This window comes from Modestobacter sp. L9-4 (genome assembly GCF_019112525.1).
Lineage (GTDB): Bacteria > Actinomycetota > Actinomycetes > Mycobacteriales > Geodermatophilaceae > Modestobacter.
In genome coordinates this window covers 170,892-397,843 of record NZ_CP077800.1, presented here as the reverse complement: position 1 = coordinate 397,843, position 226,952 = coordinate 170,892, and the positions used below count along the sequence as shown (strand labels likewise).

Annotated in this window: 219 protein-coding genes, 1 tRNA gene and 5 pseudogenes (2 of these 225 cut by a window edge); 119 read left to right on the top strand and 106 right to left on the bottom strand. The window is 75.0% G+C overall.

Going from position 1 to position 226,952, the window contains the following annotated elements; genetic code table 11:
- Positions 1–1,095 carry the 3' portion of a chromate efflux transporter gene (gene chrA / locus KUM42_RS01900; protein WP_237494633.1) on the top strand. 264 nt of this gene lie to the left of the window's left edge, so only the last 1,095 of its 1,359 coding nucleotides appear in the window; its start codon lies beyond the left edge, outside the window; the stop codon is at positions 1,093–1,095.
- 120 nt (positions 1,096–1,215) lie between these two features.
- Here chrA and KUM42_RS01895 read toward each other — a convergent pair whose 3' ends face one another.
- From KUM42_RS01895 to KUM42_RS01885, 3 genes are all read right to left on the bottom strand, one after another.
- Entirely contained in the window at positions 1,216–2,850 is a 1,635-nt protein-coding gene (locus KUM42_RS01895; RefSeq protein ID WP_237494632.1) for a Na+/H+ antiporter, read from the bottom strand.
- A gap of 93 nt (positions 2,851–2,943) precedes the next feature.
- Positions 2,944–3,903, bottom strand: a complete 960-nt coding sequence (locus tag KUM42_RS01890; RefSeq protein WP_237494631.1) for a PfkB family carbohydrate kinase — start codon at positions 3,901–3,903, stop codon at positions 2,944–2,946.
- Between the two features lie 162 nt (positions 3,904–4,065).
- Positions 4,066–5,130: a Gfo/Idh/MocA family protein gene (locus KUM42_RS01885; RefSeq protein WP_237494630.1), complete on the bottom strand. Its 1,065-nt coding sequence runs from the start codon at positions 5,128–5,130 to the stop codon at positions 4,066–4,068.
- Between the two features lie 43 nt (positions 5,131–5,173).
- On the opposite strand from KUM42_RS01885, the gene KUM42_RS01880 reads away from it, so the two are divergent.
- From KUM42_RS01880 to KUM42_RS01850, 7 genes and pseudogenes are all read left to right on the top strand, one after another.
- Positions 5,174–5,761 carry a DUF1349 domain-containing protein gene (locus tag KUM42_RS01880; RefSeq protein WP_237494629.1) on the top strand — a complete coding sequence of 196 codons (588 nt, stop codon included), beginning with the start codon at positions 5,174–5,176 and terminating at the stop codon, positions 5,759–5,761.
- Positions 5,762–5,918: 157 nt separating this feature from the next.
- Positions 5,919–7,121, top strand: coding sequence for a pyridoxal phosphate-dependent aminotransferase (locus KUM42_RS01875; RefSeq protein WP_237494628.1), 1,203 nt, complete (start codon positions 5,919–5,921; stop codon positions 7,119–7,121).
- Complete coding sequence (locus tag KUM42_RS01870) at positions 7,118–7,873, top strand: nitrilase-related carbon-nitrogen hydrolase (RefSeq protein WP_237494627.1); 756 nt, start codon at positions 7,118–7,120, stop codon at positions 7,871–7,873. The genes KUM42_RS01875 and KUM42_RS01870 overlap by 4 nt, the downstream gene beginning before the upstream one ends.
- A 96-nt stretch (positions 7,874–7,969) precedes the next feature.
- A pseudogene (locus tag KUM42_RS01865) lies at positions 7,970–8,173 on the top strand (cold-shock protein); the annotation flags it as partial.
- 111 nt (positions 8,174–8,284) lie between these two features.
- Positions 8,285–8,470: pseudogene (locus tag KUM42_RS01860) on the top strand (cold-shock protein); the annotation flags it as partial.
- A gap of 105 nt (positions 8,471–8,575) precedes the next feature.
- Positions 8,576–8,755, top strand: a pseudogene (locus KUM42_RS01855) (cold-shock protein); the annotation flags it as partial.
- 144 nt (positions 8,756–8,899) lie between these two features.
- Entirely contained in the window at positions 8,900–9,091 is a 192-nt protein-coding gene (locus KUM42_RS01850) for a cold-shock protein (RefSeq protein WP_237496624.1), read from the top strand.
- A 55-nt stretch (positions 9,092–9,146) separates the two neighbouring features.
- On the opposite strand, the gene KUM42_RS01845 is transcribed toward KUM42_RS01850, so the two are convergent.
- From KUM42_RS01845 to KUM42_RS01830, 4 genes are read right to left on the bottom strand one after another with little or no spacing between them, the layout of a single operon-like run.
- Positions 9,147–11,003 (bottom strand): sigma-70 family RNA polymerase sigma factor, encoded by a 1,857-nt coding sequence (locus KUM42_RS01845; protein ID WP_237494626.1) that lies wholly within the window; start codon positions 11,001–11,003, stop codon positions 9,147–9,149.
- Between the two features lie 50 nt (positions 11,004–11,053).
- A complete protein-coding gene (locus KUM42_RS01840; protein WP_237494625.1) occupies positions 11,054–12,016 on the bottom strand; it encodes an NAD(P)-dependent oxidoreductase in 963 nt (320 codons plus the stop codon).
- 10 nt (positions 12,017–12,026) lie between these two features.
- Positions 12,027–14,600, bottom strand: a complete 2,574-nt coding sequence (locus KUM42_RS01835; RefSeq protein WP_237494624.1) for an alpha/beta fold hydrolase — start codon at positions 14,598–14,600, stop codon at positions 12,027–12,029.
- Positions 14,597–15,622 carry a 3-oxoacyl-ACP synthase III gene (locus tag KUM42_RS01830; protein ID WP_237494623.1) on the bottom strand — a complete coding sequence of 342 codons (1,026 nt, stop codon included), beginning with the start codon at positions 15,620–15,622 and terminating at the stop codon, positions 14,597–14,599. The genes KUM42_RS01835 and KUM42_RS01830 overlap by 4 nt, the downstream gene beginning before the upstream one ends.
- A gap of 195 nt (positions 15,623–15,817) precedes the next feature.
- Between KUM42_RS01830 and KUM42_RS01825 the strand changes: the two genes are divergently transcribed.
- Positions 15,818–16,918 (top strand): NAD(+)/NADH kinase, encoded by a 1,101-nt coding sequence (locus KUM42_RS01825; protein ID WP_237494622.1) that lies wholly within the window; start codon positions 15,818–15,820, stop codon positions 16,916–16,918.
- 16 nt (positions 16,919–16,934) lie between these two features.
- Here the strand turns inward: KUM42_RS01825 and KUM42_RS01820 are convergent, their stop codons facing one another.
- The 3 genes from KUM42_RS01820 to KUM42_RS01810 are packed head-to-tail and all read right to left on the bottom strand — an operon-like array spanning position 16,935 to position 20,355.
- Entirely contained in the window at positions 16,935–18,395 is a 1,461-nt protein-coding gene (locus KUM42_RS01820) for a cytochrome P450 (RefSeq protein ID WP_237494621.1), read from the bottom strand.
- A gap of 50 nt (positions 18,396–18,445) precedes the next feature.
- Positions 18,446–19,198 (bottom strand): SDR family oxidoreductase, encoded by a 753-nt coding sequence (locus KUM42_RS01815; RefSeq protein WP_237494620.1) that lies wholly within the window; start codon positions 19,196–19,198, stop codon positions 18,446–18,448.
- Positions 19,195–20,355, bottom strand: coding sequence for a helix-turn-helix domain-containing protein (locus tag KUM42_RS01810; RefSeq protein WP_237494619.1), 1,161 nt, complete (start codon positions 20,353–20,355; stop codon positions 19,195–19,197). Before KUM42_RS01810 ends, KUM42_RS01815 begins: the two co-directional genes overlap by 4 nt.
- A gap of 150 nt (positions 20,356–20,505) precedes the next feature.
- On the opposite strand from KUM42_RS01810, the gene KUM42_RS01805 reads away from it, so the two are divergent.
- Both KUM42_RS01805 and KUM42_RS01800 read left to right on the top strand, forming a co-directional pair.
- A complete protein-coding gene (locus KUM42_RS01805) occupies positions 20,506–21,606 on the top strand; it encodes a ferredoxin reductase (RefSeq protein ID WP_237494618.1) in 1,101 nt (366 codons plus the stop codon).
- A gap of 76 nt (positions 21,607–21,682) precedes the next feature.
- Positions 21,683–22,876 (top strand): acyl-CoA desaturase, encoded by a 1,194-nt coding sequence (locus tag KUM42_RS01800; protein WP_237494617.1) that lies wholly within the window; start codon positions 21,683–21,685, stop codon positions 22,874–22,876.
- A 75-nt stretch (positions 22,877–22,951) separates the two neighbouring features.
- Here KUM42_RS01800 and KUM42_RS01795 read toward each other — a convergent pair whose 3' ends face one another.
- The 7 genes from KUM42_RS01795 to KUM42_RS01765 all read right to left on the bottom strand — a co-directional run bounded on the left by KUM42_RS01795 (position 22,952) and on the right by KUM42_RS01765 (position 28,521).
- The gene (locus KUM42_RS01795; RefSeq protein WP_237494616.1) at positions 22,952–23,917 is read right to left on the bottom strand and encodes an AraC family transcriptional regulator; all 966 of its coding nucleotides are present in this window, start codon (positions 23,915–23,917) and stop codon (positions 22,952–22,954) included.
- Positions 23,918–24,001: 84 nt separating this feature from the next.
- Entirely contained in the window at positions 24,002–24,514 is a 513-nt protein-coding gene (locus tag KUM42_RS01790; RefSeq protein WP_237494615.1) for a hypothetical protein, read from the bottom strand.
- On the bottom strand, positions 24,511–24,939 hold the full coding sequence (locus KUM42_RS01785; RefSeq protein ID WP_237494614.1) for a VOC family protein: 429 nt from the start codon (positions 24,937–24,939) through the stop codon (positions 24,511–24,513). Before KUM42_RS01785 ends, KUM42_RS01790 begins: the two co-directional genes overlap by 4 nt.
- 85 nt (positions 24,940–25,024) lie before the next feature.
- The gene (locus KUM42_RS01780) at positions 25,025–25,738 is read right to left on the bottom strand and encodes an alpha/beta hydrolase (protein WP_237494613.1); all 714 of its coding nucleotides are present in this window, start codon (positions 25,736–25,738) and stop codon (positions 25,025–25,027) included.
- 24 nt (positions 25,739–25,762) lie between these two features.
- Positions 25,763–26,725, bottom strand: a complete 963-nt coding sequence (locus KUM42_RS01775) for an alpha/beta hydrolase (RefSeq protein ID WP_237494612.1) — start codon at positions 26,723–26,725, stop codon at positions 25,763–25,765.
- A 220-nt stretch (positions 26,726–26,945) separates the two neighbouring features.
- Positions 26,946–27,524: a dihydrofolate reductase family protein gene (locus KUM42_RS01770; protein ID WP_237494611.1), complete on the bottom strand. Its 579-nt coding sequence runs from the start codon at positions 27,522–27,524 to the stop codon at positions 26,946–26,948.
- Between the two features lie 79 nt (positions 27,525–27,603).
- The gene (locus tag KUM42_RS01765) at positions 27,604–28,521 is read right to left on the bottom strand and encodes a hypothetical protein (RefSeq protein ID WP_237494610.1); all 918 of its coding nucleotides are present in this window, start codon (positions 28,519–28,521) and stop codon (positions 27,604–27,606) included.
- A 130-nt stretch (positions 28,522–28,651) separates the two neighbouring features.
- Between KUM42_RS01765 and KUM42_RS01760 the strand changes: the two genes are divergently transcribed.
- Positions 28,652–28,951: a putative quinol monooxygenase gene (locus KUM42_RS01760; protein WP_237494609.1), complete on the top strand. Its 300-nt coding sequence runs from the start codon at positions 28,652–28,654 to the stop codon at positions 28,949–28,951.
- A gap of 15 nt (positions 28,952–28,966) precedes the next feature.
- Here KUM42_RS01760 and KUM42_RS01755 read toward each other — a convergent pair whose 3' ends face one another.
- Positions 28,967–30,334 (bottom strand): FAD-binding oxidoreductase, encoded by a 1,368-nt coding sequence (locus KUM42_RS01755; RefSeq protein ID WP_237494608.1) that lies wholly within the window; start codon positions 30,332–30,334, stop codon positions 28,967–28,969.
- Positions 30,331–31,077, bottom strand: coding sequence for an SDR family oxidoreductase (locus KUM42_RS01750; protein WP_237494607.1), 747 nt, complete (start codon positions 31,075–31,077; stop codon positions 30,331–30,333). The genes KUM42_RS01755 and KUM42_RS01750 overlap by 4 nt, the downstream gene beginning before the upstream one ends.
- An 81-nt stretch (positions 31,078–31,158) precedes the next feature.
- Between KUM42_RS01750 and KUM42_RS01745 the strand changes: the two genes are divergently transcribed.
- The gene (locus KUM42_RS01745; RefSeq protein ID WP_237494606.1) at positions 31,159–31,842 is read left to right on the top strand and encodes a TetR/AcrR family transcriptional regulator; all 684 of its coding nucleotides are present in this window, start codon (positions 31,159–31,161) and stop codon (positions 31,840–31,842) included.
- A gap of 83 nt (positions 31,843–31,925) precedes the next feature.
- On the opposite strand, the gene KUM42_RS01740 is transcribed toward KUM42_RS01745, so the two are convergent.
- The gene (locus KUM42_RS01740) at positions 31,926–32,675 is read right to left on the bottom strand and encodes an SDR family oxidoreductase (protein ID WP_237494605.1); all 750 of its coding nucleotides are present in this window, start codon (positions 32,673–32,675) and stop codon (positions 31,926–31,928) included.
- A 119-nt stretch (positions 32,676–32,794) separates the two neighbouring features.
- Here KUM42_RS01740 and sigJ point away from each other — a divergent pair, with 119 nt between their 5' ends.
- Complete coding sequence (gene sigJ / locus KUM42_RS01735; RefSeq protein ID WP_237494604.1) at positions 32,795–33,688, top strand: RNA polymerase sigma factor SigJ; 894 nt, start codon at positions 32,795–32,797, stop codon at positions 33,686–33,688.
- Positions 33,689–33,772: 84 nt separating this feature from the next.
- Here sigJ and KUM42_RS01730 read toward each other — a convergent pair whose 3' ends face one another.
- Positions 33,773–33,976, bottom strand: a complete 204-nt coding sequence (locus KUM42_RS01730) for a zinc-ribbon domain-containing protein (protein WP_237494603.1) — start codon at positions 33,974–33,976, stop codon at positions 33,773–33,775.
- Positions 33,977–34,037: 61 nt separating this feature from the next.
- Positions 34,038–34,901 carry a helix-turn-helix transcriptional regulator gene (locus KUM42_RS01725; protein WP_237494602.1) on the bottom strand — a complete coding sequence of 288 codons (864 nt, stop codon included), beginning with the start codon at positions 34,899–34,901 and terminating at the stop codon, positions 34,038–34,040.
- Positions 34,902–35,002: 101 nt separating this feature from the next.
- Between KUM42_RS01725 and KUM42_RS01720 the strand changes: the two genes are divergently transcribed.
- Positions 35,003–35,767 (top strand): SDR family oxidoreductase, encoded by a 765-nt coding sequence (locus KUM42_RS01720; RefSeq protein ID WP_237494601.1) that lies wholly within the window; start codon positions 35,003–35,005, stop codon positions 35,765–35,767.
- A 70-nt stretch (positions 35,768–35,837) separates the two neighbouring features.
- On the opposite strand, the gene KUM42_RS01715 is transcribed toward KUM42_RS01720, so the two are convergent.
- Positions 35,838–36,881, bottom strand: a complete 1,044-nt coding sequence (locus KUM42_RS01715; RefSeq protein WP_237494600.1) for a response regulator transcription factor — start codon at positions 36,879–36,881, stop codon at positions 35,838–35,840.
- A 200-nt stretch (positions 36,882–37,081) separates the two neighbouring features.
- Here KUM42_RS01715 and KUM42_RS01710 point away from each other — a divergent pair, with 200 nt between their 5' ends.
- The 6 genes and pseudogenes from KUM42_RS01710 to KUM42_RS01685 all read left to right on the top strand — a co-directional run bounded on the left by KUM42_RS01710 (position 37,082) and on the right by KUM42_RS01685 (position 42,345).
- Complete coding sequence (locus KUM42_RS01710) at positions 37,082–38,029, top strand: LysR family transcriptional regulator (RefSeq protein WP_237494599.1); 948 nt, start codon at positions 37,082–37,084, stop codon at positions 38,027–38,029.
- Positions 38,030–38,209: 180 nt separating this feature from the next.
- Positions 38,210–39,364 carry a glutathione-independent formaldehyde dehydrogenase gene (locus tag KUM42_RS01705; protein ID WP_237494598.1) on the top strand — a complete coding sequence of 385 codons (1,155 nt, stop codon included), beginning with the start codon at positions 38,210–38,212 and terminating at the stop codon, positions 39,362–39,364.
- Position 39,365: 1 nt separating this feature from the next.
- Entirely contained in the window at positions 39,366–39,941 is a 576-nt protein-coding gene (locus KUM42_RS01700) for a type 1 glutamine amidotransferase domain-containing protein (protein WP_237494597.1), read from the top strand.
- On the top strand, positions 39,938–40,426 hold the full coding sequence (locus KUM42_RS01695) for a hypothetical protein (protein ID WP_237494596.1): 489 nt from the start codon (positions 39,938–39,940) through the stop codon (positions 40,424–40,426). The genes KUM42_RS01700 and KUM42_RS01695 overlap by 4 nt, the downstream gene beginning before the upstream one ends.
- Entirely contained in the window at positions 40,423–41,598 is a 1,176-nt protein-coding gene (locus tag KUM42_RS01690; RefSeq protein ID WP_237494595.1) for a zinc-dependent alcohol dehydrogenase, read from the top strand. Before KUM42_RS01695 ends, KUM42_RS01690 begins: the two co-directional genes overlap by 4 nt.
- A pseudogene (locus tag KUM42_RS01685) lies at positions 41,591–42,345 on the top strand (DUF1345 domain-containing protein). The gene KUM42_RS01690 and the pseudogene KUM42_RS01685 overlap by 8 nt, the downstream one beginning before the upstream one ends.
- Here KUM42_RS01685 and KUM42_RS01675 read toward each other — a convergent pair.
- A complete protein-coding gene (locus KUM42_RS01675) occupies positions 42,314–43,402 on the bottom strand; it encodes a GAF domain-containing protein (RefSeq protein WP_237494593.1) in 1,089 nt (362 codons plus the stop codon). The pseudogene KUM42_RS01685 and the gene KUM42_RS01675 sit on opposite strands and share 32 nt — an antisense overlap.
- A gap of 49 nt (positions 43,403–43,451) precedes the next feature.
- On the bottom strand, positions 43,452–44,822 hold the full coding sequence (locus tag KUM42_RS01670) for a DUF2254 domain-containing protein (RefSeq protein ID WP_237494592.1): 1,371 nt from the start codon (positions 44,820–44,822) through the stop codon (positions 43,452–43,454).
- A gap of 263 nt (positions 44,823–45,085) precedes the next feature.
- Between KUM42_RS01670 and KUM42_RS01665 the strand changes: the two genes are divergently transcribed.
- From KUM42_RS01665 to KUM42_RS01655, 3 genes are all read left to right on the top strand, one after another.
- Entirely contained in the window at positions 45,086–46,225 is a 1,140-nt protein-coding gene (locus KUM42_RS01665) for a zinc-dependent alcohol dehydrogenase (RefSeq protein ID WP_237494591.1), read from the top strand.
- A gap of 16 nt (positions 46,226–46,241) precedes the next feature.
- Entirely contained in the window at positions 46,242–46,844 is a 603-nt protein-coding gene (locus KUM42_RS01660) for a hypothetical protein (protein WP_237494590.1), read from the top strand.
- 97 nt (positions 46,845–46,941) lie between these two features.
- Complete coding sequence (locus KUM42_RS01655; protein WP_237494589.1) at positions 46,942–47,790, top strand: aldo/keto reductase; 849 nt, start codon at positions 46,942–46,944, stop codon at positions 47,788–47,790.
- Positions 47,791–47,943: 153 nt separating this feature from the next.
- Here the strand turns inward: KUM42_RS01655 and KUM42_RS20375 are convergent.
- A pseudogene (locus KUM42_RS20375) lies at positions 47,944–48,360 on the bottom strand (MFS transporter); the annotation flags it as partial.
- 138 nt (positions 48,361–48,498) lie between these two features.
- Between KUM42_RS20375 and KUM42_RS01650 the strand changes: the two are divergent.
- The 4 genes from KUM42_RS01650 (at position 48,499) to KUM42_RS01635 (ending at position 52,898) form a co-directional block, all read left to right on the top strand.
- Complete coding sequence (locus tag KUM42_RS01650) at positions 48,499–50,322, top strand: bifunctional diguanylate cyclase/phosphodiesterase (protein ID WP_237494588.1); 1,824 nt, start codon at positions 48,499–48,501, stop codon at positions 50,320–50,322.
- Positions 50,323–50,683: 361 nt separating this feature from the next.
- Entirely contained in the window at positions 50,684–51,481 is a 798-nt protein-coding gene (locus KUM42_RS01645; RefSeq protein ID WP_237494587.1) for an amino acid ABC transporter substrate-binding protein, read from the top strand.
- The gene (locus tag KUM42_RS01640; protein ID WP_237494586.1) at positions 51,478–52,146 is read left to right on the top strand and encodes an amino acid ABC transporter permease; all 669 of its coding nucleotides are present in this window, start codon (positions 51,478–51,480) and stop codon (positions 52,144–52,146) included. Before KUM42_RS01645 ends, KUM42_RS01640 begins: the two co-directional genes overlap by 4 nt.
- Entirely contained in the window at positions 52,143–52,898 is a 756-nt protein-coding gene (locus KUM42_RS01635) for an amino acid ABC transporter ATP-binding protein (RefSeq protein ID WP_237494585.1), read from the top strand. Before KUM42_RS01640 ends, KUM42_RS01635 begins: the two co-directional genes overlap by 4 nt.
- On the opposite strand, the gene KUM42_RS01630 is transcribed toward KUM42_RS01635, so the two are convergent.
- Positions 52,895–53,746, bottom strand: a complete 852-nt coding sequence (locus KUM42_RS01630; RefSeq protein ID WP_237494584.1) for a helix-turn-helix domain-containing protein — start codon at positions 53,744–53,746, stop codon at positions 52,895–52,897. The two genes, KUM42_RS01635 and KUM42_RS01630, sit on opposite strands and share 4 nt — an antisense overlap.
- 138 nt (positions 53,747–53,884) lie before the next feature.
- On the opposite strand from KUM42_RS01630, the gene KUM42_RS01625 reads away from it, so the two are divergent.
- From KUM42_RS01625 to KUM42_RS01610, 4 genes are all read left to right on the top strand, one after another.
- The gene (locus tag KUM42_RS01625; protein ID WP_237494583.1) at positions 53,885–54,568 is read left to right on the top strand and encodes an SDR family NAD(P)-dependent oxidoreductase; all 684 of its coding nucleotides are present in this window, start codon (positions 53,885–53,887) and stop codon (positions 54,566–54,568) included.
- Positions 54,565–55,752, top strand: a complete 1,188-nt coding sequence (locus tag KUM42_RS01620) for an MFS transporter (RefSeq protein ID WP_237494582.1) — start codon at positions 54,565–54,567, stop codon at positions 55,750–55,752. Before KUM42_RS01625 ends, KUM42_RS01620 begins: the two co-directional genes overlap by 4 nt.
- 141 nt (positions 55,753–55,893) lie before the next feature.
- Complete coding sequence (locus tag KUM42_RS01615) at positions 55,894–56,538, top strand: dihydrofolate reductase family protein (protein ID WP_237494581.1); 645 nt, start codon at positions 55,894–55,896, stop codon at positions 56,536–56,538.
- Between the two features lie 43 nt (positions 56,539–56,581).
- The gene (locus tag KUM42_RS01610) at positions 56,582–57,856 is read left to right on the top strand and encodes an EAL domain-containing protein (RefSeq protein WP_237494580.1); all 1,275 of its coding nucleotides are present in this window, start codon (positions 56,582–56,584) and stop codon (positions 57,854–57,856) included.
- A 4-nt stretch (positions 57,857–57,860) separates the two neighbouring features.
- Here the strand turns inward: KUM42_RS01610 and KUM42_RS01605 are convergent, their stop codons facing one another.
- Positions 57,861–58,754 carry a helix-turn-helix transcriptional regulator gene (locus KUM42_RS01605; RefSeq protein ID WP_237494579.1) on the bottom strand — a complete coding sequence of 298 codons (894 nt, stop codon included), beginning with the start codon at positions 58,752–58,754 and terminating at the stop codon, positions 57,861–57,863.
- A gap of 93 nt (positions 58,755–58,847) precedes the next feature.
- On the opposite strand from KUM42_RS01605, the gene KUM42_RS01600 reads away from it, so the two are divergent.
- The 6 genes from KUM42_RS01600 (at position 58,848) to KUM42_RS01575 (ending at position 64,609) form a co-directional block, all read left to right on the top strand.
- A complete protein-coding gene (locus tag KUM42_RS01600; RefSeq protein ID WP_237494578.1) occupies positions 58,848–59,300 on the top strand; it encodes a cupin domain-containing protein in 453 nt (150 codons plus the stop codon).
- A gap of 14 nt (positions 59,301–59,314) precedes the next feature.
- Positions 59,315–60,355, top strand: coding sequence for an NAD(P)-dependent alcohol dehydrogenase (locus KUM42_RS01595; protein WP_237494577.1), 1,041 nt, complete (start codon positions 59,315–59,317; stop codon positions 60,353–60,355).
- Between the two features lie 56 nt (positions 60,356–60,411).
- Entirely contained in the window at positions 60,412–61,572 is a 1,161-nt protein-coding gene (locus KUM42_RS01590; RefSeq protein ID WP_237494576.1) for an MFS transporter, read from the top strand.
- Between the two features lie 126 nt (positions 61,573–61,698).
- Positions 61,699–62,733, top strand: coding sequence for a VanZ family protein (locus KUM42_RS01585; RefSeq protein ID WP_237494575.1), 1,035 nt, complete (start codon positions 61,699–61,701; stop codon positions 62,731–62,733).
- A 119-nt stretch (positions 62,734–62,852) separates the two neighbouring features.
- Positions 62,853–63,530 (top strand): response regulator transcription factor, encoded by a 678-nt coding sequence (locus tag KUM42_RS01580; RefSeq protein WP_237494574.1) that lies wholly within the window; start codon positions 62,853–62,855, stop codon positions 63,528–63,530.
- Positions 63,527–64,609: a HAMP domain-containing sensor histidine kinase gene (locus KUM42_RS01575; protein WP_237494573.1), complete on the top strand. Its 1,083-nt coding sequence runs from the start codon at positions 63,527–63,529 to the stop codon at positions 64,607–64,609. The genes KUM42_RS01580 and KUM42_RS01575 overlap by 4 nt, the downstream gene beginning before the upstream one ends.
- 136 nt (positions 64,610–64,745) lie before the next feature.
- Here the strand turns inward: KUM42_RS01575 and KUM42_RS20370 are convergent, their stop codons facing one another.
- Together KUM42_RS20370 and aztA are read right to left on the bottom strand one after the other, a co-directional pair.
- Complete coding sequence (locus KUM42_RS20370) at positions 64,746–64,952, bottom strand: helix-turn-helix domain-containing protein (protein WP_370629351.1); 207 nt, start codon at positions 64,950–64,952, stop codon at positions 64,746–64,748.
- Positions 64,953–65,419: 467 nt separating this feature from the next.
- A complete protein-coding gene (gene aztA, locus KUM42_RS01565) occupies positions 65,420–66,082 on the bottom strand; it encodes a zinc ABC transporter ATP-binding protein AztA (protein ID WP_237494571.1) in 663 nt (220 codons plus the stop codon).
- A 50-nt stretch (positions 66,083–66,132) separates the two neighbouring features.
- On the opposite strand from aztA, the gene aztB reads away from it, so the two are divergent.
- From aztB to KUM42_RS01540, 5 genes are all read left to right on the top strand, one after another.
- On the top strand, positions 66,133–66,948 hold the full coding sequence (aztB, locus tag KUM42_RS01560; RefSeq protein ID WP_237494570.1) for a zinc ABC transporter permease AztB: 816 nt from the start codon (positions 66,133–66,135) through the stop codon (positions 66,946–66,948).
- Between the two features lie 34 nt (positions 66,949–66,982).
- Positions 66,983–68,218: a hypothetical protein gene (locus KUM42_RS01555; RefSeq protein WP_237494569.1), complete on the top strand. Its 1,236-nt coding sequence runs from the start codon at positions 66,983–66,985 to the stop codon at positions 68,216–68,218.
- A complete protein-coding gene (locus KUM42_RS01550; protein WP_237494568.1) occupies positions 68,215–69,042 on the top strand; it encodes a metal ABC transporter substrate-binding protein in 828 nt (275 codons plus the stop codon). Before KUM42_RS01555 ends, KUM42_RS01550 begins: the two co-directional genes overlap by 4 nt.
- 849 nt (positions 69,043–69,891) lie before the next feature.
- Positions 69,892–70,464 carry a hypothetical protein gene (locus KUM42_RS20220; protein WP_237494567.1) on the top strand — a complete coding sequence of 191 codons (573 nt, stop codon included), beginning with the start codon at positions 69,892–69,894 and terminating at the stop codon, positions 70,462–70,464.
- Positions 70,465–70,827: 363 nt separating this feature from the next.
- Entirely contained in the window at positions 70,828–71,256 is a 429-nt protein-coding gene (locus KUM42_RS01540) for a DUF6221 family protein (protein ID WP_237494566.1), read from the top strand.
- A gap of 208 nt (positions 71,257–71,464) precedes the next feature.
- Here KUM42_RS01540 and KUM42_RS01535 read toward each other — a convergent pair whose 3' ends face one another.
- Complete coding sequence (locus tag KUM42_RS01535) at positions 71,465–71,818, bottom strand: MerR family transcriptional regulator (protein ID WP_237494565.1); 354 nt, start codon at positions 71,816–71,818, stop codon at positions 71,465–71,467.
- Positions 71,819–71,894: 76 nt separating this feature from the next.
- Between KUM42_RS01535 and KUM42_RS01530 the strand changes: the two genes are divergently transcribed.
- On the top strand, positions 71,895–72,587 hold the full coding sequence (locus tag KUM42_RS01530; protein WP_237494564.1) for an SDR family oxidoreductase: 693 nt from the start codon (positions 71,895–71,897) through the stop codon (positions 72,585–72,587).
- Positions 72,588–72,766: 179 nt separating this feature from the next.
- Here KUM42_RS01530 and KUM42_RS01525 read toward each other — a convergent pair whose 3' ends face one another.
- Together KUM42_RS01525 and KUM42_RS01520 are read right to left on the bottom strand one after the other, a co-directional pair.
- Complete coding sequence (locus KUM42_RS01525; RefSeq protein WP_237494563.1) at positions 72,767–73,297, bottom strand: DUF1707 domain-containing protein; 531 nt, start codon at positions 73,295–73,297, stop codon at positions 72,767–72,769.
- A gap of 33 nt (positions 73,298–73,330) precedes the next feature.
- Positions 73,331–73,783, bottom strand: coding sequence for a nuclear transport factor 2 family protein (locus KUM42_RS01520; protein ID WP_237494562.1), 453 nt, complete (start codon positions 73,781–73,783; stop codon positions 73,331–73,333).
- Between the two features lie 104 nt (positions 73,784–73,887).
- Here KUM42_RS01520 and KUM42_RS01515 point away from each other — a divergent pair, with 104 nt between their 5' ends.
- Complete coding sequence (locus KUM42_RS01515; RefSeq protein WP_237494561.1) at positions 73,888–74,487, top strand: TetR/AcrR family transcriptional regulator; 600 nt, start codon at positions 73,888–73,890, stop codon at positions 74,485–74,487.
- A 127-nt stretch (positions 74,488–74,614) separates the two neighbouring features.
- Here KUM42_RS01515 and KUM42_RS01510 read toward each other — a convergent pair whose 3' ends face one another.
- On the bottom strand, positions 74,615–75,139 hold the full coding sequence (locus KUM42_RS01510; protein ID WP_237494560.1) for a hypothetical protein: 525 nt from the start codon (positions 75,137–75,139) through the stop codon (positions 74,615–74,617).
- Positions 75,140–75,772: 633 nt separating this feature from the next.
- Here KUM42_RS01510 and KUM42_RS01505 point away from each other — a divergent pair.
- Positions 75,773–77,005: a 3-deoxy-7-phosphoheptulonate synthase gene (locus KUM42_RS01505; RefSeq protein WP_237494559.1), complete on the top strand. Its 1,233-nt coding sequence runs from the start codon at positions 75,773–75,775 to the stop codon at positions 77,003–77,005.
- Between the two features lie 2 nt (positions 77,006–77,007).
- On the opposite strand, the gene KUM42_RS01500 is transcribed toward KUM42_RS01505, so the two are convergent.
- From KUM42_RS01500 to KUM42_RS01490, 3 genes are read right to left on the bottom strand one after another with little or no spacing between them, the layout of a single operon-like run.
- A complete protein-coding gene (locus KUM42_RS01500) occupies positions 77,008–77,868 on the bottom strand; it encodes an SDR family oxidoreductase (protein WP_237494558.1) in 861 nt (286 codons plus the stop codon).
- On the bottom strand, positions 77,865–78,788 hold the full coding sequence (locus KUM42_RS01495) for an alpha/beta fold hydrolase (RefSeq protein ID WP_237494557.1): 924 nt from the start codon (positions 78,786–78,788) through the stop codon (positions 77,865–77,867). Before KUM42_RS01495 ends, KUM42_RS01500 begins: the two co-directional genes overlap by 4 nt.
- 17 nt (positions 78,789–78,805) lie before the next feature.
- Positions 78,806–80,290 carry an NAD(P)/FAD-dependent oxidoreductase gene (locus KUM42_RS01490; protein ID WP_237494556.1) on the bottom strand — a complete coding sequence of 495 codons (1,485 nt, stop codon included), beginning with the start codon at positions 80,288–80,290 and terminating at the stop codon, positions 78,806–78,808.
- Between the two features lie 135 nt (positions 80,291–80,425).
- Here KUM42_RS01490 and KUM42_RS01485 point away from each other — a divergent pair, with 135 nt between their 5' ends.
- The gene (locus KUM42_RS01485) at positions 80,426–81,652 is read left to right on the top strand and encodes a CdaR family transcriptional regulator (protein ID WP_237494555.1); all 1,227 of its coding nucleotides are present in this window, start codon (positions 80,426–80,428) and stop codon (positions 81,650–81,652) included.
- Between the two features lie 39 nt (positions 81,653–81,691).
- On the opposite strand, the gene KUM42_RS01480 is transcribed toward KUM42_RS01485, so the two are convergent.
- Positions 81,692–82,387 (bottom strand): NUDIX domain-containing protein, encoded by a 696-nt coding sequence (locus tag KUM42_RS01480; protein ID WP_237494554.1) that lies wholly within the window; start codon positions 82,385–82,387, stop codon positions 81,692–81,694.
- Entirely contained in the window at positions 82,384–82,773 is a 390-nt protein-coding gene (locus tag KUM42_RS01475; RefSeq protein ID WP_237494553.1) for a DUF4406 domain-containing protein, read from the bottom strand. The genes KUM42_RS01480 and KUM42_RS01475 overlap by 4 nt, the downstream gene beginning before the upstream one ends.
- A 60-nt stretch (positions 82,774–82,833) precedes the next feature.
- On the opposite strand from KUM42_RS01475, the gene KUM42_RS01470 reads away from it, so the two are divergent.
- The gene (locus KUM42_RS01470) at positions 82,834–83,598 is read left to right on the top strand and encodes a DeoR/GlpR family DNA-binding transcription regulator (RefSeq protein ID WP_237494552.1); all 765 of its coding nucleotides are present in this window, start codon (positions 82,834–82,836) and stop codon (positions 83,596–83,598) included.
- Between the two features lie 4 nt (positions 83,599–83,602).
- On the opposite strand, the gene KUM42_RS01465 is transcribed toward KUM42_RS01470, so the two are convergent.
- The 5 genes from KUM42_RS01465 to KUM42_RS01445 form a co-directional block, all read right to left on the bottom strand.
- On the bottom strand, positions 83,603–84,211 hold the full coding sequence (locus KUM42_RS01465) for a DUF4865 family protein (RefSeq protein ID WP_237494551.1): 609 nt from the start codon (positions 84,209–84,211) through the stop codon (positions 83,603–83,605).
- A 151-nt stretch (positions 84,212–84,362) separates the two neighbouring features.
- Entirely contained in the window at positions 84,363–85,010 is a 648-nt protein-coding gene (locus KUM42_RS01460) for a hypothetical protein (RefSeq protein WP_237494550.1), read from the bottom strand.
- A 74-nt stretch (positions 85,011–85,084) separates the two neighbouring features.
- Complete coding sequence (locus KUM42_RS01455; protein ID WP_237494549.1) at positions 85,085–87,367, bottom strand: glycoside hydrolase family 3 C-terminal domain-containing protein; 2,283 nt, start codon at positions 87,365–87,367, stop codon at positions 85,085–85,087.
- A 117-nt stretch (positions 87,368–87,484) separates the two neighbouring features.
- Positions 87,485–88,123: a TetR/AcrR family transcriptional regulator gene (locus tag KUM42_RS01450; protein WP_237494548.1), complete on the bottom strand. Its 639-nt coding sequence runs from the start codon at positions 88,121–88,123 to the stop codon at positions 87,485–87,487.
- A gap of 50 nt (positions 88,124–88,173) precedes the next feature.
- A complete protein-coding gene (locus tag KUM42_RS01445) occupies positions 88,174–89,313 on the bottom strand; it encodes a glycosyltransferase (protein ID WP_237494547.1) in 1,140 nt (379 codons plus the stop codon).
- A gap of 127 nt (positions 89,314–89,440) precedes the next feature.
- Here KUM42_RS01445 and KUM42_RS01440 point away from each other — a divergent pair, with 127 nt between their 5' ends.
- Positions 89,441–90,046: a hypothetical protein gene (locus tag KUM42_RS01440; RefSeq protein ID WP_237494546.1), complete on the top strand. Its 606-nt coding sequence runs from the start codon at positions 89,441–89,443 to the stop codon at positions 90,044–90,046.
- 70 nt (positions 90,047–90,116) lie between these two features.
- On the opposite strand, the gene KUM42_RS01435 is transcribed toward KUM42_RS01440, so the two are convergent.
- Positions 90,117–91,358 (bottom strand): esterase-like activity of phytase family protein, encoded by a 1,242-nt coding sequence (locus KUM42_RS01435; protein ID WP_237494545.1) that lies wholly within the window; start codon positions 91,356–91,358, stop codon positions 90,117–90,119.
- Between the two features lie 173 nt (positions 91,359–91,531).
- Here KUM42_RS01435 and KUM42_RS01430 point away from each other — a divergent pair, with 173 nt between their 5' ends.
- The 4 genes from KUM42_RS01430 to KUM42_RS01415 all read left to right on the top strand — a co-directional run bounded on the left by KUM42_RS01430 (position 91,532) and on the right by KUM42_RS01415 (position 93,967).
- Positions 91,532–92,680 (top strand): zinc-dependent alcohol dehydrogenase, encoded by a 1,149-nt coding sequence (locus KUM42_RS01430; RefSeq protein ID WP_237494544.1) that lies wholly within the window; start codon positions 91,532–91,534, stop codon positions 92,678–92,680.
- A 13-nt stretch (positions 92,681–92,693) separates the two neighbouring features.
- Positions 92,694–93,281 carry a hypothetical protein gene (locus tag KUM42_RS01425; protein WP_237494543.1) on the top strand — a complete coding sequence of 196 codons (588 nt, stop codon included), beginning with the start codon at positions 92,694–92,696 and terminating at the stop codon, positions 93,279–93,281.
- A gap of 244 nt (positions 93,282–93,525) precedes the next feature.
- Positions 93,526–93,678: a hypothetical protein gene (locus KUM42_RS01420; RefSeq protein WP_237494542.1), complete on the top strand. Its 153-nt coding sequence runs from the start codon at positions 93,526–93,528 to the stop codon at positions 93,676–93,678.
- Between the two features lie 19 nt (positions 93,679–93,697).
- The gene (locus KUM42_RS01415) at positions 93,698–93,967 is read left to right on the top strand and encodes a hypothetical protein (RefSeq protein WP_237494541.1); all 270 of its coding nucleotides are present in this window, start codon (positions 93,698–93,700) and stop codon (positions 93,965–93,967) included.
- Positions 93,968–93,980: 13 nt separating this feature from the next.
- On the opposite strand, the gene KUM42_RS01410 is transcribed toward KUM42_RS01415, so the two are convergent.
- The 7 genes from KUM42_RS01410 to KUM42_RS01380 form a co-directional block, all read right to left on the bottom strand.
- Positions 93,981–95,792 (bottom strand): TrkA family potassium uptake protein, encoded by a 1,812-nt coding sequence (locus KUM42_RS01410; protein ID WP_237494540.1) that lies wholly within the window; start codon positions 95,790–95,792, stop codon positions 93,981–93,983.
- Positions 95,793–95,799: 7 nt separating this feature from the next.
- Positions 95,800–96,186 (bottom strand): DUF6394 family protein, encoded by a 387-nt coding sequence (locus KUM42_RS01405; RefSeq protein WP_237494539.1) that lies wholly within the window; start codon positions 96,184–96,186, stop codon positions 95,800–95,802.
- Positions 96,183–97,502 (bottom strand): glucose-6-phosphate dehydrogenase, encoded by a 1,320-nt coding sequence (locus KUM42_RS01400; RefSeq protein WP_237494538.1) that lies wholly within the window; start codon positions 97,500–97,502, stop codon positions 96,183–96,185. The genes KUM42_RS01405 and KUM42_RS01400 overlap by 4 nt, the downstream gene beginning before the upstream one ends.
- A complete protein-coding gene (locus KUM42_RS01395) occupies positions 97,499–98,353 on the bottom strand; it encodes an NAD(P)-dependent oxidoreductase (RefSeq protein ID WP_237494537.1) in 855 nt (284 codons plus the stop codon). Before KUM42_RS01395 ends, KUM42_RS01400 begins: the two co-directional genes overlap by 4 nt.
- A 104-nt stretch (positions 98,354–98,457) precedes the next feature.
- Complete coding sequence (locus KUM42_RS01390; protein WP_237494536.1) at positions 98,458–99,483, bottom strand: NAD(P)-dependent alcohol dehydrogenase; 1,026 nt, start codon at positions 99,481–99,483, stop codon at positions 98,458–98,460.
- A complete protein-coding gene (locus KUM42_RS01385) occupies positions 99,480–100,238 on the bottom strand; it encodes an iron-sulfur cluster assembly protein (RefSeq protein WP_237494535.1) in 759 nt (252 codons plus the stop codon). The genes KUM42_RS01390 and KUM42_RS01385 overlap by 4 nt, the downstream gene beginning before the upstream one ends.
- Positions 100,238–101,329 (bottom strand): amidohydrolase family protein, encoded by a 1,092-nt coding sequence (locus tag KUM42_RS01380; RefSeq protein WP_237494534.1) that lies wholly within the window; start codon positions 101,327–101,329, stop codon positions 100,238–100,240. The genes KUM42_RS01385 and KUM42_RS01380 overlap by 1 nt, the downstream gene beginning before the upstream one ends.
- Before the next feature lie 157 nt (positions 101,330–101,486).
- Here KUM42_RS01380 and KUM42_RS01375 point away from each other — a divergent pair, with 157 nt between their 5' ends.
- Together KUM42_RS01375 and KUM42_RS01370 are read left to right on the top strand one after the other, a co-directional pair.
- Positions 101,487–102,953 carry a helix-turn-helix domain-containing protein gene (locus KUM42_RS01375; RefSeq protein WP_237494533.1) on the top strand — a complete coding sequence of 489 codons (1,467 nt, stop codon included), beginning with the start codon at positions 101,487–101,489 and terminating at the stop codon, positions 102,951–102,953.
- 204 nt (positions 102,954–103,157) lie between these two features.
- Complete coding sequence (locus KUM42_RS01370; protein ID WP_237494532.1) at positions 103,158–104,747, top strand: endo-1,4-beta-xylanase; 1,590 nt, start codon at positions 103,158–103,160, stop codon at positions 104,745–104,747.
- Positions 104,748–104,760: 13 nt separating this feature from the next.
- Here KUM42_RS01370 and KUM42_RS01365 read toward each other — a convergent pair whose 3' ends face one another.
- Positions 104,761–106,092: an amidohydrolase gene (locus KUM42_RS01365; RefSeq protein ID WP_237494531.1), complete on the bottom strand. Its 1,332-nt coding sequence runs from the start codon at positions 106,090–106,092 to the stop codon at positions 104,761–104,763.
- 48 nt (positions 106,093–106,140) lie between these two features.
- Here KUM42_RS01365 and mug point away from each other — a divergent pair, with 48 nt between their 5' ends.
- Positions 106,141–106,653: a G/U mismatch-specific DNA glycosylase gene (mug, locus tag KUM42_RS01360; RefSeq protein WP_237494530.1), complete on the top strand. Its 513-nt coding sequence runs from the start codon at positions 106,141–106,143 to the stop codon at positions 106,651–106,653.
- Between the two features lie 67 nt (positions 106,654–106,720).
- Positions 106,721–107,794, top strand: coding sequence for a YbhN family protein (locus tag KUM42_RS01355; protein WP_237494529.1), 1,074 nt, complete (start codon positions 106,721–106,723; stop codon positions 107,792–107,794).
- Between the two features lie 10 nt (positions 107,795–107,804).
- Here the strand turns inward: KUM42_RS01355 and KUM42_RS01350 are convergent, their stop codons facing one another.
- Together KUM42_RS01350 and KUM42_RS01345 are read right to left on the bottom strand one after the other, a co-directional pair.
- Positions 107,805–108,539, bottom strand: coding sequence for a class I SAM-dependent methyltransferase (locus KUM42_RS01350; RefSeq protein WP_237494528.1), 735 nt, complete (start codon positions 108,537–108,539; stop codon positions 107,805–107,807).
- 73 nt (positions 108,540–108,612) lie between these two features.
- Entirely contained in the window at positions 108,613–109,485 is an 873-nt protein-coding gene (locus KUM42_RS01345; protein ID WP_237494527.1) for a PHB depolymerase family esterase, read from the bottom strand.
- 52 nt (positions 109,486–109,537) lie between these two features.
- On the opposite strand from KUM42_RS01345, the gene KUM42_RS01340 reads away from it, so the two are divergent.
- Complete coding sequence (locus KUM42_RS01340; protein ID WP_237494526.1) at positions 109,538–109,978, top strand: MarR family winged helix-turn-helix transcriptional regulator; 441 nt, start codon at positions 109,538–109,540, stop codon at positions 109,976–109,978.
- A 33-nt stretch (positions 109,979–110,011) separates the two neighbouring features.
- Here KUM42_RS01340 and KUM42_RS01335 read toward each other — a convergent pair whose 3' ends face one another.
- Positions 110,012–110,584 carry a TetR/AcrR family transcriptional regulator gene (locus tag KUM42_RS01335; protein ID WP_237494525.1) on the bottom strand — a complete coding sequence of 191 codons (573 nt, stop codon included), beginning with the start codon at positions 110,582–110,584 and terminating at the stop codon, positions 110,012–110,014.
- Positions 110,585–110,714: 130 nt separating this feature from the next.
- On the opposite strand from KUM42_RS01335, the gene KUM42_RS01330 reads away from it, so the two are divergent.
- The 4 genes from KUM42_RS01330 to KUM42_RS01315 all read left to right on the top strand — a co-directional run bounded on the left by KUM42_RS01330 (position 110,715) and on the right by KUM42_RS01315 (position 113,694).
- Positions 110,715–111,302 carry a hypothetical protein gene (locus tag KUM42_RS01330; RefSeq protein WP_237494524.1) on the top strand — a complete coding sequence of 196 codons (588 nt, stop codon included), beginning with the start codon at positions 110,715–110,717 and terminating at the stop codon, positions 111,300–111,302.
- On the top strand, positions 111,299–112,780 hold the full coding sequence (locus KUM42_RS01325) for an NAD(P)/FAD-dependent oxidoreductase (RefSeq protein ID WP_237494523.1): 1,482 nt from the start codon (positions 111,299–111,301) through the stop codon (positions 112,778–112,780). Before KUM42_RS01330 ends, KUM42_RS01325 begins: the two co-directional genes overlap by 4 nt.
- An 8-nt stretch (positions 112,781–112,788) precedes the next feature.
- A complete protein-coding gene (locus tag KUM42_RS01320) occupies positions 112,789–113,094 on the top strand; it encodes a hypothetical protein (protein WP_237494522.1) in 306 nt (101 codons plus the stop codon).
- Between the two features lie 177 nt (positions 113,095–113,271).
- Entirely contained in the window at positions 113,272–113,694 is a 423-nt protein-coding gene (locus tag KUM42_RS01315) for a hypothetical protein (protein ID WP_237494521.1), read from the top strand.
- Positions 113,695–113,820: 126 nt separating this feature from the next.
- On the opposite strand, the gene msrA is transcribed toward KUM42_RS01315, so the two are convergent.
- From msrA to ftsH, 3 genes are all read right to left on the bottom strand, one after another.
- Entirely contained in the window at positions 113,821–114,336 is a 516-nt protein-coding gene (msrA, locus tag KUM42_RS01310; protein WP_237494520.1) for a peptide-methionine (S)-S-oxide reductase MsrA, read from the bottom strand.
- Between the two features lie 63 nt (positions 114,337–114,399).
- Complete coding sequence (locus KUM42_RS20085) at positions 114,400–114,789, bottom strand: GntR family transcriptional regulator (RefSeq protein WP_255557527.1); 390 nt, start codon at positions 114,787–114,789, stop codon at positions 114,400–114,402.
- A complete protein-coding gene (gene ftsH / locus KUM42_RS01300; RefSeq protein ID WP_237494519.1) occupies positions 114,786–116,699 on the bottom strand; it encodes an ATP-dependent zinc metalloprotease FtsH in 1,914 nt (637 codons plus the stop codon). The genes KUM42_RS20085 and ftsH overlap by 4 nt, the downstream gene beginning before the upstream one ends.
- A gap of 202 nt (positions 116,700–116,901) precedes the next feature.
- Between ftsH and KUM42_RS01295 the strand changes: the two genes are divergently transcribed.
- The 6 genes from KUM42_RS01295 (at position 116,902) to KUM42_RS01270 (ending at position 124,466) form a co-directional block, all read left to right on the top strand.
- Complete coding sequence (locus KUM42_RS01295) at positions 116,902–118,092, top strand: ROK family protein (protein ID WP_237494518.1); 1,191 nt, start codon at positions 116,902–116,904, stop codon at positions 118,090–118,092.
- A gap of 182 nt (positions 118,093–118,274) precedes the next feature.
- Positions 118,275–119,837, top strand: a complete 1,563-nt coding sequence (locus KUM42_RS01290) for a sugar ABC transporter ATP-binding protein (RefSeq protein ID WP_237494517.1) — start codon at positions 118,275–118,277, stop codon at positions 119,835–119,837.
- The gene (locus KUM42_RS01285) at positions 119,834–121,015 is read left to right on the top strand and encodes an ABC transporter permease (protein WP_237494516.1); all 1,182 of its coding nucleotides are present in this window, start codon (positions 119,834–119,836) and stop codon (positions 121,013–121,015) included. The genes KUM42_RS01290 and KUM42_RS01285 overlap by 4 nt, the downstream gene beginning before the upstream one ends.
- 130 nt (positions 121,016–121,145) lie before the next feature.
- Positions 121,146–122,207 carry a substrate-binding domain-containing protein gene (locus KUM42_RS01280; protein WP_237494515.1) on the top strand — a complete coding sequence of 354 codons (1,062 nt, stop codon included), beginning with the start codon at positions 121,146–121,148 and terminating at the stop codon, positions 122,205–122,207.
- A gap of 64 nt (positions 122,208–122,271) precedes the next feature.
- Positions 122,272–123,459 carry a Gfo/Idh/MocA family protein gene (locus KUM42_RS01275; protein ID WP_237494514.1) on the top strand — a complete coding sequence of 396 codons (1,188 nt, stop codon included), beginning with the start codon at positions 122,272–122,274 and terminating at the stop codon, positions 123,457–123,459.
- Positions 123,459–124,466 carry a sugar phosphate isomerase/epimerase gene (locus tag KUM42_RS01270; RefSeq protein WP_237494513.1) on the top strand — a complete coding sequence of 336 codons (1,008 nt, stop codon included), beginning with the start codon at positions 123,459–123,461 and terminating at the stop codon, positions 124,464–124,466. Before KUM42_RS01275 ends, KUM42_RS01270 begins: the two co-directional genes overlap by 1 nt.
- On the opposite strand, the gene KUM42_RS01265 is transcribed toward KUM42_RS01270, so the two are convergent.
- The 6 genes from KUM42_RS01265 to KUM42_RS01240 form a co-directional block, all read right to left on the bottom strand.
- Complete coding sequence (locus tag KUM42_RS01265; RefSeq protein ID WP_237494512.1) at positions 124,463–125,665, bottom strand: glycoside hydrolase family 3 N-terminal domain-containing protein; 1,203 nt, start codon at positions 125,663–125,665, stop codon at positions 124,463–124,465. The two genes, KUM42_RS01270 and KUM42_RS01265, sit on opposite strands and share 4 nt — an antisense overlap.
- 24 nt (positions 125,666–125,689) lie before the next feature.
- Complete coding sequence (locus tag KUM42_RS01260) at positions 125,690–126,796, bottom strand: SDR family oxidoreductase (protein ID WP_237494511.1); 1,107 nt, start codon at positions 126,794–126,796, stop codon at positions 125,690–125,692.
- A 37-nt stretch (positions 126,797–126,833) separates the two neighbouring features.
- Positions 126,834–127,505 (bottom strand): nicotinamide riboside transporter PnuC, encoded by a 672-nt coding sequence (gene pnuC, locus KUM42_RS01255; protein ID WP_237494510.1) that lies wholly within the window; start codon positions 127,503–127,505, stop codon positions 126,834–126,836.
- A 112-nt stretch (positions 127,506–127,617) separates the two neighbouring features.
- The gene (locus KUM42_RS01250; RefSeq protein ID WP_237494509.1) at positions 127,618–127,767 is read right to left on the bottom strand and encodes a hypothetical protein; all 150 of its coding nucleotides are present in this window, start codon (positions 127,765–127,767) and stop codon (positions 127,618–127,620) included.
- Positions 127,768–127,816: 49 nt separating this feature from the next.
- Positions 127,817–128,407 carry a pyridoxamine 5'-phosphate oxidase family protein gene (locus KUM42_RS01245; protein ID WP_237494508.1) on the bottom strand — a complete coding sequence of 197 codons (591 nt, stop codon included), beginning with the start codon at positions 128,405–128,407 and terminating at the stop codon, positions 127,817–127,819.
- Positions 128,404–129,747, bottom strand: a complete 1,344-nt coding sequence (locus KUM42_RS01240; RefSeq protein ID WP_237494507.1) for an FAD-binding oxidoreductase — start codon at positions 129,745–129,747, stop codon at positions 128,404–128,406. Before KUM42_RS01240 ends, KUM42_RS01245 begins: the two co-directional genes overlap by 4 nt.
- A gap of 89 nt (positions 129,748–129,836) precedes the next feature.
- On the opposite strand from KUM42_RS01240, the gene KUM42_RS01235 reads away from it, so the two are divergent.
- The 6 genes from KUM42_RS01235 (at position 129,837) to KUM42_RS01210 (ending at position 135,776) form a co-directional block, all read left to right on the top strand.
- Positions 129,837–130,802 (top strand): PDR/VanB family oxidoreductase, encoded by a 966-nt coding sequence (locus KUM42_RS01235; RefSeq protein ID WP_237494506.1) that lies wholly within the window; start codon positions 129,837–129,839, stop codon positions 130,800–130,802.
- Positions 130,799–132,022, top strand: a complete 1,224-nt coding sequence (locus tag KUM42_RS01230) for an amidohydrolase family protein (protein WP_237494505.1) — start codon at positions 130,799–130,801, stop codon at positions 132,020–132,022. Before KUM42_RS01235 ends, KUM42_RS01230 begins: the two co-directional genes overlap by 4 nt.
- A 110-nt stretch (positions 132,023–132,132) precedes the next feature.
- Positions 132,133–132,906, top strand: coding sequence for an ABC transporter ATP-binding protein (locus KUM42_RS01225; protein WP_237494504.1), 774 nt, complete (start codon positions 132,133–132,135; stop codon positions 132,904–132,906).
- 35 nt (positions 132,907–132,941) lie between these two features.
- Positions 132,942–133,820, top strand: coding sequence for an ABC transporter permease (locus KUM42_RS01220; protein WP_237494503.1), 879 nt, complete (start codon positions 132,942–132,944; stop codon positions 133,818–133,820).
- A gap of 150 nt (positions 133,821–133,970) precedes the next feature.
- On the top strand, positions 133,971–135,146 hold the full coding sequence (locus tag KUM42_RS01215; protein WP_237494502.1) for an ABC transporter substrate-binding protein: 1,176 nt from the start codon (positions 133,971–133,973) through the stop codon (positions 135,144–135,146).
- A gap of 102 nt (positions 135,147–135,248) precedes the next feature.
- Complete coding sequence (locus KUM42_RS01210) at positions 135,249–135,776, top strand: AAA family ATPase (protein WP_237494501.1); 528 nt, start codon at positions 135,249–135,251, stop codon at positions 135,774–135,776.
- Between the two features lie 159 nt (positions 135,777–135,935).
- Here the strand turns inward: KUM42_RS01210 and KUM42_RS01205 are convergent, their stop codons facing one another.
- From KUM42_RS01205 to KUM42_RS01195, 3 genes are read right to left on the bottom strand one after another with little or no spacing between them, the layout of a single operon-like run.
- On the bottom strand, positions 135,936–137,300 hold the full coding sequence (locus KUM42_RS01205; protein WP_237494500.1) for an amidohydrolase family protein: 1,365 nt from the start codon (positions 137,298–137,300) through the stop codon (positions 135,936–135,938).
- Positions 137,301–137,340: 40 nt separating this feature from the next.
- Entirely contained in the window at positions 137,341–137,748 is a 408-nt protein-coding gene (locus KUM42_RS01200) for a VOC family protein (protein ID WP_237494499.1), read from the bottom strand.
- Positions 137,745–139,043 (bottom strand): amidohydrolase family protein, encoded by a 1,299-nt coding sequence (locus KUM42_RS01195; RefSeq protein WP_237494498.1) that lies wholly within the window; start codon positions 139,041–139,043, stop codon positions 137,745–137,747. The genes KUM42_RS01200 and KUM42_RS01195 overlap by 4 nt, the downstream gene beginning before the upstream one ends.
- A 94-nt stretch (positions 139,044–139,137) precedes the next feature.
- Between KUM42_RS01195 and KUM42_RS01190 the strand changes: the two genes are divergently transcribed.
- Complete coding sequence (locus tag KUM42_RS01190; RefSeq protein WP_237494497.1) at positions 139,138–139,914, top strand: creatininase family protein; 777 nt, start codon at positions 139,138–139,140, stop codon at positions 139,912–139,914.
- A gap of 3 nt (positions 139,915–139,917) precedes the next feature.
- Here the strand turns inward: KUM42_RS01190 and KUM42_RS01185 are convergent, their stop codons facing one another.
- A complete protein-coding gene (locus tag KUM42_RS01185; protein ID WP_237494496.1) occupies positions 139,918–141,297 on the bottom strand; it encodes an FAD-binding oxidoreductase in 1,380 nt (459 codons plus the stop codon).
- Positions 141,298–141,374: 77 nt separating this feature from the next.
- Positions 141,375–142,640 (bottom strand): D-arabinono-1,4-lactone oxidase, encoded by a 1,266-nt coding sequence (locus tag KUM42_RS01180; RefSeq protein ID WP_237494495.1) that lies wholly within the window; start codon positions 142,638–142,640, stop codon positions 141,375–141,377.
- A 110-nt stretch (positions 142,641–142,750) separates the two neighbouring features.
- On the opposite strand from KUM42_RS01180, the gene KUM42_RS01175 reads away from it, so the two are divergent.
- From KUM42_RS01175 to KUM42_RS01160, 4 genes are all read left to right on the top strand, one after another.
- Positions 142,751–143,779: an Atu2307/SP_0267 family LLM class monooxygenase gene (locus KUM42_RS01175; RefSeq protein WP_237494494.1), complete on the top strand. Its 1,029-nt coding sequence runs from the start codon at positions 142,751–142,753 to the stop codon at positions 143,777–143,779.
- 90 nt (positions 143,780–143,869) lie between these two features.
- Complete coding sequence (locus KUM42_RS01170) at positions 143,870–145,648, top strand: FAD-dependent monooxygenase (protein ID WP_237494493.1); 1,779 nt, start codon at positions 143,870–143,872, stop codon at positions 145,646–145,648.
- 185 nt (positions 145,649–145,833) lie between these two features.
- A complete protein-coding gene (locus KUM42_RS01165; protein ID WP_237494492.1) occupies positions 145,834–146,178 on the top strand; it encodes a hypothetical protein in 345 nt (114 codons plus the stop codon).
- A gap of 221 nt (positions 146,179–146,399) precedes the next feature.
- Positions 146,400–147,929 (top strand): HNH endonuclease signature motif containing protein, encoded by a 1,530-nt coding sequence (locus tag KUM42_RS01160; RefSeq protein ID WP_237494491.1) that lies wholly within the window; start codon positions 146,400–146,402, stop codon positions 147,927–147,929.
- 227 nt (positions 147,930–148,156) lie between these two features.
- On the opposite strand, the gene KUM42_RS01155 is transcribed toward KUM42_RS01160, so the two are convergent.
- The 3 genes from KUM42_RS01155 to KUM42_RS01145 form a co-directional block, all read right to left on the bottom strand.
- The gene (locus KUM42_RS01155) at positions 148,157–149,689 is read right to left on the bottom strand and encodes an ATP-dependent DNA ligase (protein WP_237494490.1); all 1,533 of its coding nucleotides are present in this window, start codon (positions 149,687–149,689) and stop codon (positions 148,157–148,159) included.
- Between the two features lie 93 nt (positions 149,690–149,782).
- The gene (locus tag KUM42_RS01150; protein WP_237494489.1) at positions 149,783–150,001 is read right to left on the bottom strand and encodes a hypothetical protein; all 219 of its coding nucleotides are present in this window, start codon (positions 149,999–150,001) and stop codon (positions 149,783–149,785) included.
- A gap of 111 nt (positions 150,002–150,112) precedes the next feature.
- Positions 150,113–150,280 (bottom strand): hypothetical protein, encoded by a 168-nt coding sequence (locus KUM42_RS01145; RefSeq protein ID WP_237494488.1) that lies wholly within the window; start codon positions 150,278–150,280, stop codon positions 150,113–150,115.
- A 135-nt stretch (positions 150,281–150,415) separates the two neighbouring features.
- On the opposite strand from KUM42_RS01145, the gene KUM42_RS01140 reads away from it, so the two are divergent.
- From KUM42_RS01140 to KUM42_RS01130, 3 genes are all read left to right on the top strand, one after another.
- Complete coding sequence (locus tag KUM42_RS01140) at positions 150,416–151,294, top strand: LLM class flavin-dependent oxidoreductase (protein ID WP_237494487.1); 879 nt, start codon at positions 150,416–150,418, stop codon at positions 151,292–151,294.
- Between the two features lie 136 nt (positions 151,295–151,430).
- Positions 151,431–153,530: a SpoIIE family protein phosphatase gene (locus KUM42_RS01135; RefSeq protein ID WP_237494486.1), complete on the top strand. Its 2,100-nt coding sequence runs from the start codon at positions 151,431–151,433 to the stop codon at positions 153,528–153,530.
- A 210-nt stretch (positions 153,531–153,740) separates the two neighbouring features.
- Positions 153,741–154,865 carry an RNA polymerase sigma factor gene (locus KUM42_RS01130; protein WP_237494485.1) on the top strand — a complete coding sequence of 375 codons (1,125 nt, stop codon included), beginning with the start codon at positions 153,741–153,743 and terminating at the stop codon, positions 154,863–154,865.
- Between the two features lie 3 nt (positions 154,866–154,868).
- Here the strand turns inward: KUM42_RS01130 and pabB are convergent, their stop codons facing one another.
- Positions 154,869–156,701 (bottom strand): aminodeoxychorismate synthase component I, encoded by a 1,833-nt coding sequence (gene pabB / locus KUM42_RS01125; protein WP_237494484.1) that lies wholly within the window; start codon positions 156,699–156,701, stop codon positions 154,869–154,871.
- 54 nt (positions 156,702–156,755) lie between these two features.
- On the opposite strand from pabB, the gene KUM42_RS01120 reads away from it, so the two are divergent.
- From KUM42_RS01120 to KUM42_RS01105, 4 genes are all read left to right on the top strand, one after another.
- Positions 156,756–157,388: a class I SAM-dependent methyltransferase gene (locus KUM42_RS01120; protein ID WP_237494483.1), complete on the top strand. Its 633-nt coding sequence runs from the start codon at positions 156,756–156,758 to the stop codon at positions 157,386–157,388.
- A complete protein-coding gene (locus tag KUM42_RS01115; RefSeq protein WP_237494482.1) occupies positions 157,385–157,945 on the top strand; it encodes a hypothetical protein in 561 nt (186 codons plus the stop codon). The genes KUM42_RS01120 and KUM42_RS01115 overlap by 4 nt, the downstream gene beginning before the upstream one ends.
- Before the next feature lie 48 nt (positions 157,946–157,993).
- A complete protein-coding gene (locus tag KUM42_RS01110) occupies positions 157,994–158,329 on the top strand; it encodes a DUF4267 domain-containing protein (RefSeq protein WP_237494481.1) in 336 nt (111 codons plus the stop codon).
- A gap of 76 nt (positions 158,330–158,405) precedes the next feature.
- Positions 158,406–158,558, top strand: a complete 153-nt coding sequence (locus KUM42_RS01105; protein WP_237494480.1) for a hypothetical protein — start codon at positions 158,406–158,408, stop codon at positions 158,556–158,558.
- Between the two features lie 25 nt (positions 158,559–158,583).
- Here KUM42_RS01105 and KUM42_RS01100 read toward each other — a convergent pair whose 3' ends face one another.
- On the bottom strand, positions 158,584–159,159 hold the full coding sequence (locus KUM42_RS01100; RefSeq protein ID WP_237494479.1) for a DUF664 domain-containing protein: 576 nt from the start codon (positions 159,157–159,159) through the stop codon (positions 158,584–158,586).
- Between the two features lie 76 nt (positions 159,160–159,235).
- Between KUM42_RS01100 and KUM42_RS01095 the strand changes: the two genes are divergently transcribed.
- The 5 genes from KUM42_RS01095 to KUM42_RS01075 all read left to right on the top strand — a co-directional run bounded on the left by KUM42_RS01095 (position 159,236) and on the right by KUM42_RS01075 (position 166,122).
- Positions 159,236–159,745, top strand: a complete 510-nt coding sequence (locus KUM42_RS01095; protein ID WP_237494478.1) for a 2Fe-2S iron-sulfur cluster-binding protein — start codon at positions 159,236–159,238, stop codon at positions 159,743–159,745.
- The gene (locus KUM42_RS01090) at positions 159,742–160,761 is read left to right on the top strand and encodes a xanthine dehydrogenase family protein subunit M (protein ID WP_237494477.1); all 1,020 of its coding nucleotides are present in this window, start codon (positions 159,742–159,744) and stop codon (positions 160,759–160,761) included. The genes KUM42_RS01095 and KUM42_RS01090 overlap by 4 nt, the downstream gene beginning before the upstream one ends.
- Positions 160,758–162,842 carry a xanthine dehydrogenase family protein molybdopterin-binding subunit gene (locus tag KUM42_RS01085; protein WP_237494476.1) on the top strand — a complete coding sequence of 695 codons (2,085 nt, stop codon included), beginning with the start codon at positions 160,758–160,760 and terminating at the stop codon, positions 162,840–162,842. The genes KUM42_RS01090 and KUM42_RS01085 overlap by 4 nt, the downstream gene beginning before the upstream one ends.
- Before the next feature lie 128 nt (positions 162,843–162,970).
- A complete protein-coding gene (locus KUM42_RS01080; RefSeq protein ID WP_237494475.1) occupies positions 162,971–164,539 on the top strand; it encodes an alpha/beta hydrolase fold domain-containing protein in 1,569 nt (522 codons plus the stop codon).
- Between the two features lie 86 nt (positions 164,540–164,625).
- Positions 164,626–166,122 carry an MFS transporter gene (locus KUM42_RS01075; protein ID WP_237494474.1) on the top strand — a complete coding sequence of 499 codons (1,497 nt, stop codon included), beginning with the start codon at positions 164,626–164,628 and terminating at the stop codon, positions 166,120–166,122.
- A gap of 78 nt (positions 166,123–166,200) precedes the next feature.
- Here the strand turns inward: KUM42_RS01075 and KUM42_RS01070 are convergent, their stop codons facing one another.
- On the bottom strand, positions 166,201–167,439 hold the full coding sequence (locus tag KUM42_RS01070) for an Ltp family lipoprotein (RefSeq protein ID WP_237494473.1): 1,239 nt from the start codon (positions 167,437–167,439) through the stop codon (positions 166,201–166,203).
- Positions 167,440–167,828: 389 nt separating this feature from the next.
- Between KUM42_RS01070 and KUM42_RS01065 the strand changes: the two genes are divergently transcribed.
- Positions 167,829–168,128: a hypothetical protein gene (locus KUM42_RS01065; RefSeq protein WP_237494472.1), complete on the top strand. Its 300-nt coding sequence runs from the start codon at positions 167,829–167,831 to the stop codon at positions 168,126–168,128.
- A 32-nt stretch (positions 168,129–168,160) separates the two neighbouring features.
- Here the strand turns inward: KUM42_RS01065 and KUM42_RS01060 are convergent, their stop codons facing one another.
- Together KUM42_RS01060 and KUM42_RS01055 are read right to left on the bottom strand one after the other, a co-directional pair.
- Entirely contained in the window at positions 168,161–168,727 is a 567-nt protein-coding gene (locus tag KUM42_RS01060; RefSeq protein ID WP_237494471.1) for a hypothetical protein, read from the bottom strand.
- Between the two features lie 41 nt (positions 168,728–168,768).
- Positions 168,769–170,232, bottom strand: a complete 1,464-nt coding sequence (locus KUM42_RS01055; protein ID WP_237494470.1) for a YdiU family protein — start codon at positions 170,230–170,232, stop codon at positions 168,769–168,771.
- 202 nt (positions 170,233–170,434) lie between these two features.
- Here KUM42_RS01055 and KUM42_RS01050 point away from each other — a divergent pair, with 202 nt between their 5' ends.
- Positions 170,435–171,757, top strand: coding sequence for an aldose epimerase family protein (locus tag KUM42_RS01050; RefSeq protein WP_237494469.1), 1,323 nt, complete (start codon positions 170,435–170,437; stop codon positions 171,755–171,757).
- Between the two features lie 43 nt (positions 171,758–171,800).
- Here KUM42_RS01050 and KUM42_RS01045 read toward each other — a convergent pair whose 3' ends face one another.
- The 4 genes from KUM42_RS01045 to KUM42_RS01030 are packed head-to-tail and all read right to left on the bottom strand — an operon-like array spanning position 171,801 to position 175,171.
- Complete coding sequence (locus KUM42_RS01045; RefSeq protein WP_237494468.1) at positions 171,801–172,652, bottom strand: ABC transporter permease; 852 nt, start codon at positions 172,650–172,652, stop codon at positions 171,801–171,803.
- Positions 172,649–173,608, bottom strand: coding sequence for an ABC transporter ATP-binding protein (locus tag KUM42_RS01040; RefSeq protein WP_237494467.1), 960 nt, complete (start codon positions 173,606–173,608; stop codon positions 172,649–172,651). The genes KUM42_RS01045 and KUM42_RS01040 overlap by 4 nt, the downstream gene beginning before the upstream one ends.
- Complete coding sequence (locus tag KUM42_RS01035) at positions 173,605–174,678, bottom strand: hypothetical protein (RefSeq protein WP_237494466.1); 1,074 nt, start codon at positions 174,676–174,678, stop codon at positions 173,605–173,607. The genes KUM42_RS01040 and KUM42_RS01035 overlap by 4 nt, the downstream gene beginning before the upstream one ends.
- Positions 174,662–175,171, bottom strand: a complete 510-nt coding sequence (locus KUM42_RS01030) for a sigma-70 family RNA polymerase sigma factor (RefSeq protein WP_237494465.1) — start codon at positions 175,169–175,171, stop codon at positions 174,662–174,664. The genes KUM42_RS01035 and KUM42_RS01030 overlap by 17 nt, the downstream gene beginning before the upstream one ends.
- A gap of 240 nt (positions 175,172–175,411) precedes the next feature.
- Here KUM42_RS01030 and KUM42_RS01025 point away from each other — a divergent pair, with 240 nt between their 5' ends.
- The gene (locus KUM42_RS01025; protein WP_237494464.1) at positions 175,412–175,579 is read left to right on the top strand and encodes a hypothetical protein; all 168 of its coding nucleotides are present in this window, start codon (positions 175,412–175,414) and stop codon (positions 175,577–175,579) included.
- Positions 175,580–175,725: 146 nt separating this feature from the next.
- On the opposite strand, the gene KUM42_RS01020 is transcribed toward KUM42_RS01025, so the two are convergent.
- Together KUM42_RS01020 and KUM42_RS01015 are read right to left on the bottom strand one after the other, a co-directional pair.
- Positions 175,726–177,903 carry an MMPL family transporter gene (locus tag KUM42_RS01020; protein ID WP_237494463.1) on the bottom strand — a complete coding sequence of 726 codons (2,178 nt, stop codon included), beginning with the start codon at positions 177,901–177,903 and terminating at the stop codon, positions 175,726–175,728.
- A 3-nt stretch (positions 177,904–177,906) separates the two neighbouring features.
- On the bottom strand, positions 177,907–178,554 hold the full coding sequence (locus tag KUM42_RS01015; protein WP_237494462.1) for a TetR/AcrR family transcriptional regulator: 648 nt from the start codon (positions 178,552–178,554) through the stop codon (positions 177,907–177,909).
- 173 nt (positions 178,555–178,727) lie between these two features.
- Between KUM42_RS01015 and KUM42_RS01010 the strand changes: the two genes are divergently transcribed.
- From KUM42_RS01010 to KUM42_RS00985, 6 genes are all read left to right on the top strand, one after another.
- Positions 178,728–179,558: an oxidoreductase gene (locus KUM42_RS01010; RefSeq protein ID WP_237494461.1), complete on the top strand. Its 831-nt coding sequence runs from the start codon at positions 178,728–178,730 to the stop codon at positions 179,556–179,558.
- A 90-nt stretch (positions 179,559–179,648) separates the two neighbouring features.
- A complete protein-coding gene (locus KUM42_RS01005; protein WP_237494460.1) occupies positions 179,649–180,863 on the top strand; it encodes an MFS transporter in 1,215 nt (404 codons plus the stop codon).
- A gap of 3 nt (positions 180,864–180,866) precedes the next feature.
- Positions 180,867–181,538 carry a FadR/GntR family transcriptional regulator gene (locus KUM42_RS01000; RefSeq protein WP_237494459.1) on the top strand — a complete coding sequence of 224 codons (672 nt, stop codon included), beginning with the start codon at positions 180,867–180,869 and terminating at the stop codon, positions 181,536–181,538.
- A gap of 297 nt (positions 181,539–181,835) precedes the next feature.
- Positions 181,836–183,968, top strand: coding sequence for a DEAD/DEAH box helicase (locus KUM42_RS00995; protein WP_237494458.1), 2,133 nt, complete (start codon positions 181,836–181,838; stop codon positions 183,966–183,968).
- A gap of 244 nt (positions 183,969–184,212) precedes the next feature.
- Positions 184,213–185,139, top strand: coding sequence for a hypothetical protein (locus tag KUM42_RS00990; RefSeq protein ID WP_237494457.1), 927 nt, complete (start codon positions 184,213–184,215; stop codon positions 185,137–185,139).
- A gap of 22 nt (positions 185,140–185,161) precedes the next feature.
- Positions 185,162–185,983, top strand: a complete 822-nt coding sequence (locus KUM42_RS00985; RefSeq protein ID WP_237494456.1) for a TSUP family transporter — start codon at positions 185,162–185,164, stop codon at positions 185,981–185,983.
- 49 nt (positions 185,984–186,032) lie between these two features.
- On the opposite strand, the gene KUM42_RS00980 is transcribed toward KUM42_RS00985, so the two are convergent.
- The 3 genes from KUM42_RS00980 to KUM42_RS00970 form a co-directional block, all read right to left on the bottom strand.
- Entirely contained in the window at positions 186,033–187,193 is a 1,161-nt protein-coding gene (locus KUM42_RS00980) for an acyl-CoA dehydrogenase family protein (RefSeq protein WP_237494455.1), read from the bottom strand.
- Positions 187,194–187,290: 97 nt separating this feature from the next.
- Positions 187,291–188,253 carry an RNA polymerase sigma factor gene (locus KUM42_RS00975; RefSeq protein WP_237494454.1) on the bottom strand — a complete coding sequence of 321 codons (963 nt, stop codon included), beginning with the start codon at positions 188,251–188,253 and terminating at the stop codon, positions 187,291–187,293.
- Positions 188,254–188,470: 217 nt separating this feature from the next.
- Positions 188,471–189,109 (bottom strand): cyclopropane-fatty-acyl-phospholipid synthase family protein, encoded by a 639-nt coding sequence (locus tag KUM42_RS00970; RefSeq protein WP_237494453.1) that lies wholly within the window; start codon positions 189,107–189,109, stop codon positions 188,471–188,473.
- A gap of 127 nt (positions 189,110–189,236) precedes the next feature.
- On the opposite strand from KUM42_RS00970, the gene KUM42_RS00965 reads away from it, so the two are divergent.
- Positions 189,237–190,487 (top strand): trans-acting enoyl reductase family protein, encoded by a 1,251-nt coding sequence (locus KUM42_RS00965; protein ID WP_237494452.1) that lies wholly within the window; start codon positions 189,237–189,239, stop codon positions 190,485–190,487.
- 27 nt (positions 190,488–190,514) lie between these two features.
- On the opposite strand, the gene KUM42_RS00960 is transcribed toward KUM42_RS00965, so the two are convergent.
- A complete protein-coding gene (locus KUM42_RS00960) occupies positions 190,515–191,903 on the bottom strand; it encodes a hypothetical protein (RefSeq protein ID WP_237494451.1) in 1,389 nt (462 codons plus the stop codon).
- Positions 191,904–192,069: 166 nt separating this feature from the next.
- Between KUM42_RS00960 and KUM42_RS00955 the strand changes: the two genes are divergently transcribed.
- A complete protein-coding gene (locus KUM42_RS00955) occupies positions 192,070–193,080 on the top strand; it encodes a site-specific integrase (protein ID WP_237494450.1) in 1,011 nt (336 codons plus the stop codon).
- 146 nt (positions 193,081–193,226) lie between these two features.
- Here KUM42_RS00955 and KUM42_RS00950 read toward each other — a convergent pair whose 3' ends face one another.
- The 4 genes from KUM42_RS00950 to KUM42_RS00935 all read right to left on the bottom strand — a co-directional run bounded on the left by KUM42_RS00950 (position 193,227) and on the right by KUM42_RS00935 (position 197,881).
- Positions 193,227–193,373 (bottom strand): hypothetical protein, encoded by a 147-nt coding sequence (locus KUM42_RS00950; protein ID WP_237494449.1) that lies wholly within the window; start codon positions 193,371–193,373, stop codon positions 193,227–193,229.
- Positions 193,374–193,377: 4 nt separating this feature from the next.
- On the bottom strand, positions 193,378–194,022 hold the full coding sequence (locus tag KUM42_RS00945; RefSeq protein ID WP_237494448.1) for a DUF4333 domain-containing protein: 645 nt from the start codon (positions 194,020–194,022) through the stop codon (positions 193,378–193,380).
- Complete coding sequence (locus KUM42_RS00940; RefSeq protein ID WP_237494447.1) at positions 193,973–196,969, bottom strand: BTAD domain-containing putative transcriptional regulator; 2,997 nt, start codon at positions 196,967–196,969, stop codon at positions 193,973–193,975. Before KUM42_RS00940 ends, KUM42_RS00945 begins: the two co-directional genes overlap by 50 nt.
- A 177-nt stretch (positions 196,970–197,146) precedes the next feature.
- The gene (locus KUM42_RS00935) at positions 197,147–197,881 is read right to left on the bottom strand and encodes a phosphatidylcholine/phosphatidylserine synthase (RefSeq protein WP_237494446.1); all 735 of its coding nucleotides are present in this window, start codon (positions 197,879–197,881) and stop codon (positions 197,147–197,149) included.
- A gap of 218 nt (positions 197,882–198,099) precedes the next feature.
- Between KUM42_RS00935 and KUM42_RS00930 the strand changes: the two genes are divergently transcribed.
- The gene (locus KUM42_RS00930) at positions 198,100–199,623 is read left to right on the top strand and encodes an APC family permease (protein WP_237494445.1); all 1,524 of its coding nucleotides are present in this window, start codon (positions 198,100–198,102) and stop codon (positions 199,621–199,623) included.
- Positions 199,624–199,680: 57 nt separating this feature from the next.
- Here the strand turns inward: KUM42_RS00930 and KUM42_RS00925 are convergent, their stop codons facing one another.
- From KUM42_RS00925 to KUM42_RS00905, 5 genes are all read right to left on the bottom strand, one after another.
- A complete protein-coding gene (locus KUM42_RS00925; RefSeq protein WP_237494444.1) occupies positions 199,681–200,253 on the bottom strand; it encodes a hypothetical protein in 573 nt (190 codons plus the stop codon).
- A 118-nt stretch (positions 200,254–200,371) separates the two neighbouring features.
- Positions 200,372–201,721, bottom strand: coding sequence for a sugar porter family MFS transporter (locus KUM42_RS00920; protein WP_255557569.1), 1,350 nt, complete (start codon positions 201,719–201,721; stop codon positions 200,372–200,374).
- Between the two features lie 167 nt (positions 201,722–201,888).
- A complete protein-coding gene (locus KUM42_RS00915; RefSeq protein WP_237494442.1) occupies positions 201,889–202,287 on the bottom strand; it encodes a hypothetical protein in 399 nt (132 codons plus the stop codon).
- A 3-nt stretch (positions 202,288–202,290) separates the two neighbouring features.
- A complete protein-coding gene (locus tag KUM42_RS00910; RefSeq protein WP_237494441.1) occupies positions 202,291–203,664 on the bottom strand; it encodes a circularly permuted type 2 ATP-grasp protein in 1,374 nt (457 codons plus the stop codon).
- A complete protein-coding gene (locus KUM42_RS00905) occupies positions 203,661–204,551 on the bottom strand; it encodes a RimK family alpha-L-glutamate ligase (protein ID WP_237494440.1) in 891 nt (296 codons plus the stop codon). Before KUM42_RS00905 ends, KUM42_RS00910 begins: the two co-directional genes overlap by 4 nt.
- 91 nt (positions 204,552–204,642) lie before the next feature.
- Between KUM42_RS00905 and KUM42_RS00900 the strand changes: the two genes are divergently transcribed.
- The gene (locus KUM42_RS00900; protein WP_237494439.1) at positions 204,643–206,667 is read left to right on the top strand and encodes a serine aminopeptidase domain-containing protein; all 2,025 of its coding nucleotides are present in this window, start codon (positions 204,643–204,645) and stop codon (positions 206,665–206,667) included.
- A gap of 241 nt (positions 206,668–206,908) precedes the next feature.
- Here the strand turns inward: KUM42_RS00900 and KUM42_RS00895 are convergent, their stop codons facing one another.
- The gene (locus KUM42_RS00895) at positions 206,909–207,598 is read right to left on the bottom strand and encodes a GtrA family protein (RefSeq protein ID WP_237494438.1); all 690 of its coding nucleotides are present in this window, start codon (positions 207,596–207,598) and stop codon (positions 206,909–206,911) included.
- Between the two features lie 152 nt (positions 207,599–207,750).
- A complete protein-coding gene (locus tag KUM42_RS00890; RefSeq protein ID WP_237494437.1) occupies positions 207,751–209,718 on the bottom strand; it encodes a BTAD domain-containing putative transcriptional regulator in 1,968 nt (655 codons plus the stop codon).
- 44 nt (positions 209,719–209,762) lie between these two features.
- Between KUM42_RS00890 and KUM42_RS00885 the strand changes: the two genes are divergently transcribed.
- From KUM42_RS00885 to KUM42_RS00865, 5 genes are all read left to right on the top strand, one after another.
- Positions 209,763–210,638, top strand: a complete 876-nt coding sequence (locus KUM42_RS00885; RefSeq protein WP_237494436.1) for an alpha/beta fold hydrolase — start codon at positions 209,763–209,765, stop codon at positions 210,636–210,638.
- An 18-nt stretch (positions 210,639–210,656) separates the two neighbouring features.
- Positions 210,657–212,315, top strand: a complete 1,659-nt coding sequence (locus tag KUM42_RS00880; RefSeq protein WP_370629327.1) for an FAD-dependent oxidoreductase — start codon at positions 210,657–210,659, stop codon at positions 212,313–212,315.
- 58 nt (positions 212,316–212,373) lie between these two features.
- Positions 212,374–213,279, top strand: a complete 906-nt coding sequence (locus KUM42_RS00875) for an NAD(P)-dependent oxidoreductase (RefSeq protein WP_237494435.1) — start codon at positions 212,374–212,376, stop codon at positions 213,277–213,279.
- A gap of 66 nt (positions 213,280–213,345) precedes the next feature.
- Positions 213,346–214,149 (top strand): SDR family NAD(P)-dependent oxidoreductase, encoded by an 804-nt coding sequence (locus KUM42_RS00870; RefSeq protein WP_237494434.1) that lies wholly within the window; start codon positions 213,346–213,348, stop codon positions 214,147–214,149.
- Positions 214,150–214,407: 258 nt separating this feature from the next.
- Positions 214,408–214,593, top strand: a complete 186-nt coding sequence (locus KUM42_RS00865) for a hypothetical protein (RefSeq protein WP_237494433.1) — start codon at positions 214,408–214,410, stop codon at positions 214,591–214,593.
- A 262-nt stretch (positions 214,594–214,855) separates the two neighbouring features.
- Here KUM42_RS00865 and KUM42_RS00860 read toward each other — a convergent pair.
- Positions 214,856–214,940, bottom strand: a tRNA-Leu gene (locus KUM42_RS00860).
- Between the two features lie 87 nt (positions 214,941–215,027).
- Between KUM42_RS00860 and KUM42_RS00855 the strand changes: the two genes are divergently transcribed.
- Entirely contained in the window at positions 215,028–216,356 is a 1,329-nt protein-coding gene (locus KUM42_RS00855; protein ID WP_237494432.1) for a M20/M25/M40 family metallo-hydrolase, read from the top strand.
- Positions 216,357–216,360: 4 nt separating this feature from the next.
- On the opposite strand, the gene KUM42_RS00850 is transcribed toward KUM42_RS00855, so the two are convergent.
- Together KUM42_RS00850 and KUM42_RS00845 are read right to left on the bottom strand one after the other, a co-directional pair.
- Positions 216,361–217,431: a PP2C family protein-serine/threonine phosphatase gene (locus KUM42_RS00850; RefSeq protein ID WP_237494431.1), complete on the bottom strand. Its 1,071-nt coding sequence runs from the start codon at positions 217,429–217,431 to the stop codon at positions 216,361–216,363.
- A 124-nt stretch (positions 217,432–217,555) separates the two neighbouring features.
- Positions 217,556–217,759 (bottom strand): DUF5703 family protein, encoded by a 204-nt coding sequence (locus tag KUM42_RS00845; RefSeq protein WP_237494430.1) that lies wholly within the window; start codon positions 217,757–217,759, stop codon positions 217,556–217,558.
- A gap of 152 nt (positions 217,760–217,911) precedes the next feature.
- On the opposite strand from KUM42_RS00845, the gene KUM42_RS00840 reads away from it, so the two are divergent.
- The gene (locus KUM42_RS00840) at positions 217,912–218,166 is read left to right on the top strand and encodes a hypothetical protein (protein ID WP_237494429.1); all 255 of its coding nucleotides are present in this window, start codon (positions 217,912–217,914) and stop codon (positions 218,164–218,166) included.
- 70 nt (positions 218,167–218,236) lie between these two features.
- Here the strand turns inward: KUM42_RS00840 and rpsD are convergent, their stop codons facing one another.
- Entirely contained in the window at positions 218,237–218,842 is a 606-nt protein-coding gene (rpsD, locus tag KUM42_RS00835; protein ID WP_237494428.1) for a 30S ribosomal protein S4, read from the bottom strand.
- A gap of 67 nt (positions 218,843–218,909) precedes the next feature.
- On the opposite strand from rpsD, the gene KUM42_RS00830 reads away from it, so the two are divergent.
- Positions 218,910–219,689 carry a DUF2470 domain-containing protein gene (locus KUM42_RS00830; protein WP_237494427.1) on the top strand — a complete coding sequence of 260 codons (780 nt, stop codon included), beginning with the start codon at positions 218,910–218,912 and terminating at the stop codon, positions 219,687–219,689.
- A 48-nt stretch (positions 219,690–219,737) separates the two neighbouring features.
- Here the strand turns inward: KUM42_RS00830 and KUM42_RS00825 are convergent, their stop codons facing one another.
- The 3 genes from KUM42_RS00825 to KUM42_RS00815 are packed head-to-tail and all read right to left on the bottom strand — an operon-like array spanning position 219,738 to position 222,994.
- Entirely contained in the window at positions 219,738–220,010 is a 273-nt protein-coding gene (locus KUM42_RS00825; RefSeq protein WP_237494426.1) for a GlsB/YeaQ/YmgE family stress response membrane protein, read from the bottom strand.
- 57 nt (positions 220,011–220,067) lie between these two features.
- Positions 220,068–222,014 (bottom strand): AAA family ATPase, encoded by a 1,947-nt coding sequence (locus KUM42_RS00820; RefSeq protein ID WP_237494425.1) that lies wholly within the window; start codon positions 222,012–222,014, stop codon positions 220,068–220,070.
- The gene (locus KUM42_RS00815; RefSeq protein ID WP_237494424.1) at positions 222,011–222,994 is read right to left on the bottom strand and encodes an aldo/keto reductase; all 984 of its coding nucleotides are present in this window, start codon (positions 222,992–222,994) and stop codon (positions 222,011–222,013) included. The genes KUM42_RS00820 and KUM42_RS00815 overlap by 4 nt, the downstream gene beginning before the upstream one ends.
- A gap of 162 nt (positions 222,995–223,156) precedes the next feature.
- Here KUM42_RS00815 and KUM42_RS00810 point away from each other — a divergent pair, with 162 nt between their 5' ends.
- The 7 genes from KUM42_RS00810 to mshC form a co-directional block, all read left to right on the top strand.
- Complete coding sequence (locus tag KUM42_RS00810) at positions 223,157–223,975, top strand: undecaprenyl-diphosphate phosphatase (RefSeq protein ID WP_237494423.1); 819 nt, start codon at positions 223,157–223,159, stop codon at positions 223,973–223,975.
- Between the two features lie 28 nt (positions 223,976–224,003).
- Positions 224,004–224,714 (top strand): histidine phosphatase family protein, encoded by a 711-nt coding sequence (locus tag KUM42_RS00805; protein ID WP_237494422.1) that lies wholly within the window; start codon positions 224,004–224,006, stop codon positions 224,712–224,714.
- A 9-nt stretch (positions 224,715–224,723) separates the two neighbouring features.
- Entirely contained in the window at positions 224,724–225,275 is a 552-nt protein-coding gene (locus KUM42_RS00800) for a DUF3090 family protein (RefSeq protein ID WP_237494421.1), read from the top strand.
- Between the two features lie 34 nt (positions 225,276–225,309).
- Entirely contained in the window at positions 225,310–226,182 is an 873-nt protein-coding gene (locus KUM42_RS00795) for an SCO1664 family protein (protein WP_237494420.1), read from the top strand.
- A gap of 103 nt (positions 226,183–226,285) precedes the next feature.
- Positions 226,286–226,444 carry a hypothetical protein gene (locus KUM42_RS00790; RefSeq protein ID WP_237494419.1) on the top strand — a complete coding sequence of 53 codons (159 nt, stop codon included), beginning with the start codon at positions 226,286–226,288 and terminating at the stop codon, positions 226,442–226,444.
- Positions 226,445–226,448: 4 nt separating this feature from the next.
- The gene (locus tag KUM42_RS00785) at positions 226,449–226,835 is read left to right on the top strand and encodes a VOC family protein (RefSeq protein ID WP_237494418.1); all 387 of its coding nucleotides are present in this window, start codon (positions 226,449–226,451) and stop codon (positions 226,833–226,835) included.
- A 71-nt stretch (positions 226,836–226,906) separates the two neighbouring features.
- Positions 226,907–226,952 carry the start of a cysteine--1-D-myo-inosityl 2-amino-2-deoxy-alpha-D-glucopyranoside ligase gene (gene mshC, locus KUM42_RS00780; protein WP_237494417.1) on the top strand. Its footprint extends 1,220 nt past the window's final position, so the window shows 46 of its 1,266 coding nt (coding positions 1–46); the start codon lies at positions 226,907–226,909; its stop codon lies off the right edge, out of view.

The window sequence follows — 226,952 nt, the reverse complement described above, 5'->3', positions numbered from 1 at the left end:
GTCGCCGGGGGGCTGTTCGTGCTGCCCGGCGTCGTCGCGCTGCTGGTGCTGTCCGCGGTCTACGTGGCGTGGGGTGACACCACCGCGGTCACCGCCGTGTTCGCCGGGCTGGCCCCGGCCGTGGTCGCGATCGTGGTGCAGGCGGTGACCCGCGTCGGGAAGCGGGCGCTCACCAGCCGGGTGCTGCTGGGCATCGCGGTCGCCGCCTTCGCCGCGCTCGCGCTGTTCGGCGTCCCGTTCCCGGTGGTCGTCGCGGGCGCCGGCGTCCTCGGCTGGGTGCTGCACCGGCGGCGTCCCACCTCGCTGGCCGAGGCGCCCGACGACGGGCCGGCACCGCTGATCCCCGACGACGCCCTGCACACCGAGCGCCCCTCGGCCCGCCGCACGTTGCGGGTGCTGGTCGTCGGGCTGCTCGCCTGGGGCGTGCCGATCGCGGCGGTCGCGCTGCTGACCGGCACGGACAGCGTCTTCACCCAGCAGGGGCTGTTCTTCTCCGGCGCCGCGGTGGTGACCTTCGGCGGCGCCTACGCGGTGCTGGCCTACGTCGCCCAGCAGGCGGTCGGCGTGTACGGCTGGCTGGCGCCGGGGGAGATGGTGCGTGGGCTGGCGCTGGCCGAGACCACCCCTGGGCCGCTGATCATGGTCGTGCAGTTCGTGGCCTTCCTCGGCGCCCACCGCGACCCGGGCGGCCTCGACCCGTGGGTCGCGGCGGTGCTCGCCTCGCTGCTGGTCACCTGGGTGACGTTCGTGCCCAGCTTCCTGTTCGTACTGCTCGGGGCGCCGTACATGGAGCGGCTGCGCGGCAACCGGTCGCTGTCGGCGGCGCTGACCGGGATCACCGCCGCCGTGGTCGGGGTGATCGCCAACCTGGGGCTGTACTTCGCGGTGCACACGCTCGTCACCGACGTCGTGACCGTCGACCGGTGGGGCCTGGCGCTGCAGCTGCCCGACCTGGGCACGCCGCGCTGGGTGGCGCTGGCGATCGCGTGCGTCGCGGCGGTGCTGCTGTTCCGGCTGCGCTGGTCGGTGCTGCGCACGCTCGGCGTGTGCGCCGTCCTCGGCCTGGCCGCCGGGCTGGCCGGCCTGCCCGTCTGAGGACGGCTCCCGGCGCCGTCAGCCGACGGGGCGACGTGCTCGGACCGTGCCGCCATCGCCGTGCCCCCCGCGGGAGCGTCCTGGTCGGGACGGCCTGCCGGGACGGGCACCCGTGCCGACTCAGCGCTTGGGCAGCAGGCCCTCCTCGTGGTCCAGCTCGCGCTCGAGGATCCGCAGTCCCTCGTCGGGGAGCCGGGCGCCGTCCCGCCAGCGGAGCAGCTCCTCGCGTTCGGCGGCGATGACCGCGCGGCGCAGTCGCAGCGCGGCCTCATACCCCGGGGACAGCGGGATCTCCCCGCCCTCGGCGGAGTTGATGACGTCCAGCCGCTTGCGGTAGCGGTCCAGCCGGGTGGTCAGCTGGGTCTGCAGCGTGACGATCGCCCGCTCGTCGACCGCGTCGTGCTCCTCGGACTGGAGCGTCTCCAGCCGGGCCAGGCCCGCCTCGACCGCGGCGATCCGGGCCTCGTTGCGCAGCCGGGCCTCGTCGGCCTGGTCGGCGCGGCAGCCCAGTGCGCGCACCAGCGGCGCGAAGGTGATGCCCTGCCCGACCAGCGTGACCAGCACGGCGAGGAACGCGCAGAACAGCAGCAGGTCCCGGTCGGGGAACGGCGCCCCGGTCTCGGTGACCAGCGGCAGGGTGAAGATGGCGGCCAGGCTGATGACGCCGCGGGTGCCCGCCCAGCTCAGGACGACGATCTCCCGCCCGGACAGCCGTCCGCTGAACCGGCTGCCGTCGTCGGTGTCCCCGCCGAGGTGGCTGTGCATCGAGGCGGGCAGCGACTCGGTGAGCAGCAGCCACAGCGGCCGGATGAGCAGGACGCTGCCGATGGTGATGGCGGCCGCGGTCACCACGGTCGAGGTGTCGTACTGGTCCAGGCCGCGGATGACCTCGGGCAGCTGCTGGCCGATGAGCAGGAACACGATGCCCTCGAGCAGGAAGTCGACCAGCCGCCACACGGCGTCGGTCTGCAGCCGGCTGGCCCCTGACGTCCAGTAGGGGGCGTTGTGCCCGATGACCAGCCCGGCGACGACGACGGCCAGCACGCCGGAGACGTGCACCGCCTCGCCCAGCAGGTAGGCCACGAACGGGGTGGCCAGCGAGATGGCGTTGTTGGTCAGCGGGTCCTTGCGCAGGCGGCGCAGCGGCCGCACGCCGTAGGCGACCACCAGCCCGGCGGCCACCCCACCGACCGCGGCGATCGTGAACTCACCGACTGCGGCTGGGGTGGAGAACCCCTCGCCCTGGGCGGCGGTGACCGCCACGGTGAGGATGGTCAGCGCGGTCGCGTCGTTGAGCAGCCCCTCGCCCTGGATGAGGGTGATCAGTCGCGGCGGCAGGCCGACCTTGCGGCCCACCGACAGCGCGGCGACCGGGTCCGGCGGGGCGACCGCGGCGCCCAGCGCGATGCCCGCGGCCAGCGTCGCGCCGGTGACGAACAGCGCGAACCCGGCGCCGATGACCAGCGCGGTCACCAGCACGAGCAGCACCGACAGGCTGACCACGGTGCGCATGTTCTTGCGGATCGCCGTCAGCGAGGAGTCCAGCGCCGCGCTGTAGAGCAGCGGCGGCAGCACCAGCGTCAGCACCAGGTGCGGGTCCAGGGCGACGTTCGGCCCGGGCAGCAGGGCGTAGACGATGCCGACGAGCGTCAGCAGGGCAGCGGCCGGCAACCCGGTCCGGTCGGCGACCGCCCGGACCGCGACGATGACCGCCACCGCGCCCAGCACCAGCAACAACATGGTCTCGGCGCTCACCGCACCAGTGTCCCGGACGGCGGGTCGCGGACCGGGACGCGGCTCGGCCCCGTCGTCGGGTCCCGGCGCGCGCGGGGCGTGGGACGGGGTCCGTCACCGGGCGCGGGCGGTCTCCAGCTCGGCGAGCGTGGGCGGGTTGGCCCCGGCCTTGGTGCAGGCCAGCGCCGCGACCAGCGCGGCGTCGTCCAGCAGCGCGGCGAGCTCGGGCTCGGGCAGCTCGCGGAGCGCGGCGGAGGTGAGCACCCCGGTGCGGGCCAGCCCGGCGAACAGGCCCGCGGCCAGGCTGTCGCCGGCGCCGACGGTGTCGACCACGGTCACCGAGGGCGGCTGCCGGTGCAGCAGCGTGCCGTCGGGGCGCGCCGCGCGGAGGGTGCCACCGCCGTCGGTGACCACGACGAGCGAGGGCCCCTCGGCGGCCCAGCGCAGCGCGGTGGCGTCCAGGTCGGCGCCGGGGTCGAGCCACTCCAGGTCCTCGGCGCTGACCTTGACGACGTCCGCGGTGCGGCGCAGCCGGTCGACCTGCGCCCGGACGGCGTCGGCGTCGGCGATGAGGCCGGGGCGGACGTTGGGGTCGAAGCTCACCAGCGCCGTCCCGTCGGCGCGGACCCGGGCGACCAGGTCGGCGATGGCGGCCGAGCCGGGCGGGGTCCAGCTGGAGATCGAGCCGATGTGCACGATCCGGGTGTCGGCCGGCCAGGCACGCTCCAGCTCCTCGGCGGTCCACTGCCAGTCGGCGGCGCCGACGGTGTGGAAGGAGTAGTCGGCCGAGCCGTCCTCGGCCAGCTCCACCACCGCCAGGCTCACCGGCTCGGCGGCCGGCAGCATCGCGTCGGTGCGCACGCCGTTGCGGGCGGCGTGCCCGCGGAGCAGCGCACCGAACGGGCCCGGACCCACCCGCGCCATCAGGGAGCTGACTACACCCAGCCGGGCAGCGGCGACGGCGACGTTGAGCGCGTTGCCCCCAGGGAAGGCCGTGTACTGCGGCGCCTGCCCGGGCTCGGGTGCCCCGGAGGGGATCAGGTCGATCACGAGCTCGCCGCAGACGGTGATCACCGGCACACCGTAGCGCCGCCCCGGAGGCCCGCTCGCCACCCCCGCACTCGCCCCGACAGTGCGCTCACCGGGCCACCCCGGGACGCCTGACCCCCCGCTCGCTCGGGGGACGGCTGATGGAGTCCCAGCGCTGCGTCCCCCGAGCGCTGGGACTCCATGAGGTCAGTCGTTCGGGTAGACGACGCCGAGCTGGGCGCGGACGCCGTCGAGGAAGCGCATGAGGGCCAGCGAGTCCTCCAGCGGCATGACGGGGCTCTCCGTCAGCCCCTGTTGGACGCAGCGGACGACCTCGCGGATCTCGTGCACGTAGCCGGACCCGATGAGCTCGAACTCCTCGACCCGCACCGGTGCGTCGCCCACGGCCACCTCGAGCCGGGTGGGGCGGTAGACGGAGTCCGCACCCTCGGCGCGCAGCCAGCCGTCGGTGCCGCAGACCAGTGCGGTGTGCGGGGAGCGGGCCAGCAGCGAGGTGGTCAGCTGCGCCTGGGCGCCGGAGCCGTAGGTCAGCGACAGCGCGTTCTGCGCGTCGACGCCCTCGCTGTTGAGCGTGCCGACCGCGGTGACCGAGTCGGGCAGGCCGATCGTGCCCCAGGCCCACAGCAGCGGGTAGACGGCCAGGTCGAGCAGCGCGCCGCCGCCGTCGGCCGGTGCCCAGATGCGCGCGGTCGGGTCGGCGGGGGCGGGGAAGGAGACCTCGGCGTTGACCCAGTGCACCTGGCCGAGCTCGCCGGAGGCGGCGATCTGCAGCGCGCGCTGGTACGCGGGCAGGAACCGGGTCCACACCGCCTCCATCAGGAAGACGCCGCGCTCGCGGGCCAGCTCGACCAGCTCGGTGGCCTCCCGCGCGTTGATGGTGATCGGCTTCTCCACCAGCACCGACTTGCAGGCGGTCAGCGCCGCGCGCACCACGGCGGCGTGCTGGGCGTGCGGGGTGGCCACGTAGACGACCTCGACGGCCGGATCGGCCAGCAGCGCGTCCAGGCCCGAACGGGTGCCGTCGTCGCCGTAGGAGGCGGCGAACCCGAACCGCTCGGCGAAGGCCGCGGCCTTGTCCGCCTGCCGGGAGCTGACGGCGGCCAGCGTCGCGTCGGGCAGCAGCGCGATGTCCGCCGTCACCTTCTCCGCGATGGCGCCGGTGGACACCACGCCCCAGCCGACGGGGCGGCCGGTCGCGGCCAGCGGGTCGGCGTCGAGCAGCTCCGGACGGGCGATGTACGGCGAGGTCATGCGCTCACGCTAGGGCCCGGCCGGCGTCCTCTAACGTGCGGGGATGACCGAGAACGCCGTCCAGCCGTGGAGCGCCGGGACGTGGACGGCGGCCCCCGCCGACGCCCACGAGGACGGCGGGGACCTGCTGGTCACCGCGGTCGAGGGCAGCGACGCGTGGCGGCACACCAGCTACGGGTTCGTGCACGACTCCGCGCACGCCCTGCTCGCCCCGCTGGCCGACCCCGGCGCGGTCGAGGTGACCTTCGACCTCGACTACGACCAGCAGTTCGACCAGGCCGGGCTGGTGCTGCGCGCCGACGCCGAGACCTGGGTCAAGGCCGGCGTCGAGTTCGCCGACGGGGCGCCGTCGGTGGGCGCGGTGGTCACCCTGGGCCGGTCGGACTGGTCGGTCGCGCCGGTGCCGACGTGGGCCGGCCGCCGGGTCACCGTGCGGGCCAGCCGCACCGGCGACGCCGTGACCGTCCGCGCCCGGGTGGACGACGAGCCGTTCCAGCTGGTGCGCGTCGCCCCCTTCCCGGCCGGGACGCCACTGCAGGCCGGGCCCTACTGCTGCGCGCCCACCCGCGCCGGCCTCGTCGTCCGCTTCCGGCGCTGGGCCACCGGCCCCGCCGACGCCGCGCTGCACTGAACTCGTCCACGGCCTGGGGCACGGGCACGCCGACGCCCTGGTGGCGGTCATCCTCGCCGAGGGCCGACCCGGTCTCCCGGCAGTTGTGCTCTGCTCCCTGGTGGGGAGCAGAGCACAACTGCCCGACAACGGTGCCCGCGGACGGCAGGATGAGCGGGTGACCCGCACGCCGCACCTCACCTCCCGGCTGCAGGGCTTCGGGACGACGGTCTTCGCCGAGATGAGCGCGCTGGCCGTCGCGACCGGCTCGATCAACCTGGGCCAGGGGTTCCCCGACACACCCGGTCCGGCCGAGGTGCTCGACGTCGCCCGCGCCGCGATCGGCACACCGCACGACCAGTACCCGCCCGGCCCCGGCCTGCCCGAGCTGCGGACGGCGATCGCCGAGCACCAGCTGCGCTTCCGCGGCCTGAGCTACGACCCGGACGGCGAGGTGCTGGTGACCGCCGGGGCCACCGAGGCGCTGACCGCGGCGCTGCTCGCGCTGCTGGAGCCCGGCGACGAGGTCGTGCTGTTCGAGCCGATGTACGACAGCTACGCCGCCGCGGTGGCGATGGCCGGCGGGGTCCTCCGCCCGGTGCCGCTGCGCCCGCCAGCGGTCGAGCCGGGCAGCGTGAGCACCGACGCGTGGACCTTCACCGAGGCCGAGCTGCGGGCCGCGGTCACCCCGCGCACCCGCTTGCTGCTGCTCAACACCCCGCACAACCCGACCGGCAAGGTGTTCACCGCCGCGGAGCTGGCGCTGCTGGCCGAGGTCGCGACCACCGCCGACCTGCTGGTGCTCACCGACGAGGTCTACGAGCACCTCGTGTTCGACGGCGCCGCGCACACCTCGATCGCCACGCTGCCCGGGATGGCCGAGCGCACGCTGGTGGTCAGCAGCGGCGGCAAGACGTTCAGCACCACCGGCTGGAAGATCGGCTGGGTGTGCGGCCCGGCGCCGCTGGTGGCTGCCGTGCGCACCGCCAAGCAGTTCCTCACCTACGTCAACGGCGGGCCGTTCCAGCCGGCGATCGCCGCCGGGCTCCGCCTGCCCGACGCCTACTTCACCGGGGTGGCCGCCGACCTGCAGCGGCGCCGCGACCTGCTCGTCGCCGGGCTCGCCGCCGCGGGCCTGCCGGTGGTCAGCCCGCAGGCGACGTACTTCGCCACGATCGACGTCCGGCCGCGGCAGCCCGACGGCGACGGGATCGCGTTCTGCCGGTCGCTGCCGGCCCGCGCCGGCGTGGTCGCCGTCCCGTCCGTGGTCTTCTACGACGCGGCGGACGCGCACCTGGGCCGGCACCTGGTGCGGTTCGCCTTCTGCAAGCGCGACGAGGTGCTCGAGGACGCCGCGAGGCGGTTGGGGGAGATGCAGTGAGGATCGCCGCTGTCCAGCACGACATCGTCTGGGAGGACCGGGACGCCAACTTCGCCCGGCTCGCCCCGCAGGTGACCCGGGCGGTGGGGGCCGGTGCGGAGCTGGTGCTGCTCACCGAGACCTTCTCCACCGGCTTCTCCATGACCCCGGGCATCGGTGAGCCCGTGGGCGGGCCGTCGGCGCAGTTCCTCGCCGCGCAGGCCGCCGAGCACGGTGTGTGGGTCGCCGGCACCTGCCCCGAGGTCACCGCCGGGGAGGAGCTGCCGCACAACGTGTTCGTGCTCGCCGGCCCGGACGGCAGCACCCACCGCTACCGCAAGCTGCACCCCTTCGCCGAGGAGCGCACCCGCTTCCAGGCCGGCACCGGCCCGGTGACCGTCGAGATCGGTGGCCTGCGGGTCACCCCGTTCATCTGCTACGACCTGCGCTTCGCGAACGTCTTCTGGGACGCCGGCCCGGGCACCGACGTCTTCCTGGTGCCGGCCAACTGGCCCAGTCCGCGGCGGCACCACTGGACGACGCTGCTGTCGGCGCGGGCCATCGAGAACCAGGCCTACGTCGTCGGCTGCAACCGGGTCGGCGTCGACGGCACCGGCCTGGACCACGGCGGTGACAGCCGGATCGTCAGCCCGACCGGTGAGCTGCTGGCCACCGCGTCGGGGGTGGAGACGATCGTGGTCGCCGACGTCGACGCCGCCGAGGTGGCCGCCACGCGGGACCGTTTCCGGTTCCTCGCCGACCGGCGCGGCTGACGACTTGCCGGGGCGGCTGGCCCCGGGAGGGCACCCTGGGGGACCCTGGTACCCGTAGGTACCTCAGCAGTTGTCGAGATGTGCAGGAGTCGCAGGATGCCCCAGGGCACGGTCAAGTGGTTCAACGCCGAGAAGGGGTTCGGGTTCATCGAGCCCGACGACGGCGGGCAGGACGTGTTCGCGCACTTCTCCGCGATCGCCGACGACGGCGGATTCCGCAGCCTGGACGAGGGCCAGCGGGTCGAGTTCGAGGCCAGCCCGGGTGACCGCGGCCTCCAGGCCGACACCATCCGGCCGCTGGGCGGCGGCGCCGGTCGCGCGCCGGCCCGGGCCGAGCGCGGGCACCGGGACGACTACCGCGAGGTCCGCGCCCCCCGGGGCGGCGGCAGCGGTGGCGGGTCCGAGGGCACGGTGCGCTTCTTCAACGCCGAGAAGGGCTTCGGGTTCATCGAGCCCGACGAGGGCGGGGACGACGTCTTCGTGCACTTCTCCGCGATCGCCGACGACGGCGGCTACCGCAGCCTCGACGAGGGCCAGCGGGTCTCCTACACCGCCAGCCCCGGCCAGAAGGGGCTGCAGGCCGACTCGGTCCAGCCCCTCGGTGGTGGCCGCGCACCGGCCCGCAACGACCGACGCGACGACCGGCGTGACGACCGGGGTGCCCGCGCGCCCCGCGGTGGCGGCGGTGGCTCGCAGGGCACCGTGCGCTTCTTCAACGCCGAGAAGGGCTTCGGCTTCATCGAGCCCGACGAGGGCGGGGACGACGTGTTCGTGCACTTCTCCGCGATCGAGGACCACGGCGGCTACCGCAGCCTGGACGAGGGCCAGCGGGTCGAGTACTCCGCCAGCCCCGGCCAGCGCGGCCTGCAGGCCGACTCGGTGCGCGCGGTGAGCGGCGGTGGTGCCCCGGCCGGCAACGACCGGCGTGACGAGCGCCCCCGCCGGGACGAGCGGCCCCGCCGCGACGACCGGGCACCCCGTGCGCCCCGCTCCGGCGGTGGCGGTGGCACCGGTGGCCAGGGCACGGTGCGGTTCTTCAACGCCGAGAAGGGCTTCGGCTTCATCGAGCCCGACGACGGTGGCGACGACGTGTTTGTGCACTTCTCCGCCATCGCCGACCGGGGCGGCTACCGCAGCCTCGACGAGGGCCAGCGGGTCGAGTACACCGCCAGCCAGGGCGACCGCGGCGTGCAGGCGGACTCGGTCGACCCGCTCTGATCCCCACTGACCGGCCGGCCCTGCGGGGTCGGCCGGTCAGGCTCCACCCGGTGGCTCAGCCGCCGATGCCGGCGCCGTAGTCGCCGAAGGGCGCGGTGGGCACCGGCGCCAGCGCCGTCTCCCGCAGTGCCTGCCCGCCCGCGTCGAGCGTCCGCACGCTCGCCACACCGGCCGGGAGCGGGACGACCGCCCCACCGTCGGTGAGCGGCAGCGGGCCCAGCACCTGCCCGTCGGCGGCCAGCAGCTCGGCCGACACCGCCTCCGGCGGGGCGGTGACCACCAGCCACCGGCCGTCCTCGCTCCCGCTCAGCCCCGGCAGCGCCACGTCGCAGGTGCGCACCACCGTGAGGGTGGCGACGTCGGTGGAGCCCGGCGGCGTCGAGGTGCCGCAGGGCAGCACCGTCCCGGGCCGGCCGGCCACCGTCCCGACCACCAGTGCCCCGCCCGGGCTGTGCGCGACGACGACCGCCACGCTGCTCCCGCCCTGGCTCGAGGGCAGTTCCCCGGACCAGAGCAGCAGCGGCTCCAGGTCGGCCGGCTCGACGGCCAGCGGGGCGGCCAGCTGGCCGAGCGCCGCGCCCACCACGGCCAGGTCGGGGGGTGACGTGGTGGGCCGCAGGGAGGTCAGCGGCAGCTGCGGGACCGCGCCGGCGCGTGGCTGCTCGACCCCGGCCCGGTGCACGACCACGCCGTCGCGCAGCACCCGCACGCTCAGCGGTGAGCCGGCCTGCGTCGTCCGGACCGCCACGACCGCGGCGCCGTCGGCGGCGTCGACCGGCCGGTAGTCGCGGCCGACCGTGCCGCGCGGGCCGACCATCAGCCGGTCGGACACCTCGACGGCGTCGCCCCGGCCGGCGACCACCACGAGGGTCGCGTCCCCGGGCCCGCCGAGCAGCAGCGTGGCCGGCCGGGTGCGGCCCAGGGTGCGGTCGTAGCGGGGCGACAGCTCCGCCGCGGACGCCCCCACCGGGCCGGTGAGCCAGGTGCCGCGGAAGTCCCCGTCGGTCTCACCGACCACCAGGGCGACCCGGCCGGCGGGGGTGTCGCCGGCGAACACGACCTCCCGGTCGGCGGCCGGCGGGGGCTCCTGACCGCCCCAGCCCACCTGCGCGACGGCGCCGAGGAACACCGCGTCTCCGGCCAGCGAGCCGCGGGCCGGGCCCTGCAGCACCGGGATGGCCGGGTAGCCCCCGAGCGGGACGCCTGCGGGAGGCCGGGTCGACGGCGTCGGGCTCGCGGGCGCCGGGACCGGCTCGGCGGCGGGGCGGGTCAGCGAGATCCCCGCGCCGCACAGGCACAGCACGGCCAGCACGGCGGCGGCCGCGGCCTGCCAGCGGGTGCGGCGGCGCCGGTGCGCGACGTCGGCGACCGCCTGCCCGGAGTCCAGCCGCCAGCTGCCGGTCCCGCCGGCGAGCCGGGCCAGCTCGTCGTGCAGCCGCCGGCCGGGGTCCTCGGCGCCCTGCCCCGGACGGGCGTACAGGTCCGGGGTCAGCACGCCGGACAGCGTGCGGGTGCCGTGGTCGGCCTCCTGTGCGGCGGTCTCGACCGGGCAGCCCAGCAGCGCGGCGACCTCGGACGGCGGCAGCCGGTCGAAGGCGGTGAGCACCGTCGCGGCGCGGGTCCGGGCCGGCAGGTCGCGCAGCGCCCGGGCCAGCGGCTCGGGACCGGCGGCGGCCGGGGCGAACGGGTCGGGCAGCGACTCGATCACCTGCTCACCGCGCACGCGGCGGCGGGTGCTGCCGGTGACCAGGGCCGCGCGGGCAGCCGCCAGCGGGTCCCCGGTCCGGCGGCGGCTGCGGGTGAGGGCGCGCTGCACCAGATCCTCGGCACCGGCCCGGTCGCCGGCCAGCAGCAGGGCGGTGCGCAGCAGCTCCGGGCGCCGCGCGGCGACGAAGTCCTCGAACGTGTCCACCGGGGCCTCCTCCCGCCTCTGCCGCGTTCGTCCGCCGGGGCTCATGGGGTTCAGTGCGCTGCTGCGGCCAGCCGGGCGAACCCCTCGTCCAGCGTGACCTCCGGTGTCCAGTGCAGCGCCTCGCGGGTGCGGCGCTGGTCGAACCAGTGGGCGGTGGCCAGCTGCTCGGCGAGGAACCGGGTCAGCGGCGGGGTCTCCCGGCGGCCGGTGAGCGACCAGACGCTCTCGACCGCCGCACCGGCGGCCCAGGCCAGCCCGAACGGCACCCGGCGGTGCGGCTCGGGGACCCCGGCGGCGCGGCACAGCCGGGCGATGACCTCACCGACCGGCCGTGGCTCGCCGTTGGAGACCACCAGCGCCTCGCCGTGCACGGGACCGCACGCGTCGAGGGCGGCCACCAGCGCGCCGGCGGCGTTGTCGACGTAGGTGGTGTCGATCAGCGCCGCCCCCGAGCCGATCAGCGGCAGCCGGCCGGTGCGGGCCCGCTCGACGATCCGGCCGACCAGCTGCGTGTCACCGGGACCCCACACCAGGTGCGGGCGCACCACGAGCACGGCCAGTGCGGGGGAGTCGGCGGCCAGCGCCTCGAGCTCGGCCACGGCCTTGGACCGCGAGTAGTTCCCGCGGGCCCCGGCCGGGTCGGCGGGCTCGGCACCCACCCCGACCAGCGCCGACCCGCCGTGCGCCACCGAGGGGGAGGAGACGTGCACCAGCCGGCCCACGCCCGCCGTGGCGCAGGCGGCCAGCACGGTGCGGGTGCCGGTGACGTTGGCCCGCTCGTACTCCGCCCACGGCCCGGTGACGTCGACCTTGGCAGCCAGGTGCAGCACGGCGTCCTGCCCGGCCACCGCCCGGGCCACCACCGCGGGGTCGGCGACGTCGCCGAGCACCTGCGCGCAGGCCAGCCCGGCCGGCCGGCGCTGGAGCACGGTGACGTCGTCGCCGCGGTCCAGCAGCCGCTGTGCCGTGGCCCGGCCCAGCATGCCGCTGGCGCCGGTGACGAGCACCCTCACGACCGGACCCTCACGACCGGCGCCGGGACCCGCCCGAGCCGGCCAGCAGGGCGCCGGCCGCGCGGGCGACCGCGGTGCGGTCGACCTTGGACTGGTGCCGGATGTCGACCGGCAGCCGCCCGGTGGTCAGCACCGCCGCCACCTCGGTGCCGGCCGCCGCGCGCACCGCCGCGGCGAGGTCGGTGCCGGCGGTCGCCAGCCGGGCCCGTTCGGGGCTCCCGGCCGGGACCACGACGACCACGACGACCTGCGCACCGGCCGGGCCCACGCCCACGACCGCGGCCGCGGTGACGTCCGGCAGGGTCTCGACCCGCTGCTCGACGCCGACCGGGGTGACCACGCCGGTGGCGGTGGTGACCACGTGCGGCAGCCGGCCCTCGATCCACAACCGGCCCTCGGCGTCGAGGTGCCCGACGTCGCCGGTGCGGTGCCAGCCGGGGTTGCGGGAGGAGACCCGCTCGGTGGCCCACAGCGCGTCGTAGCGGTCCTTGACGTGCGCGGCCCGCACGCAGACCTCACCGGTGAGCTCAGGGGTGTCGGTCAGGTCGCCCTCGGCGCGGCCGGTGGGCGTCAGCGCGCTGACCCGCACCTCCACCCCGGCGAGCGGGGCGCCGACGCAGACGCCGTTGCCGGCCCCGGCGGCCGCAACCTGACCGGCCGACACGTCGGTGACCGGCAGCGCCTCGGTCATCCCGTAGGGCGTGTGCGCCTCGGCGGCCGGCAGCACGGTGTGCAGCTGCTGCAACAGCGACAGCGGCACCGGTGCACCCGCCGACATCAGCAGCCGCACCCCGCCCAGCGCGCTGCGCTGGGCGTCGGTGAGCTCACCGGCGGTGGCCACCACCCGGCGCAGTGCCGCGGGGGAGGCGAACACCACGGTGCCGCCGACCGCGGCGGTGGCGTCGGCGAGCTTGGCGGCGGTGAGCGAGCCGGGTGCGGTGACGTCGATGTCGGGCACCACGGAGCCGATGCCCAGCGCGGGGCCGAGGATCGCGAACGGCGCGAAGGCGGCGACCAGCCGGTCGGCCGGGGTGAGGCCGTAGGTCGAGCGCACCAGGTCCAGCTGGGCGACGGCCTGCCGCTGGGTGTAGACCACGCCCTTGGCCGGGCCGGTCGCGCCGGAGGTGAACAGGACGGCGCAGTCGGCGTCCGGCGCGGCGACGGCAGGTGCGGCCGCGGTGGCCCCGCGCTGCTCGAGCTCGGCGAGGGTGGTCGTGGCGCCCAGCGCGCGGGCGGCGGCACCGGACAGCCCGCCGGCGGCGATGCGGGTGCCGGGCAGCCCCATCACCCGGGCGGCGGCCAGCCCCTGCGCGCTGCCGACGACCGCGCCGACACCGGCGCCGCGCAGCGCCCGGCGCATCCCGCGCAGCCCCAGGCCCTTGTCGGCGACCACGATGACCGCCCCGGCCCGCCAGACGGCGTAGACGGTGGCGGTGAGGTCCGCGGAGGGCTCGACCAGCATGCCCACCCGGGTGCCCGGCCCGATGCCGGCGGCGACCAGCCCGGCGGCGAGGTCCTCGACCCGGCGGGAGAGCGCGGCCCAGCTGACCGTGTCGCCCCCGACCTCGACCACGGCGGGGGAGTCGTCGGTGGCGCGGTCGGTCAGCGCCGACCACGGGTGCCGGTCGGGGGTGGGTGCGACCGGCCGCGCCGCGGCGGGGGAGCGCCCCTCGGCCAGGTCGGCGACCCACTGGGCGATCGCCCTCGCGTACTCCGGGGCGTCCTCCTGCACCAGGTGCGAGGCGCCCTCGTAGCGGTGCAGCTCCGCCTGCGGCAGCCGGCCGCGGAGGTCGGCCAGGTAGCGCTCGCCGAAGACCGGGTCGCGCGGGCCCCACAGCAGCAGGGCCGGGACGTCGAGGTCGCGGATGCCCTCGGCGATCGCCTCCTGGGTGGCGCGGGAGGGGTGCCCGGGGGCGAAGGGGATGTCGGCGACGAAGTCCCCGACGGAGCCCCGGCGGTCGGCGGAGGCGTACGGCGCGGCGAACGCGTCCCGCACGGCGGCCGGCAGGGCGGGGCGGGACAGCGCGGTGGTGGCGCGCACGAACAGCGGGGTGCCGACGGTGGCCGCGGGGCGCACGCCCGGCGCGTGCGCCAGGCGGATCAGTGCCGGGCCGAGGTCGCCCGGCGGCATGGCGACCGCGGTGTTGGTCAGGACGACGCCGCGCAGCTGGTCGCGGTGCTGCAGCGCCCAGCCCAGCGAGATGACCCCGCCCCAGTCGTGGCCGACGGTGATGACCGGGCCGGTGACGCCGAGGGCGGCGGTGAGGTCGCCGAGGTCGGCCACCCGCTGGGCCAGCGGGCGCAGCTCGCCCACCCGCTCGGAGAAGCCCATGCCGAGCTGGTCGGGGGCGATGACCCGCCAGCCGGGCGGGGCCGCGGCGACCAGCCGGCGCCACAGGTAGGACCAGGTGGGGTTGCCGTGGACGCACAGCAGCGTGCCGACCGGGTCGGTCACGCCGTTGTCGAGCAGGTGCCACTCGTGCTTCGTGCCGGTGGCGTCGGCCACCGTGACCCGCCGGGACCACGCCGGGTCGATCCCGGGCAGGCCCGGCGGGAGGTCGGGCACAGAGGTGGGAACGGTCACCAGGCGATCTCGAGGCAGGAGGCGTTCAGGCCCGAGCCGATGCCCATCAGCAGCACCCGGTCGCCGTCGACCAGGGAGTCCTGCTGCCCGGCGAGGGTGAAGGGCACCGCGGCCGGACCGAGGTTGCCGCGAGTCGGGAAGGTCAGCGGCACCTTGGACTCGTCGATGCCGAACTTGGCGACCATCGTCGCGGTGTGCACCTTGGAGACCTGGTGGATGACGTAGCGGTCCATGCCGCGCCGCCAGTCGAACTCCGGCTCGGCCTCGTCCCACATGTCCAGCGACAGGGCGATGCCGGCGTCCAGCAGGCCCTTGAGGTCGGTGCGCATCTCGTCGTTGTCGCCGATGCACAGCTCGTGGTGCTCGGTGCCCGCGCGGCTGACCGAGCCGACCAGCCGGTGGCCCTCCGGGTGCTGGTCGCTGCGGCCGAGCACCATCGCCGCCGCCCCGGACCCCAGCGTCAGGGTGGCGAACTGGGCGATGACGTCGCGGGAGGTGACGTCGGGGCCCTGCAGCCGCTCGATGGTGCGCTCCTGCACGATCCGGGAGTCCTCGCCGTTGACGATCAGGGCGTGGTCGACCATGCCGGAGTCGATCATCGCGGCGGCCAGCTCCATGCCGTTGACGAAGCCCAGGCAGGCGTTGGTCACGTCGAAGTTCTGCGCGGAGCGCGGCAGGCCGAGGGCGGAGTGCACCGCGACCGCGGTGGAGGGCTCCAGCCACCGCCGGCTCACCGAGGTGTTGATCATCAGGCCGATGGACGCCGGGTCGACGCCGCTCTCGCTGATCGCCTTGGCGCCGGCCATCGCGGCGCCGTCGACGAAGGTCACGCCGTCGGCCCACCACCGGCGCTCACGGATGCCGGCCAGCCGCTCGAGCATCCCCGGCCGCAGCCCCACCCGGCGGTAGGTGGCGGCGAGCTGTTCGTCGAGTGCGTCGGAGGTGATCACCTGGGAGGCGTCCGCCGTCTGCACGGTCAGGACGCTGGTGTTGCGGAAACGGTGCGTGGCGTTGCCACTCATGGGCGGGGTCCAGTCGTCGAGGGAGTCCGACTTTGCCACGTGCGCGATTCCACGTGCGGCCCCCTGTTCTCACTCGGCACTACCCGGGGTGGTCACCGGTATGCCGTGGGCCGTTCACCCGCGGCGGGCATCACACCTGTGGCGGTGACCCCACCGGGGGTGTGCGGCCGGTCCGGGGGAGGGGAGGATGCCCGGGTGACAGCCCCCCAGGACGGCGTGGACGGCACCCCCGCAGGGAACCGGCGGGTGGTCGCCCGGATCGGCCTGGTCGTGCACGAGGGCAAGCCGGTGGCCCGCGCCGCGGCGCAGCGGGTGCGCGACTGGGCGGCGGCGCGCGACGTCCCGTGCGTCGACATCGACGTGTGGAGCGACTCCGACGCCCGCCGTCCCGCGCACGAGGAGGCCGCGCTCGCCGGCAACCCGGACCTGGTGGTCACCGTCGGCGGCGACGGCACGTTCCTGCGCGGCGCCCGGGTGGCGGCCGCCGCCGGGGCACTGGTGCTGGGCGTCGACGTCGGTCGGGTGGGCTTCCTCACCGAGGTCGTCGTCGACCGGCTGGAGGAGGCCCTGCAGGCGGTCGTGGACGGCGAGGTGGTGATCGACGCCCGGATGATGCTGACCATGCGCGCCTCGCGCCCCCTGGAGCTGCCCGAGGGCATGGACGCGCTGCTGCGCTACGGCCGCGGCCCGGCGCTGCCCGCCCCGGCGGTGCGGCCCGGCAGCGCGCAGGAGGTCGGCTGGGGCGTCCCGCTGGAGGTGCTGGCCCTCAACGACGTGGTGTTCGAGAAGCTCGCCCGGGACCGGCAGGCCAGCCTCGCCCTCTACGTCGACAGCCGGCTGTTCGCCTCCTACTCCGCCGACGCCCTGGTGGTCTCCACCGCCACGGGGTCGACGGCCTACAGCTTCGCCGCAGGTGGGCCGGTGCTCTCCCCGGACCTGGAGGCGCTGGTCTTCACCCCGGTCGCGCCGCACATGGTGTTCGACCGGAGCCTGGTGCTGTCGTCCCGGCACCGGGTCGGCGTCCGGGTGCTGGGGCGGTCCGGGCAGGTGGCGGTGAGCGTGGACGGGCAGCTGCGGGGCGTGCTCGACCCCGGTGACTGGGTCACCGTCTACGGGGCCGCGCAGCGGTCGGAGCTGGTGCGGCTGGACGAACCGCACTTCCTGGACCGGGTCCGCAGCCGCTTCGGGCTCGCCGACGCACGCGCCGCGGTCGCCGACGGCGACGCCCCGCTGGTCTACGACCCGGGCGAGCCGCTGCCCCCGGACCTGCAGCACCCCGGTCCCCGGGCGCGCTGAGCCCGGGCCGGGCCGGTCAGACGGTGACGGGCAGCTCGTCGATGCCGTAGACGAAGGACAGCTCGCGGAAGCGCAGCTCCGACTGCGGCACGGCCACCGCGAGGTCGGGGAACCGGCGCAGCAGCGCCGGCAGCAGGATGCGCAGCTCCATCCGGGCCAACTCCGCGCCGATGCAGCGGTGCGCGCCGTGCCCGAAGGCCAGGTGACCGCTGGTGGGCACCCGCGCGGGGTCGAACGCCTCGGGGGAGTCGCCGGCCGACAGCGGGTCGCGGTTGGCCCCGCTGAGGGAGGCCAGCACCACGTCACCGGCCTTGAGCGGGGTCCCCATCAGGTCCATGTCGTGCCGGGCGAAGCGGGGGAAGGCCATCTGCACCACCGACAGGTAGCGCAGCAGCTCCTCCACGACCCGGTCGACGTCCTTGCGGGTGCCGCTGCGCACCAGCTCGGCGTGCGCGGGGTCGCGCAGCAGCACCAGGGTGCTCAGCGAGATCATCCCGGCGGTGGTCTCGTAGCCGCCGGTGAACACCCCGTCGGCCAGGCCGGCGAGGTCGACGTCGGAGATGGCGTCGCCCTCGTCGCGGATGATCTGCCCGATCAGCCCGGGGCCGGGCTCCCGGCGCTGGCGGGCGACGGCGTCGAAGAGGAACTCGCGCTGCTCGGAGACCGCGCCGAAGGCCGCGGCGGCACCGGAGGTGATGTCGAAGCGCTGCACGCCGAGCCGGGCGAAGGCGTCCCGGTCGGACAGCTCCAGGCCCAGCAGCGCGCAGATCGTCTGGAACGGCACCGGGAAGGACAGCGCCTTGGCCAGGTCGACCGGCGTCCCGTCCGCGCCGGCGGCGGCCAGCTCGTCGAGCTGGCTCTCGACGATCGCCTCGATCATCGGCTCCAGCCGGGCCAGCCGGCGCATCGTGAACTCGGGCGTGATGATCTTGCGCAGCCGGGTGTGCAGCGGGGCGTCGGTGAAGCCCAGCCCGCCGATGTCCGAGCCGGAGGTCGTGCCGCCGGTGCCGGGCAGCAGGTGCCGGATGTCGTTGCTGTAGTCGTCCCGGTTGGCCAGCACCGCACGCACCTGCTCGGTGTCGGTGACCAGGTAGACGGAGAAGTCGAACGGCAGCTCGATCCGGTGCACCGGGTCGGTCGCCCGCAGCTCGGCCAGTCGGGGCACGGGGTCGGTGCCGATGCGCTGCAGCGGCACCTTCGCCGGCGCCGGGATGAAGGTCAGGCTGGCCAGGTCGATGCCCTTGCGCGACAGCCGCCGCGCCAGCAGGCGCCCGCCCCACGCCTGGGCCCGGGCACGCACCGCGCGCGCCGCCCGTCGTCCGGTGACGCGGGTGTGACCGGTCGGCGTCAGACAGCGGGACCGTGCTCCGGTGCGGGGTTCGGTGGCCGTGACCTCTCCTGGTGTGCGCGGGACGTGGGTGCGCTGGACGATGTCGTCTTGGTACTCCAGGACGGCGCCGGTGATCAAGGATGGCACGCGGCGCGCGTCACATCCGCCCCTGCCGTCGCCCCGCACCCCACCCCGGCTCAGCCCTGTGGCGTCGCCAGCCGGCGCAGGTGCTCGGCGGCGGTCGTGCTGCCGGTGACGACGGGCGGCGCGGGGACGAGCGCACCGCCGGCGAACGCCGACCCGACCCGCCCGGGCAGCCGGAGGGACACGACGACCCGCCCCCGACCCGTGGCCCGCAGATGGCGCCGGACCAGGTCGGCCATGTCCAGCCGCTCGGGCCCGGCGATGGGCGCGGCCACCCCCTGCGGCGTGCCGTGCGCCAGCGTCACCAGGTGGGCGGCCACCTCGGCGGCGGCCACCGGCCGGCTGTCCATCCGTGGGACGACGACGAACGGGGCGGGGGAGCGGTCGACGAGCTGGCCGGCGAACTCGTGGAACTGGGTGGCCCGCAGCAGCGTCCACGGCACCGGCCCGGCCGCGAGGAGCTCCTCCTGGCGGCGCTTGCCCAGGTAGTAGCCGAAGTCGACGGTGTCCGCGCCGACGATCGACAGGGTCACCACGTGCCCGACCCCGGCCCGGGCGGCCGCGGCGAGGAGGTTGCCGGTGGCCGCCTCGAAGAAGGTCACCGATCGGCGGCGGCTGGTCGTGGTCACGTTGCTGACGTCGATGACGGTGCTCACCCCGGCCAGCGCGTCGTCCAGGCCGCGGCCGCTGGTGAGGTCGACCCCGGCGCCGCGGGCGAGCACGACCGGGGTGTCGCCCCGCCGCTCCAGCTCCGCCACCACCAGCCGGCCGACCAGCCCGGTGCCCCCAGCGACCGCCGTCCTCATCGGGTGTCCTCCTCCGTCGGCAGCCGGGCGCCCAGCGCCACGGTCAGCTCGAGCACCGTCTGGGGGTCCTCGAGCCGGTCACCGTAGAGCTCGCGCAGCTGGCCGAGGCGGTACCGGACCGTCTGCGGGTGCACGAAGAGGTCCGCGGCGACCTGGTCGCGGCGGCCGTGGTGCAGCAGCCAGGAGCGCAGGGTGGCGGTGAGCTTGTCCCGGACGGCGGGGCTCAGTCCGTCCAGCGGCGCGAGCACCGCCGTCCGCAGGTCGGCCAGCGCGGCGTCGTCGGCGCGCAGCACCAGGTCGGTGAGCCGGCTCTCGGTGTCCAGCGCCGCCGCGCCCTGGGCGGTCAGCTCCAGTCGCAGCGCCCGCAGGGCCCGGGCGTAGGAGGCGGCCGCCGCCGTCCACGGGCGTGCCGGGCCGACGACGGCGTCGCGGCCCTCCAGCGCGCGCAGCAGCACCGGGCGGGCGCCCTCACCGGCGTCGGGGACGAGCAGCACGCTGAGCCCGGCGGTCGGGTCGAGCCCCGGCTGGTCGTCGGTGACCTGCAGGGTGCGCACGTCGAGCAGCGCCAGGGCGCCGCGGGCCCGGGCCTCGGGCAGCAGGACGGCGGTCAGCGTCCGCGGCGGCAGCCAGCCGGCCCGCTCGGCGGCGGTGGTGACGTCGAAGACCGGCCGGCCGGCCAGCAGCAGGGCCCCGAGGCGTTCCAGGTGGTGGCGGCGCACCCGGCCGGTGGTCTCCAGCTCGTCGGTGTGCCCGGCCACGCTGGAGGCCGACAGCTGGTCGATGTAGGCGAACACCAGCTCGGCGAAGCGGGCGAGCGACCCCACCGACATGCCCGCGGCGACCGCGGTGTCGCTCATGTGCCGCCACGCCACCCGCGCGCCCACCCGGTAGGCGGCCAGCAGCGCGTCCATCGCCCGACCGCTGCGCGCCTCGCCCCGGCCGAGGGCGTAGGCGCCCTCCAGCGCCGGGGCGATCGGCCGGCTCGGGTCGGCACCGCCGGTCGCGGTGGCCAGCTCCAGGAACCCGCCGAGGGCCAGCCGGACGGCGTTGGTGATCGCCCGGCCCATCTCCCCGGCGAAGGCGTCGGTGTAGCTGGGCACCTCGACGACGATGCTGGCCACGGTCTGCTGGGCGACCGCCGGCAGCTCGGCCCGCATGGCCGCGACCACGGTCGACGGGAAAGTTCCCGGATCTGTCGTCGTCCTCACCTCGTTTGATCGCCCGACTGTTCTCTGCGAACAGAAGATACGGGTCGATTCACGTCGGAGGCACAGGTCTTTCGTCCCGGGGCGGGTAAGACTCAGTTCATGACCGCCACCGTCCCGCGCCCCGGCCGCCCCGCGTTCCGGGCGCTGCGCGACCGGGTGCTCAAGGCCGCGGAGCTGGTGACCACGCCCCTGCTGCCGGTCGACTACCTGGACCTGATCGACCCGCTGCGCTCCGGTGCCGCGCTGCGCGGGCGGATCGAGGAGGTCCGGCACGAGACCCGGGACGCCGCGACCCTCGTCATCCAGCCCGGCCGCGACTGGCTGCCGCACACCCCGGGCCAGTACGTGCGCATCGGCATCGACGTCGAGGGCGTCCGGCTGTGGCGCGCCTACTCGATCACCTCGGTGCTCGGCCGCGCCGACGGCCGCTTCACCATCACGGTCAAGGCGATCCCCGACGGCAAGGTCAGCAACCACCTGGTGCACCGCGTCCAGCCGGGCACCGTCGTGCAGCTGGACCAGGCGACCGGTGACTTCGTGCTCCCCGAGCAGCGCCCGGCCAAGGCGCTGTTCGTCACCGCGGGCTCCGGCATCACCCCGGTGATGGGCATCCTGCGCAACCACGTGCACGAGCACGAGGACGTCGTCCTGGTGCACTCCGCGCCGACGGCCCAGGACGTCATCTTCGGCGCCGAGCTGCGTGAGCTGGCCCGCTGCGGGGCCATCCGGCTGGTCGAGCGGCACACCGCCACCGACGGGCTGCTGGACGCCGCGGTGCTGGCCGGCATGGTGCCCGACCTGGCCGAGCGCTCGACCTGGGCGTGCGGGCCGGTCGGCATGCTCGAGACGCTGGAGCAGTACTGGGCCGACGCCGGCATCGCCGACCAGCTCTACACCGAGCGGTTCCGCCCGCGGGTGCTCGTCACCGGCGACGCCGGCGGCACGGTCACCTTCACCGCGTCGGGCACGACCCTGGAGGTCGACGGCGCCACCCCGATCCTGGACGCCGCCGAGGACGCCGGGCTGCTCATGCCCAGCGGCTGCCGGATGGGCATCTGCTACGGCTGCGTGCTGCCGCTGCGCGAGGGCGCCGTCCGTGACCTGCGCACCGGCGAGGTGACCACCGCCGCCCCCGGCGACGGGGTCCTCGTGCAGACCTGCATCAGCGCCGCCGCCGGCGCCTGCGACATCGACCACTGACACCCCCGCGGAGTGGACCCGTCGAGGTGACCTCGACGGACCCACTCCGCACCGCCCGACAGCGAAGGAGCTGCACGTGACCGTCCTGCAGAAGAAGTCCGACAACCCGATCGCCCACCTGAGCCCCGAGGACATCGAGGCCATCGGCTTCGAGCTCGACGCCATCCGGCAGGGCGTGATGGACAGCCGCGGCGAGTCCGACGCGGCCTACATCCGCAAGGTCATCGACGTGCAGCGCAAGCTCGAGCTGGGCAGCCGCGCCGTCCTGCTGTTCTCCAAGTTCCCGCCGGCCTGGCTGCTGGGCACGGCCGGGCTCTCGGTCGCCAAGATCCTGGAGAACATGGAGATCGGGCACAACATCCTGCACGGGCAGTGGGACTGGATGCGCGACCCGAAGATCCACTCCACGACCTGGGAGTGGGACATGGCCAGCCCGGCCGAGCAGTGGAAGCACTCGCACAACGAGCTGCACCACACGTACACGAACGTGATCGGCAAGGACAACGACCTCGGCTACGGCATCATGCGCGTCGACGAGGACCAGAAGTGGGTGCCGCTGTACCTGCTGCAGCCGGTGTGGAACTTCGTCAACGCCATCTTCTTCGAGTACGGCATCGCCGCCTACGACCTCGAGCTGGGCAAGAACATGGCCACCAAGGAGCGCCGGGCCGACCCCGGCTTCCGCGCCCGCGGCAAGCAGGTGCTGAAGAAGATCCGCAAGCAGGCCACCAAGGACTACCTGGTGCACCCGCTGCTGAGCGGGCCGTCGTTCCTGCCGACCCTGGCCGCGAACTTCACCGCCAACGTGGTGCGCAACCTGTGGTCGCACTCGGTGATCATGTGCGGGCACTTCCCCGAGGGCGTCGAGACGTTCGAGAAGAAGTCCATCGACGGGGAGACCCGCGGTGAGTGGTACCTGCGCCAGATGCTCGGCTCGGCCAACATCTCCGGCAGCAAGGCCATGCACATCATGACCGGCAACCTGTCCCACCAGGTCGAGCACCACCTGTTCCCGGACCTGCCGAGCAACCGGTACTCCGAGATCGCCCCGAAGATCGAGGACCTGTTCCGCCGCTACGGCCTGCGGTACCACTCCGCCTCGCTGCCGCGTCAGGTCGGCTCGGCCTGGCACAAGGTCATCCGGCTCTCGCTGCCCAACGGCTGGCTGGCCCAGACCACCCCGGCCAACGCGCCGGCCCAGGTCGTCAAGCTCTACAAGATGACGACGGGCGGGGCGAAGGTGCGGCGCGAGCTGCAGAACGCCGCCTGACCTCTCCACCTGCACGACCGCGACCCCGCCGGGCACCCGCCCGGCGGGGTCGCTCGGTGTCGTCGAACGGTCGGGTCAGTGCGCTGCGGCGTCGCGCGTCGCAGTGGCCCGCCACTCGGTCGGGGACACCCCGAATGCCTGTCGGAAGCGGCGGCTGAAGTGGCTGGGGTCGGCGAAACCGCAGCGGCGGGCGAGGGCCGCGATGCTGACGCCCCGGGACTCGGCGGCCAGCAGCTGCTCCCGGGCCCGCTGCAGACGCCGCTCGACGACCCACTGGGCCGGCGTGAGTGCGTGGCCGGCCCGGGCCCAGACGTTGTACAGGTGGCGCACGGACACGGCGTGCGCGGCAGCGATGCGCTCGACGGTGAGGTCACGGTCGCCCAGGTGGGCGTCGACGTACAGCGTGATCCGCGTCTGCAGCGCCGCGTCCATCGCGTCGTCGGCAGCGGTGGACTCCGCTGCGGTCGTGAGCAGCGCGCGCACCAGGGCGGCGGTGGCCTGCCCGGTGAGCGGCCGGTGTTCGGCCGGCAACCCGGCGACCGCCCTGTGCAGGCCGGCCAGGTGTCGGCGCACCAGGTCGTAGACGGGGCTGCGACGCAGCGCGGGCGCCGCAGCCCGCACGACGTCGACCGGGACGCCGGCCTGCTGGTTGGTCAGGATGAGGACGTCGTGGTCGTGTGCGGTGCGGTGACTGAGCCGGTAGGGCGAGGTCATGTCGACGCAGTTGAGCTCCCCGACCGTGATGACGCTGTCGCCGCCGGCAGAGGAGACCACGGCGTCCCCGCGACGGTGCCAGCCGATCGCCACGTGCTCCGGTGCGTCGGCGCGCACCTGCCGGGGCGTGCGGACGATGTCCAGGGCGGTCCCGTTGGTGCGCAGGAGGTGCAGCTCCGCGCCGAGGGTGAGACGTTCCACGCGGTGGCGCACGGGGCGGGTGCCCAGGGCGACGGTGCGCCGCGGACGCTGCCCGTCGTAGGTGGCGTGGACGGCGTCGGCACGGTCGGCCTCGGGCAGCAGATCGGTGTCGAGCAGCACGGTCATGGGTTCCCCCTGGTCGAGGCTGCGGGTCAGCGTAGGGGGACGGCGACGGCCGGGCGGGGCCCGGCGCCGTCCGTCACACGCTGTTCACCGAGCGCCGGGGGCGCAGCTGAGGAGCAGGGCGGACAGCAGGTGGACGGTCGCGGCGCCGAGGTCGTCGAGCACTGCGACGTCGGGGAGCGACCCGACGACGGCGGCCAGTGCGCGGACGTGGTCACGGACCAGGTCGTGCAGCGGGCTCGTGCACAGCAGGGGCACGGCTGCCGCCGCCTGCCCGGCGGTCACACCGAGCGCGTCGGAGTCCACCTGCACGACGCTGAGCACGCCGGGACGGCTCCGGTAGTCGTACGGGGCGGCAAGGTCGACCAGCGCCAGGTCACCCGCAGCCAGCGACGAGAACCGGCGCGCCTGCCACAGCGTCGCCCCGGGAGAACCGGGGACGACGAACGACAGCCGGGCAGACCCGTCCGGGATGCCATCGGCCGCCCGGGTGACGCGCAGCGGCGCCGCGTCGTGGCGCCAGGCGCCGACGCCCGGGGACAGCAGTCGCCCTCGCCAGTGCGGGTTGCCGGGTCCCGCGGCGGGGCACTCGCCCGTCACGTGGCCGCGGAGCCGTCGGTGGCCGGGACCTCCAGCAGGGCCACCGGCACGTCGAGGTGCTCCGCGTGCGCCGGCTGCCGGATGCCGATCAGGTTGCCGAACGGGTCGAGCAGCTGGCACAACCGCTCGCCGGTCATGATCGTCGTCGGGCCCCGGTGGGCGACGGCTCCGTGCCGTACCCACTCGGCGGTCAGTGCGTCGACGTCCGGGACGTCCCAGTAGGCGACGCACCCGCCCGGGCCACCCGCGTTGAACTCGTCGATGGTGTGGACCGTCAGCCGCGCGCCGCCGAGGTCGAACCGGGAGAGCTGGCGAGCGGTCAGCGCCGGTGGCCTCCCGAGGCGTGCGCTGTACCAGGCGGTGGCCGCTGCCAGGTCACGGACGAAGCAGAAGACGTCGGCCACCGCGGAGAAGGGCCGTGCCACGGGTTCCATGCTCATCCCTCTCGGTCGGTCTGGTGAGGAGTCGGGGACGCGCCGCGACCGCCGTCCGCGGCGCGTCCCCGGTCGGTCAGGCGGTCGTCTTCTGCACGGCCTCGCGGACGAGGGCCAGGACGGCCTCCGGGTGGGCGAGCATCACGAGGTGCGAGGAGTCGACCTCGGTCACGGTCATCCCGGCGCGCGTGTAGCCGAACCGCTCGACGTCGGGGTTGATCGTGTGGTCGGCCGAGGACACGAGGCCCCACGACGGCTTGGTCTTCCAAGCAGCGACCGGGGCCTTCTCGGCGAACGCCGCGCCGGCCAGCGGCCGCTGCGACACGGCGAGCACCCGGGCCAGGCCGGGGTCGACGCCGGCGGCGAAGACGGCCGGGAACTTCGCGACGTCGACGTAGACGTCGGTGCCGTCCTCGGCGCCGGGCTGCGGGAACGGCCTGTAGACCAGCGCGGTGGCCAGGTCGGAGTCCGGGAAGCCGCCCTGCAGCTCGGCGAGGCTCTCGTCCTCCTCCAGCGCGTAGCCGGCGAGGTAGACGAGGCCGACGACGTTGTCCTCGGCGCCGGCGACGGTGATGACCGCGCCGCCGTAGGAGTGGCCGACCAGCAGGACGGGCCCCTCGATCTGGCGGACGACGGAGGCGACGTAGGCGGCGTCCCCGATGAGGGAGCGGTTCGGCACGGCGGGGACGACGACGGACAGCCCGTCGTCGAGCAGTCCGGGGACGACGGCGGCGAAGCTGGCGGAGTCGGCGAAGGCGCCGTGGACGAGGACGACGGTGGGGGTGCTCATGGTGGGCTCCTGGTGGTGGTCGGGTCAGTCGGCGGGGTGCAGCGCGGCGCGGAGGAAAGCACCGCCCTGGGCGGTGGCGGCCTTCGCCGCCTGGGTGTCGCGCATGCTGTTGACCATCACGAAGTCGTGGATGGCGCCGGTGTAGCGCACGGCGGTGACCGGCACGCCGGCGGTGCGCAGCTTTGCGGCGTACGCCTCGCCCTCGTCGCGCAGGACGTCGGCCTCGCCGGTGACGACGAGCGCCGGGGGCAGACCGGTCAGCTGCTCGGTGGTGGCCCGCAGCGGTGAGGCGGTGGGCTCGGCACGCTGGGCGGGGTCGGTCGTGTACTGGTCCCAGAACCAGTGCATGGCGTCCCGGCGGAGCCAGTGGTGCTCGGCGAACTGGTGATAGGAGCCGGTGTCGAAGGCGGCGTCGGTGACCGGGTAGTACAGCAGCTGCGCCGCAAGCGCGGGGCCGCCGCGCTCCTTGGCCAGCAGGGTGACCGCAGCGGTCATGTTGCCCCCGACCGAGTCGCCGGCGACGGCGATCCGGGTGGGGTCCAGGTCGTGGTCCGCGCCGGAGGCGGCGATCCACTCGAGCGCGGCGTAGACCTCCTCGATCTGCGACGGGTACCGGGCCTCGGGAGCGCGGACGTACTCGGTGAACACCGTCGCCGCACCGGCGCGGACGGTCAGCTCACGGACCAGCCGGTCGTGGGTGTGCGCGTTGCCGAACACCCATCCGGCGCCGTGCGTGTAGAGCAGCACCGGCAGCGGCCCGGTGCTGCCCGCGGGCCGGTACACGCGCAGAACGACCTGCCCGGTGGGGCCACCGGGGATCGTCAGGTCGGTGACGTCGACGGCGGGCGCGGGGACGTCTCCGTCCTGCACCGAGTCGACGGTCTTACGGCCGTCCTCGATCGTCATGTCGAACAGGTACGGCGGGTTGTCGGTCGCGTCGGCGAACGCCTGTGCGGCCGGTTCGAGCACGGGGACGACATCGCTCATGGCTGGCCTCTCTCGACGGGGGACGGGGTCCGGGACCCCAGCGGTCACGGCTGGTGTCCCGGCACGCCGAGCCTCGTGTCGGTGGGCCCGTCGGGGAACGCCAGCGCCCAGCACGTGCAGACCCAGCACACGGTCGTGCAGGAAGGGACCAGCCCCCTGCCGCGGACACCGACGAAGCGCGAGGGAGATCAACTCGGAGGCACGGCGGCGCCCGCGCCGATCAGCGGTCGGCTGGTGCGCGCTCGGTCTCGTACCTGGTCAGGAGCAGGCCGTCGGGGAAGGCCCGGGTCTCGACCAGGCGCAGGTCCACCCAGTGGTCCAGGGACGTGAAGAAGGGCGTGCCGCCGCCCACCAGGACCGGGTGGGTGACGAGCACGTACTCGTCGACCAGCCCGGCCCGCATCACCGCTGCGGCCAGGGTCGCGCCGACGACGTCCATCGGGCCACCGTCCTCGGCCTTGAGCCGCGCGATCTCGGCGACCGCGTCGCCGGTGACCAGGCGGGTGTTCCCCTCGACCGAGGTCAGCGTGGACGAGAAGACGACCTTCGGCATCGCTCGCCAGCGGCGGGCGTACTCGGCGTGGGCCGGGGTGACGCCGGGCTGCTGGTCGGCAGTGGGCCAGTGCGCGCTCATCGCCTCCCACAGCCGGCGTCCGTACAGGGCCGTACCCGTCGCGGCCACCCGGTCGGACCACCACTGGAACAGCTCGTCGCTCGGGACGCTCCAGCCGAGGTCGTCACCGGGCGCGGCGACGTAGCCGTCCAGGCTCACGTTCATGGCGTAGCTCAGTCTGCGCACGGCTCAGCCTCTCGTCGGTCGGCGCCCGACGTACAGACCGAGCCGGCCGCGCCCACTGATCGGTCGGCGGCGGCCCGGCTCAGAGGACGGGCAGGGTCGCCAGCCGGGCGGCGAGCTCCGCGTTGCGGCGGAGGAACGGGACCCAGCCCTCGGGTGCCTTCGCTCCGGGCGCCGGGCGGGTGCACGTCTCCTGCTCCCAGGAGCGCAGCCGGCCGTTGGAGAACCGCAGCCGGACGAGGACGTCGTCTCCCCAGGCGGTGACGTCGTGGCGGCCCTGCTCTCCGGCCGTGGTGACCCGCTGGGGCGCGACCACCCACTCCAGCGCCTCGATCTCCTGCTGCAGCCGGGCCGCGGCCTCGTAGGCCTGCGCTCCGGCGGCGGCATCGCGACGGGCGGCCAGCGCCGCCAGCGCGGTCGCGACCGCCGTCGGGTCGCGGTCCAGCACGGACTCCACGGCGCGACCCAGCTGCGCGAGCGGGACGTCCTGCCCGCCGCGCAGCAACGCCAGCTCCCGCGCGCCCGAGCTGCGGGTCGGTCCGGCGTGGCCGATCGGGTACAGCCGCTCCAACCCGGACAGCGCCAGCTTCGCCTTGCTCGCACCCAGGTAGGGGCCGAAGCAGCGGACACCCGGCTCCGGCTGCTGCACCGCGGCGAGGCCCAGGCGGGGCGCCGTCGGCGAGGTGTCGAGGTGGATGGTGACCGGCACCTCCAGGCCGCCGACGACCCGGTTCCACGGCGGCTTCGACCGTTCCAGCAGGTTGCGCTCGGCCCAGGCCGCCTCGTGCACGGAGTCGCAGACCAGCGCCTCGATCCGGGCGACGCGGAGCATCATCCGCCGCAGGTGACGGCGGTCCCGCAGGTCGCCCCAGTAGGAGCCGACCCTGCTGCGCAGCTGGGTGGCCCGGCCGACGTACAGCACGCGCCCACCGGCGTCCCGGAAGCGGTACACGCCCGGGGCGGTCGGCAACGCGGCGACGGCGTCCGGTCGAGTGGGCACGCCCCATCGTGCGCACGGCTCGACCCCGGGTGGTGGCGCCGCGCCACACGCGCCTCAGCTGTCTCTCCAGCCCCGTGTCCGCGGGGACACCGGCGTCGGTCCGCCCGAGCGGGGCTGGCAGCCTGGACCCATGTCGATCACCGTCTTCCTCGAGGTCCAGCTCCGCCCTGACACCGTCGGCGCCCAGGCGGAGGACGCCATCCGCGAGACGCTCGTGGCGACCGCGGCGTTCGACGGCAACGAGGGCCTCCAGGTCCTCGTCGACGACGCCGACCCGACGCGGGTGATCGTCGTCGAGACGTGGACCACCGCCGCCCACCACGACGCCTACGTCGCCTGGCGCCAGACGCCGGAGGGTGCGAGCGCGCTCGGCGGCGTCCTCGCCGGCCCGCCCGTCACCCGCACCTTCGGTCGCACCATCGACCTCTGACGCCCGCGGCGCCCGTCAGCGACCCGGCGGGGTGACGGGCTCCGCCACGCGGGAGACGTCGAAGTTGTGCGAGAAGACGTCGTCCGGGTCCCACTCCGCCTTGACCGCCCGGAGCCGGGCGAGGGTCGGGGGAGGGAAGGCCTCGGTGAGCCGGCGCGGGTCGTCGTCGGTCTCGAAGCTCAGGTAGAGACCGTCGGCGTGCTCCAGCACGTCCTCCCAGGCCGCCCAGAGGGCCGCCTTCCGCGCGGGGGAGACGACCGCCAGCACCGAGAACGCCTGGTGCCGGTGGGCGAAGGCCGTCGCGTCGGCCGGGACGTCGTTGACCGCCCCGCCCAGGGCGCGGAGCTGGACGCTGTCGGCCGCTCCGCGCTCCAGCAGGCCGGCCAGCACCTCCGCCGTCTCCCGGTCCAGCCCGTCGACCAGCGCGGACCGGGTCGCGCCGCCGGCCGCGCCGGTGTGCGGCGCACCGCTCGCCTGGACGACGGCGTCGTAGGAGGTCGTGGCAGCCCGAGCCCCCTGCACCGGCGCGACCTCGGTGAACGGCTGCAACAGGCGCTGCGCCGTCTCGGCCTCCGTCGTCGCCACGACGATGCTCGCCATCGCCGAGGTCCCTCCGCGACCGCCGCCGAACAGGTAGAGGAAGCCGGTGACCTCCCGGGGAGCGGCGGCCATCGCGGCCCCCCACCGTTCGAGCAGGGACGCGGCGTCCCGGGCGTCGTAGGCCAGCGTGGCGTGCACGACGCCAGGCACCTCGGCCGCGCGCATCGTGAACTCGGTGACGATGCCGACGTTCGCGCCCGCCCCGCGGACCGCCCAGAACAGGTCCAGGTGGTGCTCGGCGTCGACGTGCAGCACCCGGCCGTCGGCGGTGACCACCGTCGCGCCGACGACGTGGTCGATCGTCAGCCCGAAGCGCCGCCCGAGCAGACCGATCCCGCCGGTGGTGGCCAGCCCGCCCACGCCGACGTCGCCGGAGTCCCCGGAGGAGATGGCCAGGCCGTGCGGCGCGAGCTGGGCCGCGACCTCGCCCCACGTGGCACCCGCCTGGACGCGCACGAGCCGCTCACCGCGATCGAGGACCTCGACGGCGTGCATCCGCGACAGGTCGAGGACGACGCCGCCGTCGTTGGTCGAGCGGCTGCTGATGCCGTGGCCGCCGCTGCGGACCGACATCGGCCCGCCGCGCTCCCGGGCGTGGGCCAGTGCCGCGACCACGTCATCGTCGCTCTCCGCCGACAGCACCAGTGCCGGGCTGCCGGTGTAACAGTACGTGTGCCGCAGGCGCTGGTAGTTGGGGTCACCCGGGGTGGTCGCCAGCTCGTGCAGCCGGTCCGGCAGTGCGTGGTCCCGGGGCGCCGTCGACGTCCGTGCTGAGTCGCTCATGACCGGACCGGCGTCGTCGTGGTGAGGCCCGCTGCCGGGTCGATCAGGTAGTGCAGGGTCCGGTCGGACCCGGGTGCCGTGCCGGCGAGCAGCGCGGCAGTGGCCTCGCCGACCTGCTCCCCGGTCAGCCAGCGGGGGTCGTCGACTCCGACGGCCTGCCGGGCGCGCGTCCGGACGACGCCGAGCACCAGTCCGTACAGCCGCGGACCGGAGGCGGCCAGCTGGACCGCCAGGGTCTGGACGAGCGAGCGCAGCGCCGCGTTGGTCGCGGCCATCAGCGGGTTGCCGGGAAAGGGCAGCTCGGAGCTCAGGCCGAGCAGGTTCACGACCGTGCCGTCCGGGCTGACCAGCGGCACCAGGGCCCGCAGCGCACGGAACCCGGCTGTCTGGTTCGTCTCCACCATCTCGGTCCAGTGGGCGTCCGGGACGTCCAGGACCGTCCCCCGGGTCCGCCCGCCCGGATTGCCGATGGAGATGACGACCCCGGCCACCGTGCCGAAGGCGGCGTGCAGTTCGCGGGTGACCGCCGCGCTGTCGGCCGCCGTCACGTCGATCCGGTGCAGCACGAGCTCCCCGGCGCCGGGGTCCCCGATGCGCTGGGCGAACTCGGCCAGTCGTCCCTCGTCGCGGCCGATCGCCACGACCCGGGCGCCGTGGGCGAGCAACGACCGCGTCGCCCCCTCACCGACCCCGCCAGTCGCGCCGACCAGGAGCACGGTGCGCCCCTGTAGGTCCTCGTCCATGGTGGCCTCCCAGCCCTCGTCCCGTGTCGGACGGCTGCTGCAACCTGTACGCCGGAACAGCTATTCCGGTATGCTGCCCAAGTGCCGCCCAAGCGCCTGACCGCCCGTGGCGACGCCGGACGTGACCGCCTGGTGACCGCGGCGCGTGCGCTGTTCGCCGAGCGAGGCCTCGCGGTGACGCAGGCCGACGTCGCCGCGCGCGCCGGAACGGGCGTCGCCTCGCTCTACCGGCGCTTCGGGACCAAGGACGACCTGATCCTCGCTGCCTACCGCGACATGCTGGCCCTCGGGCCCGCGACGGCCTCCCAGGCGGCATCGACGTCCTCCGCGTGGCAGGGGCTCGTGCACTTCGTCTCGGCGTCGGCCGACGTCCTGGCCGGCGACCGGGGCCTGCGCGAGCTGGTCCTCGGCGGTTTCGGAGCGCCGCTGGGCTGGGCCCGGGGCACCGGACCCACCGAGCTGGCGAGGGTGCTGCGGGACACCGACGGCCTCGTGGTGGAGCGGCTGGAGCCCGTGGTGCGGCGGGCGCAGGCCGACGGGGACCTGCGTCCGGACGTCGAGGTGACCGACGTGCAGCTGATGGCCGCGATGGTCCAGGCGGCGGCGACCCTGGGCGGCACGGAGGTGCCGGGGCTGCACCGCCGGGCCGTCGGTCTGCTGCTCGACGGGCTGCGGGTGCGCCGGGACGCCGCGTCGGCGCTCCCGGTGCCGGCGATGACGCTGGAGCAGCTGGGCGCGGTGACCGAGCGCGCGGTGGGTGGCTGAGCGCACGACCTGCGTGTCGAGGACGGACGTCAGCGCGTCGGTGGGGCCCCGGCCGACCGGAGCAGCCGGCCGGGACCCGTGCGTCAGCCGGCCGGCGCGACGTCGGCCAGATACTCCGCGAACGTCCTCTTCCCGACGGTGAACTCACCGGAGGGCGTCAGGGCCCCGCCGGCCATCAGCTCACCCGTGCGCCCCGGCACGTCCTGCACCCGGACGTCGGCGTCCCGCCCCTGCCGGGCGAGCAGCTGCCGGGCCATGTCGGCCACGGTGAGCTGGTCCGGGCCGGCGATCGGCGTCGTGACGCCCTGGGCCGGCCCGGTGGCCAGCTCGACCAGCCGGGCCGCGAGGTCCGCCGTCGCGACCGGCTGGGACAGCATCGGGGGCACCTCGACCACCGGGCCGGACTGGCCGCGCAGCACCTGGGCGGCGAAGTCGAAGAACTGCGTCGCGTGCAGGACCGTCCAGGGCACCGGCCCGGCCGTGATCAGCCGCTCCTGGGCCCGCTTGCCGTAGTAGTAGTCCAGGTCCACCACGTCCGCGCCGACGATCGACAGCGCGACCAGGTGCCCGACGCCCGCACGCACGCAGGCGTCCAACAGGTGCTCGGTCACCGCGGTGAAGAACGACTCGGACGCCTCCCGCGTCCAGACCGCCGCGTTCGACACGTCGATCACCACGTCCACCCCCTGCAGCGCGGCGTCGAGACCCGCGCCGGTGGTCAGGTCCACGCCGGTGGTCGGCGCCAGCACGACGCTCTCGTGCCCCGTGCGCTCCACCTCGGCGACCACCGCGCGCCCGACCGTCCCGGTTCCCCCAGCAACTGCGATCCTCATGACCGTTCCCTCCTCTGCAGGCCCCGGCTGGAGCCCGTACGGAGTGAGGACGGGGCACGTCGCGGAGGTGTGACATGGCGCCGGTGTCACAGTCGCGGACGCCGGATCGTCCATCGTCCGTGCAGATCCCACCCGGCCGTGCCGACGAGCTGGCCACCACCTTCACCGTGCTGCGGCCCCGGCTCACCGGCATCGCCTACGCGATGCTCGGGACGACGGCCGAGGCGGAGGACGTCGTCTCCGACTGCTGGCTGCGGCTGGTCGCCGCCGACGGACGGGAGCCGGTGCGGGACGTCGAGGCCTGGTGCACGGTCGCCACGTCCCGGCGCGCCCTGGACGTGCTCCGGTCGGCGCGCGTGCAGCGGGAGTCCTACGTGGGGCCGTGGCTGCCGGAACCGCTGCTCACGCCGGCGGCCGGCTCCCAGGACCCGGCCGACCGCGTCACCCTGGACGAGTCGGTGAGCTACGCGCTCATGGTGGTGCTGGAGACGCTGACGCCGGCCGAGCGCGTGGTCTGGGTGCTCAACGAGGTGTTCGGCATGCCCTTCCCCGAGGTGGCCGGCGTCGTGGGCCGCTCACCTGCTGCGGTGCGCCAGCTCGCGGTGCGGGCGCGGGCGCACGTCGCCGCCGGTGCGCCGCGGGTCGAGGTCGGCGGCGGCGACCACGCGCGCACGGTGCAGGCGTTCCTGACCGCCGCGGGGTCGGGGGACCTCGCCGGCCTGCTGGCACTGCTGGACCCCGACGTCGTGCTGACCGCCGACGGAGGCGGACAGGCCAGTGCCGCGCGGCGGCCGGTGCACGGCGCGGACCGGGTCGCCCGGTTCCTGCTGGGGGTGGCGCGGAAGCTGGCGGAGGCGGACCCGGTCCGGCCGCTCCACCTCAACGGCGGGCCGGGCTTCGAGTACGTCACCGGGGACGTCGTCCACGTCGTGGGTGCGCTGACCGTCGTGGCCGGCCAGGTGTGCCGGGTCGACCTGGTGGTCGCGCCGGCGAAGCTGCCCCGGCGCCGCTGACCGTCCGACGTGCGCGTCGCGCCACCGGGGGGCGGGCGTCGGCGGTCCGGTGCCGAGGGCAGCTGCGATGCCCGTCGGCGCTGGTCAGACCTCGACGGCGGTGCCGCAGATGGTGCAGACCTCGAGCTGCCGTCGTCCCCACCGGGTGACGGGCACGAAGAACACCGTGAGCTGCCGGGACTCCCGCACCCGAGCCCATGCGGACGTGTTGCCGCAGCGTGGGCAGGTGCGGACCTGCCCGGGACCGAGGTCCTGCTGCTTGGTGCCGAGGCCGAAGAGGAAGAACACCCCGTGAGCGTAGGCAGCGGCGCCGTCTCCCGCGGCCCGGCCGGACGGCGGGCGTGGACCGTCAGGGCGACCCCGGCTGGTGCTCGGGGGCGAAGGCCTGGGTGCCGAGCACGGCGAGCAGGGCGAGCTTGCTCGCGGCCTCGGTGCCCGGGGGAGCGGTGAGCACGAGCAGCACCTGCGACTCGTCCTCGGTGAACAGCGCCTGGCAGTCGACCTCGATCGGGCCGATCTCCGCGTGCAGCAGCACCTTGTGGTCGGAGAACCGCCGGCCCACCTCGTGCGCGGCCCACAGCTCCGCGAACTCCGGGCTGGTCCGGGTCAGCACCCGGGCCAGCTCGCCGGCGCGGGAACGCGGCCCCATCGACCCGTACGCGGCCCGCAGCGAGGCCACCTGCGCTCGGCTCTGCCGGTCGTGGTCGTCGGCCGGGTAGTGCGCCCGCTCCTGGTCCGGGTGGGCGAACCACCGGTAGATGCCGCTGCGCTCCAGGCCGGTCAGGTGGCTGGCGTCGCCGAAGAGAGCGCGGGCCGGGTCGTTCTGCACGAGCGTCTCGCCGAGCGCGGACAGGACGAGCGCCGGGGTGTCGGTGAGCCGGTCGAGCACGCGCAGCAGGGCGGGGGCGACGTGGTCCCCGCCGCCGACCCGGTCGGGGGCGTCGTGCCCGGCGACCCGGTAGAGGTACGCGCGCTCCTCCGTGGTCAGCCGCAGCGCCCGGGCGAGGGAGGCGAGCATCTGCGTGCTCGGCTGCGGGCCGCGCCGCTGCTCCAGCCGCGTGTAGTAGTCGGTGGACATCGCGGCGAGCTGCGCCACCTCCTCGCGCCGCAGCCCGGCCGTGCGCCGGCGCTGCCCCGCGCCGAGACCGACGTCCGCCGGCTGCAGGCCGTTGCGGCGGCGGACGAGGAAGTCGGCCAGGTCGTCGCGGTTCACCGGACCAGTGTCACCGCTGCGCGCCCGGTGCAGCCAGGGACCGGCGGTCCCCCGATCACCGCGCTCTGCCACCGGGCTCGCGCCCGGCCGACGCTCTGGGCATGGACATCTCCGGGAACACCGTCTTCATCCCCGGCGCGACGAGCGGCATCGGCCTGGCTCTCGCCCTGCGCCTGCACGAGGAGGGCAACACCGTCGTCATCGGCGGTCGGCGCACCGCGCTGCTCGAGCAGATCACCGCCGAGCACCCCGGCCTGCACGCCGTCGAGATCGACACGGCCGACCCCGCCAGCATCGAGCGCGCCGCCGCCCAGGTCCTCGCCGAGCACCCGGACCTCGACGTCCTGGTCATCATGGCCGGGATCATGCGGGTCGAGGACTGGACCACCCCGGGCGGCTTCCTCGCCTCAGCCGAGGAGACGGTCACGACCAACCTGCTCGGCCCGATCCGGCTCATCGCCGCCTTCGTCGAGCACCTCCGCTCCCGGCCCGCCGCCACGATCATGACCGTCTCCTCCGGGCTGGCGTTCGCCCCGCTGAAGGTCACCCCGAGCTACAACGCCACCAAGGCCGCCGTCCACATGCTCAGCGAGTCCCTCCGGCTGCAGCTCGCGGGCACGAGCGTGGCGGTGGTCGAGCTCGAGCCGCCGTCGGTGCGCACCGCGCTGCTGCCCGGCCAGGAGGAGAGCGAGTTCGCCATGCCGCTGGCCGACTTCGTCGACGAGGTCGTCGAGCTGATCCGCACCCAGCCGGACGCGACGGAGATCCAGGTGGAGAACGTCAAGTTCCTCCGCTACGGCGAGGCGCGCGGCGACTACGACCGGGTCGTCGCGACGCTGAACCACCTGGACCCGCACGGCGACTGACGGCTCCGGGGACGCGGGCACCCACGCGGTCGCTGCCGGGGCGAGTGGTGGAACCGATCGCCCAGCCGACTCAGGTCGCGTCGGCCGGGTGGACGGTGGTCTCCGGCCGACCGCGCGGGAAGGGGACGTACAGGCCCTCCCGCTCGGCACGGACCGCCGCCAGCGTCCTCGTCGGGGCGTCGAGCTTGGCGAGGACGTGCTCCAGGTGAGCCGCGACGGTCCGTGGCGCCACGACGAGGGAGCGTGCGATCTCCGCGTTGGAGCAGCCCTCGACCAGGAGTCCGAGGACCTCCAGCTCCCGGGGGGTCAGGCCGCGCATGTCCGGCGGCGGTGACAGCAGCGCGAGGCCGACCAGCGCGGACGGGACGTCCTCCGGCGCGGCCAGGGCGGTGACCCGCACGTGTCCGTGGGGGGCGTGCCGGCCGCCCACCGGCCAGAGGAAGGAGGCACAGACGTCCCCGTCGTGGACCCGTTCCCGGACCGCGGCGAGCACCGGTGACCCGGGCGCCAGGAACTCGTCGCCGGGCAGCCCCGGCAGTGGGCGGCAGCCGCCGTCGGCGCAGAGGACCACCCCGGCACGGGCTCTGCGGACCAGGCGGGCGGCGGTGGACAGCGACCGCATGGGGTCGATGCCGTGCGCGAGGACCGGCGCCACCTGGCGGACCACACGGCGCACGGCCGGGGACGGTGGCTTCAGGTCGCCGGAGAGCAGCGCGAGGAAGCCGACGTGCCGACCGGTGGGCGTGAAGAGCCCGAGCGCCAGCGCCTCCCGGACGCCGGAGGGCAGCAGGCAGTCGGCCCAGGTGAGCAGCTCGTCGACCGGGTAGGGCAGGTCCGAGGGGCTGATCGGCGGGCTGGCCCGGTCGGCGCCGGTGGCTGCGATGTCGCGCGCCATCTGCGGGCCGGCCAGGAACTGCACGACCGGTGCGTCGAGGTGCGCGCTGGCAAGGGAGTGGTAGCCCGCGCCGAGGGGGTCGGTGAGCGCCAGCCAGGCACCGTCGAAGGGCACGACACGGCGGAGCGCTTCCAGCATCCCCTGCGCGCGTTCGACCGTGCTGCCGCAGGAGGTGGCGGTCTCGGCCAGCGACAGCTCGCCGGTGGTGTGTGGCTGCACGAATCCCCCTCAGGGGTCACCGCCGGAGCGGGTCGGGCCCCCTCGCGCCCTCACCGGCTTCTCGACCGGGCGAGGGGTCGCCGACCCCTGCAGTCCTACCGGTCGGCACGGTCCTGCGCCACCCGCTGCGATGACGGAGATCCGCACAGGGCGGAGCCGTGGCCTCCGGCCCCGCCGACGGACCGGCGGTAGCGTGCGTCGTGGAGCTGCGCCAGCTGAGGTACTTCGTCGCCGTGGCCGAGGAGCGGCGGTTCGCGGCCGCTGCCCGCCGGCTGCACATGGCGCCCCCGTCCCTCTCCCAGCAGATCCGGGCGCTGGAACGCGAGCTGCGGGTGACGTTGTTCGACCGGACGCCGCAGGGCGCCGAGCTGACGGCCGCCGGACGTGTGCTGGCCGACCGGGCGCGGGTCATCCTCGCCGAGGTCGAGCGGGCGCGCGAGGACGTGCGCTCGGCGGGGCCGGAGCAGCGGGAGCAGGTGCAGGTGCGGGTGTGCACCATGGCCGAATGGGTCCTCGACGGCCCGCTGCGCCTCATCGGCACCGCCGTCGACGGCGTGGAGGCCGTGGTCAGCTCCAGCCCGGGGGACGACGCCGTGGAGGCGGTCCGGCAGTCGCGGGCGGACGTGGCGGTGGTCTGGGAGCGGTCGCCCGCGCAGCGTGACCTCCCCGGTCTCGTGCTCGGCGCGGTGACGTTCGGGGTCGCCCTGCCATCGGGGCACCCGCTCGCCGGCCGGGTGGAGATCGGCGTCGCCGAGCTCGCGCAGGAGCAGGTGGTGATGTTCCCGAGGTCGCCCTTCGCCGGCATCTGGCAGCGGACCGTCGACCACCTGCTGCCCCGGGGTGCCGGGCGTGACCAGGTCGTCGTGGAGCCCGACCTCATCAACGGCCCGGAGGCGATGCTCCGGGCCGTCGCCGCAGGAGCCGGCGTGGCCCCGGTGATCCTGGGCGTCGCCGAGCTGCTCGACGTCGACGGCGTCGTCGTCCGGCAGCTGGCCCCCGAGCTGGCCCTGGACCTGGAGGTGGTCTGGCGGCGGTCGCCGCGGCCCGCGGTCCGCAGGGTGGTCGACCAGGTGATCGGCACGGTCGGCGAGCCGGGGGTGCTGCTGACGGCGCCGCAGCACCCCGGGACGACCCCGCGCGGTCACTGACCCCGACGCCGGCCCGCCCGACCGGCGGACGCCGGGCCCTGGTGACGAGCCGGAACGCGGTGGCGCCGGCGCCGGACCGGTGTCGGCAGTTCTACCGATACCGGTCGCCGTCCTGCGGCGGTTCGATCGACCTCCCGGCAGGAGCACGGGCCGGGACCCGTCCGCGATCAGGGAGGCAGCATGAAGGCAGTCGTGTACCAGGGGCCGCGTGACGTCAGCGTCGAGGAGGTGCCGGACGCCCGGATCGAGCGGCCGACCGACGTGCTGGTGCGGGTCACCTCGGCGAACATCTGCGGCTCGGACCTGCACATGTACGAGGGCCGGACCGACTTCGAGACCGGCCGCTGGTTCGGGCACGAGAACCTCGGCCAGGTGGTCGAGGTGGGCGACGGGGTGGACAAGGTGCAGGTCGGCGACTGGGTCGTGCTGCCCTTCAACATCGCCTGCGGGCACTGCAAGAACTGCGAGCGCCAGCTCACCAACTACTGCCTGACCGCCCAGCCGAAGAAGGAGTGGGCGGGCGCCGCGTACGGCTTCGCCGACATGGGCCCCTACGCCGGGGGACAGGCCGAGCTGCTGCGCGTGCCGTGGGGCGACTTCAACTGCCTGCTGCTGGGGGAGGACGCCGAAGCGCGGCAGACCGACTACGTGATGCTCGCCGACATCTTCCCGACCGGATACCACGCCACCGAGATGGCCGGGGTGAAGCCGGGCGACCAGACCGTCATCTACGGCGCGGGACCCGTCGGGCTGATGGCCGCGCTGTCGGCGACCATCCGGGGGGCGAGCAAGGTGATGGTCGTCGACCGGCAGCCCGACCGGCTGCGGCTGGCCGAGTCCATCGGCGCGATCGCCATCGACGACTCGCAGGTCGACCCGGTGCAGGCGGTCCTGGAGCAGACGATGGGGCTGGGGGCGGACAACGGCTGCGAGTGCGTCGGCTACCAGGCGCACGAGCCCGACGGGCAGGAGCAGGCCAACCTGACGATGAACCGGCTGGTCGCCTCGGTGCGCTTCACCGGCACGATCGGCACCGTCGGCGTCTACGTCCCGCAGGACCCGGGGGGCGCCGACGAGCTGGCGAAGCAGGGCAAGCTCGCCTTCGACTTCGGCATGTTCTGGTTCAAGGGCCAAAAGCTGGGCAGCGGTCAGGCACCGGTCAAGAAGTACAACCGGCAGCTGCGCGACCTCATCGCCGCGGGCAAGGCCGAGCCCTCGTTCATCGTCAGCCACGAGCTCCCGCTGGACGCAGCCCCAGAGGCCTACCAGCACTTCGACGCCCGGGACGACGGCTGGACCAAGGTCGTCCTGCACCCGGCGATGGCGGGTGCCTGACGTGGCCGGGCACCTGGACGGCCGGCGGGTCGCGATCCTGGCCGCGGACGGCGTGGAGCGGGTGGAGCTGGAGCAGCCGCGGCGGGCCCTCGACGACGCGGGCGCGCGGACCGACGTGGTGTCGATCCACGACGGCGAGATCCAGGCCCGCAACAACGACCTGGAGGACGCCGGCACGTTCGGTGTCGACCGGCTGGTCGGGGCGGCGTCGGTCGACGACTACGGCGCGCTGCTCCTGCCCGGAGGGACGGTGAACCCGGACAAGCTGCGGATGCAGCCTGCAGCGGTGCAGTTCGTCCGGGACTTCGTCCAGTCGGGCAAGCCGGTCGCCTCGATCTGCCACGGCCCGTGGAACTTCGTCGAGGCCGACGTCGCGCGCGGCCGCCGGCTGACCTCGTTCCCCAGCATCCGCACCGACCTGCGCAACGCCGGTGCGGAGGTGGTCGACGAGGAGGTCGTCACCGACGGCAACATCACCACCAGCAGGTCGCCCGAGGACCTGCCGGCGTTCTGCGAGCGGATCGTGCAGGAGTTCGCCCGTGCGCCGCAGCACGCCGGCGCGGGCGGTGCCTCGTGACCGGCCCGCTGGGGAACGTGGCGTCGTTGGCCGCCCGGGCGGGCGGCACCGTCCTCCGGCAGGTCCGCTCGGTCTTCGAACACGAGGACGGCGCAGTGCCGGCGAAGGGCCCGGCGTCCGGGTGGCTGGTCGTGAGCATCTACCGCGAGCCGGCGGAGATCGGCGCCGGCTCGCTGCCGGCGCCGCTGGCCGCCTACGGCGACCGCATCGAGACGCGGATCAGCCCGGCGCCGGGCGGCAAGGGCACCGAGCTGGCCGTGCGGCTGAGGCAGCGCTCGTCGGGGAGCGCTGCGGCTCCGGCGCGGCTGGCAGGCAGCGACCCGCAGGCCGAGCTCCGGTCCGCCCTGCGGGAGGCCAAGCAGCTGATCGAGGTCGGGGAGGTGCTGCGGGTCGACCCCGCACCGCACGGCAAGCGGAACGCCACGCCGGCCGGCGCGGCGCTGGAGGCGGCCACCAAGCGGGCGCCCAAGGGGGGAGTGCTGTGAAGGCGGTGACCTGGCGGGGCGTCAACGAGGTCGGGGTGGAGGACGTCCCGGAGCCGAAGATCCTCAACGACCACGACATCATCCTCGAGGTCGGCCTGTCGGTGACCTGCGGCTCGGACCTGCACCTGCTGGGCGGCTACATCCCCGCGATGCGCGCCGGTGACGTGCTCGGCCACGAGTTCATGGGCCGGGTGGCCGAGGTGGGCAAGGGCGTGACGAAGCACCGGGTCGGCGACCGGGTGGTCGTGGTGTCCTTCACCAGCTGCGGGCAGTGCTGGTACTGCAAGAACGAGCTGTGGTCCCTGTGCGACAACGGCAACCCCAACCCGGGGATCACCGAGGCGCTGTGGGGTCAGGGGATCGGCGGCTGCTACGGGTACTCCCACGCGCTGGGCGGCTACGCGGGCAGCCACGCCCCCTACATGCGGGTGCCCTACGCCGACCAGGGTGCCTTTGCGATCCCGGACGGCGTCTCCGACGAGCGTGCGCTGTTCGCCTCCGACGCCGCACCCACCGGCTGGACCGGGGCGCACCAGGCCGAGGTGAAGCCCGGTGACGTCGTCGCGGTGTGGGGCGCCGGCGGCGTCGGGCAGATGGCCGCCCGCAAGGCGATGCTCATGGGCGCCGAGCGGGTCGTCGTCATCGACCGGTTCGACAACCGGCTGCAGCAGGTGCAGCAGCACATCGGAGCGGAGACCCTCGACTACTCCCAGGTCGACGTCCCCGCCGAGCTGCGGGAGATGTCCGGCGGGCGCGGGCCGGACGTGTGCATCGAGGCAGTGGGCATGGAGGCGCACGGCACCGGCCCGCAGTACCTCTACGACCAGGTCAAGCAGCAGCTGCGGCTGCAGTCGGACCGGCCGACCGCCCTCCGGGAGGCCATCTACGCCTGCCGCAAGGGCGGCACGGTGTTCGCCCTCGGCGTTTTCGGCGGCCTGGTGGACAAGTTCCCGATGGGCGCGGTGATGAACAAGGCGCTGACCCTGCGCGGCGCGCAGCAGCACGGGCACCGCTACATCCCGGAGATCCTGGACCTCATGAGCCGGGACGAGGTGCGCACCGAGCACCTCGCCACCCACGTCATGCCGCTGGAGGACGGGCCGAAGGGGTACCGGATGTTCAAGGAGAAGGAGGACGGTTGCGTGCGCGCGGTGTTCCGACCGGGTGCGTGAGGCACCGGCGCACGAGACCGCCGGTCCGGCACCGGAGCGGGGCGTCCACCGCCCTGCTCCGGTGCACGGTCCGCCGGTGACCACCACCGACGGGAGGACGTCGGCCGCCGTGACCCCGCGGCCGGCGATCCTGTCCTGGCGGCGGCTGCTCAGCTGCCTGGCTGCCGGCCTCGTCGCGGCGGGGGTGACCGTGCTCGCCGGCGCGCCCGAGCTCAGCGCGCTGGTGGGCTGGGTGGTGGCCGCTGCGGGGCTGCTGACCTGGGTGTGGCGGATCAGCTGGCCGCGCGACGCGGACGGGACGAAGCGGCTGGCCGAGGAGGAGGGGCGCAGCCGGGTCACCGACACCGTCGTCCTCTGCGCGGCGGTGGTGAGCCTGGGTGCCGTCGCCGAGGCCCTCGTCCGGTCCGGGTCGCAGGACGCCGTGGGCGTGGCCACCGTCGTCCTCGGCGTCGCCGTGGCCGTCCTGTCCTGGGCCCTGGTCAACACCGTCTTCGCGCTCAGTACGCCCGCCGGTACTGCCCCGGTGGTGACGGCGGGATCGACTTCGGCCAGGAGGAGCCGCCCGCCTACGGCGACTTCGCCTACGTCGCGTTCACCGTGGACATGAGCTCCGCGGTCCCGGACACCCAGATCGTGGACACCTCCATCCGCACGGTCGCGCTCGGGCACGCCCTGCTGTCCCACCTGTTCGGGACCGTGGTGATCGCCGTCGCCGTCAACCTGGTGACGAACCTGGGTCAGGGCTGACCGGCGCGGCACGTCGACCGCGTCGGGTGCCGGCCGGGCAGGCCAGCGCCGGCGGGATGCGCAGCCCGCTGCGCAGCGCCCGGATGGCTGCGGCGGTGCGGTCGCGGGCGTGCAGGGTCAGCTGCACACGGGCGAGGGTGTCGGCGATCGTGCCGGGGTCCCGCCCGAGGGCTGCCGCGAGCGCGGTGACCTCCGTCCTGCCGGTGACCAGGAACCCGAGCAGCCGGAGTCCCAGGGTGTCCAGCCCGCGCAGGTCACCGGGGGAGGACAGCAGCACGGCTGCGGACAGGTGGTCGACGTCGGGCAGGGCGCAGTCCAGCACGGTGACCCGGACGAGTCCCTCGCCGTCCGGTCCGGCCACCGGAGCGAGGAAGGCCGCGTGCGGGCCACCGGCGGACAGCTCGTACCCGGCCGCGGTGAGAACGGGTGAGCCGGCAGCCAGCAGGCGGTCGCCAGGGAGCCCGGGCAGGCGGTGCACCTCCCCGCCCGCGGTCAGCACCACCCCCGCCCACGCCGACCGGACGACCCGGGCCGTCCGGGTGACCTCCGCCGTCCGGTCCAGGACGTCCGCGGCGGTCCGCAGGACGTCGGCCAGCAGCCGCCGGTCGGTGTCGCCGGGGCGCGCCGGGTCGTCGGTGAGGAGGCTGAGGAAGCCGATGTGACGCCCCGTGGAGGCGAACAGGGGACCGGCCACCCCGCCGCGGAAGCCGGCCGGGAGCAGGTGCTCGCCCCACGCCTGGACCTCGGGCAGGGGCACGGGGAGCTCGCTGGCCAGCACCGGCCGTTGCGCTCTGTTGAGCCCGAGGTCCTCGACCTCGGCGTCGGCCGTGGCGGAGGTGAAGTAGCGGCGCAGCGGGTCGGCCGCGCCCGCGGTGGCCAGCGGGACGTGCCGGCGGCGCTCCGGGTCGCGGACGGCGAGCCAGGCGGCGTCCGCGGGCACGACCTGCCCGAGCGCCGCGAGCACCGCCTCGGCGCGCTGGTCGAGGCTCGCCACCGTCATGCCGATGTCGGCCAGGTCCGCCCGCAACCGGGTGCGCACCGCCGCCCCGTCGCTCACCGTGCCCACCGAGGTGTGCGCTCAGAGCCCCGGCGGGCTCGGGCGCCCGTCATGACGGGCGTCGGCCACCCGCGCGCGCGGCGTCCCGGACCCCGTCGCCCCTGGCCCCGTCCAGGACCACGGCGGTGGTCAGGTCGGCTCCGGACCCGATGCCCTCGGCGTCCGGCGTGAGCGCGGCAACTACGTCCTCCTCGTCGTCGTACGCGCGGTGGACGGCGGCGGTCAGCAGCCGCAGCTGGCGGTCGAGCGGAGCCTGCCGGTCGGGCCCGGCGACCGCCTTGAGGTCGTGCAGGGCAGCGCACAGGCGCCGGGACACCTGGGGCGAACCCGCCCCGGCCAGCCGGATCTCGTCGAAGGCCAGCCGCACGTGGCCGTCCCAGGAGAGCGTGCGCTCGACCAGCCGGACCACGCCGTCGGTGTCCCGGTGCTCGCCCGGGGGGAACGGGCGCGTGGCGAGCTGCCGCAGCAGGTCGTGCAGCCGGTGCAGCGCCTGCAGAGCCGTCGTCGGGTCGTCGAACGGCTGGGCGATCGACCGTTCCGCCACGTCGACGAGCTTGCGGACCCCGTAGGAGACGTCCTCCCCGTGCACCCGCTCCGGGCCGACCAGCACCAGCCGCGCGACGTCGTCCGCCCGCAGCCGCGCGGCCGCCGTCACGACGTCCGTCGTGCGCCCGAGGGCGGGGTGGACGCGCAGCAGCGGGGCACCGCCGGGCACGAAGTCGCCGACGACGGGCACGAGTTCCAGGACGCAGTCGGCGCGGCGCGCGGCGGCCACCAGACCGGCGCGGTCGACCCGGACGACGTTGCCCGGCTCCCGCGCCGGCACCACGTCGGGGTCGCCGTCCGGGCCGGCCGGCGGCAGCGACGCCGCGGGGAAGGAGGACGTGATGAGGTCGCGGGTGCGGTCGCCGACCAGGTCGATCAGGCCCGACGCCCGCATGCTCTGGCCGGAGTGGTGCACGAAGAGGATCAGCGTCACGAGGCTGGCGGCCATCAGCAGGTAGCTCAGCAGCAGCGACAGGCCGGGGACGCTGCCGGTGTCGGAGCCGCGGACCTCCCGGAGCGTCAGCACGGCCACGACGAAGGTCGCACCGAACAGGCCGATCGCCAGCTGGCTGAACCGGTCGGAGAGCAGCGCGGCCACGATGCGCGGGGAGAACTGGCCCATGGCCAGCTGCACCACCACCATCGTGAGGGTCAGCACGACGGTGGTCAGCGAGACCATCGAGGAGGCGAAGACCGACAGGGTGGTCTGCGCGTCGCTGGGCGTCCCCGTCACGCTCTGCGGGACGAGCGTGTAGTCGGATCGGCGGTCCAGCCACAGCGCCCCGAGGGCGACCAGCACGCCGGCGAGGACGCACAGCAGGGGGACGAGCCACAGGCTGCTCCGGACGGCGTGCACGAAGCGGGTGAGACGCATCGGGCGTCCTCTCGTGGTGCGTGCCCGGCGGTCGGCCCGTGGGGGCCGGCCCTGCGCGGATCCGGTCGGCTCGGGGTCGTGGTCGTCGGGTGGACACACCGTCCCGGGCCGACGTGGCCGGCACCATCGGCAGACCTGCCCATGGACGGGTGCGCGGGGCCGGCGGAGAGTCCGGGTCCCGGTGAGAGCAGCCGATCGGTGGGCGTTCCGCGGTGGTCGGGAGACCGCGACCCCCAGTCACAGGAGGTGGACCCGTGCGCGCGATGACCTACCGAGGGCCCTACAAGGTCAGGGTGCAGGAGAAGGCACGGCCGTCGATCGAGCACCCCAACGACGCCATCGTGCGGGTCCAGCTGGCCGCCATCTGCGGCTCCGACCTGCACCTCTACCACGGGATGATGCCGGACACCCGGATCGGTCACACCTTCGGCCACGAGTTCATCGGCGTGGTGGACGAGGTCGGTTCCTCGGTCCGGAACCTGGCTGTCGGCGACCGGGTGATGGTGCCGTTCAACATCTTCTGCGGCACCTGCTGGTACTGCGCCCGCGGGCTCTACAGCAACTGCCACAACGTGAACCCCAACGCGACCGCGGTCGGCGGGATCTACGGCTACTCGCACACCACCGGCGGCTACGACGGCGGCCAGGCCGAGTTCGTCCGGGTGCCCTTCGCCGACGTCGGCCCGTCGAAGATCCCGGACTGGATGGACGACGAGGACGCGGTCCTGCTCACCGATGCCACGGCGACCGGCTACTTCGGCGCGCAACTCGGCGACATCGTCCAGGGCGACGTCGTGATCGTGTTCGGCGCCGGGCCGGTGGGCCTCGTGGCCGCGAAGTCGGCCTGGCTGATGGGGGCCGGCCGGGTCATCGTCATCGACCACCTGGAACACCGGCTGGCCAAGGCCCGCACCTTCGCCCACGCCGAGACCTTCAACTTCACCGAGTACGGCGACATCGTCCTGGAGATGAAGAAGCAGACCGACTGGCTCGGCGCCGACGTCGCCATCGACGCCGTGGGTGCGGAGGCCGACGGCAACGTCCTCCAGCACGTCACCTCGGCCAAGCTCAAGCTGCAGGGCGGCTCCCCGGTGGCACTCAACTGGGCGATCGACTCCGTCCGCAAGGGCGCGACCATCTCGGTGATGGGCGCCTACGGCCCGCTGTTCAGTGCCGTCAAGTTCGGCGACGCGATGAACAAGGGGCTGACCATCCACACCAACCAGTGCCCGGTCAAGCGGCAGTGGCCGCGGCTGTTCGAGCACGTGCGCAACGGCCACCTCAAGCCCAGTGAGCTGGTCACCCACCGCATCCCGCTCGAGCACATCGCCGAGGGCTACCACATCTTCTCGGCCAAGCTCGACGGGATCATCAAGCCCCTCGTCGTCCCGACCGCGGCGTGAGCGACAGGAGACCCCGATGGCCTACACACCGCACAAGCCGCCGCTCGCCGAGTCGCCCGAGGAGCTGCGCGCGCGCATCCCCGGCTGGGGCGTCGACCTCGATCCCGCGGACCGGCCGTCGGTGCCGAAGCTGCAGTTCCAGGAGGACTTCACCGGAGCGCACTGGGAGTTCCCGGAGCGGCAGCCGGAGAAGTACCCGCGGGAACGCTCGCCGGAGCACGGGATGCTCACGCCGGTCTTCGGCACCGCCCAGCCGCCCTCGGGCGTGCCCGGTGCCATCCGCCGCCACGCCTACCGTTACAGCGAGGGCCGCACGGCGCACTGGCTGCTGCTCATCGCCGCCGACCGGGTGGACGCGTGGGTGCACCACCTGACGTCCTTCCTCACGCTGCGCCCGGACAACCCGATCACCGAGACCGGGGTCAAGGCGGAGTTCACCCACCACGGCATCTCGTCGCGCTTCGGTCAGCACCGGACCGACGTGGAGCACCAGTGGATGGACCCGGTGATCGTCGGTGGCCCGTGGATCGCCGCCGCCGCGGTCGTCTACACCGGCGCCCGCGGCACGGCGAGGATGCTGGCGCGCGTGGGGTCGAACGGGCACGGGTCCGTGCACTGAGCCGGTGACCCCGGCCTCCCCCGGGGCCACCCCGCGCGACGTGGGGTGGCCCCGGGGGAGCAGGACGGAGTCCGGACCGCCCGAGGAGGAGACCTGCATGACCGCGTCCGCGATGCGCACCGTGACCCTGCCCGACGGCACCGTCGCCCCGGCCCTCGGGCTGGGCACCTGGTACCTGGGTGAGGACCCCGGCCGCCTCGACGTCCAGCTGGACGCCCTGCGTGCCGGGATCGACCTGGGCCTGACCCTCGTCGACACCGCCGAGATGTACGGCGACGGCGCCGCGGAGGAGCTGGTCGGCCGGGCGATCGCCGGCCGGCGGGACGACGTCTTCCTGGTCAGCAAGGTGCTGCCGCACCACGCCACGCGTCAGGGCACGGTGGACGCCTGCGAGCGGAGCCTGCGCCGGCTGGGCACCGACCAGCTGGACCTGTACCTGCTGCACTGGCGCGGCCGGGTCCCGCTCGAGGAGACCGTCGCCGCCTTCGAGTCGTTGGTCTCGCGCGGGCTGATCCGGGCCTGGGGCGTGAGCAACCTCGACGTCGCCGACCTGGAGGAGCTGGTCGGGCGTCCCGGCGGCACCGGGATCCAGACCGACCAGGTGCTCTACAACCTCGCCCGGCGCGGGCCCGAGTACGACCTGGTGCCCTGGTGCCGCGACCGGCGCATGCCGGTGATGGCGTACTCACCCGTCGACCACGGCCGGCTCCTCCGACACCCGGCCGTCCGCGACCTGGCCGCGCAGAAGGGGGTCAGCCCGGCCCAGCTGGCCATCGCGTGGGTGCTGCGGCTGCCCGACGTGTTCGCCGTCGCCAAGGCATCGACCCGCGCGCACGTCGTCGAGGTCCACGCGGCGCTGGGGATCGGCTTCAGCCAGGCGGAGCTGGACGAGCTCGACCGGGTCTTCCCCCCGCCGTCGGGCAAGGTGCCGCTGGACGTGCTGTAGGACCGGCGCGGCCCGCAGCGGCGAGCTGCGGGCCGCGGTGGTCAGACGAGCCCCTCGTCGTGCGGTTCGATGCTGGCCGAGGGGTCCACACCTCCGTCGGCGTCCGGCTGGACCCGGCCCTCGCCCGGCTCGGACCCCGAGCCGGGCGCGGTGTGGTCGCCGCTCGGCGACCGGTCGCGGCCAGCGGTACAGGACGGCGAGGACGCCCAGGGAGGACGCGGAGTCCAGCGCGAACGCGGCGGCCGGACCGGCCGCGGCGACCAGCAGCCCACCGACCGCCGGCCCGACGGCGCGGGCCACGGCGGCGTCGGCGCCGTTGAGCAGCGTCGCGAGCGGGAGCTCCTCGTGGTCGTCGCCGGCCCCTGGGTCGCCGCGGCGTGGCTGGTGACCACCGCCCCGGCGGCTCCGGTCCTGACCCGCCGGGGCAGTGGGCCCCGGTCGCCGGTCGGGCGGTCGGGCGGTCGCCGCGGTGCTGGCGGCGGCGCCGGAGCAGGTGCTCCGCGCTCGGCGACGGAGTGGGCCGGACCACGGCGGCCCGTCCGGCTCACCCGAAGTGCGGAACCGGGTCAAGCGGAACCGACGGCCGGCCGATGCAGGCTCGTGATCGTCGATCAGTCAGCGTCCCCGGTCCCCGGCGCCACCCTGCCGGCCGAACTGGTCCCGAGTACCTTCCCGCGAGGTGACCGCCAGCACGTCTCCTGCCCCGCGATGAGCGACGACGAGGGGCGAGCAGCCCGGGTGACCGGCCGGACGGCCGCCGAGCTCGTCGACAGCCTCGAGTCCATGAGCGACATGTACATCGGCGTCGGTGCCGACTGGCGGATGACCTACATCAACGCGCAGGCCGAGGTCCGGTTGGGCGTCGCGCGGGACGAGGTCGTGGGCAAGGACATCTGGCTCCGGTTCCCGGAGCTGCTGGGCACCGTCTTCGAGGAGACCTACCGGCAGGTCGCGGCCACCGGGGAGACCGCCGTCATCGAGGCGGAGTACGGCAGAGCGGCCCTGTGGTGCGAGGCGCGGGTGCACGCCCTGAGCCGAGGCGGCATCGCGATCTACTTCCGGGACATCTCCGGGCGGCGGGCCGTCGAGCGGGAACGGGAGCGACTGCTGACCGCCGAGCGGGCGGCGCGCGAGGCTGCGGAGGTCGCTCAGCGGGACCTCGTCCACCAGGCCCGGCACGACGAGCTGACCGGCCTGTTGAGCCGCTCCGGTCTGCTGCACGAGGTCGGCCGGCTGCTCGACGGCCGGCCGGAGGCACCGCTGACCGTCGCCTTCCTCGACCTGGACCGGTTCAAGCTGGTCAACGACAGCCTGGGGCACGCGGTCGGGGACCGGGTCCTGCAGGAGTTCGCGCGACGGCTGGAGGCGCTGGTGGGTCCGGCCGACGCCGTGGCCCGTTTCGGGGGCGACGGCTTCGTCGTCGTCCTGGTCGACCGCTCCGCGGCCGAGGGCGGCAGGTTCGCCGAGCAGGTCGTCGAGGCGAGCCGGCAGCCGGTCGACGTCGGCGCGCGGCTCCTGGTCACCACGAGCGTCGGCCTGGCCACCGCGACCGGACGGGCCGATCTCGACGTCCTGCTCCGGGCGGCCGACGCGGCACTGCACCGCGCCAAGGACACCGGCCGGGAGCGCGTGGTGTGGTTCGACGAGCAGATGCACCGCGAGTCCGTCCACCGGGTCGAGCTCGAGCGCGACCTCCGGCTGGCCCTGGACCGCGACGAGCTGTTCGTGGAGTACCAGCCCGCCTTCGACCTCCGGGTGGAGCGGGTCTGCCACGTGGAAGCGCTGGTCCGCTGGCGGCACCCGGTCCGCGGTCTCGTCGGGCCGGCGGAGTTCATCCCCGTCGCCGAGGAGACCGGTCTGGTCCACCGCATCGGCGAGCTGGTCCTGGCCCGCGCCGTGGAGGAGGCCCGCCGGTGGACGCACCTGCCGGAGTTGCGGGTGTGGGTCAACGTCGCCCCGCAGCAGCTCGTCGACCGTGAGTTCCCCGCCCGGCTCGCAGCACAGCTGGACCGTGCCGGGCTGCCGGCCGACCGCCTCGGCATCGAGGTGACCGAGTCCGCGCTCGCCGACTGGTCGCGCGCCGGGGAGGTGCTGGGACGGGTGCACGACATGGGGGTGGCCATCGCCATCGACGACTTCGGGACCGGCTACAGCTCGCTGGCCCGCCTGACGGACTTCCCGGTCGACGTCCTCAAGATCGACAGGTCCTTCGTGCAGCAGCTGGGGACGACGCGGGGGGACGCCCTGGTGGCCGGCATCGTGACCCTGGCGCGAGCCATCGACGCGCACGTCGTCGCCGAGGGCGTCGAGACCCTGTCGCAGCTCACCGCGCTCAGCGCCCTGGGGGCGGACTCGGCGTGCGGCTACCTGCTCGCCCGGCCGTCGGCACCGGAGAACCTGCCACTGGCCCTCGTCACCGACGGGCCCTCCGGTGAGCGCGCCGGACTGCACCCCTCGCTGGCGCTGGTCCCCGCGCGCGGCCGGGAGGACGCGGTGGGCCCGTCGCGTGCTCGCGTACAGCCGATCGGCTGACCACACCGGTCCCTGACCGGTGAGCGGCGTCCCGGGCGTGGGACCGACGCTGGGGAGACCTGCAGACCTGAGCCTCCGTGCGACCACCCAGCCGTGGCGGGCGGGCGGTCGTCGTCACGCGGCCGCGACGGTCCGGCGGCCGCGCGACCGCGCAGGGCCGGCGGAGTGCTCCTCGCGACCGGCCGCCGGACCGGGCGCGGCGGGTGCGGGCACCGCCGTCGGCGATACTGCACCAGGTCGATCGAGTTGTGGGACTGGCCACGCGGCGGAATGCTCCGGCGTGGGAGCGGTTCCCCCTGACGGCAGGAGCACCCACCTGCCGGACGTCGACTGCCCTGACCCCCTAAACCCGGAGATCACCGTGCGCACCCGCCTGACCCTGACCGCCGCCCTCGCCACCGCTCTGCTGCTGACCTCCTGCGGCGGCGGCGACTCCGACGACGCCGCCGGGAGCGCCAGCGGCAGCAGCTCGGGCGGCACGATCCGCGTCGCGACCGAGGGCACCTACGCCCCCTTCTCCTTCCACGACCCGGCCAACGGCAACGAGCTCACCGGCTACGACGTCGAGGTCGCCCAGGCAGTCGGCGACAAGCTCGGCATGAAGGTGGAGTTCGAGGAGACGCAGTTCGACGGGATCTTCGCCGGCCTGGAGGCCAAGCGGTTCGACATGATCGCCAACCAGATCGGTGTCAACCCCGACCGCCAGGCGAAGTACCTGTTCTCCACCCCGTACACCTACTCCAACGGCGTGGTCATCACCCGCGCCGACGACACCAGCGTCAGCTCGCTGGCCGACATCGCGGGCAAGACCAGCGCGCAGTCGACCACCAGCAACTTCGCCGAGATCGCCACCGGCGCCGGTGCGAAGATCGAGGCCGTCGAGGGCTTCACCCAGGCGATCACGCTGCTCAAGCAGTCCCGCGTCGACGTCACCGTCAACGACAGCCTGGCCTTCCTGGAGTACCAGAAGACCACCGGTGACCAGGGCGTGAAGGTCGCCGCCGAGCTCGACGACGACAGCCAGTCGGCGCTGCTCATGCGCAAGGACGAGGCCGACCTGCAGACCAAGGTCAACGGTGCCCTCGACCAGCTGCGCACCGACGGCACGCTGACCCAGATCTCGGAGAAGTACTTCGGCGAGGACGTCAGCCAGGAGTGAGCGCGATCGACTGGGACCTGGTCCGCAGCAGCCTCGGCCCCCTCTTCGGGGGGCTGGTCAAGGGCACGCTGCCGCTGACGGCGGCCACCTTCCTCCTCGGGCTGGTCATCGCCGTGCTGGTCGCGCTGATGCGGCTGTCGGGCAACTGGCTGGTCTCCGCGCCGGCCCGGGCCTACGTCTCGGTCATCCGCGGCACCCCGCTGCTGCTCCAGCTGTTCATCATCTTCTTCGGCCTGCCCTCGCTCGGCCTCACGATCGACCCGTGGCCCAGCGCGATCATCGGGCTGTCGCTCAACGTGGGCGCCTACGCCTCCGAGGCGGTGCGCGGGGCGATCCTCGCCGTGCCGCGCGGGCAGTGGGAGGCGGCGATGACCGTCGGCATGGGCCGGGTCACGACGCTGCGCCGGGTGGTGCTCCCGCAGGCGGCCCGCATCGCCGTCCCGTCGCTGAGCAACACGCTGATCTCGCTGGTGAAGGACACCTCGCTGGTGTCGGTGATCCTGGTGACCGAGCTGCTGCGCAAGGCCCAGGAGATCGCCGCCCCGAGCTTCGCGTTCTTCACGCTCTACGGCGTCGCCGCCGTCTACTACTGGGTGGTGTGTCTCGTGCTGTCCTTCGGTCAGACCCGGCTGGAGACCAAGCTGTCCCGGCACGTGGCCGTATGACCGCGCCGCTGCTGGAGGCCCGGGGGCTGGTGAAGTCCTTCGGGGACAACCGGGTGCTGCGCGGGATCGACGTCGCCGTCCCGTCGGGTTCGGTCACCTGCCTGATCGGGCCGTCGGGCTCGGGCAAGACGACGGTGCTGCGCAGCCTCAACGGGCTGGAGATGCCGGAGTCCGGCACGGTCCGCATCGGCGACATCCAGCTGGACTGCGGCTCCCGGCCCGACGCCCGCGCGATCGCCCGGCTCCGCGGGCAGAGCGGCATGGTCTTCCAGTCGCACAACCTCTTCCCGCACCTGTCCGTGCTGGACAACGTGACCTCGGGCCCGGTGTTCGCCCAGGGCCGGCCGCGGGCCGAGGCGCGGGAGGAGGCCCGGGCGCTGTTGGAGCGGGTGGGCCTGGCCGACAAGGCCGACTCCTTCCCGGTGCAGCTGTCCGGTGGGCAGCAGCAGCGCGTCGGCATCGCCCGCGCGCTGGCCACCAAGCCCAAGGTCGTGCTGTTCGACGAGCCCACCAGCGCCCTGGACCCGGAGCTGGTCGGTGAGGTGCTGCGGGTGATGCAGTCCCTGGCCGCCGAGGGCTGGACGATGGTCGTGGTCACCCACGAGATGCGCTTCGCCCGCCAGGTCGCCGACCAGGTGCTGTTCCTCGACGGCGGCGTCGTCGTCGAGCAGGGCCCGCCGTCGGAGGTCCTCGTCGAGCCGCGCGAGGCCCGCACCCGGCAGTTCCTGCAGCGCCTGCTCGACCCGCTCTAGGCCGGCCGCGCCGCCGCCGTCCCCGGCGTGGGGACGGCGGTGGCCGCCAGCAGGGCCAGCTTGTCGGCGTCGCCGGAGCCGGCGTCGGGGTGGTAGACGACGAGCTTGAGGTCGTCGGCCCCGTCGATGGACAGCCGCTCGCGGTTGAGCGTCAGCTGCCCGACCCGCGGGTGGTCGAAGAGGATCGGCGTCCCGCGCTGGCCGCGCACCTCGTGCCGGGCCCACAGCTGCCGGAACCGGGGGCTGCCCAGGCACAGCTCGCCGGTGAGCTCGATGAAGCGCGGGTCGTCGACGTCGGTGCCGACCGCCTGCCGCAGGTTGGCCACGAAGCACTCCGTGACCTGCTCCCACTCCAGGTGCAGCGCCCGCTCGGCCGGGTCCAGGAACAGGTCGCGCAGCTGGTTGCCGCCCACGGCGAGCACCGGGGACAGCGCGGTGGCCATCGGGTTCACGGCCAGGACGTCGAACCAGCGGTCCTCGATGAACGCCGGCTGGGCCATCGAGCCCAGCAGCCTCAGGACGCCGGGCGGCGGGGTCTGCCGGCGCGGGCGGGCCCGGCGGTGCCGGGGCACCTCGGCGACCAGCGTCATCAGGTGGGCGAAGTGGTCGTCGTCCAGCTGCAGCACCCGTGCGATCGACTCCAGGACCTGGACCGAGGGGTGCCGGTCGCGGCCGCGCTCCAGCCGCAGGTAGTAGTCGGCGCTGATGCCGGCGAGCATCGCCACCTCCTCCCGGCGCAGTCCCGGCACCCGGCGCACGCCGTACTCGGGGATGCCCGCCTGCTGCGGGGTCACCAGCTCGCGCCGGGCCCGCAGGAAGGTCCCGAGGGGGTTGCTCGACTCGCTCACGATCCGAGCGTAGGACGCCGCGGGGTGCTCAGCGGGGGTCCTGTCACCCCCCAGGCTGAGCAGGGCTCTGGGTGCGGCGTCCCGGGCGCCCCAACCTCGACGAGGGCCCGATCGGGCCGAGCTCATCGAGGGAGAGACATGACCGTCACACTGATCACCGGCGCCAACAAGGGCATCGGGTACGAGACCGCCCGCCAGCTGCTCGCGCTCGGGCACGTCGTCCACATCGGTGCGCGGGACGCCGAGCGGGGCGCGAAGGCCGCCGCCGAGCTCGGGGCACGGTTCGTCCAGCTCGACGTCACCGACGACGCCTCGGTGGCCCGCGCGCTGGCCGAGGTCGACGCCGTCGAGGGGCGCCTGGACCTGCTCGTGCACAACGCCGGCGTCCTGGAGACCGGGCTCGACACCGCCGCGGCGGTCCGGTCCTTCGACGTCAACGCCGTCGGCATCGTCCGGGTCACCGAGGCGGCGCTGCCGTTGCTGCGCCGTTCGGCGGATCCCGTGGTCGTCACCGTGTCCAGCAGCATGGGGTCGTTCTGGGCGGTGACCACCCCCGAGCGGCCGGAGTCGCAGATGCCGCTGGCGCTCTACGCGGCGTCCAAGGCCGCGGCCACCATGCTCACGCTGCAGTACGCCAAGGCCCACCCCGGCATCCGGTTCACCGCCCTGGAGCCCGGCACCACCGCGACCGACATGACCGCCGCCTTCGGCATCGGCCGGCCGGTCGCCGAGAGCGCCGCCGTCGTCGTCCGGGTGGCCACCCGGGGTGCGGACGCACCGACCGGCACCCTGCAGGACGAGGGCGGGGTGCTCGCCTGGTGAGCACCCGCCAGGAGGTCGGGCCCCCGGCCGCGAGCACCGCGGCGGGCGCGTCCTGGGCCGGCGTCGCCTCGCTGGGCCTGGGCGTGTTCGCCATCGTGATGTCGGAGTTCCTGCCGGCCAGCCTGCTGCCGCGCATCGCCGACGACCTGGGCGTCTCGGTCGGCGCAGCGGGCCAGAGCGTCACCACCACCGCGCTCGCGGCGGCGGTCTCCGCGCTGTTCATCGCGGTGGTGCTGCCGCGGGCCGACCGGCGCCGGGTGATGCTCGGGCTGACGGCGCTGGCCGTCGTCTCCGACGTCCTCGTCGCCATCGCGCCCGACCTGACGGTGCTGCTGCTGGCCCGGCTGCTGCTCGGGGTGGCCCTCGGCGGGTTCTGGGCGATGGCGACCGCGATGGCCGCGCACCTGGTGCCCGCCGACCACCTCGGGCGGGCGCTCACCGTCATCAACTCCGGGGTCGCGCTGGCCACGGTCGCTGCCGTCCCGCTGGGCTCCTGGCTGGGCGAGGTGTGGGGCTGGCGCGGCGTGTTCGCCCTGGGTGCCGGGGTCGCCGTCCTCGCCCTGGGCGTGCAGGCGGCGACGCTGCCCGGCGTCCCGCCGACGGCGGCCGGCGGGCTGCGCGCGCTGGGGGAGACGCTGCGCTCCCGCGTCGTCCTGCTCGGGCTCTTCGCCGTGCTGCTGGTCTTCGGCGGCCACTTCAGCGGGTTCACCTACATCCGGCCCGCGGTCGAGGGCATGTCCGACATCGGGTCCGGCGGGATCGCCGTCCTGCTGCTGGTGTTCGGCCTCGCCGGGCTGGTGGGCACGGTGGTCAGCGGACCGCTGGCCGACCGGGCGCCGACGGTGGGCGTCCTCGGCTTCCCCGCCGCGGTGGGGGCCGGGATGCTCCTCCTGCACGCCGCCGGCGGCTCGGACGCCGGGCTGTTCGCCGCGGTGGCGCTCTGGGGTCTCGGCTTCGGCGGGGTGCCGACGACGGTGCTCAGCTGGGGCGCCCGCGCCGAGCCCGACCGGCTGGAGCAGATCGGCGGGCTGATCGTGACCGTCTGCAACGTCGCCATCGCCGTGGGGGCGGTGGTCGGCGGGGTCCTGGTCGACGGCGTCGCCGACACCGCCCCGCTGGTCGTCGGCGGCCTCGCCGCGCTCGTGGGCGCCGTCGTGCTCACCGGCCTGCGGCGGGCCGGCTGACCGAGCGAGATCTGCGTCCTCGTGGCTCCCGGGACACCTGGGCCACGGGAGCGCAGATCTCGCGTTCCGGGCGTCGAGGACCGATGAGTCCGCCGGTCGCAGCCGGTCCTCACCCTGACGACCGACGGAGTGGAGGACGACATGGGACTCATCCAGGCGGAGCTGTTCGCGACCCTCGACCTGGTGGGGCAGGCGCCCGGCGGTCCGGACGAGGACCCCGACGGCTTCCCGTTCGGCGGCTGGCAGGCGCCGCTGCTCGACGAGGTCTCCGGCGGGCAGGTGGGTGCGGCCTACCAGGGCGTGGACGCGCTGCTGCTCGGCCGGCGCACCTACGACGTCTTCGCCGCGTACTGGCCGCACCAGCACGGCGGGGAGGACGGCGTGATCGCGGAGCTGTTCAACGGCGTGCCGAAGTACGTGGCCTCCCGCGGCCGGCCCGACCTGTCCTGGGCGGGGTCCAGCCAGCTCGGCCCGGACCTCGCGGACGCGGTCCGCGGCGTCCGCGACCGACACGAGCACGTCGCGGTGGTCGGCAGCCTGGACCTGCTGCAGACGCTGCTGCACGAGCGGCTCGTCGACCGTCTCGACCTCTGGCTGCACCCCGTCCTGCTGGGGGTGGGCAAGCGGGTGTTCGCCGGCGGCGTCGTCCCGGCCGGTCTGGACCTGCTGGCGCCGCCGGTGGCCTCGCCCCGGGGCACGGTCCACCTGCGCTACGCGGTCACCGGCGGCACGCCGGCCACCGGTGACATGAGCCGGCCCGACCGCGGTGTCCCGCGCGGGGGGTGACGGGTCGCCGACCCGATCGGGTGAGGCGCTCCAGTCGGGGCACATGACGGCCGATGTAGCCGGGGAGGGCCACCGGGAGGTCGGGATGAAGAAGAGGCGTTCGGACGCCGAGGAGCAGGTCGCCGAGCTGCTCCGCACGGCGAAGGAGTCGCTGCACCTGTCGGTGGCGTTCCTCAGCCGGCTCGACGGCACCACCCAGCACCTGGAGGTGGTCGAGTCCTCGGTGCCCTTCCTGTTCCAGGAGGGCAACCAGCAGAAGCAGGAGACCACCTTCTGCCAGGCGATCCTGGACGGCGACCTGCCCGCGGTCATCCCCGACGTGCGCAAGCACCCGGCGGCCATGGCGCTGCCGGCGGCGCGGCTGCCGCGGATCCGCAGCTTCGTCTCCGTCCCGGTCGTGCTCAGCGACGGCGAGCTCTACGGCACCTTCTGCGCCGCCGGCCTGACCACCGACAAGGACCTCAGCAAGCGGGACCGCTCACTGATGACCGTGCTCGCCTCGGCTGCGGCGCTCGTCATCGAGCCGGGCGTGCGGGAGGCGGCCCGGCGGCGCGAGGTGCTCGACCGGCTCGAACCGGTCGTCGCCGACGGCGGGCCGCTCGTCGTGCTGCAGCCCATCGTCGACCTCGTCACCGACCGGCAGGTCGGGTCCGAGGCGCTCAGCCGCTTCCCGGCCGCGTGGGGCAAGGCGCCGGACGTGGTGTTCGAGGAGGCGCACAGCGTCGGTCTCGGGCACCGGCTGGAGCTGCTCGCGCTGCGCCGCGCGGCCGACCACCTCGACGCGGTCGAGGGGTACGTGGCCATGAACATCTCCCCGGCCACACTGCTGCTGCCGGAGTTCACCGACCTCATGCGCGCCCTGCCCCTGGACCGCGTGCTGCTGGAGCTCTCCGAGCACGACCAGGTCGCCGACTACGCCGAGCTCGCCGCCGTCCTGGCCCCGCTGCGCACCGACGGCCTGCGGCTGGCCATCGACGACGTGGGCGCGGGGTACTCCTCGCTGCGGCACATCGTGCTCACCAGCCCCGACGTGCTGAAGATGGACCGCAGCGTCGTCTCCGGCGTCGACACCGACCCGGTGCTGGCCAAGCTGGTCTCCTCGCTGGTCGAGTTCGGCCACGGGTGCGGCGCGAAGGTCGTCGCCGAGGGCGTGGAGACCGCGGCCGAGGCCGCGGAGCTGCGCCGGCTGCAGGTCGACCTCGGCCAGGGCTGGTTGTTCGGCCGCCCCGCCTCACCGGTCACCCCGGCCGTGCGCACGCCTGCGGTGCCCGTGACCCGGGCGGCCCGGGACGACGCGCTGACGCCGACCGCGGGCTGACCGGTCAGGGGCGGTCGGCCGCCGGTGCGGGCTGGGCGGCCCCGGTGGCCGCCTGGGTCGCCGCCCAGCTGGAGAGCAGCTTCAGCCCGTCCTCGGACGGCGTCCCCGGCTGGGCGGTGTAGATGGTCATCCGCAGGCCGGGGGACTCCTCGGCGGGCAGGTCGAGGGTGCAGTAGCCGAGCTCGAGGTCGCCGACCACGGGGTGATGGAACCGCTTGGTGCCGTTGTGGTGGATGCGCACGTCGTGCGCGGCCCAGCGGGTGCGGAACTCCTCGCTGACCGTGGACAGCTCGCCGACGAGCTCGCGCAGCGCCGTGTCCTGCGGCCGCCGGCCGGCCTCGGCGCGCAGCAGGGCCACGGTGACGTCGGCCGCGGCGCCCCGGTCGAGGTAGTAGTCGTCCGCGGCCGGGTCGAGGAACTGGAAGCGGGCGAAGTTCACCGGCCGGCGTGGGCCGGCGAACATCGGCGAGTGCAGCGCCCAGCCCAGGGTGTTGGTGGCCAGGACGTCGAGCCGGCCGTTGGCGACGAACGCGGCCGAGCCGGTCATCGTGTCCAGCATCCACTGCACCCGCGCCGGCACCACCGCCCGGCTGCGGCGCTGGGGCGTGCGGCTCGGGCGGGCTGCCCGGGCCAGGTCGAACAGGTAGGTGCGCTCTGCCTCGTCGAGCTGCAGCGCGCGGGCCACGGCCTCGAGCACGTCCTCGGAGACGCCGGCGATGTGGCCCTTCTCCAGACGGGTGTACCAGTCGGTGCTCACCCCGGCGAGGACGGCGACCTCCTCCCGGCGCAGCCCCGGGACCCGCCGCCGTCCGCCCCCGGCCAGCAGCCCGGCCTGCTGCGGGGTGATCCGGGCCCGGCGGGTGGTGAGGAAGTCGCGGATGTCGGCGCGGTTGTCCACCCCCTCGACGCTACGTCGGCGGGCCGCCGGTGGGGGGTCGAGCTCCCACCCCCCACAGGCCCGCCCTGTCACGCCCGCGCCCGGAGGCGTTCCGTGGACACCGACACCGATCGGCCCACCTCGGAGGAGACCACCGTGCAGATCACCCGCAGCTCCGCCGACACCGTGCAGGGCCCGGCCGACTGGTTCACCGGCGACGTGTACATCGACGTCGTCGCCGCAGCCCCCGCGCCGTCCCGGGTCAGCGCGAACCTCGTGCACTTCATGCCCGGCGCGCGCACCCACTGGCACCGCCACCCGCTCAGCCAGACCGTGTTCGTCACACAGGGAGTGGGGTTGTGCCAGCGCCGCGGTGGGCAGGTCGAGGTCATCCGTCCCGGTGACCGCGTCCTGTTCGAGGCCGGCGAGGAGCACTGGCACGGAGCCGCACCGAACCGGCTGATGGTCCACCTGGCGATCAACGAGGGCGACGACGACCACGCCGTCGTCCACTGGCTGACGCCGGTGACCGACGCCGAGTACACGGCCACCCCCACCACCCACTGAACGAGGAGACCCTCATGCGCGTCCACGCCTACGCAGCACCCGCGGCCGGCGAGCCGCTGGCCCCCACCACGATCGAGCGCCGCGACGTCGGCCCGCGCGACGTGCTGATCGAGATCACGCACGCCGGCATCTGCCACTCCGACATCCACACCGTCAACGGCGACTGGGGCCCGCAGCCCTTCCCGGTGGTGCCCGGCCACGAGATCGTCGGCACCGTCGCCGAGGTCGGCTCCGAGGTCAGCACCCACTCGGTCGGTGACCGGGTCGGTGTCGGCTGCATGGTCAACTCCTGCCGCGAGTGCGCCAACTGCCTGGCCGGCGACGAGCAGTACTGCCTCAAGGGCATGGTCGGCACCTACGCGAACACCGACCGCGACGGGACCACCACCCAGGGCGGGTACTCCACGCACGTCGTCGTCGACGCCGACTTCGCCCTCCGCGTCCCCGCGGGCATCGACTCCGCCGCGGCCGCGCCGCTGCTGTGCGCCGGCATCACCACCTACTCCCCGCTGCGCCACTGGGGCGCCGGCCCGGGCAAGAAGGTGGCGGTCGTGGGCCTGGGCGGGCTCGGCCACATGGCCGTGCAGCTGGCGCACGCGATGGGCGCGGAGGTCACCGTGCTCTCGCAGTCGCTGAAGAAGCAGGAGGACGGCCTGCGCCTGGGTGCCGACGCCTACGCCGCCACCAGCGACCCGGACACCTTCACCTCGCTGGCCGGCACGTTCGACCTGGTGCTCAACACCGTCAGCGCGCCGATCGACGTCGACGCGTACCTCTCGCTGCTGGCCGTGGGCGGTGCCCTGGTCAACGTCGGCGCGCCGCCGGAGCCGCTGAGCGTCAACGCCATGTCGCTGATCGGTGGCCGCCGCACCTTCGCCGGGTCCATGATCGGCGGCCTCGCCGAGACCCAGGAGATGCTGGACTTCTGCGCCGAGCACCGCATCGGCAGCGAGGTCGAGGTCATCGACGCAGCGCAGGTCAACGAGGCCTACGAGCGGGTGCTGGTCTCCGACGTCCGGTACCGGTTCGTCATCGACACCGCCAGCCTCCGGTGACCGCGGGCCGGACCGCCGGGAGCACGGACACCGCACCGGCGGTCCGGCCCACCCGCATGCCGTTCGTCGTGTACGTGCTGGCCGTGGGCACGTTCCTCATGCTCACCACCGAGTTCGTGGTCGCCGGGCTGCTGCCGGAGATCGCCGGCGACCTGCAGGTGGGCGTAGGGCAGGCCGGCCTCCTGATCACGGTGTTCGCCGTCGGCATGATCGTCGGATCGCCGACGATGGCGCTGCTCACCCGCGGGATGCCGGCCCGGGTCACGCTGGTGCTGGCGCTGGCGGTGTTCGCCGCGGGGCACGTGGTCGTCGCCGTCGCGGACGCCCTCCCGGTGCTGCTCGCCGCGCGATTCGTCACCGCCTTCGCCACCGGTGCGTTCTGGTCGGTGGCCTCGGTGGTGGCGACCCGCGCCGCCGGCCCGGGCGCCAGCGCCCGGGCCCTGGGGCTGGTCGGCGCCGGCGGGATGCTGGCCAACGTCGCCGGCGTGCCGCTGGGCGCGTTCGCCGGGCAGCTGTCGAGCTGGCGGGGTCCGTTCTGGGCGCTCGCGGTGCTCGCCCTGGCCGCCGTCCCGCTGGTCGCCCGCAGCGTCCCGCCCGAGGACGGCGACCGGCAGCCGACGTCGCTGCGGTCGGAACTGGGCGTGCTGCGCTCGGGCCGGCTGTGGCTGGTGCTGGCCGCGTGCGCGACCACCACCGGTGGTGTGCTGTCGGTGTACTCCTACGTGTCGCCGCTGCTCACCGACCGGGCCGGTCTGGCGGCGGGGTGGGTGCCGCTGGTGCTCGTCGGCTTCGGCGTCGGGTCCCTCGTGGGCACGGTCGCCGGCGGCCGGCTCGGCGACGACCACCCCTCCGCCACCACCATCGGGGTGGCCGCGTCGACGACCGCCGTCCTGCTCGCCGTCTGCCTCCTCTCGGGCTCCGCCGCGCCCACGGTGGTCCTGCTGGTCCTGCTCGGGCTGCTCGGGCTCAGCGCCAACCCGGTGCTGTCGGCGCTGGCGGTCCGGTTCTCCGGGGTGGCGGCCACGCTGGGGGTGGCGCTGTCGGTCTCGGCGTACAACCTCGGCACCGCGGTCGGCTCGCTGGCCGCCGGGCACGCCCTGGAGACCGACCTCGGGGCGACCGGGCCGGCCGTGGTCGGGACCTGCGTCGCGGCGCTGACCCTGGTGCCCACGATCGCCCTCGCCCGGCTGCGGCGCCGGGAGGCCGTCCCCGCCTGACGGTGCCGGCATGTGCTGGGCATATGCGGAAACCGAGACGCTGCGGCAACGGCCGGTCGGCTGGACTGGGGTCACGTCCACCCGATCCCGACGCCGCGCCCCCCGCCGGGCGGGGAGGAGTCCCGCATGCCCGCCACCCCCGTCCCGCTCCCGCACCGCCCGCGGCGGCTCCTGCTGGCCACGCTCGCCGTGCTCGTCGCGGTCGGCTGCACCACCCTCGGCCCGCCCGGGGCCGTCGCCGACGCGCGCCGGGCGGTGACGGCCGTGGTCGAGGCGCTCGCCGCGCCGTGGCCGGGCACCGTGCACCGGGCCCAGGTCGAGGCGGTGGCCAACGTGCTGCTCTTCGTCCCGGTCGGGGCACTCGCCGCGCTGCTCCTGCGGCGGCGCAGCCCGCTGCTCCCGCTGGCGCTCGGCGCCGGCACGTCGGTGCTCGTCGAGCTGGCACAGACCGCGCTGCCCGGCCGCGTGCCCGACCTCGGCGACGTCGTCGCCAACACCGCGGGGACGGCGGTCGGCGTCGCGCTCGCCGTCGTGGGGACGGCTGTCCGGCGCCGGGCCGGGCGGGGCCGGCTGGCCGCGCTGCTCGCCGTCCCGCTCGTGGTCGTGGGCCTGGCCGGGTGCTCCTCGGCCGGGTCGGTGCTGGCCGGCCCCGACGCCGCCTCGGTCGGCCCCGGTGTGGTGCCGCTCGTCCCGGCCGCGCCCTCGACGCACAGCGGGGAGCTGACCGCCGAGGACGGCTGGCTCCCCGACGGCGAGGTGCTCTCGCCCTTCGACGACGTCCCGGCGATCACCCGGCTCGACCCCGTGCTGCGGGCCGCCGTCCAGGACGCCGCGCGGGCGGCGCAGGCCGACGGGGTGCGCCTCCACGTCACCACCGGGTGGCGGAGCGCGGCCTACCAGCAGTCGCTGTTCGACGCCGCGGTGCGCGAGCACGGCAGCCCCGAGGCGGCGCGGGCGCACGTGCTGCGGCCCGAGGAGTCCGCGCACGTCACCGGGGACGCGGTCGACATCGGTCCCACGGACGCGATGGACTGGCTGTCCCGGCACGGCTCGGGGACCGGCCTCTGCCAGACCTACGCCAACGAGGCGTGGCACTTCGAGCTTGCCGTCGAGCGTGGCGGCGAGTGCCCGCAGCCGGCGACCGACCCCCGCGCCGGGTGACACCCGCGTGGGAGCCGGCCAGCGTCGTCGCCGCCCGGCAGCTGGCCGCCGAGGCCCGGGAGCGGCCCCGGCTGCTGCGCCATACGCCCGCGAGACGCCGACGTCCCTACCCTCGCCCCATGCGTGTGCTGATCGCCGAGGACGAGCCCTACCTGGCCGACGCGATCCGGGACGGGCTCCGGCTGGAGGCGATCGCCTCCGACGTGGTGCACGACGGCGACAGCGCGCTGGAGCGCCTGGCCGTCCACCCCTACGACGTCGTCCTGCTCGACCGCGACCTGCCCGGCACGTCGGGGGACGAGGTGGCCCGGTGGATGGTCGCCCGGTCGCTGCCCTGCCGGATCCTGATGCTCACCGCGGCCGACCGGCTGGAGGAGAAGGTCGCGGGCTTCGAGCTGGGTGCCGACGACTACCTGACCAAGCCCTTCGCGATGCGGGAGCTGGTGGTGCGACTGCGCGCGCTGGGCCGCCGGCCGGTCGACGGCGCACCCCCGGTCGTGCAGTTCGCCGGCCTCACCTTGAACCCGTTCCGCCGTGAGGTGCACCGCGACGGCCGCTACGTGGGGCTGACCCGCAAGCAGTTCGCGGTGCTCGAGGTGCTCCTGGCCGCCCGCGGCGGGGTCGTGAGCGCGGAGTCGCTGCTGGAGCGGGCCTGGGACGAGAACGCCGACCCGTTCACCAACGCCGTCCGGATCACCATCTCCTCGCTCCGCAAGCGGCTGGGCGACCCGTGGCTGATCCACACCGTGCCCGGCACGGGCTACCGCGTGGGCGAGCCGTCCTCCGACCCCTCGTGAGCGCCCGGCTGCGGCTGGCGTTGAGCTACGCCGGCTTCCTCGTCGTCGCCGGCTGCGGCACCGTCGCGCTGCTGGCCTACGTGCTGCACTTCGTCCCCGAGGGCAACCTGCGGGACACCGCCGGCCGGCCCGTCCCCGACCGGGGCGACCTGCTGGACGCGCTGCTGCCCAAGCTCGTGGTGGTCCTCGGCGTGCTCGGCGTGCTCGGGCTGGTGGGCGGCTGGCTGCTGGCCGGCCGGATGCTGCGCCCGCTGCACCTGGTGCACGCCGTCGCCCAGCAGGTCGCGGCCGGGTCGCTGGAGCACCGGGTGCGACTGCGGGGCCCCCGCGACGAGTTCGGCGAGCTGGCCGACACCTTCGACACCATGCTCGACCGGCTGCAGGCCACCTTCGAGGAGCAGCGGCGGTTCGCCGCCAACGCCTCGCACGAGCTGCGCACCCCCTACGCCGTCGAGCGGGCGATGCTCGACGTCGCGCTCGCCGACCCGGCCGGGGTGGACGTCGGGCGGCTGCTGCGGCGCCTCGACGAGACCAACACCCGCGGCACCGAGACGGTGGAGGCGCTGCTGGCCCTGGCCGCGCTCGACCAAGGGCGCACCCCGCCGCTGGTGCCGGTCGACCTCGCCGAGCTCACCGCCGGCGTGGTCGCCGAGCTGACCCCGCTGGCCGGTGCGGCCGGTCTGACCGTGCACGCCGAGCTGGGGGAGGGCGACCTCGACGGCGTCGAGCCACTGGTGCGGCAGCTGGTGACCAACCTGGTGCTCAACGCGGTGCGCCACAACACCGGTCCCGGGGGAGAGGTGGCGGTCCGGACGGGCACGACGCCTGCGGGCGCGGCCGAGCTGGTGGTGGTCAACACCGGCCCGGTCGTGCCGGCGCACCTGCTGGCCACGCTGACCGAGCCGTTCGTGCGCGGCGGCGGCCGGACGTCGACCGGTCCCGCGGCGCCGGCGGGCAGCGGGCTCGGCCTGGCCATCGTGGCGCGGGTCGTCGACGTGCACCGGGGGGAGCTGCAGCTGTCGGCGCCGCCGGAGGGCGGGATGAGCGTGCGGGTGGTGTTCCCCCCGCCCGGCGCGTGACCGGCGGCCCTCAGCGGTGCGGCGCGGACCAGCCCGGTGCCGTCGTCCACGGGCGCGGGGACGTCTGGCGTGGCGCGGCGCCGGCGCACGTGGCGGACCCGCGTGGGCGGCGGGCCGTCAGGAGTACGAGGTCAGGTCAGGCGGCGTCGGTGCGCGCGCCGTCGAGGTACGCGCGGACGGCGGGGGCCGGGACCCGGAAGGACCGGCCGACGCGGACGGCGGCCATCTCGTTGTTGTGCACGAGGCGGTAGACGGTCATCTTCGAGACCCGCATCATCGCGGCGACCTCGGCGACGGTCATGAAGCGCACCGCGGGGCGGGGGGCGGCGGGCTGCTGCACCATCGGGCGCACCGGCAGCGGGCGCTGGGCGGCCGGGGCGAAGCCGGACTGCACGCGGGCGCCGGGGACGGCGGGGCGGGGGGCGGGGACCTGGCCGTAGCCGGTCTGGCGGGGGAGGGCGGTAGCGGGGGAGCGCTGGGCCAGGGTCATCGGAGTGCCTCTCGGGAAGTGTTCGCGGGGCGCGGGGCCGACTCGGAGCCGGCGACCCTGCGCTGCTGTGCTGCAACTGACCGTATGCGAAATCGTGACCTCGCACAGGTTTGACCAAGACGAGACGAACTGGTCCGCTTCGTCAGATGTTGCCCGTGCGCATCCGGGGTGCGTGCGAGTCGTGAGGTGACAGGCGTGATGGACGGGACGGCGGGGTCGCCCGACGGGACCGGGACGGCGGTGTGTCACGTCGACGAGGCCGACGAGAACGCCCGCTGGACCCCCGTGGGCCGGTCCGGGGCCGGCGCCGGAGTGCCGCGTCAGCGACCGGCTGTCGGTGCGTCCCGCTGTCCGTGCACCCGCCCGGCCCGCAGGGCCAGCAGGTGGTCGGCTCGGGACACGGCCAGCTCGTCGTGGGTGGCGTGCACGACCACCGCTCCGCGGGCGGCCTCGGTGGCCAGTGCGTCCAGGAGTGCGAGCCGGGTGGCGTCGTCGACGCCGGCGGTGGGCTCGTCGACGAGCAGGACGTCGGCGCGGACGGCCAGGCCCTGGGCGACCAGGGCCCGCTGGCGCTGCCCACCGGACAGCCGGGTCAGCGGGGCCGCGAGCAGGTCCCGCAGGTCCATCAGCTCGACGCAGCGGTCGACGACGGCCCGGTCCTCGGCCCGCAGTCGCCCCAGCAGGCCACGCTCGCGCCAGCGGCCCATGGCGACGGTCTCGGCGACGGTGATGGGCAGGTCGGGGGTGAGGGCGCTGTGCTGCGGGACGTAGGCGACCGTCAGCGGTCGCAGCCCCACCACCTGCCCGGACGTCGCGGGGAGGGCCCCGGCCAGGACGTCGAGCAGCGTGGACTTGCCGGAGCCGTTGGGGCCCACCAGCGCGGTCACCGCGGCGGCCGGCAGCACCGCATCCACCCCGTCCAGGGCCAGGGTCGCGCCGCGGCGGACGGTCAGCCGCTCGAGCAGCACGGTCGGGGAGTCCACTCCACCACCTTAACGAGATCGAGAATCAGTAGCGGGTAGGGTCGCCGCTCGTGGCCTGGCTGACCGACCCCTTCGCGATCTCCTTCCTGCAGCGAGCGCTGCTCGGGGGGAGCCTGGCCGCGGTCATCTGCGCCGTGGTCGGCACCTGGGTGGTCGTCCGCGGGACGGCGTTCCTGGGTGAGGCCGTGGCCCACGGGATGTTGCCCGGGGTGGCAGTGGCGGCCCTGGCCGGCTGGCCGCTGCTGGTCGGGGCGGCGGTCAGCGCCGGGGTGATGAGCGTCGGGGTGGGTGTCGTGGCCCGCCGCACCCGGCTGTCCTCCGACACCGCGACCGGCCTGCTGTTCGTGGGCATGCTGTCGCTCGGGGTCGTGATCGTCTCCCGGTCCCGGTCCTTCGCCACCGACCTCACCGCCATCCTCTTCGGCGACGTCCTGGCCGTCCAGACCGGCGACCTGACCACCCTCGCGGTCGCCCTGCTGCTCATCCTCACCGTCTGCGCCGCCTTCCACCGCGCCTTCGTCGCCCTGGCCTTCGACCGGCGGACCGCCACCACGCTCGGCCTGCGACCGGACGTCGCCGACGTCGTCCTCGGGCTGCTGGTGACCGCCGCGATCGTCGCCTCGTTCCAGGCGCTGGGGTCCCTGCTGGTGGTCGCGCTGCTGCTGGCACCGGCCGCAGCGGCGCGGCAGTGGACCCACCGCGTCCCCTCCACGATGGCTCTCGGCGCCGTCTTCGGCATCGCCGCGGTGGTCGCCGGGCTGCTGTTGTCCTGGCACGCCAGCACCGCCGGCGGCGCCTCGATCGCCGGTTGCTCCGTCGCCCTCGTCGCGGTGTCGGTCGCCGTCCGGGCCGCCGTCCCCCGCTGAAGCACGTCCCCGTCCCCTCACCCTGGAGATCTCCGTGCCCCGCACCGACCGCGCCTCCGTGCGCGCCCGCCGTCCCGCGCTCGCCACCGGCGTCGCCCTCGCCCTGCTCACCGCCGGCTGCGGCTCCGGTGACCCGGCCGCCGGCGAGGCGGCCGCCACCGGTGCGCCCGAGGCCCCGCACGGGTACGTGGCCGGGGCGGAGGAGGTCACCGAGGCGCAGCTGCGGATCAGCTACCTCGACCGGGCCGGGGTGACCTCCAGCCTGGACCTGCTGACCGGTGAGGACGTCCCGCTGGGGACGGTGGGCCCCACCGCCTCGGTGGTCAGCGACGGACGCTTCCTGTTCGCCACCTCCGAGCCCGCCGGGACGCTCACCGTCGTCGACTCCGGCACCTGGACCGTCGACCACGGCGACCACACGCACTACTACCGGGCCGAGCCGCGGGTGGTGGGCACGCTGGAGTGGGCCGGTGAGGTGCGGGTCGGGTCCTCGGAGCAGGTGGCGACCCTCTTCTCCCCGGACACCGGCGCGGGCGTCGTGCTGGACCGCCTCGCCCTGGGGCAGGGCGAGGTGCGGGAGATCGCGAGCACCACGGCCACGCCGCACGACGGAACGCTCCTGCCGCTCGGGAGCTCCCTGGTCAGCAGCACCGGTGACCAGGTCCTCGCCCTGGACGCCACCGGGCAGCCGATCGCTGGTGCGGAGGTCCCGTGCCAGGACGCCCGAGGCGGGGCGAGCACCCGGGTCGGGGTGGTGGTCTCCTGCGCCGACGGGGCGGTGCTGGCCACCGAGGCCGACGGGCAGGTCGTCCTCGAGTCCGTGCCGTACCCGGAGCCGGTCGACGCCGCCGACCGGGGGACGTCGTTCGCCCAGCGACCCGGGCGTCCCTCGGTGGCCGCCGTCTCGGGCACGCGCGGGCTGTGGCTGCTGGACAGCCGCGCACGCGCCTGGCAGCTCGTCCCCACACCGTCACCGCTCCTGCGCGCCGTGGCCGTGGACGACGACCAGGACCGGGTCGTCGCCCTCGACGACACCGGCCGCGTGCTGGTCATCGACCCGGAGGCCGGGGTCACCGCCACCACCGACGTGCTGGCCGCCACGCCGGAGGACCTGACCGCGATGACGGTGGAGGTCGACGCCGACCGGGCCTACGTCAACGTGCCCTCCGCGCAGGTGGTGCACGAGATCGACTACGCCGACGGCGCCCGCATCGCCCGCACCCTCGACACGGCCGTCACCCCGGCCTTCTTCGCCGAGACAGGCCGATGAGGCCCGGCCTGGGCGGCGCCGCCGCCCTGCTGGTCGCCGCCGGGATCCTCACCGGCTGTGGCACCGGCTCGGCGGACCAGCCGCTGGTGGTGGTGACCACCGACGTCCTCGGCGACGTGGTCGGGGAGCTCGTGGGCGCGCAGGCGGAGGTGATGACCCTGATGCCGCGCGGGTCCGACCCGCACTCCTTCGAGGTCTCGGCCCAGGACGCGGCGCGGCTGCGCAGCGCCGACCTCGTGGTCTCCAACGGGCTCGGCCTGGAGGAGGGGCTGGCCGCGCAGGTCGAGGCCGCCCGCGCCGACGGCGTCCCGGTGCTCGAGGCCGGGACCGCCATCGAGCCCCTGCAGTGGGTGAGCGAGGACGCCTCCGGTCTCGACCCGCACTTCTGGACCGACCCGGCGCGGATGACCACCGTCACCGAGGTGCTCGCCGATGCCCTCACCGAGCACGTCGAGGGCATCGACGTCGACGTCCTGGCCGCCGACGTCGCCGACTACCAGGGCCGGCTGGCCGAACTGGACGCCTGGATGGGCGAGCAGCTGGCCCAGGTGCCCGCCGACCGCCGCAACCTGGTGACCAACCACCACGTTCTTCACTTCCTCCTTACTAACCTACCACTTCTCTTCACCCCTATTTCTTACTATTTCCCCTTCATATCATCCTCTCATTCTTCTCACTTCTTCCTTTATTTACACAACTATCCACTTCATCTTCATTCTTTTATTCTATTCATTCTTTTTTCTACTACACTAACTTTTTCCTATTTCATTCGTTACTTCTCTTGTTCTTATCCCACATTCTCCATCATCTTCCCCTCTTCTTAACTTCATTCATCATTATCCAATATCCATAATTCTAACTTATCCCTCATCCCTACTCCCTCCCATTCATTTATTCTCTACTATATTCATCAATCCTTATACAACTCATTTATTTTTAATTCTTTACCCTCTTTTATCTTTCTCCCCCTCTTATTTTACCCCCTACACTCTTTTATCACTACACCCTCCTTTCCACTCTTATACTTTTCACTCATTTAACCCCTATTACTCCTTTTCCTTCTTCTAAACAAATACCCTCTTTTACTCATCGCGATACCCACTCTTTTATATTCCCTACTCTTCAAAACTCTTCATATTCTATCCTTTTCCTTATGTACCTCCCTCCCTCTTCCTAGCTATGTAGTTTCTATATGAGAGAGATTGATCAGCTCTACTCACTCTAGCTTATGTTCTGTAGCACTATCTTGCGTTATATTGTGTCATATATATAGAGAGATCTCTATGTCCGCCTGATCTCTTCTACTCTATTCTGTGCGTCGCGTTAGAGAGATAGAATTCTTTTGATCTGATTTAATTTCTATCTTTCCTTATTCATTGCGCCTCATGTGCGTTTTCTATTGGTTTCACACAATGTCATGTGTGTGTTACTATTATTTTAGCTATTTTTAATTTTTGTTTTATATCTATTCGTGTATGTATTCTCACATCTAATTTATATTCACAACACGCCACACTCACGTGGTCTCGCGTTTCCCCCCCCCCCCCCGCCCCCCCCCCCCCCCCCCCCCCCCCCCCCCTCCCCCCCCCCCCCCCCCCCTCCCCCCCCCCCCCACCCCCCCCCCCCCCCCCCACCTCCGTGCCGAGACCGCCCGCGCCGAGAACTGCCCCGGCGTGCACGGCGAGGGCACGGTCGCCGGCGAGGTCGCCGTCTTCGGCTGCGAGGACGGCGCCCTGGTCTACGACGGGGAGTTCACCAAGCTCGAGGCCCCCGGCGAGTTCGGCCGCACCGGCAACGTCTTCACCACCGAGACCTCCCGGATCGCCTTCGGTGACCACCGCAGCGACCCGGACGCCGAGGGCTCCCTGCTGTCCGCGGTCACCCTGATCGACACCGCGACCAAGACGCTGGAGGTCGTCCCGCTGCCCGAGGGTGTGCAGTACACCTTCCGCGACCTGGCGCGTGGTCCGGCCGACGAGGCCGTGCTCCTGGGCACCGACGGCGCCGTGCACGTCATGGACGAGGACAGCGGCGAGCTGATCGCCAGCCACCCGGTCATCGACGCGTGGGAGGGGCCGGCCGAGTGGCAGGACCCGCACCCGGCGATCAAGGTCCACGACGGCATCGCCTACGTGACCGAGCCCGCTGCCGACGCCGTCCACGCCCTGGACCTGACCACCGGTGAGGTCATCGCCTCCGCCGAGCTGGACGCCACCCCCAACGAGATCGCCGTCGTCGCCGGCTGACGGCCGGGCGGGCGGGACCTCGCACCCCGCCCGCCCCGCTCGCTGGTCCCTGCGGCGGGTGCTCGTGGGACATCGGACGTGACCGACCCGCCGCCTGGCCACCGGGCCGGCTCGGGGACACCCCGGCCCCGCCGTCATCGACGGCGGGGCCGGGGCGTCACAGAGGCAGCCCGGTGACGGTCCCTCGCGGCTGGGTGGCGACCTGCGTGCGCCCGGCACGGCGCTGACGTCCTCGTCGACGAGGCAGCCGCAGGGCTGGGCCAGAGCCACGACGACTGGCGCGCGCCGCCCACCGAGGCGGGCGTCCTGCGTCCTCGACGCAGGTGGTCGGACGTGGACCAGAAGGGGCACGAGGATGCCTGCATGACCGAGCTGTGCGACTTCCTGCTGGCCCGCATCGCCGAGGACGCGGCGACGGCCCGTGCGGCGTTCCACCCGGTCGGGGAGGAGCGGGTCGGCGGGTGGTACTGGAGCGGTGCGGGAGATGCCGTCTTCGTCGACCGCACATCCGAACCCGTTGCCTGCGGCCCCTGGCAGCAGCTGATGCACCAGCCGTTCGCCCAGCACATGGTGCGCTGGGACCCCGAGCGGGTCGTCGCAGAGTGCCTCGCCAGGCGGGGGGTCGTCGAGGGGTGCGCAGCAGCCCTCGCGCCCCGGTCGCTCCGCCGGAGGCTCCTGGCCAGCACCGTGCACCACGACAGGGGCCGGCGGGAGCTCGCCGCGCAGACACTGCGCCTGCTCGCCCTGCCGTACGCCGACCACCCTCGCTACCGCCAGGAGTGGCGGGCATGAGCGCGCGCAGCAGTCAGCAGGTGGTGGTGCTCGCTGCGCACGCGCCGACGGAGGCCGTCACGTACAGCTCCCGCAGCGCCGGCGTGGCCGGCTCGACCGCGTGGACCGTGCCGGTGCCCACCGAGGGTCAGTGCCCCGGTCAGACCGCGGGTCGAGCCGGTGCCCGCGGTACGACCGCACGAGGGAGCGCCGCGTGCGGCTCCGGGCGTCAGGCGGTCACGAGGAGGGCGCGTGCCTGCTCGACGACCTCGTCGAGTCTCGCGAGGGTGGCGGAGAGCCCCGCGGCCTGCGCCTGCAGCCGGGCTCGCTCCTGCTCCAGGCGCTCGACCGTGGCCGGGCACGTCGTCCCGGTGTAGAGGCACGGCAGCATCCCCGCCACGTGCCGGGCGGGGACGCCGGCCGCGAACAGCGCCTGGATGGCCCGCACCCGCTCGACCGCGTCGTCGCCGTACTCCCGGTGGCCCCCACTGGTGCGCTCCGCGGACAGCAGTGACTGCTCGCCGTACCAGCGCAGCGACCTGGGGCTCACCCCGGTCAGTCGGGCCAGTTCACCGATCCGCACACCCATCACCTCCGTGACCCAGGTCTCACGCTCAGGGCTTGAACCTCACATGCGTGTCAGATCCTAGGTTCGGGTCATGGAGATCGAGAACGCCACTGCACTCGTCACCGGGGCCAACCGCGGGCTGGGCCGGGAGTTCACCCGCCAGCTGTTGGCCCGCGGCGCCCGACGGGTCTATGCCACCGCCCGCGATGCCCGCTCGATCGACGTCGACGGAGCCGTGCCGCTCGAGCTGGACATCACCGATGCCGCCAGCGTGGACGCCGCTGTTCACGCGGCTCCTGACGTCGACCTGCTGGTCAACAACGCCGGCATCGCCACGGTGACGCCGGTGCTGTCCGGGGACCTCGACACCATCCGGCGGGACGTCGAGACCAACGTCTTCGGCACGCTGCAGGTGACCCGGGGGTTCGCTCCCACGCTGGGCCGCAACGGCGGCGGCGCCATCGTCACGGTGCTGTCCGCCGCCTCCTGGTACGCGGTGCCCGGCAACGCCGCCTACTCGGTGAGCAAGGCCGCCGCCTGGAACCTCAACAACGCCTTCCGGGTCGAGCTCGCCGAGCAGGGCACCCAGGTCCTGGGTGCCCACGTCGGTCTGGTCGACACCGACATGAGCGCGGGCTGGGACTTCCCCAAGATCAGCACCGAGGAGTTCGTGACCACCGTGCTCGACGGTCTGGCCGCCGGCGAGATCGAGGTCGTGGCCGACGACTTCGCCCGACGCGCCAAGGCGTCCCTGTCAGGCCCCCCGACGACCCTGAGCCTCTGACGGCTCCCGGGCCACCGGGGCAGAGGGACCCCATCGCTGCGAGGACGCGGATGAGGGGACCCCGCTGCGCCACCGGTGCCGGTGGCCCGGGAACGGTCAGGTGCGGGGCCACTCACCGACGAGCCGTCCCGGTCGGCCCGAGCAGTGCGACCGTTCGAGCGCAGGGGGCACGCTCGCCGTCACCGGTGCGTGTCGGCCGGGGGTCGTCGGGTCAGGTGCAGGGTCGCGAGTGCGTGTGAGGCGACGCCGAGCACGGCGCCGAGCAGTGGCCAGATCGGCCAGGGGTACCAGGCGTGCGCGGTCAGGGCGACGATGAGCCAGACCAGCGAGCACAGGACGACGGTCAGGACGGCGGCACCGGTGTGGACGGCCAGTGCGAGCCGGGCTGCGCGCCGGCGTCGGGCGAGGCGGTCGGGGTCGGACCGGAGCAGGGTCGCGACGGGCAGGTCGCCGGTGAGCCCGGCCAGGTCGCGGTGCGTGCGGGTGGTGGCCAGGGCCTCCAGGCGCTGCTCGTACTCGAGGACGTCGAGGTGGCCGGAGGTGAACGCCCGGCTGAGCAGGGCCGAGGTCTGGGACCGTTCGGCGTCCCCGACCCGCAGGTCCTCGGTGGTCTCACCGGCGCCGGAGGTCGGCCGGTGGGACGCAGGCCGTGACCTGCCGGTGGTCGCCGTCCGGGTGGTGCAGGCGCGTGTGCTCAGGTGGGTCGTCATCGTGGCGTCCGTTCCGGTCGGCGTGGTGACGGGTCAGCTGGTGATGGGGGCGGCGGTGGCCTCGGCGACGCCGTGGGCGGCGAAGACGGCGCAGGCGCGCTCGACGGCCTGGGAGTCCTCGTTGGCGTCGATGGAGACCACCTTCAGCCAGCGCATCTTGATGACGTGCACGCCGTGGTTGACGTAGGGCGACGCGTCGGGCATGTCCTGGACGGCGTCCCAGCGCATGACGATGGTGGTGTCGTGGGGGAGGCCCTTGACCCAGACGTCGCTGACCGTGAGCCGCAGCGTGGGGTTGAGCCGGCCCAGGCGCTGGAACCAGGCCCGCAGGTGCTCCTTGTCGTGGCGCTCGCCGCCCAGGGCGTGGTCGCCGCCGAAGCGGTGGTGGATGTCCGGGGTGCAGCTGGCCAGCAGCGGCTCGTAGTCGTGGGCGTTGACGCGCTCGAAGTTGCGGCGGGAGATGCGGGCGACGATGGAGTGGTACACGGCGGGCTCCTCGGAGTTGGTGTGCTTGACACTGTCAAGCTGACGAGGACCAGCATGCACCGCTATGATTGACAGTGTCAAGTCGAACGCCGCAGACTGGCCCCATGGACGACGAGAACGCCATGAAGCCGGTCGCCAGCGCACGCGCGGCCCTGCTGGCAGCCGCGGTCGACGAGCTCACCGAGCACGGGCACGCGGGCATCAGCCTGCGCGCCGTCGCCCGGCGGGCTGGGCTGTCCCATGCCGCGCCCAAGTACCACTTCGACGACCGAGCCGGGCTGCTCACCGCGGTGGCCACGCAGGGCTTCCGTGACCTGGCCGCAGCGCTCGGCGCGGTGGACGCACCTGATCCCGAGGCCCGGCTGGCGGCACTGGGGGCGGCTTACATCGACTTCGGCGTGGCGCACCCGGCGCTGTTCGACCTCATGTTCCGCGCCGTCGAGCTCGATGCGGACGACGCAGCGCTCCGCGAGGCACAGCACTCAGCGATCGGCGTCCTGGCCGCGGCCGCCGGCCGGATGGGCGGCTCGGAGCAGATGTCGCCGTCCACGCTGACGGTGATGGCCTGGGCCCTGGTGCACGGGCTGGTCGTGCTGGCCCGTGACGGCAGTCTCCGCGACCCCGGCGCCGGTGAGGACCCGGTGGACGTCCCGGTGCTCGCACACTCCATCGCGGCCACCTTCAGCCGGCTCGCCGCTCGCTGAGCCCTCCGGGACAGGTCGTACCCGGGCTCCCGGTGCACTCGTCGTCAGTGCCAACGAGACGCCAGGCCGGCTGTTGGTCAGTCCGTCGGCGGGCGTCCGTGATCGGTCGGTGTCGAGCTGCCCCGGACTACTCCGGCAGTTGGTCGGCGAGCTGGGCCCAGGACCCGGACAGCGGCGGGTGGACCAGTGGGCGGTCGCCGAGCGGGGCGTCGAGGGTGACGGTGCCGGAGCCGGTCACGAGCATCGACGCGCACGCGGTCTGGGACAGGTCCGTCGTGCTCCAGACCGTGAGGGACACCGACGTGTCGGTCTCCGCCGTCTGGATGCCGTGCAGTCGGGTGCAGGCCCCGTCGCCGGAACCGTTGCCGGCGATGTAGGCGATGCGCAGCTGAGCCCCGTCCTGGGAGACGAAGGCCCACGGCATGCTCGTCGCCCCCGATGCCGGTGGACCCGCGACCTCGGGCACCGGGTCGTCGATCGAGGCCGCCAGCTCCGGAGGGACGTCGACGGTGCGGAGCGCGTCCGGGGTGGGTGCGGTGTTGACGTCGAGTCCGGCGGCCTGGGGGGTGAGCGCGTCAGCCCGGGAACACGCGACCAGGGCAACGGCCGTGGTCGCGTACAGGGCCACCCGCGAGACCGTCGTCCTCCGCATGCCGGGAGTGTGGCGCCCGTCCGCCGGTTCGTCGCCCTTCGTCACCGGATCGTTGGCGAGCGGAGTCGTCCGGCGGCCTCGCTGGTCGGGGGCGCGTCGCTCTGGCAGCCTGCCCCCATGAGCCTGCGTCCGAGCGCTCTGACGCTGCGGTCCGCGGTGGTGGCCGTCGTCGGGACAGCGGTGATGACGACCGCGTCGTGCGGCACCGCGACGCAGTCACGACCGGCTGCGGAGCCGACCGCAGCGACATCTCCCTCGGCTGCAGCCACGGGGACGCCCGCACCCAGCTGCGGCGGGTTCTCCCTGTCCCTGGTGTCGGACAGGGGCGGTCGGCCGACACCGGTCGCTGCGGCCGAGTGGTTCGCCGAACACGGCGGCGTCCCTGGAGTGCCGCGGTCCGGCTGGCAGCAGGACGGTGCGGACGCGAGTGGCACGAGCGTCCGCTCGGGTGCTCTGAAGCTGCACGTCGTCCGGGGCCCGGACGAGACCTGGCAGGTCGACTCCGGCTCGTACTGCTGACTGCACGCCGGGCCGCCACGGATCACGGCAGCACAGAACGGGCAGTCCCGTCCTGGGGCAGGTGGACGCGGCCCCCGCTCGCGGGCGGCGCGTGCGGCCAGGAACACTCGCGGCATGGACCAGGCCCCGCTCCCCGCCGACCAGATCCTGACCGAGGCCACCCGGATCGCCGACCGCCTCCTCGAACTGCAGACCCGGGTGAACCAGCAGATCGACGACACCCTCGCCGAGCTGCTGCCCGGTGTCGTGCAGGAGCTGGGCACCGGCGCGGCGGACGAGGTGGACGACGCCGACCTGGTGAACGCCCGGATCACCGGTCTGTCCGTCGTGGTCACCCCGGCCGCGGTCGCCACCGTCGTCCCGCTGCCGGCCGCCTCGACCGCCACCACGCGCGCCGCGCGCCGGGCGGTGGGCGACATCGTCCGGGGTGCCGACGACCGGCTGACCGTGATCGCCGGCCCGTGCTCGATCCACGACCCGGCCGCCGCCGTGGAGTACGCCGGGTTCATCGCCGGCATGCGGGAGCGCCACGGCGCCGACCTCGAGGTCCTGATGCGCACCTACACCGAGAAGCCGCGCACCGAGGTCGACTGGAAGGGCTTCGCCTACGACCCCTTCCTCGACGGCTCCAGCCGGATCAGCGTCGGGCTGGTCGCCACCCGCATGCTCATGCGCGCCATCACCGCCCTGGGCGTGCCGGTCGCGGCCGAGCCGCTGAACGCCCTGACCCCGCAGTACGTCAACGGGCTGGTCACCTACAACGGAGTCGGCGCCCGCAACGTCACCGACCAGACCGCCCGCGAGCGGGCCTCGGGCTTCTCCTCGGTCATCGGCTTCAAGAACTCACCCGAGGGCAGCATCGGCGCCGCCATCTCCGCCGTGCTCACCGCGCGGGCCGCGCACGAGTTCCTCGGCGTCGACGGCCACGGGGTGACCGCCCAGCTGTCGACCACCGGCAACGACACCGCCCACGTGATCCTGCGCGGGGACAAGGACGGCCCCAACCACTCCGCCGCCCACGTCGCCACCACCAAGCAGGCGCTGGCCGCGCGGGGCCTGCCCGAGGTGGTCGTCGTCGACGCCTCCCACGGCAACAGCCAGAAGGACCACCGCCGCCAGGCCGCCGTCGTCGCCGACCTGGCCGGCCAGATCGCCGGCGGTGAGCGGGCGCTGCGCGGGGTGATGATCGAGAGCAACCTCGTCGAGGGCCGGCAGGACCTCGACCGCGCGCACCCGGGGTCGCTGGAGTACGGCAAGAGCGTCACCGACGCCTGCGTCGACCTCCCGACGACCGAGCGGCTGCTGGCCGAGCTGGCCGCCGCCGTGCGCGCCCGCCGGGAGGTCTGAGCTCAGGGCCGCTGGCGGCGCCGCTGCAGCCGGGCGGCGATCCGCGGGTAGGAGGCCGGGAACAGGCGCACCAGCAGGTCCACGGCCTTGGCGTCGTTGCCGACCATCACCCGCGCCCGCCCGGCCTCCACGCCGTCCACGACGATCCGGGCGGCCTGCTCGGGCGGCATCCGCAGCAGCTTCTCGTTGTAGAAGCGGACGCGTGCCTCGTCCTCGGCGGTGACCTCGTCACCCCGCTGCCGCGACACCTCGAGTGCCGCGCTGGCGATGTTCGTGCGCACCCCGCCGGGGTGGACGACGGTGACCTGCACCGGGTGCCCGGCGAGCAGCATCTCCTGCCGCAGCGCCTCGGTGAACCCGCGGACGGCGAACTTGCTCGCGCTGTAGGCGTTGATGCCGGCCTGCGCCATGACCCCGTTGAGGCTGGACACGTTGACCACGTGCCCGTCGCCGGAGGCGACCAGGTGGGGGAGGAACGCCTTGGTGCCGTGCAGCACGCCGAAGAGGTTCACGCCCCAGATGCGGTCGTAGTCGGCCCAGTCGCTGTCCAGCACCGCGGCGCCGCCAGCGACCCCGGCGTTGTTGTAGACCTGGTGGACGACGCCGAAGTGACCGGCCACGCTCTCGGCGTACGCGATCACCGCGGCCCGGTCGGTCACGTCGAGCCGGGCGGTGTGCACCTCGGCACCCAGCGCCCGTGCCCGCGCGGCGGTCTCGGCCAGCCCGGTCTCGCCGATGTCGGACAGCGCCAGCCGCGCCCCCCGGCGGGCCAGCTGCAGGGCCAGCTCGCGGCCGATGCCGGACCCGGCGCCGGTGACGACGGCGACCTTGCCGCGGACGCTGTTGTGCGGGGTCCTGCTCATCGGGGGTCTCCTGGGGTGGTCAGCGGGGCGCCGGTGCCGTGGGCCAGCTCGGTGGTGAGGTCGACCAGCCGGTCGACCACGCCGGGGGCCAGGTGGTGGCCCATCCCGGTGATCTCGACGAACCGGGCACCGGGGACGGCGTCGGCGGTGGCGCGGCCACCCGTGGGGTGCACCATCCGGTCGGTCGACCCGTGCACGACCAGCGTCGGTGCGGTGATCGAGGCCAGCTCCGCCGTCCGGTCGCCGGAGGCCTGGATCGCGCCGATCTGCCGGGGGACCCCGGCCCGCGCACGCACGCCGCCGCCGCGCTCCCAGAACCCGGTCGCCCAGGCGCGCTCGAGGTCCTCGTCGGGCAGCAGGGTCGGCGAGCCGATGTGCGCCAGCATGCCCAGGTGCCGCTCGACGGAGTCCTCGATGGTGGGGGAGGGGCCCTTGGCCAGCCGCAGCAGCGTCGAGCGGGCCGGCTGGCCGACGGAGCGGTCGCCGGTGGTGGAGAAGATCGAGGTCAGGCTGGCGACCCGCTCCGGGTGCCGGGCGGTCAGCGTCTGGGCGATCATCCCGCCCATCGACATGCCCACCAGGTGCACCCGCTCGATGCCGAGGTGCTCGAGCAGCCCGTAGGCGTCGGCGGCCATGTCGGCGAGGTCGTAGGCGTCGGCGCGGGGCCGGGCCAGCAGCTGGCGCAGCCGCCCGGGCCGCGGCGTGCCGATCTGGCTGGAGCGGCCGATGTCGCGGTTGTCGAACCGGACGACGCGGAACCCGCGGGCGGTGAACAAGTCGACCATCCGCTGCGGCCAGGAGGTCAGGTCGATGCCGAGCCCGGCGATGAGCAGCAGCGGGACGCCGTCGTCCGGGCCCTCGACGCGGTAGCAGATCCGCGGGCCGGCGGGCAGGTCGACGAACTGGTCGACATCGGTCACGGGAGTCCTCGTGTCGGTCATGCCGGCACCGGGACCCGGGCCGAGAAGTGGAGCTCGGGGTCGACGACGCTGTCGGCCCGGAGCAGCTTGACGTCGGCGCGGTAGCCGGTCGAGGTGAGCCAGGGCATGTGGTCACCCTGCCGCGGGAGGGAGTCCATCGACCGCTGCAGGTAGCCCGCGCCGAAGTCCAGGAAGGGCCGGGTGGGCATGTCCGGGTCGCGCGGGACGGGCCGGGCGGAGTCGTACCCGTGCGCGTCCATGTGGCTGAGCAGCCGGGTGAAGTGCTCGCACAGCAGCCCGATCTTCAGCGTCCACGAGCTGTTGGTGTACCCGATCGCGTAGGCGAAGTTCGGGACGCCGGACAGCATCATCCCCTTGAACGCGACGGTCTCCGGCAGTCGCACCTCGTCCCCGTCGACGGTGAGCGCGATGCCCCCGAAGGCCTGCACGTTGAGCCCGGTGGCGGTGACGATGACGTCGGCGGTGAGCTCGCGGCCGGACTCCAGCAGCACGCCGGTCTCGGTGAACGTGGCGATCCGGTCGGTGACCACCTCTGCCGTCCCCTCCCGGATGGAGCGGAACAGGTCGCCGTTGGGGACGGCGCACAGCCGCTGGTCCCACGGCCCGTACGGCGGCTTGAAGTGCTCGTCGACCGGATAGCCCTCGGGCAGCTGCTTGGTGTTGACCCAGCGGATCAGCGCCCGCGCCCGCTCCGGGTGCCGCTGGCAGAACCGCCAGATGAACTGGCTCTTGGCGATGTTCTTGCGCCGGATCAGCGGGTGCGCGCGCTCCTCGCCGAGCAGCCGGCGCAGCCGGTTGGCCAGCGCGTCCTCGGCCGGGACGGGCAGCACGTAGCTGGGCGTGCGCTGCAGCATCGTCACCTGCGCACCGGTCTGCGTCAGCGCCGGCACCAGGGTCACCGCGGTGGCGCCGCTGCCGATGACCAGCACCCGCCTGCCGGCGGTGTCGAGGTCCTCGGGCCAGTGCTGCGGGTGCACGACCGTGCCGGTGAACCGCTCGCGGCCGGGGAAGACCGGGGTGAACCCCTCGTCGTAGCGGTAGTAGCCACCGGCGCAGAACAGCCAGCCGCAGGTCAGCGTCGTCCGTTCGCCGGTGTCGGTGCGCTCGACCTCGACGCTCCAGCGCGCCTGCTCCGACGACCACGAGGCGGCGACGACCTTGGAGTGGAACCGCACCAGCCGGTCGATGCCGTTCTCCGCCGCCGTCTCCCGCAGGTAGGCCAGGATCCGGTCGGCGCCGGCGATCGACTGCTCCTCACGCCACGGCTTGAACTCGTAGCCGAAGGTGTGCAGGTCGGAGTCCGAGCGGATGCCGGGGTAGCGGAACAGGTCCCAGGTGCCGCCGGTGGCGCCGCGGGCCTCCAGCAGCGCGACGCTGCGCTGCGGGTGGTCGCGTCGCAGGTGGTACGCGGCGCCGATGCCGGACAGGCCGGCACCGATGATCAGCACGTCGAGGTGCTCGACCGTGGTCGAGGTGGTCATGGTCGCTCCAGGTCGGTCGTCCCGTGTCCGGTCGTCGGTGTCCGGGGGGACGTACCCGACGATCCGTGACCGCGGCCACTCCCTGCCAGTACTCCGTGCACCACGATGGTCGCCGCGTGGTGCACGATGCCCTCCATGACCTGGCCGCTGCCCTCACCGGACGTCCGGGAGCTGTTCCGCCGCGGTGCCGAGCAGGCGCTGGACCCGCGGGCCGACTGGGTGGCCGACGTGCACACCGCGGCGCTGGGCGGGGCGGGGATGCGCCCGGTCGCCGAGGACCCGGTGCTGGCCGCCGGCGCCCGGCGGGCGAACCTGGCCAACCTGCTGCACTGGGCCGCGGCGAACGTGCAGCGCCCCGGCGAGCGGGTGCCGGTGTACGTCGGTCCCGAGGTGCTCGACGGTGCCCGCGACCTGGTGCGGCGGGGGCTCGACCACATCGGCCTCGACGCCTACCGCACCGCACAGGCGGTGGCCTGGCAGCACTGGATGGGCATCTGCTTCACGCTCACCGACGACACCGCACAGCTGCGCGAGCTGCTCGACGTCTCGGCGCGCTCGATCACCACCTTCGTCGACGACACGGTCGCCGCGGTCACCCGGCGGATGGCCGCGGAGCGCAGCGAGCTCACCCGGGGCGCGCACGCCGAGCGCCGGGCGACGGTGTCACTGCTGCTGGAAGGCGCCCCGCTGGCGCGGGCCCGGGCCGAGGCGCAGCTGGGCTACGGCCTCACCGGGCCGCACACCGCCGTCATCGTGTGGAGCGGGTCGGGCGCCGCCGCGTCCGACCAGCTGGAGGCCGCGGCCGAGGCGACCATGCGGGCGGCGGGTGCGGGCCGGCGGCTGACCGTCGTCGCGGGAGCCGCGGCGCTGTGGGTCTGGCTGCCGGTCGGCCGGGCGCCGGACCCCGGCGTGGTGACCGCCGGCCTGGCCGACGCCCCCGACGTGCGGGTCGCGGTCGGCCGGCCCGGCACCGACGTCGACGGCTTCCGGCGCAGCCACCTCGATGCGGCCACCACCCAGCAGATGCTCGCCCGGCTCACCTCCGCGCAGCAGGTCGCGCGCTTCGCCGACGTGCAGCTCGTCGCGCTGCTCACCGCCGACCCCGGCCGGGTCGAGGAGTTCCTCACCGCCACCCTCGGCGACCTCCTGCACGCCGACGTCGCCGTCCGGGACACGGTGCTGGCCTTCGTGGCCGAGCTGGGCAGCGTCGCCCGGACGGCGGCGCGGCTCTTCACCCACCGCAACACCGTGCTGCGGCGGCTGGCGCGCGCCGAGGAGCTGCTGCCGCGCCCCCTGGCCGAGGACGCCGTCGCCGTGGCGGCGGCACTGGACGTGCTCCGCTGGCGGGGCGCCGGCAGCTGACCGGCCAGCACCACCAGCCCCGCGGGACGGCCGGCCCGGTCATGACCGCTGGGGGGAGAAGGGGCCGGAGAGCACCGACCACTGCAGCAGCATCACGGTCTTCGCGTCGCAGATGCGGCCGTCGGCGACCTGGGCGAGCGCCTCCTCGACGGTCAGCTCGCAGACCTCGATGTCCTCGCCCTCGTCGGCCAGGCCGCCGCCGGAGCCGGCCCGGCTGAGGAGTGTGTAGGGGGCGGCGAAGAAGTGCAGGCGCTCGGTGACCGAGCCCGGGCTCATGTAGACCTCGAACACCGGCTCCATCGCGCCGATGACCACGCCGAGCTCCTCGGCCGCCTCCCGGCGGACCGCGGTGGCCGCGTCGTCGTCGTCCAGCAGCCCGGCGGCGGTCTCCAGCAGCATCCCGTCGGGATGGCCGTTGACGTACACGGGCCAGCGGAACTGCCGGGCGAGCAGCACCGTGCGCCGGCCGGCGTCGTAGAGCAGCACGGTGGCGCCGTTGCCCCGGTCGTAGGTCTCCCGCTGCTGGCGCTGCCACCTGCCGTCGCGGCCGCGCACCTCCAGGGTGGTGCGGCGCAGGACGTGCCACGCGGCGGCCAGCACCTCGACGTCCAGCACCCGCACGTCCGGGTTCCGGTCCAGGTCCGCACCGGCCCGGTCCAGGCCGGTGCGGCCGCGGGCGTCCGGGACGTCGACGCCGGGCACGGGGCGGACGGTGGACGCCGGCGCGGTGGTCACGCTGCGACCGGGGCGCCGACCCCGGGGACGTCCTCGACGCGGGACCACACCGGCAGCCCACGGTCCCGGGCGATCGCCACGTCCTGGTCGGCCCCGACGGAGGCGCCGGGCAGCCGCAGGACGGCGTCACAGCGGGCCAGCAGACGTTCCGCGGTCGGGTACAGGACCTGCTCGGCCAGCGGGTCGCCGATGCCTGCGCCGGCGCTGCGCAGCACGGGCAGGGCCACCCACTCGCCGATCATCGGCACGTGTCCGGCCCGGAACAGCGGCCAGGCGGCCTCCTCCAGCCGGGCCAGGTTGGCGGACATGAGCGCGGGGTCGTCCCCCGTGCCGGAGCGGTAGGGCCCTGCGATCAGGATGAAGAGCGACGGGGTCAGGGTCGTCATGTCGACAGACTACGATGAAACGTGCAGAAACCGGAAGTACCCGGCAGAGAGGGTGGACCAGTGCTCGTCCCCGAACGGCGGGACCTCCTGCTCGCACGGCTGCACCGGGACGGCCGGGTCATCGCCAAGGACCTCGCCGCCGAGCTGGGGCTGAGCGAGGACAGCGTCCGGCGCGACCTGCGTGAACTGGCCGCCGCAGGCCTGTGTCAGCGCGTGTACGGCGGGGCGGTGCCCGCGTCGCCGGCCGTCGCCGACTACGCGACGCGGGCCGGCGTGGCCGTGGACAGCAAGGCGCGGGTCGCCGCCGCCGCGGTGCAGCTGGTCGAACCGGGCAGCACCGTGATCCTCGACGGCGGGACGACGACGCTGGCCGTCGCCCGGGCGCTGCCGCCGGACCTGGTCGCCACCGTCGTCACGCACAGCCCGACCGTCGCCGCCGCCCTGGTCGAGCACCCCGGCGTCGAGGTGTACGTGCTGGGCGGGCGGTTGTTCAAGCACTCCGCGGTGACCAGTGGCGCTGCCGCGGTGGAGGCGGCGGGGGCGGTCAACGCCGACCTCTTCCTCCTCGGCGTCACCGGGGTGCACCCCGAGAGCGGGCTGACCACCGGTGACGCCGACGAGGCGGCCATGAAGCGGGCGCTGGCCCGCCGGGCGGCCGACACCTACGTCCTCGCCAGCGTCGAGAAGATCGGCGCCGCCTCGCCCTTCACCGTCCTGCCGCTGTCGGCCGTCGCGGGGGTCGTCACCGACGCGCCGCCGACCGACGAGGTGATGGTGCGGCTGGGGCGTCTCGGCGTGCCCGTCGTCCAGGCGGCCACCGGCTGAGGCCTCAGCGGGCCGCGGGCATCCGGGTGTCGACCCGCTGGGGGAGGTCCCGGTGCTCCGGGGCCGCGACGTGCAGCACCTGGAACACCGCTGCGTCCGCGGGGACCTGCGCCGGGCGTTCGGTGTGCAGCGTGAACGTCACCAGCTCCCAGCCCTGCGGGTCGATGCCGTACGCGGCGAGGAGCACGCCGGGGTCCTGCACGGCCGCGGCGGACGTCGCGTCGGCCGCGGCCGCCGCGGCGACGACGTCGACGTCCGTGGCGAGGGCCCGCGTCGACCGGACGGCGTACCGCGCGGCGGTGGGGTCGCCCGCGCCGTGGCTGGTGCCGCCGACCCAGGTCTGCACGGCCGGCCGGCCGAAGTCCCGGACGATCGCGGTGAACCCGACGCCGGACCACAGGAAGGACGCCGCGCCCGCGCTGTCGGCCCAGAGGTAGAAGGGCGCGTACTCGTTGGCGGTCGCGCCGTCGACGCCCTTCTCCCGGATGAGGAACGCCTTCACGCCGAGACCGGGGTAGGCGTCGAGCAGGTGGCCGGTGGTGGCGACCCGGGTCCGGACGACGGTCATGTCGTAGTCGGTGGGCAGGGTGATCCGGTACTGCATCAGGAGCATGCGGCGTCCTCGGGCGAGGGGGCGGCGGGCCGGGCCAGCGTAGGGCGATGACGCCGCTGCCGGAGGCCGCGGCCTCGCCCTGGCGGCGACCGCACCCGCGGACGGGGGACCGGCAGCCGTCCCCGGGCGGGGCGGGCTGCCGGTCCACGGGTCAGAGGCCGAAACCGCCCTGGCCGCGCTGGCCGCCGCCCATCAGTCGCTGGGCCGCCATCGCGGCGATCCCGCCGAGCGCGGCCTTCATGACCGGGTTGCCGCCGGCCCCGCCACCGGCGCCACCGAGCAGCCCACCGAGTCCTCCGGCGCCACCGCCCGCGCCGCCGAGCAGGCCGCCGAGGCCACCGGCCGCGCCCGCACCGCCGGCGCCGCCGAGCAGCCCACCGAGGCCGCCGGCCCCGCCACCGGCGCCGCCGAGCAGTCCGCCGAGTCCGCCACCACCGCCGCCCATCAGCGACCCGAGCAGGCCCGGGTCCTGCTGGTGGACGTTGCGGGTCATCGACGCCAGCGAGTCCGGGTCGGTCGACTGCCCGTCCCAGCCGGTGTCCAGCCCCCGCTCCTGCGCGGCCTGGTGGAGCTGCCCGGCGTACTGGCCGCGCTCGTCGTCGCCCATGTTGCCCAGGGCGTCCCGCGCGGAGGCCTGGTAGGTGTCCGGGTCGACCTCGCCGGCCACCTCGCCGTAGCGCTGGCCGACCTCGTCGTCGGAGATGCCGTCGTACGGTGCGCCCTGCTGGTACCGGTTGACGAAGTCGCCGTACTCCTGCTGGCGCGCGCCGCCGCCCATCAGTTCGTCGAGCAGTCCCACGGTGGACCTCCTGGTCGTGTCGGGTGCCCCGGGCGGGGCGGGTCGAGCGCTGCCCTACCCGGGCCGTGTCCCGGTCAGTCCGCGTCCCGCCCCGCCCCGAACCGGCCGACGGCCGGGCTCACCTCCTGCTCGCGCAGCGGGAACCCGGGCATCCGGGACAGCCGCACCAGCGGGACCGCGCGCAGCATCTGCCCGTTGCGCGGGTCGGCCAGCAGCCGGCCGAACTCCGCGTCGGCGAGCTGTCCGCGCAGCCACGGGCCGGCGTCGGGGTGGGCGAGCCAGGCCTCGGCGGTGGAGTCGGCGGCCAGCGGCGGGGTCAGGTCGTCCCCGGGCAGCTCGACGTCGGCGGCCAGCCGCAGGTCGCGGGAGGAGGCTCCCAGCCGCAGGCCGAACGTGCCGCCCTCGACGACCCAGCGCCCGAGCCCGACGTGCCAGTACGCGAAGGCGCGGCGGTCCAGGGTCAGCTCGACCGCGGTGCTCGAGCCGGGCTCCAGGTGCACCCGGGTGAAGGCGCGCAGCTCCTGCTCGGGCCGGTACACCGACGCCTGCGGGTCGGTGACGTAGAGCTGCACGGTCTCGGTGGCCGCCCGGTCGCCGCTGTTGGTCACCGTCAGCCGGACGTCGACGCGCACGTCGTCCCCGGGCCGGACGGTCACCTCCAGGTCCGACCAGTCGAAGGTCGTGTAGCTCAGCCCGTGCCCGAAGGGGTGGGCGACGGGGAGCTGGTGTGCGTCGTACCAGCGGTAGCCGATGAGCAGCCCCTCGCCGTAGCGGACGTGCCCGTGCTCGCCGGGGAACGCCCCGATCGTCGGGTTGTCGGCGAAGCGGGCGGGGACCGTCTCGGCCAGCCGGCCCGAGGGGCTCACCACGCCCAGCAGCAGGTCGGCGGTCGCGGCACCCCCGGCCTGGCCGAGCAGCCAGCCCTCCAGCACGGCCGCCGCGCGGTCCTGCCAGGGGCTGACGTCCACGACCGACCCGTTGCTCAGCACCACGACGACCTGCGGGTTGGCGTCGGCGACGGCGTGCAGCAGGGCGACCTGGGTCGCGGGCAGGTCGATGGTGTCGCGGTCGTAGCCCTCGGACTCCCACGACGGCGGCAGCCCCAGGAACAGGGCGACGACCTCGGCGGCGGCCGCGGCGGCCACGGCCTCGGCGACCAGCCCGGGGTCGGCCTCGGCGGCCTCGACCTCGTAGCCGGGGGCGAAGAGCACCTCTCGCCGCCCGGCCAGCCCCTCCCGCAGCGCGTCGAGGGCGGTGTCCAGCCGGGTCGGCTCGACCTGGGAGGACCCGGCGCCCTGGAACCGCGGCGTGCGGGCGAACTCGCCGATGACCGCGACCGCCCCGCCCTCGGCGGCCAGCGGCAGGACGCCGTCGTTGGTCAGCAGCACCGCACTGGCGGCGGCGGCCTCCCGGGCCAGCGCGTGGTGCGCGTCGACGTCCACCGGTGCGACGGCGACGGCCTGCCCGCGCAGCGCCCGGTCGACCAGGGCGAGCACCCGGGTGGCGCCGCGGTCGACGTCGTCCTCGGTGATCCGCCCCGCCCGCAGCCCCTCGAGCACGCTGGTGGTGCCGCCGCCGTCCGAGGAGGGCATCTCCAGGTCCAGGCCGGCGGCCAGCCCGACGTCGCGCCGGTCGACCGCGGTCCAGTCGGAGACGACGAGCCCGGTGAACCCCCAGTCGCCGCGCAGCACGTCGGTGAGCAGCCACGGGTCCTCGGAGGCGTAGACACCGTTGATGCGGTTGTAGCTGCACATGACGGTCCACGGCTGGGCGGCGGTGACGACCCTCTCGAACGCCGGCAGGTAGATCTCCCGCAGCGTGCGCTCGTCGACGTCGGCGGAGACCGTCATCCGGTCGGTCTCCTGGTTGTTGGCGGCGAAGTGCTTCAGCGAGGTGCCCACGCCCTGGCGCTGCACCCCGGCGACCAGCGCCGCGGCCAGGTGCCCCGCCAGCAGCGGGTCCTCCGACAGGTACTCGAAGTTGCGCCCGCACAGCGGTGACCGCTTCATGTTGACGCCGGGGCCCAGCAGCACCGAGACGCCCTGGTCGCGGCACTCGCGGCCCAGTGCCTCGCCGACCCGGGCCAGCAGGTCGACGTCCCAGCTGGAGGCCAGGCCCGCGGCGGGCGGGAAGCAGGTCGCCGGCACGCTGCCGGTCAGGCCGAGGTGGTCACCGCCCTCGGCCTGCCGGCGCAGCCCGTGCGGCCCGTCGGCCAGCAGCAGGGCCGGGATGCCGAGGCGGGGCACCGGCGTGGTGTGCCAGAAGTCCGAGCCGTCCAGCAGCTCGGCCTTCTCCTCCAGCGTCAGCTGGGCCAGCAGCGCCGGGACGTCGAGGCCCTGCGGGGTGTCACCGGACATGGGGGCTCCTGAGGCAGGGGGCGGGCGGCGTCCGACCCGATCGTGGCGGAGGAGGCCGGAACCGGCCAGGCAGGAGGTCGACGCCGGCGGAGGACAGCCCGGGCCCGCCGCCGGCGGTCAGCCCGTCCGGCGGGCCCCGTCGGCCTCGCGCAGCAGCGCGTGGCCGGCCTGGTCGGTCAGCCAGTCGGCCGTGGCGTCCAGGTCCCACCCCAGGTCCCGGGCCGTCAGCCACGCGCCCAGCCCGAAGTGGAACCACAGGACGTCGGCCGCGCGGGCGACCGGCACGTCCGGGCGCAGCGCCCCGCACGCCCGCAACCGCTCGGCGACGACGGCCAGCCGCTCGCGGTAGACGGCGACCGCCGTGTCGTGCGCCCGGGCGACCGCGGGGTCGGCGAGCCGGTTGTCGACGAGCAGCGTGATGGTCCCGCGCAGCTCCTCGTAGACCGTGCCGGTGGCCCGGGCGGTCAGCTGCAGGACCGCCCGGCCGTCGTCCAGCCCGGCGAGCTCGGCGCTGAAGGCCTCGATCGACTCCGCGTCCATGCCGGTGCGGGTGAGGGCGTCGACGAGCTGGGGCTTGCCGCCGACGGCGGTGTAGACCGTCGCCACGGCCACCCCCGCCGCGGCGGCGATCTGCGCCACGCTCGTCCGGGCGTAGCCGTGCTCCAGGAAGCAGGAGCGGGCCGCGTCCAGCACGACCTGCCGCGTCCGGGCGGCGCTCTCGGCCCGGAGCGGCGAGGAGTAGGCGCGAGGTGACACGCGCCGGAGCGTAGGCCCGGCGCGCGTCACCTCCCGGTCGTCCGGTGGTGTCAGCGCCCGGCCGGTGCCCCGGCGGTGGCGCGGTCGGCGGTCAGGGTGGCGACGACGTCGGCAGGGGAGGGCTGTGCGGCGATCTCGCCGGCGAGCCGGGCGGCGGCGGCGCCGTAGGAGGGGTCGGTGAGCACCAGCCGCGTGGCCGCCCCCGCCTCCCTCGGGTCGCTGACGACGACGGCCACCCCGGCTGCCTGGGCCCGCGCGGCGTTCAGCGGCTGGTCGGCACCCTGGGGCAGCACGACCAGGGGGATGCTGCGGCTGAGTGCGCCGAGCATCGTGCCCGAGCCACCGGCGCACACCACGACGTCGACGCCGGCCAGGAGCTCGGCCAGCGGTGCGAAGGTCCGGTAGGTGACGCCGGGGGTCTCCGGGGCGGTCAGGCCCATGACCCCGAGCGTGGCGACCACGTCGACCTGCTCGGTGTCCAGGGCGCCGACGATGCCGGCGAGGAGGTCGCCCTCGGTGAAGACCGTGCCCAGGGTGACCAGCACGCGGGGCCGACCGGCCCGGACGGCGTCGGCCGGCGCGGGGGAGCCGGGCCGCTGGTGGGCCTCGGCCCGCACCGGCAGGCGGCGGGCCGGCGGCACGAAGCCCGGGGTCTGCAGCGCGGCCGGCACCGGGTCGACGTAGGACGCCGGGGCCGTCGGGGTCACGCCGCGGTCGGCGTAGCGCGAGGTGACCAGGGCGGTCATGGGCGCGGTGAACTCCGGCGGGACCCCCGGGCCCACCGCCAGCACGTGCCAGGGCACGCCGAGGACGGCGGCCACCAGCGGCCCGACGAAGTCGGTCGCCTCGCACACCATGAGGTCCGGCGCCCAGTCCCGGGCGGCGGCCAGCGCCTCGTCGGCGGTCAGGTCGACCCGGGCACCGGCGAAGAACTCGGCGACCGCCCGCGGGTCGGGCTCGCCCGCGGCGTCGGCGACGCCGGTGCGCCTGCCGACCTCGGCGAACAGGACGTCGGGCATCGGCCCGGCGGGCAGCACCGGCACACCCGGCAGGTCGGCGGCCAGGGCCGGGGCCATGCCGCCGCTGGTGAGCAGGGCGACGTCGTGCCCGGCGGCCCGGGCGGCGCGGGCGAGCGGGGCGAAGGGGAGCAGGTGCCCGAAGGCAGGGACACCACTGAACAGGATGCGCACGGCGGACCTCTCGGAGGGACGAATTGACTGGAACGTCATGACGACGACCGTTCTATCCGTCCGGCCGGACAGGTGGCTGCGAGTCCGATCGCGGTTGGCTGCACGCCGCTGGGGTCACCCCCTCCCGGTGACCTCACGGATGCGCTTCGACGGCTGGATCCTCGGCACCGGGACGACGTCGGGCACCCGGGTGGTGCTCGGGCACTGGCAGCGCTCGCCGCTGGGGTCGTTCTCCGACGTGATGGTGCAGCGTCCCGACGGGCACCGGGTGCTGCTGGCGCCGAGCCAGGAGGTCGCCGAGTTCGTCGGCGCCACCTACTCCTTCGACGAGGTGCGGCTGGTCGACGTCGCGGTCGACCGGTCCGACCCGGGCACCTGGACGCTGACCGCCGGGCCGCTGCGGCTGCAGGCCACGGTCGGCCGCCGTCCGGCGCTGGGCTGGCTGCTGCGCGCGGTGCCGGCGCCGCTGGCCCGGCGTCCGGCCTGGGTCGGGCTCCTCGACACCCCGGCCCGGTTGCTCACGGGCCTGCGCACCCGGGGCTCGGCCGGCAACGGGCGCACCGAGTGGTACGGCGTGCAGGACCTGCACGGCCTGGCCACGGTGACCGCCAGCTGGGACGGCGAGCCGCTCGGGGGCGTGGCACCCGTGCGGCCGCCGGTGACGTTCGGCTTCGGGTCGGTTCCCCCGGAGCCGTCGGTGGTGCGGGTGACGACGACGGTGCAGGTGCCCTGAGCGGGCACCTGCACCGGCGGGACGTGCGGGGGCCGTCCGGTCCCGGGGTGCGGGACCGGACGGCGGGTGGTCAGCGGCGCCCGGCGCCGCGGGTGTTGATCGAGGCCAGGGCCGGGTCGACGTGCAGGTCCTCGTCCACCTGGACGACGACGTGCTCGTTGTCGTCGGGCACGCCGGCGGTGCGCCCGTTGGAGCCCGGGTAGTTGTTGTCGTTGCCGACGATGACGTGGTGGTCGTCGAGGACGGCGATCTGCTCGATGGTGACGAAGGGGAAGGTGAAGAAGGCGCCCTTGGTGCCGGCGACGCCCTGCGGGTCGGGCATGGCCATCAGGTTCACCAGCAGTCGCTTGTCGGCGTAGCCATCCCGGTCGATGTCGCGGGTGTCGAGCAGGTAGACGGCCTTGAGCTGGGAGGCCGGGCCCTGGTTGTTGTCCCGCTCCAGGATCAGGAACCGGTTGACGTCCAGGGCGACCATGTCACCGAGGGAGTCACCGGCCACCTCGAACCTCACCTTCGCCTTCAGACCGGTGTACTTCCCGGTGTTGGTGTCGAAGCTGTACATGCGGCGGGTGGCCGGGTCGTCACCGACGACGGCGCCCTCGAGCATCGGGTAGAGGGTGTGGCCGTCGACGCCGAGCGCCATGCCCTCGAAGCCCTTGCTCGACGACAGCGTCGGGGTGGCCCCGCCCAGGTCCCACGCGTCGGGGGAGCGGACGCCCTCGGGCTGCACGGGGGCGGCGAGCACCTTGCCGGTGGCGTCGACGTGCACCAGGCTCGGACCGAACTCCTCACCGATCCAGAAGGTGCCGTCGGCCATCCGCTGGAAGGACTCGGGGTCCAGGTCGGCACCGGTGAGCCGGCGGTCGCTGCGGACGGGCGTGAAGGGCAGCTTGCGGTCGGGGTCGGAGAGGCTGAAGCCGCCCTCGACCACGGTGCTCTTCTGCGTGGTGGTGTCGATGTGCAGCCGGACGGCGCGCAGCAGGAAGTCGGCGCTGTTGGCCTTGGTGCCGTAGCCGTTGTCCTCCAGCACCAGCCAGTCGTCGCCGTCCTTGATCAGGCCGGAGAAGCCCTGGACGGGCTGCGCCGCGAAGGGCGTGGTGACGCCGTTGGCGGGGCTGGCGAGCGCGCCGGAGGGGATCTGCTCCCCGAAGGTCGCCGAGGGCAGGACCGAGCGGCCGACGACCTCGGCCTGCTGGGTGCCGTTGCCCTGGGGCACGGGCGTGAGGCCGGCGGCGACGGCGGGGACCGCGACCGCGGCCAGCAGTCCGGCGGCGGAGAGGGTCAGGGCGGCACGGCGGGACGGACGGCGCACGGGTGGTCTCCCAGGGACGGGCGGTGGAACGGACGCGCTGACCGTGGCCCGGCGAGGCAGACGCCACCCGGCCTGCTCGTGACCGCCCTGTGAGCACCCCGTGAACGCGCCGCGTGTGTGCACCGGGTGGGGACGGGGCACTGGCGGCGGAACACCTGCTCCCAGGAGGCACCATGCGCGCGATGACCTACCGCGGCCCGTACAAGCTGCGCGTCGAGGAGAAGGACCGGCCCCGGATCGAGCACCCCAACGACGCGGTCGTGCGCGTCACGCTGGCGGCGATCTGCGGCTCCGACCTGCACCTCTACCACGGGCTGATGCCGGACACCCGGATCGGGCACACCTTCGGCCACGAGTTCATCGGCGTCGTCGAGGAGGTCGGCCCGTCGGTGGAGAACCTGGCCGTCGGTGACCGGGTGATGGTGCCGTTCAACATCTACTGCGGGTCCTGCTTCTTCTGCGCCCGCGGCCTGTACTCCAACTGCCACAACGTGAACCCCAACGCCACCGCGGTGGGCGGCATCTACGGCTACTCGCACACCACCGGCGGCTACGACGGCGGCCAGGCCGAGTACGTGCGCGTGCCCTTCGCCGACGTCGGCCCGGTCAGGATCCCGGACTGGATGCACGACGAGGACGCCGTCCTGCTCACCGACGCCGCCGCGACCGGCTACTTCGGCGCCCAGCTCGGTGAGATCGCCGAGGGCGACACGGTCGTCGTCCTGGGGGCGGGCCCGGTCGGGCTGATCGCCGCGCAGTCCTCGTGGCTCATGGGGGCCGGTCGGGTGATCGTGGTCGACCACCTCACCGAGCGGCTGGAGAAGGCCGCGACCATGGCCCACGCCGAGACGCTCAACTACGACGAGCACGACGACATCGTCGTGGAGCTGAAGAAGCAGACCGACTACATCGGCGCCGACGTGGTGATCGAGGCGGTGGGCGCCGAGGCCGACGGCAGCTTCCTGCAGCACGTCACCGGCACCAAGCTCAAGCTGCAGGGCGGCTCGCCGATCGCGCTGAACTGGGCGATCGACGCCGTGCGCAAGGGCGGCAACGTCGGGGTGGTGGGTGCCTACGGGCCGATCCCGAACGCGGTCAAGTTCGGCGACGCGCTGAACAAGGGCCTCACGCTGCGGATGAACCAGACGCCGGTGAAGCGGCAGTGGCCGCGGATGTTCGAGCACGTACGCAACGGCCATCTGACGCCGCGGGACATGGTCACGCACCGCTTCCCGCTGGAGGACATCTCCGAGGCCTACCACGTGTTCTCGGCCAAGCTCGACGGCTGCATCAAGCCGCTGATCGTGCCCAGCGCGTTCTGAGGGGGAGACAGCCATGACCGATCCCGAGATCCCGTCCGCCTACGTCCGTGACAAGCGGACGCCACCGCCGAGCCGGGAGGAGCTGCGCGCCCGCATCCCCGGCTGGGGCGCCGACCTCGACCCGGCCGACCGGCCGTCCTACCCGAAGCTGCAGTACCCGGCCTCGACCGGGGCCCACTGGGACTTCCCCGACCGCCAGCCCGGCGCGGAGGGTCGTGAGCGCTCGGTCGAGCACGCCTTCGTCACCCCGGTGTTCGGCACGGCGCAGCCGCTGCACGGGCTCTCCGGGGCGATCCGGCGGTTCGCCTACGAGCGCTACAGCGAGGGTCGCAACGGGCACTGGCTGCTGCTCATCGCCGGTGACCGGGTCGACGCGTGGGGCGCGCACCTGCGCTCGTTCGTCTCGGCTCACCCGGACAACCCGGTGACCGAGACCGGTGTGCGCACCGAGCTCACCCACGGCGGCGTCTCCTCGCGCAGGGGCCGCAGCGACGCGCGGCACCAGCTGATCGACCCGCTGCTGGTGGCCGGTCCGTGGGTGGCCGGGGCGGGCGCGGCGGTGTTCGGCGGGCGCCGTCTCGTGCGGGCGCTGCGGGGCTGATCGGGCGGTCTCCCCGGCGAGGCGGAGGAGGCCGTGGCGCCGGGCGGGTAGCGTTCAGCTCGACGTCGTCCGGCGTTCAGGCCCCTCCGCAGGCGGAGGGGACATCGGCGGTCCCGATGGGGTCCACCTCCGCACGACGGCACACCGGCACCTCCTCGGCTCCCGCCGGGGCCGGCTCGTCGTCCGAGGGCCGCCAGCCGGCGAACCGGCTCCGGCCGGGAGTCCAGATGCAGGGAGGTCGCTCGTGAGCACCGAAGGAACGTCCCAGGTCCCCGACAGCCCCCGTCGGCCCGACCCGCGCCTGATGCCGCGCAAGTCGGTCCTCGTCGCCCGTCCCGTCGGTGTCGAGCGCGACGCCGACGCCGCCCCGGCCGAGAGCCCGGTGCCCGAGTCGTGACCCACCGCGGTCGGCCTTCGTGCTGACCGAGCTGCACCCCGAGGCCGAGGGCCTGCTGCCGGCCGCCCCCGAACCCGTCACCGACGGGGGAGGGGGCGACCGGCTGGTCGTCGTGACCCAGCCCGCGGTCCCGGCCCGCCCCTCGGCGACGCTGCTCGCCGCGCAGCAGCTGTCCGCCGAGGCCGGCCGCTACCCGCACCACGTCGGCCGGCCCGGCGGTTCCGTGCGCGCCCGCCGGCGGGTGCTCGTCGGCCGCGTGATCGAGCAGCGCCGGGCCGAGCGGGGCTGAGCCCGGCCGCGGCTCAGTCGCGGTGGGCGGGGGTCAGCTTCCGCCAGATCCAGCTGGAGGGCACCCGCCGTCCGGTGAGCACGTACTCGTGCACCGCGTCGACCTCCAGCATGGTGGTCAGCGCCCGCTCCGCGGCCGACCAGCCGGCCAGCAGCAGCTCGTCGCCGGGTGCCAGCAGGAAGTCCTCGTCCGGGGCGGCCGTCGCGGTGTCCCCGCGCAGCACGAGCAGCGGGACGGCGTGCAGCGCGACGTCGCGGTCCTCGGGGTTGCGCAGCAGGTCGCCCAGCCGGGCCTGCCCCGTCGCCAGCCAGTCCTGCACGGCGGGGGCCGCATCGGGGGTGAGCCGCACCTTCCACAGCGTCTGCAGCCGGGTGCCGCAGAGCCCGACCAGCCGGCCGAGGACGTCGCGGGCCCATGCGTCGTCCCGGGTGGGCAGGTCGCGCAGGAAGCGCCACAGCAGTGGCGTGGACAGCTGCGCGTAGACCTCGTGCGCGATCACCTCGGCCGGCACCAGGAGCGCGTCGAGCTCCATGGCGGTGAACAGCGGGGCGTTCGCGGCGGCGTTCTGCCGGGCGCCGACGAACAGCGCCGGGTTGATCCGCCGGGCCGCGGCCACCAGCGACAGGTTGGTCGTGTCGTTGTCCGTGCCGGCCAGGAAGCCCACGGCGTGCTCGAGGTCGACGTCGGCGAGCACCGCGGGGTCCGAGCCGTCGGCCACCACCCGGCCGTCGTCGCCGGTCCCCTCGACGTCGCCGTCGTCGGCGCCGGGGTCGACGACCGTCACCTGCAGCCCCTCCGCCCGCAGGTCCCGGGTCAGCTCGCGGCCCAGCCGCCCGTAGCCGACCACCACCCAGTGCCCGTCGCGCGGCGGGGACCCGCGGTCGGGCAGCTCGGCGCCGGGGCCGGCCTCCAGCCAGGTCTGCAGCTGGTAGGCCGCCGGCGCCCGCAGCGCCAGCCGCAGGTGGTCGCCGAACCGGTCCAGCGGGTTGACCGTGCTCGGGTCGCCGAACGCCCGCATCCGGTCGGCGATCACCGGTGAGGTGACCCGGGCGATCACCGGGAGGTCCGGGCGCAGCAGCGCGGCGGCCATCACGACGGCGAGGTTGGCCTCCTCGTCGTCGGTGAGGGCCACCACGGCCGCGCAGGAGGGGTGGTCCAGCCCGGCGACGGCCAGGTTGCCGGGGTCGCGGGCGTCGCCGGTGAGGCCGGGGACGTCGGCGGCGTAGGCGTCCAGCTCGAGGTCGTCGATCCGCTCGGGGCTGTGGTCGAGCACCACGAAGCGTCGGCCCAGGGCGTCCAGCGAGCGCCCCAGCAGCTCCCCGGTGCGCCCGTAGCCGGCGATGAGCACGAACGGCTCCCGCAGCCGGGCCACCTTGCGGGTGACGTGCTGCCGGGCCAGTGCCGCCCGGAACGCCCGGTCCCGCAGCAGGGCCAGCAGCGAGCCGATGGCGTACGCCCAGCCGATCACGCTGAGGTAGATCGTGACCGTCACCCACAGCCGCTGGCCGTAGGTGAACGGGTAGGGGATCTCGCCGAAGCCGATCGTCGTGGCGGTGTAGCTGATGACGTAGAAGGCGTCGAAGAACGACATCCGCACCGGCGCACCGGTGGTGTCCTGGCCGGGGATGAGCGTGAGCCCCAGGGTGCTGACGGCGAACACCGCGATCAGTGCGATCAGCGGTGTGCGCATCCGCCGGAGCACCTGGAAGATCGACTCCGCCGACCGGGCGGTCGAGGCGGCGGACAGCCGCATCGCCGCCCGGCGTCCCCGCCGCTCCTCGCGGGGCACCAGGTCACGCCACAGGGCACGCAGGCGGGTGGTCACGGCGCCGTCAGCCGCGGTGGGAGGAGGTGGTCTCCACGACCAGCAGCACCACCGAGACCACGTTGGCCAGCAGCGCCCCGCCGGACAGCGACACGATGCTCGCCGTCCAGCCCTCGGTCAGCCCGGCGGAGGAGATGTGGTCGGCGTAGACGTACATCAGCGAGGCGCCGATGAGCTGCAGGTCGGCGACCAGGCTGGTGGCCAGGTGCACCGCGCCGATCTGCGTGCGGTCGCCGAACTTCAGCACCGTGGCGATCAGGTTGACCACCACGGCGGCGTAGAGCTCGTACTTGTTGTGCAGCTCCGGGTCGCCGATGTCGCCGATGAAGAAGCCGAAGTTCAGCGTCGCGGCCAGGACGACGAAGAACCCGAAGACCACCTTCTCCAGGTTCACGCCGGACCCCCCGAGCCCGCGGGGTAGGTCTCCAGCGGCACCTCGCCGGCTGCCCAGGCGCGCAGCACCGGGTCGACGACCCGCCACGCCGCCTCGGTCTCCGCGCTGCTCACCGACGTGCGCGAACCGCCGGAGAGCACGTCGGCGAGCACCTGCCGGTAGGCGGTGCGCTCGCCCGGGGCGTGCACGTCGACGTCGCCGTCGGCCTGGACGGCGCCGTCGAGGGTGACCCACAGCTGGTCGTCGGCGACCCGCTCGGCCAGGGCCGGGTCGACCTGCGGGGCGGTGCCGCGGAAGGTGAGCAGCACGCCCTTGTGGTCGCGGGACAGCGCCTTGCCGGTGCGCACCAGGAAGCTGGTGCCGGCCCAGCGGGGGGTGTCGACGGTCAGCTGCAGCTCGACGAGGGTCTCGGTACCGCGGGCCGGGTCGACCTCGGGGTCGGCGGCGTAGTCGGGCACCTCGTCGCCGGAGGTCAGCGTGCCGGCGGCGTACCGGGCGCGGCGGGTGGCCGCGGGGTCGGTCACCCGGACCGCGCGCAGCGCCGCGAGCTTGGCGGCGTGCAGGTCGGCCTCGGAGTCGGTGGCCGGCTGCTCCATCACCAGCAGCGTCAGCGACTGCAGCAGGTGGTTCTGCAGGACGTCGCGGATGGCGCCGTTGCGGTCGTAGAAGCCCGACCGGCCCGCGAGCCCCAGGGTCTCCTCCCAGAGCACCTCGACCGAGGCGACGGTCTCCGCACCCCAGCCGGGCACCAGCGGGCTGCCGGGGGCGTGCAGGGCGAGCAGCGTCTGCACGCCCGGCATGCCGAGGAAGTGGTCGACCCGGTAGGCCGCCTCCTCCACGCCGCCGGTCACCTTCGTGAGCAGCGCGTCGAGTTCCCCGGCGCTGGCCAGGTCGGCACCGAACGGCTTCTCCACGGCGATGCGGCTGCCGGTGGGCAGCCCGGCCTCCCCGAGCGCGGTCAGCGCGGCGGGGAAGGCGGTCGGCGGCAGGCCCAGGTAGGCCGCCACCGGTCCCTCGCCGTCGAAGGCGGCCACGGCGGCGGCGGCGGTGGCCGGGTCGTCGAAGTCGACCCGCCGGTACCGCAGTCCGGCCACGAGGGTGTCCCGGACGCCGGCCGGGACGTCGGCGGCGTGCTCGGCGAGCCGGGTGGCGACGTGGGCGCGGAAGGTCTGGTCGTCCCAGTCCTGGGGAGCGGCGCCGACGACCTGCAGGCCCTCGGGCAGCGTGCCGGCCGCGGCGGACTCGGCCAGCGCAGGCAGCAGGTGCCGACCGGCCATGTCCCCGGTGGCGCCCAGCAGCAGGAAGCGGGTGATCACGGTCGCTCGTCCCGCCACGAGTGGGTGGGCTCGAAGCCGAGGACGCGACGCGCCTTGTCGATCGACAGCAGCGTCTCGTGCTCGCCGAGCTCGCGGTTGACGGGCACGCCCGGGAACTCCGCGGCGAGCAGCTCGGCGTTCGGCCGGGTGCTCACGGTGTCGGCGTTGGCCACGATGAAGACGTCGGCGCCGGACTCGGTGTGCTCCAGCCCGCGGCGCACGGCCTGGGCGCCGTCCCGGGCGTCGATGTAGCCCCACAGGTTCCAGCGGCGGGCCGCGGTGGACTCGTCGTAGCCGGGGAAGGCCGCGTAGTCCTCGGGGTACATGACGTTGCTGAACCGCAGCCCGGTCATCGACAGGTCGGGGTGCCAGCGGCAGAGCTGGCGGGCCATCTCCTCCTCCAGGGTCTTCACCAGCGAGTAGGTGGTGGTCGGCCGCGGGGTGTACTCCTCGTCGACGGGCACGTAGGGCGGGTCCTCGTCGAAGGGCAGGCCGAGCACGGTCTCGCTCGACGCCCAGACGATCTTGCGGATGCCGGCCCGCAGCGCGGCGGCGTAGACGTTGTACGACGTGGTGGCGTTGTTGGTGAAGACCGCCGAGTTCGGCATCAGCCCGGGCGCGGGGACGGCGGCCAGGTGCACCAGCGCGTCGACCGGGGCGTGCTCGTCGAAGCCGGCGAGGGCCTCGAACGCCTGCCCGGCGTCGGTGAGGTCGACGATCGAGGACTCCACGTCGGTGCGCGCGCTCGGCACCCGGTCCAGGGCCAGCACGTCCCAGCCGGACTCGAGCAGGTGCGTGACCACCGCCCTGCCCAGCTTCCCGCTGCTGCCGGTCACTGCAACCCGTGCCATGTGCTCTCCTCGCGTCGGTGGTGCCCGGGCCACTCTTCCCGACCACGACCCCGCGCACACACCGGCCCGCCCGCCGGGGCCCCGCAGCCGGGGCCCCGGGAGGCTCAGGGCACGAGGATCGCCCGGCCGCGCACCCGGCCGGCGTCGAGGTCGTCGATCGCGGACTGGAAGTCGTCCAGGGCGTACCGGGCGGTGTGCAGCCGCACCTTCTGCTGGGCGGCCAGGGCCATCAGCTCGACCAGGTCGTTGTAGCTGCCGACCAGGTTGCCGATGATGTTGATCTCCGCCGAGATCAGGTCGATGGTCGGCACGTCGACGTTCTCGCCGTAGCCGACCACCAGGTAGTCACCGGCCCGCCGCGTCATGGCCAGCCCTTCCTTCGTGGACCCGCCCTCGCCGACGAAGTCGATGACCACCTCCGCGCCGTGGCCACCGGTCAGCTCCCGCACCTGCTCGGCGTGCGTGCCGTCGGCGACGACCGCGTGGTCCGCGCCGATCTCCAGCGCCAGCTTGACCGCGTCGGGGTTGCGGTCGATGACGATGAGCTCGGCGGGGGAGATGGCGTGCATGACCTGGATGCCGATGTGTCCCAGGCCGCCGGCGCCGATCACCACGCACCGGTCACCGGCCCGCAGCCGGGCGGCCGCCTTGGCCGCCGCGTGGTACGCGGTCAGGCCGGCGTCGGCGAGCGCGGCGACGTCCGCGGGCTCCAGCGAGTCGTCGATCTTCACGCAGCTGCGGGCGGAGGTGAGCAGGAACTCGGCGTAGCCGCCGTCGGTGTCGATGCCGGGGAACTGGGAGTTCTCGCAGTGCACGTCGTCGCCGGCGCGGCAGGCGCGGCACAGCCCGCAGGTGAGCAGCGGGTGCAGGATCACCTTGTCGCCGGGCGCCACGTTGGTCACCGCGGAGCCCACGGCGTCGACCCAGCCGGCGTTCTCGTGCCCGATCGTGTACGGCAGCGCGACCTGCGACTTCTCCGCCCACTGGCCCTCCAGCACGTGCAGGTCGGTGCGGCAGACGCCGGCCCCGCCGATCCGGACGACGACGTCGTGCGGGCCGGTGGGCTCGGGCTTCGGGACGTCGTCCATCCGCAGGGGCTGGTGGTAGCCGGTGACGCGGACGGCTCTCATGACAGGACCTCCAGGGGCAGGAGCGGGCGGGAGTCGATCGAGGGGCGCGGGGTCTGGTCGGCCTCGGCGCCGGGGTACCGCGTGGTGAGCAGGCCGCGGCAGAAGTGCGCGTTGCCGTCGACGGAGATGCGCACCGAGCGGGCCCGGCGCAGCGTCGCGGTCACCGCCCCGGCCGGTGGGCGGGTGCCGTCGGGGGCCAGCAGCACGGGCGAGGTCGGGTCGACCGGCAGCCCGAGGGCTGCCCGCCGGTCCAGCAACGCGTCCGTCACCGGGCCGGCGGGCAGGTCTCGGAGCAGCAGGGCACCGACCGCGTCCTCGGCGCGGGCCGGGTCGGCCCGCAGCCAGGCGGTGAGCGCCCGCTCCATCGCCGCGGTGTGCGCCTTCCGCCGGAAGGTCGCCCGCAGCTCGTCGAGGGAGTCCTCGGCCTCGTGGCCGAACGTGCCGCGGTAGCCGGCGTCTGCGGCGAGCCCGGCGTTGATCAGGTCGGAGTCGTGGTGGTCGTCGAGCTCCACCACGACCCGGCCGGCGCCGGGCAGGGCGCGGAGGGCGTCCTGGGCGTCGGAGACCATCAGCCAGGCGAAGTTCGGCGCGCAGAACGACGTGGGCAGTCGCAGGTGCACCTCCACCACACTGCCGTCGACGGTGACCGAGCGGACGAAGCCGACGTCGGTGATCGGCTCGTCGAGCTCGGGGTCCACGACGGTCGACAGCGCGGCCCGGACGTCGTCCTCGGTCAGCGTCAGGGTCGCCGTCATCAGGCCATCGCCAGGTCGGCGCTGCCCGGCTCGCGGGGCCCCGTCGCGGTCTCGTCGGCGTCGGGCAGCTGCAGCTCCGGCGGCACCGGGATGCCGTAGAGCTTCGCCGCGTTGAGCCCGAGCACCTTCTTCTTCACCGCGGTGGTGAGCGGGCCGTACTCGGTCATGTCCGCAGGGATCTGGAAGTCCACGAACCGCTCGACCAGCCAGGTCGGCGTCCAGAGCGCGTAGTCGCTGGAGAAGAGGATGCGGTCCTCGCCGAGCCAGTAGACGAGCTCGCCCATGATCTGGGCGAAGTAGCGCGGCCGGGTGTGGATGAACGGGATGGCCACGGCCAGCCCGGCGTGCACGTTGGGCTCCTGGGTGGCGATCCAGCAGAAGTCCTCCAGCCGCGGCAGCCCGCAGTGCTCGACGATGAACTGCAGGTCGGTGAAGTCGGTGGCCACGTGGTCGACGTCGGCCACGTCGAAGGCGTCGCGGTCCAGCGGGCGGATCGTCGGGCCCTTGTGCACGTGGATGTTGGTGATGCCCAGCTCCCGGCACAGCTCGAAGTACCGGTAGGCCATCGGGTCGTTGAGCTTCCAGCCGCGGGAGTCCCCGTGCCAGTCGGCGGTGTAGAGCTTCACGCCCTTGAGGCCGAATCGCTCGGCGTCCTCGCGGAGCTGGTCCAGCCCGCGCTCGCCGTCCCGCGGGTCGAACCAGTGGTTGTAGGTGAGCTTGTCCGGGTGGGCCTGGGTGAGCGCGAACGCCTCCTCGGTCTGGCCGAAGCCGCGGGCGTAGAACTCGCCCAGCCGGGCGGGCTGGAAGACGGCGTGGTCGACGACCCCGTTGCCGAACACGTCGCGCATCAGCCGCTCGCCGCCCTGGTAGAGGTACTCCTCGTAGGGCCAGACCTCCGACTCCGGGCTGAGGTTGCGGTGGTAGTCGTAGAAGCAGTCGATGAACTGCTTGCCGTGCACGTTCAGCTGGTTCTCCGGACGCGCGTCCCACAGCGCGATGTGCGCGTCCACGATGAAGTAGTCCTCGCCGTCCTTGCTGTACACGCCGTCCTCCTCGACCGGTGCCGGCTCGTCGAGTGCGAGCTGGGTCACACTGGACGTTAGGACGGCGACCGACGTCCGCCAGGTGTCCCGGTGTCTCACTTTGAGACACCGGGACCGGCGGCGAGGGCCGCCGGCCGGGCCAGGATGGGACCGACGGCGGGCCGGGTCCGCCGCGACGCAACGGCGCGTCCGGAGGTGGTCACAGGTGACGGAGCTGCCGCTGGTCCGCGCGGCGACGGGGGAGCCGGTGCGCTCCGACGCCCGTCCCCGGGTCCGCGCCTCGTGGGCGCGCAGCCGGCGCTACGGCGTCTCCCCGGAGGAGGTCGAGCCGGTCTTCACCGGCGCGCTGCCGACCGACTCGCTGTTCTACGAGTGCGGCGCCGAGGTGCTCGGCCGGCTGCACGGGACGCTGGCGAACGAGCCGCTGGGCCTGATGATCACCGATGCCGAGGGGCTGGTGCTGGCCCGCTGGTCCGACGACGCGGACATCAACCGCTCGCTGGACCGGGTGCACCTGGCGCCGGGCTTCTACTTCGGCGAGCGCACCGCCGGCACCAGCGGCCTGGGGCTGGCGCTGGCCGACCGGGTGCCGTCGCTGGTGCGCGCCGACGAGCACTTCGTCGCCCCGCTGCGCCGCTACACCTGCGCGGCGGTGCCGGTGCTGGACCCGCGGTCCGGCGACCTGGTCGGCAGCATCAACATGACCACCTGGTCCGACGCCTCCTCCGACCTGCTGCTCGCCCTGGCCCAGTCCGCCGCCGGCAACACCAGCGCACTGATGCACGTGCGGGCCGGGGGACACCCGGAGCGGCCGGCGCCGCGCGGCGAGGTCTTCCACGTCTTCGCCGACCGGCTCGCCGCCGCCGGCTCCGACCCCTGCCCCTCCCGCGCCTGGCGGGACGCCGTGGCCGCGGCCCGGGACGCGGTCGCCGCCGGGCGGCTGCTGGCCGTGGTGGGGGAGCCCGGCGCGGGCAAGTCCGCGGTGGCCACCCTCGCCCGGCACGGCGGACGGCGGCGCGAGCGGGTGCTGGTCGCCCGGCCGCCCCAGGCCGCCGACGTCGAGGCGTGGCTGGCGCTGTGGGCTCCCGAGCTCACCGCCCCGGACACCTGCGTGGTGGTCTCCGGCGCCGACAGCCTGCCCGCCTGGGCCGCCGACGAGCTGGCCGCCGTCCTGGGTCGGACGTCGTCGGCGCCGCTGCGGCCGATGGTGCTCACCGCGCCGACGGTCGACGCCGTCCCGGCCTCGCTCGCCGGCCTGGTGGGCGCGGTGGTCGAGGTGCCGCCGCTGCGCCACCGGGGTGAGGACGTCGAGCCGCTGGCCCGGTCCTTCGCCCGCGAGCGCCGGCACCGCGACGTCGAGTTCACCCCGCGGGCGCTGCGCGCGCTGACCGCGCACTCGTGGCCGGCGAACGTGCGGGAGCTGCGCGCCGCCGTCCGGGAGGCCGCCGCCCGCACCGACGTGGTCGACCTGCAGCACCTGCCGCCCTCGGTGCTCAGCTCCGGCACCCGCCCGCTGGGCCGGCTGGAGCAGCTGGAGCGCGACGAGATCCTGCGCTGCCTGACCCGGCCGGGCGCCACCGCCGTGCAGGCGGCCGCCGAGCTGGGGCTGTCCCGGGCCACCCTTTACCGCAAGATCACCCAGTACGGCCTGCGGGTGCCCGGCCGGGACTGACCCGGCCCAGCGACGCCGGTGGGACGACGCGGGTGAGGGCCTGACGGCTGGGGCGGGTCCTAGGCTGCAGCCGTGGTCGGCGCGGAGGGACCCCGGTCGAGGCGGTCGAGGCCCGGGCACCCCCACCGGGCGGTCGCGCCGGCGGCGGGCGTCCTGGTCGCCCTCGCAGGGTGCACCCCGCACGCCCCCGCGCCGCAGGGGGAGGTGCTGGACCTGCTGCAACAGGACTGGCAGCACGTGCCGGGGGTGACCGCCGACGGCGCGGGCCTGCGGGTCACCGCCACCGCGCTGAGCATCCTCGGTCCCGGCGGGACACGTCAGCCGGCCCCGCCGCTCGACCTGGACGGCACCCACCTGGTGGTGGCGGGCGAGTTCACCCTCAGTGCGCGCTTCACCGACGTCACCGGGGACGCGACCTGGGCCGTGTACGACAGCCCGCCGGTGGTCGCCGACGAGTTCCGCATCGAACCGGCCGGTCTTCGGCTCACCCTCGACGGCGACGACCTCGAGGTCAGCGTCTTCGACGGCGCAGGCGAGCAGGACGTGACCGACCCCCGCCCGGTGTACGAGGAGCACGTGCGGGTCCCGGACCCGGACGCCGTCCTCTCGGTGCGCCGGTCCGGGGACGCACTCGAGATCGCCAGTGGCGGGGACACCCTGTCCTCGGCGCCGCTCGGCGGGGTGTTCGACTCGGGCGAGCTGTGGCTGGGGCTCTCCAGCGACGACGGCTCCTTCACGGTCGGCTCCCTCACCGCCACCGCTGCGGAGGGTGACTCGCTGGGCACCGCCGGCCCCGCGGTCGCGCAGGCCGAGCCCTCGGCGGAGGGACTGCAGGCGCTCGCCGCCCGCACCCGCCCCGACCTCAGGATCGGTGCAGCGGTGGCGCTGGGTCCGCTCGCCTCGGACGCGACGTACGCCCAGGAGCTCATCGGTGACTTCGGGGCCATCACCCCGGAGAACGCGATGAAGGCCCAGGCCCTCTCGCCCCGGCGCGGCGTCTACACCTTCGAGGAGGCCGACGCACTGCTCGCCGTGGCGGAGAGCAGGGGCATGGCGGTGCACGGGCACACCATCGCCTTCTCGGAGGCGATGCCCCGGTGGATGCAGGAGCTGCCCACCGGCACCGCGGCGGAGCGCCAGGACAGCGCCGACGCCCTGCGCGACTACCTCACCACCGTGGTGAGGCACTTCAGGGGGCGGCTCGCCTCGCTCGACGTCGTCAACGAGCCGTTCGACCTCGACCAGGGCACCAGCCTCCAGGAGAACACCTGGTACCGGGTCTTCGGGCCCGACTACCCGGCGGTCGTCTCGCGGGCCGTCCACGACGCCGACCCCGACGTCGAGCAGTTCGTCAACGAGAACGGCGCCGACGTGCCGGGTCCCCGCCAGGACGCCCTGCTCGACCTGGTCCGTCGCACCAACGCGCTGGGCGGTCACCTCGACGGCGTCGGCCTCCAGGCCCACGTCTACGACCTCTCGACCGACGCCGTCTCCGCCGAGGACCTCACCGACACCCTCGACACCTTCGGGGCGGCCGGGCTCGACGTCCGCATCTCCGAGAACGACGTCACCGACGGCCGGGGGACCGACGCCCAGGCCGAGCAGTACGCCACCGTGCTGAGCACCTGCCTGAGCTCGCCCACCTGCGTGGCCTACACCACCTGGGGCCTGGACGACCGCTACGACTGGTTCGTCGACGACGACGGCGGCCTGCAGCAGGGCCACGACCTCCTGTTCGACGACGGGCACCCGACGCCGGCCCACGACGCGATGAGGCGGGCCCTGGGCGGCTGACCGCAGGAGCTGCTCAGCCGAGCAGCTGCTCCAGGTCCAGCACACCGCCCGCGGCCTCGAACTCCTCCCGGGCCGCGGCGAGCACGGCCGGGTCGGCGAGGGCGTCCAGGGCGGTGAGCGCCAGACCCACCGCGCCGTCGAGCACCGCGGCGTCCCCGGCCGGGGAGGCGGCCGCGGTGGCGAAACCGGTGGTGTGCATCGACGTCTCCGGCCCGGCGATGGCGATCATCGGGTGGATCGAGGGCACCCGGACGCTCACGTTGCCCAGGTCGGTCGACCCGGCCAGCGACGCCGGGGTGACGCCCGGGGGCAGCGCGGTGCGCCCGCGGCGCGCCTGGTGCGCCGTCCACCGCGCGGCCAGCTCGAGGTTGGCCCGGATCGGCAGGTAGGCCGGCAGCTGGTCCCACTGCAGCTCGTACCCGCAGCCGGTCATGGCCGCGGCGGCGACCGCGATCGCCTCGACCCGGCGGCAGAGGTCGGCCAGCGTCTCCGGGGTCGCCGAGCGCACGTAGTACAGCGCCTCGGCGCGCTCCGGGACGACGTTGGGCCGCTGGCCGCCGTCGGTGATCACCCCGTGCACCCGGTCGGTGTCGGGGATGTGCTGGCGCAGCATCGCGATGCCGTTGTAGCCGGCGACCACGGCGTCCAGGGCGTTGCGGCCCATGAACGGCTGGGCCGAGGCGTGCGCGGCGATGCCGGTGTAGGTGGCGCGCAGCTGGCGGCGGCCGAGGAAGGGCTGCACCGCGGCGTCGTAGGAGAACGGGTGCAGCATCACCACCGCGTCGATGCCGTCGAAGGCGCCGTCGCGCGCCATCAGCTCCTTGCCGCCGCCGCCCTCCTCGGCCGGGGTGCCCAGCAGCACCGCCGTCCCGGCGACCTCGCCGGTGGCCAGCGCCGCGGCCAGGCCGAAGAACGCACCGACCGCGGACGAGCAGATGACGTTGTGCCCGCAGCCGTGCCCGATGCCCGGCAGCGCGTCGTACTCCGCCAGCACGGCGACCGTCGGGCCCTCACCGGAGCCGACGGTGGCCCGCAGCGCGGTGTCCAGCCCGTGCACGCCCACCTTCGCGGTGATGCCGTGCCGGGCCAGCAGGTCGGCGACCGCGCGCACCGAGCGGTGCTCGGCGTAGCCCTCCTCGGGGTGGGCGTGCAGGTCGTGGCTGAGCGCCAGCAGCTCGTCGCGGGCGGCCTCGATCGCCTGCTCCGCGATGGTCAGCAGCTCCTCGGGCGCCCCGGCGTGGGCCGAGGACAGCGGCTCGGCGGTCGCGGCGGCCCGGTCGGTGGCCGAGCGCAGCTGGTCGAGGAAGTGCGCGTCCGCGGCGGCCGGGATGCGGGTGTCCGTCATGGGACGTGTCTACCGGGACCGTCCGGGCCGCGCAGCACACTGGTGGCCGTGACCGGTGCCAAGCCCGTGCCCGACGTGGTCGGCCCCGACCTCGACGTGCTCTTCTGCGGGATCAACCCCTCGCTGCGCTCGGCCGAGACCGGCCACCACTTCGCCCGGCCGGGCAACCGCTTCTGGCCCGCGCTGCACCTGGCCGGGCTCACCCCGCGCCGGCTCGCCCCCGACGAGGACGCCGAGCTGGTCACCTTCGGCCTCGGCGTCACCAACCTCGTCGACCGCCCCACCCGGACGGCGGCCGAGCTCAGCCGCGAGGAGCTCCGGGACGGCGGTGACGCGCTGGCCGCGCTGGTCGCCCGGTACCGCCCGCGGGTGCTCGCCGTCCTCGGGGTGACCGCCTGGCGCTGGGCGTTCGAGCGGCCGAAGGCGGTGCTCGGACGGCAGCCGGAGCGGATCGGCGGCGTCGACACCTGGGTGGCGCCCAACCCCAGCGGGCTCAACGCCCACCACCAGCTGCCCGACCTGGCCCGGCTCTACGCCCAGCTGCGGACCGACCGTGCGTGACCTGTCCGACAGCGGTTCACCCGTCCGCGCGAGCGTGGGAGCCGCCGGCGTCGGGGAGGATGAGGGGGTGGACTCACCCGTGCCGGCGGAGACCGCCGGTGCGGTCGCCCCTGCCGGGCGGTCCCGCGGCTGGCGCCGGGCGGTGCGGCCGGTGGTCACCCTCGTCCTGCTCGCCGCGCTGGTCACCGCGGGCATCGTCAACCACGACCGGGTCGCCGGCTGGGTCTCCGAGCTGGTCGGCGTGCGGTGGCAGTGGGTGCTGGCCAGTGCCGTCGTCCAGATCGCGTCGTTCCAGTGCGTGGCGCTGCTGCACCGGCTGCTGCTGCGCGCCGGGGGCGGGCACGGTGACCTGCGGGCGCTGACCGGCACCACCTACGCCGCCAACGGCATCTCCCTCGGACTCCCCGTCGCCGGCGCCGCGGCCAGTGCCGCGTACACCTACCGGCGCTGGCACGACCTGGGCAACAGCACCGCGCTGGTCGGCTGGGTGCTGGCCATGTCGGGGATCTCCTCGACGGTGACCCTGGCCGCCGTCATCGCCCTCGGCCTGGCGGTGACCGGCTCCACGGCGGGGGCGCTGGGTGCCTTCGCGGCCTCCGCCGCCGGCGCCCTGCCCGTCCTGGCCGTGGTGCTGGCCATCCGGCACGACGCGACCCGGGAGGTCGTGGGCCGGGTGCTCGGCCGCGGCGCGAAGCTGCTGGGCCGCTGGGTCCCCGCGCTGCGCCGCAAGGACGTCGCCGCGAAGATCGTCGACCTGCTCGCCTCGCTCGGGTCCTACCGGCTCAGCACCCGCGGCGGTGTCGGCGCGGCCCTGTTCTCGCTGGGCAACTGGGTGCTCGACGCCGGCAGCCTCGCGCTGGCCGTGGTCGCCGTGGGTGCGCCGGTGCCGTGGCAGGGGCTGCTGCTGGCCTGGGCGGCCGGCGCGCTGGCCACCTCCGTGCGGCTGACCCCCGGCGGCATCGGCGTGGTGGAGGCGACGCTGGCCTCGGCGCTCGTGGCCGCCGGCATGCCGGCCAGCCAGGCGGTGCCCGCGGTGGTGGTCTACCGGCTGGTGAGCCTCTGGCTGCCGGCCGCGATCGGCGCGCTGTGCCTGGTCATCAGCCCGCGTCCGGTGCCCGCCGCCGAGCACCAGCCGCACTGAACCGGACGGGTCAGCCGGCCACGACGTAGACGCTCACGTGCCGGACGCTGCTCGCGGTGAACGGTTCCCTCGTCCAGCCGCCCCACCGGTGCAGGAGGGTGAGCCCGGCGATCCTGGCCATGAGGTCCAGTTCACCGGTGCCGGCCAGGCGGCACTCGATGGGGCTGAACCGGATGCCGTCGCCGGAGACCTCGACGTGGTTCTCCCGGAACAGCTGGGTCACCGGGTCGTAGCTGCAGACGTCGAGCGTGACCCGTCCGGGGTCGACCTGCTCCGGCCGGACGTAGCTCGCCGCGTGCGTCCACGCCGTCGGGACCGCCGTCTCGACCACGAACACCCCGCCGTCCGCCAGGTGGGCCCGGGCGTTCTCGAAGCACTGCACCTGCCCGTCCTGGGTCACGATGTTGAAGATCGTGTTGAAGACCAGGTAGACGACCCCGTACCTGTCCGGCAGCCGGGTGGTCGCCATGTCGCCGAGGGTGACCGAGATCGCGTCCGAGCCTGGCTTGGCCCGCAACTGCTCCGCCATCGCCGGCGACAGCTCGATCCCGTCGACCCGGGACGTCCGCTGGGCAAGCGGCAGCGCGATGCGGCCGGTGCCGACGGCGAACTCCAGCGCGGGACGTCCGGCGCACAGCTCGGCGAGCAGCGCGACCGTCTCCGCCTCGTCGCCCAGCCGGTGCTCGTCGTCGTAGCGGGCCGCGATGTCGGGTCCGAAGCTGGCGGCGGGGTCGAAGGCGGTCATGCCGCGCAGCCTCCCCGGATGGCGGCGCCGGCCACAACCGGGTTCCGACTCCTGCACCGGCCGGACCGTGCGGTCAGTGGGCGCCCTCGACGAGTTCCCAGACCAGCTCGCCGCCGTCGACGGTCCGCGTCGTGCGGCCGAGCAGCGGGATCGCCCGCGTGGTGCGGTTCGGGACGACGTGCCCGCCGCCCTCGACGGTGTAGAGCGTCACCGGCGCCGCGCCTCCGTACCGCGTCACGCTGACCGTCGTCCGCGCGGTGCGCCCCGGGAGCTCGGAGGTCACCGGCTCGTCGTCCGCGCCGTTGCGCCGGGCGAGGCGGCGGGCGGACTCCGGCGCGGGCAGCACGGTGCCGCGGGGGCGGAAGCCGAACAGGCTCACCGTGCCACCGGCGAACGGCACGATCGGGTCCTTCGTCCCCTGGACGACGGTGATCGGCACCCGGTCGCCCCGGTCCTCGACCACCAGGTCGTCCGGGGTGGGCAGCGCGGCGCCGAAGAGGACGACGCCGCGCAGCCGGCCGCTGGTCTGGAACAGCAGCCGCAGCGCCATCTGACCGCCGTTGGAGTACCCGGCGACGACCGCGCGCCGGTCGGCCAGCCCGTACCGGTCGGCGACCTGGTCCAGGACGGCGGTGAGGAAGCCGACGTCGTCGACGCCCTCGGCCCGGGCCCGGCCGGGGATGCTGCGCCGGGCGTCGTTCCACAGCCCGCCGTGGGCGTCGGGGTAGACGACGACCGCACCGTGGTCGGCGGCGAGCGCGTCGAACGTGCCGCCGCTGGACCGGCGCAGCTTCGCGCCGTCCTGGTTGGAGCCGTGCAGCGCGAGCACGAGGACGGCGTCCGGAGCTGGGTCCGCCGGCCGGACGACGCGGTGGGTGCGGCGCCGCCCGTCGAGGTCCAGGTGCTGCTCGTCGACGGTCACGGTCACAACGGGTGAAGTCTTCACGCATCCATCGTGAGCGTGAATGGTTCACGTTGTCCAGCTCTAGACTCGCGGCATGTCCGACGTCCCGCTCGACGACGGGGCCATCGCCAGCCGGGTCGTGGCCGCGGTCTTCGAGCTGGCTGCGCAGCTGCGCGCCGCCGTGACCCAGGGGCTGCAGGACCTCGACCTCACCGACCCGCTGGCCGACGCGCTGTGGGCGCTGGACCCGGACGCGGCGCCGGTGTCCCGCCGGGTGGTGGCCGAGCGGCTGCACTGCGACCCGTCGAACGTGACCTTCCTGGCCGACCGGCTCGCCGAGCGCGGCCTGGTGACCCGGGTCGAGGACCCGGCCGACCGGCGGGTGCGGGCCCTGGCGCTCACCGACGCCGGCCGCGAGGCACGCGAACGGGTGCACGCGATCCTGCGGGACGGCCTGCGCGCCGCCGGCCTCGACGAGGCGGGGCAGCGGGCGTTGCTGGCGCTCCTCGGCCCGGGTGGGCGCGCCGCGGACTGACCGCGGCGAGGCCGCTCGTCCGGGACGGCGGGATCAGCCGGCCGGCGGGGTGTCCAGGCCGACGACCGCGCGGCTGCTCCGGAGGAACGAGCCGGCGACGGTGGGGGAGTGGTCGAGGTAGCCCGCGACCATGGCGCCGTCGCGGAGCAGGAGCAGGTCGTCGGCCACGGCCGCGGGGTCCGCCGGGGTCAACGGGGCGACCAGGCGCGCGAACGTCTCGCGGTACCAGTGGCGGTGGGCGTCGACGACCCGGCGGACCGGGCTGTCGGCGTCGGGGTACTCGGCGGCGGCGTTGATGAACGCACACCCCCGGAAGCCCGGGCTGCAGGCCATCCCACCGAGCAGCTCGGAGATCGACCGCAGTGCGGCGTCGACGTCGCCGGCGCCCGCGTCGACGGCCGCCCCGATGCCCGCGCGCTCGCGGGCAGCGGTGCGCTCCAGGTAGCCGACGACCAGGTCGTCCTTGCTCTTGAAGTGCCGGTAGAAGGTGACCTTCGTCGTGGCGGCGCGGTCGATGACCTTGTCCACGCTCACGGCGCGCAGCCCCTGTGCGTAGAACAGCTCGCTCGCCGCCTCGAGCAGACGGTCGCGGACGGGGCTGGTCACGGTCCCGAGCATAGGTGTCCCTCTCTCCTCACCCTTGTGGTCCCGCTGTCGGGGCAGTACGTTGCCGACAGGTAGAGTGACTAGTCAGTCTACCTGTCCGACCACTCGTCCACTCCGAAGAGAGACCGCCATGACCACCGCCACCGGCTCAGCCGCCACCGGCACACCCGCCCCGCTCGCCCCCGTCCTGCAGACCGTCTACACCGCCCGCGGCGTCTTCGCGGTCGTCTGGGCCGTACTGCTCCTGGTGACCGCCTCGACCCTCGACTCGATCACCCCGGTCCGCGCCGTCACCGTCGTCCTGCTGGTGCTGTACCCGCTGGTCGACCTGGCCGCAGCCCTCGTCGACCTGCGCTCCGGCCGGGCCTCCCGCCCTGCGGCGCTGTACGTCAACGCGGCGCTGAGCCTGCTGGCCGCCGTCGGCCTGGCGTTCGCCGTCGGGTCCGACCTGGCCGCCGTCCTGCGGGTGTGGGGTGCCTGGGCGGTCACCGCCGGGATCGTGCAGCTCGTCGTCGCCGTGCGGCGCCGTGGTCTCGGCGGCCAGTGGGCCCAGGTCCTCAGCGGCGGCATCTCCGTCCTCGCCGGTGGCTCGTTCCTCGCCCAGGCCGGCTCGGACTCCGCGTCGCTGGGCTCCCTCGCCGGCTACGCGACCCTGGGCGGCCTCTTCTTCCTCGTCTCCGCCGTCCGTCTGCACCGCAGCGCGCAGGTCGTCCGATGACCGCCACCAGCGTCGACGTCATCGTGATCGGGGCCGGTCCGGTGGGGGAGAACGTGGCGGACCGAGCCGTGCAGGGCGGGCTCAGCGTGACGATCGTCGAGCGCGAACTGGTCGGTGGCGAGTGCTCCTACTGGGCGTGCATGCCCACCAAGGCGCTCCTGCGGGACGTCGCTGCACTGCGCGCCGCCCGGCAGGTGCCCGGCGCCGCCGCCGCGGTCACCGGCGAGCTGGACGTGGCCGCCGTGCTGGCCCGCAGGGACCGCTTCGCCGCGCACTGGCACGACGACGGCCAGGTCGACTGGCTCGACTCCGCCGGGATCGACCTGGTCCGCGGGCACGGGCGCCTCACCGGGCCCCGCACGGTCGCGGTCACCGCCCCGGACGGCGCGGTCCACACCCTGACCGCCCGGCACGCGGTGGTGATCACCACCGGCAGCACCGCGGCCGTGCCGCCGATCCCGGGGTTGTCCGAGGCGCGGGCGTGGACCAGCCGCGAGGCCGTCGCTGCCAGCGACGTCCCGGAGCGGCTGGCGGTCATCGGGGGTGGGGTCGTCGGGAGTGAGATGGCCACCGTCTACAGCGCCCTCGGTGCGGCTGTCACCCTCATCGCCCGGGACGGGGTGCTGCCGAACGTGGAACCGTTCGCCGCCGACCACGTCGTGGCGTCCCTGCGTGCCGCGGGTGTCGACGTCCGGGTCGGCGCAGAGCCGACCCGGGTCAGCCGCGACGGTGAGGGCCCCGTGGTCATCACGCTGGCCGACGGCGGCACCGTCGTCGCCGACGAGTTGCTCGTCGCGACCGGACGCCGGCCCAACACCGCCGACCTCGGCCTGGACTCGGTCGGCCTGACGCCCGGGGACTGGCTCGCCGTCGACGAGGGCCTGCGGGTCGTCGGCGGTGACGCCGGGACCGGGACGTGGCTGTACGCGGCCGGCGACGTGAACCGGCGCGCGCTGCTCACCCACCAGGGCAAGTACCAGGCCCGTGCCCTGGGTGACGCCATCGCCGCCCGGGCCGCCGGCCTGCCCGTCGACCTCACCCCGTGGGGCCGTCACGCCGTCACCGCCGACGAGCGGGCCGTGCCGCAGGTGGTCTTCACCGACCCCGAGGTCGCCGCCGTCGGCCTCACCGTCCGGGCGGCCCGGGAGGCCGGGCGTCAGGTGCGCACGGTCGAGTACGACCTCGGTGCCGTGGCCGGCGCGGCGCTGCACGCCGACGGGTACGCAGGGCGGGCGAGTCTGCTCATCGACGAGCAGGCGGGCACCGTCGTCGGGTTCACCGCCGTCGGCCCGGACGTCACGGAGCTCGTCCACGCCGCCACCATCGCCATCGCCGGAGAGGTGCCCCTCGAGCGACTCTGGCACGCCGTGCCCGCCTACCCGACGGTCAGCGAGGTCTGGCTCCGCCTGCTGGAGACCGCGGGCAGGCCGCAGCCGGGCCCCGCGCGGCAGCCCACCACCACACTCGTCGACGCCTAGGAGTCCCCGTGCCCACCAAGATCACCCTCGTCATCGGCAACCCCACCGACGTCCCCGCGTTCGAGGCGGCCTGGCCGGCCCTGCTGGACGCCGCGCGGCAGCTCGCGCGGGTGCGGCGGGTCGAGTCGGCCCGGGTCTGGCCGAAGGAGGACGGCACCCCGACGCCTGCCCACCGGACGCTCGACCTGTACTTCGACGACTACGGCGACGCCTCCGCGGCGACGGCCACCGCTGAGGCCGGCGCGCTGTTCGGCGGGCTCGCCGCCACCGGCACCTCGGTCACCGGACTGTTCTCGGACGTCGAGCAGGACTGAAGGGACCGACGCCCGGGACCCGGCCACGGTGGGGTCCCGGGCGTCGGTCGTCCTTCGGTCGACTCCGCCGTCCACTGGTCGGCCGCGTGGCGCGCTGTACGTCGCAGCTGGTCACGAGGCGGTGTCGGTGGTGCTGCCAGCGGGCCCGCCGGAGCCTGCGACCGCTACCTTGCCGCCGTGGACCAGGGGCGAGCTGCGGCGGCTGCGATGGGGCTCGCGGGACTGGCGATCGCGGCCGTCGTCATCGGCCCGTCCGTCGAGTGGCCGTGGACCTCGCCACGTGGCGACGGTGACCTCCCGTCCTGCGGCTCGGTCGACCTGGGGCCCGGGACCGGTGCCTCGCAGGTGCCCGCCGACCGTGCCGCCTGTCTGTTCGACGCAGCGGCCGAGCGGCTGGGAGCCGAGCTCGAGGTCGTCGGCTACACGACCGAGGGGGACCCCGTCCCCGTCTACTACCGGCACCACCCCGGCGTCAGCGGCCTCGAGGTGATGGCGGACCAGACCGCCGACTCGTACGGCTCAGGTGGCTGGATCGTGTCGCTGTGCCCCGAGGCCACGAGTCCGCACACGCTCGGGGTCTGCACCCCCCGCGACAGCTGACGGTCGCTGCCCCCAGGGCGTCCGTTCCGCCCGGAGACGCATCGAGGGTGGACGCCCGGTGCGGACGTCCACCCTCGACGGTGGTCTCACGAACTGCCTGCGCGTCCCGGGACGCGCAGGCTCAGGTCAGACGGTGGTCTGCGCCTCGCGGCGGGGGAGCACCCAGTCCGGCCGCACGAAGTGGCACGTGTAGCCGAAGGGGATCTTCTGCAGGTAGTCCTGGTGTTCGGGCTCGGCCTCCCAGAACGCGCCGGCCGGCTCGACCTCGGTGACGACCTTGCCCGGCCAGATGCCCGAGGCGTCGACGTCGGCGATGGTGTCGAGGGCGACGCGCTGCTGCTCCTCGCTCGTGAAGTAGATCGCCGAGCGGTAGCTGCGACCGAGGTCGTTGCCCTGGCGGTCCTTGGTCGACGGGTCGTGGATCTGGAAGAAGAACTCCAGGACCTCGCGGTAGGAGATCACGGCGGGGTCGAAGACGACCTCCACGGCCTCGGCGTGGTCGCCGTGGTTGCGGTAGGTCGCGTTGGGGGTGTCGCCGCCGGAGTAGCCGACGCGGGTGGTCAGCACCCCCGGGCGCTTGCGCAGCAGCTCCTGGGCACCCCAGAAGCAACCGCCGGCGAGGATCGCGGTCTCAGTGGTCACGTGTGCCTCCTTCTCGTCCAGCACGTCCAATGAACACGGTGACCGACGCCGTGCTTCCCACGGTCAGGCCGTGGGGGTGCCGCCGAGTGCGGTCTCCACGGCGGCCCGCACCGCTGCGTCGTCGAGGCCATCGGCGCGGGCGGCCGCGACGAGCCGGTTCGCCGCGGCCTGGAGCTGCAGCGTCGCGGCGTCGCCGGGCACGCCGGTGACCAGGGTGCCGGCCCGGCCCTGGCCCGCCACCAGCCCGTCGGTCTCCAGCTCGGTGTAGGCGCGGGCGACGGTGCCGGCGGCCACCCCCAGCTCGGTGGCCAGCGCCCGCACGCTCGGCAGCCGGTCGCCGTGCACCAGCGTCCCGCGGTGCACCAGCGCCGCCACCTGGGCCCGGATCTGCTCGTACGGCGGCGTCGTGCTGCCCGGGTCGATCCCGACGTCCAGCGCCCGTGGGCCCGTCATGCCGAGACGGGTGCCCGCGTGGCGCCGTCGGCGGTGGAGCCGGCGGCGATGGCGTGGACGACGGCCCCGGTGACCGTCTCGTGCTCCAGCAGCTGGCGGGTCAGGGCCTCCAGCGCCGGCCGGTGGCTGCGCAGCAGCTCGACGGCGGTGGTCTCCGCCTCGCGCACCAGCCGGGCGACCTCGGTGTCGATGACCCGCTGGGTCTCCTCGCTGTAGGCGCGGGACGTGACCTGCTCACCGCCCAGGTACTGCGGGGAGTCGCTGGAGTAGCCGACCGGGCCGAGCGCGGGGGACAGGCCGAACTCCCGCACCATCCGGGTGGCCAGGCCGGTCGCGCTGGCCAGGTCGTTGGAGGCGCCGGTCGAGCCCTCGCCGAACACGACCAGCTCGGCGCCCCGCCCGCCCAGGCGCACCGCCAGGCTGGCCAGCATCTGCTCCTCGGAGTACAGGTGCCGCTCCTCCTCGGGCATCTGCTCGGTCACCCCGAGCGCCATGCCGCTGGGCAGGATGGTCACCCGGTCGACGGGGTCGGCGGCGGGGGACAGCGCGGCGACCAGGGCGTGCCCGGACTCGTGGACGGCGACGTTGCGCTTCTCGGACTCGAGCAGGAAGTTGGCCCCCTGCCGCTGGCCCAGGATGATCCGGTCGCGGGCCTGGGAGAGATCGGCGGCGGTGAGCTGGGTGCGGTCGTCGCGCACGGCGACGATCGCCGCCTCGTTCATCAGGTTCGCCAGGTCGGCACCGGAGAAGCCCGGGGTGGCCCGCGCGGCGGTGTCGAGGTCGACGTCGGCGGCCAGGTGCTTGCCCGCGGCGTGCACGGCCAGGATCGCCCGGCGCTCGGGCTGGGTGGGCAGCGGCACGGTCACCTGCCGGTCGAACCGGCCCGGGCGCAGGAGTGCGGCGTCCAGCGTCTCGGGCCGGTTGGTCGCGGCCATCACCACGATGCCGGTGGCCGGGTCGAAGCCGTCCATCTCGGCCAGCAGCTGGTTGAGCGTCTGCTCGCGCTCGTCGTTGCTGGCCATGCCCGAGCCGCGGCGCTGGCCGATCGCGTCGATCTCGTCGATGAAGATGATCGCGGGCGCCCGCTTGCGGGCCTCGGCGAACAGGTCGCGCACCCGGGCAGCACCCACGCCGACGAACATCTCCACGAAGCCCGAGCCGGTCATGGAGAAGAACGGCACCTCGGCCTCCCCGGCCACCGCACGGGCCAGCAACGTCTTGCCGGTGCCGGGCGGGCCGGCCATCAGCACCCCGCGCGGGGCGACCGCACCGGCCGCGGCGTACTTCTCCGCGTGCCGCAGGAAGTCCACGACCTCGGTCACGTCGCGCTTGACGCCCTCGTAGCCGGCGACGTCGGCGAACGTGGTGTCCGGTCGGACGGCGTCGATGACCTTCGCCTTCGACCGGCCCACGCCCGGGATGCCACCCAGGCCGCCGGCCATGCCCTTGCGGGCGGCGCGGCCGATGTAGAGGAAGAAGCCGAGGAACAGCAGGAAGGGCAGCAGCGCCAGCAGCGTGCCCAGCCACGACCCGGTCGCCCCGGTCGCCTGGAAGTGCGGGACGACGGAGGGGTCGCGCACCTGGGACAGGAAGGTGTCGTCGACGCCCTGCAGCCCGGTCGGGTAGTGCGAGACGAAGTCCTCGCCGCCGTCGAAGGAGGACGCGTACGTGCCGGTGATCGTGCCGTCGGCGGTCAGCCGCAGGGTGTCGACCTGCTTGGCGGCCACCTGCTGGGCCAGGTCGCCGTAGTCGACCTGGGCCGGTCCGCGGCCCATGCCGGGCAGGAACAGCAGCACGAGCGTGATCAGCACACCGACCGGCACCAGCCAGCGGCGCCAGCCCGGCGGCGGCGGCGGGGCCGGCGCGGCGGGACGGTCCTTGGGGAGCCCGGAGCGGGCGTTGACGGTCACGCGTGCGTCCCGCGTCGGGGTCGCGCGGTGCGCGGGGCGGTGGAGCGTGGGGTCATCGTGGTCCTTCGGTCGCGGATCGTCGTCCGCGCCCCAGTATCTCCACGTCGCCTGGACGTCAGCTGTACGCCGGAGGTCGCCCTCGCGGGAGGCCCACGGACGTCGGGGCCGGGTGCGCGGGCCGGGTGCGTGGGAGCATGGCGGCGTGGCGCACCCCTCTGCCTCTGCGAGCGCGCTGCTGCGTCACGTGCGCACCGGCCGGGCCCGCAGCCGGGCGGAGCTGGTGGCCCTCACCGGCGCCTCGCGCAACACCGTCACCGCCCGGGTCGACCAGCTCATCGCGGCGAACCTGCTGGCCGAGGGCGGGCGCGGGGGCAGCACCGGCGGCCGCCCGCCGACGCTGCTGGAGTTCAACGGCGGGGCCGGCTGCGTGCTGGCCGTCGACCTGGGCGTCACCAGCGTCGACGTCGCGGTGACCGACCTGTCGGCGCAGGTGCTGGCCACCGTGGGCCACCCGATCGACATCGCCGACGGGCCGGAGGCGGTGCTGGCCGAGGTCGACCGGCTCGCCCAGCAGGTGCTCACCGAGGCCAGGCTCACCCCGGCCGACGTGTGCGCGGTGGGCATCGGCGTGCCCGGGCCGGTGGAGTTCTCCACCGGCCGCCCGGTGCACCCGCCGATCATGCCCGGCTGGCACGACTTCCCGATCCCCACCGCCTTCGCCCGCTACGACTGCCCGGTCTACGCCGACAACGACGTCAACGTCATGGCGCTGGGCGAGATGGGCATCGCCGGCTCCGACGAGGACGTGCTGGTCGTCAAGGTCGGCACCGGCATCGGCTGCGGGATCATCGTCGACGGCCAGGTCTACCGCGGGGCCCAGGGCAGTGCCGGCGACATCGGGCACATCTCGGTGCCGCCCCCGAACGGGCACCCGGTCGTCTGCCGCTGCGGCAACGAGAACTGCCTGGAGGCCATCGCCGGCGGCGGGGCGCTGCTGCGCGCGGCCGTCGCCGCCGGGCTGCCGGTGACCACCACCCGTGAGCTGCTGGAGCTGGCGCGGCACGGTGACGGCCCGACGCTGGAGCTGGTGCGCGACGCCGGCCGCACCATCGGCACGGTGCTGGCCGCGCTGGTCAACTTCTTCAACCCGCACCGGATCGTGATGACCGGTGGTGTCGCCCAGGCCGGTGCCCCGCTGCTGGCCGGCATCCGCGAGGCCGTCTACGGACGGTCGCTGCCGCTGGCGGCCCGGGCGCTGGAGATCACCGTGAGCGACGCCCCGGCGCTGTCCGGCCGGCTGGGTGCCGCGCTGATGGCCATCGAGGGCTACCTCGACGAGGACGCCGTGAGCTCCTCCCGCGCCGACGACCCGGGCCGGCGCACCGCCCGCTGACGCCGGCACCCACCGACGTCCTGCTCCGCCTGCCGCCCGCCGGGGCGACGGGCGGCCCCGTCGCGCCCGCATCACGATCCGGCAACGCTGCACGACGTCCTTGACCCGGATGTGAGCTGGGACATATGGTCCGCCCTGACGCACTTCTGTTCAACGATGAGCAAAAGTCAGGAGCTGGCCCAGTGGACCCGACAGCACCACTGCTGACGATGCACGGCATCGTCAAGCAGTTCCCGGGCGTCCGCGCCCTCGACGGCGTGGACCTCGACGTCCGCCCCGGTGAGGTGCACTGCCTGCTCGGCCAGAACGGCGCCGGCAAGTCGACGCTGATCAAGGTCCTGGCCGGCGCGCACCAGCCCGACCAGGGCCAGATCACCTGGGACGGCGCCCCGGTCACCCTCGGCGACCCCCAGGCGGCCATGTCGCTGGGCATCGCGACCATCTACCAGGAGCTGGACCTGGTCGCCGGGCTCACCGTCGCCGACAACGTCTTCCTCGGCCGCGAGCGCTCCCACCTGGGGATCACCCGCCCGGCCGAGGCCAACCGCGCCGCCGCCGCGCTGCTCACCCGGCTCGGGCACCCCGAGATCCGGCCCACCGACGAGGTCGGGTCGCTGTCGGCCGCGTCGCAGCAGATGGTCAGCATGGCCCGCGCGCTGTCCCAGGACGCCCGGCTGATCGTCATGGACGAGCCCTCCGCGGTCCTGGACAGCGAGGAGGTCGACCACCTCTTCGCCGTCATCCGCGACCTCACCGCCAGCGGCGTCGCCGTCGTCTACATCTCCCACCGGCTGGAGGAGATCCGTGAGGTCGGTGACCGGATCACCGTGCTCAAGGACGGCCGCACCGTCGCCACCGGGCTGCCGGCGGCCGGCACCTCCACCCGCGAGGTGATCACGCTGATGACCGGCCGCTCGATCGAGTACGTCTTCCCGCCCCGCCGCGAGCTGCCCGACCCGACGGTCGCCCCGCTGCTGGAGGTCGAGCACCTCGGGCTGGCCGGCAGCTTCGACGGGGTGTCCTTCACCGTCCGGCCCGGGGAGGTCCTCGGCCTGGCCGGGCTCGTCGGCTCGGGCCGCTCGGAGATCCTGGAGACCGTCTACGGCGCCCGCCGCGCGACCGCCGGCACCGTCCAGGTGGGCGGTCGCCGGCTGCGGCCCGGTGACGTGGCGGCCGCCGTCGGCGCCGGGATGGGACTGGCGCCGGAGGAGCGCAAGAGCCAGGGGCTCCTGCTCGGCGAGCCGATCTACCGCAACATCACGCTCTCCTCGCTGCGGCGCTTCGCCCGCGGCGGCTTCCTCTCCGGTGGGGCGGAGAAGCAGGCGGCGCGGGACCAGGCCGAGTCCCTGGACCTGCGCCCGGTCGACGTCGAGCGCGAGGTGCGCGTGCTGTCCGGGGGCAACCAGCAGAAGGTCGTGCTCGCCCGCTGGCTGCTGCGCGACTGCCGGGTGCTGCTGCTGGACGAGCCGACCCGGGGCGTCGACGTGGGCGCCCGGTCGGAGATCTACGCGCTCATCCGGGCGCTCGCCGACCGAGGGGTCGCCGTCGTCATGGTCTCCAGCGAGATCCCCGAGGTGCTGGGGCTGGCCGACCACGTGCTGGTGGTGGCCGACGGCGCGGTCGTGGCCAGCGCCCCGGCCGACGCGCTCGACGAGCACCGGGTGCTCGACCTCGTGATGCAAGGAGCAGGGCAGCACAGGACGGAGCCCACGGCGGGCGCCGCACGAGAAGGGGACGCGGCATGAGCGGAACGACGACGACCAAGGCCCCGGCCGGGGCGACCGCGGGCGGGACGGCGGCCCGCCCGGGCTCCGGCGGCGGTGCCGGCCACCGGCTGATGGCCGGCTCGGTCGGGCGCAACATGGGGCTGGTCATCGCCCTGGTCCTGCTGTGCATCGCCGGCATCGTGACCGCCGGCGACCGGTTCGCCGACATCGACAACGTGCTGACGATCCTCCGGCTGGCCTCGGTCATCGGGGTCGTCAGCATCGGGATGACCTTCGTGATCATCGGCGGCGGCATCGACCTCTCCGTCGGCGCGCTGGTGGCGCTGTCCTCGGTGTGGGCGAGCACTCTGGCCACCCAGCAGATGGCCGCCGACACCCACTGGATCGTGATGGTGGGCAGCGCGCTGCTGGTGGGCACCATCGCCGGGCTGGTCAACGGCGTCGTGATCGCCTACGGCAAGCTCGCCGCCTTCATCGCGACCCTGGCCATGCTCGCCGCGGCCCGCGGCCTGGCCGAGATCATCTCCGACCGGCGCACCCAGATCGTCCAGGACCAGAGCTTCATCCGGTTCTTCTCCGGCGACGTGCTCGGGGTGCCCACGCTGGTGATCGTCTTCGCGCTGGTCGCCGTCGCCGGGTGGGTGCTGCTCAACCGCACCACCTTCGGCCGGCGCACGTTCGCCGTCGGGGGCAACGCCGAGGCCGCGCGGCTGGCCGGCATCCGCGTGCAGCGGCACACGGTGCTCCTGTACGCGCTCTCCGGCTTCTGCTGCGGCATCGCCGCGGTGCTGATCATGGCCCGCACCACGACCGGCAGCGCCACGCACGGCAACCTCTACGAGCTGGACGCCATCGCCGCGGTCGTCATCGGCGGCACGCTGCTCATCGGTGGCCGCGGCACCATCGTCGGCACCGTGCTCGGCGTCATCATCTTCACCACGCTGGGCAACGTCTTCACGCTCAACAACCTGTCCAGCTCGGCCCAGGCCGTGGCCCGCGGCGTGATCATCGTGGCCGCCGTCCTGCTGCAGCAGCGGCTGGCGACGGGCGGGTTCCGGCTGCGTCCGCCGCGGTCGACGACGCCGGCCGGTGGTGCGGCCGCCCCCGGTGGCCCGGCCGGCGCGGTGTCCGGCGGGTCGGGGACCGCAGGCGGCCCGGCCGGTGACCGCCCCGGCGGCCCCGTCGCCACCCCCTGATCCGGTCCGCGCCCGCCCGGGCGCGGACCCGCACGACCCCCCGCCGGCCGTCGCCGGGCCGGGTGGAGCACCCGTCCGTCCCCCGCCGGCACCTGGACTGCCCAGGTCGGCTCGATCCGAGGAGAGAACGATGTCTGCAACGCGGCAGCGCCCGTTCCGGCGCCTGTTGACCACCACCGTCTGCCTGGCCGGCGCGACCGCGCTCGTGACCGGGTGCACCAGCAACACCCCCGACGCCCCGGCCGCGGCCAGCGGCGCGGCCGCCGGTGGCGCGGTCAGCGCCAACGACGACGCCGGCGACAAGGTGACCATCGGCTTCTCCGCCCCGGCGGCCGACCACGGCTGGATGTCCGGCATCACCAACGCCGCCCGGGCGGCGGCGGAGAAGTACCCCGACGTCGACCTGCAGGTCGCCGAGGGCACCAACGACGTCAGCACGCAGATCAGCCAGGTCGAGACGTTCATCAACGACAAGGTCGACGCGATCGTGCTGCTGCCCTTCGACGGTGCGGCGCTCACCCCGGTCGCGCTGAAGGCGATGGAGGCCGGCATCCCGGTCATCAACGTCGACCGCGAGTTCGACAGCCCCTTCGCCGCCCGCGCCACCGTGCTGGGCGACAACTACGGCATGGGCGTCTCGGCCGGCACCTACGTGTGCTCCCAGCTGGGCGGCAAGCCCGACTCGGTGGTCGCCGAGATCGCCGGCATCGACTCGCTGCCGCTGACCCAGGACCGCAGCAAGGGCTTCGCCGACGCGCTGGCCGACTGCGGGCTGAAGGTCAACAACCGCGTCGCCGCGGAGTTCACCGTGGAGTCCGGTGAGGAGGCGGCCTCGAACCTGCTGCAGGCCGCCCCGAAGATCGACGCCATCTGGAACCACGACGACGACCAGGGCGTCGGCGTCCTGGCCGCGATCAACAACGCCGGCCGCAACGAGTTCTTCATGGTCGGCGGCGCCGGCTCGGCCAACGCCATGCGCAGCATCAAGGCCGGGGACTCGGTGCTGAAGGCCACGGTCATCTACCCCTCGACCCAGGCCGCCGACGGTGTGCGGCTGGCCCGTCTCCTGGGCCAGGGCAAGTCGCTGTCTGACCTGTCCGAGGTCGAGATCCCGAAGCAGATCGTGCTCAACGCCCCGGTCGTCACCGCGGACAACGTCGACCAGTACCTCGGCTCGGCCTTCGAGTCCTGATCGGCCGGCCGGGCACCGCGGGGGGCATCCCGCGGTGCCCGGCCCCTCTCCCTGGAGCCACCTGATGACCTCAGCTTCCCGGCCGCCGCTGCGCGTCGGCATGATCGGCTACGCCTTCATGGGCGTGGCCCACTCCCAGGCGTGGCGCACCGCGCCCCGCTTCTTCGACCTCCCGCTGCGGCCCGAGCTCACCGTCCTGGGCGGCCGGGACGCCGCCGGTGTCGCCTCGGCCGCCGACCGGCTGGGCTGGGCCGACACCGAGACCGACTGGCGCCGGGTCGTGGAGCGCGACGACGTCGACCTGGTCGACATCTGCACCCCCGGCGACAGCCACGCCGAGATCGCCATCGCCGCCCTGCGGGCCGGCAAGCACGTGCTGTGCGAGAAGCCGCTGGCCAACTCCGTCGCCGAGGCCGAGGCGATGACCGCGGCCGCCACGGAGGCCGCGGCGTCCGGGGTGCTGGCCATGGTCGGGTTCACCTACCGGCGGGTGCCGGCGATCGCCCTGGCCCGCCGGCTCGTCGCCGAGGGCCGGATCGGGACGGTGCGGCACGTGCGCGCGCAGTACCTGCAGGACTGGATCGCCGACCCCGCCGCCCCGATGTCGTGGCGGCTGGAGAAGGAGCGGGCCGGCTCCGGCGCGCTCGGCGACATCGGCGCGCACATCGTCGACCTCACCCAGTTCATCACCGGCGAGGCGCTCACCGGCGTCAGCGCCGTCCTGGAGACCTTCGTCCGCAAGCGGCCGCTGCCGGCCAGCACTGGCGCGCTAGGGGGCGTCGGTGGCGAGGGCATGGGCGAGGTCACCGTCGACGACGCCGCGGTCTTCCTCGGACGCTTCTCCGGCGGTGCGCTGGCGACCTTCGAGGCCACGCGGTTCGCCCTGGGCCGCAAGAACGCGATCCGGATCGAGGTCAACGGCTCGGCCGGCAGCCTGGCGTTCGACTTCGAGGACATGAACGTCCTGCACTTCTTCGACGGCGCCGAGCCGGCGGAGACCGCGGGCTTCCGCCGGATCGTGGTCACCGAGCCCGAGCACCCCTACGTCGCCGCGTGGTGGCCCGCCGGGCACGGGCTGGGCTACGAGCACGGCTTCACCCACCAGGTCGTGGACCTGGTGACCGCACTCGCGGCCGGGGAGCAGCCGACGCCGTCGTTCGCCGACGGCCTGGACGTGCAGCGCGTGCTGGACGCCGTCGAGCGCAGCGCCGCCGACCGCTCCACCTGGACCGCCATCACGAGGGAGAACTGATGCCACGCCCCGTCACCCTGTTCACCGGCCAGTGGGCCGACCTGCCCTTCGAGGAGGTGTGCCGGCTCGCCTCGGGCTGGGGCTACGACGGCCTGGAGATCGCCTGCTGGGGCGACCACCTCGACGTCGTCCGCGCCGCCGAGGACGACGCCTACGCCAAGGGCCGGCTCGACCTGCTCGAGCAGCACGGCCTGCAGGTGTTCGCCATCTCCAACCACCTCAACGGCCAGGCGGTCTGCGACGACCCGATCGACGAGCGGCACCGCGGCATGGTGCACCCCCGGGTGTGGGGCGACGGCGACCCCGAGGGCGTGCGGCAGCGCGCGGCGGAGGAGATGAAGGCGACCGCGCGGGCGGCGCGGGCACTCGGCGTCGACGTCGTCGTCGGCTTCACCGGGTCGGCGATCTGGAAGACGGTGGCGATGTTCCCGCCGGTCCCGGACTCGATGATCGAGGCCGGCTACGCCGACTTCGCCGACCGCTGGAACCCCGTCCTGGACGTGTTCGACGAGGTGGGCGTGAAGTTCGCCCATGAGGTGCACCCCAGCGAGATCGCCTACGACTACTGGACGACGGTGCGCACGCTGGAGGCCATCGGGCACCGGGAGGCGTTCGGGCTCAACTGGGACCCGTCGCACTTCGTCTGGCAGGACCTGGACCCGGTCGGGTTCCTCTGGGACTTCAGGGACCGGATCTACCACGTCGACTGCAAGGACGCGAAGCGCCAGGTCGGCAACGGGCGCAACGGCCGGATGGGCTCGCACCTGCCCTGGGCCGACCCGCGGCGCGGCTGGGACTTCGTCTCCACCGGCCACGGCGACGTCCCGTGGGAGGCGTGCTTCCGGATGCTGAACACCATCGGCTACGCCGGGCCGATCTCGGTGGAGTGGGAGGACGCCGGGATGGACCGGCTGGTCGGGGCGCCCGAGGCGCTGGAGTTCGTGCGCCGGCTGGCCTTCGACCCGCCGTCGGCGTCCTTCGACTCGGCGTTCGCCAGCGGCAACTAGCCGGGGAGCAGGCCGGCCCGGGCCTTGGCGGTCAGCGCGGTACGGACAGCGTCGTCCACCGTGGCCGCGAAGCCCGGGTCGGCCGCGTCCTCGGCCAGCACGGCGTCGATCATCTGCTGCGCCGGGTCGGTCCGGTTGACCAGCACCAGCGTGCCGCCGGCGGCCAGGAACCGCACCGCCCGCTGCCCGGGGGAGACGTCCTGCACGGCCTCGGCGGTGGCCAGGTCGTCGGAGATGACGACGCCGTCGAAGCCGAGCTGCTCCCGGAGCAGGCCGGTGACCACGGCTCGGGAGAACGCCGCGGGAGCCGAGCCGTCGAGCCGGGTGTAGACCGCGGTCGACATCATCACGAACGGCTGCTCGGCGGCGCCGGCGAGCTCGCCGAACAGCCGCACCTGCGGGTCGTCGGCGGTGGTCACGTCGTCCACGACCCGCGCGGTGGTGTCGGTGTTGGCGGTGACCCGGCCCAGGCCCGGGAAGTGCTTGAGCGTGCCGGTCACCCCGTGCGCGTCCAGCCCGCGCAGCACCGGCCCGACCGCCGCCCGCACCTGCTCGGCGGTGCTGCCGTACTGCCGGTCGAAGTGCCCGATCGGGGCGTTGCCCTCCTCGGTCCCGGCCGGCACGACGTCGGCGACCGGCGCCAGGTCCAGGTCGACCCCGGCGGAGGCCAGCGAGGACCCGAGGCCGTCGGCCAGGTCGGCCAGCGCCGCGGGGGCGAGCCGCCCCTGCTCCGCCGCCGGCGGCAGCGCCGGGAACCCCGGGCCGGACAGGGTCTGCACCTGGCCGCCCTCCTGGTCGGCGGCCACCCACGGCCGCGGGCCGGACGTGACCGCCGCCCAGCTCCCGGTCGCCTCGGCCAGCGCCGCGGCGCCGGCCGAGCTGCGGCCGCGGAGGAAGACCCCACCCACCCCGGTGTCCCGCACCAGCGCCTCGGCCTGGTCCGGGTCGTCAGCCGGGACACCGACGACGAACAGCTGGGCCACCTGCGCGCGGCGGTCCAGCCCGGCGACCGCCTGCGCCACCGGGTCCACCGGCGTGGTGGTGGCGGTCCGGGACGGTGCCGGGGTGGGCGTGGACGACGGTGCAGGACCGGGTGCGGCGCTGGTCGGGCCGGGCGCAGGCTGCGCGACCGGGGCGGAGCCGCAGCCCGCCAGCAGCGCCGCCGTCAGCACGACCAGCGGGAGCAGACGGCGGGCCACGGCGTCACTGTGCCCGACCGGGGGTCAGGCAAGCAGCTGCGGCACCACGCGGTCGGCGCGGTAGCGGTCGAACAGCCGCAGGAACGCGTCCGAGGTGCGCACGTAGCCGGTGAACCCGGCCAGCCGGCTCTTGGACATGTCGGCCAGCACCTCGATGTCGCGGCCCAGGTCGGAGTCGGTGTGCCACCAGGACGCGACCCGCGACAGGTCCGGCTCGACCAGGCCGTGCTCGGCCACGACCTGCGCCCACACCGGCTCGGCGCCGGCCATCTGCTGCTCCAGCGGCTGCGGCGTCTGCGTGGGGCCCTCGGGCTCGACGCCCAGCGCGGCGGCCAGTCGGGGCCACATCGTGCGCCACCGGAAGACGTCGCCGTTGACCACGTTGAACGCCTCGTCGGCACCGGCCGGGCTGGTGGCGGCCCAGACCATGTGGTCGGCGAGCAGCCCGGCGTCGGTCATGTCGACCAGGCCGTTCCACTGGGTCTGGGAGCCGGGGAAGACGAACGGCCGCCCGTCCGCCCGGCAGATGGCGGCCTGGGCGGCCAGGGTCAGCCCCATGTTCATCGCGTTGCCCACCGCGTGCCCGATCACGGTGTGCGAGCGGTGCACCGACCAGGTGAACCCACCGGCCGCGGCCGCCTCGAAGAGCGCGTCCTCCTGGTCGTAGTAGAAGTTCGGCACCGGCAGCCGCTCGGCGTCCTCGGTGAACGGGGTGTCGGGCATCTCGCCCTGCGCGTAGGCCTCGAAGGGGCCGAGGTAGTGCTTGAGCCCGGTGACCAGCGCGACGTGCCGCACGCTGCGGCCGGGGGCCAGCGCGGCCAGCAGGTCGGCGACCATCGCCCGGTTGACGACGATGTTCTCGGCCTCGGTGGCCTGCCGCGACCAGGCGGCGAAGAACACGTGGGTGGGCCGCAGGTCGCCCAGTGCCGCGGTCAGCGACTCCGGCGAGCGGAGGTCGGCCGACACGTGCTGCGCAGGCGAGCCGGGCACGGGGGAGCGGGACAGGCCCGAGACCTGCCAACCGCCGGCGGTCAGCCGGTCGACCAGCGCGGTGCCGGTGATGCCGCTGGCACCGACGACGAGCGCGTGCGCGTCGGGGGAGGGCGGGGGGACGGCGGTGGATGTGCTCACCCGAGGGGCAGCACACCCCCGCCGGCCGGTGTTCCCGTCAGCCGATCGTCTCCAGCTGCGGGTCGGTGGTCACCTGGGGCGTGCGGCGCAGCGCCAGCCAGGCCCGGAAGCCGACGACGCAGAAGGCGCCATAGACGACGTAGAGCAGCGCCGAGGGGTAGTAGCCGGCGCGCAGCAGCAGCGGGACGCCGACGACGTCGACGGCCACCCAGACCAGCCAGAACTCCACGTACCCACGGGCCATGCCGTAGGTGGCGAGCATGCTGCCGACGAAGATCCAGGCGTCGGCGAGCGGGCCGAAGCTGCCCAGCTGGCGCAGCACCAGCCAGGCCACCGCGATGCCGACGGCGGTGGCCGCCAGCAGCGTGAGCCGCTCCCGGCCGGTGGCCCAGCGCGGCTGAACGGCGGGGGCGTCGGAGCCCGCGGCGCGGTTGGCGTGCCACCGCCACCAGCCGTAGGCGCTCACCAGGAAGAACAGCACCTGGCGGCCGGCCTGGCCGTACAGGTCGGTGTCCTGCGGGGTGGCGAACACGCCGCCGAGGAAGACGGTGAACAGCAGCACGTTGGCCACCATGCCGACCGGCCAGGCCGCCGTCCGCCGGCCCATGCCGAGCACGGCGCTGGCCAGCCCGATGACGTTGCCGATGATCTCCCGCCACAGGATGTCGGCACCCAGGACGTGCACGTGTGCGTCGAGCAGCCAGCCCATCGTCAGTTCCTCCGCGGTCCTCGGCACGGCCGTGCCGGGACGGGGGCGCCGGTCGCGCCGCCCGTCCGGCCCGGTCAGCGCACGGAGGGCCGACGATCTTCCCGAGGGGGACTCAGGTCGCGTGACCGTCCTCGACGTCGGCGTCCAGGTCGGCCTCCGCGTCGGCCTCGGGGTCGTCGACCGCGTCGGGGTCGCGGTCGCTCAGCGGGGAACCGCCGAGCTCGGGGTCGTCCTCGTACGGGCGCGTCTCGGGGTCGGTCATGCCCCGCTCCCTGCCCGCGCCGGGCGCCGTCCACGCACGACCCGGGCAGCTAGCCGGCCCGGTACCGCCAGGCCCAGCCGTCGGGGGTGCGGGTGTACTGCACCCGCCGGCTGGGCGCCTCGGGGTGCGCGGCCCAGAAGGTGAGCTCCAGCGGCTGCACCCGGTAGCCGACCCACGAGTCGGCCTGGCCGGGCACCTGCTGGCCCGCCCACGCTTCCAGCCGCCGGGTGAGGTCGAGTGCGGCCAGGTCGTCGGTGTTGGCCCAGGCGAGTCGGCGCAGGTACTCCGACCGCGCGGCCCACGCCGCCGCCGACCGCTCCGGGGAGTCGGCGACGACGTCCCCGCGCACCACCAGCTGCCGGGTCCAGTCCGGCCACAGCACCGTCAGCGTGGCCCGCGGCGCCGCGGCCAGCTCGGCGACCTTGCGGCTGGACGCCGAGGTGTGGAACGCGAACCCGGTCTCGTCGAACGCTGACAGCAGCACGGTGCGGGCATCGGGGTAGCCGTCGGTGCCCAGCGTCGACAGGGTGACCCGCGGCCGGTCGGGGTCGGCGTCGTCGGGCAGCCAGCCGCGGGCCAGGTCGAGGGGGTCGGTGGGCGGACCGGCGTCGTCGTGCACGCCCCAGCCGGGGGCGGTCACCTGATGGCGCCCTTGGTGGGCCCGTCGTAGTCGGCGTTGAGCTTGCCGGGGTTGAGCAGGCCCTGCGGGTCGGTGGTCGCGGCGGTCTCCAGGGTGCGGCCGAGCTGGAAGTCGACGTTCCACTGGTGCGGGTTGTGCACGCCCACCCCGATGGCGTTGAGCGCGGCGATGCCGGCGTAGACCTGCTCGGGGCTGCGGTAGACCCCGGCGAGCATCCCGATCGGCACGGTGTGCCCGGCCTCGATGTGCAGCAGCCCGCCCTCGTAGACCGCGTGCACCTCGTCGATCCGCTCGACCAGCGCGTCGCCGCCGACCTCGACGTGGAAGTAGACGCCCGGGGCGCTCTTCTGCAGCCACTCGATGGGGTGGTTGTAGCTGAGCACGCTCAGCGCGAGCGGCACCTGGGCGCCCTCGCGGACGTCCTCCACCCGGCCGCCGGCGCCCTCGACCAGCGCCCGGACGGCGTCGACGGTGGCCGCGTCGGCGATCACCCGCAGGCTTGCCCGGCCCTCGGGCAGGGCCGGGTCCTCGGGCAGCGTGGCGGTGACCTCCGGGGTGTCGGCGGAGACCAGCCGGGGGAGCGGGGTCAGCCGGCCGATCTCGCGCAGCACCGACAGCGCACCGGTGAAGTCGGGGAAGCTCGCGTAGACCCCGCGCCAGTCCTGCAGGGGCTCCAGGCGCACCGTGGCCCGGGCGATGACCCCGGCGGTGCCGTAGTTGTGCACGAACCGCATGGCCTCCTCGCCCTCCACGTGCACCAGCTCCGGCGACCCGGTGGCGTGCACGACGTCCAGGGCGAGCACGAAGCCGGCGTCGTTGCTGCCGTGCGCGATCGTCCCGGTGCCGCCCGAGCCGCCGGAGAGGAAGCCGCCGATCGAGGACTGCGCGGTCGAGGGGTACATCCACAGCTGCTGGCCGGTCGCCCCGGCGGCGCGCTCCAGGGCCACCATCGGCGCCCCGGCCTCGGCGGTGACGAAGCCGTCGCCCACCTCAACGACGGCTCGCGCGCGGGACATGTCCAGCACCAGCCCGCCGGCCATCGGGATCGCCTGGCCGTAGTTGCCGGTGCCCTTGCCGCGCGGGGTGACCGGCACCCCGTGCCGGACGGCGGCCGCGACGACCTCGCCGATCTGCTCGGCGGTGGTCGGGTACGCGACCAGGTCGGCCAGCCCCAGGGGCAGCTGCTCGCTGATGATCGGGCTCATCCAGGCCCCGTCGACCGAGGCCCGCTCCCGGGCGCGCAGGTCCACCGAGACGTTGCGCTCACCCAGCAGGACGGCGAGCTCGGCGGCCAGTTCGGCGACGGCGGCGGCACTGGGCGGGGACACGGTGAGGGTCACGATGCGTTGGTAACCGCGGTCGGTTACGTCCGTGTGACCTCTCCGCGTCACTCGTTCGCAGCGCCGATCGGGAGTACAGGATCGGCCGGGTGAGCTTCTTCTCCGACGTCGAACGCGACCTCGTCGTCGCCGCCCGGACCCCGCTGGCCGACGGCGTGATCGCCCTGGACCTGGTCTCCCACAACGGCCGCGACCTGCCCGCCTGGACCCCCGGCGCACACGTCGACGTGCTGCTGGCGCCCGGGCTCGAGCGGCAGTACTCGCTGTGCGGCGACCTGCACGACCGCTCCCGCTGGCGGGTCGCCGTCCTGCGCGAGGACGGCGGCCGCGGCGGCTCGGTGCAGCTGCACGACTCCGTCGAGGTGGGCCAGCGGCTGCGGGTGCGCGGCCCGCGCAACCACTTCGCCTTCGCGGTCACCCCGGGCACCCGGTACGCCTTCCTCGCCGGCGGCATCGGCATGACCGCGCTGCGGGCCATGGTCGCCACCGCCGAGGAGTCGGGTGCGGACTGGACGCTGGACTACGCCGGCCGCTCCCGCGCCACCATGGCCTTCGTCGCCGAGCTGACCGCCGCCCACCCCGACCGGGTCACCGTGCACGCCGCCGACGAGGGCGGCCGGCTCGACGTCCGGTCCTTGCTCGCGCAGCCGCGCAGCGACACCGCCGTCTACGTCTGCGGCCCGACCCGGCTCATCGACGCCGTCGAGGAGACCCTGGCCGACTGGCCGCCCGCGGCGCTGCACGCCGAGCGGTTCGAGGCGCGCGAGTTCGGCGAGCCGGTGTGGGCGGACCCGTTCGAGGTGGAGCTGGCGCTGTCCGGGACGACGGTGACGGTCGAGCCGGGGCAGTCGGTGCTGGACGCGGTGGCCGCCGAGGGCGTCGTCGTCCTGTCCTCCTGCCGGGTGGGCACCTGCGGCACCTGCGAGACACCGGTGCTGGAGGGCCCGGTCGAGCACCGCGACTCGGTGCTCACCCCGGCGGAGCAGGCCGAGGACCTGGTCATGATGATCTGCGTCTCCCGCGCCGCCGGCCCGCGCCTGGTGCTCGACCTGTGAGCCTCCTGCTGCAGGGGGCGACCGACCTCGACGGCGCCCGGGTCGACGTCCGCATCACCGGGGGAGTCGTGGCAGCGGTCGCCGCGGTGCTCGCGCCGCAGCCGGACGACGAGGTGGTCGACCTCGCCGGGCACTGGCTGCTGCCCGCGCCCGCGGAGCCGCACGCGCACCTGGACAAGGCGCTCACCAGCCACCGGGTGCCCAACACCACCGGTGACCTGGCCGGGGCGATCACCGCGATCCGGGCCATCGCCGCCGACTTCACCCACGACGACCTGGTCGAGCGGGCCACCCGCGCCGTGTACGAGTACCTGGCCAACGGCACCACCGCGATCCGCACCCACGCCGACGTCGGCGCGCACGCCGGCACCCGGCACCTGCGCGCGCTGGTGCAGGTCCGCGACGCCCTCGCCGGCCTGGTCGACGTCCAGGTGGTCGCCCTGCTGTCGGCCCCGTGGACCGACCTGGAGGCGGCCACCACACCGCGGCTGCTGGCCGAGGCGATCGACGCCGGCGCGGACGTCGTCGGTGGGGTGCCGCACCTGTGGGGCGACCGGGACGCCGGGCTGGCCACCTCCTTCGACGCCGCGGCCGCCGCCGGCCTGCCGCTGGACCTGCACACCGACGAGACGCTGGACCCCACCGCGCACGGGCTGCGCGACCTCGCCCGCCGGGTGACCGCCACCGGCTTCGACCTCGGGGTGGCCGCCGGGCACTGCGTGAGCCTGGGCGTGCACCCGCTGGAGGTGGCCCGCTCGACCGCCGCGGAGGTGGCCCGGGCCGGCATCGGGGTCATCGCCCTGCCGCAGACCAACCTGTTCCTGCAGGGCCGGGACGCACGTGTCGCCCCGCCGCGCGGGCTGACCGCGGTGCGCACCCTGCTCGACGCCGGGGCCACCGTGGGCGGCGGCGGGGACAACCTGCGCGACCCCTTCAACCCGATGGGCCGGGCCGACGCCTGCGAGGCCGCCTCCCTGCTGGTCACCGCCGGGCACCTGTCGACCCGGGAGGCCTGGCACGCCGTCAGCGCCGGCGCCCGCGCGTGCATGGGGCTGCCCGTTCCGGCGGTCGCCGTGGGCGCGGTCGCGGAGTTCCTGGCGCTGGAGGCGGAGAGCCTGGACGCCGCGGTGGCCGGTGCCGCGACCGCCCGCGTCGTGGTCTCCCGCGGCCGGGTCGTCGCGCGCAGCTCGGTCACCCGGGCGGTGCTCACGGGCGCGTGACCCACTCGTGATGCCCCGTGCACGGCGTTCACCGACGGCACACGCAACGGAAACAGAAGACACCCAGGGTGGCACCTGACCGCAACCGATCCCACCCCTCGGAGCTGCCCGTGAGCGCACCCGCGCCCAGCGTCCCCGCGGCCGGCACCGGCACCCGCGTCCTGCACTTCCGGGACGTCGCCAAGGCCTTCCCCGACGGCACCGTCGCCCTCGAGGGCGTCGACCTCGACGTCCACCGCGGTGAGTTCGTCACCGTGGTCGGCCCCTCGGGCTGCGGCAAGAGCACGCTGCTGCGGATCGCGTCGGGGCTGTCGCCGGCGACCTCGGGCACCGCCCAGATGGACGCCGCGCGGATCGGCTACGTCTTCCAGGACGCCACCCTGCTGCCCTGGCGCTCGGTGTTGAAGAACGTGCAACTGCTCGCCGAGCTGCACGGGATGAGCAAGACGGCCACCAACCAGGCCTCGCGCGACGCGATCGAGCTGGTCGGGCTGGCCGGGCACGAGAAGAAGCTGCCGCGGGCGCTGTCCGGCGGCATGCGGATGCGCGCCTCGCTGGCCCGCTCGCTCACCCTCGACCCCGACCTCTTCCTCTTCGACGAGCCCTTCGGCGCACTCGACGAGATCACCCGCGAGCGCCTCAACGACGAGCTCATCCGGCTCTTCCACGCCAAGGGCTTCGGGGCGCTGTTCATCACCCACTCGGTCAGCGAGGCCGTCTACCTGTCCACCAAGGTGCTCGTGATGAGCGGGCGCCCCGGTCACGTCGTCGACACCTTCGAGGTGCCCTTCGGCGCCGACCGGACGCCGGAGCTGCGCTTCACCCCGGAGTTCGCGGCGCTGTCCGGCCAGGTCTCCCACGCCCTCCGGGCGGGCCACTCGTGAGCGCCCCGGCCCGCACCCGCACCCAGGAGGACGCCGTGACGACGACCGTGCAGGACGCCCCGCCGACCGACAGCACCCCGGCCGCCGGCACCGGCGGGACCGCGCCGCTGGTGCGCCGCCGGCGCGGCAGCCGGCTCGCCCGGTGGGCCGCACCGCTGGCGGTCCTGGTCGCGCTGCTCGGCCTCTGGTACGCCATCACCTACCTGGTGCTGGCGCCCAAGAAGCGCTTCCTGATGCCGCCTCCGCAGGACGTCGTCACCCAGGCCCTGCTCGACGGGCCCACCATGCAACGGATCGGCGAGGCGCTGGCCCAGACGGTGAAGGTGACCTTCACCGGGCTGGTGATCGCCATCGTCATCGGCATGGTGTGGGCGGTGCTGATGAGCCAGGCCAAGGTCGCCGAGCGCTCGCTGTTCCCCTATGCGGTCGCGCTGCAGTGCATCCCGATCCTGGCCCTGGTGCCCCTGATCGGCTTCTGGTTCGGCTTCGGGTTCCCGGCCCGGGTCATCGTCTGCGTGCTCATCGCGCTGTTCCCGATCGTGTCCAACACGCTGTTCGGGCTGCAGTCGGTCGACCGGGGCATGCACGAGCTGTTCGACCTGCACGGTGCGAGTCGTCTGACCCGGCTGGTGAAGCTGCAGCTGCCCGCCGCGATGCCGGCGATCTTCGCCGGCTTCCGGATCTCCGCCGGGCTCTCGGTGGTCGGCGCGATCGTCGGTGACGTCTTCTTCAAGCAGGGCACCGCCGGGCTCGGCATCGTGCTGGACAACTTCCGGTCCCGGCTCCAGGGCCCGCAGCTGTTCGCCGCCATCCTGGTCGCCGCCGCCCTCGGGTTCGCCGTCTTCGCCCTCTTCGGCTGGCTCGGGAAGCTCGCCGTCGGCCGCTGGTACGACCAGAGCCGCGACCCGGCCTGAACCGGGGCCTCCTCGCCGGCTCGCGGCGCTCCGTACCGGGAGCCCGCACCCCGACCCGCACCAGCCGACTGCCCGCAGGGCAGCCCGGCCGGTGCCGCACACCCCGGCGCCCCGAGCTCGCGGCGCCGTCCCACCCACCAAGGAGACCGAGTGCGCAGGATCCGCACCACGATCGGCCTCGCGGCCGTGAGCCTGTCCGTCCTCAGCCTGGCCGCCTGCGGGGGCAGCGACGACTCCGCCGCAGCCGCCGTCGCAGCTCCCACGGCAGCCGCGGGCGGCACCGACCTGGCGGCGGCCGGGTGTCCGGCCACGGTCGTCATCCAGACCGACTGGAACCCCGAGGCCGAGCACGGCGGCGTCTACCAGCTGCTCGGGCCGGACCCGACGATCGACGCCGGGTCGAAGTCGGTGAAGGGCAACCTGGTCGACTCCGACGGCAACAGCACCGGGGTGCAGGTGGAGGTCCGCTCGGGTGGGCCGGCCATCGGGTTCCAGGCGGTGAGCGCGCAGATGTACACCGACGAGGACATCACCCTGGGCTACGTCGACACCGACGAGGCGATCCAGCTCTCGGCCACCCAGCCCACCGTGGGCGTGCTCGCGCAGCTGGACAAGTCGCCGCAGATGATCATGTGGGACCCGGCATCGCACCCGGACGTGAAGACCATCGCCGACCTCGGCAAGACCGACACGATCGTCCGGTACTTCGAGGGCTCGGCCTACATGGACTACCTGGTCGGGGCCGGCCTGCTCAAGGAGAGCCAGCTCGACGGCGGGTACGACGGCACCCCGGCGGCGTTCGTCGCCTCCGGTGGCGAGGACTCCCAGCAGGGGTACGCCAGCGCCGAGCCCTACATCTACGAGAACGAGGTCGACGCCTGGAAGAAGCCGGTCGACTACCAGCTGGTCTACGACGCCGGCTTCCAGCCCTACGCCTCGCCGCTGTCGGTGCGCGCGGACGCCCTCGAGGGGCTGTCGGGCTGCCTGAAGGCGCTCGTGCCGATCATGCAGCAGGCCGACCTGGACTACGTGGCCGACCCGGCGGCGGTGAACAAGCTGATCGTGGACCTGGTGGAGCAGTTCAACACCGGCTGGCAGTACTCCGAGGGCGTCGCCGACTACTCGGTGAAGACGATGAAGGACCTGGGGCTGGTCGGCAACGGACCCGACGGCACGCACGGCTCCTTCGACACCGACCGGCTGAAGACGCTCATCGAGCAGACGACGCCGATCTTCACCGACCAGGGCACCGCGCCCAAGGACGGCCTGACGCCCGAGGACATCGCGACCAACGAGTTCCTCGACAAGTCCATCGCCCTGAAGTAGTCACGATCGCTGCGCCGGCGACCCGATGCGGGTCGCCGGCGCAGTGCTGTCCGGGTCGCGTCGAGCCGCCGTGCCCCTGGTCGTGCCCTAACGTCGGACCGTGTGATCGTCTGGCTGAACGGGACCCACGGCGTCGGCAAGACGACGGCGAGCGTGCTGGTCCAACGGCTGATCCCCGGCTCGCGGGTGCTCGACGCGGAGAAGGTCGGCGAGACGCTGATGGACATCACGCCGCCGCTGCCGGCGACGGACGACTTCCAGCACTGGCCGCTCTGGCGGCCGCTGGTCGTCGAGACCGCCCGCCGGGTGCTCGAGTTCACCGGCGGCACGCTGGTGATGCCGATGACCGTCCTGGTGGAGCAGTACTGGCGGGAGATCAGCGCAGGTCTCGCCAGTCACGGCATCCCGGTCCGGCACGTCGTCCTGCACGCCGAGCCCGACGTCCTCCGCGCGCGGATCGCGAGCGACACCGTGCTCGGCCCGTCCGACTTCCGCGCGAGCCGCCTCGAGCCCTACGCAGAAGCGGCCCGCACCTGGCTGCACGCCGAGGCCGAGGTCGTCGACACGACGGACCTCTCGCCGTCCCAGGTCGCCACCCGGATCGTGGCAGGCGTCGACGCGGGCAGGTGAGGGTCCCGGACGCGCCTCGACGGTGCGTGCCCGTTCGAGGCGAGGGGCCACCCGCGTCCGGTGGAGCACCGGGCCGTCCCCGGTCGAGTGGGCACTCACCGCCGTCCGGGACGGCGTGTCCTCGCGCGTCGGCGACCGCAACTGCCCACTCGGCGCCGGTCAGCCGGAGACGGCGCGGCGGAGGCGGGCGACGCGCTCGTGCAGCTGGCCGGAGACCTCGCCGGCGGCGGGGTCGGTGAGCCGGGAACCCGCGGCCACCAGCCGGCCACCGACCCGGACCTGCGCCAGGTTGCGCAACGAGCAGGCGAGCACGTAGGTGCCGATCGGGTCCCACACCGGGCCGGTGTCCGGCTCGCGCGGGTCGACGACGAGGAAGTCGGCGTAGCGGCCCACCCGCAGGCTGCCCACCCGGTCGTCGATGCCGAGCACCTCGGCCGAGCCGCGGGTGTGCAGCTCCAGCACGTCGCGCACCGGCAGCGCGGCGGGGTCGTGGTGGGTGGCCCGCAGCAGGGCCAGGCCGGTGCGCATGTTGCTGAACGGGTCGCTGACGTCGGTGCAGGACTGGTCGTCCAGGCCCATCCCGACGCGCATGCCCAGCTCCCGCATCCGCGGTACCGCGGCCACCCCCGACGCCAGCCGACCGTTGCTCATCGGCTGCCAGCTCATCCCGCAGCCGGCCGCGGCGGCCCGGGTGAGGATCTCGTCGGTGGTCTGGATGAAGTGCCCGAACACCAGGTCCGGGCCCAGCGCCCCGGCGTCGGCGTACCAGTCGAACTTCGACCGCTGCAGCTCGACCTCGTGCGGGGTCTCCAGGAAGTGCGGCTGGTTGAGCAGCCCGTGCCGGCGCATGGCGGTCACCTCCAGCGCGGCGGCGTCCCGGCTGTCGGCCCACTGCACGGTGCCGCTGAGCGCCAGCCCCAGGTGCAGGTCCGGGTCGGCGTCCGCGGCGGCCGCGACCACGTCGTCGAGCTGGGCGAGGGCGTCGGCCTGCGGGACGTCGCCCTGGGCGAGCATCACGCTGTGCACGTGCCGCAGCCCGGCGTCGACCTTGGCCCGCAGCTGGGCGTGCTGGTAGGCGGTCTCGGGCAGCGTGGCCCCGTAGCGGGAGACCCCGGCGGACTCCTTCTCGAACGTCAGCCCGGTGTCGGTGAAGTCGTAGGCGGTGGTGACGCCGTTGCGGAGGAAGTCCTGCGCCCCGTGCCGGGTCATCCAGTAGACGTCCTCGGCGTCGGCCACGGCGGTGTGGGCGAGCATCACCTCCAGCCAGCCGTACAGCGAGGAGTCCATCGCGATGCCGCGGAAGCCGGAGGTGAACAGGTGGCTGTGCGCGGACACGAACCCCGGCCCGACCAGCGCGCCGCCGGCGTCGAGCACCTCGTCGGCGGTCGTCCCGGCCGGCGGGTCACCGGGCTCGACGGCGGCCAGCCGGCCGGCGTCGTCCACGGTGAACCAGCCGCGGAAGGGGTCGGGACGCTGCGGGTCGCAGGTCAGCAGGACGGCGTTGCGCACCAGGAGGCGGGTCACGTCCTGACGGTGCCGGGACGACGTTGCCGCCCGGTTGCGGTCAGGTTCCCGGCACGTCCGGCGAGCCGGGTGCGTAGGCGATGAGCTGCAGCTGGTGCCCGGCCGCCTCCCGCACCAGCGACGAGCGGGCCCGCGCCGCGGCGATCTCGAACGGCGGACGCACCTCCGTGCAGCCTGCCGCCAGCAGGGCGGCGTGCGCGGCGTCGACGTCGGCCACCCGGTAGCCGACGTGGTCGAGGTCGCCGGTGCGCACCGCGACCTCCATCAGCTCCAGCTTCGTGCCGGCCGGGTCGGTGAGCATCACGATCCGCCGTCCGGTGACCACGTGCGTGCCCCAGCGCAGCACCCGGAAGCCGAGGACGTCGACGAGGAAGGCCACCCGGGCGTCGACGTCGGCCTCCTCGGTGCCGACGTGGTCGAGCACGGCGCCGGCCAGCGGCCCGGTCACCGCCGCCGCCCCAGCAGGCCGGTCAGCCCGGCGACGACGTCGGTCTCAGGCCGGGTCTGCAGCACGCCGTCGCGCACGACCACCCGCCCGCCGACCACGACGTGCCGGGGACGTCGGCCCGGCGATGCCCACAGCAGCCCGGCGACCGGGTCGGCGACGCCCGTGTCGGCGACGCCGGTGACGTCCCAGCAGACGAGGTCGGCCCGCGCGCCGACGGTGAGCCGGCCGAGGTCGGCGCGGCCCAGCCCGTCGGCCGAGCCGCGGGTCGCCCAGCCGAGCACCTCGCGGGCGGCGACCGGGCGTCCGGCCAGCGGGGCGACCTGCATCGCCAGCCGGGCGTCGGCCAGCAGGTGGCCGGCGTCGTTGGAGCCGCCGCCGCTGGTGCCCAGCCCGACCGGGACGCCGGCGTCGGACAGCGCGGCCACCGGCGCCACGCCCCAGCCCATCGGCAGGTCGCAGCCCGGCGCGTGGGTGGCGGTGACGCCGGTGGCGGCCAGCCGGGCGATCTCGGCGGGGGTGACCGCGCACAGGTGGGCCAGGGTGACGTCGGGGGCGAGCCAGCCCCACTCGTCGAGCAGCTCGAGCGGACGGCGGCCGTACCGCTCGGCGGCGATGACCACGTCGACCTGCTCGTTGGCCTGGGTGCGCCTGCGCAGCCCGTGCCGGGCGGCGACCTCGGCCAGCAGCGCGAACGTCTCCGGTGCGTCGCTGTGCACGCCCGCCGGGCCGACCGCGACCTGCAGCGCGCCGTCGGCGGTCACGCCGCCGGGCGGCACGAGGGCGGTGGCGATCGCGTCGGCCGAGGCAGCCGCGTCCTGCGGGTCGTCGCGGGCCGAGCCGCGGACGAACACCAGCCGGGCCCCCAGCTCGCGGGCCGCGGTGGCGGTGGCCGTCGCGATGCCCACGCCGCCGTCCGGGAGCGCAGCGGGCCAGGTGAGGTGGTGGTCGGCGACCGTGGTGACCCCGCACAGCAGCGCCTCCGCCAGCCCCGCGGACGCCGCGGCGTGCGCCAGCTCGTCGTCCACCCCGACCGCGGCGTAGGCGGCGGCCATGGTCGGCAGCCACTGCGCCATCGGCACGCCCCGGGTGCCCGGCAGCGTGCGGAAGGCGGTCTGCAGCAGGTGGTGGTGGGCGTTGACCAGGCCGGGGGTGACCACGCAGCCGGTGGCGTCGAGCACCTCGGCGTCCGGTCCGGCGGTCGCGGCGACCAGCCCGTCGTCGGAGCACGCCACGTCCGCCCCGGGCAGCTCCGCCTCGCCGGTCACGACCACCCGGGCACCGCGCACGATCAGCACCCCGCGACCCTGGCAGCGCCGTGTTCCGGTGAGGTGTCGGCCCGGCACGCCGTCGTCACCTGGGCGCAACGCCGGCTGCCTAGCGTCGGGAGGCGTGACCTCGCGACTCCTCACCGACCTGTCCGCACCGGCCCTGGTCGACGCCCTCGGCCCGGACAGCGTGGTGGTGCTGCCGGTCGGCGCGGTCGAGCAGCACGGCCCGCACCTGCCGGTGGCCACCGACCTGATCACCGCGCAGGCGATCGCCGAGCGGGCCGTCGCGCAGTTCGGCGAGGAGTCCGACCTCTGGCTGCTCCCGCCGCTGGCCTACACGAAGTCCAACGAGCACGCGTGGTCGGCGGGCACCTTCTGGCTGTCGGCGGCGACGCTGACCGCGGTGCTGCACGACCTGGGCCGCAGCCTCGCCCGCACCCCGGCCCGGCGGCTGGTGTTCCTCAACGGACACGGCGGCAACTCCTCGCTGCTGCAGGTCGCCGCGCGCGACATCCGGCTGGAGACCGGCCTGCGCACCTTCACCGTGCACCCCCGCCCGCCGGCCGACCAGGGCGGCGAGAGCCCCGCCGGTGAGCTGGGCATGGGCGTGCACGGCGGGATGGACGAGACGTCGCTGATGCTGCACCTGCGCCCGGAGCTGGTCGACATGTCCAAGGCCGAGCGCTGGGTGCCCGAGCACCTGGACGCCTACCGGCACGTGCGCTTCGGCGGCTCGGTGAGCTTCGGCTGGTCCTCGGACGACTTCGGCCCGTCCGGGGTGATCGGCGACGCCTCCGGTGCCACCGCCGAGTACGGCGAGCAGCGGGCGGCCGGCATGGTCACCTACCTCGGCGAGGCGCTGGCCGAGGTCGCCCGCTTCGACCCGCGCCCCGCCTGACCCTCAGCGCGAGGCGGCCCGGGCGCTCGGCGGGGTGAGCCCGCGGGAGGTGAAGAAGCTGTCGCCGAGCTTGCCGGGGTTGAGCAGCCCGTACGGGTCGCTGGTGGTCTTCAGTGCCACCACCTGCGCGGTGTCGCCGACGAAACCGCCCTCCTCGACGACGTAGCTGTGCGGGTTGAGCACCGTCATGCCGATCCCGCGGCAGAAGCCGATGAGCTCCTCCAGCGCCTGCTCGTGGTCGGGCAGCCCCACCAGCGGCGTGATGCCCATCGGGCGGGTGCGGCCGGCGGAGGTGATCACCTCGATGTGCTGCAGGAAGACGCCCGGGTAGGCCTCGGCCAGCGCGGCGACCTGGCCGAGGAACTCCGCCCGGTCGCCGGCGTACTCGCACTGCAGCCAGGACGACGCCGGCTCCGCCTTCCGCGACCACAGGATGGAGTGGCTGAACGGGAACTGGCTGATGTGCGGCTTGACCGTCCAGGCGATGGTGCGGCCACCGGCGGCGGCGACCCGCGCCTCGAGCTCGGGCAGCTGGGCGGTGTCGGCCCACAGCAGGGCGACGTCCTCACCGGGTTCGTAGAGCGAGGTGATCGGCGTGAGCATCGCTGCGCCGGCCGCCTCGTGCACCGAGCACAGCCGAACGTGCAGGTCGCCCGACACCAGGTCGTGGGCGAACCCGGCCAGGGTGGGCAGGTCGGGGAACGCGACGACCACCGGCGTGTAGTCGTGCGCGGGCACGAGCCGGAACTCGATCCGGGTGAGGACGCCGATGGTGCCGTAGGTGTGCAGCACCGGCCGGACGTCGTCGCCCTCGAGCCGGACCGTGCGCGGGGTCTCCTCGACGGTGAGCAGCTCGACGGCCAGCACGTTGTCGTCCCACAGGTCGCCGTTGGCGGCACCGCCGATCCCGCCCGAGCCGCCGGAGACGAAGCCCGAGGCGGTGGAGATGCGGTACGTGCTCGGCATGACCGCCAGCTCCTGGCCGGTCTCGCGGGCGGCGGCCTCGGCGTCCTTCATCACCGTGCCGGGCAGGACGGCGATCCGGCCCTCGGTCACCGACAGGACCCCGGCGACGTCCCGGACGTCGATGACGACGCCGGACTGCAGCGGCAGCGACTGCCCGTAGTTGCCGGTGCCGGCCCCGCGCAGCGTGACCGGGATGCGCAGTCCGGCCGCGGCGGCGACGCACTCGCGCAGTTGGTCGACGCTGTCGGGCCGCAGCACTGCGTCGACGGTGGTGTCGGCGAGGGCGTTCTCCAGCACGGGGGAGTACCAGGAGAAGTCCCGCAGGTACGCGCTGGCGGCCGGACCGCCGGGGATCACCCGCTCGGCACCCAGGATCCCGGAGAAGACGGCGGGCGTGGTCAGGTCCGCGACGCTCATGGCGGCAGCGTGCCGCGCGGACGTCTCAGCGAGGGGACGGCGGCGTCAGGACCGTGTTACCGCCGTCCCCGGGTGACTCAGCCCAGGACGTTGCGCTCGAGCCAGGCGGTGCGGAAGGCGCCGCGGGGGTCCATCCGCTGCACCAGGGAGACGAAGTCGCCGTGGTGGTCGTAGCGCGGGGCCAGGGTGGCGGCGTCGGCGAGGAAGACCTTGCCCCAGTGCGGGCGGGCGCCCAGCGGCAGCAGCGCGCCCTCCAGGTCGACCAGCAGGTGCTCGACGGCGGGCTGGTCCTGCACCCAGGTGAAGTGGAAGGCCACCGAGTCCTGGCCCTGGGCGGTGCTCATCCAGAGGTCGTCGGCGGCGATGGTGCGGATCTCACAGGTCTGCAGCAGCGGCCGGATCGCCGGGCCGAGCCGCAGCAACGCCTGGAGCCCGGCGACGGCCTGGCTGCGGGGGAGCAGGTACTCGGTCTGGATCTCGTCGCCGTTGCTGGGCGTGAAGCCCATCCGGAAGTGCGGCAGCCGGTCCGACCACAGGCCCGCGACGCCCAGCTGCGGGGTGGCCGGCGTCGGGTCGATGCCGGGGATGGGGTGCCGCTCGCCGTCGGCGGGTCGGGCGCCGAACATCTCCTCCGGCACGGCCGGGCCGTCGGTGCGGGACTTGGTCCACACCATGTCGACGTCGCCGCCGAAGAGGGTGAACAGGCTGACGCTGTAGGCGCTGGAGACGATCTCCTCGAAGTTCTCGAAGAGCGCGTCCCAGGGCAGGTGGTCGAACACCCGCTGGGCGACGGAGAACTCCGGCTCGACGTCGAGGGTGACCCGGGTGAGGACGCCGAGGGCGCCCATGCCGACGACCATGCCGGCGAAGTCGGCGTCCCCGCGCGCGACGCGGACGAGCTCACCGTCGGAGGTCACCAGCTCCAGGCCGGCGACGGCGCCGGCGAGGTTGCGGTTGCCCACGCCCGAGCCGTGGGTGGCGGTGGCCACCGCACCGGCGACGGAGATGTGCGGCAGCGAGGCCAGGTTGTGCAGCGCCAGGCCCTCGCGGTGCAGCGCCTCGGTGATCTCGCCGTACTTGAGCCCGGCGTCGACGGTGACCGTGCGGCGGTCGGGGGAGACGACCAGGCTCGCGGCGTCGGTCATGTCCTCCAGCGACACCAGTTCGGCGGAGTCGGCCACGCCGTTGAACGAGTGCCGCGAGCCCAGCACGTGCAGCTGCGGTGTGCGCGCCACGACCTCCTGGAGCTCGGTCAGGGACGCCGGGCGGTGCAGCGCGGTCGCGCCGTACCGGTAGTTCCCCGCCCAGTTGATGCCTGCCCACTGCACTGCCAGTTCGGTCACCGCCCGAGTGTCCTCCGTGCGCGGGCGGTGCGGGCATACCGGGCGGGTCGACCTGGTTCACTGGTTGAACGTTTGACGGAATCGCCCGCGCGTCCACCTGGAGGAACCCCGTGCACATCGGCGTCGACAGCTTCGTCTCGGCCGTGACCGACCCGGCCACCGAGCGGCTCATCGGGCCCGAGGAGCGGATGGAGCACCTGCTGGAGGAGATCGCCCTGGCCGACTCCTCCGGGCTCTACTCCTTCGGCATCGGTGAGCACCACCGCCCCGAGTACTACGACTCCGCGCCCGCGGTGATCCTCGCGGCCGCCGCGGCCCGGACGTCGCGGATCCGGCTGGGCAGCGCGGTCACCGTGCTGTCCGCCGCCGACCCGGTGCGGGTGTTCCAGGAGTTCGCCACCCTCGACCTGATCAGCAAGGGCCGGATCGACCTGGTGGTCGGCCGCGGCTCCTTCACCGAGGCGTTCCCGCTGTTCGGGCTGTCGCTGGGCGACTACGACACCCTGTTCACCGAGAAGCTGGACCTGCTGCTGAAGATCCGCGACTCCGAGCGGGTCACCTGGTCGGGCCGGCACCGCCCGTCGCTGACCGGCCAGGGCGTCTACCCGCGCCCGCTGCAGGACCCGCTGCCGATCTGGGTGGGCGTGGGCGGCAGCCCGGAGTCCTTCGCCCGGGCCGGGCTGCTCGGCCTGCCGCTGATGGTCGCGATCATCGGCGGTGAGCCCCGCCAGTTCGCCCCGCTGATCGACCTCTACCGCCGCGCCGGCGCCCAGGCCGGTCACGCGCCCGAGAAGCTGCAGGTCGGGCTGCACGTGTTCGGCTTCGTCGCCGACAGCAGCAAGGCCGCCGCCGACACGATCTACCCGGGCTGGCACGAGATGTTCACCAAGGTCAGCCGGGAGCGTGGGTTCGCCGCCCCGTCGCGGGCCCAGTTCGACGCGACCAGCGGTCCCAACGGCGCCTTCTTCATGGGCGACCCGGACTCGGTGGCGGAGAAGCTGGTGCGCATCTCTGGGCAGCTGGGCGGGGTCGACCGGATCTCGCTGCAGATGACCAACCCGCGGCTGGCGCACGCCGACCTGCTGCGCGGCATCGAGCTGCTGGGCACCGAGGTCGCCCCCCAGGTCGCCGACGCCTGACCCGCCCGCGCCGGCCGGTGCTGTGAGCCTTGACACAGCGCCGGCCGGCGGCGAGCCTCGCCCCGACAGCGCCGCGTGATCGGGGAGCAGATGACCGCAGCAGGGACCGACCAGCCGCCCACCGTCGAGATCGACGTCCTCGTCGTCGGGTCGGGGCCGGCCGGTGCGGCGTCCGCGCTGTTCCTGGCCAGCTACGGCACCGGGGTGCTGGTGGTGACCCGGTACGGCCGGCTCTCGGACACCCCGCGGGCGCACATCACCAACCAGCGCACGATGGAGGCGCTGCGGGACATGGGCGTCGAGGAGACGCTGCTGGCGCTGGCCACGCCGTGGGAGCTGATGGGCAACACGACCTTCTGCACCAGCCTGGTCGGTGAGGAGCTGGGCCGGATCCCGTCCTGGGGCACCGACACCGTGCGGCACGCCGACTACGAGCTGGCCAGCCCCTGCACGATGCTCGACGCCCCGCAGACGATCACCGAGCCGGTGCTGGTCAAGGCCGCGCAGGACCGGGGCGCGAAGGTGCGCTTCGACACCGAGTACCTGCGGCACGTGCAGGACGACGACGGCGTCACCACCACCCTGCGCGACCGGCTGACCGGCGTCGAGTACGCCGTCCGGTCGCGGTACCTGATCGGCGCCGACGGTGCCCGCAGCCGGGTCGCCGCCGACCTCGACCTGCCGTTCGAGGGGCCGGGCGCGGTGGCCGGCGCGATGAGCATCGTGTTCGAGGCCGACCTCACCCACCTGGTCGCCCACCGGCCCTCGGTCCTGTACTGGATGCTGCAGCCGGGCGCGGAGAAGGAGGGCGTCGGGCTCGGCGTGCTGCGGATGATCAAGCCCTGGACCGAGTGGATGCTCATGTGGGGCTACGAGGTCGCCGCCGGCCCGCCGGAGTTCACCGACGCCGCCGTGCGCGAGCTGGCCGTGGCACTGGTGGGCACCGAGGACTTCGAGATGACCGTCAAGTCCGCGTCCCCGTGGACGGTCAACCACCACTTCGCGACGACCATCGCCCGTGGGCGGGTGTTCTGCGCCGGTGACGCCGTGCACCGGCACCCCCCGACCAACGGCCTGGGCTCCAACACCTCGATCCAGGACGCCTACAACCTGTCCTGGAAGCTCGCGGCGGTCGTCGCCGGGACGGCCGGACCCGCGCTGCTGGACAGCTACGACGCCGAGCGCGCGCCGATCGCCCGGCAGGTGGTGGAGCGGGCGAACCAGAGCATCGCCGACACCGGCCGGATCCTCACCGCGCTCGACCTCACCGACACCACCGACGTCGCCGCCCTGGACCGGCAGCTGGCGCTGCGCAAGGCGCCCGGGCCCGAGGGGGAGAAGGTGCGCGCCGCGCTGCGGGAGGCCATCGCCTACAAGGCGCACGAGTTCGACGCCCACGGCGTGGAGCACAACCAGCGCTACGCCTCCGGCGCCGTCGTCCCGGACGGGACGCCGATGCCGGCCTACCGCCGCGACCCCGAGCTCTACGCCCAGCCGACCACCTGGCCCGGCGCCAAGCTGCCGCACACCTGGGTGACCCGCGCCGGGCACCGGGTGTCGACGCTGGACCTGGTCGGGCACGGCGCGTTCAGCGTGGTCACCGGCGTGGGCGGGGAGGACTGGCTGGCCGCGGCGCGTTCGGTCGGGTCGGAGTTCGGGCTGACCCTCACCGAGGTGCCGATCGGGCCCGGGCTGCCCTATGACGACCCGTACGGCACGTGGGCGGAGCTGCGCGAGACCGGCGACGCGGGGGTGCTGCTGGTGCGTCCCGACTGCTACGTCGCCGCGCGGCACCTGGGCGCCCCGGAGTCCGCGGCGCAGGCGCACGAGTGGTTCCGCGCGAGCCTCGCCTCGGTGCTCGGCCGCTGAACGGCCGGCTGCAGGACCGGTCACCGTCGATGACCCGCGGCACGCGTGCGCTCCCGGTGCCGGACCGGGACGTGCGCCGGCACTCCGGTCGACGGGGCAGGTGGGTGGCCGGAGCGGTCCTCGGCGCTGTCCTGCTGGCCGGCTGCGGTGACGACGGCTGCGCGGTCCTGGACCTGTCGGACGGGGTGACGGCCTACGTCAGCCCAGAGTCGCCGGACGGCGCTGCAGCGACGGCGCTCGTCTCCGGGACGCTGGCGGTCTCCGACGGCGGTTGCCTCGTCCTGGACGGCGGTGCGGGGGAGCGGTGGCTCCTCGGACTGCCCGCCGGGACGGAGGCGGGGAGCGGCCCGTCGGTCGCGGTCTCTGTGGGCGGGGAGACGCTCGTGGTCGGGGACGTGGTCAGCGGCGGCGGTGGCTTCCACAGCGACGGCTGGCGGGAGTTCGCACGTGTCCAGTGGCCGGACGTGCCGGATGCGTGCCTGTCGACGACCGCGGGCCTCGCTGAGGTGTCGGACTTGGCGCGGTCGTGACCCGTGGGCGGAAGCCGCCGGCACGACAGCGGACGGGCGCGCTCACCTGCCTGCTCGCGCGGCTCTGACCTGCAGGAACTGTCGTACCTCCTGGCTAGCGTGGGGGCATGTTCGGAGGCGGCTACGGGGTGGGGCTGACGGTCGTCGACCGTGCTGAGCCTCGGGCTGCCTGGGCGCCGCCCCCGCCGGGGGTGACGCGCCGCCGGACCCGTCTGTCTGAGGTGCTGGCGCCGGAGCTGTGCTCGGAGGACGAGCTGGTGCGGGAGATGCGTGCGGTCGCCGACGGGCGCGCGCAGTTGGCTGCCTACGAAGCGGTGTTGGTGGCGGAGCTGGCCGCCCGCCGGCCCGCGCAGACCGACCTGACCGACGACCAGCCCGGGCACGGGGTGGAGGGCTGGGCGCCGACGCGGGTACCGGTCGGGGTCTCGGAGTTCCTGGTCGACGAGCTGGCGCTGATGCGTGGCATCTCGCTGGCGGCAGCGACGGGGTTGGCGGAGCGGTCGCTGGCACTGGTGCGCGAACTGCCCACCACCTGGGAGGCGCTGGCCGACGGGCTGGTGGACGAGCCGCGGGCGAACGCGATCGTGCGGGCGCTGGCCGGGCAGTCGCAGTCAGCGGGTGGTCCGGTGGAGCCCGCGGTCGTGGCCGAGGTCGAGGCGCAGGCGCTGGAGTGGGCGCACGCGGGGGAGACCCCGGCACGGTTGCGGGAGCGCACCGCCGCGGCGCTGATCGCCGTCGACGCGGCGGCTGCCGACCGGCGGCGGGAGAGGGCGGAGCGGGCGGCCGATGTGCGGGTGCGGTCGGTCGGTGACGGCATGTCGGAGCTGATCGCGGACCTGCCGACGCCGGTCGCGGCGGCGTGCCGGGAGACCGTCGACGCCTACGCGCGGATGGCGAAGGACGACGGCGACGAGAGGTCGATCGTGCAGCTGCGCGCGCTGGCCCTGAGTGACCTGATCCTGCGGCCGTGGGACACGAGTCGCGAGCCGGTGACCGCGCACCTGCAGCTGGTCGCGCCGCTGCCCGTGGTGCTCAGGCGGGTGGGTGCGGGGACGCTGCTCGCGCCGTCCGCTGCAGACGACGACACCCCCGCAGCGCCGGCGTGGACGCCGACCGACGAGGACGCCGCGTCGGTCGACGGGGCGCCGATCACTCACGAGCAGCTGCGCGACCTGCTCGACCAGCTGGACTCGCTGTGCCCGGGTGGGCTGCAGGCTCCGAGGGGTGGGTCGTTGGACGTCTCGCTGGTCGATCCGGTCACCGGCGCCCTGCGCGCGACGGTCAGTCGACCGGAGCTGCAGCGGCTGGTATGCCGCGGCTGCACCGATCACCCAGGCGGCGGGTGCGGTTGCCCGGTGACCGACCGGCCACCGCCGGTCGACCGGTACACCCCGACACCCGCGCAACGCCGGTTCCTGCACGCCCGCGACCGCACGTGCCGCCATCCCGGCTGCCGCCGCCCCGCAGCACGGACCGACCTCGACCACGTGCAGGCCCATTCGGACGGCGGGGCGACCGACTGCGCCAACCTCTGCTGCCTGTGCCGCCGCCACCACCGGCTCAAGACGCATGCCCCGGGCTGGCGGTTCGCCATGAGCACCGACGGGGTCCTGTCGGTGACCACCCCGAGCGGAGTCACCCGATCCACCCGGCCACCGGGCCTACGGCTCCCCGCCGGACAGCAGCAGCTCACCAGCCCGCAGCTCGTCACCAGCGGCGCTCCACCCGATGCGGACGACCCACCGTTCTGACGGCGGCCACCGCAGCTCACGTTGACATGTCGCGATGTCGACACAGGGCACTGTCCACGTGCGGTGCTGCCGAGCACGCGGGGTCGACGTGACGACGTGTCGTCACGTCGACGAGTCGGCCTGTCCCCGAGTCGGCCTGTCGGCCCATGTGCCTGTCGCCGAGTCGACACGTCCACATGTCGCTCGGCCGGTGCCGTCCCCACCTGGCGGCGGACCGACGTCGCCGGTCAGCCGCCGGCCAGCAGGGCCCGCACCGCCTCCAGGTCGTCGGCGTCGCCGGCGTCCTTGTCCGGCCGGTAGCGCAGCACCCGGGCGAACCGCAGCGCCACCCCGCCCGGGTAGCGGCTGCTGCGCTGGGCGCCGTCCAGGGCGATCTCCACGACCAGCTCCGGCCGCAGCAGCACACCCCACTCGTGGGTCTCCCGCGCCAGGCCGGGGAAGGTCGCGGTCTGCCAGTCCAGCAGCTCGTCGGTCATCCCCTTGAACGTCTTGCCGACCATCAGCGGCGGGCCACCGTCGGGGTCGCGGGCACCCAGGTGGATGTTCGACAGCCGCCCCGACCGCCGCCCGTAGCCCCACTCGGCGCCCAGGACGACGAGGTCCAGGGTGTGCACCGGCTTGACCTTCTGCCACGCCTTGCCCCGCCGGCCGGCTGCGTAGGGGGCGTCCAGCGCCTTGACCACCACGCCCTCGTGCCCGGCCGACAGCGCGTCGTCCAGCACCTGTGCCGCCTGCTCCCCGGTGGGGGACCGGACGCCGGGCATCCGCAGCGGCGCCTGCTCCTCGCCGGCCAGCAGCCCGGCCAGCGCGTCCAGCCGGGTCGACAGCGGCTCGTCGAGCAGGTCCCGGCCGTCCAGGTGCAGCAGGTCGAAGAAGAACGGGCTGAGCAGCACACCGGCGTCCGCGGCGTCGCTGCCGAAGCGGCTCATCGTGTCCTGGAAGGCCCGCGGGCGGCCGTCGTCGTCCAGGGCGAGGGTCTCCCCGTCCAGCACCGCGTTCGCGCACGGCAGCGCCCGCACCCGCTCGGCGAGCTCCGGGACGCCGTCGGTCACCTCGCGCAGCGTGCGTGTCCACACCCGGACGACGCCGCCGTCCTTGTGCACCTGGATGCGGGCGCCGTCGAGCTTGGCCTCCACGGTCACGTCGCTGCCCAGGTCGGCCAGCGCCGCGTCCAGGGACGACCCCGGGCTGGCCAGCATCGGCCGCACCGGGCGCCCCACCTGCAGGTGCACCGCCTCCAGTGCGGCCACGCCGCCCGACAACGCGGTCGCCGCGGTCTCCGGCAGCCGGCCCGAGAGCATGAACGCCCGCCGCACCGCCGCCGCCGGCACGTCCGCGGCGAGCGCCACCGCGTCGAGCACCACGCCCTCCAGCGCCCCCTGACGCAGCTCACCGGTGAGCAGCCGCACCAGGAAGCGCTGCTCGTCCGCGGTGGCCGCCGTCATCAGCGCGCCCACGGCTGCCTCGCGCCGGGCGGCGGACCCCGGGCCCGCGGTGGCAGCCAGCGCGGTCAGCGCGCCGTCGACCTCCGCGACGCCCAGCGCGGGCGCCCCCGCCGCGGTGTGCGCCGCCGCGCCCAGGCTGCGCCAGCCGACCCCGAGCCGACCCTGCCGCGGCTCACCCGCGAGCCAGGAGGTGACCGGCTCGACCTCGTCGGCACCGGCCCGGCGCAGCAGCTCGGCGATCAGGCCCGCCTTCGCCGTCCGGGAGCGGGTGGCCGCGACGGCGGCCGACGCGGCGACGACCTCGGCGAGCAGCACGGGGCCATGCTCCCAGCCCGGCGCCGGACGGGCCGGACGGTGCTCCACGCCGGCCGGGGGACCGGCGCCGGGACGCCGCCGTGGCCTGCGGCCCTACAGCGGGCCGTGGCCTCCGGCGGCGACGTTCGTGATGGCCATCCAGCCGAAGACGACGAGCAGCACCAGCACCTCCAGCGCGTACAGCTGCCAGCGGCCGTCGGAGATCTGCTGGCGGAGTCCCGGGCGCTGGTCGTCGCCTGCGCCCTGGTCGCGGACGGCGGGGGAGCGCTGCTCTCTGCGGACGTCGGGTCGGTGGTCGTGGGCGGTGGCCATGGCGTGCTCCAGGGGGCGGTCCCCGCCGGTGCGGGGGCGGTCGGGCTCCCGGCTCGGCTCGCGCGGGTGGCCCGGGCTTTCCCGGCGGGGCCGCGTTCTAGTCCTGTCCGCTCAGAGCAGCCGGTCGAGGTCGTCGGGGCCCGGGCCCGTGCCGCCCTTGTCCACCAGGGGCGAGGCCTCGTGGACGTCGTCGTCGGGGACGTCGGCCACGGGGGGCTCGGCCGCGACCGGGCCGGCGGCGTACAGGGTGCTGGGGTCCTTGGGGTCCATCTCGCGCATTCGCCTGGCCTACCCGGGTCCGCGCGGGGGAACCCACCGCCACCCGGAGGAGGGGACGCCGGTGGGCGAGACTGTGCCCGTGGACCGCCCCGACGCCCGCTGCCCCGCCCCCCGCGCCGCTGCGCAGGCCGGCCGATGACCCTCGCGCTGTCGGCGGTCGTGCTGCCCGACCGCCACCCGGTGTCGCAGTTCCTCACCGACGTGCAGGAGGCCGAGCGGGCCGGGGTCCGCACGGTGTGGACCTACGACCACCTCACCTGGCCGCTGCTGGCCGACAACCCCTGGTACGGCGCCGTCCCGCTGCTGGCCGCCGCTGCGGCGGTCACCGACCGGGTCCGGCTGGGCACCCAGGTCGCCTCGCCGAACTTCCGGCACCCGGTGCCCTTCGCCAAGGAGCTGATGACCCTCGACCAGCTCAGCGGCGGCCGGCTCGAGCTCGGCGTCGGCGTGGGCACCGAGGGCCCCGACGCGCTGGTGCTGGGGGAGGCGCCCCGCAGCCGGCGGGAGCGGGCCGACCGGTTCGGCGAGTGGCTGGGCCTGCTCGACCGGCTGCTGCGCGAGCCGGTGGTGACGGCGCACGGCGAGTTCTACGACGCCGTCGACGCCCACCAGCTGCCCGGCTGCGTGCAGCAGCCCCGGCTGCCGTTCACCGTCGCCGCGACCGGGCCGAAGGCGCTGCGGCTGGCCGCCCGGCACGGCCAGGCGTGGGTGACCTACGGCCCGTTCGGCGCCGCCGTCGAGCCCGAGGAGTGGTTCACCGCGGTGTCCGACCAGTCGCGTCGGCTCACCGAGGCCCTGGCGGAGGAGGGGCGTGCGCCCGGCGACGTCCGGCGCACCGTGCAGCTGGGGCTGGAGATGTACTGGCCGTTCGAGAGCGCCGACCGCTACGCCGACACCCTCGGCCGGCTGGCCGAGGCCGGCGTCGCCGAGGTCAGCGTGCACTGGCCCCGCCCGGACGGCCGCGGTCTGCCGCCGGCGGCGCTGCCGGTCGTGGCGGCAGCCCACCAGCTGTAGGCGGGGGTCCCCGAGGACCCTCGTTGTGCCCAACCGGTCGAACCGGGGAGGATGACCCGGCTGCCGGCCGGGCAACGGCGCCCGGCGGTCGGACCTGCCGGCCGCACCGGTGCGGAAGGCGGACGTGGACCAGCCCGTGACACCCCCCGGCGACGAGCGCGAGGCCGAGCGGCTGCGCGGTGAGCTGGCGATCGCCGCCGCCGGCATCGGCACGTTCGACTGGGACCTGGTCACCGGCCGGCTGGACTGGGACGACCGGCTGGTCGAGCTGTTCGGGTACTCCCTGGACACCTTCGACCGCCGCATCACCGGCTTCAACGACCGGTTGCACCCCGACGACCTCGACCGGGTCACCGCCGCGGTCCAGGCCGTCATCGAGACCGGCGGCGAGCTCTCCCTGCTGTACCGGGTCGTGCTCCCCGGCGGGGCCACCCGGTGGGTGTCCGCGCGCGGCCGCACGCTCACCGGCCCCGACGGCCGGGCCGTGCGGCTGCTGGGTGCGGCCTACGACGTCACCGACCAGCGGGACGCCGAGCAGGCCGTGACCCGGGTGCTGGAGGCCATGCCCGCCGGCTTCTACTCGCTGGACCGGGAGTGGCGCTTCACGCACGTCAACGCCGCCGGCGAGCACGTGCTGCAGCGCGGGCGCGACGAGCTGCTCGGGCGGGTCATCTGGGAGGAGTTCCCGGCCAGCGTCGGCTCGCCGTTCGAGGACGGCTACCGGCGGGCGGTGGCCACCGGCGCACCGGTCATCTTCGAGGCCCACTACCCGCCGCCGCTGGACGGGTTCTACGAGATGCGCGCCTGGCCGAGCCCCGACGGGCTGTCGGTCTACTTCCTCGACATCACCGCCCGGCGCCGCGAGCAGGAGCGGGCCGAGCAGGCCGCCGCGCGGCTGGCGCTGCTCGGCGCGGTCACCGAGCAGCTGACCGGCACGATGGAGGCCGAGCGGGCGGTCGCGCTGCTCGCCCAGCTCGTGGTGCCCACCCTCGGCGACTGGTGCATCGTCACCCTCGTCGACGAGGACGGCCGGCGCGGGATCCGGGACGTCGGCTGGTGGCACCGGGAGGAGTCGCTGCGGCCGCTGGTCGCCGACTATGCCCGGCTGCGCATCCCGGCCCTGCGGGACAGCTCCTTCGTGCAGCGGGCGCTGTCCGGCGGCCGTCCGGTGCCGATCGAGCGCGACGCGGCCGCAGCCGTGCAGCGGGTGCTGCTGCCGGGTGAGGCGCACGACCTCATCGGCCGGCTGGCGCCGGAGTCGATCGTGGTGCTGCCGCTGCGCGGCCGCGGGCGCACGGTGGGGCTGCTCACCCTGTTCAACGGGTCCGAGCGCGGGGGCATCCCCGCCGCGGACCTGGCCACCGCCGGTGAGGTGGCCTCCCGCGCGGGGCTCGCGCTGGACAACGCCCGGCGCTACGGGCAGCAGGTGGCCCTGGCCGAGCAGCTGCAGCGCAGCTTCCTCACCGCCCCGCCGGAGCCCGACCACGCCGAGATCGTCGCCCGCTACCTGCCCGCGACCGAGGCGGCGGCGGTCGGCGGTGACTGGTACGACGCCTTCCTCCAGCCCGACGGCGCCACGGTGCTGGTCATCGGCGACGTCGTCGGCCACGACATCGCGGCCGCGGCCACCATGGGGCAGCTGCGCAGCCTGCTGCGCGGCATCGCCACCTCCCACGACGAGGCCGGGCCCGCCGACGTGCTGCGCCGACTGGACACCTCGATGGAGCTGCTGCAGCTGGACACCCTGGCCACCGCCGCGGTGGCCCGCTTCGAGCAGGACGCCGGGCAGCGCGAGCGCGGGACCACCCGGATGCGCTGGTCCAGCGCCGGCCACCTGCCCCCGGTGGTCGTCCACCGCGACGGCACGGTCACCGCACTGGAGCCGGCCGGGCCGGCCGAGCTGCTGCTGGGGGTCGACCCGGGCACCCGGCGGACGGACAGCGTGGTCACCCTCGACCGGGGCGACACGGTGCTGCTGTTCACCGACGGACTGGTCGAGCGACGGGACTCCGACCTGGACGCCGGCACGGCCCGGCTGCTGGCGGTGCTGGCGGAGCTCGGCTCGCGGCCGCTGCAGGAGGTGTGCGACCTGCTCCTCGAGCGGCTCGTCGAGGGACGCCCGGACGACGACGTCGCGCTGGTCGCGGTGCGGCTGCACCGGCAGGACGGTCCACGCCCGGCCGAGGCGGGCCCGCGGCGCCTGCCGGGCTCGGTGCCCGACGAACCGGGCGAGTGACCCGGGTGCCGCGAACACACCTTCGAGGGAAGGTCAACCACCCGGCGGCTTGATCTTGCGCAGGGGCGGCCTAAGGTTGCAGGTCGACCGCGGCAGCTGCAGCCCCGCTGCCGTTTCCCCGTGCCGGTGACCGCCGCGCACGTCCACCCGGCCTCTCCGCCAGCACCCACGGGTGCGGCGACGCCGCCCGGCATCGGAGGAGAGACCCGCATGAGCGCCACCGACCTCGAGGTCCCCACCAGCACCGGTGACGAGCTCCCCGAGCCCGACTCCGCCACCCCCGTCGCCGAGGGCACCGCCCCCGCCGAGGCCGCCACCGACGGCGCTGCCGCCGCCGACGAGGTCGACCACGAGTGGGACGACGCCGCCGACGCGGTCGCACTGCGCCAGGCGCGCAAGGAGGCCGAGCTCACCGCCTCCACCGACTCCGTCCGCGCCTACCTCAAGCTCATCGGCCGCGTGAAGCTCCTCACCGCCGAGGAGGAGGTCGACCTCGCCAAGCGCATCGAGGCCGGCCTGTACGCCGGGTCCAAGCTCGAGGCCGCCGCCGAGAACGGCGAGAAGATGCCGGTGCAGATGCGCCGGGACCTCACCTGGATCCTCCGCGACGGCGAGCGCGCGAAGAACCACCTGCTGGAGGCCAACCTCCGCCTGGTGGTCTCCCTGGCCAAGCGCTACACCGGCCGCGGCATGTCGTTCCTGGACCTGATCCAGGAGGGCAACCTGGGCCTGATCCGCTCGGTGGAGAAGTTCGACTACACCAAGGGCTTCAAGTTCTCGACCTACGCGACGTGGTGGATCCGGCAGGCGATCACCCGCGCGATGGCCGACCAGGCCCGCACCATCCGCATCCCGGTGCACATGGTCGAGGTCATCAACAAGCTCGGCCGCATCCAGCGCGAGATGCTGCAGGAGCTGGGTCGCGAGCCCACCCCCGAGGAGCTCGCGAAGGAGATGGACCTGACCCCGGAGAAGGTGCTGGAGATCCAGCGCTACGCCCGGGAGCCGATCAGCCTGGACCAGACCATCGGCGACGAGGGCGACAGCCAGCTCGGTGACTTCATCGAGGACTCCGAGGCCGTCGTGGCCGTCGACGCGGTCAGCTTCGCGTTCCTGCAGGACCAGCTCAAGAGCGTGCTCGAGACGCTGTCCGAGCGCGAGGCCGGCGTCGTCCGGCTGCGCTTCGGCCTCACCGACGGCCAGCCGCGCACGCTGGACGAGATCGGCCAGGTCTACGGGGTCACCCGCGAGCGGATCCGGCAGATCGAGTCCAAGACGATGTCCAAGCTGCGCCACCCCAGCCGCTCGCAGGTCCTGCGCGACTACCTGGACTGACGACTACCTGGACTGAACGGGAGGACCCCCTCGCTCCCCGGGACCCGCTCCGCGCGCCCCGGGGCCCGGCGAGGGGGCCATCAGCTCCGCTGCGCGCCAGCCGCGGAGGGAGCTGACGAGGGCGAGTTCCTCCGCGGCGTGCAGGTCGGCGACGGTGAGCACGCGCTCGGTCAGCACGCCGTCGTCCAGCAGCCGGGCGCGCTCGACGCCGGGCAGGCAGCCCGACGCCGTCGGCGGGGTCCACCAGCGCCCGCCCATCCGGACGGCGAGGCTGGCGATCGTCGTCTCGGTGACCTCGCCGCGGTCGTTGACCAGCACCACGTCGTCCGCGCCGGGGTGCCGGTCCGCGCGGCGGTCGTAGACCTCCCGGCGGGTCGTCTTGTGGTGCAGCCACACGTCGCCGGGGTCGACCGGGTCGTCGTCCACGGCGAGGGTCACCGGGCGGTCGGGTGCGGCCGGTGCGTCCCGGACGCCGGCCGTCACGGTGCCGGCCCGGACGACGGTGAGCCGTACGCGGCTCGGCGCCGACCGCCCCGCCACCGCCCGGGCCACGGCCGCCCGCACCGCGCCGGGGTCCAGCGCGAACCCGAAGTACGCCGCGGAGTCCGTGAGCCGGGCCAGGTGCCGGTCCAGGTGGCGTGCTCCCTCGGCCGGTGACCAGTGCAGCGTCTCGACCAGCGCGTGGTCACCTGCCCCGGCGCGCAGGACCGCGGCCTTGGCGTGCAGCTCGGCGCGCTCGGCGGCCGGCTGCGAGTCCCAGGTGATGCCGCCGCCGGCGCCGTAGACGGCCTGCCCGGTCGCCCGGTCGACCACCGCGGTGCGGATCGCGACGCTGAACCGCGCCCGGAACGGCGAGCCCGGCGGGGCGACCAGCCCGATCGCCCCGCAGTAGACCCCGCGCGGCGTCGGCTCCAGGTCGCGGACCAGCCGCATCGTGCGGGCCTTCGGCGCACCGGTCACCGAGCCGCACGGGAACAGCGCGCGCAGCAGGTCGACCAGGCCGACGTCCGCCCGCAGCCGCGCGGTGACCTCGCTGGTCAGCTGCCAGACCGTGGGGTAGCGCTCGAGGCTGAACAGCTCGGGCACGTGCACGGTGCCGGGGCGGGCGACGCGGCCCAGGTCGTTGCGCAGCAGGTCGACGATCATCAGGTTCTCCGCCTGCTCCTTCGCCGAGGCGCGCAGCACCGCCGCCCGGTCGGCGTCGTCGGCGGTGGTCACCCCGCGCGGGGCGGTGCCCTTCATCGGCCGGGTGCGCACGAGGTCGCCGGACCACTCGAGGAAGAGCTCGGGGCTGGCGCTGGCGACCACGGTGTCGCCGGTGTCGAGGAAGGCGTTGTGCGCACCGCGCTGGGCGAGTGCGAGGTCGGCGTAGAGCGCCTCGGGGTCGTCCACCCCGGTGGTCCGCAGCCGGTCGGTGAGGTTGCACTGGTAGGTCTCACCGGCGGCGATGTGCGCCCGGACGACGTCCACCGCGGCCGCGTGCTCGGCGTCGGACCAGTCCGGTGTCCACTCCGGTCCCTGCGCCCGCCCCGAGGGCGCCAGGGGCGCGGTCGGCTCGGGTGGTCCGCCGATCCCGAACCACGCCAGCGGGCTGCCGTCGGGCCCGGCGGTCACCAGGGACGGGTCCAGACCGGGAGCGGCCTCGTAGGCGAGGAAGCCGAACGCCCACTCGCCTGCCGCCGTCGCCGCCTCGACCTCGGCCAGCACCGGGACGACGTCCTCGGGCCGGCGCGCGACCAGCACCCGGCGCGGCGGCGGGCAGCGCAGCGCCGTGCCGGTCGTGAGGTCGTCGAAGCGGGCCCACGGCGCGGACGCACCTGCAGCGGGGACGGTCATCGGCACCAGCCTGCCCGACGGTTCCGCACCGCCCGCGCGGGGAAGGCACGTCCCGTGCCCCACGTGACCGCGCCCGGCGTCCCGCCCACCTACGTCGACGGCACCCGGCTGTGGGTGGACTCGCGGCTGCGTGCCCGGGTCCAGCGCACCGCCGAGGCGCCGATCCTGCTCCGCCTCGGCGGCCCCGTGCCCGGGGGCCGGGTGCTCGAGCTGGGCAGCGGCCGCCGCGGCACCGGGCTGCGGCTGGCGCTGGACACCTTCGGGGCCGCGCACGCCGACGGCGTCGAGCTCTACGGGCCCAGCGTGCGGGCCTCCCGCGAGGCGCTGCGCGACCTGGGCGACCGGGTCGACGTGCAGGCCGGCGACGCCACTGCGCTGGCCGCCGCCGACGGCAGCTACGACGCGGTCTTCGCCCACCACGTGCTGCACCACGCGGTCGACTGGCGCCGTGTCGTCGCCGAGGCCGCCCGGGTCCTGCGTCCCGGCGGCCGGTTCTACTCCTGCGAGATGACCGCCCGGTTCGTCGACAGCCGCCCGCTGCGGGCCGTGGCCTTCCACCCCGCGGACGGCGACCGGCCCACCCCGGCCACGGTCGCGTCCGCCGCCCGCTCGGTCGGGCTGACCGTCGTCGGCCAGGAGAACAGGCTGCTCGGCTGCTGGACCGGCCTCGTGGCCGCCAAGCAGTGAGCGCGCCGCTGGACACGGTCCGGCAGGCACTGCACCTGCTCCGCCGGCACGCGCGGGCGGCCTACCTCGTCGCGCTGGCGGCCACGCTGGTCAACACCGTCCCCGACGTGCTGCGGCAGGTGCTCGTCTGGGACGACCCCAGCCGGGCCGCCGCGCTGGCCGTCGACGTCGTCGGCTTCGGCACCGGCCTGCTGGCCCAGCTGTGGGTGACCGGCGCGCTCGCCGCCCTGCCCGCGGGGGAGCGGCCGGTGCTGTCCGGCGCCCTGGGGCGCGGCACGCGGCTGGCGGTGCGGGCCGTCCGGCTGGCGCCGCTCACGGTGCTCGCCGGCGTCGTCCTCGGCGGTGCGGTGTCGGCGCTGCTGACCGTCCCGGCCTCGGTCGCCGCGCTCGGGTCCGCCCGGGTGCTCGGCCCGCTCGACGCCCCGGGTGTGGGCGCCTTCACCGTCGCCGCGGTCAGCGACGTGGTGGCCAGCGCCGTCACGCTGCCGTTCCTCGCGCTGGTGGTGGTCCTCGTCGCTGGAGGCCGCCGGTTGGCCGCTCCCGCCGCCGGGCAGTGATCACCCATGGCCGAGGAATGGGACATCACCCGCAAGACAGTCGGGACCGTGTCGATCTGGCTGGGGACGGCCGCGCTGTTCGTGCCGCGTGCGCTCCCCAGGCTGCTCGGTCTGGACCCGGAGGCGACCCGCACCGACGTCGCGCTGCCGCTGCTGGTGCGGCTGATCGCCGCCCGCAACATCGCGATGGGCGCGGCGCTGCTGGTCACGCCCGCGCCCCAGGCCAAGCGCACCACCGAGGTGACGCTGCTGCTGACCACGCTGGACGCGGCTGCGGTGCTCGTCTCCCGCCACCGCCGCAACGTGGCACCCCGCAGCGCCGGGCTCTCGCTGACCGTGCTGGCGACCTCGGCGGCCGGCGCCGTCCGCTGGCACCGCCGCTGACCGGCACACCCGCCTCACCGACCGCCTCCACCGACGCACGCACCGACGCACGCACGCACGCACCCAGGAGAGACCCATGGCCGTGAACCCCACGGAGCCCGACCGCACCCCCGACGGCAGCACGGGGCGGATCCCGAAGAACCGCGCCCGCGCCCTCATCATCGGCACCTTCGTGCTGATCGTCGTGGTTATCTTCGCCTACATGCTGCTGGTCGGCCTGAACGCCTGACCGTCCCGCGCCGGCTGCCCGCCGCTCAGCCGACGGGCAGCCGGCCGACGCGGGGCCGCCAGCCGAACGGCGGGTCCTCGCCGACCAGGCCGTCGACCGCCTCCCGCAGCAGGTCGGCGTGCCCGGTGTGCCGGCCGTACTCCTCGACCAGGTCGCACACCAGCCGCCGCAGGCTGGCGTGCGTGCCGTCGGGGCCGGTCAGGTCGACGGGCTGGTCGAGCCCACCCGCGGCGAGTGCGGCGTCCAGCCGCGCGCGGGACCGGGCGACCGCGTCGTCCCAGTACGCGTAGAGCTGCTCGGGGGTGTCGTCGGCGGCGGAGGTGAACGCCCAGTCGTCGCCGCCGGCCCACACCGACTCCCACGGCTCCCCGATCCGGGCGCCGCTCAGCCGCCGGGTGGACACGTCGTCCTCCACGCTGGCGAGGTGCTTGAGCAGGCCGCCGAGGGTGAGCGCGGACGCACCGACCCGGGCCTGCAGCCCGGCGGCGTCCAGGTCGGCGGTCTTCCAGCGGAAGGTGGTGCGCAGCCGGCCCAGCACGCCGAGCAGGTGCTCGGCGTCGGTGCCGGCGAACGGTGGTTCCCAGGGCGGCAGCTCGGTCATGCCGGCACCGTAGGGGGCGGGTCCGACATCCGGTGGGTGGTTTGCCGCGCCCCTGCGGGCGGGCACCGCGACGTCCATGGACGCCGAGGTGACCCTGACCGTCGACGGGACGCGGCATCAGCTGCCCGTCGACACCCGCACGACGCTGCTGGACCTGATGCGCGAACGGCTGGGCAACACCAGCCCGAAGAAGGGCTGCGACCACGGCCAGTGCGGCGCCTGCACGGTGCTGCTCGACGGGCAGCGGCAGCTCAGCTGCCTGGCCCTGGCCGTGGCCCACGACGGCGCGGAGATCACCACTGCCGACGGGCTGGCCCCGGCCGGGGAGCTGCACCCGGTGCAGCAGGCGTTCCTGGACAACGACGCCTTCCAGTGCGGCTACTGCACGCCGGGGCAGGTCTGCTCCGCGGTCGGGGTGCTCGACGAGGTGTCCCGCGGGTGGCCCAGCCACGCGACCGCCGACCTCACCGGCGAGGTGGAGCTGAGCCACGACGAGGTCGCCGAGCGGATGAGCGGCAACCTGTGCCGCTGCGCCGCCTACGCCAACATCGTCCCGGCCGTGCAGCAGGCCGGCGGCGCGCGGTGAAGCCGTTCGCCTACGTCCGCCCGAGCGACGTCGCCGAGGCCGTGCGGGACGTCGCCGCCGAGCCCAACGCCGTCTTCCTGGCCGGCGGCACCAACCTCGTCGACCACCTCAAGCTCGGTGTCGCCCGGCCCGACCTGGTCGTCGACGTCCGCACGCTCACCTCCCGCGAGGTCACCGACCTCCCCGACGGCGGCCTGCGGCTGGGTGCGGCCTCGACCAACAGCGAGGTCGCCGCCGACCGGCGGGTGCGCGAGCGGTACCCGGTGCTCGCCCAGGCGCTGCTGGCCGGCGCGACCGGGCAGCTGCGCAACACCGCCACCACCGGCGGCAACCCGCTGCAGCGCACCCGGTGCGTGTACTTCCAGGACGTGACGACCCCGTGCAACAAGCGGGAGCCGGGCAGTGGCTGCGCCGCCGTCGGCGGCTACACCCGCTATCACGCGATCCTGGGGACGACGGCCGCGCTGCCGGACCCCACGGCGGCGGAGACCTGCATCGCCACGCACCCCTCGGACATGGCGGTGGCGCTGGCCGCCCTCGACGCGCAGGTGCAGGTGCTCGGCCCGACGGGGGAGCGCACCCTCCCGTTCACCGAGCTGCACCGGCTCCCCGGTGACGACCCGTCGAGGGACACCACGCTGGCGCACGGTGAGCTGATCACCGCGATCGACCTCCCGCCGCTGCCGGCGGGCACCCGCAGTACCTACCGCAAGGTGCGCGACCGGGCCTCCTACGCCTTCGCCCTGGTGTCGGTGGCCGCGGTCGTCGTCCCGGGCGGGGACGTGCGGATCGCCCTGGGCGGCGTCGCCCACACGCCGTGGCGGGCCACCCGCGCCGAGGAGCTGCTGCGCGGGGCCGAGCTCACCGACGACGCCGTCCGTGCCGCCATGGACGTCGAGCTGGCCGCCGCCCAGCCGCAGCCCGGTGAGGGCGGCGGCAACGGCTTCAAGGTCCCGCTCGTCCACCGCACGGTGGTCGCCACCCTGCGCGCGCTCACCCCGGAGGGGCAGTCATGACCGACCTGCTGGAGCCGCACGCGATCGGGCAGTCGCTCGTCCGCCGCGACGGCGTGGACAAGGTGCGCGGCACCGCCACCTACGCGTTCGAGACCGACGTGGAGCACCCGGCGTTCTGCCACCCGGTGCAGGCCACGATCGCGCTGGGCCGGGTGACCGCGATGGACACCGCCGCGGCCGAGGCGCTGGACGGCGTGCTCGCGGTGCTCACCCCGTTCAACGCCGAGCGGCTGGCCTCGACCGAGGACGCCGAGTACGCCGTCCTGCAGTCGCCGGAGGTCGCCTTCCGCGGGCAGCTGATCGGGGTGGTCGTCGCCGAGACCTCCGAGCTCGCCCGCGAGGTGGCCGACGGGATCACGGTGACCTACGCCGAGCAGCCGCACGACAGCGTGCTGCGCACCGACCACCCGGGTCTGTACGCGCCGGAGGAGGTCAACGCCGGGCACCCCACCGACACCGCCGAGGGCGACGTCGCGGCCGCGATGGCGTCGGCGGAGGTGACGGTGGAGCACACGTACGACACCCAGATGCTGCACAACAACCCGATCGAGCCGCACGCCACGACGGCGCTGTGGGAGGACGGGTCGCTGACGCTGTGGGACTCCACCCAGGGCGTGCACCCCGACCGGGCCGCGGTCAGCGAGGTCTTCGGCCTGGACGAGGAGCGGGTGCGGGTCGTCTGCCCCTACGTGGGCGGCGGCTTCGGTTCCAAGGGCAACCCGCACGCGAACGTCATGCTGGTGACCATGGCGGCCCGTGCCGTGCCGGGGCGTCCGGTGAAGCTCGCGCTCACCCGGCAGCAGATGTTCTTCCTCACCGGGTACCGCACCCCGACGATCCAGCGGGTGCAGCTGGCCGCCGACCACCGCGGCCGGCTGTCGGCGATCGCGATCGACGTGGTCGAGCAGACCTCGAAGGTCAAGGAGTTCGCGGAGCAGACCGGCGTCCCGACGCGGATGATGTACGCCTCGCCCAACCGGCGCACCACCCACCGGCTGGCCCCCCTCGACGTGCCGATCCCGTCGTGGATGCGGGCACCGGGGGAGTGCCCGGGCATGTTCGGCCCCGAGGTCGCTATGGACGAGCTGGCCGGGGCACTCGGCATGGACCCGGTGCAGCTGCGCATCGTCAACGAGCCCGACGTCGACCCCGACACCGGGAAGCCGTGGTCGAGCCGGCACCTGGTCGAGTGCCTGCGCGAGGGCGCCGAGCGCTTCGGCTGGGACACCCGCGGGCCCGGCCGGCGGCGGGAGGGCGACTGGCTGGTCGGCTACGGCGTCGCCTCCTCCGTCTACCCGACCATGCGGCAGGCGACGTCGACGGCGAACGTGCGGTTCACCGACGGGCGGTACGCCGTCGAGATCGGCGCGGCCGACCTCGGCACCGGCGCCTGGACCGTGCTGCCGCAGATCGCCGCCGACGCCCTCGGGGTCGACGTCGCCGACGTCGACGTCCACATCGGGGACACCCGGTACCCGACGGCCTCGGTCGCCGGCGGCTCCTCGGGCACCAACACCTGGGGCTCGGCGATCGTGCAGGCCGCCCGGGAGTTCCGCGGCAAGTACGGCACCGACCCCCGCGACGGCGACGAGGCCTCCGGCGACGTGGACCAGGCGGCGATGGACGACGCGCACGCCGCCTACGCCTTCGGCGCCCAGTTCGTCGAGACCCGGGTGAACGCCGACACCGGCGAGATCCGGGTTCCCCGGCTGATCGGCGTCTTCGCGGCCGGCCGGATCATCAACCCGCGCACGGCCCGGTCGCAGCTCATCGGCGGCATGACCATGGGGCTGTCGATGGCGCTGCACGAGAACAGCGTCTTCGACACCCGGATCGGCCAGGTCGCCAACCACGACCTCGCCGAGTACCACATCACCGTCAACGCCGACGTGCAGCAGATCGAGGCGCACTGGCTCGACGAGCACGACCCGTACGTCAACGCGATGGGTGCCAAGGGCATCGGCGAGATCGGCATCACCGGGACGGCGGCGGCGGTGGTCAACGCCGTCCACCACGCCACCGGTGTCCGGGTGCGTGGCCTGCCGGTGACGCTGGACAAGGTCCTCGCCGGCCTCGACTGAGCCCCCGGCCCGTCGGGTGACCGCCCGACGGGCCGGTGTGCGGTCGTGCACCACCGGGTAGCGCACGAGGGAGCCCGACCGGCGCCGCGCTGCTGCGCACCGGACGTCCGAGAACCCCAGGAGACCCCGTGGCCCTGAGCTACCCCACCCTGCCCGGTGACATCGACCACCTGATCGCCGACGACCACGCCGTCGTCGAGCGCCAGTTCCAGCACCTGGAGGCCCACCGCGGCAACCGGCGCGTGCTGGTCGACCAGGTCTCGACCGAGCTGTCGATGCACGCCTTCGCCGAGGAGACCGTCCTCTACCCGATCTGGACCGAGATCGGGATGGTGGAGGAGAACCACGACGCCACCGGCGAGCACCAGGAGATCAAGGACCTGCTCGTCGTCCTGGGCGACACCCAGCCCGGCGAGCCCGCGTTCGAGGAGGCGCTCACGACGCTGATGGCCGTCGTCCGGCACCACGTGGGCGACGAGGAGGGCCAGGAGCTGCCCGAGTTCCGCTCCAAGGTCGGGGCCGAGCGGATGGCACAGCTCGGCGAGGACTTCCTCACCGCCAAGCGCCGCGGCCCGACCAACCCGCACCCCGCCGCCCCCAACGGCGGCATCAAGGAGAAGATCGTCGGTGCCCTGGCCGCACCGGTCGACCTGGTCCGCGACCGGGTCTCCGGCGCCGACGCGGAGGCCGCCACCGACGCCAGCGGGCTGCTCAACCCGCAGGCGCAGGCGATCGTCGACGCGCATGCCTCGCTGCGGCCGCTGCCGTTCGAGACGCTGACGCCGAAGGAGGCCCGCAAGCAGCCCGGCCCCGACGACGCCGTCAAGAAGGTCATGGCCGACCGCGGACTGGAGGGCCCTGAGCCCGTCGGCTCGGTGCAGGACCTGTCCATCCCCGACGGCGCCGGCGGCACCCAGACGCTGCGCGTCTACACCCCGGCTGACCCCGCCGTGGGCCGGCTGCCGGTGATCATGTGGGTGCACGGCGGCGGGTGGGTGCTGTTCGACATCGACACCTACGACGCGTCGTGCCGGGCGCTGTCGAACAAGACCGGCGCGATCATCGTGTCGCCGGACTACCGGCGCGCCCCCGAGGCGGTCTTCCCGGCCAGCCACGACGACGTGATCACCGCCTGGCGCTGGCTGGTGCTCAACGCCGCCGAGATGGGCGGGGACCCCGCCCGCATGGCCATCGGTGGCGAGTCCGTCGGCGGGAACATGGCCGCCGCGACCAGCCTGCAGCTGGCCGAGGCCCACGAGCCGATGCCGCGCGCGCAGGTGCTGGTCTATCCGCTGACCACCGGTGAGCAGTTCGGCGAGTCGATGGAGGACGCCGCCGACGCCCGCCCGCTGAACCGGCCGCTGCTGTCCTGGATGGCGCTGCACGCGTTCCAGGGCAAGCCGGAGGCCGGCACCGACCCGCGCATCGCGCTGCTGGACTGGACGGCCGAGCAGCGCGCGGTCATGCCGCCCACGCTGGTCATCACCGACGAGCGCGACGTGCTGCGCAGCCAGGGCCAGCAGTTCGCCCAGGACCTCGAAGCGGCCGGGGTGGAGACCACCCACCGCTACTTCCCGGGCGTCATGCACGAGTTCTTCGGCGCCTCCGCGGTGCTGGAGGACGCCGAGCAGGCCCAGCAGGACGCGGCGGCGCACTTCCTGGCCGCCTTCGAGCGCCCCGCCGCCGCGGCGGTGTGACCTCCCACCGGCCCCCGCTGGACGCGGGGGCCGGTGCGCTACCCACCTCGAACGGCCCTCCCGGGCGCGACCCCGAGAGGACATCCGTGACCGGCACTGCGCAGGACCAGCAGGACGCGCCCGCAGGCGATGACCCGAAGCGCTGGACGGCGCTGTGGGTGACCCTCGTCGTCGGCTTCATGACGCTGCTCGACGTCAGCATCGTCTCCGTCGCCCTGCCCTCGCTCCAGGAGGGGCTGGGCGCCTCCCCGGCCACCGTGCAGTGGGTGGTGTCCGGCTACGCGCTCGCATTCGGCATCGCGCTGGTGCCGGCCGGGCGGCTCGGGGACGCCTTCGGCCGCCGCCGGCTGTTCCTCATCGGCCTGGTCGCCTTCGTCGTCTGCAGCGCGGCCGCCGGGGCCGCGCCGACCGCCGGGCTGCTCATCGCCGCCCGGCTGGCCCAGGGTGTGGCGGCCGGCGTCCTGGCGCCGCAGAACTCGGCGCTGATCCAGCAGCTGTTCCGCGGCCCGGAGCGCGGACGGGCGTTCGGCTTCTTCGGCGCGACGGTCGGCATCTCCACCGCCGTCGGCCCGGTGGTGGGCGGCGCGCTGCTCGCGCTGGCATCCGGTCCCGATGGCTGGCGGTGGATCTTCTACGTCAACGTGCCGATCGGCGTGGTGGCCTTCGTGCTCGCCCTGCGCCTGATCCCCGCACGCGAGGCCGCCGGGCACGGGCGGATCGACGTCCCCGGCGTCCTGCTCCTCGGCACCGGGGCGCTGGCGCTGCTCTTCCCGCTGGTGCAGGCCGAGTCCGGCGGGCTCACCCGGTACTGGTGGTGCTTCCCGATCGGGGTCGTGCTGCTGGTGGCCTTCTGGTCGTGGGAACAGCGGGTGGTGCGGTCGGGCAAGGACCCGGTGTTCGACCCGCGGCTGGTCACCGGGACCCGCGGCTACGCGCCCGGCGTGGCGCTCGGCACCGTCTACTTCGTCGGCTTCAGCGGCATCTGGCTGACCTTCGCGCTGTTCTTCCAGACCGGCCTGGGCTGGACGCCGTTGCAGTCCGGGCTCGCCGTCACGCCCTTCGCCGTGGGATCGGCGTCGGCCGCGGTGATCGCCGGCCGGCTGGTCGAGCGGTACGGCCGGGCGCTGACGGTGTTCGGCCTGACCGGGGTGGCGGTCGGGCTCACCGCGACGGCGCTGCTGATCGCCACCGTGCCGGAGGGGGCGACCGGCTGGGCGATCGCGCCGACCCTGCTGCTGGCCGGCATCGGCGGCGGGTTCGTCATCTCGCCCAACGTGACGCTCACGCTGCGCGACGTCCCCGTGGAGCAGGCGGGCTCGGCCGGTGGGGCACTGCAGACCTTCCAGCGCTTCGGCGGCGCCATCGGCACCGCGGCCCTGCCCGGGCTGTTCTACCTCGTGCTCGCCCACACCGACCAGCGCTTCCCGCTGGCGGCCGCGGCCGCGCTCGCGGTGGCCGTGGTGGGTGCGCTGGCAGCGCTGGTCATCGGCGTCCTGGACTGGCGGCACGACCGCCGGGACGAGGCGGAGGAGGAGCGTGACCGGGCGCAGGAGCACCGCCACCACGCGACCGCGCACCCGTGACCTGCACCCCTGACCACTCCAGCGAGGAGGTGGGCCGTCTCCCGGGCCGCGTGCAGCGACCCGGGAGACGGCGCCGGTTCACAGACCGTTCCGGGTGGTCCCGTAAACGGCCTGGTCGTGCGTGAAGCCCTCGTACTCGAGCTGGTCGATGAGCCCGTCGCGGGAGAACGACGAGTACTTCAGGTACGACGCACCCTTCTTGACCGCCTGCTGGTACCAGTCCACGCCCAGGCTGTCGACGGCCCAGGTCGAGTCCTGGAGGGAGAACTTCTCGTACTGCAGTTGCTCGATGAGGCCGGACCGCGAGAAGGCGGAGTACTTGAGGTAGTCCTGTGCCTTCTGCCGGGCGTTCGCCGCAGCGACGCTCGGCGGGTCGACCTGGGCGCCGGTCTGCGGCGTCCAGGTGATCGAGCCGCGCTCGAAGTTCTCCCGCTTTCCGCCCGGCACGTCGTACTCACCGGTCGTGGGGAAGCCCAGCGCTGACTCCTGCCAGCCCATGGAGGCCCACTTGTCCCGGATGGCGCCCTGGACGATGTGCGCGCCGTTGGCCGGGGACCAGTAGATCGAGCCGCCCTGGAAGTGGTTGACCGCACCGCCGGCCACCGGGGTCTCGCTGGTGGTCGGGAACCCGAGGAAGCCGTTCTCGTAGCCGGCCGTGCCCCACCGGTCGCGGATGGCCCCGCGGACGGCCTGGGCGCCCGTGGCAGGGGAGAAGTAGATCGAGCCGCCGGAGAAGCCGGTGTACACACCCCGGCGGTTGGGGGTCCCGAGCTCGTTGGTCGTGGGGAAGCCGAGCTCGGAGTTCTCCCAGCCCAGCGAGGCCCACTTGTCGCGGATGGCGCCGTGCACCTCGTGCGCGCCGGTGGGCCCGGACCAGTAGATCGAGCCGCCCTGGAAGTGCTGCCCTGCGCCACCGCGCACCGGGGACTCGTCGGTCACGGGGAACCCGGGGGTGCCGTTCTCCCACCCGAGCGCGGCCCAGGTGTCCCGGATCGCGCCGCGGACGGCGTGCGCGCCAGAGGCAGGCGACCAGTAGATCGACCCGTACTGGAAGTGGTTGACGGCACCGTAGACGCGGGGCGTGCCCTGCTCGTCGGTCGTCGGGTAGCCGAGCGCGCCGCCCGGACCGCCCACGGCGTTGTACCGGGCCAGGATGTCGCCGTGGACGTCGTGCGTACCGGTGGCGGGCGAGGTGAACAGGTCGGCGTGGGCTGCCGGCGCGGCACCCAGGGCCACCGCGAGCGTCAACCCCCCGACGGCGAGCGTCTTCCGCAGGGCGTGCCCTGAGGAGGAGGTGGGGTGTGCGTCGCGTGACATGCCGCTCCTGTGCTGTGAGGTGACTGGGCCTGCGGGAGATTCTCAGTGCGCAACCATCCGAAGTACAGGAGCATCCGGAACCGATCAGGCCGCGATCGGCACATCGATGGCCTCCTGGCGCAGGAGCCTGCCCACGTCCCACGAGCACTACCTGTCCCAGCACTGGTGGGCCGCCCCCGTCCCACTCAGGGCGGGTGGCCAGGCCGGTACGTGTCGGTGCGGGTGGCCCGGGTAGCACCGGGGAGCGGCACCCGCCGACCCGGCTCCCGCGGGTGGCTCGAGGCACCGCTGGAGAGCAGGGGCAGAGCATGAGCGCTCGTCGCGTTGGCAGCACCGACAGTCGGGTCACCCGGGTGCTCGCCGTCCTCTGGACGGGGTGGGGAGCCGTGATGCTGCTCCGTCCCGGCGGCCTCACCCGCGCGGTGTGCGGCGGTGGACCGGAGCCGGCTGCCTGGATCGTCCGGGTGCTCGGCGCCCGCCTGGTGGCACAGAGCGCGGTCACGCTGGTGCGCCCGACGCGTGCGGTGGTGCTCGCCGGTGCGGGCATCGACAGCCTGCACGCCACGAGCATGGTCCTGGCCCGGCTGCGCTGGCCCCAGCACGCCCGCCCGATCTGGGTGAGCGGCACCACCTCGGCCGTGTCGGCGCTCGCCGGACTGCTGAGCGCACCCGCCGCGCCGCGGGACTGAGGCTCCGCGGGCGCCGGGCCGACCGTCGCCGGCTACTCCGCCGAGCGCTGGTGCTCGATCTCCCCGAGCACCGTCTTCCGGTGCCGCCCCAGCTCCTCCGCCCGCTCGGCGCGGTCCAGCTGGGAGTCCCCGTGCATCTCCCGCACTTTCTCCCGCGCCTCCGGGGCCGGGACGTCGACCAGCTCGGCGGCCTTGCGGGCCTCCTTGGCGGCCTCGGTGTTGGGCACGTGCTGGCCCTCGCCGTGCCGCTTCGCCGCGTCGGTGGCCTTCTTCTCGTCCTCGCTCAGCAGCGCCCAGGCGGCGTCGGGCAGGTAGCGCGCGGTCTCGTGCTCGCCGCGCTCGGCGGTGCCGCCGTCGGCGGTGTGCCAGTCCTGAGCCGTCCACTCCGACAGGTGCTGTTGGGACTCGGTGCGCTCGCCCTCGTGCACGTAGCCGCCGCCCTGCTGCTCGTACTCGGTGGTCAGCAGCTGGCTCTTGCGCGCGCTCCACTGACCCGCGCGGCCGCCCTTCTCACCGGCCTTGATCTCCTCCTTGAGTCGCTCCCGCAGCTCGGGCTCGGTGTAGTCGGCCGCGTAGTCGTCCGCGCTCTTCCCGCTCATGGGCGCAGCGGTACCCCGGGCCGCGGCCGGTCACGCTCCGGTCAGGTGCCGCAGAACGTGCGGTACACACCGAAGTCGACCGGCGCCGGGGCGGCGTACCGCTCCAGTCCGGGCCGGGGCGTGAACGGGTCGGTGACGGCCTCCAGCAGCCGGTGCAGCGGCGCCAGGTCGCCGTCGGTCGCGGCGGTCAGTGCCTCCTCGACCAGGTGGTTGCGCGGGACGTAGACGGGGTTGACCCGGTCCATCGCGTCGGCGTCGGGGCCCAGCGCCCGCCAGGAGGCCAGCCACGTGTCGAAGCCCGCCAGGTCCAGGAACAGGTCGCGCGCCGGCGCCACGTCGCCGCGGGCGGCACCGGCCAGCGCGCGGCAGAACGACGTCAGGTCGACGTGGTCGGCGTGCAGCAGGGCCAGCAGCCCCTCGACCAGCGGCGCGGCCACGGCGTCGTCCAGCCCGGCGGGCAGGCCCAGCTTCGCCGCCCAGCCGGTGAGCATCGCGGCGCCGTACTGCGGCCGGAACCGCTCCAGCGCGGGCACGGCCAGCGCGACGGCCTGCTCCTGGTCGTCGGCGAACAGCGGCAGCAGTGCCTCGGCCAGCCGGGCCAGGTTCCACTCCGTCACCACCGGCTGGTTGCCGAAGGCGTACCGGCCGCCGGTGTCGATCGAGCTGTAGACCGTGGCCGGGTCGTAGGCCTCCATGAACGCGCACGGGCCGTAGTCGATGCTCTCGCCCGACAGCGTGACGTTGTCGGTGTTGAGCACGCCGTGCACGAAGCCCACCTGCATCCACCGCGCGACCAGCTCGGCCTGGGCGGTCACCACGGCCTCGTACAGCGCCAGGTACGGCTGCTCGGCGTCGGCCGCGGCCGGGTGGTGGCGGGCGATCGCGACGTCGGCGAGCCGGCGCAGCAGCGCGACGTCGCCGGAGGCCGCGGCGTACTGCACGCTGCCCACCCGCAGGTGGCTGCTCGCCACCCGGGCGAGGACGGCGCCGGGCAGCGGGGTCTCCCGTCGCACCGTGCGCCCGGTCGCCACCACGGCCAGCGAGCGGGTGGTGGGGATGCCCAGGGCGGCCATCGCCTCGCTGACGACGTGCTCGCGCAGCATCGGGCCGACCGCGGCCAGCCCGTCACCGCCGCGGGCGAAGGGGGTGCGCCCGGAGCCCTTGAGGTGCAGGTCGCGCACCCGGCCGGCGGGGTCGGTGAGCTCGCCGAGCAGCAGGGCGCGGCCGTCGCCCAGGCGCGGGTTGAACCCGCCGAACTGGTGCCCGGCGTAGGCCATCGCCACCGGGGTCGCCCCTGCGGGCACGGCGGTGCCGGTCAGCAGGGCGACGCCGTCGGGGGCGCGCAGCTCCGCGGGGTCCAGGCCGAGCTCGGCGGCGAGCGGCTCGTTGAGCACCAGCAGCGTCGGGTCGGGGGTCTCGGCGGCCTGCCACGGCACGGCCATCTCCGGCAGCGCGCGGGCGAAGGAGGAGCCCAGGACCACGGTCTCGTGCGGTGCGACGGTCACCGTCCCGAGGGTACGAGCGCCACCGACACCGGGCGTGCCGGAGCTGGTTGACAGTGCTCCGCCGGTCTCCCTACGGTCGATGCGTTCGAGGACTGCACGAGGGCACGACCCCCTCCCTGCACAGCTCCTGGTACGGGGTCCGTCGTGCCCGGCCACCGCGCGAGAACGCCGGTGGACCCACGCAACGGACAACGGAGTCCCCATGCCCGAGCACCCCGCCTCGCACGTGCCCCCGACCGGTCCCGCAGGGTCCGGTCCGACCGAGCCCGGTCCCGACCGGAGGCGACGGCGCCGCTGGCCCGCCCTCACCGTCCCCGTGGTCGCCGTCGTCAGCGCCGGCGTCCTGCTGAGCACGGCGGCCTCCCCGGCCGGCGCCACCGGGGGCGGCCCGGGCGGTGGCAACGGCGACGGGCACGGCGGCGGCCACGACGGCGGGGAGCCCACGGCCACCGTCGAGCCCTTCGGCAACGCCCCCGACGGCACGCCCGTCGAGCGCTGGACGCTGTCCAACGGCGGCGTCACGATGCGCGTGCTGACCTACGGCGGCATCATCCAGACCCTCGAGGTGCCCGACCGGTGGGGCCAGGCCGCGAACGTCGTCCTCGGCTTCCCGGACGTGGCCGGCTACGCCGCCGACACCGACCCCTACTTCGGCGCGGTCATCGGCCGCTACGGCAACCGGATCGCCAACGGTGCCTTCGAGCTGGACGGCGCGAGCTACCAGCTGCCGCTCAACGACGGCCCGAACACCCTGCACGGCGGCCCCGACGGGTTCGACGACCGGGTGTGGGCGGCTGAGTCGGTCGGGGACGAGGACACCGCGGCGCTGCAGCTGGACCTGGTCAGCCCGGCCGGTGACCAGGGCTTCCCCGGCACGCTCAGCACCACCGTCACCTACGACCTGGACGCCGAAGGCGCGCTCACCGTGCACTACCGGGCGACCACCGACGCACCCACCGTGGTCAACCTGACCCAGCACTCCTACTGGAACCTGGCCGGGGAGGGCTCGGGCACCATCTACGACCACGAGCTGCAGATCGCCGCCAGCGGCTACACGCCGGTCGACGAGACGCTCATCCCCACCGGCGAGGTCGCACCCGTCGAGGACACCCCGTTCGACTTCCGCACGCCCGTGGCGATCGGCGAGCGGATCCGGCAGGCCGACCAGCAGCTGCTGTACGGGCAGGGCTACGACCACAACTGGGTGCTCGACCGGAGCGACGACGGCGCGCGGGAGGGGTCGGACGCCGAGGACGGGCTGGAGCGGGCGGCGGTGCTGCACGACCCGGACAGCGGCCGCACGATGACCATCTCCACGACCGAGCCGGGGCTGCAGTTCTACTCCGGCAACTTCCTCGACGGCACCCTCGTGGGCACCGGCGGGGGCGCGTACCGGCAGGGTGACGGGCTGGCGCTGGAGACCCAGCACTTCCCGGACTCCCCGAACCAGCCGGAGTTCCCCTCCACCGAGCTGCGCCCGGGCGAGGTGTACGACAGCACGACCGTCTTCGCGTTCGACGACTGAGCCACCGGCCCCGCGTGCCCGCCGGTGCGGGCACGCGGGGACCTCAGAGGTCGCGGCGGGAGAAGGCCAGCGCGGCCAGCCCGCCCACCATGAGCACCCAGAGCGCGGCCCAGGCCAGGTAGGCGGGGGCCAGTGCGTCCTGGCTGAGGAAGGGGAACGCCCCGGCCTCGGGGCCGCTGCCGAACTGCAGCAGCGCCGAGGGGTCCTGGAAGGCGTGCATCGCCCCGCGCCACAGCCCGTCGGTGGGCAGCAGCACCCGGGACACGCTGCCGACCCGCTCGACGGCGTCGTTGCCCAGGCCGGCGCCGATGCCACCGACCACGCCGGCCACCCAGGTGGTGCAGAACAGCCCGACGGCCACCACGCCCGAGGCCATCGGGGAGATCGCCGTGGACAGCAGCACGGTGAGGGTGAGCAGCACGACCGTCTGCGCGGCCAGCAGCCCCAGCGCCGTGACGGGCTCGGGTGGCCAGTAGCCGACGGTGGCCTGCACGACGAGCAGCTCGGCGAGGCCGGCGACGACGACGAACCCGGCGCCGAACACGACCAGCCCGGCCAGCTTGCCCAGCAGGAAGGCCCAGCGGTGCACCGGCCGGGCCAGCACGGCCAGCGCGATCCCGGACTCGGTCTCCCCGGCCAGCGTCGGCCCGGCGAGGAACGCGGTGCCCAGCGCGGCGATGAGGCTGAAGCCGAACATGACCAGGTTCAGCACCACCGAGGCGGTCAGCTGGGCCTCCCCACTGGTCAGGCCCTCCGCGGCCAGCCGGGTGAACCCCCAGCCGCTGAGCGCGAGCAGCAGCACGGTGAGCACCGCCAGGGCCAGCAGCACCCGCCGCCGGGTCGCCTCGCGCAGGGTCAGCGCGGCGATCGTGACGACCGTGCCCGCCGCGCTCACCGGGCGCCCTCGCGCAGGATGCCGAGCAGGCGCTCCTCCAGGCTGATCCGCACCGGTTCCACCGCGTGCACCCGCACGCCGAGGGCGACCAGGTCACCGACCAGGTCGGGCACCGCCGTCCCGGTGTCGTCGGCGGGCAGCGCGACGGTGAACCACTCGCCCTCGCGCTCGACCGGGCCGGCCGCGGCGAGCCGCGCAGCCGCACCGGCCGGCAGGTCGGTCAGGTGCAGCCGCACCTCCCGCTGGCCCAGCAGCTCGGCCAGCGTGCCGGCGGCGGCGACCCGGCCGCGGTCGAGGATGACCACCCGGTCGCAGACCCGCTCGACCTCGCCGATCAGGTGGGAGTTGAGCAGCACCGCGACGCCGCGCTCGCGCAGCGCCAGCACGATGTCGCGGACGTCGACCCGCCCGAGGGGGTCCAGCGCGCTGGTCGGCTCGTCGAGCACCACCAGCTCGGGGTCGGCGACCAGCGCGACCGCCAGCCCGAGGCGCTGCTGCATCCCCTTGGAGAACCCGCCCAGCCGGTCGCCGGCGCGGTCGGCCAGGCCCACCAGCGCCAGGCACTCGCGCTGCCGCTGCACCCCGACGGGCAGGCCGGAGAGCCGCACGTGCAGCTCCATGACCTCGGCGGGGGACAGCCACGGCTGGTAGCGGAACAGCTCGGGCAGGTAGCCCACCCGCGCCCGGGACGCCGGCCGGCGCGCGTCCTGCCCGAGCAGCAGCACCTCACCGGCGTCGGGGCGCACCAGGCCCAGCAGCATCTTGATCACCGAGGTCTTGCCGGCGCCGTTGGGGCCCAGGAGGCCGACGACCTCGCCCCGGCCGACCTCCAGCGACACGTCGCTCACCGCCTGCTGCTTGCCGTACCGCTTGCGCAGCCCGGAGCACCAGACGGCCGGGCCGGGCGGCAGGTCGGCCAGCGCGGTGGCCGCGCCGGCCGGTCCCGCTGCCGTCACCGCAGCTCCCGGGCGACCTCGAGCACCTCGTCGGTGTCCAGCGAGCCGGCCACGACGGTCACCGAGCCGTCGGACACCCAGATCACCGCCGACAGCAGCCCGTCGCGGGTCTCCAGCACGGTGGCCGGGACGCCGTCGACGTCGGTCGCGGACGTGGTGACCCGGTCGCTGGGCACCGGCAGCGGCAGTGTGCCGCCGTCGGCGGTGAAGGTGGCCAGCTGCGCCGCGACGTCGTCGGGCAGGCCGGGCAGCGACAGCAGGTGGTCCCGCAGCGTCTCGAACGGGACGCCGGTGGACGACGCCGTCGGGGCCACGGCGCGGCCGACGACGAGGCCGGGCACGCCGGTGCCGGAGGAGAACACCTGCGCCACCCCGGGGCCGGCGGTCAGCTGCACGGCGCTGCCGTCGAGCTGGTCGGAGGTCGCGGGCAGCTGCTCACCGGCGGCCGCGGCCGTCTCCGCGGCCCGGGCGGCGGAGTAGGTGAACGTGGCCGTCACCTGGTCGCCCACGGTGAACGTCGGGGCACCGGTGATGCCGTCGGGCAGCTCGGTCACCTCCGGCACCGCGAGCCCGCTCTCCTCGGTCGCGGCGGCGGCGTCGGCGACGGTGTGCACGTCCGGCTCGCCGGACACGGCCAGGTCGCCGAACCCGGAGAGGTCCGGCAGCGACACCAGGTCGGCGGTGTCGAAGGCGACCGGCTGCACGGCCTGGGTGCGGAACACCGGCAGCCAGTCGTTGGCCGCCGCGGTGCCCGCACCGGCGAGCACGACGCCGACGGCGACGCCGGCGACGACCGGACGCCGCAGCAGCTCCCGGGCGCGCCGGCTGCGGGCCGGCGCCGGGCGGGGAGCCGTGGCCAGGCCGGAGGTCAGCCGCTGCCAGGCGGCCGGGAGGTCGGCGTCCGGGACGTCGGCGTGCAGCGCGGTGGCCACGGTGGTGGCGTCGTCGCGGGCGGCGGCCAGGCCGGCCAGGCAGGCGGGGCAGCCGGCGACGTGTGCGCGGTCGTCGGCGGAGACCCCGGCGGGGGCGTCGACGAGCCGGCGCAGCACGCCCTCAGTCGGATGACGCATGACGGATCAGCTCCTTGCGCAGGGCGGACTCGGCGCGGCGGACGGTGGTGCCGACGCTGCCGGGGGACATGTCGAGGGCCGCGGCCACCTCGGCGTAGGACAGGCCGCTGTGCCGCAGCACCAGGGCCACGGCCTGCTTCTGCGGCAGCCGGGCGAGCCCGGCACGCACGCGGCTGCGGTCCTCACGGGTGAGCACCGCCTCGGCGACGTCGGGGCTCACGGTGTCGGCGGTCGCGGCGACCGCCTCCTCCCGCGAGGCGCGGCGGCGGCCGGACCGGATCAGGTTCAGCGCGGTGTGCGCGGCGGCGACCGCGAGCCAGCCCGGCGCCTCGGCGGCGGGGACGGCGGACCGGCCGAAGGTGAGGAACACCTCCTGGGCGACGTCCTCGGCCTGGTCGCGGGAGCCGAGCACCCGGGCGGCGACGCCGACGACCCGCTGGTAGTCGCGGCGGAACACCTCGGCCAGGTCGCCCCGCACCCCGGCTCCGCCCACGACACCACCTTCTCGCGCCGGTCCCCGCGCGCGGGCCGGCAGGCCCACCGCGATCCCCGGTCGCCCGTGCTGAACGAGGTCCATGCCCGGAGAGCACCGCCGCGGCCGGGGATGTGACACCGCCGCCGGGACCGTCACGTGACCGATGCGGGACGCCGGCGTCCCGCCCTACGGTCGCCGCATGCGCACAGCAGACAGCCGCCGCGCGCTCCTGGTCGCCGCGGCCGGGGGAGGTGCCCGGTGAGCGGTGCGGAGCCGGCCTGGCTGATCGCCGCCCGTCAGCTGGCCGGTGAGGCCCGGCGCGACCACGGCCGGGACGAGCGGCTGGCCACCGCGGCGCGGCGCCGGGCGGCGCGGCGGGCCGGCGGCGACCCGGATGCCGACACCCCGCCGACCCCCGCCGGCTGAGGTGCCGGCGGCGCGGGGACCCGCTCGCCGGCCGGTCCGCGGGGCCGTGGCCGAGGACCTCCGGATCGTGGGACCGGGCCCGGCCCCACCGTCACCGGAGGGGACCGGTCGGGGCGTCGGTCACCTGACCCCGACGCCCCGGGCGGTCAGCGCGCGCCGGCGCCCACCGGCTCGGGGGCGTCGGCCCGGTGCTCCAGGGCGGCACCCTCGACGTCGAGCGCGGGCAGCCAGCGCAGCCAGCGCGGCAGCCACCACGCCCGCTCGCCGAGCAGCGCCAGAGCGGCGGGCACGACCACCATCCGGACGACGAACGCGTCGACGAGGATGCCGGTGGCCAGCGCGAAGGCGATCGTCTTGATCGTGGCCTCGTCGCCGGTGAAGAACCCGGCGAACACCGAGAACATGATCAGCGCCGCGGTGACCACCACCGGCGCGGCCTGCCGGAAGCCGGTGCGCACGGCGTCGAGCGCGGGAGCGCCGTGGCTGTGCGCCTCGTGCATCCGGGACACCAGGAAGATCTGGTAGTCCATGGCCAGGCCGAACAGGATGCCGATGACCAGGATCGGGGCCAGGCTCAGCAGCGGGCCGGTGCTCGGCACGCCGATCGCGTCGGCCAGCCAGCCCCACTGGAACACCGCCACCGTGGCGCCGAGCGAGGCGCCGATGGTGAGCAGGAAGCCCAGCACGCCGATCAGCGGCACCGGCAGCGACCGGAAGACCAGCACGAGCAGCACCAGCGCCAGCCCGACGACCAGCACGAGGTAGACCGGCAGCGCGGCGTCCAGGGACTCCGAGACGTCGACGCTGACCGCGGTGGAGCCGGTGACGTAGGCCCGCACGCCGTCGAGGTCGGCCAGCTGGCCGCGCAGGTCGGCCACGAGGGCCTCGGTGGCCTGGGTCGCCGGCCCCGACTGCGGGACGACGGTGAGCAGGGCCGCGCTGTCGGTGGGGTTCGGGATCGGCGCGGCCACGGCGGCGACGTCGGGGAGCGCGGCGATGCCGTCGCGGGCACCGGCGGCCGCCTCGGCGGCCCCGCTGCCCTCGAACAGCACGGTCAGCGGGCCGTTGAAGCCGGGGCCGAAGCCGCCGGCCAGCAGCTGCTCGGCGCGAGCCTGGGTGCTGTCCTCGGGCAGGGCCTGCACCAGCGTGGTCTGCATGGAGAAGAACGGGACGGCGATGACGCCCAGGGCGACCACCGCGGTCACCAGGGCCAGCAGCCGGTGCCGGGTGACCCCGGCGACCCAGCCGGCGAGGAACCCGCGGCCGCGGGCCGGGGTGTCCCCGGTCTCGGCCGCGGCGCTGCGCTGCTTCTTCGGCAGGACGCGGCGGCCGAGGAGGGCGAGCACCGCGGGCACGAGGGTGAGGGCGACCAGCACGGCGATGACGATGGTGCCGGCCGCGGCGATGCCCATCTGGGTGAGGAACGGGATGCCGACGACGGCCAGCCCGACGAGGGCGATGACCACGGTGAGCCCCGCGGTGACCACGGCCGAGCCGGCGGTGCCCACCGCGGTGGAGACGGCCGTGCCGACGTCGGACCCCCGGCGCAGCTCCTGCCGGTACCGGCTGATGATGAACAGCGCGTAGTCGATGCCGACGGCCAGGCCGAGCATGCCGGCCAGCGCCGAGGTGGTCGAGGACAGGTCGAGGAACCCGGTGGCGATGGTGATGCCCATGATCCCGACGCCGACCCCGACGACGGCGGTCAGCAGGTTCATGCCGGCGGTCACCAGCGTGCCGTAGGTGATGGCCAGGATGACCAGCGCGACCACGACGCCGGCGGCCTCGCCCGCACCGCCGACGCCCGGCGTCTCGGTGAGCGCCTCACCGCCGATCTCGACGGTGAGCCCGTCGGCGCGCGCGCCGTCGACGGCGGCCACGAGGGCGTCCTGCTCCGGGGCGGTGACCCCGCCGACCGGCTCGCCGTAGGTGACGGTGCTGTAGGCGACGGTCTGGTCGGCGTTGACCGCGGGCGCGGCCGGGTCCAGCGGGTTGCTCGCCCGCAGCACCCCGGGCAGCTGCCCGAGGTCGGTGACCAGGTCGCCCAGGGCCGTGGCGTTGCTGCCCACGGTGAGCGGCGAGCCGTCGGGGGACTGCACGACCACCCGGGCGGTGGCCCCGTTGCCGCCGGCGCCGAAGTCGCGCTCGATGAGGTCGAGCGCGGTGGTCGACTCCTGGCCGGGGATGGAGAAGGTGCTGGACGTGGTGCCGCCCAGGGTGGCCGCACCCACGCCGCCACCGATGAGCACCAGCAGCCAGACCAGCACGACGGCCAGCCGGTGCCGGTGCGCGTACGTCCCCAGTCGGGACAACAACAGAGCCATGGGTCAGGCCTCCACCTGGTCGGGACGGGTGTGCGTGTCGCCGGGACGGCCTGGCGACACCGCGCCGGGACGGCCTGGCGACACCGCGCCGGGACGGCGGTGGCCGAGCGCGTCGGTGCAGGTGGCGACCACGAACGGCCGCCACTCGGTGGTCTGGGAGTGCCGGTGTGCGGCGAGGGAGAGGACGGCGAGCGCAGCGAGGGCCGCGACGACGCGCACCACCCGCTCGGTGTCGTTCTCGTGGTCGGCGTCGATGCCGAAGGCCGTCAGCGCCGCAGCACCCACGCCGTCGGGCCTCAGGGCGACGCCGTCCCCGCCCTGGGTGACCGGGGCGAGCAGCAGCGCGACCATGCCGGGGTGGGTCATGGCCACGTCGACCATCGCCTCGACCGCCCGGCGGTCACGCTCGGGGCCCAGCGGCAGGGGCTCGACCTGTGCCAGCACCTGCTGGCCGAGGGCGGTGGACTGGGCGAGCACCGCGGCGTGCAGCGCGTCCTTGCTGGGGAAGTGGTGCAGCAGCCCGGCCTTGGACAGCCCCACGGCGTCGGCCACGGCCTGCACCGAGGTGTGCGCGAAGCCGTGCTGGGCGAACAGCGCCGCGGCCCGGTCGAGGATCTGCTCGTCGGCCTGCTGCCGGAACGCTCGGGTCACGGGGGCGACCGTAACCCGCTCCCGACCGATGTGGTCGGTCTACCGACCGAAGTGGTTGGTGGGTCTGGTCACACCACCGGCGGGGCGTGGGGGTTCGGTCGCCGCGGGCGGGGCACCGGTCCCTCGACGCGCGGGCGTCCTCCACGCCCGCGCACACCGCTGAGAGGGAGCACATGTCCACCTGGCTCATCACCGGATGCTCGACCGGCCTCGGCCGCGCGATCGCCCAGGAGGTGCTGGCCGCCGGCCACGCCGCCGTGGTCACCGCACGCGACGAGCAGAAGGTCGCCGACCTCGCCGAGGGGGCGGCCGACCGGGTGCTCACCGCCGCGCTCGACGTCACCGACCCCGCGCAGGTCACCGAGGTCGTGCGCCGGGCGGAGGAGCGCTTCGGCGGCGTCGACGTCCTGGTCAACAACGCCGGCTACGGCTACCGCGCCGCGGTGGAGGAGGGCGAGGACGCCGACGTCCGGGCGCTGTTCGAGACGAACTTCTTCGGCGCGGTGGCCATGGTGAAGGCGGTGCTGCCGGGCATGCGGGCCCGCCGCTCGGGCGCGATCGTGAACATCTCCTCCATCGGGGCGACGATCACCCCGGCGGGGTCCGGCTACTACGCCGCGGCCAAGGCCGCGCTCGAGGGCATGACCGGATCGCTGCGCGGGGAGCTGGCACCGCTGGGCATCTCGGTCACCGTCGTGGAGCCCGGCTCCTTCCGCACCGACTTCTCCGGGCGCTCGCTGACCCAGGCCGCCACCCCGATCGCCGACTACGCCGACACCGCCGGGAAGCGGCGCAAGGAGGTCGACACCACCGACGGCACCCAGCCCGGTGACCCGGCGAAGGCCGGCCGGGCGATCATCGCCGCCGTCGAGTCGGCCGAGCCGCCGGCGATGCTGCTGCTGGGCAACGACGCGCTCGACAGCTACCGCAGCGTGCTGGACGCCCGGCGGGTCGAGTCCGACGCCTGGGTGCACCTGACCACCAGCACCGACATCGACGCCTGACCGACGGCCGGCGGCGGGGATCCCGCCGCCGGCCGACCGGCCCCACATGATTCATCCCATGAATCCGGCGGGCCGTGGTCTACTCCCGCGGTGACCGTCGCCACCGGCCCCGACTCGCAGCAGCGCGGGGTCCTCACCGCCGTCGTCCTCACCGCGCTGAACCTGCGGACGGCGGTGACCGGCTTCAGCGTCCTGGTGGGCACGGCCGGGGACGCGCTGCGCTTCGGCAACCTGGTCGCCGGGGCCATCGGCACGATCGTCACCGCCTGTTTCGCGGTGGCCGCGTTCGCCGCCCCCGCGCTCGTGCGCCGCATCGGGCTGGAGCGGACCGCGGCCCTGGCGCTGACCGCGACCACGGTGGGCATCGTCGTGCGCGCCCTGGCCTGGTCGCCGGCCGTGCTGCTGGGCGCCTCGGTGGTGCTCTTCGCCGGCGTCGGGGCCTCCAACGTCGTCCTGATCCCGATCGTCAAGACGCACTTCCCCGACCGGGTGCGCACGTTGAGCACCGTCTACATGGTGCTGCTGCAGGTGGGGCAGCTGATCGCACCGCTGGTGGCGCTGGGCCTGGCCGCAGTCGCGGGCTGGCGCACGGCGTCGGCGGTCTGGGCGCTGTTCACCGCGGTGGCGGCGCTGCTGTGGGTCCGGGTGGCCCGCGACCGGGCGGCCCGCGGGCCGGCGCCGGTGGGTCCCGCCGCCCGCCGGGTGCACGGGCGGTCACCGCTGGCCCTGGGCCTCATCGGCCTGATGGCCATGACGTCGCTGCACGTCTACACGCTGATCACCTGGCTGCCGACCATGTTCGGCGACGCCGGGGTGGGGGAGACGGGGAGCGCCTTCCTGCTGTCCTGGTTCGCCGGCCTCGGGCTGCTGGCGGCCTTCGTCGTCCCGCCGCTGGCCGGGCGGCTGGCCAACCCCTACCCGGTGGTCGTGGTGTGCGCCGTGCTGATGGCGGTCGGCTACCTGGGCATGCTCACCGGTCCCGCCGCCGGTGCGCTGGCCTGGGCCACCGCCTTCGGCCTCGGGGTGAGCACCTTCCCGCTGTGCCTGACCCTGATCGGCCTGCGCACCAGCGACGCCCCCTCGGCCTCCGCGCTGTCGGGGCTGGTGCAGGGCATCGGCTACGGCATCGGGTGCCTGGGCCCGCTCGCGCTCGGCGCCCTGGACCAGGCCACCGGCAGCTGGGACGCCACCTACCTCGTGCTCGCCGCGACGCTGCTGGTCACCCTCGCCGCCGGCTGGTGGGCCTGCCGTCCGCCGCGCACCTCCGCTCCCGTCGTCCCCGCCGGCACCGCGCGGCAGGGCTGAGCGGTGCCGGACGACGCCCGGCCGCCGCTGGGCACGCAGGTGGCGCGGCTGTTCCGGGAGCAGGTGAGCAGCGGGCGCTGGCCGGTGGGCGGGCGGATCCCCACCGAGACCGAGCTGGTCGAGTGGAGCGGCGCCGGCCGCAACACCGTGCGGGAGGCGGTCGGCTCGCTGGTGGAGGCCGGCATCCTGCGGCGGGAGCAGGGCCGCGGCACGTTCGTGCTGACCACCTCCGACGTGCAGACCTCGATCGGACGGCGGGTGGCGCGCACCTCCCGGCGGGACGGCCTGGAGCTGCGGCTGGCCCTGGACGCGGCCGCCGCGCGGACCGCCGCCGTCCGCCGCACCCCCGAGGACGCCGAGCTGCTGCAGGTGCTGCTGGCCGCCCGCCGGGACGCCTGGGCCGGTGGGGACCCGCGCGAGCGGGCCCGCGCCGACACGGCGCTGCACCGCGCCGTCGTGGCGGCCACCGGCAACGAGCTCCTCGGCGAGGTCTACGACGGGCTGCTGACGGTGTTCCAGGAGGTGCTCGACGACGACGTGCGGGGCGCCACCGACGACCTGGCGCAGCTGCACGACCAGCTCGTGGCGGCCATCACCGACCAGGACGCCGACCGGGCCGCGGCCACCATGGCCGCGCTGCTGCAGCCGATGATCGACGAGCTCGGGCCGGTCTGAGGTCGCCGCGCGGGCGCCGCCGTCCTCCCCGCACAGGCGCGCGCTAGCATCGTGACAGCGCAGACCACGCGGCAGCCGCCTGATGACGGACCTCCCGGCGTGGTCGCCGCCCCGTTCCCCACCGGCGGCCCCGGTCCGCCGTCGGCGGACCGCCGGGACCCCGCCACCGCGGGCCCGGCCGCCCAGCCGCTCCCCGGAGCGGCCGTCGTGGTCGCGTCCGGGACGCACCGGCCGTCCGGGGCGCAGGCACGGTGCCCCGTTCCGGGGGCCGTGCCCGGCACGACAGAGGAGGAGTCCGTGGCTCGAACAGGCCAGCGCCCGACCGCCCGCCGCGGTCCCGCACGCGACCAGCGGCGCGGCCGCGAGCCCGGCGACGTCATGTCGGTGCTAGCCCGCGCCGTGCGCGAGGTCGAGGCCGCCGCCCAGCGCGGCCCGGTCACCCCCGGCGCCCGCACGAAGTTCCAGGTCGTGGCGCTGCTGGTGCGCGAGGAGCACGCCCGGGTCAAGTCCGCCGAGGACCTCGGCGAGGCCCGCCGCGCTGAGCAGCTGAAGCGGCTGGACGGGATCGCCACCATCCTGGCCCGCACGGCGGTGCGCGACTCCGCGCTCTACGCGCTGCTGTCCGAGGACGCCGTGGTGCCCGAGTCCACCCGCCGGCTCAAGCGCGAGATGCTGCGCGACGCCGGGATCGAGGTGGCCGACGAGCCCGAGGCCCCCGCCGCGCCGGTCGCCGCCGCGGCCACCACCGCCGCGCCCGAGCGGGTCGTGCCGCAGTCGGTGATCTCCCGGCAGCTGGCCAACCCCTTCCTGGCGCCGGACTTCTCCGCCGTCCCGCAGGCCCCCGCGCGGCCGCGCCGGCTGGCCGGCTGGGAGCTCATCGGCCCGCTGCTGAGCTCCTTCGAGCGCGCCGGCGCCGGCGACGCCGCCTGCATGTCGCTGCCGTTCCCCACCTCCCGCTTCACCCCGATGGGCATGGAGCTCATGCCCCACCAGGGGCAGCTGGTGGCCGCGGCCGCCGCCGGGCACCGCACCTTCCTGCTCGCCGACGAGCCCGGCCTGGGCAAGACCGCCCAGGCGCTGCTGGCCGCCGAGGCGGCCGGCGCCTACCCGCTGCTGGTCGTCGTGCCGAACGTGGTGAAGACCAACTGGGCGCGCGAGGCCGGGCTGTGGACCCCGCACCGCCGGGCCACCGTCATCAACGGCAACGGCGACACCCTCGACGGGTTCGCCGACATCGTGGTCGTCAACTACGAGGTGCTCGACCGGCACGTGGGCTGGCTGGGCGACTTCGGCTTCCGCGGCATGGTCGTCGACGAGGCGCACTTCATCAAGAACCGCACGTCGCAGCGCTCCCAGCACGTGCTGGAGCTCTCCGAGCGGATCCGCACGCGCAGCCCGCGGCCGCTGCTGATGGCGCTGACCGGCACCCCGCTGATCAACGACATCGACGACTTCCGGGCCATCTGGCAGTTCCTGGGCTGGATCGACGACGGCAAGCCGCTGGGCGCGCTGATGGACGCCCTGGAGGACACCGGGCTGACCCCGGCCGACCACGGCTTCTACCCGGCCGCCCGGCGCTGCGTCGTCGAGCAGGGCATCGTCCGGCGGCGCAAGGTCGACGTCGCCGCCGACATCCCGGCCCGCCGGATCGCCGACCTGCCCGTCGAGCTGGACGGCGCGGCCGGCCGCTCGATCCGGGCCGCCGAGCGCGAGCTCGCCCGCCGCCTGGTCAAGCGCTACGAGTCCGCGCTCGCCGCGCGGGAGTCCGCCACCGAGGTCGAGGGCATCGACGAGCACCTGGTGCGCCAGGTCGCCCGCTGGGAGCAGAAGGACGCCACCTCGACCAAGGCCGGGGAGAACGTGTTCTCCATGATGCGGCGGATCGGTGAGGCCAAGGCCGGCCTGGCGGCGGACTACGCGGCGCAGCTGGCCCGCAGCGCCGGCAAGGTCGTCTTCTTCGCCAAGCACATCGACGTCATGGACACCGCCGAGGAGACCTTCACCAAGCAGGGCGTGCGGTACTCCTCGATCCGTGGCGACCAGACGCCCGGCGCCCGGCAGCGCAACATCGACGCCTTCGTCAACGACCCCGAGGTCGCCATCGCCGTCTGCTCGCTGACCTCGGCAGGGGTGGGGCTGAACCTGCAGGTCGCGTCCAACCTGGTGCTCGCCGAGCTGTCCTGGACCGACGCCGAGCAGACCCAGGCCATCGACCGGGCCCACCGCATCGGGCAGACCGAGCCGGTCACCGCGTGGCGGATCATCGCCGCGCAGACCATCGACGCCCGGATCGCCGAGCTCATCGACAGCAAGGCCGGCCTCGCCGCCCGGGCGCTGGACGGGTCCGACGAGGAGGTCGGGTCCTCGGCCGACGTCCAGCACGAGGCGCTGGTCGCGCTGCTGACCGACGCCCTGGCCGCCCGGGGCTGACCCGCCGGTCCGGGCCGGCCGGCCAGGACCCACCGGTCGCCCGGGGCTGACGGGGCGTCCGGGGCTGACGGGCCGGACGGCGGGGCGACTCGCCGTCCGGCGTTGTCACGGAACGGTCACGGTGGCTACCGTGGCCGGAGTCCGGCGGGTCGGCACGTCCGGCGCCGGGGAGTCCGCACACCTGCCGCAGCGCACCCCGCCGGGTCCCCGTCGCTGCGCCCGTACCCTGGGAGTCCCACCGCCCATGCGCCCCCGCAGCACGCGCGCGCACCGTCGTCCGCCCGCCGGGGCACTGCTCGGCTCCGCCGTGGCCGGTGCGGTCGCCCTCGCCGTCCTGGCCGGCACGGGCCTCGCCCAGGTCGCCGGCCCGACGGCGACGGCACTGCCGGAGGCCGGGCCGGTCAGCGTCGCCGAGCAGCTCGGCCTGGCCGGGGTGCCCGCGCCGTCCGGGCCGGCCCGCGACCTGGCGCCGCTGGAGCAGCTGGCGGCCAGCCGCAGCAGCCGCGAGGCCGCGCAGACCGCCGCCCAGCAGGTCCAGGCCGCCGCGGACGCCGCCGAGCTCGAGCGCCGGCGGGTCGAGTCCGAGACCACCGCCCGGGTCGCCGCCGAGGCCGAGGCCGCCGCTGCGGCGGAGGCTTCCGCCACGGCAGCTGCCGAGGCGGAGGCCGCGGCCGCCGCCGAGGCCGCGCGGGCGGCGGAGGCCACGGCGGCCGCCGCCGCAGAAGCAGCGGCGGAGGTCGGGCCGGCACCCGCTGAGGCGCCGGCCCGCCGGTCGTCGGCGGGAGTGGCCTCCAGCGCGGCCACCTCCGCGGTCGCCCGGATCACCAACCGCACGGGCGACGTGGAGCCGCAGGTGCAGGCCGCCGCCGACCAGGTGGTGTCGGCGGTGCCGGGCGCCGGCGGCATCACCCTGGGCGGCACCCGGGCCAGCGCCACCGACCCCGGCGGCCACCCCTCGGGCCTGGCCCTGGACTACATGGTGCTCACCGACGCCGCCCTGGGCGACGCGATCGTGGCCTACCACGTCGAGCACTGGACCGAGCTCGGCGTCGCCTACGTCATCTGGGAGCAGCGGATGCTCAGCTCGCCCGGCGGGTCGTGGAAGCAGATGGAGGACCGCGGCGGGGTCACGGAGAACCACGTCGACCACGTGCACGTCAACTACCGCTGAGGGCGCTGGTTAACCTGCCCGGGTGATCGAGGTCCTGGCGGTCGACCTCGTGCCCGACGGTCTCACCCCCACCGTCCTGCTCCTGGTGCTGCTGGCCGGCCTGACCGCCGGGTTCGTCGACGCCGTCGTGGGCGGGGGCGGGCTCGTCCAGCTGCCGGTGGTGCTGCTGATCCCCGGCATGAGCCCGGTGCAGGCGCTGGCCACCAACAAGCTCGGCGCCATCCTCGGGACGACGACCAGCGCGGTGACCTTCTACCGGCGGGTGCGCCCGGACCTGCGCACCGCCCTGCCGATGGCGGGGATCGCGCTGGCCGCCAGCTTCGGCGGCGCGTCGATCGCCGCGCTGCTGCCCACCGCCGTCTTCAAACCGGTCATCGTGGTCGCCCTGGTCGGGATCGGGGCGTTCACGCTGTTCCGGCCCGCGCTGGGCGAGGTGACCGCGCTGCGGCACACCGGCCGCCGCCACCACGGCGTGGCCGCCGCGGTCGGTCTGGTCATCGGCTTCTACGACGGGGTGCTGGGCCCGGGCACCGGCTCGTTCCTGGTCTTCGCGATGGTCTCGCTGCTGGGCTACGACTTCCTCGCCGCCAGCGCCAAGGCCAAGATCGTCAACTGCGCGACCAACCTCGGGGCCCTGCTGTTCTTCGTCCCGCACGGCTCGGTCTTCTGGGGTCTGGGGCTGATGCTCGGCGTGGCCAACATGGTCGGCGGCTACCTCGGGGCCCGGACGGCGACCACCCGCGGGAGCCGGTTCATCCGGGTGGTCTTCCTGGTGGTGGTCACCGTCCTGATCGCCCGGCTCGGCTGGGACGTGTGGACCGAGGAGCTGCGTCCCCGGCTCTGAGTCCGCCCCCCGGACCGGGCAGCACATGGGCGGGTCCGGGGGGCGCAGCTCAGACGAAGGGGACAGCGGGCGGCAGGCCCAGCACGATCCGGCCGGCCAGCGGCCACTGCGCGGTGGACAGGTTCGCCGACTGCGCGGCGGCCATCCCGTCGCGGAACCAGCGCCCCAGCCGGCTGCCGCGGGCCAGCGGCTCGGAGCTGCCCAGCTCGTAGGCCGTGGTGAAGGTGGCGCGGGCGACCTCGGTGACCAGGCACATCGCCCCGCGCAGGGCGCCGCGCTGCTCGTCGGTGGTCGGCCGGCCCGCGGCGGCGGTCTCGTCCAGCTCGCGGGCCGTGGCCAGCAGCAGCCCGCGGGCCGCCGCGACCTGGGTGGACGCCCGGCCCACCGCGGTCTGCACCCGCTCCTGCGCAGCCAGCGGTGCGCCGTCGAAGCCGGTCTTGGTGCTCACGACCCGCACCGCCTCGTCGAGGGCGCCCTGGGCCATCCCGATCACCACCGCGGCGCAGCCGGGGTAGACGAGGTTCACCGTGGGCAGCCGGTAGGTCGGGCCGGCCAGCCGGTTCTGCGCGGCGAAGCCGAACAGCATCGTGGCGGGCACCAGGACGTCGTCGACCTCCACGGTCTGGCTGCCGGTGGCCCGCATGCCCGCGACGTCCCAGGTCTGCTCGACGGTGACCGCCGAGCGCGGCACCAGGGCCAGCTGCAGGCCGGCGCCGAAGCCCGCGCCCGCCGCGCCCGCGTCGGCGGGGAGGACGGCGGCGAGGCTGAACCACTCGGCGACGTCGGCCCCGCTGACGATGCGCCACCGGCCGGACAGCCGCGCGCCGCCCTCGGCCGGGGTGAGCACCCCGGGCTGCCCGGAGTTGGCGATCAGCGGGTCGCCGCCCCCGGACCACACCTCGGCCACCGCGGCCGGGTCGAGCAGGCCGGCCAGGAAGCCCATGTTGAGGTTCCAGACCGTCCAGGCGGTGGGCCCGTCGATGCGGGCGAGGTCGGCCAGCAGCTCCAGGACCCCCGACGTCGTTGCCTCGCTGCCGCCCAGCTCGCGCGGGGTGTACAGGCCGAGGACGCCGGAGTCCCGCAGGGCACGGGCCAGCTCGTCGGGCATGCGGCCCTGCTGCTCGGCGGCGTCCCGGTGCGCCTCGATCACCGGGCGCAGCAGCTCGGGCAGGTCGTGCAGGGCGGTGGTCGTGCGCTGGGTGGTGGTCATCGGGTCTCTCCTCGTCGTGACCGGCCGGGCTCGGTGGTCTGGCAGGGAGATGCAGCCCGGGAGCCCGTCGTGCGCGGTCGTCGGTGTGATGCCGGACTCATCCGGCCTGCGGCTCCCGGTAGGCGAGTCGCAGCCGGGTGGTCCGGCCGTCGCGGACGCTGTGCAGCCAGGCCATGGCCGGTGGGCAGTGGTCGGGGGCGTCGGACGGGTTGAGGAAGTCGGTCTCCCAGACCATCAGGCCCCGGCTCGCCGCCGCGTGGCGCAGCCGGAGCCCGACGCCGGCGCCCTGGGTGTGGTCCCGAGCGGCGAGCAGGCTGTCCCGGTCGCCCGGCTGCCGGCCGGGCAGCACGACCGTCGCGTCGGGGTGGTACCGCTCGCGCAGGACCTGCTCGTAGTGGTCGCTCAGGCTGGCCGCGATCGTCTCCTCGGCCTGGCTGCGGCTGGCCTCCGCGGCCCGTCCGGCGTCCGGATGGGCCGCGCTCGCGCTGCGCTGCAGGGCACCGGTCAGGGCCCGCCGCCCGTCCCGCAGCCGGCTGCGCACCGTGTCCACCGGGACGCCGCACAGCTGCGCGATCTGCTGGTAGGACGACCAGTCGCTGAAGTACCGCAGCACCACGACCTCCCGGACCGGTTCGGCCAGCTCCGACACCGCCTGCTGCACCCAGTCGCCGGTGGCTGCCCGCTCCAGCACCGCGGCCGGTCCCAGCGCCGGATCGGCGGGCAGCAGCAGCTCCGGTTCGGCGACTGGGGTGGCCCGCCGGGTGCGCACCAGCATCAGGCAGCTGGTGCGCACGATGGACCGCAGCCACGGGCCGGCCGCGTCCGGGTCGCGGAGCTGGGGCAGCTTGCGGAGGGCGACCAGCAGGGCGTCCTGGACCGCGTCGTCCACCTCGTCGACGTAGCCGAGCGTGGCGATGGCGACCGCCCGCAGGCTCGCGGCGTGCTGCTGGACGAGCACGGCGAAGGCCTGGGTGTCGCCCTGCTGGGCGGCGTGCACCAGCGCGGCGTCCGACAGGTCCGCCGGTGCCCGGTGCGGGGTGGGCAGCAGGGACGTCGTCATGGCGGGCTGACCTCCTCCGGGGGACGGGTGCGCGATTTCCGTGCGCGCCCGTCATCCCACGCCTGCCCACCCCGGGCGCGCATGCGTGTCCCCCCCGGGGTCTCGCGTGGCGGCTCGTCGGGGCCGGTCGCCCCTGTCTCCTCCCGCCACCCTGTCCTGCCACGGCCCGGTGGTCGTCGCCCAGCGGCCCGACCGGGACGTCGCGGGACGGTGCGCGTCAGCCCCGCCGGGTGGCCCGCACGACGACGTCGTGGAGGGTGACCGTCCGCCCGCCGGGGCCGCTCATCGTGCGCTGCGGCTCCTCGGCGGTGACGACGTCCCACCCGACGGCGTCCAGGCGCGCGACCACGGCGGCCGCGGTGACCGACGCCTCGGCCGGGTGGTGGCCGTGCCCGTGCTGGGGTCCGCCCGCGGTGTGCAGGTGCCCGACCACCAGCAGGGTCCCGCCCGGGGCGACCCAGCCGGCGACCCGGTCGTAGAACTCCAGCTGGGGCATCGCGGGGTGGGCGTAGTGGGTGGTGACCAGGTCGAAGCCGGCCTCCGGGGCCCAGTCGACCAGGTCGGCCTCCACCCACCGCACCCGGTCGGCGACACCGCCCGCCGTGGCGCGGTCGGCGGCCCGGGCCAGGGCCTCGGCCGAGATGTCGGCCGCGGTGACCTGCCAGCCGTGACCGGCCAGCCACACCGCCTCCGCGCCCTCGCCGCACCCGGCGTCCAGGGCCGTGCCCGGCACCAGGCCGTCGAGCTCCGCGACCAGGTACGGGTTGGGCGGGGTGGCGGCTCCTGCCCGATCCTGCCAGTGCTGCTGCCAGTACGCCCGGTCGAACTCGTGGTCGGTCGGGGTCTGCTCGGTCAAGAGGGCCTCCTCGTCGGTGTCCACGACCATGACGGGCGTCCCGTCCCACCGCAACCGTCCTTGCCGCAACGGCAAGGACGCGCGACGACACACAGCAGGACGGCCCGTCCGGCCGCAGGATGGCGGGATGACGGCGGACGAGCGGACCCACGACCTGGTCCTGTACGGCGCCACCGGCTTCGTGGGCCGGCTGACCGCCGCCCACCTGGCCGAGCACGCGCCGCCGGGCACCCGGATCGCGCTGGCGGGTCGCTCCCGTGAGCGGCTGGCGGAGGTGCGCGCGGGACTGCCCGGCGCGGCCCGCGACTGGCCGGTGCTCGTGGCCGACTCCAGCGACCCCGCGTCGCTGACCGCGCTCGCCGCGCAGACGCGGGTGCTGGTCAGCACGGTCGGGCCCTACCTCCGGCACGGGCTGCCCGTGGTCGAGGCCTGCGCCCGGGCCGGCACCCACTACGCCGACCTCACCGGGGAGGTGCTCTTCGTGCGGGAGGCGATCGACCGCGTCGACGCCGTCGCCCGGGAGACCGGTGCCCGGATCGTGCACGCCTGCGGGTTCGACTCCGTCCCCTCCGACCTCGCGGCCCTGATGCTGGCCGACCGGGCGGCCGCCGACGGCGCCGGCGGGCTGCGCGACGTCCGGCTCGTGGCCACCGTCCGCGGCGGCTTCAGCGGGGGCACCATCGACTCCGGGCGCGCCCAGCTGGACGCCGTGGGCCGGGACCGCTCGCTGCGCCGGCTGGTCGCCGACCCCTTCGCCCTCAGCCCCGACCGGGACGCCGAGCCCGACACTCCGCAGCCCCCGACCGCGGCACCCCCCGCCCGCGACCCGGACGGCCGGTGGACCGCGCCGTTCGTCATGGCGTCGTTCAACACCCGGGTCGTCCGGCGCAGCAACGCGCTGCAGGACTGGCGGTACGGCCGGTCGTTCAGCTACGGGGAGGTGATGGGCACCGGGCGGGGCCTGACCGGTGCGGTCACCGCGGCCGGCCTGACCGCGGCACTCGCCGGGGCCTACGGTGCGCTCTCCTTCGCCCCGGCCCGCGGTGTGGTCGACCGCCTGCTGCCCGCGCCGGGCAGCGGCCCGAGCGAGGAGGTCCGGCGGAAGGGGTGGTTCCGGATGGTCGTCGACGCCGGGACCGAGGACGGCCGGCGCTACCGCGCGACCGTCGCCGGCCGGGGCGACCCGGGGTACTCCGCCACCGCGGTGATGCTGGGGGAGAGCGCCCTGGCCCTGGCCCTGGACGGCGACGGGCTGCCCGACCGGGCGGGCTCGCTCACGCCGGCCACCGCCCTGGGGGAGGTGCTGGTGGAGCGGCTGCGCTCGGCCGGCCACGAGTACGGGGTGGTGTCACTGGCGTCGGGGCCGGGAGGCCGCTGAGCGACACCCCGGTCACCTGCTCGACCGTCAAGTGACCGGGGTGTCCTCGCCGGAGCCCTCGGGCGACCCCGGCTGACCTGCTCCGCCGCCTGGTGCGTCGGGTGACCGGGTCGCTGTGGCCTGGTCGGTCCGGACAGCTGCCGGCTCGATCCGGCCGGCTGCCGGCTCGGCCTGCGTCCCCGCCGGCTCGCCCTGCGTCCCCGCCGGCTCGATCCGGCCGGCTAGCGGCTCAGCCCGGGTGGCCGCGAGCTCGGCCGGGGTCCCTACGGGCTCGGGCCGGGCGGTTGCCAGCTCGGCTCGGGCGGCAGCGAGCTCGACGCGGGCGGCCTCCGCCTCGGCGCGGGCGGCCTCCGCCTCGGCGCGGGCGCGGTCGCGGGCCTCCTCGGCCTGCAGGCGGTCGTGGCGGGCGTCCTCCGCGCTGCGCTCGGCTCGTTCGGCGCGTGCCTCCTGGGTGCTCGCGCGGTCGGTCGCGGCCTCGGCCCGGGCGTCGGCCGCCTGTGCCCGGCTCTCGGCGGCGGCGGTCTCCAGCCGGGCGGTCGTCTCGGCCAGCTCGGCCCGGCCGGCGGCCCGGGCGGCATCGGCCCGGGAGCGATCCGCCTCCGCCTGCGCGGCGGCCGTCTCCGCGCGGGCGGCCTGCTCGGCGGCCAGCGCCTGGTCACGGGCGGCCTCGGCGGCGGACGCCCGGTCCTCGGCCGCTGCGGCGTCGGCGAGTGCGCGGGCACGGGCCTCCTCCGCGCGGGCGGCCTCGGCGCGGGCGGTGCCGGTCTCACGTTCGGCGGCCTCTCGCTGCCCGTCGGCGTCCTGGCGTGCCTGCTCGGCGCCGGCGGCCGCCACCGTGGCCGCCTCGGCCTCGGTCCGTGCCTGTTGTGCTGCCCGCTCCGCGGTGACGGTGGCCGCCAGGGCCGCGGCGGCCCGGTCCTCGGCGGCGGCGGTCGCGGTCCGGGCGGCGGACGCGTCGGCGTCGGCCCGTGCCGCGGCCTCGAGGGCCTCCCGCGTCGCCTTCTCCGCGACCGCGCGCACCCGGTCGGCCAGGGCGGCGCGCTGGTCGGCCTCGGCGATCTCGCGCCGGGCGTCGGTGCGCACCGCCGCCCGCTCGGCCTCCAGCAGCTCGGCGTCCGCGGCCCGGGTCAGCGCGTCCTGCGCCCGGTCGACCTGCTCGGTGATGGCCGTCAGCGTCGAGCGCAGCCGGTCGGCCACCTCGAGGAGCGTCTCGCCGGTGCGGGGCGACGGTGCCGGGGGAGGGGTCCCAGGGGAGGCCGGTGCCCGGTCGGCCGCCTGGCTGCGGCGGGCGGCGAAGGCGGTCGTGCGGTTGTGACCGGGGAGTGCGCAGTAGGACGACCGCCCGCCTGTCGCCGGGGGAGGAGCCACCGGCCGGTCGCAGCCGGGATAGGCGCAGGTGGTCTCCGGGGCGGTCATGCGGCCATCGTGCGCTCGTTCGTCCGTCAATGCACGCTCATTAGACGAACGGACGGACGGCCGTCATGCGTCGATGGCTGGCTCAACGGCAGACAGCACTCCATAATCAACTGTTATGGAGCGTTCATCCGCAGTGACGACAGATGCACTTGCGACCACCCATGAGGTGGTCCGGCGTCGCTCGGAGACGCGCACCGGGACGCAGCCGGACGCGCACCCCGCCGACGGGGGACTGGTGCTGCCCGGCGACGTCGAGTCCGTGGGCCGCTACCTGGACGCGGCGAAGGCGGAGTCGACGCGGCGGGCGTACGAGGCGGACTTCCGGGCGTGGTCGGACTGGGCCGCTCAGCGCGGCTTCACCCCGCTGCCGGCCGCGGACGCCGCGGTGGCGGCCTACCTCGCTGCGCTCGGCGACGCCGGCGCCAGCCCGCGCACCATCGCCCGGCGGCTGTCCGGGATCGGGCACGCCCACCGCGAGGCCGGGCACCCCAGCCCGTCGGAGCACCCCGGCACCCGCGAGGTGCTGCGCGGCATCCGCCGGGCGGCGGCCCGCAGCGGACGGCGTCCGAAGAAGGCCCGTGCACTGGACACCCAGACCATCCGCGCGCTCGTCGAGGACCTGCCCGAGGGGCCCGCCGGGCTGCGCGACCGGGCGCTGGTGCTCACCTCCTTCGCCCTCGGCCTGCGGGCCTCGGACGCCTGCGGCCTGGACGTCACCGACCTGGCCCCGGCCGGGCACGGCGGCCTCGACGTCACCGTGCGGTTCTCCAAGACCGACCAGGAGGGCGCCGGGGAGGTGCTGGCCCTCGCGCCCGGGGTGCGGGTGCAGACCTGCCCGGTGCGCGCGCTGCAGGCCTGGGTCGAGGCGGCCGGGCTGGAGTCCGGCCCGCTGTTCCGCAGTGTCGGGCGCGGCGCGGCACCGCGGATCGGCCGAACCCGGATGGCGCGGTCGTCGGTGCGGCTGGTGCTGTTGCGGGCGGCCGAGCGGGCCGGCGTCCCGCTGGAGGGGCTCAGCCCGCACAGCCTCCGCCGGTCCTTCGCCACCGAGGGCTACAAGGCCGGGGTCAGCGAGCGCGAGCTGGCCCGCACCGGCCGGTGGGCCTCGGTCACCACCCTGCGCGGCTACGACGCCAGCAGCCGCTGGGCGGCCCCGGCGTCCGCCCGGCTGGGCCTCTGACGCCACCCGCCCCGGGGGTCCGGGGGTCCTGGTCGGGACGGGTGGCGGTGGTGGACCGGCCCCACGACCCGGACCCGGCCGCCACCGTGCTGCTCGCCGCCGCGGCGACGGCGCCCGGGGTCACGGGGCGCCGTCGGCCGCGGTGCTCAGCGGACCGCGGCGCTGGCCCGTGCGGCCCGGCGGGTGGCCTGCTGCGCGCGCCGGTTCCACCGGCGAGCGGCGATGATCCGGCGAGCGCGCGCGTCCGGGGACGCGCCGGGCAGCGACCCGGGACGGTCGGGAGCGGTGGTCATCGGCTCAGGCCTCCGCGTAGGTGATGCTGCCGTCGGCCTGGACCGCCACGACCAGCGCGAGCGTGTCCGATGCGTCCTCCACGTTCGTCGCCACGCAGGGCAGCGGCGTCCGTGTGCCGTCGACCAGGACGCGCCGCTCGTCGGTGCCGCAGGCGGCGGTGACCGCCAGCCCGTGGTCGGTGGCGAGCTGGTCGGCGAGCATCTGCTCGACGTCGTCCAGCCGCACGATCTCGTCGTCGAGCTGGAACCGGACGTTGCCCTCGGCGTCCTGCTGCCGGACGGTGTACGTCACCGGCTGGCCGTCGAGCTGCGCGGTGCAGGTGAAGGCGCCGCCGGCCTCGGCGGTCACCCCCGTCGGGCAGTCGACGTCGGTGGCGGCCGCCCCGGCCTGCAGCCCGGTCTCGGTGACGATCCGCTCCTCGACGACAGCGGTGTCCAGGGTCGGCTCCCCGAACAGCAGGAGCGCTCCGCCGGCCAGGGCGGCGACGGCGAGGGTCGTGCCGGCGACGGCCGCGACGACCCGACCGGTGCGGCGGCGCGGCGGGGGGACGGGTGCCCGACCGGGCGCCCACGGTGGTGCGGGGAACGGTGCGGCGGGCTCAGCGGCCGTCGTGGCCGTGGTCGGGGGGACGTGCGTTCCGGGTGCCATGCTCTCTCTCCTGGTCGGTGGGCAGGACCACCGTGGTGGAGCGGCCTTGCGCGCGGCTTGTCCCCGCCTTGCGCACCGGAGGGTCGGTCGTCCCACCGGCCAGCTCGCCGACCAGCGTGCAGGCCGCGGTGAGGTCCAGGAGCTCGCCCTCGGCGAGGCCGTCGGCGTACTCGGCCGGGTCGAGCGCGGCGCGGGTGGCCTCGACGTAGCGCCGGCCGTCCACCGGGTCCATCCGCAGCGGGTCGTAGCCCACCCGGCGTGCCGCGGCGTCCACGGCACCGAGCAGGACGGCGGCGGACCGCGCTCGGCCGCTGACGGTGGCCGCGCCCACGGACGCGAGCAGCCCGGCCAGGGTCCCGGTCACGTCGCCCTCCGGGTGCGTGACCTCGACCATCCGGCGCAGCGCGTCGAGGGCCTCGGGACCCCGGCCGACGTCGACGAGTGCCTTGGCCCGCACCCACAGGGCGGAGGACCGCGCCCACGAGTGGCCCAGCGCCAGCGCCAGTGACTCCGCCTCCGCCAGTCGTGCCAGCGCCCCGGCGGTGTCCCCGGCGACCCGCGCGAACTGCCCGAGGGTCATCGCGATCTCCGCCTGCACCCACTGGATGCCCGAGGCGTGGGCGAGCTCGAGACCACGGGCGATGTCCCGGGCCGTCTCCCCGTCCGGGTCGGGCTGACCGAGCAGGGCCCGGACGAACCCGCGCAGCACGAGGGCCAGGGGGAGCACCCCGTCACGCTCGTCGGCGAGCGCGACGATCTCGTTGGTGCGTGCCCAGATCGAGGCGACGTCCCCGGACAGGTAGGCCAGCAGGGCATCACCCAGCAGGCCGCCGCTGCGCACCGCGGGCGGGACACCGGGGACGGCGAGCGCCGCGGCCAGCCAGCGACGGCCCTCCTGGACGTGCCCGCGCCGGTACCACCACCAGCTCAGCGCCGAGGCCGTCCGCAGGGCCAGCTCGCCCTGCCCGGTGGCCGTGGCATGGGCCAGGGCGGCCCGCAGGCCGGGCTGCTCGGCGTCGAGCCGGCGGGCGCCGGCGGTCCACCCGGGCCCGCGCAGCGTCGGCTCCAGCCGCTCGGTGAGCGCCAGGACGTGGGCGGCGTGTCGGTCCCGCAGCCGCCGGGCCGCCCCGGCGTCCAGCGACTGCTCCGCGTACTGGCGGATCGTCTCCAGCACCCGGTAGCGGCCGGCCCCGCGGTCCAGCTCGACGAGGGACTTGGCCACCAGCCCGCGCAGCAGTCCCAACGTCGTCCCGCCGACGTCCTGGCCGGCGACGGCGTCCACCGCGTCGGGCGAGAAGCTGCCGGGCAGCACCGAGACCGCCTGGAGGACCGTGCGCTCCTGGACGGAGAGCAGGTCCACGCTCCAGGCCACCGTGGCCGCCAGGGTGCGCTGACGGGGGCGCGCCGACCGCCACCCCCCGGACAGCAGCGTGAACCGCTCGTCGAGGCGGCCCGCGACCTCGGCCAGCGGCAGGGTGGTCAGGCAGGCAGCGGCCAGCTCGACGGCCAGGGGCAGACCGTCGAGGGCGGCGCACAGTGCACGGACCTGCGCCAGCTCCTCCGCGGTCGGCTCGGCCAGCGAGGGGACGGTGAGCCGGGCACGGTCGAGGAACAGCTGCTCCGCGTCGCTGCCCGGTCCGCCGGCGGGCAGGGGGCCGCACAGCAGCAGGGCCTCACCGGGCAGGGCCAGCGGTTCGCGGGAGGTGGCCAGGACCCGGAGGCCGGGACAGTGGGGGAGCAGCGCGGCGCACAGCTCGGCCGCGGCGGCCACCACGTGCTCGCAGTTGTCCAGCACGAGCAGCAGCGAGCGGTCGCGCAACGCGGTCCGGATCGCCCCGACCGGGTCCCCGCTGGTGAGGCTGACGCCCAGCACGGTGGCCACCTGCGCGGGGACCAGGTCGGCGTCCTCCACCTCGGCCAGCTCGACGAGCACGGCCGGTGGCGCGTCCGCCGGTCGCCGGCGGGCGGCCTCCAGGGCGAGCCGGGTCTTGCCGGCGCCGCCGGGGCCGACCACGGTGGTGAGCCGGCGGTCGGCCAGGGCCCGCGCCAGGGTCGCCAGTTCCCCGGCGCGCCCGATGAAGGTGGTCAGCGGGGTCGCCAGGGGGTCCAGCGGTGCGGGTGCGGACGGTCCCGCCGGGCGCTGGACGCCGTCGGGGCGCCGGGGCCGGTCGGTGCTCGGTGGGGCCAGGCCCGGGTCCTGGCGGAGGATCCGCTGGTACAGCGACTGGAGCGGCCGGCCGGGGTCGACCCCGAGCTCCTCGGCGAGCAGTGCGCGGCCCTCGGCGTGCACGGCCAGCGCCTCCGCCTGCCGGCCGGCCCGGTACAGCGCGAGCATGAGGGAGGCCCGCACGCCCTCGCGCAAGGGGTCGGTGGCCAGCAGCTCGCGCAGCTCGTCGACGACCTCGACGTGCCGGCCCAGCCGGAGGTCCAGCTCGGCGGCCAGCTCCCGGGCGTCGATCCGGAGCCGGCCCAGGCGCTCGCACTCCGCGGTGGCGAAGGCGGCCGCGACGTCGGCGTACGCCGGGCCGCGCCACAACCCGAGTGCCTCGCCGACGGTCGACCGGGCGGCGGCGACGTCGTCCTGCTCGGCGAGGTCGCGCGCGGCCCGCAGCAGCCGGACGAAGCGCACCGCGTCGACGGCCGCGGGGTCCACCGCGATCGCGTACCCCGGTGGCCGGGTGACCAGGACGGTCCACCTGCCGGGGACGGCGTCCGGTTCCAGCTCGCGCCGCAGCCGGGAGACCACCGCCGGCAGCGTCGTGGCGACCGACGGCGGTGGCTGCCCGCTCCAGACCCGGTCGACCAGCACGTCGACGGGGACGACGTCGCCGGGGTCGACGAGCAGGGCCGCCAGCACCGCGCGGTGACGGGCCGTGCGGCAGGGCAGGAGGTGACCGCCCCGCCAGGCCTGGACCGGGCCGAGGACTCCGAAGGAGGTCCCGTCCACCCGCGGCAGCCTAGGGTCGCGGCGCCCTCCGTGGGGCGGTCCGCGGTCCCGGCCCGGCCGCCGGTGACGGCGGGGCCGGGCGACGGCCGGGTGCCCGCTGCCCCGGGCCGGGTCCGCGGCCGGGGGCCACCGGGTCGACGTCGCGGGCGGCCCGGGGCCGGCTGCCGTCGGGACGGGTCAGGAGGCGGTGTCCACCGCCACCGGTGTCCCGGCGGCACGGCGGCGGCGTGCCATGAGCGTGAGGTGCCCGCTGACCGCCACGTAGAACACCAGGTACCCCAGCGACACGGCGACCACCACGGGGTTGACGTCCGGGTACTGCACCAGCAGCACCGCGTAGGTGCCGATCCAGACGGCGGTGAGCGCCAGGCTCAGCGTCCGCAGCGTCCTGGTCCGGGACGGGTACAGGTAGTGGACCGGCACGAAGACCAGCACCGAGCACACCACCAGGACGGCGGCCACGGTGCCGCGGCCCAGGTCCAGGACGATCACGTAGAAGGCGACGACGTTCCAGTAGCTGGGGAACCCGAGGAAGGCGTGCTCCTCGGTCTTGGCGTCCGTCCGGCAGAACTGGTAGCAGGACGCCAGCAGCGGCAGCGCGGCCAGCACGTACCCCGGCAGTCCGTCGGGCAGCGCCCCCGTCGTCCAGAGCAGGACGACCGGGGCGAAGACGTAGGTCAGGTAGTCGACGATGTCGTCGAGCCGGGCCCCGTCGAACCAGGTGATCGTCTCCTTGACGCGGGCGGCGCGGGCGAGCATCCCGTCGGTGCCGTCGACGACGAGGGCGGCCAGGCCGATCCACAGGGCCGTGACCGCCTCGCCGTCGAGGGCGGCCAGCACGATGAGCAGGGCCAGCACGGAACCGCTCGCGGTGTAGACGTGCACCGCCCAGCCAGCCAGGCGTCGGCGCAAGGTGGGCCCCTCTGTGGTCGCGGAGTGGGAGGGACGGCAGCCCGGGGGGCGCCGTGCTCCCATGACCTTTCCACGTCCGCGGCTCTCGGGCCGCTCGACGTCCGTCCCGCCGTGTCGTCCGCGCCGGTGGCGGCACCCCCGCGACTCGCGACCGTCACGTGCACAGGGCACAGTGACGCGACCCGATCGACCTCCGACCTCCGAGACGAGGAGGGCCCGTGGACTCCACGACCCAGCAGAACGACACCTCGCTCACCGACTTCGGCTACACCCAGCAGCTGGACCGCAGGATCGGCCGGTTCGCCAGCTTCGCCGCCGGCGTCAGCTACATCTCGATCCTGACCGGCACCTTCCAGCTCTTCTACTTCGGTTACGGCGCGGGCGGCCCGTCCTACGTCTGGTCCTGGCCGGCGGTGTTCATCGGCCAGCTGATGGTGGCGCTGTGCTTCGCCGAGCTGGCCGCGCGCTACCCGATCGCCGGCTCGCTCTACAACTGGACCAAGCGGCTGGGCAGCCGGACGACGGCCTGGATGGCCGGCTGGATGATGCTGACGGCCTCGATCGTCACCCTGTCGGCGACCGTGCTGGCCTACCAGATCACCCTGCCGCAGCTGTGGTCCGGCTTCCAGGTCGTGGGCGACGGCACCGGCACCTACGACGTGGCCGTCAACGCCGTCGTGCTGGGCAGCGGGCTGATCCTCTTCACGACCCTGGTCAACGCCTTCGGGGTGAAGCTGATGGCGCGGATCAACAGCATCGGGGTCTTCATCGAGCTCGTCGCCGCCGTGCTGATCATCGTCATCCTCGCGGTGCACGCCGTCCGCGGACCGGGTGAGGTCCTCACCCAGACCGCCGGCCGGGGCGAGGGGCAGCAGCTGGGCTACCTGGGCGCCTTCCTGGTCGCCGCGCTGGCCTCGGGCTACGTCATGTACGGCTTCGACACCGCCAGCTCCATGGGGGAGGAGACGATCGACGCCCGGCGCACCGCACCCCGGGCGATCATCCGGGCGATCACCGCCTCGTTCGTCCTCGGCGGGCTCATCCTGCTGTTCGGCCTGATGTCGGTGCAGGACCTCGGCGACCCGCAGCTGTCCTCCTCGACCGGCGGGCTGCAGTACGTGCTGCTGTCGGCGGCCGGGGGCGGGCTGGGCAAGGTCTTCCTGCTCTGCATCGCCATCGCCATCACGGTGTGCTGCCTGGCGGTGCACACCGCGACGGTCCGGATGATGTTCGCGATGGCGCGGGACAACAACCTGCCCTTCGCGGCCCGCCTCGCCCGGGTGGACCCGAAGCGCCGGACCCCGGTCCTGCCCGCCGTGCTCATCGGGGTGCTGTCGATCGCGATCCTGGTGGTCAACATCCGGCAGCCGCAGATCTTCACCGCCGTCACCAGCATCGCGGTGGTCATGATCTACGTGGCCTACCTGCTGGTCACCGTGCCGATGCTCATCGCCCGGCTGCGCGGACGGTGGCCGCTGCCGGCCCCGGCGGACGGCGCCCGGCACTTCTCGCTGGGCCGCTGGGGCCTGCCGGTCAACGTGCTGGCCGTGCTGTGGGGCGGGGGCATGGCGCTGAACCTGGCCTGGCCGCGCAGCGAGGTCTACAACGCCACCGATCCGCACCACTGGTACCTGCAGTGGGCCGCGTTCGTCTTCATCGGCGCCATCGCCGCGGTCGGGCTCGCCTACTACCTGCTCCGGCAGCGGCACCGGACCGGCGTCCTGGCCGAGCACGCCGCCTGACAGCACGAAGGGCCGGGGCCGGGGCGCGGTCGACGCCCCGGCCCTGCCGCGGCCCGGTCAGCCGCGGGCGCGCAGCCGGGCGGCGACCGGGGCCCAGGCCGACCGGACCCGGCGGCGCAGGGCGGCGGCCCGCCGCAGCGCCGGCGCGAAGAGCCGGGCCAGTGACCGTCCCAGCCGTGCGGCCGCCCCTCCGACCGCCGCGGTCGCCGCCTCGAGCCGGCGCACCCACGGCCGGGCCCGCAGCAGCCACCGCCGGGCCCACCTGCCGACCACGGCCACGACCGGGCGGGCACGCCGCACCAGCCAGCGCCCGGACCGGCCCAGCCCCCGGACCATGACCAGGAGCACCCGGCGGTTCAGCCAGGCCCAGGCCCGGCGCGGCCCCCGCAGCACCGGGGCCAGCAACCGCACCAGCGTCCGGCCCGCCGGACCCAGCGCCCGTACGAACGCCCGCAGCGCCCGGCCGGCGCCGCGGGCCACGGCCGACGTCCCTACGTCGACGGTGCCGAGCAGCCAGAGCCCGGCCCGTGCCAGCCCCTGCAGGACGAGCCAGCCGGTGGCCAGCAGCCACACCGCGGCGCGTCCCGGCCAGCCGCGGGCGCGCGGGACGTCGTGGGGGCGGGTGACCATACGGACCTCCTGCTGGCTCAGCGGAGGAACGGACGGCGGAGGTGCGCGGGTTCCCCTGCTCGCGGAGGTCGTGCGCCGGTCCTGTCCCGTCGGGGAGCCGACGGGACAGGACCAGCTGTCAGCGCGTGCCGGCGAAGTCCGCCGGGGTGAACTTGCCCTTCGACAGCCGGTTCTCGATCTGCTCCAGGCTGCGGCCGGTGAGCTCGGGCATCTTCCGGTAAAGGAAGACGAACCCGGCGACGTTGAACGCGGCGTAGAGCCAGAAGGTCTGGCCGGTGCCGATCGTGTCGATGATGGTCAGCAGCGACAGGGTGATGAGCAGGTTGGTGCCCCACAGCGACGCCGACTGGGCGGCAGCTCCCGCCTCGCGGGTGGCCAGTGGGTAGATCTCCGAGCCGGTGAGCCAGCCCATCAGCTGGATGCCGCCGGCGGTGAAGGCCATGAAGGCGATGAGCGTGGCGATGATGTAGGGCACCTGCGCCTTGCCGGCGTGGTCGGTGACGAAGAAGGTGCCCAGCACGATGAGCGACAGCGCCGCCCCCGGGAGGGTGAGCAGCGTCAGCCGCCGCCGGCCGACGCGGTCGATGATCGCCAGCCCGATCAGCTGGGTGATGAGGTAGGTGGCGCCGAGACCGACCGACACCCGCAGCGCCACGGTGTTGGAGAAGCCGTTGTCGGTGAGGATCGTCGGGGAGTAGTAGACGATCATCTCGATGCCCGACAGCTGGGTGAAGACCGCCAGCCCGCACCCGACGATCAGGGCCGGCCGCACCCAGCGCTCGCGCAGGCCGCGCCAGCCGCTGGTGCTCGCGCTCGTCTCCGCCTCGACCAGCTCGTTGATGTCGTGCAGCTCGCCGGAGACGTCACTGCCCTTCGGGCGGACCCGCTCGAGGGCCTGCCGGGCCTCGTCCTCGCGGCCGGCCTTGACCAGCCAGCGCGGGCTGTCGGGCAGCCGCAGCATCAGCAGGAACATCAGCGCGCTGGGTACGGTGGCCGCACCGATGGAGATCCGCCAGTCGACGCTCTCGCTCGCCCCGATGATGGTGGCGATGAGGATGCCGACGCCGATGGCGATCTGGAAGAACAGCACCAGGCGCCCGCGGTACTTGCTGGGGGCCAGCTCCGCCACGTAGGTCGGGGCGGTCTGGGTGGCCCCGCCGACGGCGAAGCCGAGCACCACGCGGGCTAGGGACAGCAGTACCGGGTTCGGCGCCAGGGCGGCCCCCGCCGACCCGAGGACGAACACGACGCCGACGATCAGCAGCGTCTTGCGGCGGCCGAGCCGCTGGCTGAGCCGGCTGCACGCGAGGGCGCCGATGACCGCACCGGCCAGGATGGAGGCCGCGATCACCTGCTCCCAGCCGCTGCCGATGCCGAACTCGTCGCTGATCTGCAGCAGCGCGCCGGAGATGATGCCGGTGTCGTAGCCGTAGAGCAGGCCGGAGATCGCCGACACGAGGGCGACGATGACGACCGGACCGGTCAGACCACCGCCGTCGTCGCTGCCGGACGTGCCGGACGGACTGGGCGCTCGGTGCTCGGACGCGGTGATCGGACTCTCCCCGTGATCATGGAACTGTTGCGCTGGTCACCGTACGACCGCCCGCACCAGCCCGCCTGTCCACGCGGGGCCCCTCAGCCGGCGAGCAGGTCCAGCAGCGCCGCGGCGTAGGCCTCGGCCGGTTCGGGCCCGTTGAACCCGCGGGTCACGCCGTCGACCCGCAGCGTCACCCGGTACCCGTCGCCGGTCGGGGCCAGCCCGGCGAAGGCGTCGCCGAGGAGCTCGCGCAGCTGGTGCTCGGCCGGGATCCAGAGCGTCTCGGACTTCTCGACCGAGTCCAGCGCCCACTCGGTGGTGCCGTTGAAGCCGATGACCGGCCCGCCCGGGAACTCGTGCACCTCGACGGTCATGTCCGACAGCACGAACACCTCGTCGTCCATGCCCCGGTCGGAGACGACGAAGCTGTCACCGCGGGCGGGGGTCCACTGCAGCCCCGCCTCGTGCAGGGCGCGGGCCGTGGCGACGGAGAGCACGGCTCACCCTCCGTTCGTGCCGGGTCCGGGGACCCAGGTGTCCTTGGCGCCGCCGCCCTGGGAGGCGTTGACGACCAGGTCACCGGCGGCCAGGGAGAAGCGGGTGAGGCCACCGGGCAGCACGACGGTGCCGGCGTCGGTGCAGAAGGCGTAGGGGCGGTAGTCGACGTGCCGGGGTGCCAGCGCGCCGTCGACGACCGTGGGGTGCGTCGACAGCGCGACCGGTTCCTGCGCGATCCACTCACCGGGTGCGGTCAGGACGGCGGCGCGGGCGCGCTCGAGCTGCTCGGCGGTGGCGCGCGGCCCGATGAGGATGCCCCACCCGCCCGAGCCCGACCGCGGCTTGAGCACCAGCTCGGGCAGCCGGTCCAGCACGGCGGCGCAGGTGGCGGGGTCGCCGAGGTCGTACGCGGGCTGGGAGCGCAGCAGCGGCTCCTCGCCCAGGAAGTGGCGGACCAGGTCCTCGACGTAGGGGAAGGTGCGCTTGTCGTCGGCGACACCGGTGCCGAAGGCGTTGACCACGGTGACCGTGCCGGCACGCAGGGCGGGCAGCAGCAGCTCACCGAGCTCGTTCGGCCGGCCGTCGTCGTCGGTCAGCCGCTCCTCGCTGGTGCGCCGCCACAGCAGGTCCACCCGGCGCCCGTCGGGCAGAAGCAGGTCCTCGCCCCGCACGGTGAGCTGGCCGGGCAGCACGACCGGGGCGTCGACCAGCTCCCCGAAGCGGTCGATCTCCCAGGACACCGCGCTGCGTGGCCCGTCGCCGAGCACCGCCACCACCGGGTCGGGGACGTCGGTGGCGTCGGCGAGCATCCGGCGCATCGCCTCGGCGGCGACCTCGCGCACCGGCACCGGACCGGGCTGCACGCCCAGCCGCGGGGCCACCAGGTCACGGGCGGCCAGGGAGTAGGCCAGCAGCGACGGCGTCCGCACGTTGTCCTCCAGGACGACGAACTCCCCGTCGGCGCCGCGGACGAGGTCGGGACCGGCCATCCCGATCCACCGCCTCGGGGTGGGCAGCCCGGGTGCCAGGTAGCGGTTGGTGTCCAGCACCGCGGCCGGGACGACGCCGGCGCGGACCGCCTCGCGCGGGCCGTGGGCGTCGGCGACGAACGCCTCCAGCGCCCGCAGCCGCTGGTCGACGCCGGCCGCGACGGCGGCCCACTCGGTGCGCTCGAGCACCCGTGGCACCGGGTCGACGGTGAAGGCGTGCGCCTCCCCGGCCGGGCCGTGCTCCAGGCCCAGGTCGGCCGCGGCCCGGGCGACGTCGGCGGCCAGGGCGGTCGGGCCGTACCCGCGGACCGCCTGCAGTGCCGCGGCGGCGTGCGGGCGGTCGGTCCCGTCGGGCAGCAGCGCCTCGTCGAGGCTGGCGCCGTTCACGCCGCGGGGGCCCGGCGTCCGGCCGCGGCGCGCTCGGCGAGGGAGAGGGCGGCGCGGGCGACCCAGCGGCCCTGCCCAGGGTCGGTGACGTCGAAGCCGAACGGCGCGTTGGCCTCCAGCGCGAGCAGCCGCCCGCCAGGCTCGATGAGCACGTCGACGCCCATCAGGCCACCGCCGAGGGCGGCGACCATGCGCTGGGCGAGGGCCGCCAGTTCCGGGGAAGGCTCGTACACCCGCGGGTAGACGGTGCCGTGGGTGACCAGTGCGCCCTCCTCCCGGTCCTTCTCGTAGGCCGCCGAGGTGGTGGTGGGGGTGGCGAAGATGCGCGCGCACGCCGGCTCGGCGACCCACTCCTGCAGCAGCGACGTGCCGCGCCGGTGGCCGCCGGCCGCCTCGTCGGCCCGCCAGCCCTCCTCGACGCGGTGCGCGGCGGCCAGGTCGCCGACCAGCTCGATGTAGCGCGCCCCGTCGCCGAGCGCGGGCTTGAGCACCATCTGCCGGCCGGGCATCGGCCACTCGCGGACCTGCGCGAGATCCCAGGCGGCGGGCTGCGGCAGGCCGGCGGCGGCCCACACGGCGTGGGTGACGAGCTTGTCGGCGGAGGCGACCAGGGCCGCGACCGGGTTGAGCAGCGGGACGCCGGCGGCCTCCAGCAGGGTGGCCAGGGCGAAGGTGGGCGCGTAGGCCACCACCTCCTCGACCAGGACGTGGGCGATCGCCAGGTCGTAGCGGCCCGCGGGAGGGCCGCTGACCGGCCAGTCGGCGGGGATGCGGGCCAGCCGCTCCACCTCCGCGCCCTCGGCCTCCAGCGCCCGCACCCAGGCGGCTGCGTAGCCGGCGTTCTCGTACCAGTCGACGTCGGTCATCACCAGCAGCACGCGCACCACGCCACTGTCCCTGCCCGCCGCGTCCCGCGCAGCACGGACGCAACACGGGTGACACCCCGCCGGACACAGAGCGGTCCTAGCGTGCGGGTGCATGACGCAGACGCTGTCCGGCCGCTCCGCCGACGGGCTCGACGTGCGCTCGGCGGCGGCCCGGCGGGTGCGCTACACCGCCGAGCTCACCGCGGCGCTGCCGCCCAGCGCGCCGTTCGAGGCCTGGCGGGCCGCCGGGGGCGACCTGGCGCCGGACTTCGCGCGGCTGCCGGCGCGCACCGGACTGTGGTCGCCGACCGAGGGCCTGCCCGCCGGGGCGGCCGGTGCCGCCGAGTGGCCGGCCCGGCGCGCGGTGCTGCGCGCCCGCTGGCGCCGCTGGCTGACGGGGACGACCCCGCCGGCCCCGCGCCGCACCCCGGTCCGGGTCACCGGGGTGACCACGGCCGGGGGCGTGGAGGTGCGCGAGCTCGTCGTCGGGGACGGCTCGTCGGTGCGGGCGCGGCTGCTGCTGCCGGTGCCCCCCGCCGGGGTGCGCCGCGACGTGCCGGTCTACCTGCTCCAGTCCAGCCACGGGCCCTGGGCCGAGGCGGCACTGGCCCGCGGGTGGGGCGCCTGCCTGGTGTCGGCCGCGGACGGCGACGACGACACCGAGGCCGTCGAGCGGGCGTTCCCCTCCTTCGTCGCCGGGCGGCTGGCCTGGCGCGCGTGGGCGCTGTCCCGGGTGCTCGACGCGCTGACCGACCAGCCCGGGGTCGACGCCCGCCGGGTGCTGGTCGGCGGGCACAGCCGCAACGGCAAGACCGCGCTGCTGGCCGCCGCCACCGACGACCGGTTCGCCGGCGTGGTCTCCAGCTCCAGCGGCGTGCTCGGCGCCATCCCCGCCCGGCTGTGCACCGACCGGCACTTCGGCGAGGGCGTGGAGCTTCTCACCCGCTACTACCCGGGCTGGTACCACCCGTCGCTGCGCTGGTTCGCCGGGCGCGAGCACCGGCTGCCCACCGACTCCCACGAGCTGCTCGCGCTCGCCGCGCCCCGGCCGGTGTTCGTGTCGGTGGCCGTGGCCGACCCGGTCGAGCGCGTCCCGGCCGCCCGCGCCGCGGTCGAGGCGGCCCGGGAGGCCTTCACCCTGCTCGGCCGGGGCGATGCGCTCGAGCTCGCGCTGCGGCCCGGTGGGCACCGGGCCGACGAGTCGGCGGTGGCCGCGCAGCTGGACTGGGCGCAGTCGGTGCTCGGCGGTCCGCCCCGCCGTCGCCTGTCGGCGCTCGTGGCAGCGGCGCCGGTCGCCTGGCCCGCCGACCGGGTCCGACCCGGTCCTCGGCCGGTGCGCGGTGCGGAGCTGCGCACCGCCGTCCGCGCCGCCCTCGGCCGGCCCGGGCGCGCGGTCGTGCCGCTGCCCCGCGCGGCCGAGCCGGGTCTGCGGACGGCGGACGGCGTGCCGGTCACCGTGCTGCGCCCGTCGGACGGCGGGAGCGGGCGGGGACTGGTGCTGTGGCTGGGCCCGCCCTGCGCGGCCACCGGCTGGCAGGCCGGCTACGAGCAGGCCGAGCCGCTGCCCGAGCAGCTGGCCGCCGCGGGCTGGGCGGTCGCCTGCGCCGACCCGGTGGGCAGCGGCGCGCGGTACGGGGAGCAGCCGGGGCGGGCGTCCTCGCCGCTGGGCCGGATGACCGCCGACGCGGCCGCCGTGGCCACCGTCGCGGCGGCCGCGACCGGCCACGACCGGGTGTGGGTCGCCGCCTACGGGACCGGGGCACTGGTGGCACTCCACCTGCTCGCCCTGGGCGCCGGGCCGCGCGAGGTGCCGGTGGCCGGTGCGGTGCTGGTCGCCCCCAGCTGCGGCGAGCCGTTGCTGCGCGCCCGTCCCGGCTACACCGTCGCCGACCTGCTCGCCGCGGCGGCCGACCGCCCGACGGTCGTGCTCGACCCGGCCTGGGACCCCGAGACGCCGGCCGGGGCGCTGGCCGCCGCCTGCCGCGCCGCCGGGGTGCCGCGCGTGCCGCTGGCCGACTGGCACCGGCTCTCCGGGGACACGCGGGCAGCCGTGCTCGGCTGGCTCGACGAGCACGGGCCGGGACGACCGCTCAGCGCCGTCCTGACGGCGGACGGAGGACGCGTCCCCACGTGGTGAGGTGGTCGCCGGCCGGCCCGGGGCCGATCAGGTCGGTCGGGGGCACGGCACGGGCGTCGACGGTGCGACGCCGGGGCTCGCGACCGTCCGCAGGGCATCGACCGCCCCGTCGGCACGGAGTGCGGCGCGCCCGGCTGTTGCCGGTGCCGCGGTGGTGCCCCACCCGCGCAGGGTCACGGACGCGGGCCCGAGGCCGGCGAGCGCTCCGATCCGGCGGGGAACGCCGGTGCCCGGCCTCAGGTCACCGGGACTGGGCGACGGGGGCGTCCTCGCTGTCGAGCAACCGGTCGAGGCCGGAGAGGTGCAGGGGCTCGGTGACCGGCCGGGCGTGGGTGGCCGCACGCGCGGTCACCGGGCGCTGGGCCGGGGTCGAGCGGGGCGTACGAGCCCCGGCGGCGTCGCTGGACGGGGCGCCGGCGACGGCGGTGCTGGTGCGCCGGCCGTCGGTGGGCTCGGCACTGGTGAACACCCACCGGCGGCTGGCGTAGAAGCGCCACAGCATGCCCAGCGCCAGCCCGACGACGTTGGCCGACAGGTTGTCGGCCAGCACGCCGTGCAGGTGCAGCAGGTAGTGGGAGACGGCGAGGCACCCCTCGGCCAGCGCCAGCCCGGCCCCGGAGATGGCCGCGAACTGCAGCAGCTGGCGGCGCTGGTCGTCCCGGCCCGGTCGGTGCGGCCAGGTCCAGCGCCGGTTCGCGTAGTAGGAGATGACGATGGTGACCAGGCCGGAGACGACCTTCGCCGACATGGGGCCGACCCCGACCGTGTGCAGGACCGTGAACAGCGCGATGTCGACCACGGCGTTGGCCGCCCCGATCATCCCGAAGGACCGGGCCTCCCGGAACAGGCCGGTCAGCTGGGCGGTCCGCTCGGCGGTGATCGGGAGCACGGTGATTAGGGACGGGCGGCCGGTGGGCGCTGCGGTGGTCATGGTCGGCCTTCCAGGGCGGGCGGGGACGTCGTGGGCGTCGGGTCGGAACAGGGGTGGGCGCGGGGTCCGGTACCGGCCCCGGGTCGGTTATCGGCAGGGAGCCGGCGCAGGAGCACCAGCCGCCGCGAGGAGCGGGACGGGACCGACGACGGTCAGGCTGGCCCGGTCGAGGAGGTCCCGGCGGGCCGGGACCGTCCCGGTCCACGGTCCGGCCGGGCTCGGCCGACACCGCCGAGGAGGCGGTCCCACCGGGTGAGGTGGTCGCTGACCGGGCCGGCGGAGAGCATCCCGCTGCCCGCGCCGGCGAGCTGACCGGCCGCGGGGGTCAACGCCGCCCGAGCCCACGCCAGCAGCTCTGTGTCGCCGACGGCCACCGCGGCGCTGCCGGCGAGCACCCACAGCGCCTCCATCAGCAGACCCGGCGGCGGGTCCGGCAGCCCGGACACCTCCACCGGCTCCCCGGCGGCCAGCCGGAGGTGCGGCTCCACCCAGGGTGCGTACGGTCCGGCCGGCCCGGCGGGGGTCACCGGCTCGCCGCGCGCCACCTGCCGGCAGGCCAGCGTCAGCGTCAGCAGCCCGTCGATGACCCCGGGCATCCCGGAGTCCTGCCGCAGCCGGGCCGCCGTCCGGAGCTGCTCCTCGGCGTCGGGGGAGTCCTCGACCGCCGCGCGCAGCGCCCGCCAGCCACCGGTGAAGACGCCGACCAGCGGGCGGTCGTGCGTGACGGCCAGGCGGTCGAGCAGGTCGGCGTGCTGCCCGGCCCCGGCCAGGTCGCCCAGGGCGCTGCGGGACTGCATGCGCACCAGGTGGCCGAGCACCAGGGAGTCGGTCAGACCGTGCCGCCCGGCCAGCTCCACCAGCTCCGCACCCAGGGCGTCGCGGTCGCCGGCGCGGCCGCAGCGGTCGAACACCTGCAGGGTGCGGGCGCCCAGCGCCACGGCCAGCAGCGCCGGGTCGCCCAGCTCCCGGGCCAGCGCCTCCGCCTCCCGGGCCGCCGCGGCACCGCGCGGGCCGGGCAGCCCCCGCGACTCGACGGCGACGGTGGCCAGCAGCCGCACCCGGACGGCGTCCGCGCCGGTCACCGGCAGCGCCCGTTCGGCGGCGGCGACCACTGCGGCGGCCTGCTCCGGGTCGTCGGAGGTGGTCCACACGCCGGGGACGTCGAGGTCGCCGACCACGCGGGCGGTCAGCAGCGGGTCGCCGATCTCCTCGGCGGCGGCGATGGTGGCCAGCCGCTGCTCCCGGGCCGCGGCCAGCCCCTCGGCGCCGGTGCGGGACAGGCTGCGCAGCAGGCCGACGGTGGCCTCCAGCCGCGCGCGTGGGCCGGCCGCCCGCTCCCAGGACGCGGTGGCCCGGGTCAGCGGGTCGTCGGCGAGCTCCAGCGCGGGCGCCTGGTGCAGCACGTCGCGTTCCAGGGCGGCCAGCTGCGGGCTCGGGTCCAGGCCCAGCTCGTCGACCAGCCGGCTGCGGGCCCGGCGCAGCACGGCCAGCGCGTCGGGTCGCCGTCCCGACCGGTAGAGGGCCAGGGCCAGCAGCCGCCAGCCCTCCTCCCGCCAGGGGTGCGCGCTGACGTGGGCGTCCAGCCCGGGGACGGCGTCGGCGGCCCGGCCGAGTGCCAGCCGGGCGGCGGCGGCCCGCTCGACGGCGGTGCTGTGCAGCTCGGTGAGCCGGCTGCGTTCCGGGCGGGCCCACGACCGGTCGCCGACGTCGGCGTAGGCCGGACCCCGCCAGCCGGCCAGGGCGTCCTCGAGCAGCGCCAGCGCCGCGGCCGGTGGGAGCCCGGCCGCCCGCTCGACGGCGGAGGTGAACGCGTCGGCGTCGGTCGCCGCCCGCAGCGCGTAGCCCGGGCCCTCGGTGACCAGCACCCGCGCCGGGGTGCGCGGCCGGCGGTCCGGCTCCAGACCGCGGCGCAGCGCCGCCACGAAGGTGCGGACGGCGGCGACCGCGCCGTCCGGGGGCCGTTCCCAGAGGGTGTCGACGAGGCTGCCGACCGGCACCACCTGCCCGTGCGCCACCGCGAGGCGGGCCAGCAGCTCCCGGTGGCGGGGACCGCCGAGGGGCAGCGGGGTGCCGTCGGCCCAGGCGGTCACCGGGCCGAGCACGCCCACGGTGGGGGTCACGGCGTGCTCATCGATCGCTCATCGGGTCGCGCCACGGTGGGGGCATGACACCGCAGATCCCCGGCTCCACCCTCCAGCGCGTCCCCGTCGCCGACGGCGTCAGCCTCTCCGCGGCGGTGCTCGGCAGCGGGCCGGCGCTCGTCCTGCTGCACGGCTTCCCGCAGACGCACCTCATGTGGCGCCACGTCGCCCCGGCGCTGGCCGCCGACCGCACCGTCATCTGCCCGGACCTGCGCGGCTACGGCGCCAGCGACGCCCCGGCCGAGGACGGTCCGGACACCTACAGCGCCCGCACCATGGCCGCCGACGTCGTCGCGCTGGCCCGCGAGCTCGGGCACGAGCGGTTCGCCCTCGTCGGCCACGACCGGGGTGCGCTGGTCGCCGTCCGCGCGGGGCTGGACCACCCCGACGTCGTCACCCACCTCGGCTCCCTCGACGTGCTGCCCACCCTGGACTCCTGGGACATCCTGCACGGCGTGCAGGCCGCGGTCGCCTGGCACCTGTACCTGATGGCCCAACCGCCCGGCCTCCCCGAGGCGATGATCACCGCCACCGCCGATGCGTTCTTCGGCTCCTTCCTCGACGCCTGGGGGAGTGCGGAGCTCTTCCCGGCCGACGTGCGCGCGGAGTACCTGCGGGCCAGTGCGGCCCGGGTGCCCTCGATCGTGGCCGACTACCGGGCCAGCGCCGGCATCGACGTCGAGCACGACCGCGCCGACCGGGACGCCGGGGTGCGGCTGACCATGCCGGTCGCGGTGCTGCAACAGGACTGGGGGAGCGCCCTGGGCTTCGACGCCGCTGCGCTGTGGGGCGCGTGGGCGCCGGACCTGGTGCACCGGACGGCGTCGGCCGGGCACTTCATGGCCGAGCAGGACCCCGACCTCGTCGTCGCCACCGTCCGGGATCTGCTGACCCGCTGAGCGCCGGGCCGGTACCGGGTGCCGCGACCGGTCAGCGCCACACGGTGGGCAGCTGCGTGGTGGCGGCGAACGGGTTGTCCCGGCGGCAGGCGGCCGGCACCCCGACGCCCTCCGGCGAGCCGGCGCACAGCAGCCGGGCCCGGGGGTCCTCCGGCGGGGCTTCCCAGGGGGCCCGGCTGCTGGGACCGTTGTCCTGCCCGGGCGGTGCCCCGACCGTCCTCGGCGGAGGGAGCCACCGTGGCCCGGTCACCTGCCGTCCCACCCCGCCCCGTACCCCGAGCTGGCCCGGTCGCGCGGCGCCGGCCGGGCGGCCCGGGGGAGCCCGCCACCGCGGTCGTGATCGGCGGGAGCATGGCGGGCCTGCTCGCCGCGCGGGTGTTGACCGACCACTTCCCCCAGGTCACGGTGGTGGAGCGGGACGAGCTCCCCGACGGCGCGGACGCCCGGCGGGGGGTGCCGCACGGGCGTCAGCTGCACGTGCTCCTCGCGCGTGGCCGGCAGAGCATCGAGCAGCTGTTCCCCGGCTGGGACGACGACCTGCTGGCGGCCGGGGCGGTCCGGCTGCGGGTGCCCGGCGACGTGCAGATGGTGACGCCCGTCGGGTCGATCGACCGGCGCGCGGCCGGCTTCGAGGCGCTGTCGGCGAGCCGGCCGCTGATCGAGGCCACCGTGCGCCGGCGGCTGTGCGCCCTGCCCGGCGTCACGCTCGTCACCGGCACCCAGGTGACCGGGTTGCGGGCCGGGGACGGTGGGGTCGTCGGCGTGGTGACCCGGGACCGCGACGGCACCGAGGCCGAGGTCGACGCGGACCTGGTCGTCGATGCGTCCGGGCGGGGCTCGCGGGCCTCGGCGTGGCTGACCGAGCTCGGGTACGGCACGCCCCAGCTGACCCTGATCGACCCCCAGCTCGGTTACGCCACCCGCAGCTACCGGGTCCCCGCGGGCTGCACCGCCGACTGGAAGGCGGCGATGGTGATGGCGCAGCCACCCTCGGCCCGGGTCGGCGGCTACCTGTACCCGGTCGAGGGCGGCCGGTGGATGCTGGCGCTGATGGGCACCGGGGCCGACCAGCCGCCCACCGACGAGGCGGGGTTCACCGCCTTCGCCCGCCGGCTGCCGCACCCGGTCATCGCCGAGGCGATCGCGGACGCCGAACCGCTGGGCCCGGCGTTCGCCCACCGGGGGACGACGAACCGGCGGTGGGAGTTCCACCGCATGCGGCGCTGGCCGGAGCGGTTCGTGGTCCTGGGCGACGCGGTGTGCGCCTACAACCCGGTCTACGGGCAGGGCATCACGACCGCGGCCCTGGGTGCGGAGACCCTGGACGAGTGCCTGCGCGACCAGCGGCGCCGGCTGCCCGACGGGCGGCTCGACGGCCTGGCCGCACGGTTCCAGCGACGCCTCGCGTGGCGGAACGTGCTGCCGTGGTCGGTCTCGACGAACCAGGACACGCGCTTCCCCACCGCTGGAGGTGCCCGGCCGGGGGTCGTGGCCCGGCTCCGGTACGGCTTCCTCGACCGGGTGCTGGCCGCCGCCACCCGGGACCCGGCGGTGGCCGACGTCGACATCCGGGTCTACGGGATGCTCGACCGCCCCACGGCGCTGCTGCGGCCGCACGTCCTGGCTGCCGCGGCCCGGACGGCGGTGGCCGACCGGCGGGACCGGCGTTCCGGCTGAGCCCGGGCGGTCCCGGTCGCTGCGAGGACGCCGGCCGGTCACTGGCAGGGTGGGCGCCATGAGCAGCTCCTCTCCCGTCGTGGTGGTGACCGGCGCCAACGGTCTGGTCGGCGCGGCCGTGTGCCGGGCCCTGGTGCAGCGGTCGGCGCAGGTGCGCGCCGTCGTCCGGCGTGCCGGCACCGCGCCCGCGCTGGCCGGGGTCGTCGAGCACGTCGGCGACTTCGCCGACGAGGCCTTCGCCGCCACCCTGGTCTCCGGCGCCGACGCCGTGGTCACGACCGTCCACCCGATGGGCTCGCCCCGCGACGTGCAGCACCGGGTGGCCGTGGAGGGGACGCCGGTCCTGGCCCGCGCGGCCCGCGACGCCGGCGTGGCCCGGTTCGTGCACCTGTCCACGGCCGGGGTCCACGACCGCTCGGCCGGCGTGGGCGACATCGCCGAGGACGGTCCGCTGCTCCCGGAGGGCAGCGGCGACTACCCCGACACGAAGTACGCCACCGACGTCGCGCTCGCCGAGGTCGGCGGTCTCACCACGGTGCTGGTCCGCCCGCCGGCGATCATGGGCGCGGGGGAGACGTCGGTCTGGAACACGCTGCGCCCGGAGGAGGCCCGGACCGGTGCGCGCCGGGAGAACCCCGCGCGGTCGTGGGCCTGGGTGCACGTCGAGGACCTGGCGGCCCTCGTCGCCGACCTCGCCACCGGCGCGATCGCCACCGCCGAGGACCCGGAGCAGGGCCCGGTGGCCGGCGGCACGACCGCCGTCCTGGTGGCGGGCGAGCCGGCGACGTGGGGGGACTACCTCGGCACGGTGACCGACGCCCTGGGCGTGGAGCCGGAGTGGACCGACGAGCCGGTGTGGACCGGGCAGCTGCGCACCGACCGGGCGCGCCGCTGGGGCTGGACGCCGCGGGTGGACCTGGCCCGGGCGCTGGAGGAGCTGCGGCAGGGCCTGACGCGCGGCTGACCTCCGGGCGGCCGGTGCTTGGATGCGCGGGGCAAGCACTTCCTCCCCGGACTGGAGCACCCGCACATGACACGCATCGACGGCAGGACCGCCGTGGTCACCGGCTCGGGCAACGGCATCGGCCGGGCCATCGCCTCGGCGCTCGCGGCGGCGGGCGCGCACGTGGTCGTCTCCGACGTGCTCGTCGACGACGGTGAGCGCACGGTCGCCGAGATCACCGCGGCGGGCGGGTCGGCGGCGTTCGTGGCCGCCGACGTCGCGGTGCCCGAGCAGGCCGCCGCGCTGATCGGCGCCGCCGTCGACCGCTTCGGCCGGCTCGACGTCCTGGTCAACAACGCCGGCGGGGGAGGTGCCCAGCTGCGGCTGCACGAGGTCGAGCCCGCCGACTTCGACCGGGTGGTCGCCGTCAACCTGGGCGGGACGTTCCTGTGCACCAAGTACGCGATCCCGCACTTCCTGGCCGCCGGGCAGGGCGCGATCGTGAACATCGCCTCGACCTACGGCCTGATCGGCGCCCCGAAGGCCCCGGCCTACTGCGCGTCCAAGGGGGCGATCATCAACCTCACCCGCCAGCTCGCCGTCGACTACGGCCCGGACGGCATCCGGGTCAACGCCATCTGCCCCGGCTACATCGACACCGGCCTGGGCCGCCGCGGGCCGACGCTGAGCGAGGAGGACTTCGCCGCGGCGACGGCGGTGCGCGAGCGGGCCGCCGCCCGCCAGCCCCTGGGACGTCAGGCGCAGCCGGCGGAGGTCGCCGCGGTGGCGCTGTTCCTCGCCTCGGACGCGGCGTCGTTCATGACCGGTTCGATCGTGCCCGTCGACGGCGGCTGCACGACCACCTTCAACTACGGCGACGCCAGCAACTGAGGCCTCCCGGCGGCCGGGACGTCCCGACCGGGGCGCCCCGGCCGGGCGGCGACCGCCGTGCCCGCCGGGTGTCACCCGATCGGGCGGAGGTGACGCTCCGTGGTGGGAATGCGGGCCTCAGGAGGATGGAACGCCCGAACGGGCGTCACCGCACTGCCTAGTCTCCGGACACCGACCGCACGCTCCGTGACGTGCGACCCGGACGAGGGAGACGACGACCGAGTGCTGCGCGACCTGATCCGCCATCCCATGACCCGTGTGACGGAAGTTGCCCGACGGGCGTCCCCCGTCGCCTCCGAGCGGGGGGAGGCCACCGGCTGGGCCTCGCTCGCCGGGCTCGCCGCGGTAGGCACCACGGCCATGGTGGCGAGGTACCACGACCTGCTCGTCCAGGCCCTCGTCACCGCCGTCGACACCCCACTCGACGGGCTGCCCGGCCTCTGAGCGAAGGGCCGGGGCCGCCGCCGCCGGGTGCCCGACCGTCCCGGCCGAGGCGCAGCGCCCCAGGAGTGTCGAGGTCGACGCCTCGAACACCGTCCCGGCCCGACGTGGTCGCGGCCCTGGTCGCCGGGGCCGCCCGCGCCCCGGCCGGCTCAGCCGCCTGGCTCAGAGCTGCCTGGCGCAGAGCTGCCGGGCGCAGAGCTGCCGGGCCCAGGGACGACGGAACCCCCAGCGGCCCGGAGGCCGCTGGGGGTTCTGTGTGCTGTGTCCGAGGGGGGACTTGAACCCCCACGCCCGATAAAGGGCACTAGCACCTCAAGCTAGCGCGTCTGCCATTCCGCCACCCGGACAGGTGAGGCGCCCCGTAGAGCGCCGTGGAAGAGCATAACCGAGGCCACGCCGGGCCCTGCGCAGGGGCCGGTGGCAGGATCGGCGGCATGTCGGAGACCAGCCCCACCCCGCTCGCCGGTGCCCAGTCCGAGGTCGCCGAGCTGCTGTCGGACCTCATCCGGATCGACACCACCAACACCGGCGACACCGCCACCAGCGCGGGGGAGCGCAAGGCCGCCGAGTGGGTCGCCGCCAAGCTCGACGAGGTCGGCATCAGCTCGGTCATCCACGAGTCCGAGCCCGGCCGGGCCAGCCTGGTCGCCCGGATCGAGGGCACGAACCGCGACCGCCCGGCGCTGCTGGTGCACGGCCACCTCGACGTCGTCCCGGCCGACCCCAGCGAGTGGAGCGTGCACCCCTTCGGCGGGGAGGAGCGCGACGGCTACATCTGGGGCCGCGGCGCGGTCGACATGAAGGACATGGACGCCATGACCCTCGCGCTCGTGCGCGACTGGGCCCGCACCGGCGTCAAGCCCGACCGCGACATCGTGCTGGCCTACGTCGCCGACGAGGAGGCCGGTGGCCGCAAGGGCGCGCACTTCCTGGTCGACGAGCACCCCGACCTGTTCGAGGGCTGCACCGAGGCGATCAGCGAGGTCGGCGGCTTCAGCATCACCGTCCGCGACGACCTGCGCCTGTACCTCGTGCAGACGGCGGAGAAGGGCCTGGGCTGGATGAAGCTCACCGCCGGCGGGAAGCCGGGCCACGGCTCCTTCGTCCACGACGACAACGCCGTCACCCGGCTGGCCGAGGCCGTCGCCCGGATCGGCTCCACCCGGCTGCCCACCGTGCTCACCCCGCCGATGCGGGAGTTCCTCGACGCGGTCGGCGACGCCTACGGCATCGCGATCGACCCGGACTCCCCGGAGGAGGCGCTGGCCCGCCTGGGCAGCATCAGCCGGATGATCGGCGCGGCGCTGCGCAACACCGCCAACCCCACGATGCTCGATGCCGGCTACAAGGCCAACGTCATCCCCGGCACCGCCAGCGCGACCATCGACGGGCGCTTCCTCTACGGGCAGGAGGAGGAGTTCGAGAAGCAGCTGGACGAGCTGATCGGCGAGGGCGTCACCCGCGAGTGGCTGGTGCACGACCAGGCCGTGGAGACCACCTTCGACGGCCCGACGGTCGACCTGATGGTCGAGGCGCTCAAGGCCGAGGACGCCGGCGCCCGCCCGGTGCCGTTCACCATGAGCGGTGGCACCGACGCCAAGAGCTTCGAGACCCTGGGCATGCGCTGCTTCGGCTTCTCCCCGCTCAAGCTGCCCGCCGAGCTGGACTTCGCCTCGCTGTTCCACGGCATCGACGAGCGCATCTCGGTCGACTCGTTGCACTTCGGCATCCGGGTCCTGGACCGCTTCCTGCGCAAGGTCTGAGGCCTCAGCCGCGCACCCGGACGGCGAGCAGGGCCACGTCGTCCGGGACCGCGCCGGCCATGCCCTCGAGCAGGACGTCGCACAGCTGCTCCAGCGGGCGCCCGGCCAGCGGGGTGAGCGCCTGGACCAGCCAGTCGGTGCCCTCGTCCAGCGTGCTGCCACGCCGTTCGACCAGCCCGTCGGTGTACAGCAGCACCGTGTCACCGGGCGTCAGCTGCACCGTGTGGTCGGTGCGCCGGGCCGTGGCGCTGATCCCCAGCAGCAGGTCGGCGGGTCGGCGCAGCACCGACACCGTGCCGTCGGCGGCGGCCAGCACCGGCGGGGGATGGCCGGCGTTGGACCAGGTGAGGGTCGTCGTCCCGCCGTCGCGGTCGGGGCGCACCGTCGCGGCGACGAGGGTCACCAGGGTGTCCACCCGCAGCTGCAGCAGTGCGCGGTCCAGCGCCGACAGCACCGCGGCGGGGGAGCCGGTCACGGTCGAGGCGATGCCGCGCAGCACGCCCCGGGCCTGGGCCATGGTGGCGGCCGCGGCGACGTCGTGGCCGGCGACGTCACCGATGACCAGCATGGTGTCCCCGTCGGCGAGCGGGAACGCGTCGTACCAGTCCCCGCCGACCTGGGCGTGCTGCATGGCCGGCAGGTAGCGCACGGCCAGCTCCAGCCCCGGGACCGCCGGCGGCTCGGTGAGCAGGCTGCGCTGCAGCGAGGCGGCCAGCTGGACGGCGGCCCGCGAGGTCGCCGCCTCGGAGTTCAGCCGCGCCAGCGCCGCCTCGCGCCGCAACCGCAGCGTGCACGCCAGCACCGCGATGGCACCGCTGACCACCATGCCCAGCAGGCGGAAGGACTGCCCCAGCACGGCCTCGCCGGTGTACTGCCGGTCGTAGAAGCCCAGCGCGACCGCCAGCGCCAGGGCCACGACGCCGTAGCCGATGGTGGCGCCCCGGCCCAGCACGACGGCTGCGACCAGGGGTCCCATCGCGAGCAGGCCGATGAGCACCTGCCCCTGGCCGCTGATGAGGTCGACCGCGGTGCAGAAGGCGAGGACGCCGATCGGCAGCAGGTGCCGCCTGCTCACCCGCCGGTCCACGTCGTGCCCCCACGTCCTCGTCCGGCTCGGCCGGCCGGGTGGCAGCGGCGAGGGACGGGAGCCTATCGTCGTCGGCCGCGCGTGCCCGGCAGCTCGGGCCAGGAGGGGCGGGTCAGATCATCGGGCGGGGCAGGTACGACAGCCGCGCGCGGCGCCGCATGATCACCTTGCGGCTGCCGTCGGCGAAGGCCTGCAGCCGGGCGAGCTCCCAGCCACCGGTGTCGGACTGCATGCTCATCAGCTGCGCAGCGGCCGAGCGGGAGATCCCGGCAGGCAGGCGCAGCGGGGCGTACTCGTAGTCGCCAGGCGATGACACGAGGCCGATTGTGCCCGCCGGACGCCGTCCGGTCACGTGGTGCTCACCACCCGGCCACCGGCGAGGGTGTCGTCGGGTGGCCACCCGGGCAGGGGATGAGGGCGCGGGCGCCGGCACCCCGGCCGGGCCCACCGACCAGCCAGGAGGCTCCCGTGACCGACCCCGAGGCCACCGACGCCGACCGCCAGGAGCAGCTGCAGACCGCCGTCGCCGACGGCCCCGAGCTCGCCGGTGAGGTCGTGCCCCCGGCCGACGACGTCCCCGAGGCCGACGGCATCGAGCAGCAGCTGACCGCCACCCCCGGGGGCACCACCGGCGCCCGCACCGGGGGCGTGGAGGCCGACGAGTTCGACGTGCTGGAGCAGCAGGCCGACGCCGGCGGTGACGAGGACGAGTTCCGCAGCTGAGCCACCGACGGCCAACCCCGGGCCGACCTGAGCCGGCCCGTGCGCTGCGGACGCACGAGCCGGCCAGGGGTCAGCGGGAGTAGTACTCCACGACCAGCTGCTCCTCGCAGATCACCGGGACCTCGTCGCGGCGCGGGCGGCGGGCGACCACGGCGCGCAGCTGCGACAGCTGCACCTCCAGGTAGGACGGGGCGGCGGCGTGTGCGCCGGAGGCCGCGACCTGGAACGGCGGCTTGCTCTTGCTCTTCTCGGCGATCTCGATGACGTCGTAGGGCTGCACCTGGTAGCTGGGCCGGTCGACGCGCGCGCCGTTGACCAGCACGTGCTGGTGGCTGACCACCTGGCGGGCCTGGTAGATCGTGCGGGCGAACCCGGCGCGCAGCACGGTGGCGTCCAGCCGGGCCTCCAGCTGGTGGGTGATCAGCTCCTCGCCGGTCTTCCCGCCGCTGCGCCGAGCCCGGTCGAAGGCCGAGCGCAGCTGCGTCTCGCTGATGTCGTACTGGGCGCGCAGCCGCTGCTTCTCCTTCAGCCGCGTCGAGTAGTCGCTCGCGACGCGGCGCTTGCGGCCGTGCTCACCCGGGGGGTACGGGCGGCGCTCGAAGTAGCGCACGTCCTTGGGGGTGAGCGGGATGCCCAGCGCGCGGCTGCGACGGACCTTGGGGCGGGAGCTGTTCACAGGACCTCCGAGTTCGGTTAGGCTCACCTTACCCCGATGACGAGTCGGCCCGAGCCCGGAGTGCCGCATGACACGATCGACCCGCCCCGCCGGCCCCGCCGCCCTGCGGCCGAGCAGCGCCGAGCGCGCCCGCACCGTGGCCGGTCACCCGGCCGCCGCGGTCTGCGCCGCCGGCATCGACGGCAGCCGGGTGCTCGCGCACACCACGACCGGCTCCGGGCAGGTGCTGCTCGTCGTCCCGACCGAGGGTGAGGTGTGCACGGCGGTGCGGAGGTCGGCCGACGGCGACCTCGCCGCGCTGCTGATGGTCACCGACCACGCGCCGGTGCCGCTGCGCGAGGCCGTCCGGGCCCAGGTCTGGCTGTCGGGCTGGCTGACGCCGGTCGAGCCCGCCGACCGGCAGGAGGCGCTGCTGGCCTTCGCCGACGTCGCCCCGGTGGGCGCGCTGCTCGACGTCGGCTCCACGGCCACGCTGCTGTCGCTGGACCTGGCGGAGGTGGTGCTGGGGGAGTGCGGCTCGGTCACCGAGCTCGACCCCGGCGACTACCTGGCCGCTGCCCCCGACCCGCTGGCCGAGGTGGAGGCGACCATGCTCCGGCACCTCGACGAGTCGCACCCCGAGCAGCTGGCCCTGCTGGCGTCGCGGGTGCCGGCGGAGTGGACCCGGGGCGGTGCGGCGCGGCCGCTGGGGCTGGACCGGTTCGGCTTCCGGCTGCGGTTCGAGCAGCCGGCCGGCCACCGGGACGTGCGGGTGCCGTTCGCGGCGCCGGTGTCCGGGCCGGCGGAGCTGGGTGCGGCGGTGCAGCGGCTGTTGTGTGCCGCAGAACGCGCCTGCCCGGGGCGCTGACCAGCAGGTCGGCGCCCCGGGCAGGGGTGGAGCAGGGAGCGGGGTGCGTCAGCGCACCGAGCGACGCCCGTTGCTCAGGCTCTCGGCCACGCCGATCAGCAGGAACGCCACGACGATGGCGACGATCGCGCCCAGGATGTTCAGCTCGCCGAAGTCACCGGTGCCGAAGGTGCTGGCCACCAGGCCGCCGACCAGCGAGCCCACGACGCCCAGGCCCAGGGTGGCCAGGATGCTGAGGTTCTGCTTGCCGGGCTTGATGAGCCGGGCGATCGCCCCGACGACCAGACCGAAGACGAGGAACGAGATGAGGCCAGTGATCATGGCGCTGTCAGTGCCCTCAAGATCACCGGGTCAAACGCCGCTCACCTGATCGGGTGGTCAGTCGGCCAGCTCCGCCAGCAGCGTCGCCAGCCGGGTGCGCCGCGGCCGGACGTCGACCTCGCGCACCGCGCGGGCCAGGGCCGCACCGCTGGCGTGCACGATCGACAGGTGCTTCTGCGCCCGGGTGAGCGCGGTGTAGACCAGCGGCCGGGACAGCATCCCGCCGGCCTCCGGGGGCAGCACGACGACGACGCCTGGCCACTCCGAGCCCTGCGCCCGGTGCACCGTGATCGCCCAGCCGTGGCGCAGGTCCGACAGCGCCGAGCCGTTGACCGTGACCGGGCCGGAGCTGAAGTCGACGTTCAGCGAGCCGTCACCGGTGCCGGTGACCACGCCGACCTCGCCGTTGGCGAAGCCGATGGGCTCCAGGTCCAGGTGGTTGGCGGTGGCCACCACCCGGTCACCGACGTCGAAGCCGAACACCGTGCCGTCGCCGGGGTTGAGCGCGGCCTTGAGCGCCTTGTTCAGCTCGATCGTGCCGGCCGGCCCGCGGTGCACCGGCGTCACGACCTGCACCGTGGCCGGGTCGATGCCCAGCGCGCGCGGGATGGAGTCGGTGACCAGCTGCACGACGCGGCGGGCCGCCTCGGCGCTGCCGGTGGCCGGCACGATGACGACCTCGCGGTCGGGGGACTCGACGTGCACCAGCTCGCCGCCCCGCACGCCGGTGGCCAGCCGGGCGATGGCGCCACCGGCCGCCTGCCGGTGCAGCGTGGTCAGCTCGGTGACCGGCACGGCACCGGAGTCGATCAGGTCACCGAGCACGTGCCCGGGCCCGATCGAGGGCAGCTGCGCCGGGTCGCCGACCAGCAGCAGGTGCGTGCCGTCGGGGCAGGCCTCCAGCAGCGCCGCGGTCAGCTCGATGTCGAGCATCGAGGCCTCGTCGACCACGACGACGTCGGCGTCCAGCGGCCACTCCTCGTTGCGGGCGAACCCGCCGGTCATGCCCTGGGCGCCCAGCAGCCGGTGCACCGTGACCGCCGGGTGGTCGGTGAGCTCCTCCAGCCGCTTGGCCGCGCGGCCGGTCGGGGCCGCCAGCGCCACCTCGGTGCCCTTGGCCTCCAGCAGCTTCACCAGCGAGGCCACGGTGCGGCTCTTGCCGGTGCCGGGACCGCCGGTCAGCAGCGACACACCCGCGCCCAGCACCTGGGCGACCGCGGCCTGCTGCGCCGGGTCCAGCCCCTTGGCCACCGAGCGCACCGACGCGGGGTCACCGATCCGCTGGCTCGTGGCCACCAGCCGGTGGACGTTCTCCGCCACGGCCTCCTCGGCCATGCCGTACCGGGCCAGCGACAGCATCCGCAGCGACGGGTCCGGCTCGGGGAACTCGTCGGCGTCCTCGTCGGGTTCCACGAACGGCGGCTCGTGGTCCAGCACGTCCCCGGACTCGACGGCGGCCAGCACGGCCGCGGCCGGGTCGGCGACCCCCTCGGCCTGCAGTGCGGCCACCACCAGGTCCGCGGGCAGCACGGTGTGCCCGTCGCGGGTGGCGGTGCGCAGCGTGAGGGAGACGATCGCCCGGCCGCGGCGGGAGTCCTGCCGGTCGGCACCGGACAGCACGGTGATGGCCAGCCGGTCGGCGTCGGCGAGGGTGACGCCGGTGAGGCCCAGCAACGCCCACGGGTCGTCGCGCAGCCGGCGGGCGGCGTCGGGACCCAGGGTGTCGGCGGAGCTGACCGCGAGGCGGGCGTTGAGCCCGGCACCCACCAGCAGCTCCACCACCTCGTAGGTGGGGCCCGCGGCCAGGAACGAGCTGAACAGCCGCTCGGCCCGCTGCCGGCCCACCCGGGGCAGCTTCTGCAGCCCGTCGGCGGAGACGTCGTCCGGGCTGGTGATGCCGGCGGCGGGCAGCTCGGCCGCCGCGCGCTTGCCCAGGCCCGGCCACAGGCCGGCGGTGCAGAAGGCGGCGAAGACCGGGTCGGACGTGGGTGCGGGGGTGGTCATGAGTGGTCCGGCCGCTGGTCGGGATAGGAGAAGTGCGGCGCCGAGACGTCGTCCAGCGCGGTGACGATGGCCGGGGGCAGCCGCACGCCGTCGGCGTCCAGTGTCTCCTGCAGCTGCGCGGCGGTGCGGGCGCCCACGATCGGTGCCACGACGCCGGGCCGGTCGCGCAGCCAGGCCAGCGCGACGCCCAGCGGGCTGGTGCCCAGCCCCTCGGCGGCGGTGACCACCGCCTCGACCACGCGGTCGGCGGAGGGGGAGTGCAGGCGGGTGAGGAACCCCTGCCACTGCGGGGACGCCGCCCGGGAGTCCTCCGGGGTGGCGTGCCGGTACTTGCCGGTCAGCAGCCCGCGGCCCAGCGGCGACCAGGGCAGGACGCCCAGCCCGAGCGCCTCCGCGGCCGGGGTGACCTCGCGCTCGACCCCGCGCTGCAGCAGCGAGTACTCGACCTGGGTGCTCACGACCGGGGTGCGGCCGGGCCAGGCCCGCTGCCAGGTCGCGGCCTGCGCGGTCTGCCAGCCGGAGAAGTTGCTGACCCCGATGTAGCGGGCCCGCCCGGAGGACACCGCGAGGTCGCAGGCGGCCAGCGTCTCCTCCAGCGGGGTCGCGTCGTCCCAGGCGTGCAGCTGCCACAGGTCGACGTGGTCCAGGCCGAGGCGCTCCAGCGAGGCGTCCAGTGCCGCCAGCAGGTGACCGCGGGAGGCCCCGCGCCCCATCGGCCGCGGCCCGGTGCGCCCGCCGGCCTTGGTGGCGACCAGCACGTCGGCGCGCGGGACGACGTCGGCCAGCAGCCGCCCGAGGGTGCGCTCGCTCTCCCCGTCGGCGTACACGTCGGCGGTGTCGACCAGCGTGCCGCCGGCGTCGACGAAGGCCGTGAGCTGCAGCGCTGCCTCGTCCTCGTCGGTGTCCCGGCCCCACGTCATGGTGCCCAGCCCGAGCCGGGAGACCACGAGCCCACTGCGCCCGAGCGCCCGCTGTTCCACGACCGGTCAACCTACCGGTGCCCACCGACACCGACCCTCCGGCGACGCGGTGCCGGGGCGGCGTGCACGGTGCTGCCAGCCGCACCCCCTAGGGTGCCTGCCGTGCCATGCCCTCACGCCGTCGTCCCGTCCGCCCCCGTCCCCGCCCGGCAGGGCTGACCCGTGGGCTGGTTCGAGGCCGCGTTCCTGGGTCTGGTGCAGGGGCTCACCGAGTTCATCCCGGTCAGCTCGAGCGCCCACCTGCGCATCGTCGGTGACCTCTTCGGCTGGGACGACCCGGGTGCGGCGTTCACCGCGATCATCCAGATCGGCACCGAGCTCGCGGTGCTCATCTACTTCCGCAAGGACATCGTGCGGATCATCCGGTCCTGGGTGGGCTCGCTGCTGCACCGCGACCGGCCGCGCGACGCCGACGCCCGGATGGGCTGGCTGATCATCGTCGGCAGCATCCCGATCATCGTGCTGGGCCTGCTGCTGCAGGACCAGATCGAGACCACCTTCCGCGACCTGCGCATCGTCGCGATCGCCCTGGTGCTGTTCTCCCTGATCCTCTACGCCGCCGACCGGATGAGCAGCGGCCGGCTCGAGCTCGACGACCTCACGCCCAAGCACGGACTGGTCTACGGCTTCGCCCAGGCCCTCGCGCTGATCCCCGGCGTCTCCCGCTCGGGCGGCACCATCACCGCCGGGCGGTTCCTGGGCTACTCCCGGGAGGCCGCGGCCCGCTACTCGTTCCTGCTGGCCATCCCCGCCGTCCTGGGCTCGGGCCTCTACCAGGTGCAGCAGTCCCTGGACGGCGGCATCGAGTGGGGCCCGACGCTGCTGGCCACGGTGATCGCCTTCGGCGTCGGCTACGTCGTCATCGCCTGGCTGCTGCGCTACCTGGCCAAGGGCAGCTTCACCCCCTTCGTCGTCTACCGCGTCGCGCTGGGCCTGCTGCTGCTGGTCCTGGTCGGCGCCGGGGTCCTCGACCCCAAGTGATGCCGCACGACCGGCCTAGGCTGCGCTGGTGACCACCGTCATCCTGCTCAGGCACGGCCGGACGACGGCCAACACCGCCGGCGTGCTCGCCGGCTGGACCCCCGGCGTCCAGCTCGACGAGACCGGGCAGGGGCAGGTGGCCGCGGTCGCCCAGCGGCTGGCGGCCGTGCCGCTGGCGGCGGTGGTGAGCAGTCCGCTGGAGCGCTGCCAGCAGACCGCCGGCGCCGTCCTGGACGCCCAGCGCGCGGCCGGACGCGCGATCGAGCTGCAGACCGAGGACCGGCTCGGCGAGGCCCGCTACGGCGACTGGACCGGCCGGCCGATCAAGGAGCTGGCCAAGGAGCCGCTCTGGAAGGTCGTGCAGCAGCACCCCTCCGCGGCGGTCTTCCCCGGCGACGAGGGGGAGGGGCTGGCCCAGACCCAGGCCCGGGCCGTGGCCGCCGTGCGGGAGTGGAACGCCACCCTGGGGCCCGACGCCGTCTGGGTGGCCTGCAGCCACGGTGACGTCATCAAGGCCGTCCTGGCCGACGCGTTCGGCATGCACCTGGACTCCTTCCAGCGCATCGTCGTCGACCCCGCCTCGATCTCGGTGGTCACCTACACCGACACCCGCCCCTTCGTCGTCCGGGTCAACGACACCGGCGGCGACGTCGCCGCGCTGATCCCGCCGAAGAAGCGCGGCCGGCGGAAGACCTCCGACGCGGTCGTCGGCGGCGGCGCGGGCAGCGGCGCCGCGTAACCTGGACCCGTGCCCCGTCAGGTCTTCACCTTCGACCGTCCCACCCGGTTCGTCGCCGGCACGGTGGGCCAGCCCGGCGACCGCACCTTCTACCTGCAGGCCTCGGACTCCGCGGGTCGCACCGTCAGCGTCGCGCTGGAGAAGTCGCAGGTCCAGGTGCTGGCCGACCGGATGAGCGAGCTGCTCGACGAGGTGGCCACCCGCGCCTCCGTCGTCGTCCCGCCCGACGCCGACGTCGACGACCTCGGGCCGCTCACCGCCCCGGTCGACGAGGAGTTCCGGGTCGCCGCGATGGGCCTGGCCTGGGACGGCGAGGCCGCGGCCGTCGTGGTCGAGGCCGTCGCCGCCGGTGAGGAGCCGATCGAGGAGGACGTGATCCTCTCCGACTCCGACGAGGGCCCCGACGCGCTGCGGGTCACCATCACCCCGGCCGCCGCCCGCGCCTTCGTCGCCCGGGCCCGCCGCGTCATCTCCGCCGGGCGCCCGGCCTGCCCGCTGTGCTCCCTCCCGCTGGACCCCTCCGGGCACGTGTGCCCGCGGCAGAACGGCTACCGCCGCTGAGCCGGGCCGGGCACGAGGGCTCCCGGTGACGGGCGTGCCCCATCCGGGCTCCGGCCCCCGCGACGACCGGCTGGAGGACCCGTTGGCCGAGGACGAGCCCGTTCCCGAGCACGACGAGGACGACTACGACGAGGACGACGGCGACGTCGTCGAGCTCGACCTGACCACCTTCGACCACGGCGACCGCCGCGCGCCCGAGGGGCCCGAGGAGATCGCGACCCTGCTGCGCGAGGGCACGCTGGACCTCGAGGGCCGGCTGCTGGACGCCAGCAACGTCACCCTGATCGCCGCGATCCGCACCGACACCCTGGGCGCCACCTGCGTCTACAAGCCCGTCGCCGGCGAGCGCCCGCTGTGGGACTTCCCCGACGGCACCCTCGCCGGCCGGGAGATCAGCGCCCACCTGGTGTCGGAGGCCATGGGCTGGTCGGTGGTGCCGCCGACGGTGCTGCGCGAGGGCCCCTACGGCACCGGCATGGTGCAGCTGTGGCAGGACGCCGACCCGGCCGTCGACCTGACCGAGTTCGTGCGCGCCGACGACCCCGGGCTGCGCCGGATGGCGGTGTTCGACGCGGTGGTGAACAACGCCGACCGCAAGGGCGGGCACATCATCCCGATGCGCGACGGCCACGTGTACGGCGTCGACCACGGCATCTGCTTCTCCGTCGACCCCAAGCTGCGCACCCTGCTGTGGCGCTGGGCCGGCAAGCCGCTGCTGCTGGAGCACCTGGCCGTGCTGGAGCGCCTCGCCGAGCAGCTGCGCGGGGACCTGGGGGAGCAGCTGCACGCCCACCTCACCCGGCGCGAGGTGCGGCGCACCCAGCAGCGCGTCGACACCCTGCTGCGCACGAAGCTGCACCCGCAGCCCTCCGGCGACTGGCCCGCCCTGCCCTGGCCGCCCTTCTAGGGGTCGCGGACCGTCGGGTGTGCGCCCACGGTCGTCTCCGGCGGGAGGAGGCAGCCCTCAGCGCACACTCGACGGCGGTGCCGGCCTGCGGGACGCTCCCGGGGTGCGACGACCCCCGCCCGTCCTGGTCGGCCTGCTGCTCCTCGTGCTGCTGATCGCGGCGGTGCTGCTGGTCGCCGCGCGGCGGGGCGACCTCGGCCGCGGCCCGGGCGTCGAGGGGCAGCCGGCCGTTGCCCCGGTCCTGGCCGCACTGCCAGGGTGAGCGGGTGCCGCACCGGAGCCGTCTCGCCGTCCTGCTCGTCGACCTGCCGCCGGAGCTGCACGACCGCGGGCAGCGGTTCTGGTCCGCCGCCACCGGCCACCCGGTCGAGGCGGACCCGGTGGACGACGCCTGGTCCTCCCTCGGCTCCTTCGCCGACGGGTTCCACCTGGAGGTCCAGCGCACGGGTCCGGGGACCGCGCCCCGCTGGCACGTCGACATCGAGACCGACGACGTCCACGCCGAGGTCGCCCGGCTGGAGGCCCTCGGTGCGCTGCGGATGGCCGACATGGGCGGGTTCTGGCAGATGAAGGACCCCTCCGGCCTGCTGTTCTGCGTGGTCGGCGTGCAGACCGGTGAGCAGTTCGACCGGTACGCCACCACCTGGCCCTGAGCACGCCGTCCACGGGCGGACGCGACCGGGTGCCGTGCGGACCTGTCGGAGAGCGGATCTACCCTCGCTGCGTGCACTCCTGGCCCGCCCCACTGATCCCGATGCTGCCCGGCTCCG

What these genes read in the sequence shown, in the direction of transcription:
- KUM42_RS01885 (WP_237494630.1), bottom strand. Translation starts at nt 5,130, where the DNA reads ATGACCTCGCCGTACATCGCCCGTCCGGAGCTGCTCGACGCCGACCCG.
- KUM42_RS01880 (WP_237494629.1), top strand. Translation starts at nt 5,174, where the DNA reads ATGACCGAGAACGCCGTCCAGCCGTGGAGCGCCGGGACGTGGACGGCG.
- KUM42_RS01830 (WP_237494623.1), bottom strand. Translation starts at nt 15,622, where the DNA reads ATGAGTGGCAACGCCACGCACCGTTTCCGCAACACCAGCGTCCTGACC.
- KUM42_RS01815 (WP_237494620.1), bottom strand. Translation starts at nt 19,198, where the DNA reads ATGAGGACGGCGGTCGCTGGGGGCACCGGGCTGGTCGGCCGGCTGGTG.
- KUM42_RS01810 (WP_237494619.1), bottom strand. Translation starts at nt 20,355, where the DNA reads ATGCGGGCCGAGCTGCCGGCGGTCGCCCAGCAGACCGTGGCCAGCATC.
- KUM42_RS01805 (WP_237494618.1), top strand. Translation starts at nt 20,506, where the DNA reads ATGACCGCCACCGTCCCGCGCCCCGGCCGCCCCGCGTTCCGGGCGCTG.
- KUM42_RS01795 (WP_237494616.1), bottom strand. Translation starts at nt 23,917, where the DNA reads ATGACCGTGCTGCTCGACACCGATCTGCTGCCCGAGGCCGACCGTGCC.
- KUM42_RS01780 (WP_237494613.1), bottom strand. Translation starts at nt 25,738, where the DNA reads ATGAGCACCCCCACCGTCGTCCTCGTCCACGGCGCCTTCGCCGACTCC.
- KUM42_RS01775 (WP_237494612.1), bottom strand. Translation starts at nt 26,725, where the DNA reads ATGAGCGATGTCGTCCCCGTGCTCGAACCGGCCGCACAGGCGTTCGCC.
- KUM42_RS01760 (WP_237494609.1), top strand. Translation starts at nt 28,652, where the DNA reads ATGTCGATCACCGTCTTCCTCGAGGTCCAGCTCCGCCCTGACACCGTC.
- KUM42_RS01755 (WP_237494608.1), bottom strand. Translation starts at nt 30,334, where the DNA reads ATGAGCGACTCAGCACGGACGTCGACGGCGCCCCGGGACCACGCACTG.
- KUM42_RS01750 (WP_237494607.1), bottom strand. Translation starts at nt 31,077, where the DNA reads ATGGACGAGGACCTACAGGGGCGCACCGTGCTCCTGGTCGGCGCGACT.
- KUM42_RS01740 (WP_237494605.1), bottom strand. Translation starts at nt 32,675, where the DNA reads ATGAGGATCGCAGTTGCTGGGGGAACCGGGACGGTCGGGCGCGCGGTG.
- KUM42_RS01720 (WP_237494601.1), top strand. Translation starts at nt 35,003, where the DNA reads ATGGACATCTCCGGGAACACCGTCTTCATCCCCGGCGCGACGAGCGGC.
- KUM42_RS01705 (WP_237494598.1), top strand. Translation starts at nt 38,210, where the DNA reads ATGAAGGCAGTCGTGTACCAGGGGCCGCGTGACGTCAGCGTCGAGGAG.
- KUM42_RS01670 (WP_237494592.1), bottom strand. Translation starts at nt 44,822, where the DNA reads ATGCGTCTCACCCGCTTCGTGCACGCCGTCCGGAGCAGCCTGTGGCTC.
- KUM42_RS01665 (WP_237494591.1), top strand. Translation starts at nt 45,086, where the DNA reads ATGACCTACCGAGGGCCCTACAAGGTCAGGGTGCAGGAGAAGGCACGG.
- KUM42_RS01660 (WP_237494590.1), top strand. Translation starts at nt 46,242, where the DNA reads ATGGCCTACACACCGCACAAGCCGCCGCTCGCCGAGTCGCCCGAGGAG.
- KUM42_RS01655 (WP_237494589.1), top strand. Translation starts at nt 46,942, where the DNA reads ATGACCGCGTCCGCGATGCGCACCGTGACCCTGCCCGACGGCACCGTC.
- KUM42_RS01650 (WP_237494588.1), top strand. Translation starts at nt 48,499, where the DNA reads ATGAGCGACGACGAGGGGCGAGCAGCCCGGGTGACCGGCCGGACGGCC.
- KUM42_RS01635 (WP_237494585.1), top strand. Translation starts at nt 52,143, where the DNA reads ATGACCGCGCCGCTGCTGGAGGCCCGGGGGCTGGTGAAGTCCTTCGGG.
- KUM42_RS01625 (WP_237494583.1), top strand. Translation starts at nt 53,885, where the DNA reads ATGACCGTCACACTGATCACCGGCGCCAACAAGGGCATCGGGTACGAG.
- KUM42_RS01615 (WP_237494581.1), top strand. Translation starts at nt 55,894, where the DNA reads ATGGGACTCATCCAGGCGGAGCTGTTCGCGACCCTCGACCTGGTGGGG.
- KUM42_RS01610 (WP_237494580.1), top strand. Translation starts at nt 56,582, where the DNA reads ATGACGGCCGATGTAGCCGGGGAGGGCCACCGGGAGGTCGGGATGAAG.
- KUM42_RS01595 (WP_237494577.1), top strand. Translation starts at nt 59,315, where the DNA reads ATGCGCGTCCACGCCTACGCAGCACCCGCGGCCGGCGAGCCGCTGGCC.
- KUM42_RS01590 (WP_237494576.1), top strand. Translation starts at nt 60,412, where the DNA reads ATGCCGTTCGTCGTGTACGTGCTGGCCGTGGGCACGTTCCTCATGCTC.
- KUM42_RS01585 (WP_237494575.1), top strand. Translation starts at nt 61,699, where the DNA reads ATGCCCGCCACCCCCGTCCCGCTCCCGCACCGCCCGCGGCGGCTCCTG.
- KUM42_RS01580 (WP_237494574.1), top strand. Translation starts at nt 62,853, where the DNA reads ATGCGTGTGCTGATCGCCGAGGACGAGCCCTACCTGGCCGACGCGATC.
- KUM42_RS20370 (WP_370629351.1), bottom strand. Translation starts at nt 64,952, where the DNA reads ATGGTGCAGCAGCCCGCCGCCCCCCGCCCCGCGGTGCGCTTCATGACC.
- KUM42_RS01550 (WP_237494568.1), top strand. Translation starts at nt 68,215, where the DNA reads ATGAGGCCCGGCCTGGGCGGCGCCGCCGCCCTGCTGGTCGCCGCCGGG.
- KUM42_RS01540 (WP_237494566.1), top strand. Translation starts at nt 70,828, where the DNA reads ATGACCGAGCTGTGCGACTTCCTGCTGGCCCGCATCGCCGAGGACGCG.
- KUM42_RS01530 (WP_237494564.1), top strand. Translation starts at nt 71,895, where the DNA reads ATGGAGATCGAGAACGCCACTGCACTCGTCACCGGGGCCAACCGCGGG.
- KUM42_RS01525 (WP_237494563.1), bottom strand. Translation starts at nt 73,297, where the DNA reads ATGACGACCCACCTGAGCACACGCGCCTGCACCACCCGGACGGCGACC.
- KUM42_RS01515 (WP_237494561.1), top strand. Translation starts at nt 73,888, where the DNA reads ATGGACGACGAGAACGCCATGAAGCCGGTCGCCAGCGCACGCGCGGCC.
- KUM42_RS01510 (WP_237494560.1), bottom strand. Translation starts at nt 75,139, where the DNA reads ATGCGGAGGACGACGGTCTCGCGGGTGGCCCTGTACGCGACCACGGCC.
- KUM42_RS01505 (WP_237494559.1), top strand. Translation starts at nt 75,773, where the DNA reads ATGGACCAGGCCCCGCTCCCCGCCGACCAGATCCTGACCGAGGCCACC.
- KUM42_RS01500 (WP_237494558.1), bottom strand. Translation starts at nt 77,868, where the DNA reads ATGAGCAGGACCCCGCACAACAGCGTCCGCGGCAAGGTCGCCGTCGTC.
- KUM42_RS01490 (WP_237494556.1), bottom strand. Translation starts at nt 80,290, where the DNA reads ATGACCACCTCGACCACGGTCGAGCACCTCGACGTGCTGATCATCGGT.
- KUM42_RS01485 (WP_237494555.1), top strand. Translation starts at nt 80,426, where the DNA reads ATGACCTGGCCGCTGCCCTCACCGGACGTCCGGGAGCTGTTCCGCCGC.
- KUM42_RS01475 (WP_237494553.1), bottom strand. Translation starts at nt 82,773, where the DNA reads ATGACGACCCTGACCCCGTCGCTCTTCATCCTGATCGCAGGGCCCTAC.
- KUM42_RS01465 (WP_237494551.1), bottom strand. Translation starts at nt 84,211, where the DNA reads ATGCTCCTGATGCAGTACCGGATCACCCTGCCCACCGACTACGACATG.
- KUM42_RS01455 (WP_237494549.1), bottom strand. Translation starts at nt 87,367, where the DNA reads ATGTCCGGTGACACCCCGCAGGGCCTCGACGTCCCGGCGCTGCTGGCC.
- KUM42_RS01430 (WP_237494544.1), top strand. Translation starts at nt 91,532, where the DNA reads ATGCGCGCGATGACCTACCGCGGCCCGTACAAGCTGCGCGTCGAGGAG.
- KUM42_RS01425 (WP_237494543.1), top strand. Translation starts at nt 92,694, where the DNA reads ATGACCGATCCCGAGATCCCGTCCGCCTACGTCCGTGACAAGCGGACG.
- KUM42_RS01395 (WP_237494537.1), bottom strand. Translation starts at nt 98,353, where the DNA reads ATGGCACGGGTTGCAGTGACCGGCAGCAGCGGGAAGCTGGGCAGGGCG.
- KUM42_RS01390 (WP_237494536.1), bottom strand. Translation starts at nt 99,483, where the DNA reads ATGAGAGCCGTCCGCGTCACCGGCTACCACCAGCCCCTGCGGATGGAC.
- KUM42_RS01385 (WP_237494535.1), bottom strand. Translation starts at nt 100,238, where the DNA reads ATGACGGCGACCCTGACGCTGACCGAGGACGACGTCCGGGCCGCGCTG.
- KUM42_RS01365 (WP_237494531.1), bottom strand. Translation starts at nt 106,092, where the DNA reads ATGACGGACACCCGCATCCCGGCCGCCGCGGACGCGCACTTCCTCGAC.
- KUM42_RS01350 (WP_237494528.1), bottom strand. Translation starts at nt 108,539, where the DNA reads ATGACCGCCTTCGACCCCGCCGCCAGCTTCGGACCCGACATCGCGGCC.
- KUM42_RS01340 (WP_237494526.1), top strand. Translation starts at nt 109,538, where the DNA reads ATGTCCGACGTCCCGCTCGACGACGGGGCCATCGCCAGCCGGGTCGTG.
- KUM42_RS01330 (WP_237494524.1), top strand. Translation starts at nt 110,715, where the DNA reads ATGACCACCGCCACCGGCTCAGCCGCCACCGGCACACCCGCCCCGCTC.
- KUM42_RS01325 (WP_237494523.1), top strand. Translation starts at nt 111,299, where the DNA reads ATGACCGCCACCAGCGTCGACGTCATCGTGATCGGGGCCGGTCCGGTG.
- KUM42_RS20085 (WP_255557527.1), bottom strand. Translation starts at nt 114,789, where the DNA reads ATGACGGGCCCACGGGCGCTGGACGTCGGGATCGACCCGGGCAGCACG.
- KUM42_RS01285 (WP_237494516.1), top strand. Translation starts at nt 119,834, where the DNA reads ATGAGCGGAACGACGACGACCAAGGCCCCGGCCGGGGCGACCGCGGGC.
- KUM42_RS01280 (WP_237494515.1), top strand. Translation starts at nt 121,146, where the DNA reads ATGTCTGCAACGCGGCAGCGCCCGTTCCGGCGCCTGTTGACCACCACC.
- KUM42_RS01275 (WP_237494514.1), top strand. Translation starts at nt 122,272, where the DNA reads ATGACCTCAGCTTCCCGGCCGCCGCTGCGCGTCGGCATGATCGGCTAC.
- KUM42_RS01270 (WP_237494513.1), top strand. Translation starts at nt 123,459, where the DNA reads ATGCCACGCCCCGTCACCCTGTTCACCGGCCAGTGGGCCGACCTGCCC.
- pnuC (WP_237494510.1), bottom strand. Translation starts at nt 127,505, where the DNA reads ATGGGCTGGCTGCTCGACGCACACGTGCACGTCCTGGGTGCCGACATC.
- KUM42_RS01250 (WP_237494509.1), bottom strand. Translation starts at nt 127,767, where the DNA reads ATGACCGACCCCGAGACGCGCCCGTACGAGGACGACCCCGAGCTCGGC.
- KUM42_RS01185 (WP_237494496.1), bottom strand. Translation starts at nt 141,297, where the DNA reads ATGAGCGTCGCGGACCTGACCACGCCCGCCGTCTTCTCCGGGATCCTG.
- KUM42_RS01170 (WP_237494493.1), top strand. Translation starts at nt 143,870, where the DNA reads ATGACCGCAGCAGGGACCGACCAGCCGCCCACCGTCGAGATCGACGTC.
- KUM42_RS01150 (WP_237494489.1), bottom strand. Translation starts at nt 150,001, where the DNA reads ATGGCCACCGCCCACGACCACCGACCCGACGTCCGCAGAGAGCAGCGC.
- KUM42_RS01145 (WP_237494488.1), bottom strand. Translation starts at nt 150,280, where the DNA reads ATGCGCGAGATGGACCCCAAGGACCCCAGCACCCTGTACGCCGCCGGC.
- KUM42_RS01140 (WP_237494487.1), top strand. Translation starts at nt 150,416, where the DNA reads ATGACCCTCGCGCTGTCGGCGGTCGTGCTGCCCGACCGCCACCCGGTG.
- KUM42_RS01130 (WP_237494485.1), top strand. Translation starts at nt 153,741, where the DNA reads ATGAGCGCCACCGACCTCGAGGTCCCCACCAGCACCGGTGACGAGCTC.
- pabB (WP_237494484.1), bottom strand. Translation starts at nt 156,701, where the DNA reads ATGACCGTCCCCGCTGCAGGTGCGTCCGCGCCGTGGGCCCGCTTCGAC.
- KUM42_RS01105 (WP_237494480.1), top strand. Translation starts at nt 158,406, where the DNA reads ATGGCCGTGAACCCCACGGAGCCCGACCGCACCCCCGACGGCAGCACG.
- KUM42_RS01100 (WP_237494479.1), bottom strand. Translation starts at nt 159,159, where the DNA reads ATGACCGAGCTGCCGCCCTGGGAACCACCGTTCGCCGGCACCGACGCC.
- KUM42_RS01095 (WP_237494478.1), top strand. Translation starts at nt 159,236, where the DNA reads ATGGACGCCGAGGTGACCCTGACCGTCGACGGGACGCGGCATCAGCTG.
- KUM42_RS01085 (WP_237494476.1), top strand. Translation starts at nt 160,758, where the DNA reads ATGACCGACCTGCTGGAGCCGCACGCGATCGGGCAGTCGCTCGTCCGC.
- KUM42_RS01070 (WP_237494473.1), bottom strand. Translation starts at nt 167,439, where the DNA reads ATGTCACGCGACGCACACCCCACCTCCTCCTCAGGGCACGCCCTGCGG.
- KUM42_RS01065 (WP_237494472.1), top strand. Translation starts at nt 167,829, where the DNA reads ATGCTGCTCCGTCCCGGCGGCCTCACCCGCGCGGTGTGCGGCGGTGGA.
- KUM42_RS01060 (WP_237494471.1), bottom strand. Translation starts at nt 168,727, where the DNA reads ATGAGCGGGAAGAGCGCGGACGACTACGCGGCCGACTACACCGAGCCC.
- KUM42_RS01050 (WP_237494469.1), top strand. Translation starts at nt 170,435, where the DNA reads ATGCCCGAGCACCCCGCCTCGCACGTGCCCCCGACCGGTCCCGCAGGG.
- KUM42_RS01035 (WP_237494466.1), bottom strand. Translation starts at nt 174,678, where the DNA reads ATGCGTCATCCGACTGAGGGCGTGCTGCGCCGGCTCGTCGACGCCCCC.
- KUM42_RS01020 (WP_237494463.1), bottom strand. Translation starts at nt 177,903, where the DNA reads ATGGCTCTGTTGTTGTCCCGACTGGGGACGTACGCGCACCGGCACCGG.
- KUM42_RS01010 (WP_237494461.1), top strand. Translation starts at nt 178,728, where the DNA reads ATGTCCACCTGGCTCATCACCGGATGCTCGACCGGCCTCGGCCGCGCG.
- KUM42_RS00990 (WP_237494457.1), top strand. Translation starts at nt 184,213, where the DNA reads ATGCGCCCCCGCAGCACGCGCGCGCACCGTCGTCCGCCCGCCGGGGCA.
- KUM42_RS00980 (WP_237494455.1), bottom strand. Translation starts at nt 187,193, where the DNA reads ATGACCACCACCCAGCGCACGACCACCGCCCTGCACGACCTGCCCGAG.
- KUM42_RS00975 (WP_237494454.1), bottom strand. Translation starts at nt 188,253, where the DNA reads ATGACGACGTCCCTGCTGCCCACCCCGCACCGGGCACCGGCGGACCTG.
- KUM42_RS00965 (WP_237494452.1), top strand. Translation starts at nt 189,237, where the DNA reads ATGACGGCGGACGAGCGGACCCACGACCTGGTCCTGTACGGCGCCACC.
- KUM42_RS00960 (WP_237494451.1), bottom strand. Translation starts at nt 191,903, where the DNA reads ATGACCGCCCCGGAGACCACCTGCGCCTATCCCGGCTGCGACCGGCCG.
- KUM42_RS00950 (WP_237494449.1), bottom strand. Translation starts at nt 193,373, where the DNA reads ATGACCACCGCTCCCGACCGTCCCGGGTCGCTGCCCGGCGCGTCCCCG.
- KUM42_RS00945 (WP_237494448.1), bottom strand. Translation starts at nt 194,022, where the DNA reads ATGGCACCCGGAACGCACGTCCCCCCGACCACGGCCACGACGGCCGCT.
- KUM42_RS00925 (WP_237494444.1), bottom strand. Translation starts at nt 200,253, where the DNA reads ATGGTCACCCGCCCCCACGACGTCCCGCGCGCCCGCGGCTGGCCGGGA.
- KUM42_RS00900 (WP_237494439.1), top strand. Translation starts at nt 204,643, where the DNA reads ATGACGCAGACGCTGTCCGGCCGCTCCGCCGACGGGCTCGACGTGCGC.
- KUM42_RS00895 (WP_237494438.1), bottom strand. Translation starts at nt 207,598, where the DNA reads ATGACCACCGCAGCGCCCACCGGCCGCCCGTCCCTAATCACCGTGCTC.
- KUM42_RS00885 (WP_237494436.1), top strand. Translation starts at nt 209,763, where the DNA reads ATGACACCGCAGATCCCCGGCTCCACCCTCCAGCGCGTCCCCGTCGCC.
- KUM42_RS00875 (WP_237494435.1), top strand. Translation starts at nt 212,374, where the DNA reads ATGAGCAGCTCCTCTCCCGTCGTGGTGGTGACCGGCGCCAACGGTCTG.
- KUM42_RS00870 (WP_237494434.1), top strand. Translation starts at nt 213,346, where the DNA reads ATGACACGCATCGACGGCAGGACCGCCGTGGTCACCGGCTCGGGCAAC.
- KUM42_RS00855 (WP_237494432.1), top strand. Translation starts at nt 215,028, where the DNA reads ATGTCGGAGACCAGCCCCACCCCGCTCGCCGGTGCCCAGTCCGAGGTC.
- KUM42_RS00830 (WP_237494427.1), top strand. Translation starts at nt 218,910, where the DNA reads ATGACACGATCGACCCGCCCCGCCGGCCCCGCCGCCCTGCGGCCGAGC.
- KUM42_RS00825 (WP_237494426.1), bottom strand. Translation starts at nt 220,010, where the DNA reads ATGATCACTGGCCTCATCTCGTTCCTCGTCTTCGGTCTGGTCGTCGGG.
- KUM42_RS00820 (WP_237494425.1), bottom strand. Translation starts at nt 222,014, where the DNA reads ATGACCACCCCCGCACCCACGTCCGACCCGGTCTTCGCCGCCTTCTGC.